We start from the raw sequence: 222,480 nt of genomic DNA, 5'->3' as shown, positions 1-222,480 counted from the left end.
TTCGAGAAGTACAGGATCACCGCCAGCTCGGTGCCGATCTGGGTGACCGCGGTGAACGCCGCGCCCGGGTCGTCCCAGCCGGCGAAGGCGGCCGTGATGCGCAGGTGGGCGCTCGAGGAGATCGGGAGGAACTCGGTCAGGCCCTGGACCAGGCCGAGGACGAGTGCTTCGAACCAGCCCATGCTCACCGGGCCTTCGGGGAAATCAGTCGCGTTCGCACGGTGGGAGAGGCTATCGGCGACGCGGATCACCCGATGAGCCGCCTTCGTCAACACCTTAGTTACGCCCGCCCGGCGCCCACCGCCACCCTCAGCGGTGGCGCTGCGCGCCGCAGTTACTCTTCGTGCATGCAGAAGCGACAGCTGGGCAGGTCGGGGTTGCGGGTCTCCCGGATGGCGCTCGGCACGATGTCCTGGGGCGCGGAGACCGACGCCGACGAGGCGGCCAGCCAGCTCGTCGCGTTCGTCGAGGCGGGCGGGACGCTCGTGGACACCGCCGACATCTACTCCGGCGGCGAGAGCGAGCGGATCCTCGGGGGCCTGCTGGGCGACCTGGTGCCGCGTGACGAGATCGTCGTGGCGACCAAGGCCGTCGCCCGGCGCACCGACGGGCCGTTCGGCGGTGGCGCCTCCCGCGGCGCCCTGTTGTCCGCGTTGGAGGGGTCGCTGCGGCGGCTGGGCGTGGACCACCTGGACCTGTGGCAGCTGCACGCCTGGGACGACTCGGTGCCGCTGGAGGAGACGCTGTCGGCGCTGGACCACGCGGTGACCTCGGGCAAGGTCCGCTACACCGGGGTGTGCAACTACGCGGGCTGGCAGCTGGCCTCGGCCGCCGCGGCCCGACCCGCCGGGCTGGTCGCCACCCAGGCCGAGTACTCGCTGGTGGAGCGCGGCGTGGAGCGCGAGCTGGTCCCGGCGGCCCGCTACCACGGGCTGGGGGTGCTGCCCTGGGCGCCGCTGGGCCGCGGGGTGCTGACCGGCAAGTACCGCCACGGCACGCCGGCCGACTCGCGGGGCGCGTCGGCCGAGTACGCCGGCTACGTCGAGCAGCACCGCACCGAGCGGGCGGCGCGGATCGTCGAGGCGGTCGCCACCGCGGCCGACGGGCTGGGGGTGTCGCCGCTGGTGGTGGCGCTGGCGTGGGTGCGGGACCGGCCGGGCGTGGTCGCGCCGGTGGTCGGGGCGCGCGACACAGGGCAGCTGACCGGGTCGCTGGCGGCGGAGGAGATCGCCCTGCCGGTCGCGATCTCCTCCGCGCTGGACGACGTCAGCGCCGTCGAGTTCGGTTACCCCGAGCGGGGCACGAAGTGACCGTGGGGTGGATGGCACGTGACGCGGCGGGGTTTTCAGGGGATGCTGGAGGCAACAGAGGAATGCGATCCGGAGGTCTTGTGCGCTCCTCCGCCACCGTCGGGACCGGTGTCGTGCTGGTCTGTGCCCTGGTGCTGAGCGGGTGCTCGTCGAAGTCCGGTGACTCCACCGACACGCTGCAGGTCGTGGCCGACCCGGTCGCGGCGACAGCGCCCGTGTCGCCCCAGCCTGCCGCCGCCCCGGCGGGCACCGTGATCGCCTCGCCCGAGGTGACGGCGCTGGCCGCCGACCCGGCCACCGGAACGCTGGCCGTCGCCGTGCCGGACGCCGTGCTGCTGTACCGGGCCGCGGACCTGGCGGCCGCGCCGCTGCGGGTGCCGGTCGCCGGGCGGGCGGAACACCTGCGCGTGTCCGGCGGGGTGCTGCTGGCCACGCTGCCCGCGGCCGGGCAGGTCGCCCGGATCGCGCTGCCCGGCGGCGAGGTGAGCACCCTGACCGTGGCCGGCCAGCCGGCCGGCGCGGTGGTCGAGGGCGACCGGACGCTGGTCGCGGTGCGGGACCGCAAAGCGGTGGACGTGTTCAGCGGCGGGCAGCTGACCAAGACGATCGAGGGGCAGCTCTACAGCGCCGACGACGTGCTGCAAGCCGGCGGGAACACCGTCGTGCTGGACGAGCTGCGCACCGCCCTGTTCTCGGTGGACGTTGACGGCGGCACCATGGCCGAGGGCCTGCGCGCCGGGGACGGCGCCACCAACGCGGTCGCGGACTCCTTCGGCCGGGTGCTCGTGGTCGACACCCGCGCCGGGGCCCTTTTGGCGTTCTCCACCGGCCCGCTGTTGCTGCGGCAGCGGTACCCGGTGCCCGGCGGGGCGTACGGCCTCGCCTACGACGCGCAGCGCGCGCTGGCGTGGGTGACTCTCACCGAGCGCAACGAGGTCGTCGGGTTCGACGTGCGCGGCGGCGAACCGGTCGAGAAGTACCGTTTCCCGACGGTCCGGCAGCCGGATTCGGTTACCGTCGAGGAGCGGAGCGGGCGGGTGGTCGTCGGCTCCGCGGCGGGAGAAGGGGTCCAGGTGATCCAGTCATGAAGCACCAGGAGGCGGTGGTCGACGAGGACTGGGAGTACCGCCGGTTGCAGTTGCCACCCGGCGTCTCCCGGCGGGCCGCGGCCACGCAGCTGTCCATCAACGCCGAGTACGGCGGGTGGGAGCTCTCGACGGTCCGGCTCTACTCCGACGGCACCCGGCGGGTGTGGCTGCGGCGCAAGCGCCAGCCGGCCACCGCCCTGCCTGAAGTCCTGATCTGACCGCAGCGGCACCCGCCGCTGGTCGGCGCCACGCCCGGGGTATCGCCTGGCGGGCGTTGCACCACGCCGGTGGTGTCCTCGCCAGGAGCCGCCCACCTTCGACTGATGCGCTGCGCGCGAGAGGCGGTAACGGGCGGGGCTGTCGTGCCGATTTCAGTGCTGCCCCTTGGAAGGAGCAGCATGTTCTCCTCGCCCGTCGTCCGTGTCGTGACCGCCGCCTGCGCCGGGCTCGCGGTGGTCTCGGCGTTGCTGGCGGTCTTCGCCGGGATGGGCGTGGCGCTGGTGGCGCTGCTGATCATCGTCACACTGGTGACGTGCCTCCCGGTGTGGTTCGCGCCGGTGTTGCTCGCCCGCCGCCGCGGGGTGGCCGACGTCCGGCCGATCGCGGTGTTCACCCTCGTGGCGGGGTGGTCCCTCATCGGCTGGGTCGCCGCGCTGGTCTGGGTCGCCGCGCTGGTCTGGGTCGCCGCGCTGGTCTGGGCCGCCGTGGCGGGCGCGAGGGCCGAGCCCCGGCCGGTTGCACGCTAGGCGTCTCAGCCCGCGAGTGCGCGGCCCGTCTCGGCGAGCGTCTCGCGGAGGATTCGCACGGCCTTGGGGCCCATGCCGTGCAGGGCGAGCAGCTCGGCCTCCGTCCTCGTGGCGACCTGGTCGAGCGTGGTGATCCCGGCGTTGCCCAGCGCGCGGGTGGCGGGGCGGCCGATGGCCCGCGGCAGGTCGCCGCTCTCGCCCGCCGCCGCGGCGGCGGAGGTGCGCGCGAGGTGTTCCGGGGCGTGCGCGAGCCATGCGCGCCACACCCAGCGGTTGAGCTGCTGGCCGTCGATGTCGGCCAGCGGCACCCGCGCCCCGTCTCCGGTCCGGGTGGCCGTCGGGTGCGCCGTCAGCATCTCGTCCACCTCGGACGCGGGCAGGCGCAGCGTGACCTGCTTGTCCACGAGCGTCGCGAACTCCGCGCCGCGCACGGTGAAAACGCCGCTGTCGTCCGCCGTTTCGGGCAGGGACAGCGCCGTTTTGCGGAGCTGCGCCGCGGTGGTCACGAGGCGCGGAAGAACCGGTCCAGCACCCGGGTGCCGAACTTGAGCGCGTCGACGGGCACCCGCTCGTCCACACCGTGGAACAGGCCGGAGAAGTCCAGGTCGGCGGGCAGCTGGAGGGGCACGAACCCGAAGTTGCGGATGCCCAGCGTCTGGAAGGACTTGGCGTCGGTGCCGCCGGAGAGCATGTAGGGCAGCACCTTCGCGCCCGGGTCCTCGGCGGTGATGGAGGCGGTCATCGCGTCGACGAGCGCGCCGTCGAAGGTGGTCTCGACCGGGGGCAGCTCCATCCACTCCTTCTCGATGTCCGGGCCGAGGATCTCGTCGAGCTCGCGGTCGAAGGCCTCCATGCGGCCGGGCAGGATGCGGCAGTCCACGGCGGCTTCGGCGACCGAGGGGATGACGTTGGACTTGTAGCCCGCGGTGAGCATCGTCGGGTTGGCGGTGTCGCGCAGGGTCGCGCCGATCATGCGGGAGATGTTGCCGAGCTTGGCGACGGCGCCGTCGATGTCGTCCTCGGGGAAGTCCCAGCCGGTGATCTCGGTGACGCCGGCGAGGAACTCGCGGACGGAGTCGGTGAGCACGAGCGGGAACTGGTGCTGCCCAAGCCGCGCGACGGCGGCGGCGAGCTTGGTGACGGCGTTGTCGTGGTGGATCATCGAGCCGTGGCCCGCGGTGCCGCGCACGCGCAGCTTCATCCAGCGGATGCCCTTCTCCGCGGTCTCCACCACGTAGGTGCGGACGTCGTCCTTGAGGCTGATGGAGAAGCCGCCGACCTCGCTGATCGCCTCGGTGGCCCCCTCGAACAGGTCGGGCCGGTTGTCCACGAGCCACTGGGCGCCGTACTTGCCGCCGGCCTCCTCGTCGGCGAGGAAGGCGAAGATGATGTCACGCGGTGGGACGATGTTCTCGCGCTTGTAGTGGCGGGCCAGCGCCAGCATGATGCCGAGCATGTCCTTCATGTCGACGGCGCCGCGGCCCCACACGTAGCCGTCCTGGATGGCGCCGGAGAAGGGGTGCACGGACCACTCGGACGCGTCCGCGGGGACGACGTCGAGGTGGCCGTGGACGAGCAGCGCCCCGCGGCTCGGGTCGGCGCCGGCGAGCCGGGTGATGACGTTGTGCCGGTTGCGCCCGCCGGACTCCACGTACTCGATCTGGTAGCCGACCTCGGTGAGCTGCTCCGCGACGAACTCCGCTGCCGCCCTCTCCCCCACCAGCGTGTCCGGATCGCCGGTGTTGGTGGTGTCGATGCGGATCAGGTCGCTGGTCAGCGTGACGGCTTCATCGGCCGCGGTCTCGATGCTCACGCCGCCATTCCTATCATCAACGGCGTGGGGGGCTCAGCGCCCGGCCAGCGACCTGGTGCGCCAGGTGCGCCCGCTGGTCGACGACGTGCCGGCCCGCATCGACCAGCTGCGGGGCTGAGTCACGGCCGGGAGCCGATGCCGGTGCCCGCCTCCTGGATGCGCTTCGGGGCGTTGTCTGGGGTCAGTGGCGGCGTCGCCATGCCCGCGCCGGCCCGCAGGCCGGCCAGGAACTCGCCGATCGCGTCCAGCCCGTCGTGGCGGGGGATCCAGCCGAGCTCGTCGCGGGCGCGGGTGGTGTCCATGATCGGCAGCCGCAGCACCGTGTCGAGCAGGCCGGGTGAGGCCGGCAGCAGGTGGGCGTACCAGCCGGCGGCGACCGCGCCGCGGATCGCCCAGGTGGGCACCGGGACGGTGCGGGCGCCGAGCAGACGGGCCAGCGCCTTGGCGTCGACGACCGGGTCGGCGGCGATGTTGAACGCGCCACGCACGTCGTTCAACGCCGCCAGGCGGAACGCTTCGCCGATGTCGGCGGAGTGCACGGCCTGCACGCGCAGACCGGGGACGTCCGGGATGACCGGGATCAGCGACGGCCGGGCGAGGCTGCCGGGGAGGAACGGGCCCGCGAACAGCCGCCGCTGGGCCGAGGCGGCGTCCCGTTTGAAGATGAACGCCGGGCGCAGCCGCACCACCCGCACCTCGGGGTTGGCCTTCTCGAACCCGTCGAGGTAGCGCTCCAGGTAAGCCTTCTCGCGCGGGTAGGCGGCCGCGGGCCAGCCGTGGGTGGGCCAGCTCTCAGTGACCGGTCTGTCCTTCGGGCCGGGCGAGTAGGCGCCGACCGACGAGGAGTACACCACGGCTGGCACGTTCTCCCTGGCGACGGCCTCGAACAGGCGGATCGCGCCGAGCACGTTGGACCGCCAGGTCAGGGCCGGGTCGTGGGTGGGCTGGAACAGCCACGCCAGGTGGATCACCACGTCGGCGCCGCGCACCAGGTGGGCGATCTGGTCCTCGGCCAGGTCGGCGATGCGCCACTCCAGCTTCGGCACACGCCACTCCGGTTCGCGACGGACCACGCCGAGGATCGACGCGACGGCGGGGTCGCGGCTGAGCGCCTCGACGGTGCTGGTGCCCACGTTGCCGCTGGCGCCGGTGACGACGACGCGCAGGCCCTTGCTCGCTGGCGAGTTCATGCGCACGTGGATACCCGGCGGGCGGGGGCGCGAACCGTCGCGTTTGGTGCCGCCGGGAGCGGGGACACCTCGGGGCAGGTGCGGAAGGAGTGTGCGCATGGGACAGCCACGCCAGCAGCAGGAACCGCCGGGCGTGACGGGCGAGATGGAGCCGCGGCCGCGGGACCGGATGGCGGACTACACCGGGCGCGGCTTGCTGCGGGACAAGCGGGCGCTGGTGACCGGTGGGGACTCCGGCATCGGGCGCGCGGTCGCGATCGCGTTCGCCAAGGAGGGCGCCGACGTGGCGATCGCCTACCTGGACGAGCATGCCGACGCGGAGGAGACCGCGGAGCTGGTGCGCAAGGAGGGCCGCCACTGCCTGCTGCTGCCCGGCGACCTGGGCTCGCGCGAGCAGTGCCGCAAGGTCGTGGACGAGACGGTGCGGGAGTTCGGCGGGCTGGAGGTCCTGGTCAACAACGTGGCCACGCAGCAGGAGCTGGACTCGCCCGAGGACCTGACCGACGAGCAGTGGACGCGCACGTTCGACGTGAACGTCCACAGCTACTTCCGGGTGACGCACGCGGCGCTGCCGCACCTGGGCGAGGGTTCGTCCATCGTGAACACCGCGTCGGTGAACGGGTTGCGCGGCAACAAGTCCCTGATCGACTACTCGGCCACCAAGGGCGCGGTGATCGCGTGGACCTACGCGATGGCGCAGGCGCTGGCCGGCCGGGGCGTGCGGATCAACGCGGTCGCGCCGGGTCCGGTGTGGACACCGCTGATCCCGGCGACCATGTCACCGGAGCACGTGGAGAAGTTCGGGCAGCAGGTGCCGATGGGGCGGGCGGCGCAGCCGGACGAGCTGGCGCCGTCGTTCGTGTTCTTCGCGTCGAACCAGTTGTCGTCGTACTACACCGGTGAGGTGCTCGCCGCGCTCGGCGGCGAGACCATGCCGGGCTGAGGAGGGAACATGCCGCAGGAGCCAGTGTCGGAGCAGCAGGAGAACCTGGAGCTGGACGCCGAGCCGAAGCCGCTGGAGGACCCGGTGATCTGGCGGGTGCGGGATCCGGACCGGGCGGCCGAGCCGGACGCCGAGGCCGCGGGCGAGCAGGTGTCGGCGCCGGACCGGTCCAACGAGCTGGTCGACGCCGAGGGCACCGAGATCGGCGAGGACCAGGGCCGTCAGCGGCCGGCCGGGGGCGCCGAGCAGCAGGCGATGCGGGTCGAGGACGGAGGAGTTTGACGTACGGCCGTACCGGGAAAACGTGGGTCAGGCACGAGAGGCGACAGGAGGTGCTCCGATGCCTGGACGTGAAGCCCTGCCCAGCACGCTGAAGCGGTCGTCGAAGAAGGCGCAGGACACGTGGGTGAAGACCCACGACTCGGCGGTGGAGACCTACGGCGAGGGGCGGCGCGCGCACCAGACGGCGTACGCGTCGCTGAAGCACTCGTTCGAGAAGGTCGGCGACCACTGGGAGGAGAAGGGCAGCAAGGGCCCGTCGGACAAGCAGGCCGCGCGGGGCGCGGGGCGCAAGCCGACGAAGACCGCCGGTGGTGTGGACGCCTCGGCCAGCAAGCAGCACCTGTACGACGTGGCCAAGCAGCTGGACATCAAGGGCCGCTCGTCGATGAACAAGAACGAGCTGGTCAAGGCGATCCAGAAGGCCAACAACAGGGAGACCGCGAAGGCTCGCCGGTAGTAGCAGGTACTGGTTGGTGAAGGGCCCGGCGCACGCCGGGCCCTTCACCATACCCGGGGGTGGAGCGCCTGGCGGGCGAATCTCGGCAGCTTCGCCGCGCGCGGCCGCCCTCCCACATTGCCGGGGCGTGGACGGCAGCCCGCCCCCGGGCGGGCGCCCTTCGTCAGGTCGGCGGTGCGGCCCCCGCGTGGGCCTTCATGCCGGGGGCAGCGGCGGCCTGCCGAGGCGGTCGATGGTCTGGCGCGCGGGGCGTGGCACGCGCCAGTCGAGCCGGGTGCCTGCGCTGCGTTCGAGCTTGGCGAGCACCTGCCGCGCGGCGGCGAAGGCGGCCTCCTGCTCGGCGGGAGTGGCGGCGCCCTCGGCGAGTTCGAGCAGCTTGATGCCCTGGTTGATCAGCGCCCGCTCGTCGGTGGTGAACCGGGAGGCGCGCAGCTTCTCGGCGGCTACGCAGGCCGCTGTCCAGGCCTTTTCGGCGGTTTCGGTGGCCTCGACGTACTTGCGGGCCACGTCGGTGGGCGGGTAGGTCTCGGTGTGCAGGGCCATGGCCTCGTGGAAGGCGTCGATGAACCGGCTGGTCGAGGGCACGGCCGGGTCGGCCAGCGCGGGCCGGCGCAGCACCTGTTTGGGGTCGGACTCGTAGTCGCCGTACTCCCCCGCGATCCGGGCGTAGCGCTCGCGCGCGGCGTCCCACAGCACGCGCAGCGAGGCGGCCGCGTCAGGGGCGTCGATGGGCCGCCCTGGTGGGCGGGTGGGCGCTGGGCGGGCGCGGGTCTGCCAGCGGTGGTGCATCGCGGCGCGCGAGTAGGAGGCGGCGAGCACCCAGATCAGCACCATGATGGGCCAGATGAACGCTCCCAGGTCTTGGTAGGGCATCGGCAGCTCCCTCACCACGGCGGCGCCCGGCGCGAGCGCCCTCACTCCATGATGCGCCTGGTTTCGTGAGTGGTCCGTGTAGCGCGGTGGAATGCGCCACATCCGCTGCGCGTCCGCGCCTGGCACAATCCGGGGCACTTGCACGACGACGAGTGGGGAGCAGTGCCGATGGGGCCGCTGGCGGGGATCAAGGTGCTGGAACTGGCGGGCATCGGCCCGGGACCGCACGCGGCGATGATCCTCGCCGACCTGGGGGCGGACGTGGTGCGCGTCGAGCGGCCCTCGGGTGGCCTGCAGGTGCTGCCGCCGGAGGCGCGGGACCACCTGCTGCGCGGCCGCCGCTCGATCGCGGCCGATCTGAAGACCCCCGAGGGCAAGCGGCTGGTGGAGCAGCTGGTTGAGAAGACGGACGTGCTGCTGGAGGGTTTCCGGCCGGGGGTGGCCGAGCGGCTCGGCGTCGGCCCGGAGGACTGCTTCGCCCGCAACCCGCGCCTGGTCTACGGCCGCATGACTGGATGGGGCCAGGACGGCCCGATGGCGAAGCAGGCCGGGCACGACATCAACTACATCTCCCTGACCGGCGCGCTGCACGCGGTCCGCGACACCGGCGGCAAGCCGATCCCGGCGCTGAACCTGGTCGGCGACTTCGGCGGCGGCTCGATGTTCCTGGTCACCGGGGTGCTGGCGGCGCTGGTGGAGCGGGCGAGCTCCGGGCGGGGCCAGGTGGTGGACGCGGCCATGGTCGACGGCGCGAGCGTGCTGCTGCAGATGGTGTGGGCGCTTCGGGCGCAGGGCGCGTGGGCCGACGAGCCGGGCACGAACCTGCTGGACACTGGCTGCCCGTTCTACGACACCTACCGCTGCGCCGACGGCGAGTACATCGCGGTGGGCGCGCTGGAGCCGCAGTTCTACGCCGAGCTGCTCAAGGGCCTCGGCCTGGACGGTGAGGACCTGCCCGCGCAGGGCGACCGCTCCGGCTGGCCGAAGCTGCGGGAACGGTTCACCGAGGTCATCGCCTCCCGCACCCGCGACGAGTGGACGGCGGTGTTCGCCGGGACGGACGCGTGCGTGACACCGGTGCTGTCCTTCGCCGAGGCGGCGGAGAACGAGCACCTGACCGCGCGCGGCTCGGTGCGGGACATCAACGGCGCGACCCAGGCCGCGCCCGCGCCGCGGTTCTCCCGGACGCCCAGCGCCGAGCCGTCGGCGCCGACCACGCCGGGTGCGGACACCGAGGCCGTGATCCGGGACTGGGGTCTTCAGCCCTGAGCCGGCCGGGGCAGGCCGGCCTGGTCTGGCACCACGCGGACCAGGCCGCTTAGCCAGGTCTCCACGTCGTCGGGCCACCACCGGCCCGACGGCAGCCGGGAGAGCGCTTCCCGCACGGCGGACGCCGTCCGCGCGGCCGGGACGACGCGGCTGGGCGCGGCGCCCGCGAGCACGCCCAGCCACCAGTGCTTCCCCGTGGGCGGCAGGGATTCCGGGTCGAGCACGACGTAGTAGTCGGGCAGCAGCGTGACGCCGCACTGGAGGTCGGCGACCGCGCTTTCGATCGCGGCCTCCAGTGCGCCGGCGGGCGCCTGCCGGTCGAAGAACCCGGCCCACGCCTGCGCGACCGCGGCGAGCGGGTCCCGGTCGTGCACCACGTACGCGGCGTGCGACGCCAGGGCGGCCGCGTCCCCCGACGCCGCCACGTGCACGTTGGCCAGGCCGTCGAGCCCGGCCATGACCTTGTCCACGCCGGCCCCGGCGAGCACGACGACGGTGCTGTTCGGCCTTGCCATGTCATCCAACCTACCGACGGAAGTCGTGGGCCGAACAGAGGTCTGGACCTCTCCCGGAAGTGTGGGCTAGGTTACATCAGGGCCATTAAGTTGCCCGCGGCAACAAATCCGATGCGTCAAGGAGGACCACGGATGAGACCCCGATCTGTTCGCCGGAAAACCCTCTTCGCCGTGCTCGCCGCCACCGTCGCGCTCGTCTCCGGCGCGACCACGGTGTCGGCGGCGCCCGTCCAGCACCGCCCCGCCTACCTCGACACGGGCAAGCCGGTCCCGGTGCGGGTGGCCGACCTGCTGTCCCGCATGAGCCTGGACGACAAGCTCGGCCAGATGACCCAGGCCGAGCGCGGCGCCATCACCGACCCGGCCGACATCGCGACCCACCGGCTCGGGTCGCTGCTGTCCGGCGGCGGCTCGGTGCCCACGCCGAACACCGCCCAGTCGTGGGCCGACATGTACGACGGGTTCCAGCGCGCCGCGCTGACCTCTCCCCTGCGCATCCCGATCATCTACGGCGTGGACGCCGTGCACGGCCACAACAACGTCCACGGCGCCACGATCTTCCCGCACAACATCGGCCTCGGCGCGACCCGCGACCCGAAGCTGGTGGGCCGCATCGGCGGCGCCGTGGCCGAAGAGGTGTCGGGCACCGGCGTGGACTGGGACTTCGCGCCGTGCCTGTGCGTGGCCCGCAACGACCGCTGGGGCCGCACCTACGAGTCCTTCGGCGAGACCCCGGAACTCGCCTCGTCGATGACCACGATCATCGACGGCCTGCAGGGCAGGTCGTCGTCGGACAAGGGATCGATCCTGGCCACCGCCAAGCACTACGTCGGCGACGGCGGCACCACCGGTGGTGTGGACCAGGGCGACACCGAGCTCACCGAGCAGCAGTTGCGCGCCATCCACCTGCCGCCGTTCCGCGCCGCGGTCCGGCGCGGTGTCGGGTCGGTGATGATCTCCTACAGCAGCTGGAACGGCGTGAAGATGCACGCCAACCGCTACCTGATCACCGATGTGCTCAAGGGTGAGCTCGGCTTCTCCGGATTCGTCGTGTCCGACTGGCAGGGCATCGACAAGATCGACGGCCAGGAGGGCTTCACCGCCGAAGAGGTCCGGACCTCGATCAACGCGGGCGTGGACATGGTGATGGTGCCCTACGACTACGTGAGTTTCATCGACACGCTACGGGCCGAGGTGCAGGCGGGCCGGGTGCCGATGAGCCGCATCGACGACGCCAACCGCCGCATCCTGACCAAGAAGTTCCAGCTCGGGCTGTTCGAACGGCCCTTCACCGACCGCCGATACACCGCGACCGTGGGCAGCGCCGAACACCGGGCGCTGGCGCGGCAGGCGGTGCGCGAGTCGCAGGTGCTGCTCAAGAACGACGGCGGCGTGCTGCCGCTCGGCAAGAACGGGCAGAAGATCTTCGTGGCGGGCAAGAACGCCGACGACATCGGCAACCAGAGCGGCGGCTGGACGATCACCTGGCAGGGCTCCAGCGGGCCGATCACGCCGGGAACCACGATCCTGCAAGGGATCCGCGACAAGGCGCGCTCCAGCGCGGTCACCTACGACCGGAACGGCGCCGGCATCGACGGCAGCTACGACGTCGCGGTCGCGGTGGTCGGCGAGACCCCGTACGCGGAGTTCATGGGCGACCGGCCGGCCGGCATGGGCCTGGACGCCGAGGACCTGGCGACCCTGCGGCGGCTCAAGGGTTCCGGGGTGCCGGTGGTGGTCGTGCTCGTGTCCGGCCGTCCGCTGGACATCGCGGCGGAACTGCCCGGCTGGGACGCGCTGCTGGCGTCGTGGCTTCCGGGCACCGAGGGCGGCGGTGTCGCCGACGTGCTGTTCGGCGACTACAACCCGGCCGGGAAGCTGCCGGTGACCTGGATGCGCAGCGCCGCGCAGCAGCCGATCAACGTCGGCGACGGGCAGGACCCGCTGTTCCCCTACGGGTACGGGCTGCGCTACCGCCGGGGCTGACCGCTTCCGCCACGATTCGTGAAACCTTTTTCCACTGCTGGAAACCCTTCCCTTGGCGAATGGCCGGTCCTAGGCTCCTGGCATTCGTCAAGGGAAGGACCAGCGCGAAATGGGCCGCACCGACCGGGGCCGCCCGGTCATCGCCGGGGAGGCGCGCTAGCCGCCGTGGACATCCCCCGACTACGGGCGAGCTGGGCCACCGTCGCCGAGCGCGGTGACGAGGTCCCGCTGTGGTTCTACGCGACGCTGTTCCTGCTCCGCCCGTCACTGCGGGATCTGTTCCCGGTGTCGCTCGCGTCGCAGCGGACCCGGTTCGTCTCCGCGCTCGGGCAGATCGTCACCCACGTCGACGACCTCGACGCCGCGGTCCCCTACCTGCGCCGGCTGGGCCGCACGCACCGCGAGGCCGGGGTGCGTCCGGAGCACTACCCGGTGGTCGGGCAGGCGCTGCTGGCCACCCTCGAGCACTTCCTCGGCGAACGGTGGACCCCGGAGCTGGCCGCGGACTGGACCAGCGCGTACGCGGTGGTCGCCGAGGTGATGACCAACGCCGAAGTGCGCGGCCAGGGACGGCAGAGCGTGCTGCTCCCGCCGCCGGACACCGGAACGGGGGCACGCAACGGGCTGACCGCGGACCGCGTGCGGGCCCGCCCGTTCCGGCGCGCGCCCTGGCACCGGCGGGGTTTCGATCGCGGCGACGTGCACGACTTCCAGCGGCGGCTGGCCGACGAACTGGCCACCCGCGACCGCGAGGCGGCGCGCCTGCGCGCGGAGGTCGCGCGGCTTCGGGCCCGCGACGCCCGCGACGGCGTGCCGACGGTGGACGAGCAGGCGGTCGCGTTGCTGACGCGGGCGCAACTGCTGGCCGAGGAGATCCTGACCAGCGCCGAGGCCCGGCGACGGCGGCTGGCCACGCAGGCGCACCGTCAGGCCGAGGCCGCCGCGGACGCCGCCGGGGAGGCCTACCGGGCCGCGATGGGGTCGCGGTGCACGGTTCAGGGCGAGGAGATGGAACGGCGGCTGGCGTGGACGCGCACCTACAGCCACGCGCTCGGGATGCCGTTGCGGGTCGCCGATGCCGCGTTCCGCGTACCGGAAACCGGCTGATTCCCGGCGCGCCGCAACACCGAGCGCGACGCGATTGCGGCCAGGCCACGGTCCGCTGAGTGGCGGAGCGTCCGTCGGAGCACCGGCCTAGCGGCGACCCGCGCGGCCGCACTGGTAGGCGGGCTCCCGCAGGCCGGACAGCGAAGCATACCGGCCCCTTTGGACAGTCGCGCCACCACCGGCCCGCTGCGCGGCAGCGGGAACTCACCGAGGCCAGGGTCTCCAGGGTGCCGCGCAGCAGGACACCATGCGGGTGGAACACGCGCGCCTGCCGCACCCGGGCCAGCGCGCCGAAGACGGGTGGCACGACGGGAGGTGCCACCCGCCGCAGGCGAACCATCCGCCCCGCGGCGGGTAGCCGTACCGGACACCGACCGGAAGGGCCGTTGATGTTCCCCGCCGACTCGCTCACCTTCATCGGCACCGCCACCACCCTGGTCCGGCTGGGGCCGTTCACGGTGCTCACCGATCCGAACTTCCTGCACCGCGGCCAGTGGTCCCACTTCGGGCAGGGCCTGGTGTCCCGGCGGCGCACCGAACCGGCCGCGCAGGTCGCCGACCTGCCCCCGCTGGACGGGGTCGTGCTGTCCCACCTGCACCGCGACCACTTCGACCGGGTCACCCGCCGGCACCTGCCCGCCGACGTGCCGATCCTGACCACCGAGCGCGCCGCCCGGCGGCTGGCCCAGCGCGGCTTCCAGGCCACCATCGCCCTGCCCACCTGGCGCGGCGACACCTTCCGCGACGGCGACGCCCAGCTCACCGTCACCGCCGTGCCCGCCCGGCACTCCCGCGGCCCGCTGAACCGGATCCTGCCGCCGGTCATGGGCAGCATCTGGGAGTACAGCCCGCACCCGGGCACGGCCACACTGCCGATCTACGTCAGCGGCGACACGATCATCCACGACGAGCTGACCGGGATCCGCCGCCGCTACCCCGAAATCGACCTGGCCGTGCTGCACCTGGGCGGCGCCCGCGTCCTCGGCGTGCGGGTCACGATGGACGACCGGCAGGGCGGCCGGATGCTGGAGATGATGAACCCCACCCACGTGGTGCCGGTCCACTTCGACGACTACGGCAAGTTCACCTCGCCGGTGTCGAACTTCCTCGCCGTGGCCGGGCGCCTCCACCCGGCCACAGACGTGCGGCTGCTCACCCGCGGCGAGTCCTTCTCACTGGCGAACCTGCTCAGCGCCCGCTCGCCCGGTTGATCGCGTCCCGCTGCGGCACCACCACGTACCGCGGGTCCTTCGTGGACTCGACACCGGCCTCGAACACCCCGAACCGCTGCAACGCGCTGCCGGCCAGCAACGCCAGCCCGGACACCACCTGCACGGCCCGGCTGCGCCGCCCGGCCAGCGCACCCGCCGCGCCACCCAGCGTCAGATACTCCGACCACTTCCGCAGCCGGTGCGCCTTGTCGGTCGTGTAGGCCTGCGAGATCAGCCCGAGGCGCTGGTCGACCACCTTCGACGCCACCAGCTCCGCCGCCGCGCCCAGCACCGCCAACCGCCGCGCCGGGCCCGCCTCGGCGACCGGCGCCCACACCATGCCCCACCCGGCGCCGCTGGCCGCGGCCGAACCGGTGAACACGAACGGCAGCTGCCGGTGCGCCGACTGCCAGGCGGGCACCGCGGTCTGCGACAACAGCACCGCGGTGTAGGAGGCCACCCCGGGCGCGATCGCCGCCGCCGACAACCCCGCCGGCCGCGCCAGCCGGCCCAGCAGGCGGCCGGGCAGCGTTCCCCGCCACCGCCGCGGCACCAGCTCCGCCACCCCGGCCACCCCGGCGCCCGGCCCGTAGGCCACCAGGATCCAGGTGCCCACGCTCATCGGTGAACTCGGCTTCGCGACCCGCAGCATGTGCAGGAACCGTTCCGGCCGCCCCAGGTCGGCCACCAGCAGGTACATGCTCGCCGCGAGCGCGCCCAGCGCCCCGGCGCGGCTCGCCCGCCGCAGCACCGGACGGCCGGTCAGGTCCGCCCCCGCGCCGAGCATCGCCGACCCGGCCGACAACCCCCCGGTGAACAGGTAGGCCGGGACCTTCCACTCCCACACCGGCGGCTTGAGCACCGGCCGCCCGTAGTAGGACCGGAACTCGGCCTTGGGCACCGCGACCTGTTCCTTCATCTCCTGCCCCGTCCGAAGAACACCGACACCGCGGCGGCCGCCAGCGCGGACGCGGCCATGCCCGCGAACTTCCACATCGACCCCGCGTGCCGCGTCGGCACCACCGGATCCGGCGGCAGACCGTACACCTCGGGCTCGTCCAGCAGCAGGAAGAACGCGCCGTCGCCACCTACACCGTCGTCCGGGCTCTCCCCGTACAGCCGCGCCTCGGTCACCCCGGCCTCGTGCAGCGCGTCCACCCGACGCGCCGCCCGTTCCCGCAGCTCGTCCAGCTGCCCGAACTGGATCGAATCGGTCGGGCACGCCTTCGCGCACGCTGGCTCCAGCCCGTCCCGCAACCGGTCGTAGCACAGCGTGCACTTCCACGCCCTGCCGTCGTCCTCGCGCCGGTCGATCACCCCGTACGGGCAGCCGGACACGCAGTAGCCACACCCGTTGCAGATGTCCGGCTGCACCACCACCGAACCGAACTCGGTGCGGAACAACGCCCCCGTCGGGCACACGTCCAGGCACCCCGCGTGCGTGCAGTGCTTGCACACGTCCGAGCTCATCAACCACCGGAAGTCCGTGCGGGCCTCCGCGCCGCTGCCCGCCCCGGGCAGGTCGAACGAGGGCAACCCCAGGTCCACCGGCTCCGGCGACACCGCCCCCGGCCGCTCCTGCTCCACGAACGCCACGTGCCGCCACGAGTTCGCGCCCAGCATCCCGGTGTTGTCGAACGACATGCCCAGCAGGTCGAACCCGTCGTCGGGCACCCCGTTCCACTCCTTGCACGCCACCTCGCAGGCCTTGCAACCGATGCACACCGAGGTGTCGGTGAAGAACCCCATCCGCGGCGGGTGCCCGGAATAGCCGGCGTCGCCCGCCACGTCCTCCAGCGGGCCGTAGAAGCTGTTGCTCATGACCGCTCCTCCGTGTGGGCGCTGTCCGGACGCGCCGTGGCGATCCGCGTCCCGGTCTCCACCGTGATCCCCGCCCGCGTGCGGTACTCCTCCAGGTAGGCCAGCAGCGCCGGGCCGCGCGGACGCCGCCCCGGCCGGATGTCGCAGGTGGCTACCTTGCTCTCCTGGATGAACACGTTCGGATCCACCACCACGCCCAGCAGGTCGTTGACCACGTCGCCGTCCACCAGCCCGGTGTGCCCCCAGTGGTAGGGCATCCAGATCTGGTGCACCACCCGGTCGTCGATCCGCAGCGGCCGCATCCGCTCGGTCACGAACACCCGCGCGTCCACCGCCGCCCGGCTCGTCACCACGTGCGCCCAGTCCAGGTGCGCCAGCCCGCGCTCGGCCGCCAGCTCCGGCGACACCTCCACGAACAACGCCGGCTGCAACTCCGCCAGGTAGGGCAGCTGACGGCTCATCCCGCCCGCGGTGTGGTGCTCGGTCAGCCGCGCCGCGGTGAACACGAACGGGAACACCTCGCCGTGCGCCTCCGGCGGCGACGGGTTCGACGGGTTGTCCACCCGCCCGTACACCTTGCGCGCCGGGTTGCCCTGCTGCCCGTACAGCGGGTTGCGCACCGGCGACTCGTGCGGCTCGTAGTGCGTCGGCAGCGGCCCGTCCAGCACCCCGTTCGGCGCGAACAGCCACGCCTTGCCGTCGGCCTGCATGATGAACGGATCGTCCCCGTGCAGCGCGTCCGGGCCCGACGCGCCCGGCTCCGGCCGGAAGTCCGGCGGCTTCGTCTTCTCGAAGTCCGGCACGTCGTGCCCGGTCCACTCGCCCTTGTCCGCGTCCCACCACACCAGCTTCTTGCGCTCGCTCCACGGCCGGCCCTGCGGATCAGCCGACGCCCGGTTGTAGAGCACCCGCCGGTTCAGCGGCCACGTCCAGCCCCACTCCGACTCGTACGGGCCCTGCTCGTCGTGCGGTTTGCGGCGCGCCGCCTGGTTCACCTCGCCGGCGTACACACCGCTGTAGATCCAGCACCCGCACGCCGTGCTGCCGTCGGCCTTGAGCTCCAGGTAGCCGTTCAGGGCGCGGTCGGCGGTCAGGTCGACCCCGTTGATCCGCCGCAGCACGTCCTCGCCGGAGGGCTCGTCACCGTGCTCCATGCGGTAGTCCCACCACAGCTCCTGCAGCGGCCGGTCCCGCTCGTCGGCCGAAGCCGCCAGCTTCTCCTTCAGGATCCGGCCGAGGTGGTAGAAGAACCACAGCTCGCTGCGCTGGTCGCCCCTCGGCTCGACCGCCTTGTCCCGCCACTGCAGCATCCGCTGCGTCTGGGTGAAGGTGCCGGACTTCTCCACGTGCGAGGCCGCCGGGAAGAAGAACACCTCGGTGCGGCACTGCTCCGGCACGATCTCCCCGGTCTCCACCTCCGGCGAGTCCTTCCAGAACGTGGCGCTCTCGATCATCGCCAGGTCCCGCACCACCAGCCAGTCCAGGTTCGCCATGCCCAGCCGCTGCAGCCGCCCGTGCGCCGACCCCACCGCCGGGTTCTGCCCCAGCAGGAAGTACCCGAACACCTTCCCGTCGATCATGTCCATGACCGTGCGGTAGGTCCCGTGGTCACCGTTGATCCGCGGCAGGTAGTCGAAACACCAGTCGTTGTCCGCCGTGGCGTGGTCGCCCCAGTACTCCTTCAGCAACGACACCAGGTACGCGTCGGCGTTACGCCAGAACCCCTTCTGCCGGTCACCACGCACCAGGCGCAGGTAGTCGCCGATGCTCTCGTGCGAGGTGTCCGGCATCGGCAGGTACCCGGGCAGCAGGTTGAACAACGTCGGGATGTCCGTCGACCCCTGGATCGAGGCGTGCCCGCGCAACGCGAACACCCCGCCACCCGGACGGCCGATGTTGCCCAGCAGCAACTGGATGATCGACCCCGCCCGGATGTACTGGGCGCCCATCGAATGCTGCGTCCAGCCCACGCTGTACACGAGCGCCGCCGTCCGCTCCCGGCCCGAATTCTCCGTCCACGCCCGGCACACCTCTGCGAACAGCTCGGCAGGCACACCGCACGTCCGCTCCACCATCTCCGGCGTGTAACGCGCGAAATGCCGCTTCAGCACCTGGAACACGCACCGCGGGTGCTCCAGCGTCGGATCCGCGGCGATGTCGTCCGCCCCGCCCTCCAGCGGCGGCCCGCCCGAACCGTGCTGGTCCGGCGACGACTGCTCCTTCGACCGGCTTCCCCTGCCCTCCCGCGGCCGCGCGCTCTCATAGTGCCAGCTCGCCGGATCGTAGGACCCCGTAGCCGGGTCGTACCCGCTGAACAGCCCGTCCAGGTCCTCGGTGTCCCGGAAATCCTCCCGCACCAGGAACGACGCGTTCGTGTACGCCCGCACGTACTCCCGGAACTCCAGCCCGTTGGACAGGATGTGGTTGATCACCCCGCCCAGGAACGCGATGTCCGACCCCGCCCGCAACGGCACATGCCGGTCCGCCAGCGCGCTCGTCCGCGTGAACCGCGGGTCGATGTGGAACACCTTCGCGCCACGCGCCTTGGCCTCCACCACCCACTGAAACCCGACCGGATGAGCCTCGGCCATGTTCGAGCCCATGATGATCACGCAGTCGGAGTTGACGAGGTCCTGCTGGTAATCCGTCGCGCCACCGCGACCGAAGGAGGCTCCCAGACCGGGAACCGTGGCGGAGTGTCAAATACGTGCCTGGTTCTCAATCTGGATCGCACCCAGCGCCGTGAACAACTTCTTGATCAGGAAGTTCTCTTCGTTGTCCAGCGTCGCGCCGCCCAGGCTCGCCAGCCCCATCGTGCGGCGCAACGGGTTGCCGTGCTCATCGGCGTCCTGCCAGCCCCGCCGCCGCGCGTCCAGCACCCGCTCGGCCACCATCTCCATCGCCGATGGCAGGTCCAGCTCCTGCCACTCCGTCGCGTACGGCGCGCGGTAGAGCACCTTCTCCTGCCGCTGCGGGCCGGTCACCAGCTGCTTGCTCGCCGACCCCTTCGGGCACAACCGGCCACGCGAGATCGGTGAATCCGGATTGCCCTCGACCTGCACGACGCGCTCGCCGGAGACGTAAACCTTCTGCGCGCACCCCACCGCGCAGAACGGGCACACCGAATGCACCACCCGGTCCGCCGACGCGGTGCGCGGCATCAGGGAATGCGACCGGGCGGACTGCGCCGCGCTGCCCCGGCCCAGCCGGTCGGCACCGGTCAGCTGCCGGTAGACCGGCCACGACCGCAACCAGTCACCCACGCCCATCGCTCACCTCCCGGCACGTCCCGCTTTCCCGCCCGCGGGGCGGGGCAAACCGACGCGATCAATCTTCGTGCGTCGCGCGCCCCGTGTCCAGCCGGGAGTGGTACCGCTCGTGTGCCTCCCGCACCAGGTCCTCGGAGATCCACGCGATCGGCTCCACGTCCACCAGCAACGGCTCGTTATCCGGCCCGAAATCGACCTCCTTGCCGGTGAGCACCCACGGCCGCGCCCCCTCCGCCTGCTGGTGCGCGTACTGCACGATCCGCCGCGCCAGCCAGTCCTCCACCGGCAACGACCACCAGCCCGGCGCGTTCAACGGGTTCACCGACACCCCGGGCATCTCCAGCCCGCTCTCGTGATCGGTGCTCGGGTGCTCCGCGTCGGACTCCGGACCGGGCGAGTACCGCACGTAGACGACCGCACCGGGGATCAGCAGCGCCGCCAGATCCGCCAGCCGGTGCAGGGTGGGCAACGAGTCTTCGACCGCCATGCCGCACAGATGCCCCGCCACGGCCACGCTTAACCGTGCACCGTGTAGCGCGTCACCACCTCGGCCGGGCGACGCCGCGTCGCCGGGGCCGCGAACCCGTACCCGAACCGCAGCACCACCTGCGCATTCCCGGGCGCCGACACCAGCCGCGCCACCGCCGCCCGCAGCGCCGGGATCTCCACCGGCTGCGACAGGAACGACACGCTCACCCCCGCCGTCGTCGCCCGCAGCAGCACCCGCTGCATCGCCTGCCCCGCCCGCAACTGGGCCAGCCGTGTGTCGGTGTAGGACGACAGCACCGCCACCAGCGGCTTGCGGTCGAACGGCCACTCCGGACCCGACCCGGCCGCCGACGCCGGCACACCGTCGTCCCGCGACCCGTCCGGCGCCGTCCACTGCCGCAGCTCGTCCTGGAACGCCAGATCCTCCCGCTGCAACCGCTCGGCCTCCCGCAGCAGCACCCCCAGCTCGTCCAGCTGCGCGGCCCGCCCCACGACCGCCAGGTGCGCGCCCTCCTCGGTCGCCGCCCGCACCAGCGCCTGCCGCACCCACACCGGCACCTCCCGCGCCGTGAACGCCCGCCGGTTGCTCCGCCGGTAGGCGATCGCTCGCGCCATCGCCACGTCGTCGGGCGTCGGGGTCACCCGCCCCCTCGCCCACACCGTCGCCAGGTGCTCCGGCACGTCCCGCCGCGGCAGCAGGTGCGCCACCGGCGTCCGGCCCGCAGCACGCAACGCCAGCCGCACGTTCAGGATCGCCGCGCCGCACGCCAGCCGCGCCTCCCGGCCATCGGGGTCGGCCACCTTCAGGATCCGGTCCGGATCCAGGAACACCCCGACCCGGTCACCGTCCACCTCGAACCGCCACGGCTGACTGTTGTGCGGCGACGGCGCGCGGACCGCCGCGTCGAGTGCGACCCTGACCGGGTCCGGACCGGCGAACGACATCTGGGCTCCCTGCCGCGAAGGGTCCAGGATCGTTCCACTCTTCATCACCGCCCGCTTCCCCACGAGGGCACGGTGTCCTCACCGATGGGGCCTTTGTGCCCTATCGGCGGTGAAACTCGTCCCGCGCCACCTCGCTTTTTGACTGGTGTTCTCCCAGGTGACATGCGAGTCTGGCGATATGCCCGGGACCGACGACCCCGACGAGGCCCAACCCGTCGCCGGGTTACGGGAAAGCCTGTCCCAGTTGCGATTGCGCGAACTGCTCCGGGAAGTGCAGGACCGCATCGAGCAGTTGGTGCAATCCCGCGACCAGATGGACGGGCTGCTCGAAGCGATGCTCGCCGTCGCGGGCGGTCTCGAACTTGACGCCACCCTGCGCCGCATCGTGCACGCCGCCATCAACCTCGTCGACTGCCACTACGGCGCCCTCGGCGTGCTCAACCAGGACCGCGAAGGCCTCGCCGAATTCGTCTACGAGGGCATCGGCGAGAAGACCCGCCGCGAGATCGGCGACCTGCCCACCGGGCACGGCCTGCTCGGACTGCTGATCCAGCAACCGAAACCCATCCGCCTCGACGACATCTCCCAGCACGCCGCGTCCTCCGGGTTCCCCGCGCACCACCCGCCGATGAAGACCTTCCTCGGCGTCCCGGTGCGCGTCCGCAACGAGGTGTTCGGCAACCTCTACCTCACCGAGAAGCGCAACGGCCAGCCGTTCACCGAGGACGATGAGCTCGTCGTGCAGGCACTGGCCGCCGCGGCTGGCATCGCCGTGGAGAACGCCCGCCTCTACGAAGAAGCCCAGCTGCGGCAACGCTGGCAGGAAGCCACCAGCGAGATCCGCGCCGAACTGCTCGCCGCCGCGGATCCCACCGACGTGCTCTACCTGATCGCCAACCGCGCGCTCGCCCTCGCCGGCGCCGACTACGCCTTCATCGCCCAGCCCGAAGACCCCGACGCGCCGCCCGCCGACGTCACCCACCTGACGGTCACCGTGTCCGCGGGCCTCAACTCCGACCCGCTCGTCGGCCGCGAAATCCCCATCGCGGGCTCCAGCTGCGGCGCCGCCTACACCGACGCCGAGCCCCGCCGCGTGGAGAACCTCGCCTACGACCTCACGCACGAGTTCGGCCCCGCGCTGGTCCTGCCGCTGCGCGCGTCCCGCGACCACGTCTCCGGCGTGCTCGTCACCCTGCGCAAGGCAGGCCAGGACCCGTTCGACGGCACCCAGCTCCCGCTCGCCGCCGCGTTCGCCGACCAGGCCGCGCTCGCCCTGCAACTGGCCGAGGACCAGCGCTCCATCAACGAGCTGAAGGTGGTCTCCGACCGCGACCGCATCGCCCGCGACCTGCACGACCACGTCATTCAACGCCTGTTCGCCCACGGGCTGGCGTTGCAGAGCACCCACATGCGCTCCCGTAACCCGGAGATCCAGCGGCGGCTGGCGGACATGATCGACGACGTGCAGAGCATCGTCGCCGAAATCCGCACCGCGATCTTCGACCTGCACGGCGGTCTGCAGGGCACCACCCAGCTGCGCAAACGGCTCAACGAGATCATCGCCGAGGTCACCGGCGACACCGGGCTGCGCACCACGGTCCGCATGTCCGGCCCGATCGGCGTCGTCGGCAGCGACCTGGCCGAACACGCCGAGGCGGTGCTGCGGGAGGCGTTGTCCAACGCGGTCCGCCACGCCCGCGCGACCACCCTGATGATCACCGTCTCGGTCGACGACGACCTCGTCATCGACGTCGTCGACAACGGCATCGGCATCCCCGGCAAGGTCGCCCGCAGCGGCCTGCACAACCTGGCCGAACGCGCCGCCCAGGCCGGTGGAACGTGCTCGGTGACCGCGCTGGAGGGCGGCGGCACCCGGCTGACCTGGTCCGCCCCGGTGACCTAGCCGGCGAAGTAGTGCCCCTCCCCGAGATCCGTCATGAGGGTGGGGTGCACCGGCTCCCAGCCGAGCAGGCGGCGGGTGTCCAGATTGGACAACGGGTTGTCGATGCTCATCAGCGGCCCGAAGCGACCAGCGGCCTGCTCGGCCGGGATGCTGCGCACCGGGACCCCCAGATGGCGGCCGATCGCCTCGGCGATGTCCCGCACCCGCACGCCCTCCTCCGCCGCTGCGATCAGCCGCGCTCCCGCGGGGCACCTGCTCCACCGCCAGCCGGTAGAGGCGGGCCAGGTCCAGCGTGTGCACCGCGGGCCAGCGGTTCGAGCCGTCGCCGAGGTAGTAAGAGACACCACTCGCCCGCGCGAACTTGATCAGCGTCGGCACGAAACCCCTTCGGTCCCACGTGCTGTGCACCACCTGCGGCACCGCCACGAGCACAGCGCGGACCCCCTGCCCGGCGAGGCCGGCGATCATCCGCCCGGTCGCGAGCCGCGGGTTCGCCGCGAGAACCTCGTCCGCCACGCTCGGCATCCCGATTCCTTCGAGGGCCTTGCCCGTGCCGGCCAGCGCCTCGCCGAACGCCCGCGCCGCGGCCAGGTCGGCTGCCGCCGCCGCGGACCAGTCCCCGGCCAGCGCCGCGGCGTTGTCGAAGGCCAGGTGGACGACCGCGTCCGCGCCAGCCGCGGCCGCACGCAGCCCGCCGGTGTCCGCCAGATCGCCAAGGCGCACCTCGGAGCCCAGCACCTTCACCGCGGCGGCCGAGGACTCCGAACGGGCCAGGCCCACGACCTCGTGTCCGGCCTGGAGCAGTTCGGTGACGACGGCGGAACCGATGTGACCGCCGGCGCCCGGGACGAAAACCCGCATCAGGAGCCTCCCGCTGAAGTGATGTGACTGAGTACCGTCACTGTAGCGAACGTGACGGTACTCAGTCACATCACCTAGGCTGTGCGCATGGGCCGCTGGGAACCGAATGCGCGCATGCGCCTGGTGCGCGCCGCCATCGACCTGTTCGCCGAGCAGGGCTACGACAAGACCACCGTGGCGCAGATCGCCGAACGCGCCGGCCTCACCAAGACCACCTTCTTCCGCCACTTCCCCGACAAGCGCGAAGTGCTCTTCGCCGGACAAGAAGCGCACGCCCGGCTCCTCGCCGACGGCATCGCCGGCGCACCCGCCGGCGCCACCCCGCTGCAAGCCGTCGCCGCCGCCCTCGACGCCGTCACCGCCACCTTCGTGCCGGAACAACGGGAGTTCGGCCCCCGCCTGCACGACGTCATCGCCGCCCACAAGGAACTGCGGGAACGCGAGGTGTTCAAACGCGCAGGTCTCTGCGCGGCGATGGCGGAAGCGCTCACCGCGCGCGGCGTGCCGGACCCCGCCGCGAGCCTCGCCGCCGACCTCGGCGTCCGCGCCTTCACCCGCGCGTTCGACCGGTGGATCGAACCCGCCAACGACCAGCCGTTCCCCGAGCTCGCCCGCCAAGCCCTCGACGAACTCCGCACCGCTGCCGCCACCCTCGCCTGAACCCGCGCCCCCGGGCCTGCCAGGGCCCTTCGGCCCTTACCGGCCGCCCCGGGCTCGGCAAGGCTGGGATCATGCACGCCTGGCGAGTGTTCCGGCCCGGGCCTCCGGGCACCCGCAAGTTCGAACTCCGCAACGAACCCGTCCCGGACGTCGGTGACCGCGGACTGCTGCTGCGCGTGCTCGCCTGCGGAGTGTGCCGCACCGATCTGCACGTCGTCGCGGGGGACCTGCCGGTGCACCGCGCCGGGGTGGTGCCCGGGCACGAGGTCGTCGGCGAGGTCGCGGCCCTCGGCCCGCACGTCACCGGTTTCGCGGTCGGCGACCGGGTGGGTGCCGCGTGGCTGCGCGGCACCTGCGGTGAATGCGCTTATTGCCGCCGCGGCGCGGAGAACCTCTGCCCGGACTCCCGCTACACCGGCTGGGACGCCGACGGCGGCTACGCCCGCTTCACCACCGTCCCCGCCGCCTACGCCCACCGGCTCCCCGGCGGCTACTCGGTCACCGAGCTCGCCCCGCTGCTGTGCGCCGGCATCATCGGCTATCGCGCGCTGCGCCGGTCCGACCTGCCCCGCGGCGGGCGCCTCGGCGTGTACGGCTTCGGCGCCAGCGCCCACCTGGCGGCCCAGGTCGCGCTCGCCGAAGGCGCCACCGTGCACGTCCTGACCCGCAGCGCCCAGGCCAGGCAACTGGCCCTCGACCTGGGTGCCGCCTCCGCGGGCGACGCCGCCGGCCCGCCGCCGGAACCGCTCGACGCGGCGATCCTGTTCGCCCCGGTCGGCGACCTCGTCCCGCCCGCGCTGGCGGCGCTGGACCGCGGCGGCACCCTCGCGATCGCCGGGATCCACCTGACCGACATCCCGCCCCTGAACTACCAGGACCACCTGTTCCAAGAACGCACCCTGCGCAGCGTCACCGCCAACACCCGTCACGACGCGCGGGAGTTCCTGGACTTCGCCGGCCGGCACCACCTGCGGATCGTCACCACTGCCTACAGCCTCGACCAGGCCGACCAGGCACTCGCCGACCTCGCCGCCGACCGCGTCACCGGCGCCGCGGTTCTGGTTCCTTGACGTTCGTTAGGTGACCTTGGTCCTCTGGATCGGGGACCTAAGCCGTGACCTGACGACAGGGGCGCCCGTAGCCTGGGAGGGTTCCGTGCAGCGAAGGGATTGCGGCATGATCAAGGTCTTCCTCGTCGACGATCACGAGGTCGTGCGCCGCGGGGTCGGCGATCTGCTCGAGGCCGATCCGGGCCTCACCGTCATCGGCGAGGCGTCCACCGCCGCGCAGGCACTGAGCCGGATCCTGGCGCTGCGGCCGGACGTGGCGGTGCTGGACGTGCGCCTGTCCGACGGCAACGGCATCGAGCTGTGCCGCGAGCTGCGCTCCCGGCTGCCCGAGCTGAACGTGCTGATCCTGACCTCCTACACCGACGAGGAGGCCATGCTCAACGCGATCCTGGCCGGCGCCGGCGGGTACGTCATCAAGGACATCCAAGGGCTGCAGCTCGTCTCGGCGGTGCGCGAGGTCGGCAGCGGACGGTCGCTGCTGGACACCCGCGCGGCCGCGACCCTGATGGCGAAGCTGCGCGCGGACGCCGTCGAGAGCGGCCCGCTCGCCGCGTTGAGCGACCGCGAGCGCACGCTGCTCGGCCTCATCGGCGAGGGGCTGACCAACCGCCAGATCGCCGAGCGGATGTTCCTCGCGGAGAAGACCGTGAAGAACTACGTCTCCCGCCTGCTCACCAAGCTCGGTCTGGAACGGCGGACCCAGGCCGCTGTCCTCGCCACGAAGCTGCGGGAGGGCAGGCAGGTGAGGGACGGAGATTGAAGTCGCGACAAAGCCGCGCCGTATAGGTCGTTATACATCCTTGTGGTGTTCCCGGCGCTCCCGCTCCTCGCGCTCCCGGTAAGCCTCCTCGGCGAAGTAGCGCCGCATCGCCGATTCCGCCATCTCCTCCGTCGTGTGCCGGCCCGTCCGGGACGCCGCGGTCACCCGCGCCTCCCGCGCCGCCTTGCGGCTCTCCAGGTCGTCGTTCATCGTCCACTCCTTCCCTGGCTGAGCGTCTCCCATTCACGCGCCCACGCCGCCGCCCGGACGCGATCGAGCGCGAGGTGCACCGCGAGCACGACGAGCGTCAGCACCAGCACCACGCCGAGCCAGCCGAGCAGGCCGACGCCGAGCGCGATGCTCAGCGCGCCGAACGCCGACAGCGGTGGCGGCACCGGCTCCCCCGCACCGTCGACCCAGATCGGCAGCCGCGTGCCCTGGTCCGTGCCCGCCGGGACGGTGACCGGGCCGGAGCGCTCAGTCCCGTCCGGCAGCCGCCACAGCGCGGGCACCTCCGCCACCTGCACCGTGGGCCCGCCCGCCACGAACGACGGGGCGTCGGCCAGCACCACGGCCGCCACCTGGGTCCGGTCGGCCTGCTGTTCCCGCGCGAGCTCCGCTTGGCGGGCGTAAACGCCCGACACGAGCACCCCCGCCAGCGGCACGGCGGCCACCGCCAGCAGGATCGCCATCACCAGCAGACGCGCCTCCCAGCGGTCCCACGGACGCGCCAGCGGACCGCCCGGGTGGATCAGGCGCCAGAACCGGACCGGCCACGACTCGGGTGCGGGCGTCACCGGCCTGCCCCCGCCCGCGCCACCCCGGTTCCGCCGCGCATGTCCCGAGTCCTTCCACCACCCGGTTCAAGCGTGACGGCCCCACAGCCGGAGGTGAAGGGCCGTTGGTCACCGGACCCGCAACCGGCGGCGCACGGGCAGACTGGGGTGGATGCGCGACACCGGCACCCCTCCCCTGCTGTCCCGCCGCGCGGCCGTCCTCGGCGCCGTCGCGATGCTGGCCGCGGCCACCACACTGGCGAACCGCGTGCTGCCCGGCTGGGCCTACCCGCTGTGCGGGGCGGTGACCGCGGGCGTCCTCATCGGACTCGCGCGGCTGAGCGGGCGCGGGTTCGCCGAGCTCGGCCTGTCCCGGCGGCATTGGCGCCGGTCGGCGGCCACCGGGGGCATCGCCTGCCTGGTCGTCGCGGCCGGGTTCGGCGTCGCCCTCGCCGTGCCCGCGCTGCGGCCGCTGTTCCAGGACGGCCGGGTCGGGCAGCACCCGCCCGGCGAGCTGGTGTGGCTCGCGCTGGTGCGCATCCCGCTGGGCACCGTCCTCGTCGAAGAGGTCGCCTTCCGCGGTGTGCTGCCCGCGTTGCTGGGCGGCGGCGAACGCTGGCGCTGGCGGCCCGTCCTCGGCGCGTCCGCGTTGTTCGGGCTGTGGCACCTGCTGCCGTCACCGGCGCTGCGCCGCAACGCCGGCGTCGACGCGGCCATCGGCGCCCTGCCCCTGCCGGTCCTGTCGGTGCTGGCGATGCTCGGCGCCGCGGTGGCCGGTGTCGCGCTCTGCGCGCTCCGCTACACCGGGCGCGGGTTGCTGGCCCCCGGCCTGGTTCATCTGGCGCTCAACTCGGGCGGGCTCGTGCTCGCGTGGGTCGCAGGGCGCGCTGGTTAGGGACTTCCGGCCCTTGGGCGGCGACCACGACGACGAGGACAGTGGGGCCAGTCGAACTAGGAGCGTTCATGCGGCAACCCGGCCAGTGGAAGATGGACATCGGACTGGACGAGATCGGGGGTGTGACGCGCGCGGAAGTCCGGCTCGGCGGCACCGACGGCACCCGCTTCACCGGCATCGGCCTCGTCGAGAACGGCCCCCGCGGTCTGCACCTGCCCGGCATCGCGGCCGAGCTGGCCCTCGCGCGGGCCCTGAGCGACCTCACCGAGGAACTGCTCGAGGCGGTCGCCTCCGACATCGACACCCAGTTCACCTTCCCCGGGCGGCGCGTCAACTAGCCGGGGACGTTGGCCTCCAGCTCATCGAGCCAGGCGCGCGCACTCGCGTCGCTCGGGGCACGCCAGTCGCCGCGCGGGGACAGCGAACCGCCGGAGCCGACCTTCGGCGCGTTGGGCATCGCGGAGCGCTTGAACTGGCTGGTCTGGATGAACCGCCACAGGAACTCGCGCAGCCACTTCTTGATCGTCGGCAGGTCGTAGCTGTTGCGCTCGGACTCTGGCACCAGGTCCGGCCACCGCCCGGCGTTGACATCCCCCCACGCGTGCTGCGCCAGGTAGGCGATGCGGCTGGGCCGGTAGCCGAACCGCAGCAGGTAGTACAGGTGGAAGTCCTGCAGCTCGTACGGTCCGACCTTGGCCTCGGAACTCTGCGACGGCCCCGAGTCCGGTCCGTCGCCGGGCACCAGCTCCGGCGAGATCTCGGTGGCCAGGATCGACCGCAGCACCTCGTCGGCGCCTTCGCCCAGCTGCTCGGTCGCCACCTCCCACGCGATCAGGTACCGGATCAGCGTCTTGGGCACCGAGGCGTTGACGTTGTAGTGCGACATCTGGTCGCCCACTCCGTAGGTCGCCCACCCCAGCGCCTGCTCGCTCAGGTCACCGGTGCCGACCACGAGCGCGCCGTGGTGGTTGGCCAGCCGGAACAGGTGCGAGGTCCGCTCCCCCGCCTGCACGTTCTCGAACGTCACGTCGTACACCGGCGAGCCGTCGGCGGCCGGGTGCCCCAGGTCGGCCAGCATCTGCCGCGCCGAGGGCCGGATGTCGATCTCGTGCGCCGACGTGCCCAGCGCCTTCATCAGCTTGTGCGCGTTGGTCAGCGTGTGGTTGGTGGTGGCGAACCCGGGCATCGTGTAGGCCAGCACGTTCTCCCGCGGCAGCCCGAGCTTGTCCATGCTCTGCGCGGCGATGATCAGCGCCTGCGTCGAGTCGAGCCCGCCGGACACGCCGATCACGACCTTCTCGATCCCGGTCGCCGCGAGCCGCTGCGTCAGGCCCTGCACCTGGATGTGGTGCACCTCGCGGCAGCGCTCGTTGCGGTCCGCGGTGTTCGCCGGGACGTACGGGAACCGCTGGATCTCCCGGCGCAGCCGCACCGGCCCCGGCGGCAGCTCCAGCTCGAAGTCCACGCGGCGGAACCGCTTGAGCCGCTCCCGGTGGTCGTGCGCGTTGTCGTTGAAGCTGGTCATGCGCAGCCGGTCGGCGGCCAGCCGCTCCAGATCCACGTCGGCGGTCACCAGCTGGTTCGACTCGAACCGCTCACCCTCGGCCAGCAGCGACCCGTTCTCCGCGATCACCGCCTGCCCGTCCCACGCCAGGTCCGTCGTGGACTCCCCCGGCCCGGCCGCCGAGTACAGGTACGCGGCGATGTAGCGGGCCGAGTGGTTGGTGCACAGGTTGCGCCGGTAGCCGGCCTTGCCGATCACGATGTTGCTGGCCGAGAGGTTCAGCAGCACCGTGGCGCCGGCCAGCGCGCCGAACCCGCTCGGCGTCACCGGCACCCAGCCGTCCTCGCAGATCTCGACGTGGAACACCAGTCCCGGCACGTTCGGCGCGGCGAACAGCAGGTCGCTGCCGAACGGCGCGTCCTGGCCCGCCACGAGCACCCGCTCGGACACCGCGTCCCTGGCCGCCACGAACTGGCGCTTCTCATAGAACTCGCGGTAGCCCGGCAGGTAGCTCTTGGGCACCACGCCCAGGACCTGGCCGCGGTGCACCACGATGCCGCAGTTGAACAGCCGCCCCTCGAACCGCTGCGGCGCGCCGATCGCGAACACGCCCGGCAGGTCCGCCGACTCGTGCACGAACCGCGCCACGGCGTCGTCCACCGCGCCCTGCAGCGCGTTCTGGTGGAACAGGTCGTCGGCGGTGTAGGCGGAGAAGCCCAGCTCGGGGAACACCGTGATCGCGACCCCGTCCGCGGCCGCGCGGCGGGCCAGCGCCAGCGTAGCGTCGCAGTTGAACTCCGGATCCGCGACCCGGACCACCGGGACCGCGGAGGCCACCCGCACGAACCCGTGCCGGTAGAGCGAGGTGAAGTCGTGGGCCTGCGCTGATGTCACACTGTCCCCGTTTCCGCGTGCGTGCCGTGCACCCTCGAGCCTAGATCTAGACTCCGAACGTGCCCGACCCCACCACCGCCGTGCGTGATCTCGCGGACTCCCACGTCGCGCAGGCCTGCGCCGCCGACCCCCAGCTGGGCACCATGCTCGGCGTCGCGCCCAGGGAGGACCGGCTCACCGACCTCTCCCCCGCCGGGCAGCGGGAACGGGACGAGCTGGCGACCGCGACCCTGGCCCGGCTGCGCGGCCTGGAACCCGACGGCGACGACGAGCGCCGCTGCGCGCGGCTGCTGCGGGAGCGGCTGGCGACCGGGCTGGCGGTCAGCGCGGCGGGCGAGCACCTGCGTATGATCCGCAACATCCTCGGCCCGCTGCAGGGCCTGCGGAACACGTTCCTGATGATGCCCACCGACTCCGCGGAGGACTGGGCGGTGATCGCCCGCCGCGTCGCGCGCGTGCCGGACGCCCTGGCCGGGTACACCGAGTCGCTGCGCGAAGGCGTGCGGCGCGGCCTGTTCGCCGCGCCGCGGCAGGTCGACGCGGCGATCGCCCAGCTGGACGCGTGGGACGGCTGGTTCGCCGGGTTCACCGCCGGAGCCGACGTGCCGCCCGCGTTGCGCGCCGACCTGGACCGGGCCTGCGCCGCCGCGCAGGACGCGCTGACCGGGTTGCGCGGCTTCCTGGCCGTGGAGTACCTGCCGCGCGCAGAGGGGACGCCCGACAGCGTCGGCGAGGAGCGCTACCTGCTGCACGCCCGCCAGTGGACCGGCGCGCACCTCGACCTCGCCGCGACCACCGAGTGGGCCTGGGCGGAGTACCACGCCCTGGCCGCGCAGATGCGCGCCGAAGCCGGCCGCGTCCTGCCCGGCGCGCCGGTGCTCGAGGCGATGGCGTACCTGGACCGGGAGGGCCCGGTCGTCGAGGGCGCCGAAGAAGTCCGCCGCTGGCTGGCCGACCTCACCGCCCGCGCGATGGACGACCTGGACGGCAGGCACTTCGACCTGGCGCCGCCGGTGCGGGTGCTGGAAACCCGGCTGGCCCCGCCCGGCAGCGCGGCCGCGCCGTACTACACGCGGCCCGCGCGGGACTTCTCCCGGCCCGGCCGCACCTGGCTGCCCACGCTCGGGCAGACGCGCTTTCCACTGTGGACGCTGATCAGCACGTGGTACCACGAGTCCGTGCCGGGCCACCACCTGCAGTTCGGCCACTGGACCACGTTGTCCGGGCGGTTGTCGCTGTTCCAGACCAGCGCCGGTTCGGTCAGCGCCACCACCGAGGGCTGGGCGCTCTACGCCGAACGCCTGATGGACGAGCTGGGCTACCTCGACGACCCGGCCGCCCGCCTCGGCTACCTCGACTCGCAGATGATGCGGATCATCCGCGTGATCGTCGACATCGGCATGCACCTGGGGCTGCCGGTGCCGGAGGAGGCCGGGCTCGGCCCCGGCCTGCGCTGGACCGCCGAGACGGGCCGCGCGTTCTTCGGCGCCCACACCACACGCGAATCCGCGTTCCTGGACAGCGAGATCGTGCGGTACCTGGGCGTGCCGGGCCAGGCGATCAGCTACAAGCTCGGCGAGCGCGCCTGGCTGGCCGGGCGCGCGGCGGCCAGGGCCCGCAACCCGCGGTTCGAGCTGAAGGCCTGGCACATGGCCGCGCTGTCGGTGGGCACGCTCGGCCTGGACGACCTGGAACCGGAGCTGGCCGCGCTCTGACGGGCGCCGCTCACGCCGAGGTGCTCGCCCGACTCCCAGCGCTCGAAGGTGTTGACGCGCCCGGGCTCGAGCGGGTCCTTTCCCGAGCGGCTCAGCCGGCGAGCGGCCCGGAGTACCGGCGGCCGTGGCCGACCACGAGGCTCTTCATCTGGCTGTACTGGTCCAGCACCAGCCGGTGGTGGCAGTTGGTCCAGACCCCGGCTGGCCTGCACCGCGCGCCCGACGCGGTAGGCGCGATCGCCGTCGCGGGTCCACACCCCGGCGCCGGGGCCGTTGCGCGAGTCGTTGGCGATCGCGATCGCCTGTTCCTCGTCGGTGAACGAGGTGACCGTCAGCACCGGCCCGAACAGGTCCTCCCGGAACACGCGCATCCGGTTGTGGCCCCGCAGCACGGTCGGCGCGTAGAAGTAGCCGTCGGTGAACTCGTCGCCCACGGTCACCCGGTGCCCGCCGATCAGGACTGTCGCGCCCTCGCTCCGCCCGGTGTCCACACAGGACTCCAGGCGGGCCAGCTGGTCGGGCCGCCCCGCGGGCCGACGCGGGTGGCGGTGTCCAGCGGATCGTCGACCACCAGCTCGGCGATCCGCTCCAGGGCCCGCCCGACGAACTCGTCGTAGACCGGTTCCTGGACCAGCGCCCGGGACGGGCACGTGCACACCAGTAAGTCCCTCGTCGGAGGCGGAGCGCACCATCGCGTCCACCGCGCGGTCGAGGAAACCGTCCTCGTCGGCCGGCACGTCGGCGAAGAACACGTTGGGCGAGCGGGCTCCCACGTCCAGCCACACCGGCACCAGGTTCGGCGCCGCGCAGGACAGGATCCGCCGCCCGGTGGCGGTCTCGCCGCTGAAGACGACCTTCGCGATCCGGCGGCTGCTCGCCAGGTCGCGGCCGACGCCGTCGCCCCGGCCGGTGACGATGTTGAACACGCCCGGCGGAATCACCTCGCCGATCACCTCGGCCAGCTTCAGCACCGACCACGACGCGTCCGACACCGGCTTGAGCACCGAGCAGTTGCCCGCGGCCAGTGCGGGCGCCAGGTTCCACGCCGCGACGAGCACCGGGAAATGCACGGGAAGGAACTGGGCGACCACGCCGAGCGGTTCCCGGAACTGATACGCCAGCACGTCGTCGCCGATTCCGGAGACCATCCCCTCGTCACCACGCACGACCTCGGCGAAATAGCGGAAATGGTCGGCGGCGAGCGGAATGTCGACGCCAAGGGCCTCACGAATCGGGCGCCCGGTCTCCCAGCTTTCACATACCGCCAGCATCTCGGCGTTGTCCTCGATCGCGTCCGCCGCGGCGGTGAGGATCTCGGCCCGCCGCGCGTGCGTGCACTCCACCCACGCGTCCCGCGCGACGTGCGCGGCGTCGAGCGCCAGCTCCAGGTCGGCGGCGCTGGAGTCGGCGGTCTCGCAGATCGTGCGCCCGGTCGCCGGGCTGATCACCGGCCGGTACCGGCCCTCGGTCGGCGCCAGCCATTTCCCCCGATAAAATTGTCATAGCGCGGTAACACCGGAACGGAACTGCCAGGCAACCCGGGAGGGACGTATCTCATTTCCGAAACTCCTCACCGTGCGCGACGGTCCCACCCAGCGAACGCGGTGCGCGACGCCGGGTGAAAGGGGCGAAGGTCCCTAATCCAGTGGCGAACGGGCGATGAGCACGGGACATTCGGAGTGGTGGATCAGCGCCTGCGCGGTGGAACCGAGCAGCATGCCGCGGAATCCCCCGCGGCCCCGGCTGCCCGCCACGAGCAGCTGCGCCCGCGCGCTCCAGTCGAGCAGCCGCGTGCGGGGCTGGTCGCGCTCGGCCACGGCCCGCACGGTCACCTCCGGGTACTTGACCCGCCACGGCGCGAGCGACCGGTCCAGCACCTCGCGCTCGGCGTCCGTGCGCGGCGCCGTGCCGAAGGGATCGCGCACGAACCCGAACGCCTCGGCCAGGTCGAAGTCGTTCCACACGTGCAGGGCCACCAGTTCCACGTCCCGCGCGGCGGCCTCCTCGAAGGCCAGCCCGATCCAGGGCTCGGCCGGCGCGTACCCGTCGACGCCGACGACCACCGGCGCGTCGTCCGCGGGTTCCCCGCCGCGGACCACCGTGATCGGCGAGTGCCCGTGCACGGCGAGCGCCAGCGCGGTCGACCCGATCAGCAGATCGCGCAGCGCGCTCCGCCCGGCCGATCCGAGCACCAGCATCCGCGCGGTGTCGGATTTCTTGACCAGCAACGGGATCGGGCCGTCCTGGCTCACCTCGACCGTCACCGGCAGGTCCGGGTCGATTCGCCAGGCCTGGCGCCCCGCGCCGGCCAGCAGCCGCTCGGCGTGCAGCTCGTGCGCGGACAGCCAGTCCCCCGGCGGGACGGCCTCGCCGGCGAAGGCGTCCGGGATGCCGAAGCCGTGCACCAGGATCAGGGGCAGAGCCATCCGGGACGCCTCGCACGCACCCCACCCGACGGCCCGCTGCGAACCGGGCGAGCCGTCCACGCCCACCACCACGCTGTTGCCGGCGCCTGCGAAATCCATCGTCTTCTCCTCGTCCCGGGCGGGCCGATCGCCGCACCCCCAAGCCTCCCGGGCCGCGGTCACCGGGCGAAGAGCAGTTGGTCCCCGGTCGGCGAGGCCGAAGGCCCGGCGAAAGTCCCCGGCTCAGACGGTGGGCGCCACGGGCTGGCGCAGGACCGTCCGCAGCTTCTCCGGCGCGGCCCGGCGCGGGTCGCCGAGGTAGATCTCGTGGTGCAGGCCGGAGTGCCGCAGCCCGTGCGCGGCGAGGAGCTCGCCGAGCCGTGCCAGCGCCGGGCCCTCGTCGTCGTAGGGCCCGACGTGCAGCAGCTGGGCGCACCACCCCTCGTGCAGTGTGTGGAAGCGAACTCCGCCGATCGCGGGCAGCTGCTTCTTGGCGTGCGCGGCCTGCCGCGCCTGGCCGACCAGCTCCTCGTCCACCCACGGCGGCTGGCTGATCAGCATCGTCCAGTGCCAGGCGTCCTTCTCGCGCCGGATGAAGACGCCGTAGTCCTCTGCCCACCACAGCCCTTCCAGCGGCCCCACCACGAAGTCGTCCCCACCGGCGCGGCGGACGGCGAACTTGATCGTGTAGGCCACCGCGTAGAGCGCCTGGACCGCACGCGCGTACTCCTGCGAGGTGTTCGGGTTTCCGCTGCCGTCGATGGCGATGAACCGCTGCTCGGGCACGTCGACGAACGCCCAGTGGGTGTTCTTCGGCGCGTACAGCGCCTTGAGCTCCCGTTTCGGGTCGTAGCCGGGCATCGTCAGGCGTCCCCTTCCAGCGTGGCGCGGTACTCGGTCAGCCACTGCTGCTCGGCGGCGAGCTGGTGGAGCGAGAAGTCGAAGATCGCGCGGACGAAAGCGGGCGCGTCGGACTGGGCGTCGGCGGCGCGGCGGACGGCGCCGAGGCGGTCGTCCAGCGCGGCCGCGCGCGCGGCCAGCGCCTCACGCAGGCGCTCCGGCGGGATGAGAGGCTGACTGGCCAGGCCGACCAGGACCGGCGGGAACACCGGCCGCAGCTCGGCGACGGCCGCCTCCGCTTCTTCCGCGCACACCCGCCTGCCCTCCGGCGTCGGCCCGAACACCTTGCGCGCCTTGGCACGTCCGGTGCCCGCGCTCGCGACCTCGGTGATCAGCCCGCGGTCACGCAGGCGCCCCAGCAGGTAGTAGATCGAGCTGAACCCGATCTCGGTCCACTCCCGCATGCCACGGGCGGTGATGACCTCGTCCAGCTCGTAGCCGTGCCGGGGCCGCTCGACGAGCAGGCCGAGCAGCGTCAGCTCGGCGCGGGTCAATGCGGCCACATAGTTACTCTAGCACTAGAACAACTACTCCACGGTGACGCTCTTGGCGAGGTTGCGCGGCTTGTCGATGTCGCGGCCGAGCTTGCGCGCGGTGTGGTAGGCCAGCAGCTGGAGCGGGATGGTCAGCAGGACCGGGTCCAGCTCCGGGCCCACGGACGGAATCCGGACCACCTCGTCGGCTTCCGGCACCGCCAGTCCGGTGGTGGTGACCGCGACGACCGGCCCGCCGCGCGCCTTCACCTGCTCGATCGTGCCGAGGTTCTTCACGGCCAGCTCGTCGTCCGGGATCAGCACCACGCTCGGCATCGCGGGGTCCACCAGCGCCAGCGGGCCGTGCTTGAGCTCCGAGGCCTGGTAGGCCTCCGCGTGCACGTACGAGATCTCCTTCAGCTTCTGGGCACCCTCGCGCGCCACCGGCCAGCCGCGCACCCGGCCCAGGAAGAACACGTGCTCGGCGTCGGCGAACCGGCCGGCCAGCGACGCGATCCGGTCGGACTCCGCGAGCACCTGCCCGATCCGTTCCGGCAGCTCCCCCAGCGCGCCCGCGATCCGCCTGCCCTCGGCCAGCGACAGGTCGCGGACCCGGCCGAGCGTGAGGGCGAGCAGCGCGAACGCCACCGCCATGTTCGTGAACGCCTTCGTCGACGCCACCGAGATCTCCGGGCCGGCGTGCAGGAACACCCCGCTGTCGCACTCGCGCGCGATCGCCGAGCCCACGACGTTGACCGCGCCGACCACCCGGCCGCCCTTGCGCTGCAGCTCCTCCACCGTGGCGAGGGTGTCGGCGGTCTCGCCGGACTGGCTCACCGCGACGTAGAGGCAGTCCGGGTCCACCACCGGGTTGCGGTAGCGGAACTCGGCGGCCGGTTCCGCGTCGGCGGGCACCCGCGCCAGCTCCTCGACCAACCCGGCGCCGACCTGCCCGGCGTAGTAGGCCGATCCGCAGCCGAGGAACTTGACCCGCCGGATGCCGCGCAGCTCACGGGCGGTGAACCGGAGCCCGTCCAGGCGAGCGGTGCCCAGCCGCTCGTCGAGCCGCCCGCGCAGCACCCGCTGTGCCGCCTCGGGCTGCTCGGCGATCTCCTTCGCCATGTAGTCCGGGAACCCGCCCAGCTCGTAGTCCCCCGGCACCTCCTCCACGACCGTGGGCTGCCGGTCGGCGCCGCCGCTGGTCTCGAACCCGTCCGCGCGGATCGTGGCCAGCTCGCCGTCCTCGAGGTAGACGACCTGCTGGGTGTGCCGGACCAGCGCGGCCAGGTCGGAGGCCACGAACATCTCGTGGTCGCCGAGCCCCAGCACGAGCGAACTGCCGTGCCGGGCGGCGACCAGCACGTCCGGGCGCTCGGCGTCGAGCACGAGGAGCCCGTAGGTGCCCTCGACGTCGGCCAGCGCCGTGCGCACCGCCTCGGTGAGCGTGCCGCCGCGTTCGGCCGCGGCGGCGATCAGGTGGGCGAGTACCTCGCTGTCGGTGTCGGACACCAGCCGCACCCCGGACGCGCTCAGCGCGGTGCGCAACGCCGTGGCGTTCTCGATGATCCCGTTGTGCACCACCGCGATCCGCCGTCCGGCGTCGGTGTGCGGATGGGCGTTGGCGGCGGTCGCGGGGCCATGCGTGGCCCAGCGGGTGTGCGCGATGCCGGTGGTGCTGCCCGCCAGGTTCGCGGTGAGCCGGGTCAGCTCCGCGACGCGCACGGCGGCCTTGCGCACCAGCAGCCTGCCGTCCCTGGCGAGCGCGACGCCTGCCGAGTCGTAGCCGCGGTACTCCAGCCGCCGCAGGCCTTCCAGCAGGATCGGCAACGCGGGCCGACGGCCCAGGTACCCCACGATTCCGCACATGGCGCGCCTTCCCTTCCGCGACCGGGATGCTGTCGAAGTCGCCCGTCCGGCGACCGTCGTTACCGGAGTTCCCGCAGCGGGCGCGTCGTGCGCGGGTCCGTTGTCCGCTGCGGCAGGATGGCGGCATGAGCGACGGGGACTTGTTCGGCGCGGTCGGGCCGCGGCTGCGGGCGCTGCGCAAGCAGCGGCGCGTCACGCTGGCGCAGCTGGCCGAGGCGACCGGGATCTCGGTCAGCACGCTGTCGCGGCTGGAGTCCGGCGGGCGGCGGCCGACGCTGGAACTGCTGCTGCCGCTGGCCCGCGTCCACCAGGTCACCCTCGACGAGCTGGTCCGCGGATCGCCGGAGACCGGCGATCCGCGGGTGCACGCCAAACCGGTCGTGCGGTTCGGCGTGACGATCGTGCCGCTGACCCGGCGGCCGGGCGGGCTGCAGGCGTTCAAGATGATCTACCCGCCCGGGAAGCCCTCGCGCGAGCCGGAGCAGAAGGTGCACGAGGGCTACGAATGGATGTACGTGCTCTCCGGGCGACTGCGCCTCGTCCTCGGCGACCACGACGTGATCCTGACGCCCGGGGAGGCCGCGGAGTTCGACACCCGCACCCCGCACTGGTTCGGCAACCCCGGCCCGGAGCCGGCCGAAATCCTCAGCCTGTTCGGACCGCAGGGGGAACGGCTGCACGTCCGGGCACGACCGAAAGGTGAGTCATGAGCGACTTCGACGCCGGTGCGATCCGGGTGATCGCGTGCGACATCTTCGGCACCACGGTGGACTGGTACAGCGGCGTGCGCGACCAGGTCGCGCCGGTCTTCGCCGCGGCCGGGATCGACGTGGACGCGGGAGAGTTCACCTCCGCGTGGCGGGACAGGTACCTGCCCTCGATGCGCCGGGTGCAGGACGGCTCACGGGACTGGGCCGTCCTGGACACGCTGCACCGCGAGTCGCTGGACGCGCTGCTCGACGAGCACGGCGTGTCCCTCGGCGAGGACGACCGGCGCCGCCTGGTGCGCGCCTGGCACCGGCTGCCCGCGTGGCCGGACGCCGCGGCGGGCCTGGCGCGGCTGCGCTCCCGGCACGTCGTGGCGGCGCTGTCGAACGGCGGGTTCGCCCTGCTCACCCACCTGGTGAAGGACGCCGCCCTGCCGTTCGACTGCATCCTGTCGGCCGAGCTGGCCCGCGACTACAAGCCGTCCGCGACGGTGTACCGCACCGCGGCCGGCCTGCTGGACGTGGCGCCCGGCGAAGTGCTGATGGTCGCCGCGCACGCCTGGGACCTGGCGGGGGCACGGTCAGCCGGCCTGCGCACCGCGTTCCTGGAACGGCCCGCCGAGAAGGGCCCGCACCGCCAGGCCGACCGGCCCGGGGACTTCCCCGCTGATCTCGTCGCGGCGGACTTTCCGGAGCTGGCCGGCTTGCTTGGCTGCTGAGCGCCGCGCCGTATAGGTCGTTATACAGCCTCAGCCGCCGGCCTGGGACGGGTCCATCCAGATGATCTCCCAGTTGTGGCCGTCGGGGTCCTCGAACACGCGCTGGTACATGAACCCCTGGTCCATCGGGTCGCGGGTTTCCCGCCCGCCCGCGGCGACCGCCTTGTCCACCAGGGTGTCCACGGCCTCCCGGCTCTCGGCGGACAGGGCCAGCAGCACCTCGGTGGACTTGGCGCTGTCGGCGATCTGCTTGTCGGTGAAGGTCGTGAAGAAGTCGTGTCTGAGCAGCATCGCGTAGATCGTGTCGCTGAACACCAGGCAGGCCGCGTTCTCGTCGGTGAACTGCGCGTTGAACTCGTACCCCAGGTCGGACCAGAACTTCTTGGCCCTGTCCAGGTCGGCCACGGGCAGGTTCACGAAGATCATCTGATTCGTCATCCCCGTACCCTATGACCGTTTCACCGCCGCGCGCTTCTCCTATCTTGCGCTTCCACCGACGGGCACCGGCTTCGCGGGCGCACCGGCCTCGATCAACGTCCGCAACGGCGTCGCGAGGTCACGGGGCGCGAACAGGTCCGGACCGCGGTAGCCGGCGATCTCCTCGAGCGCCCACCAGCGGAAGCCGGTGATGTTCTCGGCGGCCGGCGCCTCGTCGGAGAACGTCCCGCGCGGTGTGAAAGCCGTCGTGCGGACCAGGTAGAAGCCGTCGGCGACCGCGTCGTGGCTGGTCAGCTCCGGCGGCGCGGGCGCTGCGCGACGCCACACGTGCGGCGGCAGCCTCCGTCGAGCACGAAACCGGTCTCCGAGCAGCTCCCTGCGCAGCGCCTCCAGCGGGGACTCACCGTCCTCGACGCCGCCGCCCGGGGTGATCCACACGGCCGTGCCCGGCGGGGCGATCCTCATGCGGCACAACAGGATCCGGTCGTCGTCCAGCATGACCGCCCGCACCCCGCGCCGCACCCGCATCGGGTCAGGATAGCGGGGCTGGTCACGCCTCCCGGTCCAGTTCGCCCGTCACGTCGAGCGGGATCAGCGGCGCCGGGCCGGCCAGCTCGCTCGCCGGCGCCGGGTGGTAGGCGAAGTTCTTCGCCCTCGCGCCGCCGTCGACGACCAGGTCGCAGCCGGTGATCAGGCGCGCGTAGTCCGAGCACAGCCACGCCACCGCGTGCCCGATGTCGGTCGGGGTGCCGGTCGTGCCCATCGGCACCAGCGGCACCCGCTCCCCCGCCCACCGCGACGGGCGGCGCCACGCCTCGTTGCCGTCCGCGCCACCGATCCCGGCCCGGCGCGGCCTGTCCAGCACGCCGCCCGGACCCTGCTCCGCGATCAGCGCCGGGTTGTCCGGGGCCGGCGCGGTCGGGGTGAAGCTGTTGACCCGGATCCCGTACGGCGCGAGATCCATCGCCGCCGCACGGACGAAGTTGTTGACCCCGCCCTTGTGAAACGCGTACGCGATCACCCCGGCGCTGCCGGACCACCCGTTGGACGACGAGATCGCCACGATCGAGCCGCGGATCCCCCGCTCCGCCATGTGCCTGCCGACCAGCTGGGTGTTGAGGAAGTTGCCCATCGCGGCCACGTTCACCGCGTGCTGGAAGAAGGCCGGGCTCTCGTCCAGCACCCCGCGCCCGCCGAGCAGCGCCGCGTTGTTGACCAGGATGTCGACGTGCCCCCAGGCGTCCACGACGGTCGCGAGGTACTCGCGGACCTGCTCGGGGTCGGTCACGTCGCCGGGGACGGCCATCGCCGTGCCGCCGTTGCGCTCGATCCGGTCGGCCGCGGCCTTCGCCGCCGCCGGGTCCAGGTCGTTGCACGCCACCTCGGCGCCGTAGCGGGCCAGCGCGAGCGCGATGCCGCTGCCGATGTTCGGCCCGGCGCCGGTCACCAGCGCCACCTTGCCCTCGAGCGAGATCTCCATCAGACGTCCTCCTCCGGGAAGTGACAGGCGGCCTGGTGGCCGGGCGCGAGCTCGCGCAGCAGCGGCGTTTCCACCGCGCACCTGTCCCGCGCCCGCGGGCAGCGGGTGCGGAACCGGCAGCCGCTGGGCGGCGAGATCGGCGACGGCGGCTCGCCGCGGATGGTGACCGGACGGCGGTTCGCGGCCGCGTCGGCGTCCACGTGCGGGATGGACTCCAGCAGCGCGACCGTGTACGGGTGCCGGGGCGCGCGGTAGATCTCCTCCGCCGGGCCGATCTCGCACAGCTGCCCGAGGTGCATCACCCCGACCCGGTCGCTGACCTGCTTGACCAGCGCCAGGTCGTGCGAGATGAACAGGTAGGACAGTCCCAGCTCCGACCGCAGCCGCTCGAACAGGTTCAGCACCTGCGCCTGGATCAGCACGTCCAAAGAGGACACGGCCTCATCGCACACGATCAGCGCCGGGTCCAGCGCCAGCGCGCGGGCGATCGCGACCCGCTGGCACTGCCCGCCGGACAACTCGTGCGGACGCCGCCGCCCGAACGTGTCCGGGTTCAGCCCGACCAGGTCCAGCAGGTCCCGCGCCCGACGGCGCCGCTCGGCGGCGGGCGCGGTGCGGTAGCCGACCATCGGCTCCTCGACGATGTCGGTGACGCGCCACCGCGGGTTGAGGGAGCCGAACGGGTCCTGGAACACCATCTGCACGTGCCGCCGGGCGTCCGCGAGCCGCCGGCCCTTCACGGTCGCGAGGTCCATACCGCGCAACCGCACCGAGCCGGCCTTGGGCCGCGGGGCCTGCAGGATCGAGCGGGCCAGCGTCGACTTGCCCGAGCCGGTCTCCCCCACCACGCCGAGCGTCTCGCGCGGGCGGATGTCGAACGACACGTCGGACAACGCGTGCACCACCCCGCCACGCGTGCCGCCCCGGCCCCGGACGGTGAACTCCTGCACCAGGTTGCGCGCCTCCAGCAGCGGTTCCTCCACAGTGGTCATCGGTCCGCTCCATCCAGAGTGGACCGGCCGCGCCCGCGCACCGTGCACCACGTCACCGGTGTCATACGTCCTCCTCGCAGGGGTGCCAGCACGCCCACGCGTGTCCCGGCTCGTGTTCGGTCAGCGGGGGCGCCTCGGCCACGCAATCGGACGCGGCACGGTCGCAGCGGGGCGCGAACGGGCACCCGGACGGCAGGTTCGTCAGGTCGGGCGGCTGCCCCGGCGTGACCGGCAGCTCGGCGTGCGGCGGGCGCTCCACCCGCGGGATCGCGCCCAGCAACGCCTTCGTGTACGGCATCCGCACCCGCGAGAACAGCGCCGGCGCCGCCGCGTACTCCACCGCCCGTCCCGCGTACATCACGATCACGTCGTGCGCGTAGGTCGCCGCGAGCCCGAGGTCGTGGCTGATCAGGATGATCGCCGTGCCGAGCCGCTCCTGCAGTTCCAGCAGCAGCTCCATGATCTGCGCCTGCGTGGTCACGTCCAGCGCCGTGGTGGCCTCGTCGGCGATCAGCAGCTTCGGGTCCGCGGCCAGCGCGATCGCGATCATCACCCGCTGGCGCATGCCGCCGGAGAGCTGGTGCGGGTACTCGTGGAACCGCCGCTCCGGGGCCGGCAACCGCACCAGTTTCAGCAGGTCCATCGCGCGGTCCCGGGCGGCGCGCCGGTCGTGGTCGCCGTGCGCGCGCACCGCCTCGGTGATCTGCACGCCGATCCGCATCGTCGGGTTCAGCGACCGCGCCGGGTCCTGGAACACCATCGCCAGGTCCGCGCCCCGGTGCCGCCGCATCCGCCGTTCCGGCAGGCCGAGCAGCTCGACGCCGCGGTAGCGCGCCGATCCGGTGATCCGCGCCGTCGGCGGCAGCAGCCCCATCAGCGCCCGCGAGCTGACCGACTTGCCCGACCCGGACTCGCCGATGATCGCCAGCGTCCGGCCCGCCTCCAGCCGGTAGGACAGCCCGTTGACCGCGCGCACCGTGCGTCCCCGGGCCGCGAACGTCACGTGCAGGTCCTCGACCTCCAGCAGCGTCCCGGTCCGCACGGACGCCGGCGTGGTCAGTTCGTCGATGCTCATCGGCCGCTCCAGCGTCCCCGTAGCGTCTCGCCCAGCAGGTTGAATGCCAGGACGGTCACAAAGAGCGCCAGGGACGGCCAGACCACGAGCGTCGGCGTCGCCGACAGGCTCGCCTGTCCCTGGGAGATCATGTTGCCCCAGCTCGGCGCGGGTGGCGGGATGCCGAGGCCGAGGAAGCTCAGCGCGCCCTCGATCACGATCACGATGCCCATGCCCAGCATCGAGAACGTCACCAGCTGCGGCGCGATGTTCGGCGCGAGGTGCCGGAACAGCATCCGCCACACCCGCGTGCCGGACAGGTGCGCGGCGACCATGAACGGCTGCTCCCGCAACCGCAGCGTCGCGGCACGGGAGATCCGCGCGAACGCAGGCACCGAGAAGAACGCCAGCGCCAGGATCGTGTTCACCTGGCTCGGCCCGAGGCTCTGCGCCACCGCCAGGGTCAGCACCAGCGACGGGAACGCGATCAGCACGTCCAGCACGCGCATGATCACCGCGTCCACCGCGCCGCCGAGGTAGGCGCTCACCGCGCCGAGGGTGCCGCCTGCCAGCAGGCCCAGCACGTTGACCGCGACACCGACGATCAGCGAGGACTGCCCGCCGTGCAGGAGCCGGGACCAGACGTCGTTGCCGTTGGGGTCGGTGCCCAGCAGGTGGCCCGGCGAGAACGCGGGCAGGTTCGACTCCAGCACGTCCCCGCCGATCGGCTCGGGCACCGAGGCGACCAGCGGCCACAGGAAGCACGCGCCGAACACCAGCGCGAGCAGCGCCAGCGGGACGCCCAGTTCGACGTGCCGCAGCCAGCCGCGCACGCGGGACGGACGCGCCGCGGGCAGCGCCGTGGGCAGATCAACCGTCGCCATAGCGGATCCTCGGGTCGAGTACGGCGTAGAGCAGGTCGGTCAGCAGGTTGGCGGCCACCGCGACCACGGCGAAGACCACCACGCAGGCCTGGACCACGACGAAGTCGCGGCTGTTGATGGCCGACAGCAGCATCTGCCCGATGCCGGGCAGGGCGAAGATCTGCTCGATGATCACGGTCGCGCCGATCATCGTGCCCAGGTTGAGCCCGACCACGGTGATCAGCCCGAACGCCGAGTTGCGGAACGCGTGCCGCAGCAGCACCTGCCACGGCCCGATCCCCTTCGCCCGCGCCGTGGTGATGTAGTCCTCGCCGTGCAGCTGGTCCACCAGGTCGCCGCGCAGGAACCGGGTGTAGAAGCAGAACAGCGGGAACGCGATCGCCAGCGCGGGCAGGAACAGCGAGTGCAAGTTCGCGCCCAGCCCCTGCTCCAGCGGCACGAACCCGATGGCGGGGAACACCGCCAGCTGCACCGCGAACACCAGCACGAGCAGCAGCGCGAGCACGTAGTTCGCCAGCGACAGGCCGGTGATGCTGACCAGCATGCTCACCCGGTCGGTGAGCCGGTTGGGGCGGCGGGCCGCGATCAGGGCGACCGGGATCGCCAGCCCCAGTGACAGCACGAACGCCAGCCCCACCAGCTCGCCGCTGACCGCCAGCCGGGACCCGAGCTCGTCGGTCACCGGCTGCCCGCTGACCAGCGAGTTCCCGAGGTCACCGGTGACCGCGCCGCCGAGCCAGTCCAGGTAGCGCACCACCGCGGGCCGGTCCAGCCCCATCTGCTGGTTGAGCGCGGCGATCTGCTCGGGCGTGGCCTCCGGGCCCAGCAGCAGCTGCGCCGTGTCGCCCGGGATCAGGCTCAGCACCGCGAAGGTGAGGACGCTGACGCCGAGCACGATGGGGACCGCTGTGAGCAGCCGCCGGGCCACCAGCCGCAGCGCCGGTGAGGTCAGCGGCCCCGGCAGCCGCCGTGGCGCGCCGATCGCCGTCACCGGCTCGTCCAGACCTGGTCCCACAGCACCCCGGTGTTGACCAGGACCGGCGGGATCTTCGTGGTCAGCCCGGGCCCGTGCACGCCGGCCGCGGTCACGTTGGCCGGGGCGAAGGCCAGGATGTAGGGCGCGTAGGCGTTGTCGCTGATCCGCTTGCCCGCCTGCAGGTACAGCGTCTCCCGGGTGGCCGGGTCGACGGTGGCCGCGGCCTGGTTGAGCAGGTCGTCCAGGGCCGGGTCGCTGACGCCGCTGAACGGCGAGGTGGCGGCGAAGCGGAACCCGACGCCGACACCGGCCGCGGGATCCCACGCCCCAGCGGTCTGCAGCATCGCCTGCCACTTGTTCGAGTTGAAGTTGCCGATCAGGGCGTTGAGCTGGTCGGAGTGGATCGTGGTCTTGATGCCCACGGCCTCCCACTGGCTCTGCAGCGCGGTCATCACCTGCTCGGCGACGTAGCTCTTGAGCGTGCCGAGGTCGACAGTGAGCCCGCCCAGCTCGGCGACCAGGGCGCGGGCCTTGTCCGGGTCGTAGGTGCGGTACCCGTCGATGGTGTCGTGGTGGAACAGCCCGCCCGGTCCGGTGAAGGTTTGCGCGGCCGGGTACCAGTCCTTGAACAGTCCCTTGCGGATCGCGTCCACATTGGTCGCGTAGTAGACCGCCTCGCGCGCCTTCTGGTTGTCGAACGGCGCGGTCTTCGTGTTGAGCTGGATCAGGTACGGCGAGGTGGGCGGCTGGATGGTGACGGTCAGCTGCTTGTTCGCCTGCGCCTGCTCGATCAGCGGGGTGGTGTTCATGCCCTCGTAGGCCTGCGCCTGCCCGGCCAGGATCGCCTGGTAGGCGGGCTGGTCGCCGCCGACCGACTTGAACGTCAGGTTGTCCAGGTAGGGCAGTCCGGGCTTGAAGTAGTTCTCGTTGCGGGTCAGCTTCAGCTCCGAGGACAGCTGGTTGGACACCACCTTGAACGGGCCCGCGCCGACCGGGGTGATCTTGAACTGCTCGGGGCCCATCTGCTGCAGCGCGGTGGGCGAGGCGATCCAGTTCACGTTGGACACCACCATCGAGTTGATCACCGCGCCGTACGGGCGGGTGAACCGCAGCACGACGGAATTGCCCTCGACGGAGATGCCGTTCTGCTCGGCCAGCGGCCAGCGCGGGGCGCAGGTGCAGGTCGAGGTGATGTCGCGGCGGAAGTTGAAGGCGACCGCCTCGGCGTCGAAGGGCGTGCCGTCGCTGAACTTCACGCCGTCGCGGATGGTGATGCGGATTGTCCGGTCGCCGTCGGCGAGCTCGTAGCCGCTGGCCAGTTCCGGGACGACGCGGGCGTTTCCGCCGTCCTCGTCCGCGGTCAGCGCGAACAGGCCGCCGAAGATCGCGTTCATCTGGGACAGGTTCGCGCCGCCGGTCGTGTTGGTCGCCGGGTCCAGTCCGCTGGGCCAGGCTCCGGCGAAGGAGTTCAGCTCCAGCACGGTGATGCTCCCGCCACGTTGCGGGGGCCCGGCGGCCGCGCCGCCCTGACCGGCCTGGCCCCCGCCGCCACAGGCGGCGAGGAGGATCAGCGCCGCGAAGGCGGCGAGGAAACGTGGGATGGGTGTGCGCATGTCGATCTCCCGCTTCGTTGCGGAGCCGCCATCGGTGGGGGGTTGGGAGGTGCGGGGCGTCAGTGCTCGTGGACGATGACGCCGCGGATGTTCTTGCCGTCGAGCATGTCCTGGTAGCCGTCGTTGACCTGGTCGAGCGTGTAGCGCCGGGTGATCAGCTCGTCCAGTTTCAGGTCGCCCGAGCGGTACAGCCCCAGCAGGCGTGGCACGTCGTAGAGCGGGTTGCTGTCGCCGAACAACGCGCCGCGCAGCTGCCGCTGGTAGCCGATCAGCATGCCGGCGGGGAAATGCACCGCGCGCTCGTCGATCTTGCCGACGGCGGTGACGGTGACCTTGCCACCCTTGCCGGTGACCCGCACAGCCGCGTTGACGATCTCCTCGGTGAGCACGCCGGGGGTGCAGATGGCGTGGTCGGCGAGCTGGCCCCAGGTGGTTTCGACGACGAAGTCGTGTGCTTCCTTGGCGGTGGCGAAGGTGTGGGTCGCGCCGAACACCTTCGCCATGTCCCGCTTGAACTCCACAGGATCGACCACGACCACGTTCTTCGCCCCGGCGTAGCGCGCGCCCTGCACAGCGTTGCTGCCGACGCCACCGGCGCCGTAGATCACGACGGTCTCCCCGGCACGCACGCCCGCCGCGTACACCGCCGAGCCCCAGCCGGTCGGCACGCCGCAGCCGACCAGCGCGGCGATCTCGAACGGGATGTCGTCGGGCAGGCGCAGGCAGGCCCATTCGGACACCACCGCGTACTGCGAGAACGTGCCGAGGGTGCAGAACCCGCCGAAGTCCTCGCCGTCGGCGTGGAAGCGGAACGTGCCGTCGGCGAACATGCCGGTGGAGGCGTTCTTGCCCTCGTCGCACATGTTCTGGTGCCCGGTCGAGCAGGGACGGCACTTGCCGCAGGCGGGGATGTAGGAGCAGACGATCCGGTCGCCGGGTTTGACCCGGGTGACGTGCGGGCCGACCGACTCGACGACGCCGGCGCCCTCGTGGCCGCCGACGATCGGCAGCCGCACCGGGGCGTCGCCATTGGTGATGTGGTCGTCGGAGTGGCACAGCCCGGCGGCGTGGAACTTGACGCGCACCTCGTGCGCCTTCGGCTCGTCGAGCTGCAGCTCGGTGATCTCCCACGGGCGGTGGGGCGCGCGGGCGACGGCGGCGCGGGTGGTGATGCTCATGTCGCGATCCCCTTCAGTGCTCGTGGACGATGACGCCGCGGATGTTCTTGCCGTCGAGCATGTCCTGGTAGCCGTCGTTGACCTGGTCGAGCGTGTAGCGCCGGGTGATCAGCTCGTCCAGTTTCAGGTCGCCCGAGCGGTACAGCCCCAGCAGGCGTGGCACGTCGTAGAGCGGGTTGCAGTTGCCGAACAACGCGCCCTGCGCCCGCCGCTGGTAGCCGATGAACAGGCCCGCGTTGGCGTCGATCCAGCCGCCTCCGACGGCGGTGATGGTGACCTTGCCGCTCTTGCCGACGACATCGAGCGCGCGGGCGATCACCTCGTCGTGCAGGACGCCGACGGTGATGATCGCGTGGTCGGCGAGCTGGCCCCAGGTGGTTTCGACGACGAAGTCGTGTGCTTCCTTGGCGGTGGCGAAGGTGTGGGTCGCGCCGAACACCTTCGCCATGTCCCGCTTGAACTCCACAGGATCGACCACGACCACGTTCTTCGCCCCGGCGTAGCGCGCGCCCTGCACAGCGTTGCTGCCGACGCCACCGGCGCCGTAGATCACGACGGTCTCCCCGGCACGCACGCCCGCCGCGTACACCGCCGAGCCCCAGCCGGTCGGCACGCCGCAGCCGACCAGCGCGGCGATCTCGAACGGGATGTCCCGCGGGATCGGGATGCAGGAGAACTCCGACACGACCGCGTACTGCGAGAAGGTGCCGAGCACGCACAGCCCGCCGAAGTCCTCGCCGCCGGCGTGGAAGCGGAACGTGCCGTCGGGGAACTCCCCGGTGGAGGCGTTCTTGCCTGCGTCGCACAGGTTCTGGTGCCCGGTGGAGCAGTAGCGGCACTGGCCGCAGGCCGGGATGAAGGAGCAGACGACGTGGTCGCCGGCCGCGACGCGGGTGACGTCCGCGCCGACGGCCTCGACGACCCCGGCGCCCTCGTGCCCGCCGACCACGGGGAAGCGCATCTGCGCGTCGCCCTTCTGGATGTGGTCGTCGGAGTGGCACAGGCCGGCCGCGTGGAAGCGGATCCGGACCTCGTGCGCCTTCGGCTCGTCCAGGTCGAGGTCGATGATCTCCCAGGGGTGCCGGGGATCCCGGCACACCGCGGCTCGCGTGGTGATGGTCATGAAGGTCCCCGTTCGCTGACGTGGGGTGGCTCGACCCACCTTCGCTTCGGGCCACCGGCGGCACCAGCGCCCTTTCCACGTCACGAAAACCTTGGGCGCGGCCGGGCTCAGGCCGCCGTGATCACCTCCTCGGCCAGACACCCGGCGACGCCGGGCGGGTAGGGCGCGGCCAGGCCGAGGACGAAGTGGGTGAAGCCGGCGTCGGCGGCCGCGGCGATCGCCTCGCGGGTGTCGCCCGGCCGCTCGTAGGAAACCGGCAAGCGGATCGACCGCGTGACCGCCGCCGGGTCGCGGCCGATCTCGTGGCAGTAGCGGCCCAGCAGGGCGCTGCGCTCGATGGCGTCGCCGAGGTCGCCGCCCGGGATGTTCCACAGGTCGGCGTGCTCGGCGACCATCCGCAGCGTCGCCTTCGCGCGGCCGCCGACGAGGATCGGCGGGCCGCGACGCTGCACCGGTTTCGGGTTGCCGAACGCTCCGGTGAGCTTCACGTGGGCGCCGTCGAAGTCGAACGGGCGCTCCTCGGTCCACAGGCGGCGGACGACGGTGAGGGCCTCGGCGAGGCTCGCGGTGGCGTCCGGGGCGTCGTGGAAGGGCAGGCCGTGTGCCTCGTAATCACGGCGGGCGAGCGGGTGGCCGGGCCGCGAGCCGACGCCGATGCCGATGCCGAAGTCGAGGCGGCCGCCCGAGACGACGTCCACGGTGGTGGCGACGTTGGCCAGCACCGCGGGCGGGCGGAACCGGTTGCTGGTCACCAGGAGCCCGAGGCGCAGGCGGCTGGTCTGCGCGGCCAGGGCCACAATACGGAACCTTGTTCCGCTTAACAAGGAGGTGCGCGTGGCCGACGAGGGGAAGCCAGCCCGGACCAAGCGGGCCGACGCCCGGCGGAACGAGAAGGCCCTGCTGGACGCGGCCGCCGCGGTGTTCGTGCGGACAGGCGTGGACGCGCCGGTGCGGGACATCGCCGCGGAGGCCGGAGTCGGGATGGGCACGATCTACCGCCACTTCCCCACCAGGGCGGACCTGATCATCGCCGTGTACCGACACCAAGTCGACGCCTGCGCCGAGGCCGGTACGGCGCTGCTAGCGAGCGAGGCGCCGTACGAGGCGCTGCGGAAGTGGGTGGACCTGTTCGTGGACTTCCTGGTGACGAAGCACGGCCTGGCTGGCGTGCTGCAGTCCGACGAGGCGGGTTTCGCCGCGCTGCACGGCAACTTTTTGGACCGGCTGGTCCCGGTGTGCGCGAACCTGCTGGACGCCGCGCGCGCCGCGGGCGAGATCCGCCGGGAGATCGAGGCGTACGCCCTGATGCGCGGCGTGGGAAACCTGTGCGTCGGCGCGGACTCGGACCCCCGCTACGACGCCCGCCGCCTGGTGGAACTGCTGATCGCCGGACTGCGCTGAGTCAGTACCCCAGCGCGGCGCGCCGACGGGAACCAGCTCGCCAGGAACGTCAGCAACGCGTCCAGCGGAGGTGCGGCCTCCGACTGGACGAGACCCACGAACTACCGCGGCTGTCCGGCGTGTGCGCATTCGGCCGCTGCTTTGGCCCCGCGGTCCGCCACCGCCGTCACGTCGCCCACGCCGTCGACGAGTTCGGGGTTCCCGAGCCGCCACGGCCCGTCGTCGTCGGGGGACACCGCGGGGGTGCCGCGGTCAGTGACGTCGGCCGCGAAGTAGAGCACGGTCGAGCCGTCCACGCTCAGCCGGCAGGACACGCTGCCCTGCCCCTTGTCGGTGAAGCTCTCGGTGATCCCCTCGCCGCCCGGAAGGAGCGGCGCACCCACCGACGGCCAGCAGCCCCGCGAGCGCCAGCACGCCACCGAAGTTGATCGACACACCCGGCCCCTTACCGCGGCGGCCGGACAGCCCCGCGCCCCTGCACGCACGGTCCGCCACCCAGCGCGCCCGCCACACCGCGTGCCCCAAGCCGCGCAGCCGCGACCGGGCACAGGGGAACGAACAGAAATCCGCGGGCGCCAACGCAGCCGATACCGAGCAGCCCGGCGTCAGCGCCCAGCGGCCGCCGGCAACTCCAGCGCCTGCAGCGCCGCCACCAGCGGCGCCAGCTCCGGCAGCTCCTCCGCCGCCGCCAACGCCTCCGTCAGCGCCCGGTCGTGGGTGGGCCGCGCGGCGTCCAGCAGCTCCCGCCCCGCCGCGGTCACCTCCGTGTAGATCCCGCGCCGATCGGTCGGGCACAGGTAGCGCTGCAGCAGCCCCCGGTCCTCCAGCCTGCTGACCAGCCGCGTGGTCGCGGACTGGCTCAGCACGACGGCACTGGAGAGCTGGTTCATGCGCAGGTGGAAGCCGTCCTGGCGGGACAGCACCTCCAGCACCGTGTACTCGCTCACGGACAGCTCGTGGTCACGTTGCAGCGCGCGCTCCAGCCGGTCCTCGATCCGGGCGTGCAGCGCCGCCAGGGTCCGCCAGCCGTGCGCGCGGGCTTCGACCGCGTCGTCGGGCAGTGACACGCTTCACCTCTTCCTCGCAGGCCCCCAGTCTACTTGCCCGCCAGCCTAGCCGTCGTCGACAATAGTCCGCGTGTGCAACTATTGCGAAAGCGGGTAGTTGTTAAGCTGATCCCACAAGCTCTCACGAGGAAGCACATGCCTGTCGCCCTCATCGCGCTGGCCATCGCCGCCTTCGGCATCAGCACCCCGGAGTTCGTGATCATGGGCCTGCTGCCCGAGGTCGCCACCGACCTCGGTGTCTCGGTGTCCACGGCCGGGCTCCTGATCTCCGGTTACGCCCTGGGCGTCGTGGTCGGCGCGCCCCTGCTCACCGCGCTCGGCTCGAAGGTGCCGCGCAAGACCGTCCTCACCGGCCTGATGGTGTTGTTCATCGCGGGCAACGTCGTCTCCGCGATCGGACCCGGATACGGTCTGCTCATGACCGGCCGCGTGATCGCCGCCCTCTCGCACGGCGCGTTCTTCGGCGTCGGCTCGGTCGTCGCCGCCTCGCTCGTGCCGAAGTCCCGACAGGCGAGCGCCATCGCGATCATGTTCACCGGCCTGACCGTCGCCAACGTGCTCGGCGTGCCCGGCGGCACCGCGCTGGGCCAGCAGCTCGGCTGGCGCTCCACGTTCTGGGCGGTGGCCGGCCTGGGCGTGATCGCCCTGCTGGGCGTCGTCGCACTCGTCCCCCGCCAGCCCGTCACCGAGGGCCAGAGCCTGCGCAGCGCGCTGGCCGTGTTCCGGCGGCCCCAGGTGTGGCTCGCGCTGGCCATGACCGCGCTCGGCTTCGGCGGGGTGTTCGCCTCCTTCACCTACATCGCCCCCACGACGACCGGCGTCGCCGGCTTCTCCCCCGGCCCAGTGACCTGGCTCCTCGTGTTGTTTGGCGGGGGGCTGGTGGCGGGCAACCTGCTCGGGGGCAAGGCCGCCGACCGCGCGCTGATGCCGAGCCTGTACGTCATACTGGCCGCGCTGGCCGTGGTGCTCGTCGCGTTCGTCTTCACCGCGCACGCGCAGCTGCCCGCCGCCGTCACGATCGCGTTGCTCGGCGCCGCCGGGTTCGCGGCCGTGCCGCCGCTGCAGGCCCGCGTCATGGCCAAGGCCGGGGACGCACCGGCACTGGCGTCGGCCGCGAACATCGCGGCCTTCGACCTCGGCTACGCGGGCGGCGCCTGGCTGGGCTGGCTCGCGATCGGCCACGGCCTCGGCTACACCGCGCCGAACTGGATCGGCGCGGTGCTGGCCGCCGCCGGGCTCGGCGTCGCGCTGGTCTCCGGCGCGCTCGACCGGCGCCCGGCCACCCGGACGCAGCCGGAGATCCCGGCCGTCCACCGATGAACGACAGCGAAAGGAAAGACATGACCGCCATTCCCACGGTCGAACTGAACAACGGCGTGCACATGCCGCAGGTGGGCTACGGGGTCTTCCAGGTCCCCGCCGACGAGACCACCCAGGCGGTCACCGCGGCCCTGGAGGCCGGATACCGCAGCATCGACACCGCGACCGCCTACGCCAACGAGGCCGCGGTGGGCAAGGCGCTGGCCCAGTCCGGCATCGCGCGCGAGGAGCTGTTCGTCACCACCAAGCTGTGGAACTCCGACCAGGGCTACGACGAGACGCTGCGGGCGTTCGACAAGAGCATGGCCGATCTGGGCCTGGAGTACCTGGACCTGTACCTGATCCACTGGCCGGTCCCGGAGGCCGACCGCTACGCCGCCAGCTGGCGCGCGTTCGAGCGCCTCTACTCCGACAGCCGCATCCGCGCGATCGGCGTGTCCAACTTCCAGCCGGACCACCTGGAACGGCTGGCGCAGGAGAGCCAGATCGTGCCCGCGGTCAACCAGATCGAGCTGCACCCCTACCTGCAGCAGGCCGAGCTGCGGGAGTACCACGCCCAGCACGGCATCGTGACCGAGGCGTGGAGCCCGCTGGCCAAGGGCGGCGACCTGCTCGGCGAGCAGACCGTCACCGCGCTCGCGGACAAGCACGGCCGCACCCCGGCGCAGATCGTGCTGCGCTGGCACCTGCAGCTGGGCAACGTCGTGATCCCGAAGTCGGTCACGCCGTCCCGGATCAAGGAGAACCTCGACGTGTTCGGCTTCGAGCTCGACGAAAGCGACCTCGCCGAGCTGGCGAAGCTGGAGAAGGGCCTGCGGACCGGGCCCGACCCGGACACCTTCAACGTCCGCTGACGCCGGAAGACCCGCGGCCGGGCCGCCGCTACCGGCGGCCCGGCCGGTCCCGGCGCAGGCTCGTGGCCAGCACGGCCGCCTGCGTGCGCCGCTGCATCCCGAGCTTGTGCAGCAGCCGCGACACGTAGTTCTTCACGGTCTTCTCGGCCAGGAACATGCGTTCGGCGATCTCGCGGTTGGTCAGCCCTTCGCCGATCAGGTCGAGTAGCTTGCGTTCCTGCTCCGACAGCCGCGACACCGGGCCGGCCGACCCGGCCTCGTCTCGGATCCGGGACATCAACGCGGAGGCCGCCCGGTTGTCCAGCAACGATTTCCCGGCCCCGACCTGCCGCACCGCCGACACCAGTTCCATGCCGCGCACGTCCTTCACCACGTACCCGCCCGCGCCGGCCATGATCGCGTCGAGCATCGCCTGCTCGTCGGTGTAGGACGTGAGGATCAGGCAGTGCAGCTCCGGCATCCGGGACCGTAGTTCCCGGCACAGCTCGATGCCGCTGCCGTCGGGCAGCCGCAGGTCCAGCACCGCCACGTCCGGCCGCACCGCCGGGATCCGCGTCAGCGCCTCGCCCATCGTCGAGGCCTCGCCCACCACGGTCAGCTCCGGATCGGCCTCCACCAGGTCCGCGACCCCGCGCCGCACCACCTCGTGGTCGTCGACCAGGAAGACCGTGATCATCCCCTCACCTCATCGATAGCGACGGCGGTCCCGCGGGTCGGTCCCGAGCATGACGGCCTCGAACTTCTGCAGGCTCACCGCGAAGACCAGGATCACGATCGGTACGAGCAACATCAGCCACAACATTCGCGCCCACCCCTGCCTAGCGTTCGTTGCTCCCCGGCTACCCCGCCGGGTGGACCGCTAACCCGTGTCGTTACTCATCGGATACGCGACGCGCGGCCGGCCCACGCCTGGTCGCGCAGCACGTATTTCTGGATCTTCCCGGTGGACGTCTTGGGCAGCGGCCCGAACACCACCCGCCTGGGTGCCTTGAACCGCGCGATCCTCCCCCGGACGAACTCGACGATCTCCTCGGCGGTCGCCGACGCCCCGTCGTGCAGGGTCACGTAGGCCGCGGGCACCTCGCCCCAGTGGTCGTCCGGCACCGCGATCACGGCGACCTCCAGCACGGCCGGGTGGTCGGCGATCGCCTGCTCCACCTCGACGCTGGCGATGTTCTCGCCGCCGGAGATGATCACGTCCTTGCTGCGGTCACGCAGTTCGACGTAGCCGTCCGGGTGCATCACGCCGAGATCGCCGGTGCGGAACCAGCCGTCCGGCGCGGCCTGGGCGGTGGCATCGGGATCCCGGTAGTAGCCGAGCATGACGTTGTTGCCACGCACCGCGATCTCTCCGGTGGTCACGCCGTCGGCGGGCACGTCCGATCCGTCCTCGGCCACGACCCGGGCCCGGCAGGCCACCAGGTTCCCCACGCCCTGCCGCGCCTTGAGCCGGGCCTGTGTGGCGGTGTCCAGCGCGTTCCACTCCGGACGCCAGTCGCAGATCATGATCGGCCCGAACGTTTCGGTGAGGCCGTAGAGGTGCGTGACGTCGAAGCCCAGCTCCCCCATGCGGCGCAGGATCGCCGGGGTCGGCGGGGCGCCCCCGGTGGCGACGCGGACCGGGTGCGCGACCGGCGCGGCCTCCGGCGCGTAGGCGAGCATCGACAGCACGGTCGGGGCGCCGTTGAGGTGGGTGACGCCCTCATCGCGGATCAGCCGCCACACCAGGCCCGGCTCGACCTTCGGCAGGCAGACGTGCGTCGCCGCGGCCGCGGTCACCGCCCACGGGAAGCACCAGCCGTTGCAGTGGAACATCGGCAGCGTCCACAGGTGCACCGACGACGGGGAGAGACCGGTGTGCCCGACCATCGCCAGCGCCTGCAGGTACGCCCCGCGGTGGTGATACATCACGCCCTTCGGGCGACCGGTCGTGCCCGAGGTGTAGTTGATCGACAGCAGGCCGCGCTCGTCGCGCGGCGCCTCGGCCCGCGGGGTCGCACCGGCGAGCAGCTCCTCGTACTCCTCCCCCGCGCGGATCACCTCGACCGGCCTGTCCAGCCTGGCCAGCACCTCGGCGACGAGGTCGTCGAACACCGGGTCGTGCACCAGCACCGCGGCCTCGCAGTGCTGGAGGATCCAGGCGATCTCGCCCGCGGACAGGCGGGTGTTGACCGCGACCAGCGGCACCCCGGCCCACGGCACCCCGAAGTTGGCCTCCAGCAGCACGTGCGTGTTCGGCGCGAGGACGGCGACCGGCCGCCCCCGCGCGCGCGGCGCGAGCGCCCCGGCCAGCCGGCGGCACCGGTCGGCCAGTTCGGCGTAGGTGAAGCGCCGCTCCCCGTCGACCACCCCGGTCCGGTCACCGTGGGCCGCCTCCGCCCGCTCCAGGAAGGACACCGGCGACAGCGGCTCGAAGGACAGCTCCGTCACGCGGTCGAGCGTAACCCGCGCGAGATCGTTTCCGCTGGGGCCGGAATCCGCGGTGGAACCGGTCCATGACCGAGCGCGGACGCAGTGTGCTGGCGATCCCGGTGCCGGCCGCCGACCCGCTGCTGGCTCGTGCGGCCGAACTGTCGCCGGCCGCCCGCCCGGGCCTGCCCGCGCACATCTCGCTGCTGTACCCGTTCCGCCCGGCCGCCGACCTGCACGAGGCCACCGTCACGGCGCTGGCGGATGTGCTGGAGCGGCAACCCGCGATGGAGGTCCGGTTCGAACGCTGCCACCACCACGACGGGTTCGAGTACCTGCGGCCCGACCCGCTCCAGCCGCTCACCGGGCTGATCGCGGCCCTGCGGCGGGGGTGGCCGGGGTCGTGCTTGCCCTACGACGGCCGCTTCGGTGAGGACGTCGGCGCTCGCGATGGGCGCGGGCCCGCGGGAGGCCGCCGTGCTGGTGCGGTCGGTCGAGGCCGCGCTGCCGCTGCTGGCGCGGCTCACCGAGCCGTGGCTCGCTGTCTTCGACGGCGCCCGGCAGCCGCGAGGCCGGTTCCGGTTTCGGAGCCCCGCCCGCTAGATCCGATCCAGCGGCCGATCTAGCGCCTCCCGGTCGAGAACGGGAGGAGGCCGCCATGGAGGACGTGCTGAGGGGCCTGGTCCTGATCGGGAGCACCCGGGAGGGCCGCGCCGGGCAGCGGGTCGGGCAGTGGTTCGCCCGCACCGCGGGCGAGCGCGACGACCTCGACCTGTCCGTGGTGGACCTCGCGGAGTTCGACTTCCCGGCCCGCTACCCCGCCCGCGCCACCCCGGCGATGACGGCCTTCACCTCCCAGATCGACCGCGCGGACGGGTTCGTCGTCGTCACCCCGGAGTACAACCGCAGCTTCCCGGCCTCCCTGAAGCAGGCGATCGACTTCGCCTACGACGAGTGGCAGGCCAAACCGGTGGCGTTCGTGTCCTACGGCTGCAGCTGCGCCGGACTGTACGCGGTCGAGCAGCTCCGTGTGGTGTTCACCGAGCTGCACACCGTGACCCTGCGCAACACCGTGAGCTTCAACCTCTTCGACATGGGGCCCGACGGCGGCCCGCGTGACGAGGCCGTCCGCCACGCGGCCGGCCCGATGCTCGACCAGCTCGTCTGGTGGGGCCGCGCGCTGCGCGCCGCCCGCCGGGCCCGCCCCTACGTAGCGTGAACAAGGAAGGAAGGACCATGAGCGACCTGGCGATCGAAACGTCCGGGCTGGTCAAGGTGTTCGGCAAGACCCGCGCCGTGGACGGCGTCGATCTGGCCGTGCCCGCCGGCACCGTGTACGGCGTGCTCGGACCGAACGGCGCGGGCAAGACCACCGCGGTGCGGATGCTGGCCACCCTGCTCCGGCCCGACGGCGGGCAGGCCAGGGTGTTCGGCCACGACGTGCTGCGCGAACCGGACGCGGTGCGGCAGCGGGTGAGCCTCACCGGCCAGTACGCCTCGATCGACGAGGACCTGACCGGCATCGAGAACCTCGTGCTGCTGGGCCGCCTGCTGGGCCACCGCAAACCGGCCGCGCGGCGCCGCGCCGACCAGCTGCTGGAGGCGTTCGGCCTGACCGACGCCGGCGGCAGGCAGGTGAAGAACTACTCCGGCGGCATGCGGCGGCGCATCGACATCGCGGCAAGCATCCTGCGCACCCCGGACGTGCTGTTCCTGGACGAGCCGACCACCGGCCTGGACCCGCGCAGCCGCAACCAGGTGTGGGACATCGTGCGGATCATCGTCGCCCAGGGCACCACCGTCCTGCTCACCACCCAGTACCTCGACGAGGCCGACCACCTCGCCGGGCGGATCGCGGTCATCGACCACGGCAAGGTGATCGCCGAGGGCACCCCCGGCGACCTGAAGGCCTCCGTCGGCGCCGGCTCGATCCACGTCCGCCTGCGTGACGGCGCCCAGCGCGCCGAGGCGCAGCGGGTGATGGCCCGCGCGCTCGGCTCCACTGTGGAGCTGGGTGGCGATCCGGTGTCGCTGACCGCGCGCATCGGCGGTGGCGAGTCCGACCTCGGCGCGGCCGAGCACGCCGCCCGCGCGCTGTCCGACCTGGCGCAGGCCGGCATCACCGTCGACGACTTCTCCCTCGGCCAGCCCAGCCTCGACGAGGTGTTCCTGGCCCTCACCGACCACCCCACGGAAGAGGAGGCAGCGGCATGACCGCGACCACGACGGACACGTCCCCGGCCTACACCCCGGCCGCCGAAAGCCTGCACGCCGTGCTCGACGCCGGCGAGCAGCCGCAGCGGCCCAGCGCGCTGTCGGCGTCGCTGACGTTCGGCTGGCGGGCCATGCTGAAGATCAAGCACGTGCCCGAGCAGCTGTTCGACGTCACCGCGTTCCCGATCATGATGACGCTGATGTTCACCTACTTGTTCGGCGGCGCGCTGGCCGGGTCGACCACCCAGTACCTGCAGTTCCTGCTGCCCGGGATCCTGGTCATGAGCGTCGTGATGATCACGATGTACACCGGGCTGGGCGTGAACATCGACATCGAGAAGGGCGTGTTCGACCGGTTCCGCACGCTGCCGATCTGGCGGCCCGCCGCGCTGGTCGGCGCGCTGCTGGGCGACGTGTTCCGCTACAGCACGGCGTCGGCGGTCATCCTCTCGGTCGGGCTGATCCTCGGATTCCGCCCGGCCGGCGGAGTCGGCGGCGTGCTCGCCGGCATCGGTCTGTTGCTGGTGTTCTCGTTCGCGTTCTCCTGGATCTGGACCATGTTCGGGCTGCTGCTGCGCACCGAGAAGTCGGTGATGAGCGTCAGCATGATGGTGCTGTTCCCGCTGACATTCCTGTCCAGCGTGTTCGTCGACCCGGCCACGATGCCCGGCTGGCTGCAGGTGTTCGTCAACGTCAACCCGGTGACGATCCTGTCCGACGCGGTCCGCGGCCTGATGATGGGCGCCCCGGACGGCAGCGACATCACGTGGACGTTCATCGCCAGCGGCGCGCTGCTCGCGGTGTTCGGCACGCTCACGATGCGGCTCTACAACCGCAAGTGAGCCGTCAGAACCGCCAGGTGATGCCGGGGTCGCCCGGGTCGTAGCGGCAGCTCGCGCCGGTCGAGACGGTCGCCCGCAGGTGCTCGGCGAGCTGGGGGTGGCGACCGTCCAGCCGGCGCAGCGTGTCCCGGATCCGGGCGGTCACGGTCTTGCGGGCGCGCTCGGCCTCGTCCCCGAGACGCCGGGTGCGCCCGCCGAGACCGGCGGCGGCACGCAGTTCCGCCAGCAGGGCCGCCCGCTCGCTGTCGAGCCGGGCGGCTCTGTCGTCGTCGCCGCGGGCGGCCGCCGCGTCGATCTCGTCGTCCAGCACGGCGAGGCGGCGCCGGTAGGCCGCCTTCGCCGTGTCGTCGAGGACCTCGTCCCCGCCGAGGCGCCGGGCGGCCACCACCACCTCGCCGCCCGCCGGGTCCAGCAACCGCACCGCGGGCACGTCGGTGCCCGGGCGGCTGAGCAGGAAGTGCAGGTCCCGCAGGCCTTTGGCGTCCGGCAGGTGCACCGTGCGCCCGGCCAGCGCGAGCGTCCACGTCGTGCCGGTGAACCGGAACTCCCCGGTGGCGGCCGGCTCGTCGCGCCGGGCGCGCAGGCGGCGCACGCGTTCCGGCACGTGCCGCAGGCCCAGCTCGGCCGCCTCGGCGGCGACCGCGTCCAGCAGCGCCGCGGCTTCCCGCTCGTCGCCCGGCGCCGCTCGGTCCAGCAGCGCGGCGGCCCGCGCCAGCCGGGCCTCCAGCACCCACGGGCGGGCCCGCATCGACTCGGCCGACCGCTCGGCCGCGCGGTACCGCGCCAGCGCCTCGTCCCAGGACCGCCCCGCCGCGGCCAGCTTCCCCAGCCACAGGGTCACCGGGCCGCTGATCTCGAACCCGAACACCGACACCAGCCACTGCCCGTCGTAGGGCAGCATCGCTTCCCTGGCCCGCTCGGCCAGCCGTGCGTCGCCGGTGCCCGCCGCGGTCTGCGCCTGCAACCGGAGGAACATCGGCAGGTACGAGCGCGGGAACGGCGGCCGCTCCCCCAGCCCGGCCAGGTACCCGGCCGCCGCGGCCATATCGCCGCGCTGCGCCGCGGTGGTGGCCTCCAGCAGTCCCGGGTAGGGGTGATCGCCGGGGCCGAGCGAGGCGTGGAACTCGGCGAGCTCGTCGAACCGGCCCTGCTGCAGCAGCAGCGACCACCGGTGGTGGCGCAGCATCGGCAGGAAGTGGCTGTGGTGCACCTGTTCCGGCGTCGACAGGACACCGTCGAACAGGGCCTCCGCGTCGGCGAAGCGGCCCTGGAACCCGGCCAGGATGCTCTGGTCGATCTGCGCGCCGAACTGCATCCGGCGGGAGTCGCCCCGCTCGGCGAGCGTCACGAACGCCCGCATCTGGTCGAAGTAACGCGGATCGGCCAGCTCCAGCAGCGCCACCCAGCGCAGCGAGGTGGCGTACTGCTCGGTCTCGGTGTCCCCGCTGCGGTGCGCGACCTCCGCCAGCTCCGCCATCAGCGCTTCGCGCTCGGCGGCCGTGCCCAGCCCCCAGATCGAGTCGTGCAGCGTGGACAGGCTGAAGCCGAGCGCCTCGTCGTCGCCGTCCTCGCGGGCGAGCCTGCCCAGCTGGACGATCACCTCCCTGGCCCGGTCCCCCAGGGGGCGCTCGGCCTCGCCCGGACCGATCAGCGCGCGGTGCGCCTCCGCCATCAGCCCCGTCTTCAGGTCGGCGCGCTCCGCGTCGTCGCCCCAGCGGTAGGCGGTCAGGGCCACGCGGGCCAGCAGCTCCGCATCGCCCAGTGCCCGAGTCTGGGCGCCGGCCTCCTCGAACACCGCCCAGCCCTCGGCGGTCTCGTCGAAGTGGTGCAGCTCGCCGCCCAGTTCGAGCAGCACGAGCACGCGACGCCGCGGCTCGCCTGCGATGCCGGCGGCGCGGCGGAAGTGCCCGATGGCTTCCTCGAACGCCATCCGGCCGGACGCGGCCCGCCCCGCCGCGACGAGCAGGTCCACCGCCCGCGACGGCGGCACCAGCGGGCCGGCGAGGTAGGCGTGCCGCGCGGCTTCGGCGGGCAGGATCCGGTCCGCGAGCGCGGGGGTGCCCTCCAGCGCGGTGACCACCGCGGCGTGGCGTTCGCGGGCCTCGTCCTCGCCGAGGGAGTCATAGAGCGTCTCGCGCACCAGGTCGTGGGCGAAGGCGAACCGGCCGCCGCCACGAACGGTGACCAGCCGCGCGGACACGGCCTGGTCGAGCAGCCGGTCGGCGGGCGCGGCGGGGATCGCGGCGACCGCGGCGAGCACCTGGCGGTGGAACTGCTGCCCGAGCACCGCGGCGGTGGTCAGCAGCCTGACGACCGGTTCCGGCAGCAGCGACAGGCGGCGGCGGACCGCGTCCCGCACCCCGGGCGCGATCGCGGTGACCGATCCGCCGCTGTGCCACAGCCTCGCGGCCTGCTCGACGAAGAACGGGTTGCCGCCGGTGCGCCGGTACACCTCGGCCACGACGTCCTGGCCCGGGGTCTCGCCCACGGTGCGGGCAATGAGCCTGCCGACCTCGTCCGGCGCCAGGCCGGTGAGCGTGATCGTGCGCGCTTTGGCGACCAGGGAGGACAGCAGCGGCCGCAGCGGGTGGTCGGCGACCTCGACCTCCGCGTCGCGGTACGTGCCGATCAGCAGGAGCCGCTCGAACCAGGTGTGCCCGGCGGCGAACTCGAGCAGCCTGAGGGAGGCGGAGTCGGCCCAGTGCAGGTCGTCCAGCGCGACCACGACCGGACGGCTGTGCGAGGCGGTGACCAGCGCGCTGGTGACGGCGTCGTACAGGCGGAATCCGTCCGGCGTCTCCCGCGGGTCCGCCTCGCCCAGCAGCACCGCCAGCCCGCCCCCGGCCTCCCGCTCGACCGCTACCCACTCCTGCGCGGTCGCGGTGCGCCGCAGCCCGCGCAGCACCTGCACCCACGGCCAGTAGCCGGGCGCGCTGCCGGAGTCCCAGCACGCGCCGCCGAGGACGAGCGCCCCCAGCCGGCGGGCCTCGTCCGCCGCGCCGGTGACCAGCGTGGTCTTGCCGATCCCGGGCTCCCCGGTGACCAGCACGAGCCCGCCGTGGCTGTCCACCGCCCGCCCGATCTCGGCGCGCAGCAGGCCGGCCGGGTGGTCGCGGCCGATCAGGGCGGGTTCGAGGTGGGTGTCCATCACCCCAGACGCTAGCGCGCCGATGTCCGGATTGTCCGCCGGATAACGGTTCCGCCTCACCGTGTGTCGGCCCGGTAGCGGCCCGGGGTGGTGCCGACGACGGCGGCGAAGGCCTCGATGAAACTGCTGGGGTTCGACCAGCCGCAGGCGTGCGCGACGTGGGTGGTGTCGTGGCCCTCGGCCAGCAGGACGAGCGCGTGGTAGACACGCAGCTGCGTGCGCCACTGGTAGAAGGTCATGCCGAGCTCGCCGCGGAAGAGCCTGCTGAGGGTGCGGGCGCTGGCCGCGGTCCGCCGCCCCAGCTCGGCCAGCGGCGTGTTGTCAGCGGGCTGCTCGTACAGCGTCCGCGCGACCGCCCGCAGCCGGTCGTCGCGGGGTTCCGGCAGCTGCAGCGGCTGCTCGCCCGCCTCGCGGAGCTCATCGAGGAGCACCCGGTGGAGCCGCGCGTTCGCGGCGCGGCCCCGGTCGCGGGGACCGGTCAAGGCGAGCAGAACCTCCCTGGCGAGCGCGCCGGCAAGGAACACGGCGGGGCGGGCGGGCGCCAGCCGGGCCAGCGACGGCGGCAGGAACACGATCCGCATGTCGGTGTGGCCGTGCGCGCGGTGGTGGTGCGGGCAGCCCGCCGGGATCCACGCGACGCGGTTGGCGGGAACGATCGACGTGCTGCCCTCGGTGTGCACGGACAGCACCCCCTGGGCCGCGTACACCACGTGCCCTGGCGGGTGGGTGTGATCGGCGCTCGTCCCGCCCGGCGGCCACAGGTGCGCGCCGCCGGACGGCCAGATCCGGGAGGAGGTAGGTTGGCGGCCGATCGGCATGCGTTGGCATCCTACCGGTGGCCCGCCACCCCCGGCGCCCGCGACAGTTGGTCGCATGAAGACGACGAGCGGCGGTGTGCACCCGGGCTGGCGGTCCGGGAGGGCTGGAGCCTCGTGCGGGTGCGGGGCGCCGGGCTGAACCGGTCGGAGCTGCGGACCCGCCGGGGCCACTCCCCCTTCGTGGTGTTCCCGCGGGTGCTGGGAATCGAGTGCGTGGGCGAGCTGGCGGCGTCGACGGACCCGCGGCTGGCGGAGGGCAGCACCGTCGCCGCGGTGATGGGCGAGATGGGACAGCGTTCGACGGTGGTTACGCGGAATTCGCGTTGCTGCCCAACGATTTGCTGATGCCGGTCAGGACGAGCCTGCCGTGGGAAACGCTCGCCGCGCTGCCCGAGACGTACCTGACGGCGCAGGGCGCGCTGGACGCGCTGGACGTCGCCCGCGGCGAGCGGTTGCTGATCCGCGGCGGCACCTCGTCGGTGGGGATGGCGGCGGCGTCGATCGCGGCCGCGCTCGGGGTCGAGACCGCCGCCACGACCCGGCGGCCGCACAAGGCCGCCGCCCTGGCCGCCGACCACGTCCTCGTCGACGACGGCGGGCCGCTGACGATCGCCGGGTGGCCGGAGGGCACCGATCACGTCCTCGACCTGGTCGGGACGAGCACGGCGCTGGACTCGCTGCGGCTGGTCCGTCCGGGCGGAACCGTGTGCGTGGCGGGCGCGCTCAGCGGCTGGGTGATCCCCGCCTTCGAGCCGATCGCGATGATCCCCACGGGCACCCGATTGACCGCCTTCCACAGCGACATCCTGCGCGGCGCGGCGGGCGCGCACGTGCTGCGGCGGGTCGTCGACCAGGTCGAGGCCGGGGTCCTGCACCCGCACGTCGACCGCGTCTCCGGACTCGACGAGATCGCCGAAGCCGACCGCCACATGGAGGACGACCAGGCCACGGAAAAGGTGGTCCTCGTGCCCTGACCGGTTGCGGGATCGCCACCGGAGTGGCGCCGATAGCCTCTGCGGATCCTCGGAGAGCGGCTGTCCGCAGCCAATTCGGAGTCGCCCCGCTCCCGACGCACGCGTGCGATGACCGGACACGGCCGCGAAATCCGTGTCCACCTTCGCCGTGCGCTCCGGGCGGTGCTCGACGCGGACCTCGAGCCTGTCCTCCGGAACGTGCTCGCCGAACCGGTGCACGCATAACGGTTACGGGCTGTTCGTCCGGCCCCGCCTTTACACCGGGAGCCACCGCCACCACACTCCACGCAGTACTGTGCGGATCCGCTGGGGAGGCGAGGATGCGCTGGCGTGAGCTGCTGCCCAGGGCGGGCGAGGTCCCGGGGCGGGGCAGGGCGGCCTCGACCGCCGTCGCCGCTGTCCTGCTCGCCGCTCTCGGCGCCGGGGTGTACCTGGCCTTCGCCGCGGACTCCGGGATCGTGGGACGTCAGCTCGGCGGCCGCGGCCAGCCGCTGCCGTTCCCGCCGGGCACCGCCGCCACCCTCTGGTGGGACTTCGCGCTGATCGCCGGGTACGGGCTCGCCGTGCTGCTGGGCACCACCGCCGCGCTGTGGGTCTGCCAGCCGGGCACCGCGATGCACGAGGTCGCCCGCTTCGGCCGCATCGCCGGGCTGGTCGCGGTCGTCTCGGACGTCCTGGAGAACGTCTTCCTGCTGGTCACCAGGCGCGATCCCGCCCCCGTCCTGCTCGAACTGGCCACCGCGGCCGCGGTCACCAAGTTCACCGGCCTGCTCCCGGCGCTCCTGCTCGCGCTCTACGGCATCGTGCTCGCCCTGCTCCGCTCGGCGCGGCCGGTGAAGCAGGACCCGCCCGACGGCGTCTGCTCCGCCGCCCTCAACCCGGACGACCCCGACGGCGCCTGCGAGCAAGGCGAAACCACGGCGGCCACCCGGTGGCGCAACGGCTACCACCTGCCGCCGGGCGAACCGACCGGCGGCACCGGGTTCGCCCTGTCCGGCGGCGGGATCCGCTCGGCCAGTGTCGCGCTCGGCGCGCTCCAGCCGCTGCGGCAGCGGCTGCTCGGCGCCCAGTACCTGGTGTCCGTCTCCGGCGGCGGCTACACCGCGGGTGCGCTGGTGCAGGCCCTCACCGCGGCAGCCGGCCCGAAGGAGGCGCCCGCCGGCCGTCCGGTCGCGACACCGGAAACCGCGTTCGGCCCCGGCAGCGTTGAGGAGGACCACGTCCGGCGGCACGTCAGCTACCTCGCCAACACGCGCGCCGAGCTGCTCATCGCACTCGGCGTGATCGCCCGCGGCCTGGTGCTGTCGCTGTTCCTGGTGTTCGCCCCCGCGGTCGTGCTGGGCGTGGTCACCGGCTGGCTCTACCAGCAGGTCCCGCTCACCGCCTTCCCCGCCGACGGCAGCTACCCCGCGCCCCGGCTCGGCGCGCTGCTGTCACTGGGCCTGACCCTGCTGTTCGCCGCCGTGATCTCCCTGGTAGCCCGCTGGATCACGCCGGCGAAGCCGTTGCTGCGCCAGATCGCCCGGCGCCTGTCCAGCAGGCTCGCGCTGCTCGCCGCCCTGATCGCGCTGCTCACCCTCGGCCTGCCCGCGCTCGCCTGGCTGGCCGACCGGTTGCTCACCCTCACCCCGCCCTCGATCACGCTCGGCAGCCCGTTCGTCGCGCTGCTGCTGACCTACGTGTCCGCCCTGGCGACGATGGGGTGGCGCAACCGCAAGGTGGTCACCAAGGCGCGGGACTCACTCGACGCGCTCACCGCGGCGCTGCCAACCAGCCTCACCCAGCGCCTCCTGGTGATCATCACGACCACCGTCCTCGCCCTGGCCTGGCTGCTGCTGTTCGCCTCGGTGATCACGCCGCTGGGCGAGCCGGACCTGCTGTGGTCCGCGCTAGGCCTCGTCGTCGTGCTGATCGTCGTCGGCGGGCTGATCGACGAGACCTCGCTCAGCCTGCACCCCTTCTACCGGGAACGGCTGGCGCGCACGTTCGCCGTGCGCCGGGTCCGCCGCGCCGACGGGCAGGTCGTCGCCGCGCCCTACCCGAGCACCGAGCGCAGCTCCCTCGCGACCTACGGCCACGCCGACAACTTCCCGCGGGTCGTGTTCGCGGCGGCCGCGAACCTCACCGGCGAGGGCCGCACCTCTCCCGGCCTCGGCGCCGTCTCCTACACGATGAGCAGCGGCTGGGTCGGCGGCCCCGACGTCGGCTGGATCGAGACCGCGCGGTTGCAGGAGTCGGTGCCGGCCCGGTTCCGGCGGGACCTGACCGTCCAGGGCGCGGTCGCGATCAGCGGCGCGGCGTTCGCGTCGTCGATGGGCCGCGCCTCGCGCTGGTACCAGATCCTGCTCGCCCTGTCCGGCGCGCGGCTGGGCACCTGGCTGCCCAATCCGGACGTGCTGCTGCGCTGCCCGCCGCGCACCGACCGCGCCGCCTGGGCCTATCCCACGCTCCCGCACGCGCGCCGGCTGCCTTACCTGCTGCGTGAGGTCCTCGGCATCCACTCGCACGCCGACCGGCTGCTGCACGTCACCGACGGCGGGCACTACGACAACCTGGGCTTGGTCGAGCTGTTCCGCCGCCGCTGCACGACGATCTACTGCATCGACGCGGGCGCGGACGCGCCACCGACGGCCGGCGGGCTGGCGTCGGCGCTCGCGCTGGCCGCCCAGGAGCTGGGCGTGCGGGTCACCCTCGACGACCCGTGGCGGGCCGAACCCGGCGGCGGCGAACCGCTCGAACCCGAGCACCCGCTCAGCAACCTCAACAGCAGGCTGTCGGAGAGCCCGGTGATCACCGGGACGATCCACTACCCGCCCGAGAGCGGTCAGGCTGGGGTGGGGCGGCTGATCGTGGCGAAGGCGCTGCTGTGGCGTGACCTGCCCTACGAGCTGCTGTCCTACGCCGCGCACCACCCGGAGTTCCCGCGGGACGGCACGAGCGACCAGTTCTTCGATGACGGCAAGTTCGGTGCCTACACCGAACTCGGCAGGCAGCTGGCCGAGTACGTGGTGTCCAGGGAGCTGGCCGAAGCGGCCGGCCTGCCGGAGGTGACGGAGGGCACCGGCGCACCCGACGGAGTCGCGCCCCAACCGGCCGGAAGCTAAGATCGCGGACACGACGAAACACCCGCATTCGCGTCGAATACGGGTGCTCGTCGTTGTTCTACCCGAAGAAACACCGGGTGCGGACGGGAATTAGTACCAGTAATTCCCGTCCGCACCCGTTTTTTCCGTGACCCGGCCGGCTCTCACCCAGAAAACCGTCCCGGGGATCCGGAGTGCAGTCAGACCGCACCGGGACTCTCAGCCGGATCAGGGTCGGTCGACCCAGGACCCCGTGGGGTCCGGTCTCAGTTGTCGGCCTCGGCGATGCAGGTGTCCGGGGCGGAGCCCGAGTCGGCCTCGGAGGCGCCGGTCAGGATCGGCACGGTCACGCCCACGCCGTTCAGGGCGTCGGCCACCTGGACGCCGAGCACGTTGACGTTGTTGTCGCAGACACCGACGTTGTTGTCGTTGAGAACGTCGTCGACGTTGATCAGACCCAGCTGACCGGTGTCGCCGCCGTCGTCCCATCCCCCGCCCTGCGTGGCGAAGGCCGGGGAACCGATCATCATGAAACCGGCCGCAGCAGCGGCAACAATTGCGGACTTCTTGAGCACCTTTTTATTCCCCATCAACTCGACTACAGTTCCGCCGCGACGAGACTTCCGTCGCGAGCACGGCAGACATTATCAGCCGGCAAGGTGCGCCGAAAGCAATTGCACGGGCCCGTCGCCATCACCCGGACGAACGACGTTTCGGTAGCCGCGAACCAGTCTTCCGCGCACCCATAGGCGATGCGCTGCGATTATCCGCCCCTTTCCCTCAATCCGGTTTTCACGCGCCGTGATCGACCGCGCAGAACGCCGGTTGTACAGCGTCTAAACCCCTCGATCAGGTGGAGAAGTGGACACGCAACGTGAACAGACGAGTTCGGGCAATTAGCCCGGACGTGTGGCTTACCGGCATGCAATTCGCCTCCGACCCACTGTCCGGAGGCGCCTCGGCAGCCGTCCAGGCACAGTGGCCACCGCGAGCGCCACCCCGCAAGCCCGTTCCCGCGCACGAAAAAACACCCGCATCCGAATTCGAATGCGGGTGTTCACGTTTTCCCTACCCGAAGAAAAGGCGCGGACGGGAATCAGTACCAGTGATTCCCGTCCGCACCCGTGCACAGTACCCCGGCCGGCGGAGCCGGTTCAGGGTCGTTGCCGCGACCTCAGTTGTCGGCCTCGGCGACGCAGGTGTCCGGCGCGTCGCCGGACTGCGCGTCCGAAGCGCCCGACAGGATCGGCACAGTCGCGCCGACACCCTCCAGCGCGTCCGCCACCTGGACACCCAGGACGTTGACGTTGTTGTCGCAGACACCGACGTTGTTGTCGTTGGCGACGTCGTCGACGTTGAGCAGGCCCAGCTGGCCGGTGTCGCCACCCTCGTCCCACGCGCCCTGCGTGGCGAAGGCCGGGGAACCGATCATCATGAAACCGGCCGCGGCAGCGGCGACAATCGCAGACTTCTTCAGCACTCTCTCATCCGATCGCTCGGCTACAGTTCCGCCCGCTCCGGGTGACCCCGTCGCGAGCACGGAAGACGCTAGCAGCCGGTGATCGGGAAGTTCGGTGATCGCGCGAGCCGTCCGGGCTCACCCGGACGAACGACGTTTGGAACGCGTCCAGAGGGCCGGGAAGAGCCGCACCGTCATGCGCTGCGACAACGCGAGCGCCGGTCCTCACTCGCCGTGATCGAGTGTGGCGCGATCCGGTCGTGCCGCGATCAAACCGCCCGATCAGGTGGAGTAACGGACACGGGCCGTGGCCGGATTCGACACGCAGATTAGACCACGCGGGTGACTTACAAGAGTGTCATTCGGTGCTCCGGCCGACACCGAACCGCATCCGGAAGTCCCTGGCGACCAGGCTGAGCAGCGGCCGGCGCCCGGCCAGGAACGCCAGCGGGCCGCCCGCGCCGACCCGCCACACCGATCGGGCCACCCCGAACCGGGCGGCCACCCGCACGCCGCTGCGCTTGGGGCCGCGCTGCAGGACCGAGAACGCCAGCGGCAACCGAACCGGCAGCGCGCGGCGGCGCCGGAACTCCGCGCCCGCCAGCAGATCCCCGTCCGCGCGGGCCTCCGCGGCGAAGTCCGGTTCGTCGGCGAGGGTGAAGTCGGCGAGCTCCTTCGGGATGTGCCACAGGGCGCGCCCGCCGGCCAGGGAGGCCGGGCTGTCGACCCAGATGTGCGGGATGGTGACGACGATCCCGCCGCGCGCGACGACGGTCACCATGAGCTCCCGATACGACAGCACACTGGGCGGCTGGTAGTCGACCCACGCGGCGAGCACGGCCGCCCACCCGGCCACGGTGAGCGGCCGCACGCCCGGCGGCAGTCCGGGCAGCTCCCCGACGGGCACGCACCAGGCGGAGACGTGCATGTGGCCACGCAGGCGCCAGGGCTCGGGCGGGTACTCGGTCGGATCGGACATCAGCGAAACCTCAGCTCGGAGGGACAGGACAACCGCCGCGGTCGAGGCCGGACGGCAGCCTCGAACGGAGTAGCAGAACGCGCACCCGCTCCCGCACCGCGGCGAATGAGGCGAGGCGGCTGCCCGGCCCGCACCGGAATGGCCGCGTGGTGGTGGCGGCCGAACCGCCACCACCGGCTCCCACCACAAGGGTCACCGGCTCAGACCGGCGTGACCGGCAGGCGCAGCGCGCCCGGCGCGGCCTCGGGCACCACGGGGTTCTTCGGCGCCACCGGGGCCAGCCGGGCGTAGGGCGCACCCACTGGCGGCCGCTGGTCGGTCTCGCCGTTGTTCGGCCACAGCGCGAGCGCCCGTTCGGCCTGGGCGGTGATCGTCAGGGACGGGTTCACCCCCAGGTTCGCCGAGATCGCCGAGCCGTCCACGACGTGCAGGCCGGGATAGCCGTACAGCCGCTGGTAGGGGTCGACCACACCGGTCTCCGGGGAGTCGCCGATCGCGCAGCCGCCGATGAAGTGCCCGGTCAGCGGGATGTTCGCCATGTCGGTCCAGGCGCCCTGGGGCACGCCGTCGATCTTCTCCGCCACCCGCCGCGCGACCTCGTGCCCGTGCGGGATCCACATCGGGTTCGGCGCGTCGTCGCCCTGGCGCGTCGTCATCCGGCGGCCGAACAGGCCCCGCCGCGTGTAGGTGGTCACCGAGTTGTCCAGGCTCTGCATCACCAGCAGGCCCACCATCTGCTCCGACCACTTCCGCGGGTTCTGGATGCGCGGCAGCTCCCGCCAGTGCCGCGCCAGCTCCCGCAGGCCCAGCACCCACCGCCGGTGCCCGTCCTTGCCGTCCACCAGCACCGTGGCGAGCAGGCTCATCAGGTTGCTGCCCTTGCCGTACCGCACGGGCTCGACGTGCGTGACCTCATCCGGATGCATCGACGAGGTGATCGCGACTCCGTCGGTGTAGTCGGCGTTCTTGTCGCGCGAGCGCACCGCCAGGATCGCCTCGGAGTTGGTGCGCGACAGGTATCCGAGCCGCTTTGAGATCTTCGGCAGCGAACCGCGGTCACGCAGCCGGTGCAGCAGCCGCTGCGTGCCCAGTGCGGACGCGGCGAACACGACCTGCTCGCAGGTGAAAGTCCGGCGGCGCCTGCGCGACCCGGTGCGGACGGTGCTCACCTCGTACCCGCCGCCGGGACACGGGCGGACGTCCACCACCGTGGTCAGCGGGTGCACCACCGCGCCCGCCCGCTCGGCGAGGTGCAGGTAGTTCTTCACCAGCGTGTTCTTCGCGCCGTGGCGGCACCCGGTCATGCAGGACCCGCAGTTGAGGCACGTGCGGCGGGCCGGGCCGACACCGCCGAAGAACGGGTCCGGCACCTCCTCGCCGGGCATCTGGGCACCGGTCGCGAACAGCACCCCGACCGGCGTCGGCCGGAACGTGTGGGCGATGCCCATGTCCTCGGCCACCTCCCGCAGCACCCGGTCGGCCCGCGTGGTGCCCGGGTACTGGGTGACACCCAGCATCCGCTTCGCCTGGTCGTAGTAGGGCGCCAGCTCGTCGCGCCAGTCCGTGATGTGCGCCCACTGCGGGTCGGCGTAGAACCGCGCCGGCGGCTCGTACAGCGTGTTGGCGTAGACCAGCGACCCGCCGCCGACACCGCTGCCGCTCAGGATGAAGGTGTCGCGCAGCAACGTCAGCCGCTGTATGCCGAAGCAGCCCAGCAGCGGCGCCCACAGGTACTTCCGCAGCCGCCACGAGGTCTTGGCGAACTCGTCGTCGGCGAACCGGCGGCCCGCCTCGAGCACCCCGACCCGGTAGCCCTTCTCCGTCAGGCGCAGCGCGCTCACGCTGCCCCCGAAACCCGAGCCGATCACCACGACGTCGTAGTCCAGCTCGCCGGTCATGCGCCGTCCCCTCCCGCCGCGATCGCGCGGTAGTCGTTCAGATCCAGGGTCCGGGTCTTCAGCCGGTACTGCGTGACCGTGCCTGGCCAGTTGTTGACGATCCGGCCCGCCTCGTTGCGGTACCAGCTGGAACAGCGGGTCCACACCGAGCGGCCAAGCTTGCGCTGCAGGACGGTGTCGAAGCGCGCGGCGACCTCGGGCTTGACGTCGAGCGCCACGCCCGGCCTGCTCGCCAGCGCGCGCACCGCCTGCACGATGTAGCGGGCCTGCGACTCGAGCATGTAGACGATCGAGTTGCCCCCCAGGTTCGTGTTGGGCCCGTACACGAGGAACAGGTTCGGGAACTGCGGCACGGTGATGCCGAGGTAGGCCCACGCGCCGTCGCGCCAGGTGTCGGCCAGCTCCGCCCCGCCGCGGCCGCGCACCGTCATCGGGACCAGGAAGTCGGTGGCGCGGAACCCGGTGCCGTACACCAGCACGTCCGCCTCGTGCACCACGCCGTCGGCGGTGCGCACGCCCTCGGGCACGATCTCGACGATCTTCTCGGTTTCGACGGTGACGTTGGGCCGGGTCAGCGCCGGGTAGTACTCGTTGGAGAACAGCGCCCGCTTGCACCCGGGCTCGTAGTCCGGCGTGAGCTTGGCGCGCAGCTCCGGGTCGGGCACCTGGCTCTCCAGGTGCCTGCTCGCCAGCCGTTCCAGGTACCGGCGCACGACCGGGAGGTCAACGAGCCCGAGCGAGAGGAACTCGCAGATCAGCCAGATCCGGAAACGCTCGATCTTCTGGGTGACCGGCAGGCGGCGGAACATCGCGCGGTGCCAGGGCTGGTAAGCGATGTCGTTCTTGGGCACGATCCACGGCGCCGACCGCTGGAACACCGTCACGTGGGCGGCGATCTGCTGCAGCTTCGGCACGAACTGGATCGCGCTGGCGCCGGTGCCGATCACCGCGACCCGCTTGCCGGTGAGGTCGGCGTCGTGGTCCCAGGCCGCGGAGTGGAAAGCCCGCCCGCGGAAGGACTCGCGGCCCGGCAGGTCCGGCATCGCAGGCTGGGACAGCTGGCCCACGGCGGGCACCAGGACGCCGGCCTCGATGACCTCGCCGGCTTCGGTGCGCACGCGCCACCGGCCGGTGGCCTCGTCGAATTCCGCCCCGGCGACGCCGGTGCCGAACCGGATCCGGTCGGTCACCCCGTACTCGCGGGCGACCTCCTCGAGGTAGCCCTTGATGTCGGCCTGCAGGGAGAACCGCATCGGCCAGTCCGGGTTGGGCCGGTGGGAGAACGAGTACAGCGGCGACGGGATGTCGCACCCGGCGCCGGGGTAGGTGTTCTCCCGCCACACCCCGCCGATCTCGTCCGCTCTCTCCAGGATGGTGAAGTCGCGGAAACCGGCGCGGACCAGTTCGGTCGCGACGGCCAGGCCGCCGAACCCGGCGCCGATGATGACGACGGACGGCGGTCGGTGGGCGGTGGTGCGTGCCATGCTGCTCCTCGGCGGTGAGTGGGGCTACTCCACAGTAAGTGCTGCGGCTCACTCCGCCACAGAGACCAGCGGCCAGGAAACCGAGATTTTCGGCCACCCCGGTCGCGGGCCGGTGACCGGCGGAATCCATACTTCCGGCCATGAGTCAGCAGCTGCCCGTCGCCGTCCGGGACTGGGACTTCCCCCGCGGCGTCGCCAGCGTCGCCCTGCTCGTCCGCTTCGGGGCCGAGCGCGGGGTGCCGCGGGACGCCCTGCTGCGCGGCACCGGCCTGCCCACGGCGCGCCTGGACGACCCGGCGGCGCAGGTCGACGCGCACCAGGAACTGACCGTCGCACGCAACCTCGTGCGGGAGCTGGGCGACCCGCCCGGCCTCGGCCTGGACGCCGGTGTCCGCTACCGGGTCACCACGTTCGGCGTCTTCGGGTTCGCCTGCATCAGCAGCCCGACGCTGCGCGACGCGATCACTTTCGCCCTGCGTTACCTCGACCTCAGCTTCATCTTCTGCCTGCCGGTGGTCGAGCTGGCCGCCGAGGAGCTGCGCTTCGAGCTGCGGGACGACGGGCTGCCGCACGACGTGCGCCGGTTCCTGCTGGAGCGCGACGTCAGCGCGATCCACACGGTGATGCACGACCTCCTGCCCGGCGGCCTGAACGTGCGGCGCCTGGAGTTCCGGTTCCCCGCGCCACCCGATCCGGGCCGGTACGAGGAGGTCTTCGGGTGCCGGCCGGTGTTCGGCGCGCCCGCGCACCACGTGGCGATCGACGCGGCCGCACTGGGGCAGCCGCTGCCGCAGGCCAGTGAGCACACGGTCGCGTTGTGCGAGGCGCAGTGCCGTGAGCTGGTCAGCCGGCGCCGCGCCCGCTCCGGCATCGCGCACCAGGTTCGGGACAAGCTGATCCGCGTCGGGGGCACGCTCGCGATGGAGGACGTGGCGCGGGAGCTCAACGTCAGCACCCGGACCCTGCGGCGGCGGCTGGAGGACGCCGGCACCAGTTTCCGCGGCCTGCTCGACGAGGTCCGGCAGGCGCTCGCCGAGGAGATGCTCGCGACCGGCGCGCTGTCGGTGGAGGATGTGGCGCTGCGGCTGGGATACGCGGAGGCGTCGAGTTTCATCTACGCGTTCCGCCGGTGGACCGGCACGACCCCGGCACGGTACCTGCGGTCCGGGAGACGGGGCTGACTTCGCGTCCCCTTTCGACGGTGGGATACGGCTCCAGGTGTCAACCGCGCGGATTCTGGGTAGATCAATGGTCTCTTCAGTTGCGAGGAGGCCGCACATGTTGACGCTGCTCCAGCCCGCGCGTGAAGCGGGCGAAACCATCCGCACCGCTACGCGCGAGCACCTGTTGCTGGCCCTGCTGGACTTCCCGCGACTACTGCGTCATCCGATCTGGCGGCCCAGGGACCCCGAGGAGGGCGGCGGGCTGGGTGTGCTGCTGGTGCCCGGTTTCGGGTTCGGCGATCGCAGCATGACCCTGGCGAGCGCGTGGCTGAAGGCGCGCGGGTACCGGCCTGCCGGGTCCCGGATCGGTTTCAACGTCGGGTGCACCACCGAACTGGTCGACCGCATCGAGGCCCGGCTGGAGCAGCACGCCGAGGAGACCGGCGGCCGCGTGGTGATCATCGGGCAGAGCCGCGGGGGCTGGCTGGCGCGGCTGGCCGCGATCCGCCGCCCGGATCTGGTGTGCGGACTGGTGATGCTCGGCAGCCCCGTGCTGGATCCGCTCGGCGCGCACCCGAAGGTGGTGCGGGTCGCCCGCGTCCTCGCCCGTCTGTCCACTTTGGGCATTCCTGGCCTGATGGACCTGGACTGCTTCACCGGGCCGTGCTACGACGAGAACATCAAGGCGCTGGCCGCGCCCCTGCCGCCGGAGGTGCCCGCGCTGGCGGTGTACTCGCGCGAAGACGCGATCGCGCCGTGGCAGCTGTGCCTGGACCCGTACGCCGAGTGCGCCGAGATCCACAGCACGCACACCGGCATGGGGCTGGACCCGGACTTCTACCTGGCCGCGGCGCCGCGCCTGGCCCGCTGGGCGCGGGACGAGACCCGCGAGCTGTCGCAGGCGAGCTGAGCCCGGTCCGGCAGGATCGGGGTATGGCGGAATGGGCGCGCGCGATCGGCACCGGCTGGGTGCCCCACGGGCCGGTGACCGGTCCGGACGTGGACGAGTTCGCCGACGCCGACGAGATCACCGCGGCTCTGGCCGCGACCCCGGGTGATTCGCTGCTGGCGGTGCAGCACCCGCACCGGCGGCCGGGTGCGGCTTCGCTGCGGGAAGCCCTGCCCGCGGCGCGCGCGATGCTGGACCGGTTGCGGGAACGGGACTACCGGCGCGTGCGCGAGGTGGTGGCGCCGTACCGCATCGCCGGGCGCGACGGGACCGCGGCGGGGGTGCTGTGCCTGGTCGACCCGTCCGCGGTCGGCGCGCGGATCCGGCACAGCGAGGAGGTCTACGCCGGTGTCGTCGTCGAACGCGCCGCGGCGCTGCGGGCGCTCGGCTGCGCGACGAGCGCGGCCATGCTGGTGCCGGTCACCGGCGACGGACTCACGCCCGCCGCGCTGGCCGCGATGCGCGGTGATCCCGCGGTGGACCTGACCGACGGCGCGGGCCGCTCGCACCGGTTGTGGCTCACCGGTCCCGGCGACGAGCAGGACCGGTTGCTCGCCGCCGTGCGCGCCGCGCCCCTGCTGGTGGCCGACGGCAACCACCGCGTGGCCGCCGCGGCCGAGGCAGGCACGCCGCTGCTGGCCCTGGTGACCGCGGGGCCGGACCTGCACATCGGCGCGATCCACCGCACGATCAGCGGCACCGGACTCGATGTCCGCGAACTGACCGCCGCGTGGCGCGCCGCCGGGCTGACCGTGCGCGAAGTGTCCGAAGTGGACGCCGTTGAGCCCGGCACAGTGACCGTCTCCGCCCGCGGCGGCGAGCTGCTGGTGGCACTGCCCGGCGGTGGACCGGACCACGCCCTGGTGGAGAACCTGTTGCTGGACAGGGCACTCGGCCTCGACCCGGAAGGCCCGCACGTGCACGCGCTGCCCGACGAGCACTCCCCCGGACCGGGGACGGACGCCGTGCTGCGCCTGGCGCCCGTCCCGCTGTCCGAAGTGCTCGCCGCGCACGCGCAGGGCCGCCGCATGCCGCGCAAGAGCACGTACTTCACCCCGAAGCCGCGCAGCGGGCTGCTGCTCGCCGCCCTGGAGGCGTGACTCAGACCGGCGCCGGCCCGTCGGCCCGCAGCCCGTCCGCACCGTGCACGCAGCGGCCGCCGACGAACGTCGCCAGCACGCCGATCTCGCTGATCCGCTCGCTCGGCACCGTGGTCGGGTCGTCGTCGAGCAGCACCATGTCCGCGCGCAGGCCCGGGACGAGCCGGCCGCGTTCGTGTTCCTGGTGGGAAGCCCACGCCGGGTGCGCGGTGCAGGCCCGCAGCGCCTCTTCCGCGCCGACCCGCTCGTCCGGGCTCAGCACCACCCCGGCGCTGGTCGTCCGCTCGATCATCGACCGCAGGCCGGCCAGCGGCGCGCCGACGCCGACGCACGGCCGGTCGGAGCTGCCCGGCACCCGCAGCCCGGCGTCCACGAAGGACTTCTGCCGGTACAGCCACGGCACCCGCGCCTCGCCCAGCGCCTCGGCCATCGTGTCGCCGATCTCGGCCAGGAACCGGGCCTGCGGCACCGGGACCACCCCGAGCGCGACCAGCCGCGGCAGCTGGTCCGGCCGCACCATCGCGGCGTGCTCGATGCGGTGCCGCACGTCCGGGCGCGGCAGCACCCGCTGGGCCTCCTCGAACGCGTCCAGCGTCAGGTCGATGGCGCGGTCGCCGATCGCGTGCGCGGCCACCCGCCACCCGCTGCGGTGCGCGGCGACGATGGTGTCCCGCAGCACCTTCGGATCGTCCTGCAGCACGCCGAGCCCGCCGTGCGAGCAGAACGGCTCGGTCAGTGCGGCGGTCCGGCTGCTCAGCGCGCCGTCGGTGAAGATCTTCATCGGGCCCAGGCGCAGGAACTCGTCGCCGAACCCGCTGCGCAGGCCCAGGTCGACGCCGATCGAGCCGGTGTCGGCCGGGTTGCCGCCGAGCGGGTGCAGCACCTCGCTGGCCGGCATCAGCTCCACCCGCAGCGGCAGCGCTCCGCGTTCGCGCGCCAGGTGGTAGGCCGTCGCCTCGGCCGGGCTGTGCCCGATCCAGCCGCCGCCGATCCCGGCCTCGGTCACCGCGGTGAGCCCCTCGCTGACGTAGACCTTCGCGGCGCGCTCGATCGCCGCCGCCAGCTCCTCCACCGGGTAGGGCTTGACCAGCACGTCCACCAGCTGCTGGGCCTGCTCGCCGAGCAGGCCGGTGGGTGCGCCGTCGTCGTCGCGGGCCACCACCCCGCCCTCGGGCACGCGCGCCGAGCCGTCGAGCACGCCGGCCTGGGCGAGGATCGCGGAGCTCACCGTGCACATGTGCGCCGACCGGTGCTTGAGCCACACCGCGCGCCCGCCGCCGGCGCGGTCCAGCGCGGCGCGGTCGGGGTGCCCGCCCAGCACGAAGTCGTCGTACTTCGAGCCGATCACCCACGCGTCCGACGGCAGTTCGGCGGCCCGCGCGGCGACCATGTCGTACAGCTCGTCCAGCGTGCGGCAGCCGGACAGGTCGATCTCGGCCAGCGACAGGCCGTACCAGACCATGTGGTTGTGCGCGTCGGCGAAACCGGGCGTGAGCACCGCGCCGCCGCCGTCCACCACGGTGCGGGCGGCCAGGCCCTCGACCTCCTCGTCGAGGCCGACGATCCGCCCGTGCAGCACGCCCACGGTGTGCGCGCGGGGACGCTCGTCGGACACGGTCAGCGCACGGACATTGCGCACCAGCAGGTCGAGCACGTGGAATCCTCTCGGTCGGGGGCCCTTCCCCGCAGACTAGGGGTCCGGGTCACCCGGCCGCACGCACCAGCGCCGCGCCGTATAGGTCGTTATACGCCCGGCCGAGACTCGCGGTAGGCGTTGACCGACGCGGTGAGCCCGCGCAGCGTCGCGCGCAGTGCCTCCAGCTCGTCCAGCGGCAGGCCCATCGCGTCGCCGATCACGCCCGGCAGCGGCACGGCCTTCGACCGCAGCCCGTCGCCCTTGTCCGTCAGCCGGATGCACACCGAGCGCTCGTCGTCGGCGCGGCGCTCCCGCCGGACGAACTCCAGCTTCTCCAGTCTCTTGAGCAGCGGCGACAGCGTCCCCGAGTCCAGCGACAGCGCCTGCCCAAGATCCTTGACGGACAGCTCGCCGTGCTCCCACAGCGCCAGCATCACCAGGTACTGCGGGTAGGTCAGGCCCAGCTCGTCGAGCAGCGGCCGGTAGAGCGAGGTGACCGCGCGGGACGCGGCGTACAGCGCGAAGCAGACCTGATCGTCGAGCCGCGGTGCGGCCGGTTCGGCCATGACTCCTCCTTGGTCAGCACTCGATCATCCCCCATCGGCCGGTGGCGTGCCATCCAGGGGTGACACATGACATAGTACGCAATTCAGTTGTGCACAAGATATTTTGATGTGACAGATCGATCGCGAGCGACCCGGTCCCCGAAGCCTCAGGGAGACAGCGATGACCGCCAACCCGCACAACCTTGCGCCCCGCGGGCGCCACCGGCACGCTGCCCGTCGTCCTCTACATCCACGGCGCGGGCTGGGTGTTCGGCAACGCGCACACCCACGACCGGCTGATCCGCGAGATGGCGGCACCGGCACGGCCGTGGTCTTCCCGGACTACGACCGCTCCCCCGAGGCGCGCTACCCGGTCGCGCTCGAGCAGAGCTACGCCGCCGCGCGGTGGATCGTCGCCGAGGCCGACGCGCTCCGCGACGAGGGCGAGGCCTACGCGAACAAGCTGCGCCAGGCCGGCGTCCCCGTCACCGCCGTGCGCTACCAGGGCGTCATCCACGACTTCGTGATGCTCAACGCGCTGAGACCAACGCCGCGGAAGCCGCCATCAACCAGGCGGTCGCGGTGCTGAAGAAGGCACTGCAGGGCTGAATTCCCGAAGGAAGGGACCGAAGTAATCCTCGACGAGGTGGCCACCAAGACCGTCGCCACCGCACTCCAGCGGACGCTCACCGATCTGATCGACCTGGGCCTGCCGGCCAAGCAGGCGCACTGGAACGTCACCGGCCCGCACTTCCGCGCCGTCCACCTGCACCTGGACGAGCTGGCCGCCGCCACCCGCGAGCACGCCGACAGCGTCGCCGAGCGCCTGGCCGCGCTCGGGGTCTCCCCGGACGGCCGCGCGAGCACGGTCGCCGCCGAGTCCACGCTGCCCGGCCTGCCGGCCGGACCGCTGGCCGACCGGGCCGCGGCCGAGGCCGGCATCCTGGCCGCCACGATCACCGGCCTGCGCGCCGGGACCGCGGCCACCGGCGAGCCCGACCCGGTGAGCCAGGACCTCCTCATCGGCATCGCCGCCGACCTGGAGAAGCAGCACTGGATGTTCCAGGCCCAAACCCGCTGAGCACCGTCGGCGCCGGTCGCGTCAGTGACGCAGGTGCCGGGCCAGACCCGTCCGCGCGGTGAACCGGACAGGATGCGCGGGAGGACGCCTTTCGGAAGTGCTGCCGGAAAAACTGGCACTCCCGGGAATCCCTGCGTCAACCGGTCTCGTCGCGCTCCGCACCGGCGTTTCCGGTCGCGGCGATGACGCGGGCCAGCGCGGCGTGCAGCTGCTCCAGCTCGGCGACCTCCATGCCGAGCGTCTCCACGACCCGGTACGGGATCTTCTCGGCCTCAGCGCGCAGGTCCCGGCCGGACTCGGTCAGGTCGACCATCAGCGCCCGCTCGTCGGAGCGGTTGCGTTCCCGCGTCAGGTAGCCCAGCGCCTCCAGCCGCTTGAGCAGGGGCGACAACGTGGCCGGCTCCTGGCGCAGGGTCTCGGCCAGGTCCTTCACCGACCGGGGCGCGCGGTCCCACAGCGCGAGCAGCACCAGGTACTGCGGGTGGGTGAGGCCGTAGGGCTTGAGCAGCGGCCGGTAGATCCCGATGACGCTGCGGGAGGCCACGGACAGGGCGAAGCACACCTGCCGGTCCAGCGCCAGCGGGTTCTCGCCCAGGTCGATCGCGGTCATGTGGCCGAGCCTACTCCATCCGTGAGGGCACTGATAATTAACGCACTAACTTTTAGGGTACTGTGGGAGACGTGACCGAGCGCCGACGCCCCAATCCCCTCCAGTGGCTGTGGTACGCCCTCGGCGGCCGCCTGCCCGAGCAGCACCGCACCTGGGTCCTGCACGACGTGACCGCCAAGACCTGGCTGTGGCGGCACGCGGCGCGGGCCTCGGTGCTGCTCCTGCCCCTCATGCTGGTCTGGCTGCTGCTGCCCGGCCCGCTCACCCTGCGGCTGAGCCTGGTGCTCATGGCCGGGATCGTCGGGTTCTTCTACTCCCTCGTCTACGCCGAGGAGAGCGTCGAGAACCGGCTCCGCAAGCACGGCTACCCCTACGGCACCGCCCGCAAGGTGCGCGCCGAAGCCAAGGAGGAGGCCGAGCGGGAGGTCAAGGAGCGCTACATCGCGCGCTACCGCTCGCCGCAGTAGGCCACCAGCCGGTCCACCGTCCGGTCCAGCACTTCCGCGGCCGCCCCGCGGAACCCGTGCCCGGCGCTGGAAATGCTGCACCAGCTCGTGTGGTTCCGGGCCAGCGCGGCATCCCGCGCCACCTCGTAGGGCGCGTGCTCGTCGGCGTCGCCGTGCAGCACCAGCGCGGGCACGGTGCTCGCCAGGAACGCCCCGTGCGGGTCGAGCACCGGCTGCCACAGCACCACCCGGACAGCCGGTCGCCCAGCTCCGGCAACGACAGGGTCGTGCTCACCGCGCCGAAGCTGGACGCCGCCACCGCGACCCCGCGGCCCCGCGCGGCCGCGATCGTCACCCGCGGCCGGCCCGCGCTCACGCCGTGCCCCCGGAACGAGAGCCGCAGCACCTCGAAGCCGTGCCCGGTCAGCCTGCCCGCCAGCGCGTCGAACAGCCCGTTCTCGGTCAGGTCGCCGGTGATCCCGTGCGCCAGCACCACCACCGGGCCGTCCCCGGGGTGCCGACGGGCGTCGAGTGCCAGCCCGTCGGCCGTCAGCAGCTTCACGGCAGGTAGAGCACGGCGGTCAGGATCATCCCGCCCAGCGCGACCACCCAGGTGTAGGGCAGGGTCGGGATCATCGCCCGCTCCGGCCGCACCCCGGCGTACTGCGCGCTCCACACCGTCTGGGTGCTCGTCGGGTCGGAGACGCTGAACATCTGGTTGTAGGAGGCCATCAGGCCGACCACCGCGGGCATCGGGTAGATCCCGCCGGACACCAGCACGCCGGCGACCCCGGCGCCGAGGCCGAACACGTTGAGCGGCCGCGGAACAGGCACAGCGGCACCAGCACCGTGAACACCAGCACGAACGCGATCGCGCCCGCCGGGCTGATCGCCGACACGATCGGCGTCAGCGCGGACTTCGCGCCGGGCAGCTTCACGGCGGCCAGCAGCATCCCGATCGCGATGAACAACACGATCGGCGGCGCGGCCACGTCGAACGCCTTGTAGAGTGAGCGCAGCGCCTGCCCGTTGAGGTTGCCCCACCGGGTGGTGGTCAGCAGCGCGAACAGCACACCCGCCAGCAGCGACGGCACGATCGGCACCTTCGCCCCGAGCGCGAGCACGATCGGCACCAGCGGGGTGAGCAGCGCGTACCAGGGCGCGTCGCCGCGCCGGACCCACGCGCTCGGCCGGGCGGCCTTGACCGACCACGTGCGCCGGGCGCCGCGGCGGCGGGTCTCGGTCGCGGACCTGGTGTGGTCCCACGCCGCGGCGCAGCGCGAAACCGCCCAGGTGCCCGGCGACCTCGCCGACGTTCCACTCCACCGGATGCAGCCGGTAGCAGCCGTTGGTGATGTGCGTCGTGCCGATGTTCTTCGCGCCCGGCACCAGGTTGCGCACCCGCCGCGGCAGCAGCGCGCCGAGCGGGATCTCGAACGGCACGCTGGCGACGTCGACGTAGTTGTCACCGGAGGTCGAGGGGTGGAGGTCGATGCGGTAGCTGCCGATGCCGACCGAGTCGGCGTGCCGCTTGCGCCCGTGCGGGCCGAGGACGTCCAGCGAGACGTCCTGCTCGGTGACGGTGGTGACCGCCTTGATCCGCCGCGATTCCCGCACGTACGCGGATTTCGCGAGGCCGTCCGCGGTACCGGTGACGTCGTGCCGCAGCTTCAGCCCGGGGAAGCCGGTGCCGCCGTCCGCGCGCGGCGCCTCGGTCCGCGGCCAGTACAGCACTGACAACGACAGCTGCTTGGCCTCGTGGTGGGCGCGGGCGACGTCGTCCGGGCCGGTGTGGCCGTCGATCTCCAGCGCGGGCCGCAGCCAGTAGTCGTTGAGCGGCCAGTTGACCAGGGTGATGTCGGAGTCGAACGCCCCGGCCTCGTGCAGGCCGCGGGCCAGGATCCGGCGGAAGCCCCACAGCTCCTTGTCACGGGCGTCGGCGCTCTGGTCGGCGGTGATCGCGAGCGGGTCGCCGTCCGGGTTGGGCACGAAGGTCCGCTCGACCGGTTCCAGCGTGCGCGGGTCGGGCGCGCGGAACCCCAAGCAGCGGGCCGGGCCAGAACTCCGGGGTGCAGGACCGCCAGAAGTCGTACATCTCCGGCCGGTCGATCACGTGGTCCTGCCCGGCGTGGTGGAACAACGCGAAGCAGTAGGTGATGCCCTGCAGGTTGGCCGGATCGGCGTGCTCGGGGGCGTGCGGCTCGCCGTGCTCGTCGCGCGACTCGGCGCCCACGGCGAACTCGGTGCCGGTCATCGGCAGCAGGTCGCCGTTCTCGGTGGCGTCCAGGACGTAGCCGGCGCGCACGGTGGTGCGGGCGCCGTCCCGGCCCTCCAGCGTGACCGCGTCCACGCGGTCGCCGGTCGTCTCGGCCGCCACCGGGCGGTGTTCGAGCAGGACGGTGACGCGCCCGGCCGCGCGGTGCGGGGCGAGCATGGCCTCCAGCACCGCCAACGCGACCCGCGGCTCGTGGCACAGCTTGCTGACCCGGCCTGAGCCGGGGTTGGGGTCGGTCAGGCGCGCGGCCTCCGCCCGCAGCTGGTAGTGGCGCCGGTAGTAGCCGCGGATGCCCTCGCGCAGGCGGCGGTAGGTCGCGGTCGAGCCGAACCGCTCGATCCACGGGTTCTCGTCCGGCGGCACCGCCTGCGCGGTGAGCCGGCCGCCGAGCCAGTCGGTCTCCTCGGTGAGCACGACCCGGTGCCCGCCGCCCGCCGCGGCCAGCGCGGCGGCCACGCCGCCGAGTCCGCCGCCGACGACGAGGATTTCGGTGTCGAGTTCAGGCATGGTCCCTCTCCGGTGCGGGGCCGGCGGTCGTGCCGGCCACGGGCGGGCACCGCAGCAGCTGCTGCGGCGTGGTCCCGGTTTCGGTGATCAGGTCGACGAGCAGGCGCACGGCGCGCCGGCCCATCTCGCGGCGCGGGATGTCGAAGCCGCTGACCGGCTCGTCCCCCGGCGGGCGGCCGAGCACCGCGAGCGACAGGTCGTCCGGTGTGGACAGTCCGGCCGCGTCGAGCGCCCGGCGCACCGCGGTGTAGGCGGCACCGGTGTCGGTTTCCTCCACGTCGATCGCGGTGATGCCCTCGGCGAGCCAGCCGCGGACCGTGTCCGTGGTCAGGGCGGGCCCGTCGAGGCGGACGATCCGCGCGTCCGGCGCCGCCTGGCGGAGGCCGCGTTCACGGTCGGCCGAGGAGGGTGCTTCGTCGGCTTCCCGCACGTACAGCAGGTTCCGGTGTCCGAGCCCGGCGAGCCGCGTGGCGACCTCGGCCGAGGCCGCCACGTAATCCGCGCCCACGAACGGGATGCGGCCGCCGAGCTCCTCCCGCCGTCCGATGTAGACGAGCGGGAAGCCGGAGTCGACCAGCTTCGCGATCGGTTCCTCGGGCACGTGCCGCCCGAAGAACAGGCAGCCGTCGGCGACGCGGGTGCGCCGGATCGAGGCCTCCCCGGACGCCTCCGCGCCGCTCAGCCCGGTGAACAGGATCAGATCCTGGCCGAGCGCCGCGGCCTCCTCCTCGACGCCGACCAGGATCGGGTAGTAGGAGTCGGCCACCTCCATCGGGAACGTGGCGCGGAAGGTGTAGAGGCCGAGCATGTTCGAGGGCGCCGACGCCAACCGGGTCGCGACCGGGTGCGGCACGTACCCCAGGTTCTCGGCCACTTCGAGGACCCGGCGGCGCGTCGACTCGGCCATCCGGACCCCGGACCGGCCGCCGAGCACGACCAACACCGTGGCCTGCGAGACGCCGGCGATGCGGGCGATGTCGGCCTGCCGGGGCATGTCACGCCTGGACGGCATGCGACCTCCCGCTGTGGCTAATGCGGATTAGGCGAGGCTCTGGCACGAGGAGAACAGTGTCAAGGAACTTGTCCGACACCGGACGAGGACGGGACTAATACGTATTAGCACCTTGACGTCGCTCGAACAGGCCACGGACAGTCCCGTGTCGTCAACGCCGACGAAAGGGAGTCACCGAATGACCGAGCTCTCCCGCCGGGCCACGCTCAAGGTCGCCGCCGGGCTGGGCCTGGCGGCCTTCGCCGTCCCCGCCGTCCCCGCGCAGGCCGCCCCGCGGGCTTCCCCGACTACCGGTTCCTGCGCACCGCGTTCGACAAGAGCGCGCTCAAGTACAACCCGACCGGCGAGCTGATCTTCCCGTGCGTCCGCGGCACGGCCGGGTGCGCAACGCGCTGGGCCGCTACTACCTGTACTACGCGCCGCACGACGCGCCCGGCGGCATCTGCCTGGCCTACGCCAATTCCCTGATGGGGCCGTTCACCGAGCACCCGGCCAACCCGATCGTGTCCAACGTGTGGGCGCCGCACTACTCGGTCAGCCACATCTCGTCGCCGCACGTGATATGCACGCGCCGACGCAGGAGATGTGGCTGTACTTCCACGGCGAGAACACCACGACCCGTCTCGCCCGGTCGAGCGACGGCATCAACTTCACCCACGACAAGGTCGTGCTGTCGGCGTCGATGCTGCCCGCGGGCACCAGCGAGACGTCCTACGCGCGGGTGTTCGAGCACAGCCCGCCCGCGCTGGGCGCGAAGTACGTGATGGTCTTCATGATCAACAACCAGACCAACCGGCGCACGATCGGCTGGGGCTGGTCGGCGGACCTGGGAGTTCGCGCAGGAGCCGCTGATCCGCCCGGAGGACGTCGGCGCGCGCGACATCAGCGGGCCGTCGGTGGTGAAGCGCGACGGCAGCACCTACGTGGTGTACCACTGCAACATCGAGGCCGGCGGGTCGATGCTGATCACCGAGGTGGGCAACGACTTCAGCCTGCGACGGCACCTGGGCGTGTTCCACGCGCCGCTGCCCGGAGCACCCGACAACGGCCGGTGCGCGTCCGCGTCGTTCGGCACCGAAAACGGCGTGGAGTACATGCTCTACGAGGCCGGCGCCCGGCTGGAGGGTTCGATCGCGATCGCGCGAGCGGTCTAAGCCTCGATGGCCTGGTGGGCGCGGCGCAGCTGGAGGGCGAACCAGAGGGCGCCGGCGCCGCGCAGCACCAGGGCGATTCCGAGCCAGATCGCGAGCGTGAGGACGGTCAGGCCGGGCCACACCAGCGCCACCACCCCGATCAGCAGCGTCACCACGCCGAGGCCGAGCCACAGGCCCCACATCGGCAGGCGCCGCCGCCACGCGAGTGACGCCGCGATCTGCCCGGCGCCCGCGACGACGAACCCGACGCCGACCACCACGGCGAGCGTGAGCAGGGTGATGCCCGGCCAGGCGAGCGCGATCACCCCGATCCCGATCCACACCACCCCGAGCAGGTAGAACGGCCACCGGGTGCGGTGCCGGTCGGCGGTGAGGATCTCGTCGAAGCCCTCGAACAGCAGGGCGATCGCGATGATCACGGCGAGCGTGCCCACCGCGACGGCGAGGTTCACCAGCAGGAGCACGCCCAGCACCGCGGTGGCCACCCCCAGCAGGGCGACCATCCACCACCGCCCGGTGACCCGCCGCAACTCGCCGCCCGTCGACTCGCCGAGCGTCACCCGGAACGCCCCGTAGGGCTGGTGCACGGCCATGACGGTTCCCCTTTCCGCAGCCGGAACAACCACGGTAGGCCTCCCGGCCGCCACCCCGCCACCGCAGAGCTCACCCCCGCGAATTCCGCATCCGCGCCCCAGAGTCAGCACCAACTGGTCCGGTCGCGGCGGCAGGCGAGCCGGGCCTCGGCACCGTGCGCCGGCGCGCACCCGGTGACCGTCCGCACCGGCGGCTCCTCCGTCGGAGGCGGGTGGATCACCGGACCAGCGCCCCGCGGCTCCCCCGTCGTCACCGCAGCGGGCACGGCCGGCGGCCCGAAGGGAGGAGATTAGTCCCTCCGCCGCCCGGGTAACTCCTGCGCCGTGGACACGGCAGGCAAGATCACCAAGGCCAGCGAACCCGACCGACCGACCCGCCCGCGCCGGCGACCCAGGACCGCGAGAGCGTTGACCTGCCTGGGAATCCTGCTCTCCTCGGCGCTGCTGCCGGGTGCCGTGACGCAGGCCGCGCCCGCCCCGCGGGTGCTGCTCAACGAGGACTTCCCGGACCCCGACGTGCTCAAGATCGGCACCGACTACCACGCGTTCGCCACCACCGGCCCGCCCGGCCGGATCCCCGTCGCCGTCGCCAAGGACGCGGACGGGCCGTGGCGGGTCACCGGCGACGCGCTGGCCGCCGATCCGTCCTGGGTGGACCCCAAGGGCGGCTACTGGGCGCCCGACGTCACCCGCCGCGCGGACGGCACCTTCCTCATGTACTACGCGGCGGTGTCCAAAACGGACCGGCACCGCTGCATCGGCACCGCCGTCGCGAACTCCGTGGCAGGCCCCTACCAGCCGGCCGGGGACGCGCCGCTGATCTGCGACCCCGGCGACCAGGGCGACATCGACCCGCAGACCTTCCAGACCCGCGACGGCACCCGCTACCTGCTGTACAAGGCCGAGCACCCGGGCGGCGGCGCGTCGGCGATCTTCGTGCAGAAGATGACCCAGGACGGCGCCGCGCCCGCCGGCCCGCGCACCGAGATCCTGCGCGCGGACCGTCCCGAGGAGAAGGGCATCGTCGAAGCGCCGGTGATCACCCAGCGCGGCGGCCAGTACGTGCTGTTCTACTCCGCCGACGACTACCGCGACGCCGGCTACCAGACCCGCTACGCCACGGCGTCCTCGCTGACCGGCCCCTACACCAAGGCCGACCGGCCGCTGCTGACCACGGACTCGATCGGCCACGCCGCGGAAGGACCGGGCGGGGCGGACGTCGTCGGCGGGCGGATCTACTTCCACGGCTGGCTGGGCGGCCAGCGTGCCGCACGCGGCCTGTTCGGCATGAACCTGGAGTTCGTCAAGGGCGTGCCGCAGGTGTCCTAACCGGACTCCCCCGCGAACCGCGCCTCCAGATCGGACACCTCGGGCAGCCCGATGAGGTCGGTGAACTCGCCGAACGACGGCAGTCCGGGCAGCGCGGCCGCGGGCGTCCCGTCCCGGCGCACGGCGTCCAGCAGGGCGCGGACACCCGCGGTCGCGGCGAGCAGCGTGCCGATCGGGTACAGCACGAGCGAGAAGCCCAGCTCGCGGATCCGCTCCAGGGACAGCGGCGGGGTGCGGCCGCCCTCGGCCCAGTTGAACACCAGCGGGGCGACCCCGGACAGCTCCCGCGCGACGGTGGCGATGTCCTCCTCGCTGGTCGGGGCCTCCACGAACAGCAGGTCGGCGCCGGCTTCGGCGTAGGCGCGGGCGCGGTCGACCGCGTCGGCGAGCCCGTGCACGGCGGCGGCGTCGGTGCGCGCGATCAGCACGAAGTCCGGGTCCCGGCGGGCCGCGGCGGCGGCCCGGAGCTTGCCGGCCATCTCCTCGCGCGGGATGACGGCCTTGCCGCTCAAGTGGCCGCACTTCTTCGGGCTGACCTGGTCCTCCAGGTGGATGCCCGCCACCCCGGCCTGCTCGTAGGCCTGCACGGTGCGGACCACGTTGAGGGCGTTGCCGTAGCCGGTGTCGGCGTCGGCGATCACCGGCACGTCGACGGCCGACACGATGCGCCGCGCGTTGTCGATCATCTCCGTGCCGGTCAGCAGGCCGACGTCGGGCCGCCCGATCAGCGAGGCGGTGGTGCCGAACCCGGTCAAGTAGACCACGTCGAACCCGGCCTGCTCGACCAGCCGCGCCGTGAGCGCGTCGTAGGCGCCGGGCGCCACCAGCGGCCCCGGCTCCGCCAGCAGCTCCCGCAACCGCTTCCTCGGCGCGGGCCCGGGGCCCAGCAGGTCTCCCACCACGTCCTCCTCGTGCTCGGTCGGCCCGGCGTCCGTCACCTACGCTAGTCCGCAGGGCGGCAGGCTCACCGAGTGGACAACGGCGCAACGTTCGTGCAACGTTTTACCTGTCCGGGTTGTCGAGTGAGGGGTGGCTGGATGCGGACCGTGACGGGCCCGGCGGACCGGATCGTCGTGGTGGGTGCGGGGCTGTCCGGGCTGGCGGCGGCGCTGCACCTGGCCGGGCGGGGACGGCAGGTGACCGTCGTCGAGCGCGCCCCGGTGCCCGGCGGCCGGGCCGGGCGGCTGGACCTGGACGGCTACCGCGTGGACACCGGGCCCACCGTGCTGACCATGCCCGATCTGGTCGACGAGACCCTCGCCGCGGTCGGCGACAGCCTGGCGAACCGGCTCGACCTCGTCCCGGTCACCCCCGCCTACCGCGCCCGCTTCGCCGACGGCAGCAGCCTCGACGTGCACAGCGACCCCGAGGCCATGACCGAAGCGGTGCGCGCGTTCGCCGGACCGTCCGAAGCGGACGGCTACCGCCGGCTGCGCCAGTGGCTCACCCGGCTCTACCGGACCGAGTTCGACCGGTTCATCGGCGCCAACTTCGACTCCCCGCTCGCCCTGGTCACCCCGCACCTGGCCCGGCTGGTCGCGATGGGCGCCTTCGGGCCGCTGGACCGCAAGATCGGCCGCTTCCTCCGCGACGAGCGACTGCGCCGGGTGTTCTCCTTCCAGTCGCTCTACGCCGGGCAGTCCCCCCAGCACGCGCTGGCCGTGTACGCGGTGATCGCCTACATGGACACCGTGGCCGGGGTGTTCTTCCCGCGCGGCGGCATGCGCGCGCTGCCCGACGCCCTGGCCGCGGCGGCCGCGGACGCCGGGGTGGAGTTCCGCTACGGCGCCGAGGTCACGGCGCTGCGGCGGTCCGGCTCGCGGGTGACCGCGGTGGAGACCACCGGCGGCAGCCTGCCCGCCGACGCCGTCGTGCTCACCACCGAGCTGCCCACGGCCTACGAGCTGCTCGGCCGGACCCCGCGCCGGCCGGTGCCGCTGCGGCCCGCGCCGTCCGCGGTCGTCGTGCACGTCGGGACGCGGCAGCGGTGCGACACGGCGCACCACACCATTCTGTTCGGCGCGGCGTGGCGGCGGACGTTCCACGAGCTGATCCACGAAGGGCGGCTGATGAGCGATCCCTCCCTGCTGGTGACCCGGCCGACGGCCACCGACCCCGCGCTCGCGCCGGACGGCCGCGACCTGCTCTACGTGCTGGCGCCCGCGCCGAACCTGCGGCGCGGCCCGGTGGACTGGGACCGCGTCGGGGACGCCTACGCCGACGAGGTCCTCGGCCACGTCGCCGAGCGGCTGCTGCCCGGGCTCGGCGACGGCATCGAGGCCAGGCACGTCGTCACCCCGGCCGACTGGGCGCGGCAGGGCATGCTGGCCGGCACCCCGTTCGCGCTGGCGCACACCGTCGCGCAGACCGGCCCGTTCCGGCCGCGCAACCTGGTGCGCGGCGCCGGCAACGTCGTGCTCGCCGGCGGCAGCACCGCCCCCGGGGTGGGCGTGCCGACCGCGCTGGTGTCTGGACGCCTCGCCGCCGACCGGATCACCGGCGCCCGCGTGACCCGTCCACTGGTGGCGGCGCGATGACCGGGGCCCTGGACGCCGCCGGGATCACCGAGCCACGCCTGCGCGAGGCCTACGTCCGCTGCCGCCGCCTCAACGCCGAGCACGGCCGCACCTACTACCTCGCGACGCGCCTGCTGACCAAGGCGCAGCGCCCGGCCGTGCACGCGCTCTACGGGTTCGCCCGCTTCGCCGACGACATCGTCGACTCCGCTCCCCCCGGCAGCGATCCGGCGCGGCGCCTGGAAGCGCTTTCCGCGGAGCTGTTCGCCGGCCTGGACAGCGGCCGCAGCGACGACCCGGTCCTCGCGGCCGTGGTGGACACCGCCGGCCGCTACGGGATCCGCCGCGACCTGTTCACCGCGTTCCTCGACTCGATGCGGATGGACCTCACCGTCACCGGCTACGCCGACCGCGCCGCGCTGGACCGCTACGTGCACGGCTCGGCGGAGGTGATCGGCCTGCAGATGCTGCCTGTGCTGGGCACCGTCGGCGAGCAGGCGGAGGCCGCGCCCTACGCGGCGGCGCTGGGCAAGGCCTTCCAGCTGACCAACTTCCTGCGTGACGTCGCCGAGGACCTCGACCGCGGCCGCGTCTACCTGCCCGCCGACGAGCTCGCCGCGTTCGGCGTCGACCGCGACCTGCTGCTGTGGTGCCACCGGCACGGCCGCACCGACCCCAGGGTGCGCGCGGCGCTGGCCGCCCAGCACGCCACCACCCGCGAGGTCTACGCCTACGCGCGGGCCGGCATCGACCGGCTGCACCCGGTGTCCCGGCCGTGCATCGCGACCGCTCTGGTGCTGTACTCGGAGATCCTGGACCGGATCGAGGCGGCCGAGTTCGCGGTGTTCGCCCACCGGGCCCGGGTCGGCCGCGCCCGCCGGGTGCGGCTGGCGCTGTCCGGGCTGGCGCGGGCGATGTGGGCGCGGCGCGGCCGGCGCGCGGCGGACCTGACCGCGGCCGCGACGGAGAGGTGGGCGTGAATGGACCACTACCAGTACCTGCTCGTCCTGGCGGGGTGCCTGGCGATCACCCTGCCGCTGGAGTTCCTGGGCGCGCGCGTCTACCGGCGCCCGGTCGCGCTGGCGCGCGCGGTGCTGCCGGTCGCGCTGGTGTTCCTCGTGTGGGACGCGATCGCGATCGCCGCCGGAGTCTGGTGGTACAACCCCGAATACGTCACCGGGGTGCGGCTGCCGTTCGCCGTCCCGCTGGAGGAGCTGCTGTTCTTCCTGGTCATCCCGGTGTGCGGGGTGCTGACCTACGGGTGCGTGCAGGCGATGCTCGGCCGCCTGCACGAGCTGCGGAAGGTGCGGCGGTGACCGGGCTGGGGTACACGCTGCCGTCGGTGCTCGCGGTGATCGCCGTGTGCGCATGGGAGCTGGCCTACCTGCGCACCGGGTTGTTCCGCAAGCCCGCCTACTGGATCTCGATGGCCATCGTGGTCGGCTTCCAGATCCCGGTAGACGGCTGGCTCACCAAGCTGAGCGCGCCGATCGTGCTGTACGCGCCCGAGCACACCAGCGGGCTGCGCTTCCCGTGGGACATCCCGGTCGAGGACTTCCTGTTCGGGTTCGCCCTGGTCACCGCCGTGCTGCTGCTGTGGGAACGGCGCACCGCCAAGGAGGAGGCATGACCGTGGACCGCACCGGCCTGGCCTGCCACGAGGTGCCCGGCGCGTTCGACACCGGCGCCGCCGCCTACGACCGGCTGGTCGGCGCCAACCCGGGCTACCACGAGCACCTGCGCCTGTCGGCCCGCCGGATGCGCCTGCCCGGCGGCGGCCGGGGCCTGCGGCTGCTCGACGCGGGCTGCGGGACCGGCGCCTCCACCGCGGCGTTGCTGGCGGCCGCGCCGCACGCCGAGATCGTCGCCTTCGACGCCTCCACCGAGATGCTCGCCCAGGCGCGGCGGAAGTCCTGGCCCCCGACCGTCCACTTCGTCCACAGCCGGGCCGAGGAGCTCGCCGGATCCGGGATTTCCGGGCCGTTCGACGGGATCTTCGCCGCGTACCTGATCCGCAACCTCGCGGATCCGGACGGGCAGCTGCGCGCGTTGCGGGCCCTGCTGAAGCCGGGCGGCACGTTCGCCGCGCACGAATACTCGGTGCGCGACTCGCTCGCCGCCCGCCTGGTATGGCACGCGGTGTGCTGGAGCATCATCATCCCGGCGGGCCGGGTGGCGACCGGCGACGCGACGCTCTACCGGCACCTGTGGCGCAGCGTCCTCGCCTTCGACGGCGCCGCGCGGTTCCGGCAACGGCTCGCGGGCGCGGGGTTCACCGCCGTGCACAGCGAGACGATGACCGGCTGGCAGCGCGGCGTCGTGCACACCTTCCTGGCCACCAACCCCGGGGAGCCCGCGTGACCGACCGCCGCGCCGTCCGGCACCGCGCCCCCGTCGGCGCGCCGGACGCCCGCACGCTGCCGCACCGGCCGGAGGTCGTGGTGGTGGGCGGCGGGATCGCCGGGCTCACCGCGGCCACCGGGCTGGCCGAGCGCGGTGTCGCCGTCACGGTCGTCGAGCGGCAGGACGAGCTCGGCGGGCGCGTGTCGGCGTGGACCGACCGGCTCGCCGACGGCAGCACCGTGTCGATGAGCCGCGGCTTCCACGCGTTCTTCCGGCAGTACTACAACCTGCGCGCGCTGCTGCGCCGCGCCGACCCGGGCCTGTCGCGGCTGCGCCCGGTCGCCGACTACCCGCTCGTCGACGGCGAAGGACGCCGCGACACCTTCCGCGGGCTGCCGAGCACGCCGCCGTGGAACGCGCTCGCCTTCGCGTTGCGCAGCCCCACCTTCCGCGTCCGGGACCTGCTGCGGCTCAACGCCCGCGCCGCCGCGCCGCTGGCCGCGGTGTCGGTGCCGGGCACCTACGACCGGCTCGACGACGTGGACGCGGCGACGTTCCTGGAGCGCATCAACTTCCCGCCGGCCGCCCGGCACCTGGCGTTCGAGGTGTTCTCCCGCAGCTTCTTCGCGCCGCCGTCGGAGATGTCGGCCGCGGAGCTGGCGACGATGTTCCACCTGTACTTCCTCGGCTCGTCCGAGGGGCTCGTGTTCGACGTGCCGGACTCGGCCTACGACACCGCGCTGTGGGAGCCGCTGCGGGCGTATCTGGCGGGTCTGGGCGTGCGGTTCCGCACCGGCACCGAGGCCGGAGTCGTGGCGCGCGACGGCTCGCGCTGGTCCGTCGACGGTCTCGCCGCCGACGGTGTGGTGCTCGCGGCGGACGTGTCCGGGCTGCAGTCGATCGTGTCGGCGTCGCCGGATCTCGCCGACGGGGACTGGCGGTCGCGGGTGCTCGGGCTGCGGATCGCGCCGCCGTTCCTCGTGCACCGGCTGTGGCTGGACCGCCCCGTCGCGCCGGACCGCCCCGCGTTCCTCGCCACCGGCGGGCTCGACCCGCTGGACAACATCAGCGTGCTGGACCGGTACGAACGGGAGGCCGCGACCTGGGCCGCCGAGCACGGTGGGTCCGTCGTCGAGCTGCACGCCTACGCCTGCGCCGACGAGGTCGTCGCGCTGCGCGAGCAACTGGTCGACCGGCTGCACCGGCTGTACCCGGAGACCGCGGGCGCACGGATCGTCGGCGAGCTGGTGCAGTGGCGGCGGGACTGCCCGCTGTTCGGCGTCGGCGACTTCGCCCGCCGCCCCCGCGTCCGCACGCCGTTCGACGGGGTCGTGCTGGCCGGGGACGGGATCCGCATCGACCTTCCGGTCGCGTTGATGGAACGCGCGGCCGCGACCGGCTGGCACGCCGCGAACTGCCTGCTCGCGCGGTGGGGGCTGGCCGGGCACGAACTGACCACCGTGCCGGTCCGCGGGCGGTTCGCACCGCTGCGGGCCCTGGCCGCGTTAGGAGGGTGAGATGTCACCGCGCTGGCCCCGGAACTGGCCGCTGCAACCGATCCCGCGCACGCCGTGGGCGCGTCAGGAGCCCACGTACCGGGACGCGAAGCCGTCGCTCATCGAGGCCGCGCTGAAGCGGGCCGAGGCGCGGCCGTCGGGGAACTGGTACGTGTTCGCGGCGAGCCGGGACGTGCGTGGCGACCGGCCCCACGGGTTCTCGGTGGCGGGGATCGAGCTGGTCGCGTGGCGGGACCGGGCCGGGAAGCTGCTGGTCGGGCCGGGGGCGTGCCCGCACCTGGGCGCGCCGATGGCGCTGGGCTCGGTCGACGACGGCGGCCTGATCTGCCGGTGGCACGGGCTGCGGCTGGACGAGCGGTCGTGCCGTCCCGCGTTCGACGACGGGGTGCTGGCGTGGGTGCGGCTGGATCGCGCCGGCGGCGAGGAGCCGTTGCCCGCGCCGGTCGTCCCCGCCCGGCCTGGTGGTGGGGTGGACGCGGTGGCGCGCCTGGAGGGTGTGTGCGAGCCGCGGGACGTGATCGCCAACCGGCTCGACCCGTGGCACGGCTCGTGGTTCCACCCGTACTCGTTCACGCGCCTGAAGGTGCTGTCCGCGCCCGCCGAGGTCGACGTGGCCGAGGAGGACGACCGGTTCCTCGTCTCGGTGACCTTCCGCGTCACCCCGACGCTCGGCGTGCCGGTCCAGGCGGAGTTCACCTGCCCCGGCCCGCGGACGATCGTCATGCGCATCACCGAGGGCGAGGGGGCCGGCAGCGTGGTCGAAACGCACGCCACGCCGCTGGGCCCCGGCCGCGACGGCCGCCCCCGCACCGCCGTGATCGAGGCCGTGGTGGCGGCGTCGTCCCGGCCCGGCTTCCGGCTCGCGCGCACCGCCGCGCCCGCGCTGCGCCCGCTGATGCGCCACGCGGCCGCCCGGCTGTGGAAGGACGACCTCGCCTACGCCGAGCGGCGCTACCAGCTACGCAGCGAGGGCTAGCCCTCGCGCGACACGCGGGTGTCACCCCGGCGGTGTTGCAGGTGGCAGTGGCAACCGCACGTGCGCCGCGCGCACGATCACGACCGCGCCGCCACCGCCGCCACCCGCGGCGCCTCCGCCACCCGCCCGGCTGCCTCCGGCTGCGGGCCCAGCATCCGGGCCGGCTGGAGGCGGCGCTGTTCGGACGGTCCGCCGCGCACCGGCAGCACCCGCACGCCCGCCGGCGCCACCGGGGCGAGCGAGGCGGCCGCTGTGGTGATGCCACATCCCGCCGCGACCAGTTGCAGCTTCGCCAGCCAGTCGCGCGCGGTGTAGGCCTCGGGGCACTCGTCAAGGCCCGGCCAGACCCCCAACACCCGGTCGTCGCCCGTGCCCGCGATCCACCGCTGCCCGTGCAGGTCCGCGATGTCCACGAACTCCCCGCGCGCCAGCGGGTGCGCCGCGGGCACGGCTGTGGTGGGACGTGCGCGACGCCCCGGCGCCCGCGCAGGGCCGGGACCGCGCTGCTGGACCTCGTGCTGAACCCGGTGCAGCCCGAGCACTACGGCGAACTCGTGCGGTTCGGGCAGGTGGTGCCGTTCAAGCCGGAAACTGTCGGTGGGCGTCCCTAGAGTGCCCCGCATGAACGAGCGCGTGCCGCTGGACGCGGCGTACTGCGAGGGGTGGGATCCGCAGACCCGCCGGATCGTCGGACGGCTGACCACGGCCACGGCCCGGGACCGCGACGGCCGCGGCGAGCAGTACGCCGTCGCGTTCGCCGCACCGGGCGCGCAACGGCCGCAGGCGATGCTCGAAATCGCCTGGGCCACCGATTCGCGCGGTTCTGGCGCTTCGACCGGGCAGGCAGGCGGGACCGCGAGATCGAGTTCCGCCTCCTGCCCGACCGGCGGCTGTTCTGCCTGCGCTCCACCGCCTGGCACTACGCCGACCCGGACCAGGCCGAGTTCGACGACCGGCACGTCCGCCACAGCACGTCCGCGTTCCGCCCGGAACGGCACGGTCCGCACCATCACCCACATCCCCGGCAGCCACACGAGCGAGGCCACCGAGCGGAGGCCGGCCGACGGCCTGCACCTGCCCGCTCCCCCGTTCGGCGAGTGGGCGGACTTCCTCGGCCAGCCTGCCAGGACGCGCGAGCACCACGGCCCGGACGAAACGGCCGACCCGCTGTGGCGGCCCGCTGTGGCGGCCCGCGGCCCCGCTCCAGCCGCGCCACGCGGACCTGCTCTTCCGGCCAGGACGCTGGTCGCTGTCGGACCGGGAGGTCGAGACCGAAGTGCGCCCCGCCGGCGTCGTCCGGCTGACCAGCGGCCGGGTGGTCGCCGCGGACCCGGGGTGGCTGGACAACCGGCTCGAACCGTTCACCGCCACCGTCGCGCCGGGCGAGTACCCCGTGGACCTCGCGGTGGTGCGGTTCGCCGGCGATCCCGGCCACGAGCGCGTGGCCGCGGCCCGGCTGGCCATCTCCCCGGAACCCGTGGTGTCGCGGGAACCGGCGCTCGAACCGGGTCAGGATCCGCCGCTGCTCGGGGACGGGCAGTTCTACGGGTTCGGCGTGGACGCGGGCCTGGGGTGCTTCGTGGACGCCGACGCCCTCGCCGCGATGGAGGGCATCCTCGAGAACACGTTCGAGGACACCTTCGTCGGCCTCACCGGAGGCTCGGCCGCGCAGGTGGCCGATCCGGCGTCGGGCGCCACGCTCGTCGGGTTCCCCAGCGGCTGGGGCGACGGCTCGTACCCGACTTGGATCGGCCGCACCGCCGGGGGCGCGATCGCCTGCTTCGTCGCGGACTTCCTCGTCCTGCACGACGCGGAACGGGCCCCGGCGGTCGCCGTTCAGTAGCGGTAGGCGGTCGCCTTGCCGGTGGCGAAGGAGAACACGATGTAGCCGCCCTGGAAGTCGCTGCGCCGTCCGCCCGCGACGCCGTACTCGTCGCTCGTCGGGTAGCCCAGCCAGGACGTCTCCCAGCCCAGCGAGGCCCAGTGCGAGCGGATCACGCCGTAGATCGCGTGCGCGCCGGTGCCGGGCGACCAGTAGACGGAACCGCCGCCGCTGCCGTTGAAGTGGTTGTAGCGCCCCACTCCGTCTGGGGTGACCAGCTCGTTCGTCGTCGGGTAGCCGAGCGGGCCCGCTTCCCAGCCGAGCGCGCTCCACCGCGCCCGGATGGCGCCGTAGATCGCGTGGGCGCCGGTGCCCGGCGTCCAGTAGATCGAGCCGCCGCCACTGCCGTTGAAGTGGTTGTACCGCCCGGCCCCGTCCGGGGTGGCGCGCTCGTCGGTCGTCGGGTAGGCCAGCGGGCTGGTTTCCCACCCCAGCGCCGACCACGTGTCGCGGATCGCGCCCTGGACCGCCTGCGCGCCGGTGTCCGCCGTCCAGTAGATCGACGAGTTCCCGGTGAAATGGTTGTAGCGGCCCACGCCGTCGGGCGTCGCCTTCTGGTCCGTGCGCGGATATCCGAGCCCGGTCTCCCAGCCGCGCGCGGCCCACTTGTCGCGGATCGGCCCGAGGATGCCGTGGGCGCCGGTGTCCGCCGTGAAATAGATCGAGGCGTTCTCGCTGAAGTGGTTGTACCGGCCCACCCCGTCGGGCGTGCCGCGCTCGTCCGTCGTCGGGTAGCCGAACAGCGACGGCCCGCCCAGCGCGGTGAACGTGCCGTGGATCGCGCCGCGCACCCAGTACGCGCCCAGGTCCGAGCGCCACGCGATCGTCGAACCGCCAGCGCCGAAGGTCGTCGCCCGGCCGCCGCCCGGCCAGTCCGCCTCGACCGCGTACACCGGGCCCGCCGCGGCCGTGCCGACCGCGACCCACTTCTGGTGCACCGGGCTGGACCGCCAGTCCCCGGCCAGCTCCGTGGCGCGCGTGCGCAGCGCGGGCAGCTGGGCGTACCCGGCGTCGCCGGGGCACTCGGTCGCGCCGACGTCCCGGTGCCCGAACACGGTCGGCAGCGTCACCTCGGTGCCCGCCGGGTACTTCGACGTGCCGCCGCCCCGGCTGACGAGCGTGGTCGACCCGGACGGGTCGGTGTAGCCGTTGCCCAGCTTCCACGCGGTCAGGCGCGCCACCGCGTCCAGCGTCGCCTCCGTCGGTGCGACCGTGGTGTACGTGCCGAGCATCGAAATGCCGAACGTGGAGGTGTTGAACCCGCCCGCGTGCGCGCCGATCGTGGGCAGGTTCAGCCCGCCCGCGCGGCCCTCGAACACGGTGCCGCACTTGTCCACCAGGGCGTTGTAGCCGATGTCGCCCCAGCCGTTGGTGACCGCGTGGTAGTAGTAGATGCCGCGCACCAGCTCGGCCGACTGGTCGCAGGTGTAGTCGTTGCTGTTGTCGGTGTGGTGCAGCGTCACCGCCTTGACGGTGGGCGCGTACTCCGGCGTCCAGGTCATCAGCGATTCGTCGGCGCCCCACTGCGCCCTGGTCACGACGGCCGGCATCGACGGCACGCCCGTGGCCTGCGCGACCATCGCATCCGCCGGGGACGTCCCGGGGTCGACCAGCACGGCGGACAGCTCCGCGGTCACCGGCGCGCCGCCGCGTTCGGCGCGCACCTGCAGCCGGTCGGCCGGGCCGGTCCAGATCGGCTCGGTGGTGGACGGCGCCGGTGCCCCGTCACGGCCGGACTCCTGACGTGAGACCGCGCGCCAGTCGCTCCACCCGCCCGCCGTGGACCGCCACCGCACCGACACCGTGTCCGGCGCCGCGCCCCGCCAGCTGAGCCCGGCCAGCGAAAACTCCTCCCGCGCAGGCACTTCCCGAGCGCCCGGCGCCACCTCGGGCGCGTTCGCGAGCGCGACCGTCGACGCCTTCGGCGCGACCGGCCGGGCCGCGGGCTGCGCGGCGGCAGGCGCGGACAGCACGGCGACAGTCGCCGTCAGCACGCACAACAGGGATCCCCAGTGACGAGGGCGCACGCGAACTCCTTGGTGCAGGCCAGCAACACAAACGCGAGGAGCTTACGCGACGAAACGGATCACCGGGGCACGAAGATCCACGAATCTTTCACACCGGATCCCGGTGATCACGGTTGGGAAATCTCCGCCGTTTGTGTCCACAGTGGACCATTTCAACTTTCCCGGGCGTCCCGCTCGCGGCTGCCCCACCCTGACCGGGGGTGCAGCCTGCCTGGGGACGCTTGTCGCCGGGATGGTTGAGCGCACGGCGCCGGACCCGCGTGGCGGCCCGGTGACGGTCGCGCCGGGCGCGGACGGCGCGCGGTTCGAGCGGACGTTCCTGGACGGGCTCCACCGGCCGCCGCCGAGTGGTACGAACAATCACCCGAAGGGGCGGGAATCATTTCCAGGCTCCCGTTCCCGCAATTTCACTACCGGCGCCCACCTGCGAAAACCGGCCCGTCCAGGCTAGGCTCACCTAATTCCGCCGAATTGCCGCACACACCGGCCGGTGGCATTGTCCTGGGTACCGAACGATATCCCACCACCTGTCGTGAGGAGCGGTAATGACCACCAGCACCGAGATGCCCACCGTGGCCGAGTGCACCGTCACCGGGTGCTCGTACAACCACGACGGATGCCACGCCTACGCGATCACCGTCAGCGGCGAGAACGGCTCGGCGGACTGCGGCACCTTCGTGCCGCTCAACACCAAGGGCGGCCTGGACCGGGTCGTCGCCCAGGTCGGTGCGTGCTCCCGCGCGGACTGCACCTACAACTCCTCGCTCGAGTGCACGGCCTCGGGCGTCCGGGTGGGGCCCGGTTCCGGCGGCCACGCCGCGAACTGCCTCACCTACACCCCGCGCTGACCGCCCGGGGCGACGAGGGCACGGCCGCACGACGCGGTCGTGCCCTCGTGCATTTCCGGCGCGCCAGGGCGAGAATCTCCCGGCGGGCTGTCGAGTCGCGGGCATCCCGTTCGTCATCCGGGAATGAGGACGACCGGGAGGACCGATGCGCTACCTGTTGATGATCTACAACTGCGAGCGGGCGGAACCGTCGGATCCGGGGTTCGCGGAGGCTCTGGCCAGGGTGAACGCCTTCGCCGACGAGTTGCGGCGGCGAGCGGTCCTGGTCGCCGGCGATCCGGTGCAGGACGTGCACACCGCCACGACGGTCGCCGTGCGGGACGGGCGGACGCTCATCACCGACGGGCCGTTCGTGGAGACCCACGAGCACCTGGGCGGGTACTACGTGCTGGACTGCCGGGACCTCGACGAGGCGCTGGAGCTGGCCGCGCGTTGCCCGCTGGCCGAGACTGGCACCATCGAGGTCCGGCCGCTCGCGCACGTGCCCGGCGTCGACCACAGCCCCGCCGGTGCCGTCTGACGTCGTCGGGCGCGTCTACCGGGAGCACCGCGCCCGGATGCTCGCCGCACTCGTGCGGGTGCTCGGCGACTTCGAGCTGGCCGAGGACGTGCTGCAGGACGCGTGCACGCTCGCGTTGCGCGCCTGGCGGGACACGGTTCCCGACGATCCGGTCGCGTGGCTGCTCACCGCCGCCCGCAACCGCGCCGTCGACCGGCTGCGGCGCGACCGGACGGGCCGGGAGAAGGAGGAGCGGGCCGGCGCCGGGCGGCCCGCGGTGAGCGAGCTGGGCGAAGACCGGCTGCTCGCCGTGGGCGACGAGCGGCTGAGCCTGATCTTCACCTGCTGCCACCCGGCGCTCGCCCCCGAGGCCAGGGTGGCGCTCACGTTGCAGGCCGTCGCCGGGCTGACCGCGGCCCAGATCGCGCGGATGTTCCTGGTGCCGGAGGCGACGATGGCGCAGCGGCTGGTGCGGGCGAAGCGGAAGATCCGCGACGCCGGGATCAGGTTCGCCGTGCCTGCCGACCACCTGCTGCTGGAGCGGCTGTCCGGGGTGCTGTCGGTGGTGTACCTGATCTTCACGCGGGGCTACACGGCGGGGCCGGCAGGCACGTTGCGGGCGGAGGCCATCCGGCTCGCCAAACTGGTCGCAGCCCTGATGCCCCACGCGCCGGAAGCGCTGGGACTGGTGGCGCTGCTCCTGCTGCACGACTCGCGGGCGGCCGCGCGCCACTCCCCCGCAGGCGAGGTGGTGCTGCTGGCCGACCAGGACCGCGGCCGCTGGGACCGGGCCGCGATCGCCGAGGGGGTCGGGGTGCTGGACCGCGCGCTGCGGCTCGGGGCGCCCGGCCCGTACCAGCTGCAGGCGGCGATCGCGGCGCTGCACGCGCAGGCCCCGTCCGCCGAGGACACCGACTGGCCGGGGATCGCCGCGCTGTACGCGGAGCTGCTGCGGATCGCGCCGTCGCCGGTGGTGGCGCTCAACCACGCGGTGGCCGTCGCGATGACCGGCGGGCCCGCCGCCGGGCTGGCGCTGCTCGACCGGATCGAGGGTCTCGACCACTACCATCTGCACCACGCCGCGCGGGCCGACCTGCTGCGACGGCTCGGCCGCCCAGCCGAGGCCGCCGCGGCGTACCGGCGGGCGCACGACCTGGCGGCGAACCCGGCCGACCGGGCGTTCCTGGCCGCGCGGCTGACCGAGCTCGGCACGCTTCGGTCCACAGCGGACTGACGGCGCCAGGATTGTCCGGCCGGGGTGGCGCCGCTACCCTCGCGGCCATGCATCCGGTCCGGGAAGCCGTGGAGGCAGGCGACGAGGCCCGCATGGCGGCGTTGCTCGCGGACGACGTCGTGTTCACCAGTCCGGTGGCCTTCAAGCCGTACCGCGGAAAGGCCGACACCGCCGCGATCCTGCGCGCCGTGGTGCGGGTGTTCGAGGACTTCCGCTACGTGCGGGAGATCGCCGACGCCGGCGGGCGTGACCACGCGCTCGTCTTCGAGGCGACGGCCGACGGCAAGCAGCTCACCGGCTGCGACTTGCTGCACCTGGACGAGCAGGGCCGGATCGACGACTTGATGGTGATGGTGCGGCCACTGTCGGCGGCCACCGCGCTGGCCGCACGGATGGGCGAGCAGTTCGAGCGGATCAACGCGGAGGTCGCCGCCGAGCTCGGCGCCCGGTGAACCGCCGCGGGTCGGCCGAGCCGACGGTGGTGATCTGCACGCCGTCGATGGGGCCCCGACGGGGGCCTCCCCCGCGCCGACACCCGCTGAGCCCCGGCCATCCGCCGCCTGCGGATGGCAGGATGAACCCATGAGCAACGTGGAGGCGGACCCCGCCGAACTGGTGTGCGGTGACCCGCCCGCGCCCGCGCGCACCGTGACTGTGCTGACGCCCCGGGACGTCCCGCTGGGCGGACCGCGCGCGATGCGGGTGCGCCGCACCCTGCCGCAGCGGCAGCGGTCCCTCATCGGCGCGTGGTGCTTCGCCGACCATTACGGCCCGGAGGACGTCGCGGCCACCGGCGGGATGGACGTCGCCCCGCACCCGCACACCGGGCTGCAGACCGCGAGCTGGCTGTTCACCGGCGAGGTCGAGCACCGGGACAGCCTCGGCACGCACGCCTTCGTCCGCCCCGGCGAACTTAACCTGATGACCGGCGGGCACGGCATCGCGCACTCGGAGGTGTCCACACCGGACACCACTACGTTGCACGGTGTCCAGCTGTGGATCGCGCTGCCGGACGAGCACCGGCACACCGCGCGCGACTTCCGGCACTACGCGCCTCCGGTCGTCGAGGTGCCGGGCGCGGCAGTCCGCGTCTTCCTGGGCGGGCTCGCCGGCAGCACCTCGCCGGTCCCGACCTTCACGCCCCTGCTCGGCGCAGAGCTCACCCTGGCGCCCGGCGCGCGCCTCGAGCTGGACGTCGACCCCGCCTTCGAGCACGGCGTACTGCAGGACACCGGCGGCGTGACCGTCGCGGGCACGCAGCTGACCAGTGGCGACCTCGCCTACCTCGCGCCCGGCGCGGCCGCCCTGGAACTGGTCAACGACGGCAGCGGCCCGGCGCGGGTACTCCTGCTCGGCGGCACGCCGTTCACCGAGGAAATCGTGATGTGGTGGAACTTCGTGGGCCGCAGCCACGAGGAGATCGCCGCCTACCGCGAGGCCTGGCAGGCGGAGTCCGACCAGTTCGGGCGCGTCGACGGCTATCGGGGCGCGGTGTCCCGGCTGCCCGCGCCCGGGCTGCCGCACGCGCGCATCACACCGCGCCGGAACCCGACGGCGTAGCGCCGCGCAGCCGGGGGCAGTGGTTTTCCACTTGCCACCGCAGGGTAGACAGCACCAACCGCTTTGAGCAAACAGGGCGGAGAGGGGTGGCGGCACGTGGACATGTCGGATCCGGACCGCGCCGCGCTGGTGCTCGACTTCGAGCCCAGCGCCGTGCCCCCGCTGGTCGCGGTGCGGCGCTGGGCGGCATCGGCACTGGCGGATCTCGGGCAAGACCACCTGACGGCGGTGCTCCTGGCTGCCACCGAGCTGGTCACCAACGCCTACGACCACGGCGGCGGCCCCCGCCGGCTGCGGCTGCACCGGGACGAGGACCCCTGCCGGATCCACCTCGAAGTCGACGACGACTCCTCGCGGATGCCGGTGCTGACGGACAGCGCCCCGGCGGACCGGCGCGGACGCGGCCTGCACATCGTGAACGCGGTCGCCCGCGACTGGGGCAGCAGGCACGCCCCGGACGGCGGGAAGACGGTGTGGGCGACCATTGACTGCGCCGCCTACTGCTGGGACCCCTGCCCGACCGCACCGCCGCGCGAGGTGTGAGCAGCCCGGCTCGCGCCCGCCCGGATAACCTGGGTGCCATGACGGAAGCCGCGGTCACCCCGGACCCCGAGGTCGTCCGCGCGCTGCGGGCGCTGTCGAACCCGGTGCGCCTGCAGCTGCTGACCTGGCTGCGCGAGCCCGAGCGGCACTTCCCCGTCGAGCAGGCGATCGCCGATCCGGCCGAGGTCGGCGTGTGTGTGAGCCACATCCAGGCCAAGGCCGGGCTGGCGCAGTCGACGGTGTCGGCGTACCTGGCCGAGCTGCAGCGCGCCGGCCTCGTGCGCGCCACCCGGGTCGGCAAGTGGACCCACTACAAGCGCGACGAGCAGCGCATCGCCGAGCTGGTCGCGGTGCTCGGCAAGACCCTGTAGCGCTCCCCCGCCCCCGTGCCGGATCACATCGATAATCTGCGATACGTCGATCTATGATCTGGGCGCATTCGGCTTTTACACGTTCGACTTCGAACACCAGCCCGCCGGGCTGATGCGCGAGTCGGTGTGAGAACTGGAAGAGCAGGGCTGGCGCGCGTTCTGGTTCCCCGAGGTGGGCGGGCGCGAGGCGTTCACCCAGGCCGGCCTCCCGCTCGCGGCCACCGAGCGGCTGCGGGTCGTCAACGGCATCGCGCAGATCTGGTCGCACCCGGCCCACTCCGCACACGGCGCGGCCGCTCTGCTGGCCGACGCCTACCCCGGCCGGCACCTCCTCGGCCTCGGATTCGGCGGCGAGCCGCACCCCGGCGTCAAGCCGCGCACGGCCATGCGCGACTACCTCGACGAACTCGACTCGCGGAAACCCGCGGCGCCGATCCGTCGCATCCTGGCCGCATACGGCCCGAAGATGCTCGAACTCGCCCGGGATCGCGCGTTCCTGGCCGTCGAGCATGCCGTGCTGTTCGAGACGGATCCCGCGGCCGCCCGCACGGTCGCGCGGGAACACCTGCACACATACCTGACCACGCCGTACAACATCGCGAAGTTCCGGCGCCTCGGCTACACCGAGGACGACCTCGCCCGCAGCGGCAGCGACCGGATCGTCGACGATCTCGTCTTCTGGGGCGACCTGGCGACCATCACGGGCAAGCTGCGCCGGCACCTCGAAGCGGGCGGATCACGTCGCCATGCAGGTGATCGACATCGGACCGGGCGCGACCGCACGGCGGTTCTGGCGCGAACTCGGCGAGGCGCTCCTCCGTTAGTGCCAATCCTGTGGACTCCCTCAGGATGGATAGCGTAACTTCCCGTAGTGGATAGTAACGCTATCCGGCTGGGAGGAGACGTGCGATGACAACCCTGCTCGGCCGGGTCTCGGCCTGGCACCGCCCGATGATGTGGACCGCCGGGATCATGGCCGGCATGACCGTCGTGTCGCTGGGCGGCCTCGCCCTCGACGACCGGGTCCTGCTCGGCGCGCCGATCTGGCTCAAGCCGCTCAAGTTCGCCGTCTCGATCGCGCTGTACTGCGTGACATGGGCGTGGATGCTCACGCTCCTGCGGCGCGGGCAGCGCCTGGCCGCGCGCGTGTCGACCGCGATCGCCGTGATCGTGCTGGCCGAGTACGCGATCATCGTGCTGCAGGTGGTCCGCGGCCGGGCGAGTCACTTCAACGCCGCCACCGCGTTCGACGCCACGCTGTTCACGGTCATGGGCATCTCGATCGCGGCGCTGTGGACGGGCGCGCTCGTACTCACGATCCTGTTGCTGCGCACGGAGATCAGCGATGCGGCCGCACGCTGGGCCATCCGGCTCGGCGCGGTCGTGTCGCTGGCGGGGCTCGGGCTCGGCGGGCTGATGATCGGCCCCACCGGCGAGCAGGTGCGCTCGATGCGGAACGGCACGTTCGAAGGTCTCATCGGCGCGCACAGCGTCGGCGTCGCGGACGGCGGGCCGGGCATGCCCGTCACCGGCTGGAGCACGACCGGCGGCGACCTGCGGATCCCGCACTTCGTCGGCATGCACGCGCTGCAGGTCCTGCCGTTGTTCGCGCTCCTGCTGGCCGTGCTGGCCCGCCGGGTGGCGCGCCTGCGGTCCGGGGTCGTGCGGGCGCGGCTGGTGGCGGTGGCCGGGTTCGGCTACGCGGGCCTGGTCGCGCTCGTGACGTGGCAGGCCCTGCGCGGGCAGCCGCTGATCCATCCGGACGCCCGGCCCCTGGCCGCGCTCGCCGGGATCGTGGTCGCCGTGGCGGCCGGCGCGGTGTGGTCGCTGGCCGCCGGTTCCCGTCGTCCGGAAGTGAGCGCGGCATGAGCACGACGACTCTGTTCCAGATCACGTTCTGCTTGGCCGCGCCGTTCTGGGCGCTGATGATCCTCGCGCCGGGGTGGTGGGTGACGCGGCGGATCATCGCGTCACCGTGGATCGTCCTCCCGCCCCTGGTGGTCTACACCGTGTTCGCGGTCGGCGACTTCGGCACGCTGTGGTCGGTGGTGAGCAGGCCGGACCTGGAGACGCTGCGGGCGTTCCTGGGCACGCCGGAAGGCACGGCGGCGATCTGGGCGCACCTGATCGCGTTCGACCTGTTCATCGGCCGGTGGATGTACTCCGACGCGCGGGAGCGCGGCGTGCCCCACGCGGTCCTGGCGCCGATCCTGGTGCTGACGATCCTGTTGTCGCCCTTCGGGTTGCTGACCTACCTGGCGGTTCGCGCGGTCGCCGCCCGGCGTGCCACGATCGGCTCGTGGCACGTGTCGTCGCCGTCGACTGGTCCGGGCGAGCCGGCCCCGCACAGCGGCGGGTGATCTGGGTCGCCGAGGTGGCCGGCGGGGAGCTGGTGCGGCTGGAGAACGGGCGCAGCCGCGAGGAGGTCGTCGACTGGCTGATCGGGACCGCGACGGCCGACCTCGTGGTGGGGCTGGACTTCGCGTTCTCGCTGCCCGCCTGGTACCTGCGGGAACGCGGACTTGCCGCGCGCGGGTTGTGGGCCGCCCTCGCGGAGGAGTCGCTGACGCCCCTGATGCGGGAGCACGGCCTGGCGCGGTGGCTCGCCGCGCCGGAGCCGCCGTTCTGGACCACCGGCAAGGCGGGACTGCTGCCGTCGCAGGAGTTCCGGCGCACCGAGGAAGCCGCGCGCGCCGCCGGGTTCCCGGCGAAGTCGGTGTTCCAGCTCGTCGGGGCGGGGCAGGTGGGCCGCGGGTCGCTGCACGGGATGCGGGCGCTGCACCGGCTGGCGGGCGCCGGGTTCCGGGTCTGGCCGTTCGACCCGCCTCGGCCGCCGTTCGCGGCCGAGGTGTACCCGCGGATGTTCACCGGCGGCGTCACCAAGAGCGACCCGGCGGCCCGCGCCCGCGCCGTCGCCGGGCTTCCCCCGGCGTTCCGGGACATCGCGGCGTCCACAGAGGACGCTTTCGACGCGGCGATGACGGCGTTCGGCATGGCGGCGGGCCATCCGGGCGGCGCCGGGGACGAGCTGGAAGGCGGCATCTGGGGCTGCTAGCTTCGCGGGAGTGGCCACGTTCGCGGAGATCACCCGGCATCACGACCCCGACCCGGACGAGAACCCGTGGGTGCACGGCCCGCCCGCGCCGGCGCCCGTGCGGATCGAGCCGTACGACCCGGACTGGCCGCGCCGCTACCGGAACCTGGCGGCGGGGATCCGCACGGCGCTGGGCCCGGCGGCGCTGGACCTGGAGCACGTGGGATCGACCTCCGTGGCCGGCCTCGCCGCGAAGGACGTCATCGACGTCGACCTGACGGTCGCCGACCCGCGGGCGGAGCACACGTACGTGCCGCCGCTGGAGCGGCTGGGGTACGTGCTGGCGATTCGGGAGCCGTCCTTCCACGAACACCGGTGCCTGACACTGGCTGAGCCGCGGGTGAACCTGCACGTGTACGGGCCGGACTGTCCGGAGGCCATCCGGCACCGCCTCTTCCGCGACTGGCTGCGCACGCACCCGGACGACCGCGAGCGCTACCGGGAGGCGAAGCTGGCCGCGGTCCCCGGTGGCGGCACCGTGATGGACTACAACGCCCGCAAGCAGCAGACGATCCGCGACATCTACGACCGGCTGTTCCGCGCGGCCGGGATGCTCTAGGCGCGGGCCCTCCGCGGGAGCGGACAAGTGAGCCGGAGCAACCGCATTTCACCCGACCGGCGCGCCGCCGAAGCCGATCTCGTTGCCGTCCGCGTCGCGGTAGGTGATCTTGCGGACGCCGTTGTCGTAGGTCTTCCGCTGGGCCGGTTCCAGGCCCCGGCCGGCGATTCCGGCGACCACCTCGTCGAGGTCGTCCACGAAGATCGTGTGCTGGGCGTGGCCCGCGTGCTCCGGGCGGTGCTCGATGTAGACGTACCGGTGCTCGGCCAGCTCCCACACCGCCTCGACGTCGTTCGGCTCGAAGGCGATGGGGCCGAACAACCGCTCGTACCACTCGCGGGCGGCCGGGTAGTCGCTGACCGGGATGCCGGCGAAGAGATCCATCGGCCCAGCGTAAAACCGGGTGCGCGGCCGCAGTGCGGTGGTGTCTGATCGACGGTGTGGGGACCATCCTGGACGAGGCCGTGCACGCGCTGCGGACCTGGCAGCACGACGCGGCGCCGGTGCAGCTGCATCCGGGCGACCTCGGCTGGTTCTGGCGGTTCGGCGCGGACACGATGGCCGCGGCGGTCCGGACGTGGAGCCGGGACGGGCGGATCGTCGCGGTGGGGCTGCTGGACGAGCCCGGCCTGCTGCGCCTCACGGTCGCGCCGGACCTCCGCCGGGACGATGAACTCGCGCGGCAGCTGGCCGGCGACCTGACCCGGCCCGAGCGCGGCTTCCTGCCCGCGGGCGAGGTGTTCCTGGAGACCCCGCCGGGCGCGCTGGTCCGGGACCTGCTGCGCGGCGACGGCTGGCACGACGGCGACGCCTGGACACCGCTGGTGCGTGACCTCGCCGAGGCCGTGCCGGACCAGGGTCTGCGGATCGAGGTGACCGGACCGAAGGGGGCACACGTGCGCGCCGCGGTGCAACGGGCCGCCTTCGACGGGTCGACGTTCACCGCTGAGCAATGGCGCGACATGGCCTCCGCGCCGCCGTACGCCGACGCGCGGTGCCTCGTCGGCCACGACCAGGACACGCCGGTGGGGGCGGTGACCGTGTGGTCCGCCGGTCCGGGCAGGCCCGGTCTGCTGGAGCCGATGGGCGTGCACCGGGACCACCGCGGCCGCGGTCACGGCAGGGCGATCACCCTCGCCGCGGCGGCCGCGCTACGCGAGCTGGGCTCGTCGTGCGGGTTCGTCTGCACCCCGAGCACCAACACCGCCGCCGTCGCCACCTACCGCTCCGCCGGGTTCCGGCCGCTCCCCGCGCGCCTCGACCTGCGCCGGGCCGCCTAGACCCGGCGCAGCCCCCAGGCGACGAGGTCCGCCGCCAGCGACAGGAGTTCCGCCAGCCCCTCTTCGTCCTCGCGCAGTTCGTCGGGGCGCCAGGCGAGGCTGATGACGCCGTTCCAGCTCGCCCAGAGCACCTTCGCGGCCTTGCGTGCGTCCAGCGGCCGGATCAGCCCGGCCGCGATGCCCCGTTCGATCGCGTCGATCATGCGCGCGTTCTGTTCGTCCACCCGGTGCGCGAGCCGGGCGGCGGTCTCGGCCGCGGCGGAGTAGTTCCCCAGCGGCGCGGGAAAGGCGAGCATCCGGAAGAACTCCGGCTGCTCAAGGTAGAAGCGCAGGTACTGCTCGGCGGCGGCTTCGAGCTGCTCGACCGGCGAGCGGTCCGGCGGGTAGGCGCGGTCCATGTATTCGCGGTCCACGTCCAGCGCCCGCTCCACGACCGCGGCGTGCAGGCCGGCCTTGGAACCGAAGTTGTTGTAGATCGAGCCGACCGCGACCCCGGCGCACTCGGCGATCTCCTCGACCGTCACCTCGTCGACCGGGCGGCGGGCGAAGACCTGTTCGGCAGCCGCGAGCAGGGCGTCGATCGTCCGCTGCTTCCGCGGATCGCGCGCCTTGACGTCCCCGGTGGTCATGCCGGACACCCTACGCGTTCCTGCATCCGTTGTAAGAACTCCCCGCGGCCTGCTACCGTGAACCCGCTCTTGCAACGATCGCAAGAAGTACGGAGGCAACCCATGTCCCAGACCGCTGAGCCGCGCTCGGTGCGGGTCGGCGGCGCTCGCCGAGCACCACCGCGTCCTCGCCCTCGACTGGCTCGGCTGGGGAGCCTCGGAACGGCGGACGGACCTGCGGTTCGACTACGACACCGAGGTCGCCCACCTCGGGCGCGTCCTGGACGCCCTCGGGATCGGCGACGTCAACCTCTTCGGCCACGACTACGGCGGCTTCCTCGCCCTCGGCTTCGCCCAGCGCCACCCCGAGCGCGTGCGCCGGCTCGCGATCCTCAACAGCCGCGCCCACCGCACCTTCGTACCCGCCTGGTACGCCGTGTTCTCCCGGGCAGGCTCGCTCGGCCGCAGTCCGCTCGCGGGCGCGTTCGCGAAAGTCCTGCCACTGGCCGGGATCAAGGACGCGGCCCTGCGAAAACCGTTGCGGGACGGCGTCTTCGACCGCGAGACCCTCGACGACTACCTCGGCTGGATGCGCGACCCCGAAGGCGCCCGCTGGGTGCTGCACTGCTTCAGCCAGTACCGCGTGCCCGCCCGCGCCGACCTCGCCGCGGGGCTCGGCGACATCCCCTGCCCCACGGCGATCGTGTGGGGAACCGGCGACGACTACCTGCGCACCACGATCGCCGAGTAGCTCGCCGCCGGGATCCCCCGCGCCGAACTCACCCTGATCCCGGACGGCGGGCACTTCGTCATGGAGAAGGCGCCCGCCGAGGTCCTCGCCGCCCTGCGCCGGCTCCTGGCCCGCGAGCGCACCGCCGCCCAGGTCTCCGGAAGCGAGTGACCCTAGTGTTCAGGGCAGCACCGCGACCACGTCGCCGACCGCACGCTCCCCCGCCGCGTCCGAGGGCCGGTTCACCACCGCTCCGGCGACGACCATCGCGCTGGAGCCGCCGCCGTCGAGGTTCAGCGCGTCCACCGCGCCGAGCGACCGCATCAGCCGCGCGCCCTCCACCAGCGTCACGCCCTCGCTCACTCCGGGCTGCCGCCCGTCGACGGTCACCAGCAGCAGACGGCCGCGTGCGTCGATGCCGGCCATCGTGCGCGGCTGGCGCTGCTGCGACCACGCGTAACCGAACGACAGGTCCCGCGGGTCCAGCACACCCTCGGTCGCGGCGTCGACCGCGAGCCGGCCGTCGCGGAGCAGCAGCGGCGCGGCGCTGACCACCGAGCGCGGCGTCACCGTGGGGAAGCCCGAGGCCTCCCGCACCCGCGAGTCCACCAGTAGCCGCCGCCCCGCCACGGCGTGAGTGGCCAGCCAGTCCGCCGACGTCCCGATACCCTGCACCGCCGACTGCCCGGGCAGCAGCACACCACCCCGCGCCCCCGCCGAGAGCACCACGCCTGACGCGTCGAGCACGACCTGCGTGCCCGCCCCGGCAGGCAGGGCCGCGCCGAACGCGTCGGTGAACAACACCAGCTCGTCCGCGCTGGTGCAGGTGAAGTCCTGGCGCGCCGCGGTCGTCGGCACCGCGCCGGGCCGCCCGCAGTTGCGCAGCACGCCCGGCTTGCGGTTGACGCCCTCCACGGCGTGCACGGCCCCGCCGGACCGGACGGTGACCGTCGAGGTCAGGTTCGCGATCCGCGCCGGCCCTGGTCCCAGCACGAGCGCCGCCCGCGAGCCTGCCGACAGCGACTCCAGCCGCCCGTCGTAGGCCGCGAGCCCGGCAGGCACGCCCTGGTACCCGTCGGCGTCGGAGGTCACGAAGAACCCGCCGTTGACGGCCACCAGCGCGCCGAGCTTCGAGGCCAGGGTGGAGGTCTTCTCCCGCGTCGCGACCGTTTCGCCGTGCGAGGCCTCGACCGAACCGCGGAACGCGCGCGGGTCGACGACGGCGACGTGCACCCGCTCGGCGTCCGGGGCCTGGTCCACGTCGTAGCCGGTCCAGGCCGCCGTCGCGGTCGGGAAACCCGCCGCCCGCAGCGCGGTCACCGTCGTCTGCGCCTCGGCCTGCGTAGCGAACTTCCCGGTCCGCACCCGCACGCCCGCGACCCCGCGGGGCGTGTCGGTGTAGGACGGCCGGCGCACGACCTCCTGCCGGGCCGGGAAGCCCGCTGCCGCAAGGCGTTCCGCCGTCGCCGAAGCCCACCCGGCGCTGCCCAGGTCGACGACCGTGGCGGCGCCGGTGAGCACGTTCGTCGCGGGCGCGGCGACGGTCACGGTCCAGTACGGCGCGGTCGGCCGCTGCAGCACGCCCGAGCGCACCTCGACGCCCGGCGCGATCGCGGTCGTGGTCCAGGTCAGGCCGTCCCCGCCCCAGCCGGGTTCGGGCGCGGCCTGCGCGGGGGCGGGCAGCGTCGCGGCGACGAGCGCCAGGCAGGCGGCGGCCTTGATCTTCAACGCGAGCACGCGGGGCAGTCCAGCCGCGGCACCCGACGGACAGCCGACCGAGAGCCGTAGCACGGATGAACGTCAGCGGAAGGCTCAGCGCGCCGGGAGTTGTCATGCCCGTGATGGCCCGGCGCGCGAAGTCTCGACGCGACCGCACGAGGAGAGCCGGAAAGCCCTGTCCGGCTCCTTGACAAGCGTTTCCCGGATGCCCGACGATCACTTACCTACTCGTCAGTAGATTCCGGTACCCGCCAACGACGCCCGGGAGACCAGCCATGCCCCGCCGACTCGCCGCGACCCTCGCCGCGGCCACCGCGACCGCCACCCTCGCCGCCGCACCCGCCGCCCACGCCGACTCCCTCGACTACGTGGCGCTGGGCGACTCCTACAGTGCCGCCTCCGGCGTGCCACCGTCCGATCCGGACGCCTCCCCGCTGTGCCTGCGCTCCAGCGGCAACTACCCGCACGTCCTCGCGGACGAGATCGGCGCGAGCCTCACCGACGTCACCTGCGGCGCGGCCGAGACCAGGCACTTGACCACCGCCCAGTACCCGGGCGTGCCGCCGCAGCTGGACGCCGTCGAGGCGGGCACCGATCTGATCACGATGACCATCGGCGGCAACGACAGCGGCGTTTTCATCGGCGCGCTGCTCGCCTGCGGCTCGACCGGCATCCTCGCCGGCGGCAAGGGCAGCCCCTGCAAGGACACCTTCGGGAGCAGTTTCGAGGACACCGTCCGGAACAAGACCTACCCGGCGCTCGTGGACGCGCTGCGAGCCGTGCGGGACAAGGCTCCCGACGCCGAGGTCGCGATCCTCGGCTACCCGTGGATCCTGCCCGCGACCGGCGGCTGCTTCGACAGGATGCCCGTCGCGGAGGGCGATGTGGCGTACCTGCGCAGCCTGCAGGCCACGCTCAACGACGCGGTCGGCCGCGCGGCCGAAGAAACCGGCGTGACCTATGTGGACTTCTCCGTCGCCTCGGAGGGGCACGACGCGTGCCAGCCCGCGGGCGTCCGCTGGATCGAGCCGTTCCTGCAGGGCAGCAACCCGGTGGTGGTGCACCCGAACGCGCTCGGTGAGGCCGAAATGGCCGGCGAGACGCTCGAGGCGCTCGGGCTCGACTGATCCGCCACGGCCACCCGAGCCCGGGCCCGGGTGGCCGTGGCGGATCAGGTCCGGCGGGCGCGCAGGCGGCGGCGCCTGCGCTCGTCGCCGGTGCGCTCCTCGTGGATCTCGGCCAGCGAGCGCAGCATCTCGCGTTCCCGGATCACCATCGGATCGCTGCGCAGGTCCCGGTACAGCGACACACACAGCCCGATCATCACGACGACGAACGGCACCGCCACCAGGATGGTGAGGTTCTGCAGGCCGGTCAGCCCGTCCTCCCCGCCGACGAGCAGCATCACCGCCGCGACCGCACCGGTCAGCACACCCCAGAAGATCACCGCGTTGCGGTGCGGGTTGACCGATCCCTTCTGCGACAACGTGCCCATCACCACCGACGCGGCGTCCGCGCCGGAGACGAAGAAGATCGACACCAGGATCATCACCAGGATCGCCATCGGCACGAACCACGGCAGGTGCTCCAGCAGCGTGAAGGTGGCGGACTCGGAACTGCCCGCGCCCGCGATGTCCACCCCGGACCGTTGCTTCTGGATCGCCGCGCCGCCGAAGATCGCGAACCACACGAGGCTGACCACGCTCGGCACCGCGATGACGCCGAGGACGAACTGGCGGATGGTGCGGCCGCGGGAGATCCGGGCGATGAACATGCCGACGAACGGGGTCCAGGAGATCCACCAGGCCCAGTAGAAGACCGTCCAGCCGGACAGCCAGGTCTGCATCTCCGCGCCGCCGGTCACGCCGGAACGGCCGGACATCTCGGCCAGCTCGCGGAAGTAGTCGCCGATCGCGCTGGGTACCAGGTTCAGGATCAGCACCGTCGGGCCGACCACGAGCACGAACACCGCGAGCAGCGCGGCCAGCACCATGTTGATGTTGGACAGCCACTGGATGCCCTTGGCGATGCCGGACACCGCCGAGGCGATGAACGCGACGGTGAGGATCGCGATGATGCCGACCAGCAGGCCGGTGCCCGGGCTGTCGATCCAGCCGACTGACGCCATGCCGCCGCCGACCTGCAGCGCGCCGAGGCCCAGCGAGGCGGCCGAGCCGAACAGCGTCGCGAAGATCGCCATCACGTCGATCGCCTTGCCCAGCGGGCCTTCGGTGCGGCGCCTGCCGAGCAGCGGCGCGAACACCGCGCTGATCAGCTGGCTGCGGCCGCGGCGGAACGTGCTGTAGGCGATGGCGAGCCCGACGACGGCGTAGATCGCCCACGGGTGGACGGTCCAGTGGAACAGGGTCGTGGCCATCGCGGTGTGCACGGCCTCGTCGGAGCCGGCGGCCGCGGTGCCCGGCGGCGGGCTGGCCAGGTGCGACACCGGTTCGTACACGCCGAAGAACATCAGGCCGATGCCCATGCCGGCACTGAACATCATCGCGATCCACGACGCGGTGCGGAACTCGGGTTTTTCGTCGTCCCGGCCCAGCCGGATGCGCCCGTAGCGGCTGACCGCCAGCGCGACGACGAAGACCACGAAGCCGCTCGCGGCGAGGACGAACGCCCAGCCGCCGTACGGGATGACCGCGTCGTTGAGCACGGTGTCCGCGATGTTCGCCAGGCTGCTCGGCGAGGCGACCCCCCAGACGATGATCGCCAGCGCCAGTGCCGCGGCGACCCCGAACACCGTGCGGTCGGTGCGCGGCGTGCCCGCCGCGTCGCCGACCGGAGGCACGTGCTCGTCCGGGAGGTGCCCGGCGATACCGGTCTCCTCGGGAACTCTTGCGCGGGCCTCGGTTTCAGAGTCAGCAGACATACGCACGCGCCGTCGCGAGGGGCGCGGCCTCCTTTCGCATGCGGTAACCCGAACGGGTCAAACCTAAATCATTGGTCGACCTACCGTTACCGATGGGGAGGAAATGGGCAACCTCAAGGCCCGCTTTCCGGGTGCTCATTGGCGGCACTACCTGCGGAATGGCAGGTTCGACACAGTTCGGACACGGCCGGGACGGGAACACTGTTCGAGAGCGCACGATTGTGAGCAAGATCGCATCAGCGACGATCGCTGCGCTGGACGGGTGAGGGAAGCGTCGGTCAGCGCCGTCGGGTGTTGCGCGCCGGGCCCTCCGCCCGACATCGTGAACAACCTGGGGGCCCCAGGAGAGGAGGAGCTCACGGCTCTGCTCCGTGACCTCCGAGGCAGCATCCACATCGACACGGACGCCGCCGCCACTCCGGACGTGCCGTCGCACGGCAGGTGGCACGCGAGGGTGCGGATTCCCGGCCTTGGCCTCCCCTCGGCCCGGCTCGCCTCCCGGTTCGTCGAGTCCGGCTAAGCACCATGCCGCCTTCGAAGGCGCGCCGGCGACGAGGCCGGTCCACTGAGGTCACTCTCGTCAGATTCGACAGAGCACCACCGCACGATCGGCTTCAAGATCCCTCCGCCGCCGCGCGGTCGATCTCGGCCATGTGTGTCTCCGCCCAGTCGCGCACCACCGCGAGCGCCGACTCCAGCGAGAGGCCCAGGTCGGTGAGCCGGCAGTGCACGCTGGGCGGCACCGTCGCCTCCACGCGCCGCTGCGCGAGGCCGTCCAGGACGAGGCTCCGGAGCGTCGCCGACAGCATCTTCTGCGCCCGTTGGTCACCTCGAACTCACCACCTGTGCCGGAGGTGCCGTCTTCCCGGCTCGCCGCCGGTTACCGGCGTTGATGTGGTCACCAATGGTGACCAGTGCAAGGAGCACCATGCCCGTCGCCCTGAGCAGGGTCCGCACCAACGGTATCGAGACCACCGTCGCCACCGCGGGAAGCGGCCCCGCCGTGCTGCTGCTGCATGGCTTCTGGCACACCTGGCAGCTCTGGCAGGAGGTGCTGCCCGCACTGGCGCGCACCCACCGCGTCATCGCCCCGGACCAGCGCTGGGCATCCTGGACGCCCTCGGCGAACCGTCGGCGACCGTCGTGGGCATCGACGCAGGCACCCCGCCCGCGGCCTGCTCGCCCTGCGGCACCCGGACCGGGTCCGCCGCCTGGTCGTGATGGAGTCGCTGCTGGGCACGCTGCCCGGCGGCGAGGACTTCCTCGCGGCCGGGCCGCCGTGGTGGTTCGGGTTCCACGCGGTCCCCGGCCTCGCCGAGGAGGTCCTCGCCGGCCACGAAGCCGCCTACCTGGGCTTCTTCCTCGCCGCGGGCACCCGCGGGCGGGGCGTCCCGGACGGCATCCGGGACGCTTTCGTCACTGCCTACACCGGCACCGCCGCCCTGCGCCGCGCCTTCTCCTTCTACCGGGAGCTGCCGCGCACCGCCGGGCAGATCGAGGCAGCGACGCGCCCGCCAGCTGCGGCCGGTCACCGACGACCTGACCAGCCGGCTCATCCCGGACTGCGGGCACATCATCCCGCTCGACCGGCCCGCCGAGCTGCTGTCAGTGCTGGAGCCCTTCCTGCGCGGGTGACGCCTGCGCCACCGCGGCCGCGTCACGCTTGCCCGAACCCAGCAGCAGGATCGCGCACAGGCCGAGCGCCGCGACCACCGCGAAGAAGTAGAAACCCCACGGGTAGGCCACGCCGGCGGTCACCAGCGCGCCGGTCACGAACGGGCCGAGGATCGACCCCAGCCGTCCGATCGCCGACGTCATCCCGAGCGCGGTGCCCCGCGCCTGCGCCGGGAAGGCGTGCGCGACGTAGCCGTAGATCAGCACCTGCGCGGAGAACACGAACACGCCGGTCAGCAGCACCAGCGCGTTGAGCGCGAAGCTGTTGCCGATCTTCAGGCTCAGCAGCGCCAGCAGCACCGCGCCGGCGCCGAACCAGATCCGCGCGACCGGGCGGATCCCGAAGCGGTCGGCGATCGTCCCGGCGAGCACCAGCCCGATGACCGCGCCGATGTTGAGGACCAGCAGCAGGGTGATCGACGTGGACAGCGGGTAGCCCGCGGTGCGCATCAGCTGCGGCAGCCAGGTGTTCAGGCCGTACACCAGCAGCAGGCCCATGAACGAGCCCGTCCACACGGCGATGCTGATGCGCCGGAACTTCGGCCCGATCAGGTCGCGGACGCTGAACTTCTGCGCGTCCTGCTTCGCCTCCAGGTAGGCGGCCGACTCGGGCAGCTTCCGCCACATGATCGGCACCACGAGCAGGCCGGCGATGCCGCCCCCATAGAACAGCACGTGCCAGTTCTCCACCGCGGCCAGCGCGAGCAACGAGGTGAGCACCGCGCCGACGTGGTAACCGGTCATCGTGAAGGTGGAGGCGCTGGCCCGGCGCCGCGCGGGCAGGTTCTCCGACATCACGGTCAGCGCGACCGGCATGCACGCGCCGAGGCCCAGCCCGGCGACGAAGCGGAACACTCCGAAGGTGGCCACGTTCGGCGCCAGCGGCAGCACCAGCGTGAACACCGAGAACAGCAGCACTGAGCCGATGAGCATGATGCGCCGTCCGAAGCGGTCGGTCAGCGGGCCGAGCGCGGCGGCGCCGACCGCGACGCCGATCAGCGACACGGTGGCCACGGCGGTCGCGCCGGCCGCGGTGAACCCGAGGTGCCCGGTCTTGAGCAGGGTCGGGATCGTGGCGCCGAGCGCGACCAGGTCGTAACCCTCGAGCAGGACGGTCAGCCAGCACAGCACCGCCGTCCAGACCGAGCGGGTGGGAGACGTCGTCATTGCCGTTCTCCTTGTGGGGTGTGGGGACTAGGGCGTGGTCAGTTCGGTGTCCACCTGGATCAGGCGGGGTCCGGTGGGGGTGGTCTTCAGCTGTGCGTGCAGGTCGTCCACATCGGACACCGTGGTGGCAGGCACGCCGTAACCGGCGGCGATCGCGGCGAAGTCCAGGCCGGGGATCTCGGTGCCCGGCACGTCCGTGGTGCCCAGCAGGTCGGCGAACCAGCGCAGCGCGCCGTAGGTGCCGTTGCGCAGGATCACGAACGTCACCGGCACCCGGTACCTGGCCGCGGTCCACAGCGCGGTGATGCCGTAGTTCGCGGAGCCGTCGCCGATGACGCCGACCACCGGGCGGCCGGGCAGGCCCATCGCGACCCCGACCGCGGCGGGCATGCCGAACCCGAGTCCGCCTGCGGCGGGCCAGAAGTAGGAGCCGGGGCGGCGCAGGTCCATCTGCCGCCACCACGCCGAGTTGGTCGATGTGGACTCCACCACGTAGGCAGTGTCGGCGGGCTGGGTCTCGCGCAGCGCGGCGAACACCTGCTCCGGGTGCAGCGCCCGCTCGCCGGTGGCCGCCGCCGGGTTCGGCACGAACGCCGTCTCCCCCGGCTCCCGGGCGGGCAGCCGCGCGAGCAGGCCGTCCAGGACCGCGCCAGCGCTCGCGACGAGCGACTCGCCCATCGGCGCGCGGGCCGCCTCGCCCGGGTCGTCGGTGACCTGGACCAGTGTGGCGCCCTCGGGCAGGAACGGGCCGGGCACGTGCTGGTGGTAGCGGAACACCGGCGCGCCCAGCACGAGGACCAGGTCGTGGCCGTCGAGTTCGGCCGACACGGAACCGATCCCGGCGGGCAGGACGCCGCGGAACAGCGGGTGCCGGTTGGGGAACGGCAGCCGGTGCGGCGACGGGGCCACCCACACCGGCAGGGCGCGGTGCTCGGCGAAGGACACCGCGCGCTCGAAGAGCCCGAGCGTGTCGATGTCGCCGCCGAGCACCAGCACCGGGTTGCGCGCGGTGTCGAGCCGGCGGGCGAGGTCGTCGAGCTGGCCCTCGTCCGGTGACAGGCCGCGGCGGACCGTGCGGTCGAGGACCGGGTTGTCGTCGATCTCGGCGGACCAGTCGTCGTAGGGCACCGACAGGTAGGTGGGGCGGCGCTGCAGTTCGGCCTCGAACACGGCCTGCGCGAGCGAGCGCGGCACGTCGCCGGGGCAGCTGGGCTCGCCGGACCAGCCGGCCAGCGGGCGCATCAGCTGGGTGGCGTCGACGTTGGCGAGCATCGCCTCCAGCCCGATCGCCGAGCGGACCTGCTGGCCCGCGGTCAGGACCAGCGGCGAGCGGGAGTAGACGGCGTTGGTGAGGGCGCCCATCGCGTTGCCGGAGCCGGCGGCCGCGTGCAGGTTGACCAGCACCGGGCGGCCGGTGGCCTGGGCGTACCCGTCGGCCATCCCGACCACGACGCCCTCGTGCAGGCCGAGGACGTAGGTGAAGCCGTCCGGCAGTCCGGCCAGGAACGGCAGCTCATTCGAGCCGGGGTTGCCGAAGATCGTGGTGAGGCCACGGCGTTCCAGGAACTCGTGGGCGATCCTCCGGACTGTCGGCATGCGCGGTGTCCTCCTCGGCACTGGGGTAGCCCCGAGAGTGGCAGATCATCCGCCCGTGCTCCAATCAATGTTGCCGACCGCCCTCATAGACGGGATCGATGATGCGCGACTTCGACCTCAACCTCGTGCGGACGTTCGTGCTGCTCTACGAGACCCGTAGCGTCACGGCGACCGCGGAGTCACTGCACGTCACTCAGCCGACGGTGAGCTACAGCCTCCAGAAGCTGCGCCGCCGCTTCTCCGACGAGCTGTTCCGCCGCACCGGCGGCGGCCTGGCCCCGACGACCACCGCGCAGGCCCTGTACCCGTCGCTGCACCACGCGCTGGCCGAGATCGAATCCACGCTGAGCGGCGCGCACACGTTCGACCCGGCGACGGCGCGTGCCCGGTTCACGCTGTGCCTGTCGGACCTCGGCGAGGTGTCGCTGCTCCCCCGGCTGATGGCGGCGCTGCCGTCGCGGGCGCCCGGGGTCACGCTGACCGTGCGGCCGCTGGACGTGGACAGCGCGGTGGACCAGCTCGGCCGCGGCGAGATCGACGCGTTCGTCGCGTCACCGCTGATCAGCTCGCAGCGGGTGGCGCGGATCCCGCTGTTCGCGGAGGGCTACGTCGGCATGGTCGCCGCCGGTCACCCCCGGCTGCGCGGCACCTCCGCGACGCTCGCCGACCTGACGCGCGAGCAGCACATCGCGGTGTTCGGTCCCACCGGGCACCACGGCCCGCGCCGGGCGCTGGAGGCGCGTGGCCTGCTGGACCGGGTGGTGCTGGAGGTGACGCGGTTTTCGACGCTGCCGTACCTGGTGCAGGACAGCGAACTGGTCGCGATGGTCCCGCGGCTGGTCGCCGACGTCTTCGCGGCCGACCACCGCGTGCGGCTGCTGGAGCTGCCGTTCGACATCGAGCCCGCGCAGGTCTCGGTGTACGCGCGGCACGGCCACGCCCGCACCCCGGCGCAGCACTGGCTGACCGCGTTCATGCGCGAAGTCCTGTCCGAACCGGCCATCCGGGAATCACTTCTGCCGTGACGGCGTTGCGCGCGGAAAGCGATCTTGAACGGAAGGACCCGCGGATGCCGCTGACAGGCGAGTACGAGCCCGGCACGATGACGATGTCCCGCAACCAGGTCGAGCAGATCGAGGGCTCGGGCGGCACGAAGGGCGTGTCGGTGCAGGGGATGCCGGTGATCGTGCTGACGACGGTCGGGCGGAAGTCTGGGAAGCTGCGCAAGGCGCCGCTGATGCGCGTCGAGCACGACGGGGTCTACGCGGCCGTCGCGTCGCTGGGCGGGGCGCCGAAGAACCCGGTCTGGTACCTCAACGCGCTGGCCGACCCGCGGGTCGAGGTCCGCGACGGCGAGCAGGTGTTCGACATGGTCGCGCGCGAGGCGGGAGGCGACGAACGCGAAGTGTGGTGGAAGCGCGCGGTCGAGGTATTCCCGCAGTACGCGAAGTACCAGGAGTCCACGGAACGGCAGATCCCGGTGCTGGTGCTGGAACCCGCGCCCGCGCCGCACTGACTGCAAGCCGCCCTGACTGAAACCGCACAGGGTCACGGCCCGAAGGCGGTCAGGAACCGGTCCCGGAACGCGCTCATCGGCCAGACCGGCGCGTCCGGGGCCGGGCGGAGCCCGTCCTGCCAGCCCCAGCCGGTGATGCGGTCCAGCACGGCCGGATCGCGCGCCACCAGCGTCACCGGCACGTCGCGGCTCGCGCCCTCGCCGGTCACCGAGGTGTTGGGCTGGTGGTCGCCGAGGAACACCAGGACCAGGTTGTCGTCGCCGAAGGTCTCCACGTAGGAGAGCAACGCGGACAACGAGTACTCGACGGCGTCGCCGTAGGCGGCCCGCACGCGCGCCGGATCGGACCACACCTCGTCCACGGACGGACCGGTGTGGGTGAAAGTCGAGCCGTCGCCGACAGTGCCCCAGTCCACCATCCGGGGCAGCGGAGCCCACGGCCAGTGGCTGGACACCAGATCGAGCTCCGCCATCAACGGCACGTGCCCGGGCGTCATCTCGTCGCGGTGGAACGCCGACAGCGTGAACTGGTCGGGCATCGCCGCGTAGGAGAAGTTCGGGCCGCGGTAACCGATGTTGCGGCCGTCGTACAGCCGGCCGAACCGGTAGACCGCGCCCTCCGGCCAGTCCGCGCCGTTCTCCGGCTGCACGTTGACCGTGCGCCAGCCCGCCCGCGCGAACGCGCCGGAGAGGGTCAGCCGGTCGCTGCCCACGAATGTCCGGTAGCGCTGCTGGTTGTCCACCCACAGCCCGGACTCCATCGTGGAGTGCGCGAGCCAGCTGCCCCCGCCGCTGGTCGAGGACGTGAGGAACGCGCTGCGAGCGCTGAACCCGGCGGCCCGCAACCGTGCGGAGCCGGAGTCGAGCAACGCGGTCACCCCGGGGTCGTCCACCGCGACCCGGCCGTAGCTCTCCACGAAGTTGAGCAGGAAGTCCTTGCCCCGCAACGAGGTCAGCAACTGGTCGGACGGGGTGCCGCGGAAGGCGTCGGCCGCCATTTCGGCGGCGAACTCACGCTGGTCCGCCAGATCCGAGGCGACGGCGCGCGCCTCGCGGTAGGCCAGCGCGGCGGTCGTGCGGGACGCCAGCGGCAACCCGGTCAGCGCGGCCACGATCCAGACGACCGCCAGCACGGCGACCACCCGCGCGGAGACCGCGCGGTGGTCCGTGGCGACCCGCGCCAGCCGCATCGCCGCCCAGGTCGTCAACAGCACCAGCGCGACGGCGGCCAGCACCGCGCCGGCCACGGCGGCGACCCGCGCGAACCCGCCGAGCAGGCTCAGCGCCGGCCCGGCGAAGCTCCAGTCGAACACCAGGCTGAACGGGCGGTCGAACGCGCGGTGGAACCCGATGTCGGCGATCTTGAACAGCACCAGCACCCCGAGGACGGCACCGGCCACGGCGGCCACGATCCGCCGTCCGCACGGCGGCAGGACCAGCATCAGCGCGACGCCGGCCACCGCCTCCACCGGGATCCGCAGCAGCGTGGCGGGCCCGAACAGCGCCAGGTTGTTCGGCACGACCAGGGCGGCGACGACGAGCACGCACGCGAGCACGTCCGCCGCGACCCGGCGCGCGGTCACCGGTTCCGCCACAGCGTCCCCACATCACGGCCGAACGACCACACCAGCGCCGCCAGCGCGCCCCCGGCCACGACCACCGCCACGGGCCGGGGCAGCACATCGGCGACCACCACGACCAGCGCGGCGCCCTGCGCCGCGGCGACCGCCTTGCGCGCCAGGTTAGGCGTCAGCGGCCCGCGCAGCCACGGCACGAGCCACCCGGCCACCACGAACGCGTAGCGCATCGCGCCGATCAGCAGCACCCACGGCCCCAGCGTCAGCGCGACCGGCACGCAGAGCACGAGGATCAGAAAGGCGTCCACCTCCATGTCGAACCGCGCGCCCAGCGGCGACACGGTCCCGGTGCGGCGGGCGACCTGGCCGTCGACCGCGTCCAGCGCGAGCGCGACCGCCGCCAGCGCGACCAGCACCGGCCCGGACAGCCCGGTGGCGACCAGCGCGACGACGCCGCCGACGAGCGTCGCGCGGGCGAGCGTGACCCGGTCCGCGGGCCCCAGCACCGGCCGGCCGGACCGGCGCAACGCGGCGCCGAGCAGGCCCAGCAACGCCGCGCCGTAGGCGGCGCCGGCGAGCCAGCCCGGCACCCCCAGGCCGAGGGTCATCGCGAGCACGTTCAGCAGCACGATCAGGCCGCACGCCGCCAGGGCCTGTTCCCGGCCGGCGGCAACCGTGCCACGCTGGGTCTGGACGATCATCGTGATCGTGTCCCTTCGCCGGAGGTGTGCCCATGACACGTGCCGCACGGGCCTTCTGGTTCAACCCGCCGGGCCCGGGCGAGGTCCGGACGGTCCCGCTGCCCGCGCGCGGGCCGGACGAGGTCGAGGTCCGGACGCTGTTCTCGGGCGTGAGCCGGGGCACCGAGACGCTCGTCTTCCGCGGCGCGGTCCCGGTGAGCCAGCACGAGTTGATGCGCGCACCGTTCCAGGAGGGCGGGTTCCCGGGGCCGGTGAAGTACGGCTACCTCAACGTCGGTGTGGTCGAGGACGGGCCGCCGGAACTGGCCGGGCGCACGGTGTTCACGCTCTACCCGCACCAGACCCGGTTCGTCGTCCCGGCGAGCGCGGTCACGCCGGTGCCGGACGCGGTGCCCCCAGGACGGGCGATCCTGGCCGGCACGGTGGAGACGGCGGTGAACGCGCTGTGGGACGCCGCGCCGCTGCTCGGCGACCGGGTGGCCGTGGTCGGCGGCGGAATGGTCGGCTGCGCGGTCGCGGCGCTGCTGGCGCGGTTCCCGGCGGTGCGGGCGCAGCTGGTCGACGTGGATCCGGCGCGCGCTGCGGTGGCGGCCGCGCTGGACGTGGGGTTCGCCCTGCCTGGCGACGCCACCGACGGCTGCGACCTCGTGGTGCACACGAGCGGGACCGATGCGGGCCTGGCCAGGGCGCTGGAGCTGGTGGCGCCGGAGGGCGAGGTTCTCGAGCTGAGCTGGTACGGCGACCGGCGGGTCAGCGTGCCGCTCGGCGAGTTCTTCCACTCGCGGCGGCTGACGATTCGCGGCAGCCAGGTCGGCATGGTGTCCCCGGCCCGGCGGTCCCAGCGCAGCTTCGGCGACCGGCTCGCGCTGGCGCTGGAGCTGCTCGCCGACCCCGTGTTCGACACCCTGATCACCGGGGAGTGCGTGTTCGAGGACCTGCCTTCGGTCATGCCGGGGCTGGCCTCGGGCGCGATCCCCGCGCTGTGCCACCGCGTCGCCTACCCCGAGGAGAGCTCTTGTTCAGCGTCACCGTCCGCGACCACGTGATGGTCGCCCACAGCTTCCGCGGCGAGGTGTTCGGCCCCGCGCAGCGCCTGCACGGCGCGACGTTCGTGGTGGACGCGACGTTCCGCCGCGCCGAACTGGACGCGGACAACATCGTCGTCGACATCGGGCTGGCCACCCAGCAGCTGGGCGCCGTGCTGGCCGACCTCAACTACCGCAACCTGGACGAGGTGCCGGAGTTCGCCGGGGTCAACACGTCCACGGAGTTCCTGGCGAAGGTGATCGCCGACCGGCTCGCCGACCGCGTGCACTCGGGTGCGCTCGGCGCGGGCGCGCACGGGCTGGCGGGGATTTCGGTGACACTGCGCGAATCGCACGTGGCGTGGGCGAGTTACGACCGTGATCTTCATCCTGCCGGGTGACGTCGACGATCCGGAACTGCCCAGCGGCGGCAACGTCTACGACCGGCGGATCAGCCGCGAGCTGACCGCGCTGGGCAGGCCGGTGCGGGAGGTCGCGGTCGACGGGTCGTGGCCGCACCCCTCCCCGGCGGCGTGTGCCGCGCTGGACCGCGCGCTGGCGGCCGCCGAGCCGGGGTCGCTGGTGGTGATCGACGGGCTGGTGGCGTGCGGCGTGCCGGACGTCGTGGTGCCGCACGCCGCGCGGCTGCGGCTGGTGGTGCTGGTGCACATGCCGCTGGCCGACGAGACCGGGGCGCACGCGGAGCTGGACGCCTTGGAGCGCTCGACGTTGCGGGCGGCCTCGGCGGTGGTCACGCCCAGCGCGCGAACGGCCGCGCGGCTGGTGCGCCGCCACGGGTTGCCCCGCGACCGGGTGCACGTGGTCACGCCGGGCACGGATCCCGCGCCGCTGTCGTCGGGTGAGGAACTGCTGTGCGTGGCGTCGCTGACCCCGCACAAGGGGCAGGACATGCTGGTCGAGGCCCTCGCCGCGGTGGCGGATCTGGACTGGGCGTGCCGCCTGGTCGGGCCGGTGCACCGCTCCCCCGCGTTCGCCGCGAGGGTGCGGGACCTGGTGGCGCGGCACGAGCTGACGGCGCGTGTGACGATCCCCGGGCCGCTGACCGGGACGGCGCTGGAGGAGGCCTACGCGCGGGCCGGGCTGCTGGTCCTGCCGTCGCGGTCGGAGACGTACGGAATGGTGGTGACGGAGGCGCTGGCGCGCGGGATTCCGGTGCTGACCTCGGTGGAGACCGAGGCGCTCGGCCGGGCGGCGGACGGCACACCGCCCGGGACCGTGGTGCCGCCCGGCGACGTGGACGCGCTGGCCGGGGCCCTGCGCTCGTGGCTGACCTCGGCGGGAACGCGGTCGGCCCTGCGCCGGGCGGCGCGGTCCCGGCGCGACGGGTTGTTGCCGTGGACGACCACCGCGCGGGTGATGGACCGGATCCTGTTTGAACCGGAACCGGGTGCGCGCCCGTGACAAGGGTGTGGCACACGACCGATGGGACGGCGCCGGACCCGGCAGCACGGACACGACCCGCTGCGCACCGGACTGGCTGGCGCTGCGCGAACCCGCCGACGCGGCCGCGCGGGCGCCGGAGCTGCTCACCCCGCTCCGGCGGTGGCTGGCCGGACGTCCCGCCCCGCTGGTCGTCCAGGACCTCGGCTCCGGCACCGGGTCGGTGGGCCGCTGGCTGGCGCCGCGGCTGGGCGTCCCGCAGCACTGGGTGCTGCACGACCGCGACCCCGGCCTGCTCGTCCGCGCCTCCGTCCGGGGGGCGACGTTCGAGACCCGCTGCGGGGAGCTCGCCGGCCTGGACCTGACCGGCACCTCGCTGCTCACCGCGTCGGCGCTGCTGGACCTGCTGACACCGTCCGACGTGGACACGATCGCCGGCGCGTGCGCCGCGGCGGGGTGCGCGGCCCTGCTGACGTTGTCGGTCGCCGGGCGGGTCGAGCTGACGCCCGCGGACCCGCTCGACGCCGACCTCGCCGTGGCCTTCAACGCGCACCAGCGGCGCGGCGAGCTGCTCGGCCCGGACGCGGTCACGGTGGCGACCTGGGCGTTCGAGCAGCTCGGCGCGACCGTGCACCGCGCCCCCAGCCCGTGGCGGCTCGGGCCGGACCAGAGTGAGCTGACCGAACAGTGGTTGCGCGGCTGGGTCGCCGCCGCCCGCCGGCAGGAACCGTGGCTGGACACCGAGGCCTACACCCGGCGGCGGCTGGCCGCCTGCGCCGCGGGCGAACTCGAGGTGGTCGTGCACCACACCGACCTGCTGGCGATCGGAGCCCGATGACGACCCGCACCAGACCGCGGCTCAGCGACCCCGATCGGCCACGCCCACGCGCACGATCGGAGCCCGATGACCACCCCCACCGCCAGGACAGCGGCCCGCCTCTGGCCCTGGCTGCACTCACTCGCCACAGCCGCCATCCCCGCCACCCTCACCGGGCAGGCCGGCGCCGGGGTGTTCCTCACCGGGCTGGAGCTCATCAACGCGCAATCGGGCGTGCTCCCCCTGTTGAACGGAGCCCGATGACCACTCCCACCGCCGCCCGCGCACCGACAGCCCGCCTGTGGCCGTGGCTGCGCCTGCTCACCGCGGCCGGCATCCTCGCCACCCTGTTCTGGAAGGTCGGCAGCGGCGCGTTTCTCACCGGGCTGGGGCTCATCGACACGGAATCGGTCGTGCTCGCGCTGGCGATCGGGCTGCTGACCACCGTCACCGCCGCCGGGCGATGGGTCCTCGTCACCCGCGGCCTCGGCCTGCCGCTTCAGCTGCCGGCCGCGGTCGCCGCCTACTACCGCTCGACCCTGCTCAACTCGGTGCTGCCCGCCGGAGTGCTCGGCGACGTCGACCGCGCGGTCAGCCACGGCCACGACTCCGGCGACGTGGGCCGCGGCGTCCGCGCCGTGGTGCTCGAACGGTTCGCCGGGCAGGCCGTGCTGCTCGTCGCCGGCGTCACCGTGCTGGCCCTCCACCCGGACCTGCTGCCGGGCCTGTCCACCGGCCCCGGGCTGCTCGTCCTGCTGGGTGCCGCGCTCGTGGTCGCCGGGCTGCTCGCCGCGAAACCGGCCTGGCGCGGCGCGGCCACCCGGACCCTCGCCGACGCCCGCGGCCTGCTCGGCGGGCCCACCGCGGCGGGGATCGTGGCGCTGTCGGCGCTCACCATCGCCGGGCACGTCGCGATGTTCGTCCTCGCCGCGCGGCTGGCCGGGGTGACCGCGCCGGTGACCACCCTCGTCCCGCTGGTCGTGCTCGCGCTGGTCGTCATGGCGCTGCCGCTCAACATCGGCGGCTGGGGGCCGCGCGAGGGGTTCACCGCGGTCGCCTTCGGGGCCACCGGCCTCGGCGCGGGCGCGGGCGTCACCACCGCTGTCGTCTACGGGGTGCTCTCGCTCGTCGCGGCGCTGCCGGGGGTCCTGGCGCTCAGGAGGCGAGAAGGGGCAGGTGCGCCCGGAACGCGCGGGCCAGCGCGTCCAGCACCTTCCGGCCTTTCTCCGGTGTAGCCAGTGACGGATGACCGGCCACGCCCGATTCCGTGTAGGGGGCCAGTCCGAGCGAGAGGAGGTGGCGCAGATCGCCGGGTGCCGAGTCCGCGGTCTCGTAGCCCGGTCTGACCACCTCCGGGGCGGCGCAGAGCAGGATCGAAGTCTCCAGCTCGCCGGCGTGCATGTCCTCGTCGTTGGAGGTGCGCACACCCGCCGCCGCGCGCGCCTCCTGCCACTCGCCGTAGGTGGGGAACAGCACCATCGAGCCGCCGGCCTGCTGCACGACGTTGGCCAGGACGTGGTTGCCGCCGTGCCCGTTGACCAGCACGAGCCTGCCCACCCCGGAGGCCCGCAGCGACGTGGCGATGTCCTCGACCACCGCGACCAGCGTGGTGACCGAGATGCTCACCGTGCCCGGCCACGCGGCGTGCTCGTGCGAGCAGGACACCGTGACCGGCGGCAGCAGCCAGAAGCCGTGGTCCTGCGCGATCCGCGACGCGACCGCGCAGGCGATCAGGGTGTCGGTGGTCAGCGGCAGGTGCGGGCCGTGCTGTTCCAGGCTCCCGACGGGCAGCACCGCCACGGCGGCCCCGCGCACGTCGTCGGTGGTGTCCGGCGGCAGCGGATTCATCAGATCAGGTATACCGGGTAGGGCAAGTTCCCGGTCGACGACGAGGGGAACCCATGGAGATCGCCGAATCGACGCTGGTCACCCGGCGCGGCAAGTTCCGCAGCGTGGCGTTCCGGGACGGCGCCGAGCACCTGGCGCTCGCCCACGGACGGCTGCGCCGCGACGACGTGCTGGTGCGGGTGCATTCGGAGTGCCTCACCGGCGACGTGTTCGGCGCGGTGCGCTGCGAGTGCGGTGAACAGCTGGACGCGGCGCTGGACGCCATCGTGTGCGAAGGCAGCGGAGTGCTGGTGTACCTGCGCGGGCACGAGGGACGCGGGATCGGACTGGTGGCGAAGGTGCGCACGCACGTGCTGCAGGACGAAGGGCTGGACACGGTCGACTCGGCCACCAGCCTCGGGCTGCCGGTCGACGTGCGCGACTACAGCCCCGCCGCGCGGGTGCTGCGCCACCTGGGCGTGCGGTCGGTGCGGCTGATGTCCAACAACCCGGACAAGATCGCGGCGCTGGAGTCGAACGGGATCCGCGTGTCGGCACGGGTCCCGCTGCTGGCGCCGGCCAGCCCGGACAACATCCGGTACCTGACCGCCAAGCGCGACCGCCTCGGGCACGTCCTGCCGCAGGTGGACACCTTCGACGTCGCGGAGCACTGACGTGGACCACCTGAGCCTGCTGCCCGTCGCCAGGGAAGCCGTCGCGATCGGGCGGCGCATCGTCACCTCCCGCGCGCCGCGGTCGGTGACCGCGAAGAGCGAGCGCGACCTGGTGACCGACATCGACCTGGCGGTCGAGGAGGCGGTGCGGGAGTTCCTCGCACGGGAGACGCCGGACATCGGGCTGGTCGGCGAGGAGCACGGCGGCGAGCGGGGCGCGCTGTGGTGGGTGCTGGACCCGGTCGACGGGACGGCGAACTTCGCGCGCGGCATCCCACTCACCGGGATCTCGCTGGCTCTGGTGTCCGGCGAGCGCAGCGTGGTGGCGGCGATCGACCTGCCGTTCCTCGACACGGTCTACACCGCGGTCGAGCACTACGGCGCCTTCGCCGGGGACACGCGGATCGCCGTCTCCGGGGCGTCAGAGCTGGCCGACGCGATGGTGTCGCTGGGCGACTTCGCCGTGGGCGCGGACGCCGGGCCGAAGAACCGGCTGCGGCTGGCGTTGCTGGAGCAGCTGGGCGCGCGGGCGGAACGGGTGCGGATGATCGGCACCGCCGCGGCCGACCTGGCGTGGGTCGCGCACGGCCGCCTGGACGCGACGATCATCCTGTCGAACCTGCCGTGGGACACGATGGCGGGCGTGCTGCTGGTGCGGGAGGCGGGCGGGCTGGTCCTGGACGCCGACGGCAGCGACCACACGGTGTCCTCGGCGTCGACGATCGCACTGGCTCCGGGGCTGCGGGACGTGGTGCTGGAACTGTTGCGCGCGTGCTGACGACGCGACTCGACACCGCCCGGATCCGGGCCGCCCGCACCGTGATCGACCCGGTGTTCCTCGACACCCCGTGCTACCGCTGCGACGCGCTGGAACCCGTCCTCGCCTGCGCGGTCGGCATCAAACTCGAAACGGCCAACCCGGTGCGCTGCTTCAAGGGCCGCGGGACCGAGGTGATCGCTGACGCGCTCGGCTCGGGTGCGGTGGTGTGCGCGAGCGCGGGCAACCTCGGGCAGGCGCTGGCCTGGTCCGGCCGCCGCCGGGGGCTCGACGTCACGGTCGTGGCCGCGCGGTCCGCGCCGGTGGCGAAGCTCGACCGGATCCGGGCGCTGGGCGCGCGGCTGGAGCTGGTGGACGGCGACTTCGAGCGGGCACGGGAACAGGCGGCGGACATCGCGCGGCACCACGACATCCGGCTGGTGGAAGACAGCCTGGACCTCGAAACGTGCGAGGGCGCGGCGACGATCGGCCTGGAACTGGTGGAGCAGGCGCCGTCGGCCGACGTCGTCCTGATCGCCCTGGGCGGCGGGGCGATGGCGACCGGGGTGGGGCACGTGCTGAAGGCGCTCGCGCCCGGGGTCGAGGTGATCTGCGTGCAACCGCTGGGCGCGCCCGCGATGACCCTGTCCTGGCGGCAGCGGCGGGTCGTGACGACGGAGTCGGCGGAGACGATCGCCGACGGCGTCGCCGGTCGCTTCCCGATCCCGGAGGTGCTGGACGACCTGCTGCAGGTGGCCGACGACGCGGTCCTGGCGCGCGAGGAGTCGATCACCACGGGGATGCGGCTGCTGCTCGACCACGCCGGCCTGGTGGTCGAGCCGTCGGCGGCGCTCGGGGTGGCCGCGGTGCTGGAGGACCGCGAGCGCTTCGCCGGGCGGCACGTGGTCACGATCATCTGCGGGAGCAACGTGGACCCGGACACTCATCGGCGCTGGACCAGCCGTTAGCCGCGATCGCCGCACCGGCGAGGAGCCCTGGCCAGCGGCCGACCTGCCCACCGGCGGCCGGCCGCAGGCACCACTTCGCCGCCAACCGCTAACCGCGCCGGCCAGCCTCCCCGGAGCGGCGCTGTGGTCCACCGGTCACCGGCGTCCGGATCGGGCCACTGATAGTCTCGCCAGGAATATTCTTCCGCGCGAGACGTTTTACCGGCCGAACACCAGATCAGCAGGAGGCTGTCATGCAGTTCGGGATCTTCTCCGTCAGCGACGTGACCACGGATCCGACGACCGGCGAAACTCCGGACGACACCCAGCGCGTGCGGTCGATGCTGACCATCGCCCAGCACGCCGACCAGGCCGGGCTCGACGTCTTCGCCACCGGCGAGCACCACAACCCGCCGTTCGTCGCGTCCTCGCCCACCACCATGCTCGGCTACCTGGCCGGCGTGACCAAGGACATCATCCTGTCCACCTCGACGACGCTGATCACCACCAACGACCCGGTGAAGATCGCCGAGGACTACGCCATGCTGCAGGTCATCTCGGGCGGCCGGATGGACCTGATGATGGGCCGCGGCAACACCGGCCCGGTCTACCCGTGGTTCGGCCAGGACATCCGCCAGGGCATCCCGCTGGCGATCGAGAACTACGCCCTGCTGCGCCGCCTCTGGGAGGAGGACGTGGTCGACTGGGAGGGCAACTTCCGCACCCCCCTGCGCGGCTTCACCGCCACCCCGCGCCCGCTCGACGGGGTCCCGCCGTTCGTCTGGCACGGCTCGATCCGCAGCCCGGAGATCGCCGAGCAGGCCGCCTACTACAGCGACGGCTTCTTCCACAACAACATCTTCTGGCCCATGTCGCACACGAAGCAGATGGTGCGCTTCTACCGCCAGCGCTTCGAGCACTACGGGCACGGCCCGGCCGACACCGCGATCGTCGGGCTCGGCGGGCAGGTCTTCATGCGCAAGAACTCCCAGGACGCGTGGAACGAGTTCCGCCCCTACTTCGACAACGCCCCGGTCTACGGCCACGGCCCGTCGATGGAGGACTTCACCGCGACGACCCCGTTGACGGTCGGCAGCCCGCAGCAGGTGATCGACCGGTACGCGAGCATGCGCGAGGACGTCGGCGACTACCAGCGCCAGCTGTTCCTCATCGACCACGCCGGCCTGCCCCTGAAGACCGTGCTGGAGCAGATCGACCTGCTCGCCGAGGAGGTCGTTCCGGTGCTGCGCAAGGAGATGGAGGCCAAGCGCCCCGAGCACGTGCCGGCGAACCCGCCCAGCCACGCCGAGCGGGTCGCCGCCGCGCGGGCCAAGGCCGCCGAGGACAAAGCCGGGGCTCCCGCGGTCAGCTGACCCGGCCGGCAACCGGCAACCGGCCCCGGCGCGGCGAAGCCCAGCCGGTCCGGTCGTCACGAACTCGGCTGCGCCCGGTGACGGGCCACCGCGGGCACGGCGTCCCGGCGCCCGGCTGCCGGCTGCCCGGCCCACCGCCGCGCCGCCAGCTTGCCCAGCTCCCACAGCACCAGCAGCACCACCGGCGGCACCAGCGCCCAGCCGAACTGCAGCGCCGTCAGCTCGGTGGTGCCCAGCAGGCGCTGGAAGCCGTCCACCTGCGTGACCAGCACCGCGAGCACGAACTCGGCGAACACCGCCCAGTTCAGCTGCTTGCTGTCGAACGTCGAGGGGGTCAGCACCGACGCCGTCTCGTTGCGGCACTCCAGCCCCGCCACGATCAGGCACAACGCGAACGTGGTGAACGCGATCGAGTTGGCCACCGCCGGATCGAACCGGTCCGCGCCCAGGTACAGCACGGCCAGCAGCATCGCGCTGATCACCAGCCCGGACACCCCGACCGTGACCACCACGCCACGGCTGAGCACCGACGAGCCCCGCGGTCGTGGCGTGCGGTTCATCAGCCCCGGGCTCTCCCGGTCGAACCCGAGCGCGAAGCCGAACGCCGCGTTGACGAAGAAGTGGATCCACAGCACCTGCGCCGGGTTGAACGGCTCCCCGGCGGCGATGCCGAACAGCGCCGCGCCGAGGAAGGTCAGCACGAACACGACCAGCAGGACGAGCACGAACCGGATGTACTTGGTCAGGTTGTCGTAGATCTTGCGGCCCTGTTCGACCGCGAACACGATGGTGGCGAAGTTGTCGTCGGAGAGCACCATCCGGCCCGCGTTCTTCGCCACCTCGGTGCCGCTGCCCATCGCGATGCCGATGTCCGCGGCCTTGATGGCGGGCGCGTCGTTGACCCCGTCCCCCGTCATCGCCACCACGTCGCCCTTCTTCTTCAGCGTTTCGGCGAGCAGCACCTTGTGCTCGGGCGCGACCCGGCCCAGCACGCCGATGTCGTCGATGCGGCTCATCCTTTCCGCTTCGGGCAGCGCCGCGAAGTCCGCGCCCAGCATGGCCTGTCCGGGGATGCCGAGCTGCGCGGCGATCGCGGCGCCGGTGATCACGTCGTCACCGGTGACCATGCGCACCCGGATGTGGGCCGCGCGGGCGCTCGCGACCGCCTCCGCCGACGTGTCCCGCGGCGGGTCCACCATGCCGACCAGGCTCGTCACCTTCAGGCCGGTGACGTGGCCGAGCAGGTCGCCGTGCGGGTCGAACCCGGCGGGGTCGATGTCCCGCGTGGCGGCGGCCATCACCCGCATGCCCTGCCCCTCCATCCGTTCCAGGTGCGCCTGCGCCCGCGCGGACAGGTCCGCGTCCCAGGCGAGCGTGCCCGAAGCGGACAGTGCGCTGCCGGCGCGGGACAGCACGGCGGGCGCGGCACCCTTGACGTAGCACCGGACCACCGGTTCGCCTGCCGCGTTGGGTGCCCGGTGGAAGGTCGCCATCAGCTTGTACGCCGGGTCGAAGGGCAGCGTGGCCAGCCGGGGAAGCGCTTCCCGGGTGCCTTCCACGTCGATCCCGGCCTTGTGCCCCAGCACGAGCAGCGCGCCTTCGGTGGGATCGCCGACGACCTTGCCACCGACCAGCCGCGCGTCGCTGGCGACGAGGTACGGCAGGATGGCCTCGCCGATGCCGTCCGCGGACCCAGCCACCCGGTGGATGCGGCCGTCCAGGTCGTACCCGCTGCCCGACACGGTGTAGCGGTCGCCCGGGTCCACCACCTCCACCGCGGTCATCTGGTTCATCGTGAGCGTGCCGGTCTTGTCCGAGTTGATCGCCGAGATGAAGCCCAGGGTCTCGACCGAGGGCAGGTCCTTGACGATCGCGTTGCGCTTGGCCAGGTCCACACCACCGAGCGACAGAATCGTCTGCGTCACCGTCGGCAGCGCCTCCGGGATCGCCGCGATCGCGAGCGACACCGCGCTGACGAACAACGCGTCCCACGCCTGGCCCCGGTTGTGCCCGAGCACGAACATCACGATCATGGTCAGCCCGGCGGCCCCGGCGATCCACAGCGTGAGCCGGTTCAGCTCCCTGGTCAGCGGCGACTGCTCCGGCTCGGTGGCCGACAGCATCCCGGAGATCCGGCCCAGCTCGGTGCCCGCGCCGGTCGCGGTGACCACCACGGTGCCGCTGCCGTGGGTCACCGGTGTGTGCATGAACGCCATGTTCGCCTGGTCCCCCGGTCCCAAGTGGTCACCGTCGAGCACCTCCGCGCTCTTCACCGCGGGCACGCTCTCCCCCGTCAGCGCCGACTCGTCGATCTGCAGCGCGGCGGCCCGCACGATCCGGCCGTCCGCGGGCACCTCGTCGCCCGCCGTGATCAGCACGACGTCGCCGGCGACGAGTTCCTCGGCGGGCACGACAGCCTCCTGCCCGTCACGGCGGACCCGCGCCGTCGCCTTCATCATCTTCTTGAGCGCGTTCATCGCGCTGTCGGCCTTGCCCTGCTGCCGCAGCCCGACGACCGCGTTAAGCACGGTCAGGACCACCAGCAGGACCGCCGTCGTCCACTGCTGGATCGCCAGCGACACCGCCGCGGCGGCGACCAGGATCATTTGCATGTAGCTGCGGTACTCCGCGAGGAATCGCAGCCATCCCGGGCGGGGTTTCTCCTCGGGGAGCGCGTTGGGACCGTTCGCGCGCAGCAACTCCGCCGCGCGTGCCGCGGTCAGGCCGCGGTCCGGGTCGACGCCGAAGAACGCGGCGGTGTCCTCGGCCGTGCGGGTGCACCACGATCCGGCGGGCGCGGCCCGCGTGCCGGAGCTTTGCACCATGTCGCCACCTCCGTTCAGGCCCGGCCGGCCGCGGCACGCCCGTGCCGTGCGGGCGCCGGTTCGGTTTCGGCCACGAGTTTCGCCCGCGCGTCCCGCAGCTCGTCGCGGGCTTCGCTGCTCACCCGCGGGTACTGGGGGTCGAGCTCGATCAGCGTGTGCGCCAGCACCGCGCCCGCGCACAGGCGCGCGAACCACTTGCGGTCCGCCGGGACGACGTGCCACGGCGCCCACGCCGTGCTCGTCGCGGACAGCATCTCGGAGAACGCGTGCTGGTAGTCGCTCCAGTACGCCCGCTCCCGGATGTCGGCCGCGGAGAACTTCCAGTTCCGCTCGGGCACGTCGATGCGCTTGAGGAACCGCGCCCGCTGTTCGGACCAGGACAGGTTGAGGAACAGCTTCACCACGGCGAACCCGTTGTCGCTCAGGTACCGCTCCCAGTCGTTGATCTCGCGGTAGCGCCGGGCCCAGAGGTCCTTGCCCAGCGACCCGGCGGGCAGGCGCTGCCGGTCCAGGTGCTCCGGATGCACGCGCACCACGAGGACCTCCTCGTAGTGCGAGCGGTTGAAGATCCCGATCTCGCCACGGGCGGGTAGACGGCAGGCGTAGCGCCACAGGTAGTCGTGCCCCAGTTCGGCCGTGGACGGCACCTTGAAGCTGCTCACCGCCACGCCCTGCGGGTTCACCCCGCTCATCACGTGCCGGATCGTGCCGTCCTTGCCGCCGGCGTCGAGAGCCTGCAGGCACAGCAGGACACCGTGCGTGCCCTGGGCCGCGAGCCTGCGCTGGTACTCGGCGAGCAGTTCGACACCGGTCCGCAACAGCTCGCGGCCCTCCCGCTTCTTCGTGACCCCGGCCTTGAACGCCGGGTCGAAGTCCCTGTCCAGCTTCACCTTCGAGCCCGGCTCGACGCGGAAGGGCTCGATGAACTTCGCGATCCGCTTGGCCCGTACGTCGTTCATGTCGGTGGCTCCTGTTCCGTCAAGGGTCTTTCGTCTCCTCCGGTGGGGACCGAGGCCCCGGTTCGCCGAACCCGTGTCCGGTTACCATCGGCCGGGGAAGGATTTGCGTCATGTCCCACTGGGTTCCCGGTCTGCGGCAGATCAGGTCGTACGAGCGCCGCTGGCTGGCGAAGGATCTCGTGGCCGGTGTCGTTCTCACGACCCTGCTGGTGCCGCAGGGCATGGCGTACGCGGAGCTGGCCGGCCTGCCCGCCATCACCGGGCTGTACACGTCCATCCTGTGCCTGCTCGGGTACGCCGTGTTCGGGCCGTCGCGGATTCTCGTGCTGGGGCCGGATTCCTCGCTCGGACCGATGATCGCCGCGACGATCCTGCCGCTCGTCGCGGCCGGCGGCGACCCCGGGCGTGCCGTCGCCCTCGCTTCGATGCTCGCGATCCTGGTCGCCGCCATCATGATCGTCGCATCGGTGGCCAAGCTGGGGTTCATCGCGGACCTCATCTCCAAGCCGACGATGATCGGCTACCTCAACGGGCTCGCGCTGACCATCGTCGTGGGACAGCTGCCGAAGCTGTGCGGGTTCAGCGTCGACGCCGACGGCCTCATCGCCGAGATCGGCGCCGTGGCGCGGGGGATCTTCGGCGGCGACGTCAACGGCGCCGCCGCCGCGGTCGGGATCTGCGGCGTCGCCGCGATCCTGGGGCTGCAGCGCTGGCTGCCCAAGATCCCCGCCGTGCTGGTCGTGGTCGTGCTGGCGATCGCCGCGGTCCCCCTGTTCGACCTGGCCGCACGCGGCGTGGACCTGGTCGGCGTGCTGCCGAAGGGCTTCCCGCCGCTGTCCATTCCGGACATCGGCCTGTCCGACCTCGCTCCGCTGTTCGCCGGGGCGCTGGGCATCGCGCTGGTCTCGCTCGCCGACACGATCTCCACGGCGTCGGCGTTCGCCGCCCGCACCGGGCAGGAGGTCCACGGCAACCGGGAGATGGCGGGCATCGGCGTGGCGAACCTCGCGGCCGGGCTGTTCCAGGGTTTCCCCGTCAGCACCAGCGGATCCCGCACCGCGGTCGCCCAGCAGGCCGGCGCGCGGACCCAGCTGACCGGCGTCGTCGGCGCCGTCCTGATCACGGTCATGATCCTGGTCGCGCCCGGCCTGTTCCGGAACCTGCCGCAGCCGGTGCTCGCCGCGATCGTGATCACCGCGGCGTTGTCGCTCGCCGACGTCCGGGGCACCGTGCGGCTCTGGCGGCAACGCCGGACCGAGTTCCTCCTGTCGGCCGCTGCCCTCCTCGGCGTCGCGCTGCTGGGCGTGCTGCCCGGGATCGCGGTCGCGGTGGTGCTGTCGATCCTCAACGTGTTCCGGCACGCGTGGCTGCCGTACCAGACGGAACTGGGCAAGGCCGACGGGGTGCCCGGCTACCACGACGTCCGGTCCTACCCGGACGCGCGGCGGCCCGCCGGTCTGGTGATCTTCCGGTTCGACGCACCGCTGATCTTCGCCAACGCCAAGACCTTCCGGGAGGCGGTGCGCCGTCTCGCGGCGCGCGACCCGGCGCCGCACTGGATCGTCGTCGCCGCCGAGCCGGTGACCGATGTGGACACCACGGCGGCGGACATGCTGCGGGACCTCGACGACGAGCTCAACGCACTCGGCACGCACCTCGTGCTCGCCGAGCTGAAGGACCCGGTACGGCGCAAGATCGACCGCTACGAGCTGACCCGCACGCTGGATCCGGACCATTTCTACCCCACCGTCTCCTCCGCAGTGGAAGCGTTCTGCCGCCGCACCGGGAACGGCTGGGTCCCGGTCAGTGCAGGTGCAGCAGAACCAGGTTCTTCAACAGGATCATGACCACGCCGAGCAGCCCGGCCGCGCAGGTGGCCACCACGAGCGGAACCCCGCGCAGCCGCGCCGCCCGCGCCGCCGACCAGGAATGGGCGACCAGGAGCACCACCGTGGTCACGAGCCCGACGTTCGCCGCCGTGAGCGGTGTGGCGCCGGCCAGCCGGGCCAGCAGGAGCGCGGCGAGCGGACCGTAGGACGCGGTCACCATCGGCCACGTGGCGCGCAGCTCCGTCCACACCTGGGCCCGGGTCGGCAGCCTCCCGCCGGAGGTGTGCTCCCCCAGGATCTCCGCGAACTCCTCGGCGGACCAGTAGACCAGGAGCGTGACCACGACGGCGACCGCCAGTGCCGCGGTGGGCAGTTGCTCGCCGACGGCGGTCAGGATCGCCGCGGTGACGATCGCCCCGTAGATGCCGGCCGCGCGTCGCCTGCCCGCCGTCCCGACGGTGGTCCGGTCAGCCGGTTCGCCGATCACCGTCCACCTCCGCCCGGTGTCCGAATCGGACGGACAGCAGCAGGTCTTCGGTGCGCCGGACCACCGCCGCCCGCTCCTCGCCGTTGTCGGCCAGCGCGCGCACGACGGGATCGTCCGGGCTGCGGCGCGCCCGCAGTTCCAGCAGCCGCGTGCGGTACGACACGGGCAGGCCGTCCGGGCTGGTGGTCAGATCGCAGTACCACAGGGCGTCGCGGACCGGTCCGCGTTCGTCGGGGAACTCCGCGAGCCGCGGCCCGAGACCGACCAGCGCGGCCACCGCGTCCGCGCCGGAGTGGTGGGCCACGAGCGCGCATACGCGTGGCGGCACGCCCAGACGGCGGAGGTAGCGCGCGCCGTCGAGCTGGTGGAACCCGACGCCCCGGACAGCGGCGGCGTACCCGATGTCGTGCAACCAGGCCGCGGCGACCAGCACCGGACGGTCGGCGGGCGCCAGCGCGAGCGCCGCGCCTTCGGCCTTGCGCCCGACTCCCTGACTGTGCGCCCACCGCCGCGGCTGTTCGTCGGCGAGCAGACGGCCTGCCGTGACCCGCGCCCACCGGTCCAGCGGGATGCCGTCGTGGTACCCGGCCACCACGCCGGATCCAGGGCCCATCGACACGCGAGACATCGCTACTCCTTCCGTCCGGCTGCCGCGCGGTGCGGCCATCGCGAGAACAGCGCCTCCCGGCGCCGGGACTGCGGTGGCCCGCGCGGCCCGGACCGCAGCAGCACGTCCGCCCAGCGGGCGCGCGGATCGAGGTCCACGAGCAGCGCCTTGGCCAGCAGGGTCATCGGGATCGCCAGGATCGCGCCGAGCGGCCCCAGCAGCCACGCCCAGAAGACCAGCGCCACGAACGTCACGGTCACCGACAACCCGACCGCGTCGCCGACGAACCGCGGCTGGATCAGCGACTGCAGCACGAAGTTGATGACGCCGTAACAGACGATCACCAGCACCATCCGGTCCACGCCGCCGGTCAGCAGGCCGAGGATCGCGGGCGGCGCCAGCCCGATCAGGAATCCGACGTTCGGGATGTAGTTGGTGATGAACGACAGCAGCCCCCACGTCAGCGCGAGCGGGATGCCGATCACCGCGAGCACCAGCGCGTCCAGTGCCGCCACGACCAGCCCGAACACCGTCGTGACCAGGAGGTAGCGCCGGGTGCCGCTGGTGAACCCGCGCAGCGCGGCGCTCACGGCGGGCCGGTCGGTGGCGATCGCGGCGATCCGTTGCCCCGCCCCGCCCGCTTCGACGCTCAGGAACAGCAGCAACGCGAGCAGGAACACCAGGTTCGACACCAGGCCCGCGACGTCGGCGAGCAGGGCGCTCAGCAGTCCGCTGAGCTTGCCCAGGTCGAGGGTTTCGGCCGCGGCGCGCAGCTGGTCCGGTCCGATGCCGATCCGGGACAGACCCGCCGAGGCGTCGCCGACGACCTGCGCGGCCTGTTCCGTGTACTGCGGCACCAGTCCGGCCAGCCGCCCGAGGGAGACGACGATCCCCAGCGTCAGCAGCGCGAGGACCCCGTAGACCAGGACGACGAGCACCGCCGTGGTCAGCCAGGCGGGCCACCCGCGGCGGCGGAGCCGGTCCTGCACCGGCGACACGGCGATCACGATCACCAGCGCGGTGAACACCGGGCCGACCAGCCAGGCCGCCGCGCGGACCCCGGCGACGACCACGACCACCGCGGCCGCGCCGAGCAGCACCACCAGCGCCCGCGGCAGCAGATCGCGGGACGGCGCGAGGCCGTCGGACGACAGCCGCGGGTTCCGCTCCTCCATCCGCCGGAGGCTAGAGCGGCGGCACCGGGTGCTGCTCATCCCGGCCGGGCGATCCGGCTCCCGGCGGAGAGGCGAGCCCGCCGGCTCGCGTGACGCCGTCAGCGCCACCACTGTGCCCGCCCGGACCGCTGGGGAGGCTGTCCTCACCCGCGCCGGGTGACCCGCCCGGCTGCTCCTCCGGGATGCGGCGGGTGAAGAACACCGCGACGATGGCCGCGAGCGCGAGCACCGCGATCGCGGCTCGCAGGCCCTGGATGCGGGCGTCCCGGTTGGACTCCACGATGCCCCGCGCCGCCCGGGCCGGAACCCCCGCCGCGGCCAGGTTCGCCTCGAGCGCCGCGTCCGAGACGAACGGCGCGCCGCCGGCCAGCTGCACCTCGGCCTGCGCGGTCACCTGGGGCGGCACGGCCGGGTTGTCGCGGATGCCGTCGAGGAACGACGACGTGAGGACCGCGATGAGGACCGATCCGGCCAGCGCGGTGCCCAGCGAGGCGCCGAGGTTGGTGAAGGTGTTTTGCAGCCCGCCGACCTCGCTGCTGCTCTCGTCGGGCACCGCCGACACCGTCACGCTGCCCAGCTGGGAGGCCAGCGCGCCGATGCCCAGCCCGGCGAGCAGCATCGGGACGGTGGTGACCTCCGGACCGGCGCCCGCGTCCAGGGCGGCGAAGAACGCCACGAGCGCCACGAACAACGTCACCAGCCCGGCCCGCACCACACGGCGCGGCGAGATGTGCGGCCACAGCTTCGGGATCCCGGCCGCCGCGGCCAGCAACGTCACCGACAGCGGCAGCAGCCGCAATCCGGTCTCCACTGTGGACAGCCCGAGCGAGATGGACAGGAACAGCGGGACGACGAAGAACAACCCGGCCTGGATCAGGTACTGGCCGGAGAACACTGTCAGGCCGGCGCGCAACCGCCGGTTGCCCAGCATCGCCGGGTCCACCAGCGGCTCCCGGCCGCGCGCGACCCGCCGCTGCTCCCACAGCAGGAACAACCACAGCACGACCCCGCCGGCCAGCACCAGCCACAGGACCAGGGACAGCCCGAGCAGCGCCGGGGCATCCGGCCGGGGCAGGATCCAGCCCCACGTCCCCGACCTGAGCACGCCGAACACCACCAGGCCCAGTCCGAGGGCGGACAGCGTCGTCCCGGCGAAGTCGAGCGCGGGCCGTTCGCCGCGCCCGGGGTCGGCCATCCGGCGCGCCAGGACCAGGATGACGAGCACGATCAGCACCTCGCCGGCGAACACCCAGCGCCAGGAGAAGTAAGTGGTCACCAGCCCGCCGAGGAGCGGGCCGACGGCGACCGCGATCGCGCCGGCGGAGGCGACCAGCCCGTAGGCCCGCGGGCGCTGCGCCTGCTCGAAGTTCGACGCGACCAGGGCCACGATCGCGGGCATGATCAGCACGGCGCCGAGCCCCTCCAGCACCGACCAGCCCACGATGAGCACCCCCAGCCCGGGGGCGAGCGAGGTGGTCAGCGAGCCGCAGCCGTAGACCACGCACCCGATCGCGAACGCCCGGCGGCGCCCGATCAGCGCCCCGATCTTGCCGCCGGTGACCATCAGCATCGCCATCACCAGCGTGTACAGGGTGATCGCGGTCTGGATGCCGGTGACGGTCGTGCCCAGGTCGTTCGCGATGGTCGCGATCGACACGTTCATCACGGAGGTGTCCAGGGTCATCAGGAACTGCCCGGCCGCGAGCGTGAGCAGCACCGTGCCACCGCGGCGCCGCGTCGCAGCCGTTGTCCGCATCCGGGGACGGTAACCGGGCCGCGAACGGGTGCGCTCACCCGCCGCAGGCGAAGAGCGGCGTGACGCGAGGGCGCACTGTGACCGGAGGTTCCCGCGAATCGGAGGCGGCCATGGCGGATCAGGCGTACCTGCGCGACCAGGCTTACATGAGTTCCCAGCGGGCCACCGGGCTCGGCCGGGTGACGGAGGAACGCGGCAGCGGGTGGCTGCTGTTCGGCGCCGTGATGGTGGTCCTGGCCGGGCTGTTCACCACGGTGATGGGCATCGTCGCGCTGGCCGCGGACGACCACTACGTCGTCGGCCCCGAGGGCACCCTCGTCGTCGACCTCACCGGCTGGGGCTGGATCCACCTCGTGGTCGGCGTGCTCGCGGTCGCCGCCGGGGTCGCCCTCGGCTTCGGCGCGATGTGGGCGCGCGTGGTGGCGGTGCTGCTGGCCGGGTTCAACGCCCTGTCGCACCTGGCGTTCCTCAACGTCGCACCGGTGCAGTCCACCATCGTCATCGCCATCGACGTGCTCGTGATCTGGGCGGTCGTCGCGCACGGCCGGGAGTGAGGACCACCGCCGCGCGTGAGGGGTTCGCCTCGGCGGCGGGCCGGTTCCCCGCGGTGCGGCTCACCGGCCGTCTGCTCCGGCGGGACCTGGAGATCGCCGGCCCGCTGCTGGCCGCCGCGCTGGCCTTCCGGATCTTCGTGTGGCTGCTGCCGTGCGTCCTGATCCTCGTCGCGCTCCTCGGGTTCTGGTGGTCCGGGACGACCCTGGGCGAGTTCGTGCGGACCACCGGGCTCAGCCCGCTCACCGCGAGCCTGCTGGAGAACGTGGGCCGGCAGGCGGAACAGAGCAGGCTCATCGCACTCGGGGTGGGCGTCGGCTCGCTCGCGATCGCGTCGTTCACGCTCGGGCGGGCGCTGGACGGCGTCGCGAACCGCGTCCGCCCCGGCAGCTGCCCGCGCGACTTCACGGCACTGGCCCGGGCGGGCCGCTACACGGCCGTCCTGCTCGGGATCCTGGTGGCGTGCCTGGGCGGGCCACTGCTGGAGGCCGTCCTGCACCTCCCCACGGCGGTGATGTCGGTGCTGATGACCGGCGTGTTCGTCCTGCTGGGGCTGCCGCTGCTGCGCGCGGGACAGCCCGGGCCCTACCGCGCGTACCTGCCCGGGGCCGTCCTGTTCGGGCTCGGGATGGAAGGCCTGCGTGCCGTCGCCGTCCACTTCCTGCCCAGCAAGCTGTCCCGGGCCTCCGAACTGTACGGAACGCTCGGCGTGGCGGCGGCCGCGCTCGTCTGGCTCATGCTGATAGCACGGTTCGTCGTGCTGGCCCACCTGCTCAACCTCCTGCTGTCGGAGCAGGAGGACCGATTGCCGAGGAGTTCCGATGACAGCACATCCTGACGGCACCGCCAAGACGGCGCCGGCCAAGCGGAAGGTCCCGGTCAAGCTGATCGCCGCGGCGGTGCTGGTGGCGCTCGGCGTGACGTTCGTCCTGCAGAACCGCCAGACCGTGGACATCCGCGTGTTCACCACGACCATCACCGGCCCGCTGTGGGCGGCGCTGGCGGGTGTCCTCGTGCTCGGCCTGCTCGCCGGGCTGCTGCTGGGCCGCAGTGCCCGCCGCGCTAAGCGAGGGCACGGTCCAGGGTGAGGGCCGCGTCGATCAGCGCGAGGTGCGTGAAGGCCTGCGGGAAGTTGCCGATCTGCTCGCCGGTCAGCGCGATCTCCTCGGAGAACAGGCCGAGGTGGTTGGCGTAGGTGAGCATCTTCTCGAACGCGCCGCGAGCCTCCCGCACCCGCCCGGCCCGCGCCAGCGCGTCGGCCCAGGTGAAGGTGCACAGCGAGAAGGTGCCTTCCGAACCCCGCAGCCCGTCGGGTGAGGCGGCCGGATCGTAGCGGTAGACCAGGCTGTCGGTAACCAGCTCGTCCGCCATCGCGTCCAGTGTGGACAGCCACTGTGGATCGCGCCCGGCGACGAACCCCAGCCGCGGCATGCGCAGCAGCGAGGAGTCGAGCACGTCGGTCTCGTAGTGCTGGACGAACGCGCGCCGCCCCGGGTGCCACCCGCGGTCGTGCACCTGCTCGTAGATGCCGTCCCGTTCCGCCGCCCACCGCCGCCAGTCGGCCGGCCTGCCGTGCTCGGCGGCCAGCCGGATGCCCCGGTCCAGCGCCACCCAGCACATCAGCCTGCCGTAGGTGAACCGACGCCGCCCGCCGCGCGTCTCCCAGATGCCCTCCTCGGGCTGGTCCCAGTTGGCGCACACCCAGTCGAGCACGTCGCGCACGGCCTGCCAGCCCTGGTGCGGGATCGGCAGCCCGGCCCGGTCGCCTGCGAACAGGCTGTCCATCGCCTCGCCGTAGATGTCGAGCTGCAGCTGTTCGGCGGCGCCGTTGCCGATGCGGACCGGACGCGAACCCCGGTAGCCCGACCAGTGGTCCAGCACGTCCTCCTTGAGATCGCTGGAACCGTCGACCCGGTACATGATGTTCAGCGGGCCGGACGACCCGCCTGCCCGCTCGCGCACGCGGTCGCCGAGCCAGCGGCCGAACCGCTCCGCCTCGCCGTCGAACCCCAGCCCCAGCAGCGCGGACACCGAGAACGACGCGTCGCGCACCCAGGTGTAGCGATAATCCCAGTTGCGCTCGCCGCCCACCTGCTCGGGCAGCCCCGCGGTGGGCGCGGCGACGATCCCGCCGGTCGGCGCGTAGGTGAGCAGCTTCAGCGTGATCGCCGACCGCTCCACCGCCTCGCGCCACCGGCCGCGGTAGGACGAACCGGCGAGCCAGTTCTGCCAGAACGCGGTCGTCTCCTCGAACAGCCGCCGGACCTCGGCCACCCGGATCTCCCGCGGTGGCCCGTCGGCGCCCGCTTCGAGCACGACGCCGCGGACCTGCCCGGCGGACAGCTCGAGCGACATCTCCAGGTCGGAGCCTGCCGCCCGCACCTCGGCCAGCCGCTCGTCACCGGGTTCGCGCACCGGGTGGACGGTGAGCACCACCGGACCCCCGTCGAGCACCGCGCCCCCGCCGGCCAGTTCCGTCCGATGTGGACGACGGCCGTAGTCGAACCGCGGCGCCAGCTCGACCTCGAACCGCATCCGGCCGCGCACGCACCGGATCAGCCGCACGATCCGGTGGTTGCCGGTCGCGTGCTCCCCAGCAGGCGGCATGAAGTCGCCGACCTCGCCGACCCCCTCCGCGGTGAAGAACCGCGTGATCAGCACCGCGCTGTCCGGGTAGTACATCTGGCGGCTGGTGAAATCGCCAGCGGGCCGCACCCGGAAGCGGCCGCCGCGCTCGTCGTCGAGCAGCGCGCCGAACACGCTCGGCGAGTCGAAGCGCGGACAGCAGAACCAGTCGATCGACCCGTCCGTCGTCACCAGCGCGACCGTGTGCAGGTCACCGATCATCCCGTGCTCGGAGATCGCGGTCTCGGTCATCGTCTCCTCCGGTCTTCTCCGTGCGGTCGCGGCCGTGCCGCACGGCGGTGAGGATCACCCGCAGTCCGAGGCCCAGCAGGAGCAGGTCACCGAGCATCTGCACGGTGACCAGGATCCGCGCCGGCTCCGCGACCGGGGTGATGTCGCCGAAGCCCACCGTGGCGAACACCGTCACCACGAAGTAGAGGGCGTCGGTCTTGCTCAGCGGGCCGGTGAAACTGCCCGGCCGCACCTGCTCGATGCTGTGGTAGGCCCCGGCGAACAGGAGCAGGAACAACGGGACCACCAGTGCCAGCGCCTGCACACCCTGCAGGAGCGGGTACGGCGACCGCAGGATCGCGCGGACCTCCCACACGACCACCGCCGTCACCACCGCCAGCCCGGCGGCCAGGAAGACCGCGCCGCCGCCGCGCACCCGGTCCCCCACCGGGAGCACGTAGTACGCGGTGACCAGCAGCACGACGGTCAGCGAGGGGCGGAGCACACCGAGGACGAGGAACCGTCCCCGGTGCGCCCGTACCCGCTCCCCCACGCCGGGCGTCATCCCGGACCGCCCCGGTCATCCGGGCGCCGGTCTCACCGGGCCAGTGCCTTCGCCTTGAGGTCCTGGTACTCCTTGTCGTCGATGGCGCCGCTGTCCAGCAGCTTCTTCGCCTCGGCGATCTGGCTCGCCGCGCCGTTCCCGCCACCGTTGTGGGCGACGTTGCGGACGTAGTCGTCGAACTGGTTCTGCGCGGCGACCGCTTCGGCCCGCCTGCGCTCGCCCATGTGCTTGCCCTGCGCGACGAGGTAGATCAGCACGCCGAGGAAGGGCAGTACCAGCACGAGCACGGTCCAGCCCGCCTTGCCCCACCCGGAGACGTCCGAGCGCCGGAAGAGATCGCCGAAGATGACGACGAGGAGCCAGAACCAGATCACCCAGCCGAAGAACACCAGCATGGTCCAGACCAAGTCCAGGAAAGGGTACTCCGATTGTGCCAGTGTCATGACGCCTCCGTTGCTCGACACCCGCTGGGGATCACGCGCCGCGGACGGCGCATCCCGTGGGGCCGGCGTCCCGTCGGCTTCACCGGGCGCGCCGCCCGCACGTGGTGCCCGCGCCTCGATGCGCACGTCCCGCGCGTGGTCACCCCGGCAGCGTCACTCCGGGTGACCGGTGCGGCATCACCCGGCCGGGGTGAGTTCCCCGCTCCCGCGCGGGAGGACGCTGCCGCCAGGACACCACCGAGGAGGCGCGATGACCGCGAACACCAGCCCGCGACGCGGGACCGTCCACTCACTCGCCAGTGCGGCCGGCTCGTCCGGGGCCGTCATGGCGATCGGCGTCGGGACCATCGCCGCCGGCGCGGTGGTCCTCGCCTGGCCGGAAGCCACGCTGAAGGTCATCGCCGTGGTCTTCGGGATCTCCGCGATCGTCGACGGTGTCGTCCGGCTCGTCTCGGCGGTGTCCGCCGGGGACCGGTCCGCGGCGCAGCGCACGCTGCCCATGCTCGCCGGCGTGCTGTCGATCCTGGTTGGCATCGTCTTCGTGCGGTACCCGTTCCCGACGCTGGCGGCACTGACGCTGCTGCTCGGGATGTTCTGGGTGGTCACGGGCCTGGTCCAGATCGTGCACGGGCTGGCCGAACGGGAGACCGGCAGCGCCTGGCGCGTCGCCTGCGGGGCGCTCGCGCTGGTCACCGGCATCCTCGTGCTCGCCTACACCTCGGCGAGCCTGGTCGTGCTGGTCTGGATCCTCGGGCTGCAGCTGGTGCTGGGCGGCGCGCTGCTCTTCGGCTGGGGATTGGAGGTGCGCCGCGAGGAGCACGGCGCGGTCCCGCGCCACGGTCACCGCTCAGCCGAGGCCTAGCTCCCGCGCCGCGACCACGGCCGCGCGCCGGTTGTTCACGCCGAGCTTGGCGTAGATGGCCCGCACGTGTGTCTTCACCGTGTTCACCGACACCCGCAGTTCCGAGGCCACCTCGTCGAGGGGCTGCGGTGAGGTCAGGCGCGTCAGGACGACCAGTTCCCGGTTCGTCAGCACCGCCGTGGGCGCCGCGCCGTCCTCGGTCAGGACTCCCCGCACCCGCGCGGCGAAGCTCTCGGCCGCGCCGAACCCGCCCACCTGGTCCCGCAGCAGCACTTTCACGTCCGGGTCGGCGTAGGCGAACGGGCGGACGATCCCGGCCGGAACGGCGGAGACGAGTGCCTCCTCGAGAGCTCCCCTGGCCTTGGTGCGGCAGCCGAGCCGCAGGGCGGTCGCGGCGTCGAGCAGCGCCAGTTCGGTTTCCGTACCTGCGGCCAGCCGGGGCACGCCCGGCTCCCGCGACGCCCGCAGGGCGCGTACGGATCCGTCCACGTCGCCGCGCGCGAACCGGGCGCGCGCCACGGTGAGGTGCACCTCGGCCGCGGGGCCGAGCCGTCGCGCGCCCCACTCGGCGGCATCGCGGGCGTGCGGGACCTGAGCCAGGACGAGCGCGCACTGGTGCTCCAGGGCCATCGCCATCGCGGCCAGCGGTCGCGGCACCGGCGCGTCGGCGAGGGCGCTCCGGCTGTCCTGCAGCAGTTTCAGGCCCGCCGTGCGGTCGCCCCCGTCGAACCGGGCGACGCCTTCGATGACCCCGCCCGCGAAACGCAGCGCGCTCGGCTCGGCGCCGTCCAGGCCGGCCGCGAGATCCAGGGCGCCACGCAGATCGGTCCGCAGCAACCGGGCGAAGCCGAGGATCGCGCGGCACACCGCCAGCCACGGAGAGCGCTTCCAGGTGCCCTGCCCGGCGAGGGTGAGGGCGAGCTCGCTCGCCTCCGCGGCCGCGACGTCGTCGCCTGCGGCCACCGCCAGCAGGGCGTGCGCCGCCTTCGTGTGCACTTCCAGGTAGTGCAGGTCCTGCTCGTCGCTGAGCCGGTCGGCGGCCGCCAGCTCGCCGGCGGCGCGGCCATGGTCACCCGCCGCGAGCAGCGCGACACCGTGGTCCAGGCGTGCCCACGCCTCCACCGCGGCCGACCGGCACACCCCGGCGCCGCCGGGCGCCGGGGCACGGCCGCAGGCCAGCCCGTGCGCGGACACCACAAGCCGCCGGAGCTCGGCGAGCCGGTCGTCCGGCCGCTCGGGCCACCCCCGGGAGCTGCGCGCGATGTCCGACTCGGCCGCGGACAGCTCGCCGAGCTCGAGGTGGGCCAGCGCGGCGAAGAGCAGGAGCCGGGGATCCCGCGCGACAACGCTCCCCGCGGCGTCCAGCGCGCGCAGCACGAGCCCGGGCCCGCCGTCGAGCAGCACGTCCATCCCCTTGGCGTGCAACAGTTCCGCGGCCGCGCGCTCGTCGCCGGTCTGCTCGGCGTGCAACAGCGCCTCCCGGGGCCGGTCCTGGCCCGCGAACCACCGCGCGGCCCGCTGGTGCAGCACGGTGACCAGGTCCGGCTGGTGCCTCGCGAGCTCGGTCCGCAGGTAGGCCCGCAGCAGGGGGTGCAACTGATACCACGGAGGCTCGCCCTCGACCGCGGTGACCAGCACGCCCTCCCGTTCGAGCCCGGCCAGCAGACCGCCGACGTCGTCGCGCCCGGTCAGCGCCGCGGCCAGTCGCGGCGTCACCCGGTCGCTCACGCTCAGCATGGCCAGGATCTCCCGGGCGTCGCCAGGCAGGTGCGCGAGCACCTCGCCGGTGAGGAAGTCGGCCATGGCGTGGTCGTGGCCGGCGAAGTACGGCACGAACCGGTCCGGGTCGTGGATGGTGCGCAGCGAACGCGCGGCCAGGCGCAGCCCGGCGGCCCAGCCGTCGGTCTGGCTCACCAGGCGCAGCAGCTGGTCTTCGGTGAGCCGGACACCGCAACCGTCGAGCAGCTCACGCGCCTCGGCCCGCCCGAACCGCAGCGCGTCCGCGCGGAACTCCGTCAGACGGCCCAGCACGCGCAGCTTCGCCAGCGGCAGCAGCGGATCCGACCGCGCGGCCAGCACCAGCCGGAGGTTGCGGGGCTGGTGTCGGATCACCGCGGCGAGCACCCGCAGGACGTCCCGGCCGGGGATTTCCTGGACGTTGTCCAGCACCACGACGAGCCTGCCGGGCAGCGCCTCGATCGCCTGGAGCAGTTCGGCCACGGTCACCGCGGCGTCGCCGGGCGGCGCGGACCGGTGGCGCAGCGCGGGTTCCACCGTCGCGGGCGCGTGCTCGGCGATGGCGAACCGCAGCGACGTCAGGAAGTGCTGCGCGGTGTCGTCGTCGTGGTCGAGCGAAACCCACACCGCGTCCCGCGCCAGCGTGGACATCCATTCGGCCAGCAGCAACGTCTTCCCGCACCCGGCCGGTGCGCAGACGAGCGTGACCGGGCTGGTGGCCACCGCGTCGGCGAGCTTTTCGCACAACCCCGGGCGTCGCACGAAATTTCCCGGCAGCCGCGGTGGCACGACCTTCGTGTGCGGGACGCCCCACCGCCGCCCGCCGGCGGGATTCGCCGCCTTCAGCTGCATGACTGAAGAAACTATGGCCGGACAGCGAGGCCGGGTAGGGCCAAGGGTCCTCACCGGACGGGTCCTCGTTCCCCCGGTTCCGCGCCGTGCACATCGAGGAGCCCGCGCGCGATCGCCACCGCGACGGCGTCCCGCCGCCGGTGCACGCCCAGTTTCGCGTAGATCCCGCGCACGTGCGTCTTCACCGTGTTGGGCGACACGGTCAGGTCCTGGGCGATCTCTTCGACGGACCGCAACGTGGGCAGCAGCCGCAGCACGCTGCGCTCGCGTTCGGTGAGCGGCTCGGGCATCGCGCTGCCGCCCAGGCTCCGCCTGCGTTCCAGGAGTTTCGCGGCGAAGGCCTCCCGCCCGCCGAGCCTGCCGAGCAGTCCGATCAGCACGGAGATCACCTCCTCCGGCGCGAACACGAAGGGCCGCCAGACGTCGAGGCGTTCCGCATCGGCCAGTGCCTCGGCCACCAGCCGCCGTGCGGTGTCGAGGTCGCCGTGGTGCAGCACGATCCGGGTGCGCAGCAGGCGCGCCTCGATGCCCGACCACGGCAGCACGGCCGTGACGCTGCCGTCGACGACGGGCTGCAGGGCCTTGGCCGCGGGCCCGTGCCTGCCCAGCGCGATCTGCACACGCGCCCGCATCAGGAGGAGCTCGGAGGTCCGCCCGATCTCGTTCAGGCACCAGGCCACCACTTCCCGGGCGTGGTCGGCCGCGCCGGCCAGCAGGGCGGCCCGGTGCTCGAGCACACCCGAGACCGCGGCGTACTCCGGCTGCAGTGCGCGGCCGCCGAGCCCGAGCCGCACGTGGCGCATCCGCCGCAGGCCGCCCTGCCAGTCGCCGGTGTCGAACTGCGCGGCGCCGCCGAGCATCTCCGCGGCCACCAGCAGGTTCCCCCCGATCCGCGCGGCCACGCCGTCGACCGCGCGCGTGGTCTGCACGACGAGCCGCGCGCACTCCTCGGGTTCCGCCCGCAGCAGGGCGCGGTAGGCGCGGACCACGCCGGTGGTCGCGCTTTCGATCGTGCCCCGGGCGCTCACCGCCACGGAGTCGAGGCGTTCGCCGATCCGGTCCACCGCCGGGAAGTCTCCGTCCAGGACGGCGAGTTCGCCGAGCATCGTCAGCGCGCGGACCTCGACGTGGCGCTGGCCGGTCGCCCCGGCCCGGCTCGCGACAGCGCCGACGTGGTCCCGAGCTCCGGCCCGCTCGCCGGTCAGCAGCACCTCCGTTTCGCGCTGCAGCCCGGCCAGGGCCTCCAGATCCGTGCCGCGGGCGAGTTCCGGGTCCACCTCGCGCGCGGCGCTCGCCATTTCGGTCCGGTCACCGTCCAGCTGGGCCCGGCGGGACCGGGCGAGCTGCCGGAGCACCACGAGTTCCGGCGGCGGCTCGGCGGGCCACGCGTCCTCCGCGTGGCGCAGGTGCAGCTCCGCCGTGCCGGTCTCGCCGGCCTCGAGGCTGAGCGCCGCCGCGAGCAGCGCCAGCCGTGGCTCTCGCGCCACCGGTGTTTCGCCGAGGACCCCGAGCGCCTCCCGCAGCACGGTGTGCTCGCCGGCGAGGAAGAGCGGCACCGCGTCGGTCCGCAGCAGGGCGGCCGTGCGGGCGGAGTCCGGGGCGCGGGCGGAGTGCAGCAGCGCCTGCGCGGCGTCGCCCCGGCCCTCGAACCACGCCGCGGCCAGCCGGTGCTGGCCCGCCAGCCGGTCCGGGTCGCGCCGCGCGAGATCGGCGAGCAGGTAGGTGCGCAGCAGCGGCAGGATCCGGTAACCGTCCTCCCCGCCCGTTTCCCGCACGACGACACCGGCCCCGGCGAGGTCGTGCAGCACGGCCGCGGCGTCGGACCGGCCCGCCAGCGCGGCGGCCAGCGCCGGTGAAGTGTCCGCGCACACGCTGATCAGCCGCAGGAATTCCCGCACGCCCTCGTCGAACCCGGCCAGCACCTCCTGGTCCAGGTACTCCTCCAGCGCCCGGTCGTGCCCGGCGAAGAACTCGTCGAGACCGCCCTCGCGCACGGCCGCCGCGGCGGCCAGCCGCAGCGCGACCGCCCAGCCCTCGGCCTCCTCGTCCAGCCTGCCGAGCACCTGCGCCGGCACGTCACCGCCGCTGACGGCGAACAACGCCCGCATCTCGGACGTGGTGAACCGCAGGTCGTCGGCGCCGATTTCGGAGAGCTGGTCCGACAGCCGCAGACGGGCCAGCGGCAGCCGCGGTTCGCGCCGCCCGGAGAGCACCAGCCGCAGGCCGGCCGGCTGGTGCCGCACCAGTGCGTCCAGCGCGGTCCGCTGTCCCGCGCCGACGAGCGCCTCCACGTCGTCCAGGATCAGCAGCGCCTGCCGGGGCAGGTCGTCCAGCGCGTCGAGGACCTCGGCGAGAAAACCGGGGTCGGCGGCGGGGTCCCGGGGCACGCTCAGCGTGCGCAACGGGCTGCCGGGCGGGATTCCCGGTCCGGCGGCGAACGCGTCGAGGACCGCCGACCAGAACCGGTGGTCGTCGCGGTCGTCCGGATCGAGCGACACCATCGCCGCCGGGCCGGCCCCGTAGCTGCGCGCCCATTCGGCGAGCAGCAGGGTCTTGCCCGCGCCGGCGGGCGCGCGGACGACGGTGACCGGAGCGGTGGCGCGGTCGAGCAGGGCCAGCAACCGGGGACGGGAGACGAAGTGCGCGGGAAGATCGGGCGCGGTGATCTTGCTCCTCGGCACGCGCCCGCGTTCCTCCCCGCTCCCCGGGTCCTGCATCACACTCCCTCTCGCCGGTTCCCAGTGTGGGCATCCGGCGCGGCCCTTTCCAGCGGCCAGCAGCATCTCACCCAGGGCAGGCGAGGAAAGCGGGCCGCCCGGCACGGAGTGTGGCGCTGCCGGGCCGCGGCCGGATGCCGTCGCCCCACCTGCTCGAGGAGGCGGAGTCGTGCCGGAGATGAACTACGAGTTCCGTGTCCACGGGCGGTGCTCACCGCAGCTGCGGCAGGCGGTGGGCGAGTTCAGCGAGGTGCGCGTCGTCCCCGCTCCGCCGGAGACCATCATCTACGGCGCGGTCTCCGACCAGGCGCACCTGCACGGGTTGCTGTTGCTGCTGGAGGACTTCGGCCTGCAGATCGTGTCGGTGCACCGGATCCCCGAGCTGCCCAGAACGGAGGCCGGTGATGACTGACACCTCGAGCCGCGCCACGCCGCTGACCGACGGCGAGCGCGCGGAACTGGACCGGTTGCGCGCGGAAGTCGCCACGCTGCGGGAGCGCCCGCCGCGACGGCGGATCCGCTGGCGTTCGCTGGGCGCGGGCGTGATCCTGACGCTGGGGTGCCTGCTGATGCCGGTCGCCCTGCTGACCGTCTGGGTGCACAACCAGGTGGCCAACACCGACCGCTTCGTCGAAACGACCAGCCCCATCATCCGGGAACCGTCGGTGCAGACCGCGATCACCGACCGGGTCACCGCGACCGTGTTCGAGTACGTCAACGTGCCCGAGTTGACCTCCGACGCGCTCGGTGTGCTCAGCGCCCAGGGCGTCCCGCCCGCGGTCACCGACCGCTTGCAGGGGCTCGCCGGGCCGCTGGAGTCGAGCCTGCGCGGGTTCGTGCACGACCGGGTCGCGGGCATCGTGTCCGGCCCCCGGGTCGCCGAACTGTGGGACCGCTCGCTGCGCACGGCCAGCGAGCAGATGAACGCGGTGCTGTCCGGCCAGAGCGAGGCGGTGGTGGTGTCCGACGGCCAGGTGCGGCTGGACCTCGCGCCGTTCATCACCGAGGCCAAGAACCAGCTGGTGCAGTCCGGGTTCGGCGTGGCGAGCCGGATTCCCGACGTCCACCCGACGATCGCGATCACCGACGCCACCACCCTGGAACGGGCGAAGAACGGCTACTCGCTGCTGGACAAGGCGGCCACCTGGCTGCCGTGGGTCGCACTCGCGCTGATCGCCCTGGGCGTCTACGTCGCCCGGCACCACCGGCGCGCCCTGATCGGCGCCGGCCTGGGCGTGTCGCTGGGGATGCTGGTGATCGCCGCGGCGCTGCTGATCACCCGGGGTGTGCTGGTCGGCGCCGTGCCGCCGCGCGCGACCGTGGCCGCCGGGGTCTCCTACGACCTGATCGTCCGGTTCCTGCGGGACGGCCTGCGGCTGGTGTTCGCCATCGGCCTGGTGGTCGCGCTGGGCGCGTTCCTGGCCGGTCCGTCGGCCACGGCCGTGGGGGTCCGCCGGGGCGCGGTGAAGGCGATCGGCTGGCTGCGCCGCGGCGGGGCCAAGGCCGGGTTGCGCACCGGCCCGGTCGGCCCGTGGGTGCACGCGCACCTCACCGCGCTCCGGTTCGGCCTGCTCGGCGTCGCCGTGCTGGTCTTCGTGTCGCTGAGCAGCCCCAGCGGGCTCACGGTGCTGGTGATCGCGCTGGTGCTGGTGTTCGCCCTCGGCGTGCTGCAGTTCCTGGACCAGCCTCGGCCCGCCGACGGCGGGCAGCGGCCCGCCGCGACGGGGTGATCAGCCGCTCGGCGTGCTCGCCTGGCACAGGGTGGCGGCGTCCCGCAGGACCGCGAGCGTGTCGTTCGCCGCCGCCCGCACCTGCGGCAGGTCGGGTGGCTGCGCCGTCAGCGCGGACTGCAGGCGCCCCAGCGCGGCCTTCGCCTCGTCCAGGCGGGCCGCGGTGTCCGCCCCCACCACCGTGCGCACGACCTCGACCGACGCCGACAGCTCCTGGACAGCCACGCGCACCTGTTGGCCGGTCGCCTGTCCGTTGACGAACTGCGTGACCGTGTCGACGAGCGCCTGCCCGGTGGACACGAGAGCGGCGCATTCGGGACGGCTCGTGGGGGTCGCCGAGGCGGTGGTGCCGGCCGCGGCGCTGGTGGTGGCCGGTGGTGAGCCGGACGAACCGCTGTTCCCACCGCAGGCCGATGCGAGCAGGAGGGCCGCGGCGCCCAGTGCCAGCCCCGCGGACCGCACGCGAGCATCCACCGCGATCGCCTCCCCTCGTCCGGAAAACCCCGCCACGATGACTACGCCGGGCTGTCCCCGGCGTCACTCGTTCCGGGTGAGACCGGCCGGAGCCGGGGGTTCCAGTCGTAGACGACCGACGTGCGCAGCAGGAGGTCCTGCAGCGACCGGCGGCGGCCACCCGTCACCACCCACAGCAGGCCGACCGGGACGAACACGCACGCGACCGCCCGCGCCAGCGCCCGCACCGGGCGGGGTGGGTGTCCGCGGCGGTCCACCACGCGCAGCGCGAGCAACTGGTCGCCGAAGCTGCGGCCGGTCGCGCTCCAGCACACGGCGAGGTAGAGCACCGCGACCCCGGTGGCCACGGCGACCGTCACGAGCCGGGTCGGCGCGGGGAAGGTGAACCGCACCGGGTCGAGCGAGTAGTCGACCGCCGCCCACCCCAGGTAGAGGCCGGCGAGCGCCAGTGCCAGCACCACGCAGTCCAGGACCGCGGCGAGGGTGCGGCTGACCAGTCCGGCCGGCCTGCCCTGGTGGGCACGCGCGGGTGCGGGCAGCGCGGCGAACCAGGCCGCGCCGGGCCCGCCGTCAGGTCGCGGCGTCATACCCGGCCGGGAGCGGCCGCCGCCGTGCGGCGAAGATCCGCCCCGCCCATCGGGCCACCGCGTCGTCCGCGGCCATCGCCTGGATCCGCGCGTCGCGCACCGACTCGCTCGCGACCGACCCGGTCGAGGTGCGGATGATCTCCGGCAGGTCGATCTCCTCGATCACACCGCGCGCGATCCCGGCCAGATCCAGTTCGTCGAGCACGGTCACCACCACGACGGGCGCGACCCGGCGGAACAGGCGCACCCCCTGGGCGACCGCCTCCTGCCGCCGCCGCTGCCCGTCCTCGGCCAGCTCACGCAGGGGGCGCGGCCAGTTCTCGGTCCGCACCACCGGCGCGAGCACGGGCCGCACGGGCGCGAGGGCCGTGCGCGCCAGGCGCCGCAGCGCGGTGACGGCCAGTGCGCCGCCGCCGAGCACCAGATCCGCGGCGGCCGGACCAGGCCGTGGGCCCTCCGCTGCCACCATGCCGGCATCATGCCGCGGCCCGCCCGCGCCGGCCTCACCCGTCCCGGGTGGCGATGCGCCCCTCGTCGATCGCCGCGCGCAGCGCGCCGTGGTCCCGCTCGTTCTGGTCGGCGGCCGCGGTGGCGAAGTCGCGGATCGCGTGGTCGAAGACCGGCGAGGACCCCAGGTAGGCGGCGATCGCCACGCAGTCGCCGGACCGCGCATGCGCCCTGGCCAGCGTCCAGCCGCACAACCGCGCGTAGGCGGCGAGCCCCTCCGGCCGCATGCCCGACACGGCCGCCGACCCCTTCCAGTCCCGCAGCTGGCGCAGGTAGAAGTCCCGGGTGCGCTCGTCGAACCCGCGCACCCGCACCCAGCCGAGGAAGATGTCGCTCACCGTCTGCATCAGGCGCTGGCCGACGACGACGCGCTGCCCGGCGTTGCCGAACCGGCTCGGCCCGGCGAACCGTTCCAGCACCGATTCGCCTGCCTCCTTGGCCTGCAGGAACAGCGGGTCGTGTTCGTCGTTGCCGAGCAGCAGGATCATCCAGCAGCGGGTGCCGACACTGCCGACGCCCACGACCTTGAGCGCCATGTCGGCGACCGCGTAGCGGTCCAGCAGCGCGCGCCGTTCCGGCTCCAGCGAGCGCCGGTACGCCTGCAGGATCGCGTCCAGCCGCTCCGCCGTCTCGGCCGGATCCACCCCGCCGCCCGCGACGCGGTCCAGCGGGATGATCCGCGGCTCGTCCGGGACGATCCGCATCCGCCCGCCGTCGGCCACGGCGAACCGCCGCAACGAGCCGGTGTGGTCGGCGCCGCGGGCCTTGGCGACGGTCCGGTCCAGGCGGCGGCGCCGCCCGGCCGTGAGCTCGCCGGCGTATAGCGCGCGCACGGTCTCGACGTCGGCGTGGGCGTACCAGACCTCCAGCGCGGTGCTCGCGGCGAACTCGCGCAGCGCGCGGCGGTACTCACCGACCGCCGCGAGCACGGCGGTCGTCCGCTGCCTGCCGGTGTCGCCGTTGTCCCGCCCGGCGACCTCGACGCTCGCCGCCAGCCGCTTGACGTCCCACTCCCACGGCCCGGGCAGCGTCTCGTCGAAGTCGTTGATGTCGAAGACCAGGCGCCGTTCCGGCGAGGCGTAGAGACCGAAGTTCATCAGGTGGGCGTCGCCGCAGGCCTGCACCGTGAACCCGGTGACCGGCGTGCCTGCCAGGTCGGCGGCCATCGGCAGCGCGGCGCCGCGGAAGTAGGTGAAGGGCGTGACCGCCATCCGCCCGTAGCGGATGGGCACCAATTCGGGCACGCGGGAGGCGTCCTGGCCGGCGAGCAGTTCCAGCGGCCCGGGCCCGTCGCGGGTCCAGGCGGCGTGACTGGACCGCGGAACCCGCGTCCGCGCGGCCTTTCCTCGTTCGGTCCGCTCGGCGCGGGTCAGGCCGGCGCCGTCCACGGCGGCCAGTGGCGTCGTCGTGCGTGTCGTCGTGCGTGTCATCCGGGCACGGTCCGCGCCGCCGCCGCCGGACGCCTCCTCCGGACCGGGTGAGGCCGGTCCCCGGCCCCGCGGGGACAGTGGTGGCCCTGCTACGGGAGGCGGTGTGTGGCGATGACCGGGCATGCGGTTCGCTCTCCCGCGGCGCGGCGCTGGTTCGCGCTCGCCGCTCTGCTCGCGGGCGCCGCGGCGCTCGCCGTCACAGTCCTGGTGCTACTGCGGGACCCGCTCGAACTCGTGCTCGCGGCGGTGCTCGTGGGGGTTGCCGTGGCGGCCGCCTGGGCGGCGCTGGTGCGGCGCGGACCGCGGCGCGTCCTGGCCACCGCCGTCGCGCTACTCGCGCTGGCCGCGACGGTGGCGCTCCCGGACCTTCGTGCCTACCTGTGGTTCCTGGTGGTGGTCGTGCTGGTCGCGCTGTCCGGGGCCGCGACGCGGGCCGCACTCGGGCACCCCCCGTCCACCGACGGCACGCCCGTCGGCCCCGCCCGGCGCGGGGTGCTGATCCTGAACCCGCGGTCGGGCGGCGGGAAGGCGGCCCGGTTCGGGCTGGCGGAGCGGGCCCGCGCGCTCGGCGTGGAGCCGATCGAGCTGCGCCCCGGCGACGACCTGCGGTCCCTGGCCGAACAGGCGGCCGCCGGCGGCGCCGACGTGCTCGGCATGGCGGGCGGCGACGGGTCGCAGGCGCTGGTCGCCGACGTGGCCAGGCAGCACGGCCTGGCGTTCGTCTGCGTCCCGGCGGGCACCCGCAACCACCTCGCGCTCGACCTGGGGCTGGACCGGGAGGACGTGCCCGCGGCGCTGGCCGCGTTCGGCGACGCGCTGGAACGCCGCATCGACCTGGCCGAGCTCAACGGCCGGGTGTTCGTCAACAACGTCTCGCTCGGTGTCTACGCCTCGGTCGTCCAGTCGCCCGACTACCGGGACGCGAAGGCGGCGACGGCCGCCCGGGAGCTGCCCCGCCTGCTCGGCCCGGACGCGCCGCGGCCCGACCTCAGGTTCGGCCTGCCGGACGGGACCCGCAGCGAGTCGGCCGACGTCGTGCTGGTGTCCAACGGCCCCTACCGGCTGGAGCACCTGAGCGGGTTCGGCACGCGGGAACGGCTGGACCGCGGATCGCTCGGCGTCGTCACCGTGACGGTCGACCGCGCGGCCGAGGTCCCGCGGCTGGTCTCGGCCGAGATGGCGGGCCGGATCTCCCGGTTCCCCGGGTACCGGTCGTGGTCGGCGCCGGAGTTCGTGGTCGAGTCGGGGCTGCGCGCGGTCGAGGCGGGCGTCGACGGTGAGGCGGTGCGGCTGGCGCCGCCGCTGCGGTTCCGGATCCTGCCGGGCGCGCTCCGCGTGCGGGTGCCGCGCGACGCGCCCGGAGCGTCCCCGGCGGCGATGCTGCCACCGGGGACGCGGGCCGTGGTCGTGGCCCTGGTCCGGGTGCTGGCCGGCCGGACCACTTGACGGTCACGCCCGCTGCGTCTCCTCCGACTCGGCGAAGGCCTCGCGCAGCCGGGTCTCCTGCTCGGCGGAGAGGTTGGTGGTGATCAGGGTCGCGCCGGTCTCCTTGAACGGCTCGAGCACCCGGTCGGCCACGACCTCGCTGGTGACGACGAACAGCGCCGACGTCCCCGGCGTCACCTGGCGCTGCACCTCGCGGATGAAGTCCTCGTCGATGCCGCCGTGCCGCATCGACCCGGCCAGCGCGCCCATCGCGGCGCCCACTGCCATCCCGAGCAACGGGATGAAGAAGATCAGCCCGAACAGGAAGCCCCAGAAGCTGCCGCCGAGCGCGCCCGCACCGGTCAGCTTGCCCAGTTCCTTGGTCTTCGGCTTCTTCCGCCCCTCGGGCCAGCTGACGTACGCCGCGTCCTGGATCCTGATCAGCTGTTCCTTCTGCAGCCTGGTCAGCAGGCCGAGTGCGTTCTCGGCCCCCTGCGGCGACTCGAACTTCCACACGCTCAACGTGCCCATTCCGTCCTCCTGTTCACCCGGTTCGGGTTTCGACGCCGGGGACTGTGCGCGGCGTGCGGCCCGGTGCCATCACCCGCGGGGAATGAGGCGTCCGCGCGGGCGGCGGTGCACCGTGGAACGTCCGGACCCCGGCTTCCGCGGGAGGCGACATGACCGACAGCTACACCTCATCCACCCCACCCCGGACGGCGACCGGCTGGACCGGATGGGTCTCCTTCGGCGGGATCATGCTGGTCCTGCTCGGCCTCTTCCACGCGGTGGAGGGCCTCGTCGCCGTCTTCGACGAGGACTACTTCGCGGTGCCCTCGTCGGGCCTCGTCGTCGAGGTCTCCTACGACGTGTGGGGCTGGGTGCACTTCGGGCTCGGGGTGACCGCCGTCGTCATCGGCTGCGGCGTCCTCGCCGGCAACCGCATCGCGCAGTACCTCGGCGCGATCCTGGCCGGCGCGAGCGCGATCATCCACCTCGCCTTCGTGCCCGCGTACCCGGTGTGGTCGCTCATCATCATCACGCTCGACGTCTTCGTGATCTACGCGCTCGTCGCGCACGGGCGGGAGATGCGGCTCACCGACTGATCCGCTCAAGCAGGAGGAACAAATGACTCAGCAGCATGCGCAGCCCCACGTCGAGCCCCTGGGCGGCACCCGTCCCCCGGAGCAGGCGCCTGCGCCGTACGAGTCACGCTCGGCCTGGCTGGGCTGGGTGTGGTTCGGCGGCGCGATGATGGTGCTGCTCGGGATCTTCAACGTCATCGAGGGACTGGTCGCACTGTTCAACGACGAGTACTACCTCGTCGGGGCCGCGGGCACGCTGGTGTTCGACCTGACCGGCTGGGGCTGGGTCCACCTGATCATCGGGGTGCTCGCCGTCGCCGCCGGCGTCGGGCTGTTCACAGGTGCGGCGTGGGCCCGCGTCACGGCGGTCGTCCTGGCCACGGTGAACGCGGTCGCCCAGCTGACGTTCCTGTCGGCCTACCCGGTGTGGGCCACGCTCGTGATCGCGCTCGACGTGGTGGTCATCTGGGCGGTGGTCGTCCACGGCGGCGAGGCCAGGCGGACCGGCTGAACCAGCCCGAGACCCAGGCGGAAACGCACTACCCGCAGCGGTGCACACCACGTGTCCGGCTTCGCCGACGCCACACGGGGTCTCCTGAGGCGCTGGAGAATTCCAGGATCACCACGGACGACGGCAGAGGCGTGCGGGCGAATCCGGTGTGATCGTCATCGACCCGCTCCTCTCGGCGGCGGAGTGCGCGGCAGCGGCGCTCACGCTCTACCGCCGGCACCGGGGCGACCGCCCGGTGACCGGGATGGCCTGCACGCACAGCCACCCCGACCACTACGGCGGCGTGCCGGTGATCGCAACAGAGGGCTTCCTGGAACACGCCGTGAGTGAGATGGTGCTCGCCGGTCCGGCGATGTCCCGCGGGGCGGCGTACATGTACGGCGCCGCATTACCGGTCAGCGCTGTGGGACAGCTGGGCGCGGGACTCGGGATGACCACCTCGACCGGCACAGTGACCTTGATCCGGCCCACCGTCGACATCAGAACCACCGGCCAGGAGCTCACCGTCGACGGTGTCCGCGTGGTCTTCCAGATCACCCCCGGCACCGAGGCGCCCGCGGAGATGAACCTCCACCTGCCCGGCCGGCGTGCGCTGTGCATGGCCGAGAACGCGACGCACAACCTGCACAACGTGCAGCCCCTGCGGGCCGCGCAGGTGCGCGACGCCCACGCGTGGGGCCGGTACCTCACCGAGGCGTTCGAGGTGTTCGGCAGCGACACCGACGTGGAGTTCGCCTCGCACCACTGGCCGACGTGGGCGGGGCGCGGATCACCAGTTCCTGGGCCTCCAGCGGGATCTCTGCACCTACCAGCACGACCAGACCTTGCGGTTGCCGAACAGCGGCTCACCGGCAGCGAGATCGCCGAGCGGCTCGTCCTGCCGAAGGCGCAGATCCAGCACGCCGGCAGAGCCGCCCATCGCCTGCACGTGACGCAGGCCCGCCGCTTCCGGCGGGTGTGCCCACAGACGTGCGGGATTGCCGTCGAACCAGCCGAGGTAGCGGTGGTAGACGGCGTTGACGTAGTGGCTGACCGAGCCGTAGTAGCCATGCGCGTGCCAGGACCCGCAGCGCCGCTCGGCTACGGCGCCGAGAACGGGACGTGGCGCAACTTGTTCCTGACCGGAGCCATGGAACTGCGGGGAAGGCCGGCCGGGAGTCCGGCGAGCACGGCCTCACCGGACACGATCGCCGCGATGGCACTGCCGCAGCTGTTCGACACCCTGGCCGTCCGGGTCGACGGTCCGGCAGCCGACGGGGAACGGATCGTGCTGGACTGGACCTTCACCGACACCGGGCAGACGTACCGCGGCGTCTTCCGCAACGGCGTCCTCGGTCTGTTGGCGGACGAGGGAATCGGAGATCCCGAGGTGTGCGGAGACGCCACCGCGCTGCCGCGACTGCTCGCGGTCCTCGACGCGCCCGATCCGGGCTTCGCCATCGACCCCCTGAGCGTTCGTGGCGGCGCCCGGCGAACCGGACGAACGTCACATCCGCACCCTACGCGGAGGTAACCTACGCTCCCGTAACCTGACGGGATGGCAGAGCTCGTGTACCCGCCCGTCGTCCTGTTCGCCAAGACCATGTTCCGGGTCCTCGACCTGGACCTGCGGGTCGAGGGCAGCGGGCACGTGCCCGCGCGCGGTGGCGCGGTCATCGCCTGCAACCACGTCTCCTACCTGGACTTCATCTTCTGCGGGCTGGGCGCACAGCCGGCGAAGCGGCTCGTGCGGTTCATGGCCAAGAAAGAGGTCTTCGACCACCGGATCTCCGGGCCGCTGATGCGCGGGATGGGCCACATCCCGGTCGACCGCAAGGCCGGCCGCGGTGCCTACGACGAGGCGGTCGCCCGGCTGCGGGCCGGCGAGGTCGTCGGCGTCTTCCCGGAGGCCACGATCAGCCCGTCGTTCACCGTCGAGGACGTCAAGTCGGGCGCGGCGCGGATGGCGGCGCAGGCCGGGGTGCCGCTGATCCCGATGGCGGTGTGGGGCTCGCAGCGCCTGTGGACGAAGGGCAGGCCGCGGAACCTGACGCAGCGGCACGTGCCCGTCTCGATCCTCCTGGGCGAGCCGCTGCGCCCCGGCCCGGACGAGGACGCCGACGCGGTCACCCGCGAGCTGCGCCAGCGGATGAGCCTGCTGCTCGACAAGGCGCAGGCGGAGTACCCGGACAAGCCCGCGCGCCCCGGGGACCTGTGGTGGCTGCCCGCCCACCTCGGCGGCACCGCGCCCGCGCCCTGATTCAGACGTCGATCAGCGCGGTGGCCAGCCACCGGCCGTCACTCGCCGGCTCGCAGCGCAGCCCCGTCGCGGAGACACGTTTGGGGAGCGCGCCGCACGGCAGGACCGCGCCCGCGTCGACCGTCGCGCATTCGACCGACAGCCCGGTGGCCGTGGGGACGACCGTGACGGACACCGGGATGCGGTTCAGCACGCGGATGCAGTCGATCGCCCTGGTGAGCAGGGCGCGGAGCAGGTCGGTGTCGCTGCCGCCGGACACGCTGAACCGCACGTCGGACGACGGCCGCGGCACCCGGCCCAGGAAGCTGCGGACCATCGCCTCCACGGCCTCGGCCAGGCAGGCCTCGCGGCAGGCGGCCCACGCCCGGATCCGCAGATCCGCGGCGTGGACCGGACGGCGACCGTCCCGGTCGGCCAGTGCCCGTGACCCCACGTGGTCCACGGTGCACCCGGCCCCGGGCAGGCGCACCACCCGCCGGGGATGAACCGTGGTCAAGCGAACCGCGGGACGCGGATCCCCACCGGGCACGCGCACATCGGAGGTGGGCGGTCAAGGGCTGAGCTTGTCGAGCAGGAGGACTGACCGGGTCTTCCTGTGGGGCGGGCACGCGCCCGTCTCCGCCACCGGACTGTCCACATTGTCCATCCCGTTGTCCGGGCGTTCGTCGCGGAACGCAACTCGGCGTCGCTGATCTCCCCGACGTACCCCGGACTCGGCCACCGCCGCGGCGCTCACCCGGTCCCCGCCCGGCGGGGGTGGCAACCGGCGTGCGTCGAAGCCGTGACAGCGAAGGGGAGCACCGGCATGACGACGAGCACGCGGAGCCGCTGGACCGGCTGGTGGTACCTGCCGGTGAAGATCCTGTCGCTCGGCATCCTGGCGTGGGTGCCGTTCGTGCACGCCGCCGTGCGGCTGCGCCGGCCGCGGCTCCACCTGTGGGCGGTCCTCTGCTTCGCGGTGCTGGTGGCCGTGCTGGCGGTCCTGCCGCCCGCCGACGAGACGCTGACACCGGCGGAGAACACGCGCTCGGCCATCGGCGGCGCCGTGATGATCGCCATGATCGCCCCGGCGTCGGTGCAGCAGCACTTCCTGCGGCGCAGCGCGGGCGCCCCGACCCCGGCCGCGCCGCCGGAGGACCGGCGGTGGCCCGGGTGAAGGCAGCCCGCGAACGCCGCAGGCAGGCCCGCGAGCTGGCGGCGAATGACCCGGCGATGGCGCGCGAGCTGCGCATCGGCAGGCCCGACCTGCCCCGCGACTACGACGGCGGCGGCCCGGTCCACCTCAACGCCGCCCCGGCCTCTTCTCGGCCGTCGACGACGCCTTCGCCCTCACCGAGCTGCCCCTGGACACGTGGGACGCGATCCGGGAGCGCGGCATCGTCTTCTGACCGCGCGGCGCGGTGCGCGCGGAGTCCACACCGGACCGTGGCAGCATGGGGTGGTGACCGAATCCCGCGCCGAGGACGCCCCGCTGACCCTCTACCTGGTCAAGCGGCTGGAGCTGGTGATCCGCTCGCTGATGGACGACGCGCTGCGCCCATTCGGGCTGACCACCCTGCAGTACACCGCGCTGACCGCGTTGCGCCACCGCAACGGGCTGTCCTCCGCGCAGCTCGCGCGCCGCTCGTTCGTCCGGCCGCAGACCATGCACACCATGGTGCTCACGCTGGAGAAGTACGGGCTCATCGAGCGCGCGGAGGACCCGGGCAACCGCCGGGTCCTGCTCGCCACCCTCACCGAGCGCGGCAAGCAGGTCCTCGACGAGTGCACGCCGCTGGTCCGGGAGCTCGAGGACAGGATGCTCTCCGGCATGGACGACGACCGCCGCGCCGGGTTCCGCCGCGACCTGGAGGACGGCTACGGCATGCTCGCCTCGCACGCCAACGCTCAGCGCGCGTTGACGAACGGCGGCGGCGAGTAACCCGCGAACGCCGCGTCCCCGATCGTCGAAGCCACCTCCTGCAGCCGTTCCGGCCGCGCCGCGTCCGACCAGGCGCCGGTGCGGATGCGCTGCCGCACCGCGAACAGCCCGGCGAGGTACTCGGCCGGGGTGAACGCGCAGTGCCCCACCCGCTGCACGTACGCCTGCCGCAGCAGGGCGCTCTCCCCCGCGCGGGCCACGCGCAGCGCGTAGTCCCGCTGGCACTCCACGGGTGCGAGCTGGTCGGCGATCGTGTGCAGGGTCAGCTCCGGCACCCGCAACTTCCCCGTCGGCGCCGACGTACGCCGCATCCAGGCCAGCGCCCCGGCGTCGTGGGCGATGTCGGCGGCGCGGGTGAGCGCGCCCAGGTCGGCGTGCAGGTCCAGGCCCGCCTCCCGGTAGAGCGCGACGACCTGCGGCAGCTGCGCGGACCGGTGCACCAGCCGCGCATAGTCCACCCCGACGTTCCAGCCGCTGTCGCCGCCGGCCACCGAGACGATGCTGACGCGCGCCGGGATCACGAACGGCAGCGTCTGCATCAGCCACGTGTACTGGGCCCGTTGCTGCTGGGCGAAGTCCGTGGGCGGCCGCGGCCCCGTGGCCCACGTCGGCATGTTCATCAGCGACGCCGCGAGCGCGATCCGCGCGCGGCCCTCCGGGGTGGCCTGCGCCTGCCGCACCGCGGTGGTGAGGGCGGCGGCGGTGACGGCGGCCTGCGCCGGCGTGGTGAACCCGGTGAGCTGGACGTCCTGCCCGGGCAGCAACAGCCCGGCCAGGGCGTGCAGGCCGTCGAGCTGGTAGTTGTTCAGGTTGACCCCGCCGCCGACGAGACCGCAGGTGGTCAGCACCCCGTCGGCGCGACCGCCTTCGGCGAGCAGCACCGACACCAGAACGCCCATCGACCGCCCCAGTGCGACCACCTCGCGCGCCACCCCGATGCGTTCCTCGACCGCGACGAGCGTGCCGAGCTGGTCGGCCACCGCGGTGCTGAGCGCCCAGCAGCGCCTGCGCGGTCGCCGTGTCGGGCGCGTCGGCGGGCGGGTTGTCCGGGCCGGGGCGGAAACCGTGGCTGAACAACACGAGCGTGCCGTTCCAGCCGGCGGGCACGTCGACGATCCAGGTGGCGCCGTTCGTCAGCGTCCCGGTAATCCGGGTCGCGGCGCTCGCCGGCGCCGCGGGGAGGACGACGGCCAGCACCAGCGCCAGCAGGGCCATCCCGGCCAGGTACACGCCCACCAGCAGCGAACTGCCGGAGGCGGTGAAGATCGCGGTCGCCACCACGGGCGCGAGGCCGCCGCCGACCACGTTGCCCAGCTGGTAGCCCAGGGACACGCCGCTGTAGCGGATGCGGGTCGGGAAGTGGTCGGACAGCAGCGCGGGCAGCGGCCCGTACTGGGCGGACACGGTGATCACCGTGACCACGCACGCCACCAGCGCCAGCACGAAGACACCGGTGTCGAACACGAGGAAGAACAGCAGCGCGCCGCGACCGCTTGGGCGAGCGCGCCCGCGGCGATCACCTCGCGGCGGCCGAAGCGGTCGGCCAGCCCGGACAGCCCGTAGATCGCGCCGAGCTGCACCACGCTGGTGAGGATCACGACGAACAGCAGCTCGTTGCGGGAGTAGCCGACTTCGCCGGTGCCGTAGGACAGGATGTAGGTGAGGATGATGTAGCCCATCGCGGTCGACGCGCCGGTCACGCACACCGACCGCAGCAGGGCCAGCGGGTGGTCGCGCAGCACCTCCAGCAGCGGCACGCGCGCCGGGCGGTGCCGCGCCGCCTCCTCGAACAGCGGGCGTTCGGTGAGGCGGCGCCGGATCACCAGACCGAAGATCACCAGCACGAAGCTGACCAGGAAACCCAGCCGCCAGCCCCACTCGACGAACGCCTCCCGGGTGGAGGTCGAAGCGACCAGCAGCGCAGGCCCGCGCCCGCGAAATCCACGACTCCATGGCGCGGGTGACCGGGGACGCCCGGCCGGCGCCCCGCCACCAGGCCGCCGCGCGGATGCTGGTGGCGACCTCGTCGGCGGCCTCGGTGCCCCCCGGAGCACCGCCCCTGGCCGCGAAGGTGGTGGCCGACCTGCTGAACGGGCTCGGCTGAGGACCGGTCGGCGAAGTGGTGCAGTACGGGGACAGCTACCGGCTCTGCTGCGTCCGCGGTCCCGCCGGGATCTTCGTCGCGCTCGCCGAGGAGCTCGACTGAGCGGCCACCCGGGCCAGCACGTCGACCGCGCGCGCCCAGCGCTCCTCGTCCAGCCCGGCGTGCGTCGTGACGCGCAGGCGGGAGATCCCGTCGGGCACGGACGGCGGCCGGAAGCAGCCCACCCGCACTCCCGCCGCGAGAGCCTCGGCCTGGGCGGTGACCGCGACGTGCGGCGAGGGCATCGGCACTGACAACACCGCGCCCGCCGAGCGCGGCACGTCGAGCCGCTCGGCCAGCGCCGCGCCGCGCTCGTGGATCCGGGCCGGGAGGTCCGGCCGGGCGCGCAGCGTGCGCAACGCCGCCAGAGCGCCGGCGGTGGGCGCCGGCGCCAGCCCGGTGTCGAAGATGAACGGACGCGCCCGGTTGACCAGGTGGTCGATCAGCGCGGCCGAGCCGAGGACCGCGCCGCCCATCGCGCCCAGCGACTTGGACAGCGTCGCGGTCATCACCACGTGCGGTTGGCGGGACAGGCCGAGGCCGTGCAGCAGGCCCCGCCCGCCGTCACCGGCCACGCCGAGCCCGTGCGCCTCGTCGACGACGAGCAGCGCGTCGTGCTCGGCGCACACCCCGGTCAGCTCGGCGAGCGGCGCGGCGTCGCCGAGGACCGAGAAGACCGACTCGGTCAGCACGAGCGCCCGCCGTCCACCGGCGGCGGCCAGCGCGGCCCGGACGGCGGCGACGTCGTTGTGCGGGACCACCCGGACGGCGGCGCGGGACAGGCGCGCGGCGTCGATCAGCGACGCGTGGACGTGGGCGTCCGAGACGATCATCGCGTCCCGGTCCGCCAGCGCGGTCACCGCGGACAGGTTGGCGTGGTAGCCGGTGGAGAACACCAGCGCCGCCTCGCGGCCGGTGAACTCGGCCAGCTCACGCTCCAGCTCGGTGTGCAGGGTGGTCGTGCCGGTCACCAGGCGGGACGCACCGGCTCCGGCGCCCCAGACGAGCGCGGCTTCGGCGGCCGCGCGGCGGACGCCGGGATCGCCGCTCAGCCCCAGGTAGTCGTTGCTGGCCAGGTCGATGAAGCCGTCGCCGGCCGCCCGCGGGCGCAGCGTGCGGTGCAGGCCGGCGGCCTCCCGCGCGGCGCGCTGCGCGGCGAACCACTCCGCCCAGCTCATGCGACCGCCGCCGCGGCTTCGATGCCACGGCAGATCGTGGCGATGTCGTCGTCGGTGCACACGTACGGCGGCATGGTGTAGATCAGGTCGCGGAACGGCCGCAGCCACACGCCCTCCGCCAGCGCCGCCTCGGTCGCCTTGGCCACGTCGACCGGGTGGTCGAGCTGGACCACGCCGACCGCGCCGAGCACCCGCACGTCGGCGGCCTCGATCCGGTGCAGCGCCTGCAATCCCGCGTTGATCCGGCGCACGTCGGCCCGCCAGTCCACACTGGACAGCAGGTCGAGGCTGGCGGTGGCGATCGCGCAGGCCAGCGGATTGCCCATGAACGTGGGCCCGTGCATGAGCACCCCGGAGTCGCTGGCCGACAGCCCCCTGGCGACCTCGCTGGTGCACAGGGTGGCGGCCAGCGACAGGTAACCGCCGGTGAGGGCCTTGCCGACGCACATCACGTCCGGCGCCACGCCCGCGGCGTCGGCGGCGAAGAGCGTGCCGGTGCGGCCGAAGCCGGTGGCGATCTCGTCGAAGATCAGCACCAGCCCGTGCTCGTCGGCCACCTCCCGGAAGACCGGCAGGCAGCTCGCCGGGTAAGGGTGCATGCCGCCTGCACCCTGCAGCAACGGCTCCACGATCAGCCCGGCGAGCCGGCCCGCGTGCTCGGCCGCGAGCGCGCGGAAACCCGCCGCCCACGCGGCGACGTCCACTTCGGACCGTGGTGGGCGCTCGCCGAACACCTGCTCCGGCAGCACCCCCGACCACATGGCGTGCATGCCGCCGTCCGGGTCGCACACGCTCATGCAGTCGAAGGTGTCGCCATGGTAGCCGCCGCGGACGGTGAGAAACCGGGTCCGCTCCGGGCTGCCGGTGCCGCGCTGGTACTGCAGCGCCATCTTCATCGCCACCTCGACGCTCACCGATCCGGAGTCGGCGAGGAACACGTGCTCCAGCCCGGCGGGGGTGAGGTCGACCAGCCGCGCCGCCAGCTCGACGGCGGGCTCGTGGGTGAGGCCGCCGAACATCACGTGCGACATGTTCGCCAGCTGGCGGCGCGCCGCCTCGTCGAGCACCGGGTGCCGGTAGCCGTGGATCGCCGACCACCACGACGCCATGCCGTCGACCACGTCCCCGGCGCCGTCCACTGTGATCCGGCTGCCGGACGCGCCGGTGACCAGCCGCACCGGCGGCGGGTCGGTCATCGAGGTGTACGGGTGCCACAGGTGCCCGCGGTCGAACGCGAGCAGTTCCGCGGGTGTCATCAGGCGTTGGGGACGACGGCGGTGCCCGCGCCGCGCCGGCGGATCGCCGGGTCGACGGGTCCCCGCGCCGCGATGTCCTCTTCGGAGCCCAGCACGACGAACCCGTTGTCCCGGATCATCTCCAGGTCCGCCTCCGCGGCCTGCCCCTCGGAGGTGAGGTAGTCGCCGAGGAAGATCGAGTTGGCGACGTGCAGCGCGAGCGACTGCAGCGAACGCAGGTGCATCTCGCGGCCGCCGGCGATGCGGATCTCCTTGTCCGGGCACACGAACCGCGCCATGGCCAGGATCTTCAGGCACCGCAAGGGGGACAGCTCCCAGGTGTCGGCGAGCGGGGTGCCGTCGAAGGGCATCAGGAAGTTGACCGGGATCGAGTCGGCGTCCAGCTCCTTGAGCGCGAACAGGGCTTCGGCCAGCTGCTCGTCGGTCTCCCCCAGCCCGGCGATGAGACCGGAGCAGGGCGACAGCCCGCCGCGCTTCGCCTTCGCCACGGTGTCCACCCGGTCGGCGTAGGTGTGGGTCTGGACGATGTTGTGGTGGTGGCTCTCCGCCGTGTTGATGTTGTGGTTGTAGGCGTCCACCCCGGCGTCGGCGAGGCGCTCGGCCTGCCCGTCGGAGAGCAGGCCGAGGCAGGCGCAGACCTCGACGTCCGGATGCTCGGCCTTGAGCGCCCCGACCATCTCGGTGACGCGATCGATGTCCCGGTTGGACGGTCCGCGCCCGGAGGAGACCAGGCACACCCGGCCGGCGCCACCGGAGATCCCCGCGCCCGCCTGCTTCAGCGCCTCCTCCGTGGACAGCCAGGAGTACTTGAGGATGGGCGCCGCCGAGCCGAGCGCCTGCGAGCAGTAGTTGCAGTTCTCCGGGCACAGACCGGACTTCAGGTTCACCAGGTAGTTCACCTTGACGGTGTTGCCGAAGTGCGCGCGGCGCAGCCTGCCCGCCGCGGCGACGACGGACAGCACCTCGGCGTCGTCGGCGCCCAGCACGGACAGTGCGTCGCCGGGCCCGGCGGGAACCCCGGCGAGGACCGCGTCGGCGAGCTGCTCGAACCTGGAGCCCATCCACTTCTCCTGACTTAGAGTGACTAGTTGATTACAACCTGAACGGTGTTCGGGTGAGCGGCGCTGACGGTACACTGGCCGCGCGAACAGGTCAACGGGAGGAGTCCGGTGTGCGCTACCAGCGGCGCGATGTCGTCGAGCGCGCGATCGAGGTCCTCGACGAGTACGGCCTGGAGTCGCTCACGATGCGCAGGCTGGCCGCCGAACTCGGGCTGCAACCGAGCGCGCTCTACCACCACGTGCCGAACAAACAGACGCTGCTGGCCGCCGTCGCCGACGAGATCCTCGCACGCGGCCGGCGTGAGCGCCGCGCGGTCGAGTGGGACCAGCGGGCGGTGGAGATCTGCGCCGAACTGCGCGATTCGATGCTGGCCTACCGCGACGGCGCCGAGGTGGTAGCCACCGCGCACACCTTCGGCCTCGGCGCGGGCGAGCCGGCCGCACAGCTGCGGGAAGCGCTGCGGGACGGCGGCCTGCCGGACGACCTCGTCGACGTCGCCACCCGCGCGCTGCTGCACCTCGTCTTCGGCCACACGGCGGACGAGCAGGCCGCGCTGCAGGCCTCCAGTGCCGGGGCGATCGACCGGGAACCCGGCGGCCCCGGCGACTTCGAGCAGGGAATCGAGTTGCTGCTCGACGGCATCCGCTCCCGCGTGCGCAGCTGACCGCCCGGGAGCGTCCGCACCGGACTGGGGCGGCACTGCTCTCCGGCGACGGGTCCGGCAGTCTGATCAGCGCACCGCGCGAGAGACCGGGAAGGACGGCCATGGCCGAGCTGCCGGAGTTCGTGGTGCCGGAACGGGTCGACAGCCCGGTCCGGCCGACAGCGCCGTCGACCCGGCTGGGCCGGTGGCTGCTGCAGCACCGCGTCCAGCCGGTGGGCCCGGAGAGCGGCGAGCAGCACACCGAGCCGCAGGCGTGGTGGAAGGTCATGTGCCTGACCGGCGTGGACTACTTCTCCACGCTGTCCTACCTGCCGGGTATCGCCGCGCTGGCCGCCGGCGCCCTGTCGCCGCTGGCCACCCTGCTGATCGTCGCGCTGACCCTGCTGGGCATGCTCCCGATGTACCGGCGGGTGGCGAAGGAGAGCCGCACGGCCAGGGGTCGGTCGCGATGCTGGAGGACCTGCTGCCGTTCTGGCGCGGCAAGATCTTCGTGCTCGTGCTGCTCGGGTTCGTGGCCACGTCGTGGATCATCACGATCACCCTGTCCTCGGCCGACGCCACCGTGCACGCGCTGGAGAACCCGCACGTCCCGGCGTTTCTGCACAGTCACGAGGTGCTGGTCACCGTGGTGCTGCTGCTGATCCTGGGCGGGGTTTTCCTGCTCGGGTTCTCCGAGGCCGTCGGGGTCGCCATCCCGCTGGTCGCGGTGTTCCTGCTGCTCAACGCCGTGGTCGTGGCCGCGGGGGTGGCCGAGGTGCTGACCACGCCCGTCGCGCTGGACCGCTGGGTGGACGCGCTGACCTCGGGCGCCGGCCTCACCGGGGTCGTCGGTCCCGCGGTCCTGGCGTTCCCGCTACTGGTGCTGGGCCTGTCCGGGTTCGAGACCGGCGTGAGCATGATGCCGCTGGTCGCCGCCGACGGCGAGAACGCCGAGCAGCGGCTGGCGAGCCGGATCCGCAACACCCGCAAGCTGCTCACGGTCGCCGCGCTCATCATGTCCGTGTACCTGATCGCGACCAGGCGCCGGCCGCGTACGTCCGCCTGGTCGGGCTCGCGGTGGACCGCCGGACCAGACCTACTCCCGGTCGGACGACAAGCACTACGACTACGCCGCGCCGCGATTCGACTTCACCTGCCGCCTGGTCTACGACCGGCGCGGCCTCATCCTCGACTACCCGGGCATCGCCACCCGGGTCCACTGACGTCCCGGGCCGCGTGACCGGCTGATCGACCCGTCGCGTCCGGCAGCGGCCACTCATTCCACTGTGGAGACGAGCTCCACCCCGCCGTTTGACTACGGTACCCCCCTAGGGTATAAATCTCGGTGTTGGCGCCACCGGGGCCGACGTGAGGAGAAGGAACAATGCGGGGTTACACCAGCGACAAGGACGGCTACCTCACCCGGCTGCGCCGGATCGAAGGGCAGATCCGGGGCCCGCAGCGGATGGTCGAGAACGACGAGTACTGCATCGACGTGCTCACCCAGATCGCCGCGGCCACGAAGGCCCTGCAGTCGGTGTCGCTGGGCCTGATGGACGAACACCTCAAACACTGCGTGGCCGAAGCGATCGCCGTCGGCGGCGACACGGCCGACGCGAAGGTGCGCGAGGCCAGCGAAGCCATCGCCCGGCTGGTCCGTTCCTGACCACGGAAGAAGGAGAGCCAATGAGCGAGCAGACCTACACCGTGACCGGCATGACCTGCGAGCACTGCGTCCGCTCGGTGACCGAGGAGGTCCGGGAGATCGACGGCGTCACCGGCGTGGCCGTCGACCTGCCCACCGGCCGGGTCACCGTCACCAGCGAGAAGGAGCTCACCACCGACGCGGTGCGCGCCGCCGTCGAAGAAGCCGGTTACCAGCTGACCGCGTAGCGGCAGCCCGAGGACAGGAATGTCATGAACACTGCAGGGAAGCTCTCCGCCTACGGTGCGGCGCTCGCCCTGGTCGCCGGAGGCGGCTGGGCGATCGGCACCGCTGTCGGTCCCGTCACCAGCGAAGCTGGCACGCGTGGCGCCGAGGACGCCGCGCACGGGGACAGCCACAGCGGCACTGTCGCGGAGACCACGCAACCCGACCAGCCCGCGGGGCTGGCGTCGTCCAGGGGCGGTTACACCCTCACGCCCACCCGCACGACGCTGACCACCGGGACCACCGAGGAGTTCTCCTTCCGGATCACCGGGCCCGACGGCAACGCGGTCACCGCGTTCGACGTCGAGCACGAAAAGCGCATGCACCTCGTCGTGGTGCGCCGCGACACCGCTGGGTTCCAGCACATCCACCCGGAAATGGCGGGCGACGGCACCTGGACGGTGCCGCTGGCCGTTGCCGACGCCGGCAGCTACCGCGCCTTCGCCGACTTCACGCCCACTGGCGGGGAGGCCACCACCCTCGGCGTCGACCTCGCCGCGGCCGGCGACTTCCAGCCGGCCCACCACCCGGTCACACGCGTCGCCCGGGTGGACGGCTATGAGGTCCGGGTCGACGGCGACCTGACTCCGGGACGCACGTCGACGGTGACGGCCACCGTCACCAAGGACGGCCACGACGTCACCGACCTGCAGCCCTACCTGGGCGCCTACGGGCACCTGGTGGCGCTGCGCGAAGGCGACCTCGCCTACCTGCACGTCCACCCGGGCGGCAGCCCGGGCGACGGCACGACGCAGCCGGGACCGGGCGTCACGTTCCACGCGGAAGTCCCCTCCGCCGGCACCTACCGGCTGTTCCTCGACTTCCAGCACGCGGGCCAGGTCCGCACGGCCGAGTTCACCGTGCCGACCGCGGGCAGCGCGCCCACCGCACCGCCCGCTACCGGCGACGGCCACAGCCACGGCTGATCGAGGGGAACCACGATGACTTCGGATGTGCAGAACCTTCCGCAGGCCGCCCAGGACATCGAGCTGGCGATCGGTGGCATGACCTGCGCCTCGTGCGCGATGCGGGTCGAACGCAAGCTCAACAAGCTCGACGGCGTCACCGCGACCGTCAACTACGCCACCGAGAAGGCGAAGGTCAGCTTCCCCGCCGGCCTCGACCCGGCCACGTTGGTCGCCCAGGTGGAGGCGGCCGGCTACACGGCCACCGTCCCCCAGCCCGAGATGGCGGAACCGGCGGCCGCCGAGGAGGACCCGTCCCGGCCGCTGCGGCAGCGGCTGATCGGCTCGCTGGTGCTGTCGGTGCCGGTGGTCGTGCTGGCGATGGTTCCGGCGCTGCAGTTCACCTACTGGCAGTGGATCTCGCTCACGCTGGCCGCGCCGGTGATCGTGTGGGGCGCGTGGCCGTTCCACCGCGCCGCGTGGGCGAACCTGCGGCACGGCGCGGCCACGATGGACACGCTGATCTCGATGGGCACGCTGGCCGCGTTCGCCTGGTCGCTCTACGCGCTGCTGTTCGGCAGCGCCGGAACACCCGGCATGACGCACCCGTTCGAGCTGACCATCCAACGGATCAGCGGGGACGGCAACATCTACCTCGAGGTCGCGGCCGGGGTGACCACGTTCATCCTCGCCGGCCGCTACTTCGAGGCCCGCTCCAAGCGACGGGCCGGGGCCGCGCTGCGGGCGCTGCTCGAACTCGGCGCCAAGGAGGTGGCGGTGCTGCGCGGCGGCCGGGAGGAGCGGATCCCGGTCGAGCAGCTGGCCGTGGGCGACCGTTTCGTGGTCCGTCCCGGTGAGAAGATCGCCACCGACGGCGTGGTCGAGGACGGCAGCTCCGCGGTCGACGCGAGCATGCTCACCGGCGAGTCTGTGCCGGTCGAGGTCGGACCCGGCGACCCGGTCACCGGCGCGACCGTGAACTCCGGCGGCAGGCTGGTCGTGCGGGCCACCCGCGTCGGCGCGGACACCCAGCTGGCGCAGATGGCGAAGCTGGTCGAGGAGGCGCAGACCGGCAAGGCCGCCGTGCAGCGGCTGGCCGACCGGGTGTCGGCGGTGTTCGTGCCGATCGTCATCGCCCTCGCGGTGGGCACCCTGGCGTTCTGGCTCGGCGCCGGCGGCACGGTGTCCGCGGCGTTCACCGCGGCGGTGGCCGTGCTGATCATCGCCTGCCCGTGCGCGCTGGGTCTGGCCACGCCGACCGCACTGCTGGTCGGCACCGGGCGGGGCGCCCAGCTGGGCATCCTGATCAAGGGCCCGGAGGTGCTGGAGTCCACCCGCCGCGTCGACACGATCGTGCTGGACAAGACCGGCACCGTCACCACCGGCAAAATGGCCCTCACCGACGTGCACACCGACGGCGCCGACACCACCGAGGTGCTGCGCCTGGCCGGAGCACTGGAGAACGCCTCCGAGCACCCCATCGCCCAGGCCATCGCCACCGGAGCACGCGATCGCCTCGGTGACCTGCCGGGCGTCGAGGGCTTCACCAACGTCGAAGGCCTTGGCGTGCAAGGGATCGTCGAGGGCAAGGCCGTGCTCGTCGGGCGCACCGCGCTGCTGGCGGACTGGAGCCAGCACCTGTCCCCCGGCCTCGCCGAGGCCAAGGCGGCGGCCGAGCAGCGGGGCGGCACGGCGGTCGCGGTCGGCTGGGACGGCCGGGCGCGGGCGGTGCTGGTGGTGGCCGACACCGTCAAGCCCACCTCCGCCGAGGCGATCCGGCGGCTGCGCGGGCTCGGGCTCACCCCGATCCTGCTCACCGGCGACAACCGGGCCGCGGCCGAGTCGGTCGCCGCGGAGGTCGGTATCGGCGAGGTCATCGCCGAGGTCCTCCCCCGCGACAAGGTCGACGTGGTCAAGCGGCTGCAGGACGAGGGCAAGGTCGTGGCGATGGTCGGCGACGGGGTCAACGACGCCGCCGCGCTCGCCCAGGCCGACCTCGGACTGGCGATGGGCACCGGCACCGACGTCGCGATCGAAGCGGGCGACCTGACCCTGGTGCGCGGCGACCTCCGGGTGGCGGCCGACGCGATCCGGTTGTCCCGGCGGACCCTGCGCACGATCAAGGGCAACCTGTTCTGGGCCTTCGCCTACAACGTGGCGGCCCTGCCGCTGGCCGCCGCCGGCCTGCTCAACCCGATGATCGCCGGCGCCGCGATGGCGTTCAGCTCGGTCTTCGTGGTGACCAACAGCCTCCGGCTGCGCGGTTTCCGCGGCACCACCACCGACCCGGGCCCGGGCCAGGGCGTCACGCGGCGAACGGCGGCGGAACCGGTCGCGGTCGGCTGATCGTGACGAAGGCCGCGGCCTTTCGCTGCGACACCTCCGGTTCGTGGATCGCGAAGGTCCCGCAGCGGTACTCAGGGGGCCGGTGAACCGGAGTGGCGGCGTCACTGCCGTCGAAGGTTGCCGTTATACGCCCGATCCGCTTTCGACGGCAGTTCGTCCGACTCCGGTCACTCGATCGTCTCGAACTCCCGGACCGTCCGGTCGGCGAGGCGGGGAATCGCGTCGCCGAGCACGTGGGTCTTGAACGCCTCGGTCCCGCGGTGATCGGCGTAGCCGGAAGCGTCGGCGTACTTCTCGTACAGGACAAAGGTATTCGGATCGTCCTTGCTGACGTGGGCCTGGAAAGCCAGCACCTTCTCCTCGGCCCGGTTGCCCGGGGTCACGGTTTCGAGGATCTTCCGGATCGCGTCGGCTTCACCGGGCTTGGCGATCCACGTCGCGAGCACTACGTAGGCCATCTGGTGTCTTCCTTTGTCTGTTTGACTTTCGGTCGTCTTGGCTCAGAATCGAGTGAAGCCAATCGCCCGGAGCTGCTCGCGGCCTTCCTCAGTATGTCAGCGGGGCGCCACGTCGGCAGCCACACCCACTCGATCCGGAAGCCGGTGACCGGTGAGGTCTCCTCCGAAAACAGAGTGCGGATCTGGTCCTCCATGACTCCGGTGAGCGGACACGCCGGGGGAGGTCAGCGTCATCGTCAGTACGGCGAACCCGTGCTCGTCGACCTCGACTCGGCGGACGAAACCGAGATCGACCACGTTCACGCCGAGGTCGGGGTCGAGCACGTCCTTCAGCGCCTCACGGACCTCGTCCGCCCGCGCTCCCGGCTCCCCCGAGGGGGGAACGGCGAGGACCGCCTCCGGCTCGGCAGGCCGCACGCCGGTCTCGCACGCCTGCGTTTCCCACACACCGACCGGCTGCAGCTCGACCCGGACGTCGGCAGTCGGGCTCGAAATCCAGTCGGCCTTGCCGTGGGCCTTCCGGCGGACCCTGACGATCGGCTCGGCCGGCTCGGCGCTGCCACCCGCCACCACCAGCTGGTCGGGACCGAGCCCGGCCTCCGCCGCTTCGACGAGGGCGCGGTCGAGCACGCGAGCCACCGGCTCGCACGTGCGGCCGGGACCGAGGCGCAGCTTCGCCAGCGCTTCGCCGGCCCGGAGACCACGGACCTTCGCCAGCGCCGAACGCGCCTCCTCCGCCGTTACCCGGACCTGGTTCTGAACTGTCTCCAGCACGGCCAGCGTCGTCATGTCCTTCTCCCTGTCACCCGGGGCTCACCGAACGGAATCAGTGCGCGCGGACGGGCTTCGCGCGCGGGAACAATCGCTTGAGCGGCACGGACTCGTCCGCGAGCTGCTCGGCCGTGACCTCGTGCGGGGTGAACAGCACCCGGCGGACTTCGAGCACGTCGCGGGGCTGGTTGAGTGAGATCACGCCCTGGATGCGCCCGTCCACCAGGGAAAAGGCGGAGAAGCTTCGCTCCGCCAGGCTCCCCCGGAGCACCACGGTGTCGAGCGCACCCATGCGGCCGGTGGACTGGAGACTGTGCTCGTACTGGTCGGACCAGAACCAGTACGCCTCCTCGAACGGCTCCGGCTCCCCCGCCACGGTGGCCGCGACGTGCGCACCCTGGCGCACCGCCGTGTCGTGATGCTCCACCCGGATGGGCTGGCCGTACCGGGGGTGGTGCTGGATGACCGCGTCGCCCGCCGCATACACATGCGGAGCCGACGTCCGCCCGTACTCCGTCGACCACGATCCCGCCGTCGACGGCCAGACCGGCCGCTTCGGCCAGCTCCACGTTCGGCAGCGAGCCGACGCCCACCACGATTCACATCCACCTCGATGCGCTCGCCCCCACCGGTGGTGAGCACGAACCCGCCGGACCCGCGTTCGAAGCTCGTCACGTGCTCCCCCGCCCGGATCTCGACCCGGTGCTCACGGTGGATGTCCATCAGCACTGTGCCGATCGCCTCGCCGAGCGCCCGGGCCAGCGGAACCGGTTCCGGTTCGAACACGGTGACCTGCTTGCCGAGCGACGCCGCCGCGGGGGCCACTTCACAGCCGACGAAGCCGGCGCCCAGGACGGCGATCCGGTCGGCCTCGGCAAGCTCTTCGCGCAGCCGCGCCGCGTCTGCCGCGGTGCGCAGGTAGTGCACGCCGTCTCCGTCGAACCCCGGAAGCCGGCGCGCCCGCACCCCGGTGGCCAGGACGAGGTCGTCGTAACCCAGCCGGTCCCCGGTGGACAGAGTGACGCTCCGCGCGCCGACGTCGACGGCCGTCACCCGGATGCCCAGCCGCAGTTCGACCTGCTCGGTCTCGTACCACCCGGGTGCCTGACGATGCAGATCCGGTAGCTGCGTGCCTCCGAGGAGGAAGTCTTTCGACAGCGGCCGCCGCTCGTACGGCACTACCGGCTCGTCGCCGACCAGGACGACCTCACCCTCGTAGCCGCGCCCGCGAAGGGGGGTGGCGGCCGACGCCGCCGCCACGCCTCCTCCCACGAGCACGCATCTGCGGGTGCTCATCCGATGTCCACCAGGATCGTGCCGTCCCCGTCCACCTTGCACGGAAACGAGTTCAGCCGGCAGTTGTCCGGGTTGACCCCGGTGCCGCTACGGGCGTCGAACACCCACATGTGCCGGACGCAGGTAAGCGTCTCGCCGTCGAAGTCACCTTCGTCGAGCGCCCACGCCTGGTGCGGGCACCGGTTGCGGTAAGCACGCACCTCACCGTCCACATTGATCAGCAGCACTTTCTCCTCGCCGACCTCGACGCCCTCCATCTCCCCTTCCCAGAGGTCGTCGATGCGCAGCGTCGCGTGCCACTGTCCGGTCATCGTGCCGCTCACCGTCCCGCACGCTCCTTCCCGGTGCTCACGTCCGCCCCCGAGAAGATCCCGCTGAGGAACTCCTCCCGTTTCGCACGGGCGCCTGACTCGACCTCCCCCGCGCTGCGACCTCGCTCGGGCAGGGTCTCCGCAGGGTGCCGAGGCCGGCTGCCGCGGCGTCGGCGATCGGGGCCCACCGGTCGATCCACCGGCGCAGCACCGCGTCGTTCTCCGGGCGGTGCTCCAGGGTGAATCGCGCACCTCCTTGAACTGGCGGAGCAGCACGTCGTCGAGCGTTGGGGCGAGCACCAGGTTGAACGCGGTGAACGCCTCGCCCCAGTCGTCGGCGATGAGGGCCTTCTCGATCTTCCGCGCGGGCTGCCACGCTTCGTGGCGTTCCCACACCCCGCGGTCGGCGGAACCGGCGCCGGCCCCAGGGTGCGCCAGCTCCAGCCCCCGGGTGCGGTAGGCGACGAGTGTCACGCGCCGCAGGTAGTCGGCCGTGGCGAACCCCGCGGTGTTGGTGACGTACGACGTGGGCGCCAGGTAACCGAGGTAGGCCTCCACCTGCTGCATGCCGTGCAGCACGTACCTCGACGGGGTGAAGACCTTGGTCAGCAGGAAACCTGGCCGGGGCTCAGCGTCGCGTCCGCATCGGCCTCCGCGTACTGCTCCAGCACTCCGCCGGTCTTGGTCTCCGCCTCCGCCTGCAGCCCGACGTACGTGCGGTAGGTCAACGCGTCCGGGTCGCGGAAGGCGTCCCAGTCCTCGACGCGGTCGCCCGTGCCCTGCGCCTGGACGACGACGAACGCACCTACCTGTCCGACCTGGCCCGGTCGTCGCGGGAGGAGATCCGCACGCCGTCGCGGCGCCGGGACGTCGAGATCCCGGCACGAGTCCAGTGGCTGCTCGACTCCATGACGATGTCCTCGGCGTTCGTGCGCACCGGCCGCACGGACGTTGTCGCCGGCAATCCCCTGGCCCGTGCCCTGCTCGCGCCGATGTTCGACAGTGCCACCGCCGCCCAGCGCGGCCGCCCAACCTTGCCCGCTACATCTTCCTCGACCCCGGCGCGCAGGATTTCTTCGTCGGCTGGGACGCCGCCGGAGCCGCCACCGCCGCCCTGCTGCGCGCCGAGGTCGGGCGCGAGCGCCGTGACCGGGCACTGCGCGAACTCGTCGGCGAGCTGTCCACGCTCAGCCCGGAGTTTCGCGGCCGCTGGGCCGCGCACGACGTCCTGATGCGCCACGATGGCATCAAACGGCTCCGGCACCCCGACGTCGGCCACCTGGACCTGACCTTCCAGTCCCTCGACCTGCCGCTGCCCGGCCGGGCCGTGCACGACCTGATCATCTACACGGCCGAACCCGGCACCGCGTCCGAAGACCGGCTCAAGCTCCTCGCCAGCTGGGCGGCCACCCGACCCCGGACGGCGGAGCCCACCCGCCACTCCTAGGTCAACAGGGCCGGCTGGGCCAGGAGGACGATCGCCGTGGCGAGGAGCAGGCCGCCGACCACGCGGCTGATCAGTTCGCCGTGGCGGGTGACCTTTTCCAGGGCCACGACGGCCGCGAACACGGCCATCCAGACCAGGTTCATCATCCCGGCGGCCAGCAGCACCGCCATCAGCGCCCAGCAGCAGCCCAGGCAGTACCCGCCGTGGCTCACCCCCACCCGGAGGACACCGAAACGGCCGCGCATCGCCGTCTCGCTGTGTTCGAGCAGCAGCGCCATCGGCGACCGGCAGTGCCGCAGGCACACCCGCTTCAACGGGGTCAGCTGGTACACGCCGGCGACCAGCAGCACCACTCCCCCGGCCCGCACGGCGGTGGTGCTGGGCCCGGTCATGGCCCGCTCCAGGCCTTGCACGAACGCGAACGCCCCGATCCCCGCCACCGCCCACACGAGGAAGTAGCCGGCGAACAGGCCGTGGCCACGCAGTCCCCGGCTGCGCAGCAGGCGGCGCATGCCCAGGCTGAACGGCACGACGCTCGGCAGCATCATCGCCGCCATCATCACGACCCACACGCCGAGGAACAGCGCCGCTTCCCCGGGCCACGGCCGCATCGCGCCGGTCATGTCGTGCATCGCGGGCCCGCCGGTCAGGACCCCCATGCGCATGTCCGCGGTCGCGAGCCTGCTCGTCAGAACCCAGGCCAGTGCGGCGAGCACCAGCAGCACGACCACCAGCGCGGCCTCGGCTCGCGACCACCGCCGCACCGAACCCGCGTACGAAGCGACCTCCCGGCCCGGCCGCGGGGTCATGCCGCGTCCGGTCCGCTCCACTCGAACGGGATGAGTTTGCTGGAGTTGCCGCTGCGCTCCCAGCGGAAACCGAACGCGTCGGCGGACTCCGCGGTCACCCGGCCCCACACCGCCGGCGGTTGCCCCGGGCCCACCTCGGCGCCGGGCAGGTTGTGGACCTCCACCCGGGCACCCGGCCCAGTGGTGGGCCCGGTCAGCGCCTCGACCCGCGCGGTCGCCTTGCCGGGGATGCTGACGCTCCAGTCGGAGTAGTCCTCGGCGATCGAGGCGTCGATGGCGGCGAACTCCATGCCGCGCATCTCACCCCCGAACATCTCGTTGAACCGGGCAGGCCAGCCGCCCGCCTGGCCGCCGAAGATCATCTGCAGGGCGCCGCGCTGCGCCTCGTCGGCTCGCTCGTCCAGAAACACCGCGCCGTAGGCGTCGCTGTGTTCGCCCCACACGTTGCCCACGAAGGACGCCAGCATCACGACGTTCAACCCGTCCAATCGGGACTCGCCGTACCTCCCCTCGCGCACGTGCCACAGGAGGACACCGTCGCAGTCACCGTAGGTCGGCGGCTGGGCGAAGGAACACGGGCACGGGATCGTGCACTTGCACGCGTCGAACCACACTCCCCGCAAGCTCCACGGCTGCACGGAAGAACCGGTCATCGCCACCCTCCCTCCGGGAATCAGCCCAGTGTCCCTCCCACTACCCGGCCGAACAAGCAACGCCGCCCGGCGAAAACCATTCGCGCGAGCACGCGACGGATCGACTGTTCTTGGCACGCAAGCGGGTCCACCCCCGTGGCGATCACCCGCGCGCTGCCCGGCGGGCGACTGTAGGGCAGGTGTGGGCGCTGTTCGGGACCGCGCGGCTGGTCCACGGCTGCGGATTCCAGCAGACCTACCGCCGATGTGACCACGTTGCCTCTGCCGAGCACGCAGGTTCAGCTCACTCTCGCCCTGGATGGCCTCGCTACCCGGGTTTTCCGTTCGGCTTCGGACTCACGGCAAGCAGGGACAACACGTCCCGGGCGACGCCGGCCGCCGCGTCGGCGACTGCACCGCTCAACGTCAGCATGTCCTCGCCGGCCGCGCGGCAACCGGCGATCTCGCGGTCGATCGTCAGGAGCATCGCGGTCCGGAGCTCGGTGTTGAGGTTCACCTTCCCGATCCCGGCCGCAGGCGCCGCGCGCAGGTCGGCCTCGGGAAGGCCGGACGCGCCGTGCAGGACCAGGGGAACGGGGCCCGCCTGGTCCCGGACCGCGGCCAGCAGCCGCCAGTCCAGCGCCGGGACACCGCGGTACCGGCCGTGGACGTTGCCCGCCCCGCACGCGAGGAGCTGAGCCCCGGAGGCGGCCAGGAACGGCCGCACCGTCGCCGGATCCGTCTTGCCGGCCGTGTCCGCCCCCTGAGCCGTGGCGCGGTCCTCGGCGCCGGGCACGCTGCCCAGTTCGGCTTCCACCATGACACCGAGCGGTGCGGCGAACTCACGGACCTTCCGCACGAACCCGGCGTTGGCGGCCGGCGGCAGGTGGGAACCGTCGGCGAGTACCGAGTCGGCGCCCGCTTCGATCCCGCGGCGGATCAGGGCCTCGTCCTTCGCGTGGTCGAGCTGGACGCAGACCTCGACCGCCGCGTCGTCGGCGATGTGCCGCAACATGCGGATCAGCTTCGGTCCCGTGGCCGCGGCTGCGGCTACCCGGAAGGGCACGCCAACATCACCGATGCGGACCTGGCTGCCGCACTGGCCGCGAAAGCCCCGCTGGCCACGCACGTCATCACCCAGATCTGCTTCGACGCCAGGGCGACCGTGGACTGGGCCCGCCGCGTCCACCGCGACCACTCGGATCTGGACGTCGTGATCGGCGTGCCCGCCCCGGTGAGCAGGCAGAAACTCATGCGGATCGCGGGCGGCATCGGCCTGGGGCAGTCGGCGCGGTTCCTGCGCAAACAGCAGAACACGATCTGGCAGCTGATCCGCCCCGGCGGATACCGCCCCGACAAGCTCCTGCGCGCCTTCGAACCCCACCTCGCCGCGCCGGACGTCAACATCGCCGGCATCCACCTGTTCACCTTCAACGAACTGGCCGGCGCCGAAGCCTGGCGGCGATCACTGCTGGCCCGCCTCGACGCCGGCTGAAGGAGACAACCCCATGCACACCACGACCACCACCGGCGAGGGGCGACTGCTGGTGTCTGGAAAGGACGGACCCGGCATCGTCGCCGCCGTCTCGGCCGTCCTCACCGGTCACGGAGCCAACATCGTCTGCCTGGACCAGCACTCCACCGGCCCGTCCGGTGGGCGCTTCTTCCAGCGGGCCGTGTTCCACCTCGACCGGCTCGCCGACCGGCGCTGCGCGCTCGAAGTGGACCTGCATCGCGAGCTCGGCGAGCGGTTCGGGCTGAACTGGTCCCTGGTCGACACCGCGGTCCCGAAACGAGTGGCGCTGTTCGCCTCGAAACTCGACCACTGCCTGCTCGACCTGCTGTGGCGGCACCGCCGGGGCGAGCTGCCGATGGAGATCACCCACGTGGTCTCCAACCACACCGACCTGGCCTGGGTCGGCGACCGGTTCGAGGTGCCCTTCACCCACATCCCCGTGCCGAAGGGCGCCAAACAGCAGGCCGAAGCCGCGCAGCTGGACCTGCTCAAGGGCACCGTCGACCTGGTCGTGCTGGCCCGGTACATGCAGATCCTCTCCGGCGACTTCCTCGCCGCGCTGGGCGTGCCGGTGATCAACATCCACCACTCGTTCCTGCCCGCCTTCGTCGGCGCCGCCCCCTACCGCAAGGCCAAGGAACGCGGCGTGAAACTCATCGGCGCGACCGCCCACTTCGTCACCGAGGACCTCGACGAGGGACCGATCATCGAGCAGGACGTCGTCCGCGTCAGCCACACCGACTCCACCGACGACCTCGTCCGCCGCGGCGCCGACGTCGAACGCCTCGTACTCGCTCGCGCCGTCAAGGCCTTCTGCGAAGACCGGATCATGCGCGACGGCAACACCACGGTGGTGTTCTGATGGGCGCCGGCCTGCTCGACGGCAAGCTGGTCGCCGCGAAGATCAAAGACGATCTCCGCCGCCGGGTGGCGGCTCTCACCGCGCAGGGGCGCACGCCCGGGCTGGGGACGGTGCTCGTCGGCGACGATCCTGGCAGCGTCCTCTACGTCGACGGAAAGCACCGCGACTGCCGCGACGTGGGGATCGAGTCGATCCGGGTCGACCCGCCCGCGACCGCGACGCGGGCGGACGTGGTCGGGGCGGTCGAGCAGCTCAACGCCGATCCCCGGTGCACCGCCTACATCGTCCAACTGCCCCTGCCACCCGGACTCGACGAGTTCGAGGTCATCGAGCGCGTCGACCCGGCCAAGGACGCCGACGGGCTGCCCCCCGCCAACCTCGGCCGGCTCGTGCTCGGCGCGGGCGGGCCGTTGCCGTGCACCCCGGCCGGGATCGTGGAACTCCTCCGGTGGTACGACATCCCGCTCGCCGGGGCCCGGGTGTGCGTGATCGGCCGCGGCATCACCGTCGACGGGGCTGTAGTCCTTCTCGCCGGTGTCGAAGTACTCCTGCAGCATCTTCTGGTAGTTGGCGTCATTGAACTCGATGCGCACGTCGTGCGCGGTCGTGGTGTCGAAGAGGTCCTTCGTCCCGGCGATGTCCTCCGTGACCTGGACGGGGGCGTCCTCGGCCTTGGACGTGGTGTACGGGCGGATCATCCCCGAGCCGAACACACCTGCGAGCACGACCACGAAGACGCAGGTTCCGGCGACGAGCTTCCAGTAGTGGCGGAGCCGGACCGGGATGCGGTGCCGGAAGCGCCTCCGGACAGGATTTCGTGTGGGGAGGCTGGGCACGGCTACGCCTCACAGATCGGTCTGGTCGTAGCCGGTCAGCACGGTGACACCTTGTCCGCTGTTGTACTGACGCAGGTCGGAGATCAGGTCACCGGGCTCTCGGCCCTTCTTGATCCGCACGGTGTACATGAGCTCGGTGAGCGCACCACCCCGGATGGACTCCATACTCACCAGCTCGAACTCCTCGGTGTGCCGGATCAGGACATCGGAGATGACGTGGGTGTAGTCCCCGTCCGCGGGCACCTGCACCTCGACGACCTGGCGCTGGACGTTGAGCTGGAACCAGTTGAACCGGTACATGTGGAAGATGAACCCGACGTCCCGGGTCTCCTTGATCGCGTTGCGGAACCGGATTACCGACAGGGCGCCGACCAGCGCGAAGGCGCGGGCGATGTTCGATCCGGCCACGAGCATGATGACCGAGATCAGCATGCCCAGAATGACCAGGGTCTGGACGTAGGACTGGCTGTAGGACACGTCGCGGTGGGTGGACCGGTACACCCACGCGATCAGGACGCTGAGTGCGAACGAAAGCGCGAGGGAGATCGCGCCGTCCAGGACGCTGAAGGTACCGGTCAGGTCCTCGAAGCTGAGATTCATCGTGGGCGTGCCTCCGCGTGAGCAGTGGTGTGGTCGAAGGTGGGGTCGTCGGCGTACTCGTCGACGGGAACGTGGAAAACGGAGCGGGGCGCGCCGCCGAACGCCTCCACGCTTTGGCAGTACTTGGAGATCCGGACCACCTGCATGTTGTGGTCCGCCGCCAGATCCGTGAGCCAGTAGGGAACGCGCTCGTTGGCCTTGATCTCGACGATGGCCTTGCTGGGCGGAACGATGAACCGGTTCGTCGCGTCGTTGGCGAGGTGGAAGTCCCGCTCCCGCCCGCGGACGCGCTGGTCGATCGTGACCCGCAGGCCGAGGTCGGCGTCCCGGCCCAGGTAGGCCTGGCGCTGGTACCCGGTCATGGCGGTGGGCCGCAGGTTCAGCCGGTGGACCAGGTCCAGAACCTCCTCGACGAACCCGCGGTCGCCCGGCTCGCAGCCCGCGGGCTCCTTGCCCGCGCACAGGCGCAACGCCTCCCGGTACGGCAGCGGGAGGCGACGTTTCTGGGTCACCCGATTGACCCGCTGCTTGATCTCGACGTAGACCGGCGTGTCGGCGGTGACCGCGAACCGGTCACCGTAGTGCCGGAGGCGGAGTTTGCGCCGAGACTTCAGACCCTCGATCTTCTCCCAGTAGAAACGCAACTGAGGCGTGTCGTAGTAGGTGCTCCAGACGCCGTAACCGGTGGTGTCGCTGTGCGGGTCCCGGTCCAGGCGCTGCTCGATCGCGGGCAGGATGCGCTGGACGTCGGCCACCGGCACGAGGTACTTGATCTCGTACCGGTTGAAGCTGCGCAGCGAACCCGGTCCTCGCAGGGCGTGCCCGGCGTTGTTGGCCCGCTCCGCCTCACCGCCCGGACCGGGAGTGGCAGGCTCGGGCGCGGACCGGCCCTGCTCAGCGGCAACGGCCGCAGTTCGGGATCGGAATAGCATGGTCCTCCTCTATGTCGGAGGACATGTCACACGAACAATGTGGGAAGTTTGTGTCAACTCAACCTGAACGCGGAGTGGCGAGACCGTTCGCCGGCCCGGCCGCGGGGACCGGAAAGTTCGGCAGCGTCGACGACAGCACGGCGTTGGCCGGGTTACCGCGTCGCCGCGGAGCCGAAGATCGTGGCGCTCACCAGAGGCGCCATCGGACCGCCGAGCAGCAGCGACACGTCGGCGCCCGCGACCTGGTTCGGCGAGCTGCCGCGGATCTGGCGCACCGCCTCGACGGCCAGCCCGATACCGTGCACGAACCCGTCCGCGATGTTCCCGCCCGAGGTGTTGATCGGCAGCCCGCCCCCGGGCGCGCGCAAGTTGTCCACGGTCATGAACTCCCCCGCAGCCACGCCCGGCGGGCACAGGCCGACGTCGATGAGAGACGCGACAGCGGGACCGGTGAAGTTCTCGTACACCTGCACCACGTCGACCTCGCCGGCCTTGATTCCGGCGCCGTCCCACATCCGGTTCACCAGTGCGGGGTGGAAGCCGGCGCTGGTGTAAGCCGCGTCGTTCTCCAGGGACTCGCTCCAGTCCGGCCCTGCCCCCTGCACGCCGGAGAGGACGTAGGCCGGCGGTTGCGCGAAATCGCGAGCCCGTTCCGCGGGCACGACCAGCAGCGCGCCCGCGCCGTCGTTCTCCCGCGAGCAGTCGTAGAGCCGCAGTGGTTCGGCGATCCACCGGGAATCGGCGTACACCTCGGGGTCGAGCGGTTTGCCGAACGCCGCCGCGTCCGGGTTGCTCTGGGCGTGCAGGTAGGACACGGCGGTCAGGGCCTCCATCGCGGAGCGCGGCACCCCGTCCGCTTCCAGCATGCGCTGCGTGCGCAGCGCGCAGATCTGCGCCGGCGTCACGATGCCGTGCGCAGTCAGCAACGGCGGGAAATGCCCCTTGCCGTAGCTCTGCCGTCCGTCGTCGGCCTCGGTGATGCCCCGGTAGACGGCGACGCACTCGGCCTGACCGGTCGCCACCGCGGCGGCGGCCGCGTTGACCGCCGCGGCGACACCACCGCCACCGCCACCCCAGACCATCGTCGACCAGCGAACCTCACGCACCCCGAGTGCCGCGCCCACGGCCAGCCCCTCGTTGAGGTCGTTGGCGTAGGAGACGAAGCCGTCGATGCCGCGTGGATCCGCGCCCGCGTCCTCGCAGGCGGCGAGGATCGCCTTCAGGATGAGGGCCAGCGCGGAATCCTCGCTGGTCCCCCGCTTGTGGTAGCGCGGGTTGCCGATTCCGACGACGGCCGCGGTGCCGCGTAAACCGCGTCCGGTGGTCATCCCTGCCTCACCTCCCGGCGATCCAGCCGCCAGCGCAGCACCGGCCACCCGCTGTCGGCCGCGCCTTCGATCTCGGCCCGCACCGGCTCACCCACGAGTGGATCCACCCCGTCGGCGTCGAGCAGGATGCCCAGCAGCCGGCGTCCCCCGGCCTGGGGCAGCTCGGCCAGCACCGTGACGAAGGGCAGGTGCCCGGAGAACTCCGGGGCGAACGGCTGCCATGTCCGCGTCCACGAGTACACGGTCCCGGTCGGTTCGACCGCCACCCAGGACAGCTCGAACCCGTGACAGCGCGGGCAGATCGGGCGGTACGGCCAGATCCAGGTTGCGCAGCCGTCGCAACGCGGGACGCGCACTTCCCCCGCACGCAGGCCTTCCCAGTGCGGGGTGTCGCTGCCGTCCTCGGCCGGGCCCGCCGTGGTCATCCGCGGTGCCGTGGCCGGCAGGTTCCGCACCTCGGTGACCCGCCAGCCCTCCGGCAGGCGAATCCATCGGGAACGCAGCACGGTTTGCCCGCCATCGGCCGCGGTGTAGCGGATGCGAGCCGCGAAGAGCCCGCCCTCCTCCGGTCGCAGATCGAGCAGCTCGGCGGACGTCAAACTCTCCGGCAGTGATGGCGAGGCGATCAGCTGCCCGATCCGGTCGGGCCGGAAGTCCGCCAGCACGGCCCGGTTGTCGCCGGCCGCGACCACGCGCCCGTGCCGCTCGACGACCTCCACCAGGTCCGCCGGCACCCCGGGGAACACCTTCGGCGTCATCGGCCGGCCCACCGCGGGGCGCGTTTCTCCGCGAACGCGCGCGGCCCTTCCCGGGAATCCGCCGAGCTCATGACCCTGCGCACCGCCTGATCGTTGAGTGCCCAGGCGTCCTCACCCCAGTCCGAGCCCGCCTCGCGGCTTTGGTACATCACGCGCTTCGTCTCGCGCACCGACACCGGCGCGTTGGCAGCGATCGCCTCCGCCAGCTCAAGCGCCACCTCCAGCGCTTTGCCCTCCGGAGCGACCCGGTTGACCAGCCCGAGCTGCGCCGCCTCGCCGGCAGGCACGGGCCGTCCGGTCAGGCCGATCTCCAGCGCGATCTTCACCGGGACGACGCGCGGGAGCCGGATCACGCCCCCGGCCGCGGCGAGCAGACCACGTTTGACCTCCGGCAGGCCCAGCTCGGCCGTCTCGTCCGCCACCGCCAGGTCGCACGCGAGCACGATCTCGGTGCCGCCGCCGAACGCGAAGCCGTTCACGGCCGCGATGGTAGGTGTCGCCACCCAGTGGCGGACGATTCCGGCGAACCCCCACTCGGGGTGCTCCGGCGCGTCGATGCGGCGCCGCTGCGCGATCTCCTTGAGATCGGCGCCCGCGCAGAAGGCGCGGCCCGCGCCGGTGATCACGATCGCGCGCACCTCCGGGTCGGCGTCGGCTCCGGCCAGCGCGTTCCCCGCGCCCGCCGACAGTTCCGCGTTGACCGCGTTGAGGGCGTGCGGCCGGTTGAGCGTCACGATGCCGATGTGTCCCCGGCGTTCGTACAGAGCCGCTTGTTCTGTCACTGTTCCTCCTCGATGGACTGGGCGCCGCGCGGCCAGGCCGTGCCGTCCGCGCGGACCTCCGCCCGCGATCCGGCCACGTCCTCGGACACCAGCGCGGCGACCACACCGGGGTCGCGGTTGACGGCCAGCGTCCGCGCCCCGCCGGGAGTGCGCACCGCCAGGAACGCGGTCTCCGGAACGCCGTCGCGGTCGTGCACCACGGTCCACGATTCGACCACGCCCGTGCCCTGCCAGCGATCGAGTGCGCGAGTAGTCGGCTCGCGGTCGACCTCTGTTTGGACGTTTTCGAACCGGAAACTCCCCGGCGGTGGTTCCGTGCCGTACAGGCCCAGGGCGTGCTTGGTCAGGTAGCCCCCGTTGGCGGTGACGAGCCCCGGTCCACCGGTTCGCCGCAGCGCCGTGATCAGGGTGGCTAGGGAGTGCGTCACGTAGTTGTTCCAGGGGCCGCCCGCGAAGGTCAGGCCGCCGGTGATCGTGAGCGGCCGCCGGGGATCGTCCACCGGCAGGCCCAGCTCCGCGGCAGCGATTCCGACCGCGGACGGGAAGCACGAGTAGAGGTCGACCGGACCCAGCTGCCCGGGCTCGATCCCGCCGTGCTCCAGCAGGCGCCGTCCGGCGATCCGGATCGCCGGCGAGCGGTGCAGGGACTGCCGCTCGGCGATGGCGAAGGTGTCGTGCGCCTCGGTGGCCGCCCACGGGAACACCCAGTTCTCACGAGGAACCCCGGCTCGTTCGGCGGCGGCCACGGAGCACACGAGGACCGCGGCGGCCTGCTCGACCATGTTGTTGGAGTTCAGGAGTTTCGGGTACGGCCAGGAGATCCACCGGTTGGACGGCGACACGGTGATGATCTCCTCGGTGCTGTGCGCCCGGCGTGTCCACGCGTGCGGGTTGGCTGCGGCCACCTCGCTGAACCGGGACCACAGCTCACCACACTGCTTGAGGCGCTGGTCCACGGTCCGGCCCGCCGCGATGCGCAGCGACTGCTCGAACAGCGGGTACACCGAGGAGGGCCGGTCCAGTCCGATCCGCAGTTCGCCCTGGCCCAGCAGCGGCTGCGTGCTCCCGAGCAGCGGCGCCTCCGGCACCGGCTCGCCCTGGACCGTCCAATCGGGACGACGCCCCGCCGCGCGCAACCGCATCCTGGTCCGCCAGGCCTCGGCTCCGCCGACGAGCACCACGTCCGCCCGGCCGACGGCGATGTCCAGCGCGGCTCCTGCGACGAGCGCCTGCGGATTGTCACCTCCATCGGCGGTGTAGGCGGTGTGGGAGGGGGTAGCGCCAAGCAGATCCGCGACGAGCCGGCCAGGGTCGCGGTACTTCCAGGACAGCGTCCGGACCAGGCGCACCGAGTCGAGCGCGCGCAGCAGTCCGTGGCCGCGGGAGTCGGCCTCCGCCGCACGTGCGGCCTCGGCGATCATCGACACGGGTTCGAGCTCCGGCTCGTCGTCCCGCCGGTTCAGCTGACCACCGCCGACCAGGACGGGGGTTCGGGGGTCCAGCGGCATCGGTGGTCCTCCACACTCGGCATGTCGCTTGCTCGTCCCGGAATCTAATCTAAAGACAATAGATAATCAACGTCGAGGAGGACCACCGATGGCAGTAGCACACGACCGGCTCACCTTCGCCCGGCGGGACGTCACGCTCGCGGCAGATCGGTGGGCCCCGGACAGGCCCCTCGGCACCGTCCTGCTACTGCACGGCGGCGGCCAGACCCGGCATTCGTGGCAGCGGACCGGGCGGCGACTGGCCGGCCACGGGTGGACCGCGATCGCCCTGGACGCGCGCGGGCACGGCGACAGCGACTGGCCGGCGGACGCCGACTACGGCATGGACGCCATGGTCGCCGATCTGCGCGAAGTCGCCGCGAGGCTCGACGACCCGCCCGTGCTCGTGGGCGCCTCGATGGGCGGCATGACCGCCCTGCTCGCACAGGGCGAGGATCCCGGACTCGGCCGCGCGCTGGTGCTGGTCGACGTCACCCCGCGAATCGAGCCGGCGGGCACGGCCGAGGTCGCCGCGTTCATGCGCTCGGGCCTCGACGGCTTCGACTCGCTGGAGGACGCCGCCGCGGCCGTGATGGCCTACAACCCGAACCGCAGGCGTCCGCCGCGACCGGACGGCCTGCGCAAAAACCTCCGCGAGCGCGACGGACGCTGGTACTGGCACTGGGACCCGCGGTTCCTCCACACTCCGGGCGATGCGGAGCAGGCCGCGCAGACGCGCCGCGCCCGGGCCGCCGCCGCGTCGCTGACGGTGCCGACGCTGCTCGTGCGCGGGGGCGATTCCCGCATCGTGAGCCCGGCGGGCGCGCGTGAACTGCTGGACCTGGTCCCGCACGCCGAGATCGTCGACGTGCGCGGGGCCGGGCACATGGTGGCCGGCGACGACAACGACGTATTCGCGCAGCGCCTGCTCGGTTTCCTGGGCGATCGCGTGACTCCGCTCTCTTGACAACACATCTCGGCTTAGCGATCGTTCAGTAATCTGTACACCAAGGACGGTGAGGAAACCCCGTGGAACGCACCCTGTTCACGTCCGACCACCAGGCCTACCGCGAACTGGTTCGTGAGTTCGTCACCCGCGAGGTGGAGCCGAAGCTCGCCCGCTGGGACTCGGACCGGCTGATCGACCGCGACGTCTGGCTGGCGGCGGGCAAGCAGGGCGTCATCGGCCTGAGCGTTCCGGAGGAGTTCGGTGGTGGCGGCCAGCCCGACTACCGCTACCAGGTGGTGGTGTTCGAAGAGCTCGCCCGCGTCGGCGCGGCCTCGCTGACGTCGAGCTTCTCCCTGCAGGACAACATCATCGTGCCCTACGTGCAGGATCTGGGCACCGCCGAGCAGAAGCGCCGGTGGCTGACCGGCATGGCCTCCGGTGAACTGATCGGGGCGATCGCGATGACCGAGCCCGGCGCGGGCAGCGACCTGCAGGGCGTGCGCACCACCGCCGTACGCGACGGGGAGGAGTGGGTGATCAACGGGCAGAAGACGTTCATCACCAGCGGGATCAACGCCGACTTCGTCATCGTCGTCGCCCGCACCGATCCCGGGGCGGGCTCCCGCGGGTTCAGCCTCATCGTCGTCGAGACCGGCACGCCGGGCTTCACCCGCGGCCGCAAGCTCGACAAGATCGGACTGCACGCACAGGACACGGCCGAGCTGTACTTCGACAACGTCCGGGTGCCGGCGTCGAACCTGCTGGGCACGGAGGGACGCGGGTTCGCGCACCTGATGGAGCGGCTGCCGCTGGAGCGGTTGTCGATCGCGACCGGCGCGCTCGCCAGTGCGGCGGCCGTGTTCGCCGAGACCAGGCGGTACTGCTTCCAGCGGCGGGCGTTCGGGCAGCCGATCGGGGACTTCCAGAACACCCGCTTCCAACTGGCCGAGATGAGCACCGAACTGGACGTCACGCGGGCCTACCACGACGCCGCGGTGCTCGCGCTCAACGCGGGCGACCTCACCGCGGTGGACGCGGCCAAGGCCAAGTGGTGGGCCACCGAGCTGCAGAAACGTGTGATCGACCGCTGCCTGCAGTTGCACGGCGGCTACGGCTACATGGTGGAGTACCCGGTCGCGCGTGCCTATCTCGACTCGCGGATCCAGACGATCTACGGCGGCACGACCGAGATCATGAAAGAGATCATCGGCCGCGACCTCGCCCGTCAGGAGGCCTGACATGGCAGCGGTGCTGATCGAGCGCGAAGACGCCGTTCTGCGCGTCACGTGGAACCGCCCGGAGGCGCTGAACGCACTGACCTCCCAGATGCTGAGCGACGCGTCGGAAGCCATCGAGGCCGCGGATCCCGGTGTGCGCGCGATCGTGCTGACCGGCGCGGGACGGGCGTTCAGCTCGGGCGCGGATCTGACGGCGGTCAACCCCGGACAAGCGCTGGGAACCGAGACGATCGACTGCGCGAACCGGTTGATCCGGGCGATCCGCGCGACGCCGGCACCGGTGATCGCGGTGGTGAACGGGCTCGCGGCCGGCGCGGGGTGCTCGATCGCCCTGGCCACGGACTTGACCGTCGCCGCGGAGTCCGCGTACTTCCTGCTGGCCTTCGCCGGGGTCGGCCTGATGCCCGACGCCGGCGCCACCGCTGTGATCCCGGCCGCCGCCGGCCGGGCACGGGCCACCCGGATGGCGATGCTCGGCGAGCGGATTCCGGCCCGCACCGCCGAAGAGTGGGGCCTGATCACGGCCGCGGTGCCGGACGCGGAGTTCCCGGACGAAGCCGGCCGGCTCGTCACGCGGGTGGCGTCAGGCCCGACGCACGCATTCGCGCGGACCAAGCACGCCTTCAACCGGACCGCTCTCGCCGGCCTCGAGACGGCACTGGAGGCCGAGCGGGAGGGGCAGGTGTTCCTGTTCGGGACCGACGACTTCGCCGAGGGCACGGACGCGTTCCTGGGCAAGCGGAAGCCGCGCTTCACCGGGAAGTAGGACGCGCGGGCGCGGCCGGCCACACCCCACCAGACACCAGCCCGCGCGCAGCCGCCTCCCGGCCACCCGCACCTGGCGCACCCCGCCGCGCCAGACACCAGCCCGCGCGAGCCGCGTCCCGGCTACCCGCGCTTCGCGATGTCCAGCATCTCCTGTACCTCCACCACCTTCACCCGCGGTCGCCCGCGCTCGCGGCCGGTCGCGCGTTCGTGGGCGTCGATCGCCTTCCAGGCGGTGTAGTCCAGCGCCATCGGCTGCCTGCGACTGATCAGGGCGGCCAGTTCGTCCGCGCCAGCGGCGGGTGGCCTCAACCGCCTCCCGGCGTAGTCGGTCAGCAGGGCGGCGATCGTGTCGGCGGCGCACTTCTTGTTGGTGCCGATGACTCCGGAGGGACCGCGCTTGGCCCAGCCCGCCGCGTAGACACCCGGCAGGGGCGTGCCGGTCTCCGGATCCACCACGCGGCCGCCGGTGTTGGGCAGCACGCCTCGCTCGGCGTCGAACGGCACCCCGGCCACCGGGACACCGCGGTAGCCGATGGAGCGGAGGACGAGGCCACACGGCAGTTCCTCGGTGACACCGGAGGACACCGCCCTGCCGTCGACCAGGTCGTTGCGAACGATCCGCAGCCCGGACACCCGCGAGCCGCCGAGGATCTCCACCGGCGAGGCCAGGTAGCGCAGCACGATCCGGCGCGCGCGACCGGACGGCGGACGCGCGGCCAGCTCCCGCGCGATGGCCACCTTCAACGCGGCGTCGTCGCACACGTCGTCCTGCACGGCGACCTCGAACGAGGACAGGCCGAGCAGCTCGGCCACCGTGTAGGCCGCTTGGGCGGGCCCGCGCCGGCCCAGCACGACGACCTCGCGGATCTTGCTCTGCGCCAGCGCCTCCAGTGCGTGGTCGGCGATGTCGGTGCGGGCCAGCTCGTCGACGTCGGCGGCGAGCACCCGCGCCACGTCGAGAGCGACGTTGCCGTTGCCGATGATCACGGCCCGCTCGCCGGAGAAGTCGAACGTCGCGCCGGCGAAGTCCGGGTGACCGTTGTACCAGGCGACGAAGTCGGTCGCGGAACAGCTGCCGGGAAGCTCTTCCCCCGGGACCCCCAGGGACCGGGACCGCGGGGCACCGACCGCGTACACCACGGCGTGGTGGTGGGCCAGCAGCTCCTCGTGTGACAGGTGCGTGCCGACCTCGACGTTGAGGTGGAACCGCAGACCTGCGCGAGCGGCGGTGCGGGCGAAGAGCTTCGTCACCGCCTTTGTGGTCTGGTGGTCGGGCGCGACGCCGAACCGGACCAGGCCCCACGGTGTCGGCAGCCGCTCGAACAGGTGCACCTCGACATCGAGGCCGCGCCGGGTCAGCAGCTCCTCCGCCGCGTAGCAGGCCGCCGGCCCGGAACCGACGATCGCCACCCGCAACGGTCCCGGCTCCGCGACTTCGATCTGCGGCTTGGGCACTGCGGATGGTTCCGGCGGGTAGCACCGCCGGGCGGGGTCGGCGTAGTAGGCCGCGTTGATCTCGGAGAACCGGATGTTCGCGTCGGTCAGGTCGTAGTCCGGCACGATCGCGTCCACCGGGCACGGATCGACGCACGCGCCGCAGTCGATGCACGTCTCCGGGTCGATGTGCAGCATCTCTGCGCGCGCGTAACCCGGTTCGTCAGGGGTCGGGTGGATACAGTTGACCGGGCACACCGCGACGCAGCTCGCGTCGTTGCAGCACGCCTGGGTGATGACATGCGCCATCGCGTTCTCCTCGGTGGTTCAGGGCAGCGGGGCAGGCTGCAGCACGCCCGCGGCGATCAAGCGGTCGATCTCGTCGCGGCGCATCCCGAGCAGCGACTCGCAGATCTCCACGGTGTCCCGGCCCGCCACGGGAGCAGGCTCCCCGGGCGGGTCGGCGATGGCCGGAAACACCGCCGCGCGCGCCACCGCGGGCAGCGGCTTCGGCAGCAGGTCGTGTTCGAGCGTGGTGTAGGACCGGCGCGCCCGCAGATGCGGATCCGTGAGCAGCTCCGGCAGCCGGACCATCGCACCCGCGGGAACACCCGCCTCCTGCAGCGCCTTCGCCGCGTCCCTCGGCGACCGCGCGGCCAGCCAGTCCGCCAGCGCCCTGCCGAGCGCACCGGGGTCCTCGGCGAGTCCGGGCCGCTCGATCAACTTGGCGAGCCGGGTGACGTCGTCGTGGTCCCGTGGCGCCACCACGCACCATTCGTCGTCCCCGGCGCACGCGTGCACCCAGGCGGTCGTTCGCACGGCGGCGCCCGGACGCAGCGACTCCAGCGCGAGATGGTGGCCCAGGTGCACGAGCGCGGTATCGGCCTGCGCCAAGTCCAGCACGGCGCCCGCCCCCGTCCGCCGGCGCCGGATCAACGCGGCCAGCACGGCGACCGCCGACGCACCCGCGGCGATGTGGTCCGGGTAGACGGTCGAGCCGTCGCACAACCGGTCCTCCTCGCCCGGGTAGCGCCACAGCGCCGACACCCCGCACGACGCGCGGACCAGCGGCCCGTACCCGAGCCGGGTCCGCCAGGGGCCGCTGTTGCCGAACGCACTGCTCTCCGCGAGGACGATCCTCGGGTTCACAGTGGACAGTTCGCGGTAGCCGAGTCCCATCGACGCGAGCGTTCCCGGCTTGAAGTTGGCCAGCACAACGTCGGCGCTTGCGGCTAGGCGCAGGAAGATCTCCCGGCCTTCCGGCGTGCGCAGGTTCAGCCCGAGGCTCCGCTTGTTGCGGTGTCCCCACGCGACGGAGGCGGCCAACGCCGATCCGCGCCGCGACTGGCGGAGACCATCCGGGAAGTCCGCGTTCTCGATCTTGATGACGTCGGCGCCGTAGTCGGCGAGGTGGCGGCTCAGCTCGGCGCCGAACACGATGACGCCGAGGTCGAGCACTCGCACCCCGTCGAGCGGCCGCGCCGGGGCCTCGCCGCGCGCCGCCCGGACGGGAGGCCGGGCCGGCACGATGTCGTTGTGCTCCCCCGGCGCCGGTGCGCGGGTGCGCAGCCCGGCGCGCTCGCCGTCGACGGTCAGGTATCCCGACGGCACCCGCGCGCGGACCCCCGGCGCGATCTCGAAGTCGGTCAGCGCGCCGGACTCGGCGAAGTGGTCGGCCGCCAGCACCTCGCGCACGCCGAGCACCCCACCGACCGGCACCCCGCGCGCGGCGCCCTCCGCGACCAGCTCGTCCCTGGTGTGACCGGCGAAGAGCCGGGCGATCAGCGGGTGCAGGCGATCCGCGGCGGCGAACCGCGCCGGGATGGTGTCGTACTTCGGGTCGGCGAACTCGGCCGGCTCGCCGAGCCAGGAGAACATGGCGCGCCACTGGCGTTTCGCGAGCAGGCAGATCCGCACGTGGCCGTCGCGGCACCGGAACACCGGGTAGAAGTTCGCGGCGTCCGGCCGTCCGCGCGGGAAATCCTCGGCGCGTCCGGCCGCCGCCGTGCCCTGAGTGCCGAAGGCCGGGTCGAACCCGTGCACCATCGCCTCGAACGCGGACACGTCGACCTCCTGCCCGATACCGCTGTCGCACCGCTGGTGGTACGCCAGCAGGGCGGCCCAGGCGGCGTGCACCCCGACCGTGCCCTCGACCAGGCCGGCGGGCGGCAGCAGGGGCGGGGCGCCGGGCGCGCCGGACCGGGACAGCACACCGCTCAGCGCGTACAGGACCTCCTCGGTCGCCACCCAGTCGCGGTAGGGCCCGGTCAGTCCGAACGGGGTGATGGAAACGGTCACCAGCGCCGGGTGGTCGTCGACCGCGGGCACGGGACCGGAGGCGATCAGGATGTCGGCCGTGCGGATCAGCTCGCGCAGCCGCCCCGAACGCGGGTCGAGGGTGACGCCGAGCTTGTTGGCGTTGCGCAGGGCGAACGGGATGCTGACGCCGTCGACCACGGGTTCGGCCCGCCGGGAGCGGCTGCCGCCGGGCGGTTCCACCCGGACGACCTCGGCGCCGAGGTCGGCGAGGTATCGGCCGCAGGACTCGCCGAGGCCGTCGGTGAGGTCGAGGACGCGGACCTCGTCCAGGGGCAGCACCACGATGACGTCTCCTCAGTCCTGGCCGACCAGTTCGGGCTCCGGGTGGCACCGCGTGCACGGCGAGAACCCCTCTTCCACGGCTTCGGCCGGGGTCAGCTCGTCGCCCTCCGTGCCGTCCAGCGCCGCGCAGTCCGCGCGGTGGTACCGGCGACGGCCGGCCACGACGACGACCAGGTCCGGGGTCTCCTCCGCCGGGGCCGCGTCGGTGTCCTCAGCCGGCCGCCCGGGTGTCACCGTCCTCTTGCGACGACGCAGCGCCCGGGCGAGGACGAGCGCCAGGCCGGCGAGGCTGAGGGCGAAGGCGGCATGCACGAACACCATCTGGGCGAGCAGCACCCCGGTGGCGAGACTGGCCGCCCCGAGGACGATCAGCAGCGCGAGAAGCATTGTGCGGCTCCTTTCGTTGGTCGGACCGGCTGAGGCAGACGAGAACGTCGACCGCCACGCCGGGGATCAGGATGGTCAGGGCCACGCCGAGCACCGCCGCCGTCGGCAGGGCGCTGCCGGTTCCGGTGGCTACGATCGCGACCACGACGACCAGCAGACTCACAGCAGGCGGACGACGGCGGCGACGACGAACAGCACCGCGACCCCGTGGCAGGTGTGGTACCCGCGCCGGAGGACGGCGCGCCGGTGGGCGGGACCGGGCCCGTCGGCGAGTGCCTCCAGGTTCGCGCTCGCCCACCGGCCGAGCACCGCCAGGACCACCGCGCCGGCGAGGAGCAGCAGGGAGATCACGGCGCCGTCCCCTCCCCCGGTGTGTCCGGATCCGCGGGCCGGTACTGGTCGGCGTAGCGGATGTCGGCGGCCTTCATCCGCTCGGCCAGCCACGAGTTCCACAGGGCGAGGCGACGTTCGTCGACCAGGGTGTTCTTCAACGGCTCACGGACCTCGTCGAGTGTCAGCTGCTTCGGCGGCTGCACACCGAGCACCTGCCCGACGTTCCAGCCGTCCTGCGTCTGCACCGGACCGAACACCGCACCTGGCGCGGCGGCGAACGCGGCCTGCGCGTATGCGTCCTGCAGCTGGTTCGCCGCTAGGGTGCCGAGGTCGCCACCGGCGTTCTTCGTCTGTCCGTCGAGCGAGATCTCCGCCGCGAGGACGGCGAAGTCGGCGCCGCCCCGCAGCCGGTCCACCGCGGCGTCGGCCTGTTCCCGGGTGGCGACCACGATGTTGCGCAGGTGCCGCGCCTCCGGCTGCACGAGCTGCGCCTGCCGCTCCTGGTACGCCTGCACCACCTCGGCGTCGGTGGGCGCGGCCACCGGCGCGGTGACGCGCTCGTAGAGCTGCTGGTTCGCCAGCTGCCGTTTGACCTCGTCGAGCACGTCGGCCTCGGACACGCCGTTCTGGCCGAGTTTCTGGATGAACGCGTCGCGCCCCTGCGGGAAGGACTCGGCGACGAGCTTGTCGAGCTGGTCCTCCGCGGACTTCTGGGCGATCACGACACCCCCGGCGGCCGCTTCGTGGTCCAGCACGAGCCCGACCGCGATCGCCTTCGCAGTGGCGCGGGCGAACTCGCCCGCCTTGCTGCCGTCAGGCGGGGCTTGGACGCCGTAGAGCGCTCCCAGCAGGTGCACGCGCCGCTGGTAGTCCTGCTCGCTGACGGTCACTCCGGCGGCGCGCAGCACCGCCCCGTCGGGGAGCGAGGTCAGGCGGTCGATCACGATCTGCGTGCCCGACCCGGCCAGGACGACCGCCAGCAGCGCCGTCCCGGCAACGGTGCCCCGCCGCCCGGACGGCAGGACCCTCGGCCGCGCCCACGCGGCGACTCGGGAGACCAGGTTCTTCACCGGTTCACCTCGGCTTTCGACGTCGCGACGGCCGGAGCCGCCGATGTGCGGGGACGGGGGCTCGGTACGGGCACCGGGACCGGTGCCGGAGGCAGCACGGCCACCACCGTCGCCCCGGCGAGCAGCGACAGCCCCACCGTCGCGGCGAGCAGGCCGCCGAACTGCCGCAGCAGGGCGACCTGCGACACCAGCAGCACGAGGTATCCGGCCGCCGCGAGCAGGCAGGTGAGCCCCACGGCGCGGCGCAGCCACGGGCGGCGGGCCCGCCACGCGTCAGCCAGCAGTACCGTGAACTCGCAGGCGGTGACCGTGGCCAGCGAACCCAGCGCGACCGTCAGCGGGCTCAGCGTCCCGCCCAGCACCCACAGCGCGGCCAGGCCCCACCCGGTGGACAGCAACGCCGCGAGGACCGCCCGGCCGGCGTCGGCCCGCCGCCGCAAGCCGATCAGCAGCACGACGCCGGTCGCGACGACACCGGCCAGGTTGGCCAGATAGCGGTCGGCGGACACCAGTTCGTAGCCGCGCACCGCAGCCAGCGGCAGCCCGGCCGGCTCGGCGCGCAGGTCCGGCGGTGGCGCGGGCAGCCCGGCCTCGATCTCGTGCACCAGACGGGCCTGCTCGGCCACATCGTCGAGCCGGGTGCCGAACACCATCACCGACTCCTGGCCGTCCGCGCGGATCACGGCCGAAGTCAGGTACGGCGGCAGGAGCTGCAGCGCGGCGGTGATCTGCCCGGCGGTCGGCTGCTCACCCAGGAAGGCCAGGAGATCGGGCAGTGTGAGGACGGGCCGCAGCCGGTCGCCGTGCGCAACCACCAGCGTCCGCTGCAGCTGCGCGAGCCAGGCGAGCCCCTCCGGGCTGCGCACGTCCCCGTGCACCACGATCCCGATCTCCCCGGACGAGCCGAGCAACTGCTCGACGTAGCGCGCGTCGGCGACGGCGGGCAGGCCATGTGCGAGCTTCTCCGGTTGCGCCTCCACGCGCATGCCGGGCAGGGCCGCCGCGCCCAGCCCCGCGATCACGACAGCCCCGGCGAGGACTCCGATCCGGGTGCGGCGGGACAACGACGGCGGGGTCCACCGGCTCGCGGGCTGCAGCACACTCACCCGCCGGTGCACCAGCAGTGCCAGCGCCAGGGTCACCACGATCCCGGCGGCGAGGGCGACGCCGAGCTGCGCGACGAACGGCAGCGGCGACAGGACGAGGGCGGCGGCCGCGGCGGCGCTGCTCAGCCCGGTCACCACGATCCGGCGGCGATTAACGGGGCGCTGCGCGAGGTACAGCGGGTAGCCGCAGCCCAGTCCCAGCAGGATCGGCAGGAAGGCGAGCACGCCGAGGGACAGCGGCTGCCCGAACCAGCCGAAGCCGGACAGCACGACCGCGGTCCCGGCCACCGCCACCAGCAACGGCCACAACCGGACGAGCGGCCGACCGAGCCAGCGGCCGGCCAGCAGGCCGGCGGCGCAGACGACGAGCGCGAGCGCGCCCAGCAGGGGCAGCTCACCGCGCACCTCGTCGGCCAGGCTCGCGGTGATCACCGGCGCGCCGGTCACCGTCTGCTTCCGGGTGGGCAGACCGGCGTCGGCGACCGCCGCGCGGACCGCGGCCACCAGCTGCTGCGTGCCCTCCTGGTCCAGTCCCTCCCGCGGCCGCACCAGCAGCGCCACCGCGGAGGCGCCGGGCACGACGAACTGCCACTGCGGGCGCGGGTGCTGCTGGTCGTCGTAGACCACGTTGTTGACGAACTGCGGGTTCCGCAGGGTGGGCAGCCCCGCCGGAAGTCCCTGCACCAGCAGGCTTCCGTACCGCAGATCGAACTCGCGCAGCGCCGCCTGCCCCGCCTCCGTGACCGCCCGCGCCGGCTTGCCCTCGTCCCGCGCGCGCTGCTCAGCCTCGTTGCGCAGCGCGTCCCGCCGCCCGGCGATCTGCGCCAGCAGCCCCTGCGCGGAGGCCGCGATCTGGTTGAGCACCGTCGCCGGGCCGTACACCGCGGCGACGTCCGGCAGCTTCGCCAGCCGCCCCTCCAGCGCGAGCAGCTTCGGCAGGCTGTCGCCGTCGGTGAGCAGCTTGGTGGGTAGCTCCGATTCCAGCACGGCCACGATCGGGTCACCGCCGAAGGAACGGGCCTTGTCCTCGATCGCGGCGACCACCGGGTCCTCCCGCGGCAGGAAGGACTCGACACTGGTGTCCAGGCGGACCCGCAGGAGCCCCGCGGCCACTGTCGTGACGACGACGGCCACGAGCACCGACGCGACCAGCTGCCGCGCGACCCGCCTCACTGCGGGTCCTGTTCCACGCGCGGGTAGGGGCCGGCGTTGAACGTGGGTGTCGCGGACATCCCGGGCAGAGGGTAGGGATTGCTCTTGCGCAGCGGCCCGACGTCGGTCGGCAGCGGCAGCCCGGTCTTGAGCACCTGGCTGGTCAGGTTGACCGCCGCGAGCCGAAGGACGGTGAGCCCGTCCTCCGCCTTGTACGCCCACACCGCGTTGAAGCCGGCGAAGAACGCGCTGATGTCCCGGCCGTAGGGCTCCAGGTAGCGCAGCATCGGGTTGACGTCGCGCAGGACACTTCGGACGGTGGGCGCGAGCGCCCGCAGGTCACCGCCCGCGGTGGGGATGCGCTGCAGCGTGGCCGGCGCCCGATCCAGGGTCACGCCCAGCGAGGGCAAGAGCCCCCGCAGGTCCCGCGTGGCGGCCGGCAGTGTCAGCAGGGCGGTGTTGAGGTCCGGCGCCGCCTGTTTCAGGTCGGCCGCGACCGGCGCCAGCGAGCCGGAGATGGTGCGGAACCGGTCCGCCGCGAGCTGGGTGCTGTCGAGGACACCCGGCAGCTGCCGCAATGCGTCCTCGACAGCCTGCCGCTGGGCCGAGGTCGCCTGCGTGAGCCGGCTCGCGTCGGACACGAGCGACGCGATCTCCCCCTGGCCGGTGTCCAGTGCGTCGAGCAGCGTCGTCGACTGGGTCATCAGCGCTTTCAGGTCCTCGGACTGGGCGGCGATGGCGTCCAGCGCGGTGTGCCCGTCGCGGCCCAGCTCGGCGAGACCGATCATGGTGCGGCTGATGTCGTTCGCGCTGCCCTGCGTGGCCTGGCCGAGCGAGCGCAGCGTCGCGCCCAAGGCGTCCCGGGTGGGCTGGTCCAGGCTCGCCAGCACGTCGTGCAGCTGCACGCTCGGTTTGACCGCCGACGCGGGCAGCGTGGTGCCGCTCGGCAGCTCGGCGCCGGCCCCGTCGACGAGCCGGAGGTAGGACTGCCCGGCCAGCGACTTCTCGCTGACCTGGACCGTGACGCCCTCGTGCAGCGGGGCGGCGGTGGAGTTCAGCTCGAGGTCGAGCCGGATCTGGTCGCCCTCCCGCGTAAGCGCCGCGACCTTGCCGCAGTCGATGCCCGCGATCCGCACGTCGGAGAAGGGCACCAGGTTGTCGACGTCGGCCACCCGCACGGACACCCGGTAGTCCCTGCTTCCGCTCATCAGCGGCACCTTCGCGCCGGCCTGGGCAAGGAGGAAGGCGAGGAACACCACGCAGGCCAGGACGAACGCGAGCACCAGGGTGAGCCGCAACCGGGCCGGGGATGATCGCAGGTTCACCGGGTGCCCCCTTGCCGTTGCGGACGGTCCTTGGCCCAGTCCGGGACCTGGTCCGGCACGTATCCCGTGCCGAGCGTGTCGACCTGGACGCCGAAGTTCCCGCGGGGGAATGTTCCGGCGTTGTCGCGGACCGAGAACACCGAGTTGGTGTTGTAGACGAAGCCCTGCAGGCCGCCGTCGAGGGACGCGACGACCTTGGTGGTCATCTCGTCCAGGCGCAGGGTGGTCGGGCGCAGCGCGTTCATGGCCCCCAGCAGGTTGTCCACGAGCGGCCGCAGGTCGGCCACCACCGGGCGGGCCTGGTTGACGACCGGCCGTGCGGTGCCGACGGTCCGGCCGAGCTGGTCGACCGTCCCACTCAGCCGGGTCAGCGCGGGCGGCAGATCGGCCGACGCCGCCTTCAGGTTGTCCAGCGTCGGGTTGATCTGCGCGGACACGGCGGTGACGCCGTCCATCGCGCCCGTCAGTTCGGTCGCGAAACCGGGCAGGTCGGCCAACGACCGGCTGAGGTCGTCCTGCCCCGCGGCGAGCGTGGTCAGCGTCTGCCGCGTGGCGTCGACCATCTGCGTCAGGCGGTCGTCGTCGCCGCCGACCGCGGTCGCGATCTGGCTGAACGCGGTCACCAGCTGACGGATGGTGTCCTGGCGCGTGCGCAGGGACTCCACCACGGGCCGGAGCTTCACCAGCGTGTCGTCAGTGGCACGGAGCCCGCCCGGCAGCGACTGCGGCGCGTTCGCCAGCGCGATGTCCGATTCGGACAGCAGCGTGGTGAGCGCGGTGCGGCTGCGCGCGTCGAGGTTGCCGAAGACCTCGTCCGGCTGGATCGGCCGGTGCGTCTGCGACCGGGGGATGGTGCCACCGGCGGCGAGCGGCCGCCCCGGCGGGCCGCCCGGGTTGATTTCGACGTACATCTCGTTCAGCGGGTTCTTCGGCCGGAGCACGAGCTGGGCGTTGTCGTAGATCGGGTGACCGGGGTCGATCGCCATGGCCACCCGGGCGTGCCCGTCGGCGGTGACCGACGCCCCGGTGATCTCGCCGACGCGGACGCCGGCGATGCGCACCTCCTGGTTGTTGCCCGGGCTGATCGCCGGCGCGTGGTCGAACTCGGCCGCGAACTCGTACCGGTCCGACCAGGGTGCGTCGACGTTGAGATGGGACAGGATGATGCCGCCTGACACCACCCCGAGTGCGATCACCAGCGTCACCGCGAGGACGTCCCGGCCGAGGCCGGGCACGGTGCGGACGCGCTGCCACGTCTTGCGCAGGTTCATTTCGGCGCGCCTCCCACGGTGCCCAGGCTCGCCATCAGGTCGTCCAGACCACCCGGCAGGCCCCACACCGAGCCGGGCCCGAACCCGGCCTGGATGCCGAGGGTGGCGCCGTTGGCGGTGGTGCGCATGCCGTCCATGTCGAGGTTCACGATCATGTGTGCGATCTCCTGGCCGAGGGTGTATCCGGTGTTCCCGCCGCCCTTGTAGGTGCCGGTGCCGATCCACTTCTCGTTGAGGGCGTCGACGACCGGGCCCTTGATCCGGTCCAGTGGGGCGCCGTTGACGTCGTCGAGCACGGCGGTCGTCTGCCTGCTCATGGGCACGAGCTGGTCGACCAGTGGCCGGGCGTCGTGCAGGAGCGGGCGCAGGTCGGCCACCAGTGGCCGGGCCTGGGCGAGCACCGGGTCCAGCCGCTCCAGCAGCGGAGCTGCCTGCTGGACAGCCGGGCGGAGGCCGGGCGCGGTGGCCGTGAGCCGATCGAGGATGCCGCCCATGCTGGTCAGTCCGGTTCGGACGGACGTCAGCGTCGACGGCAGGTCGCGGATGGTGCGGGCGAGCGGGTCGCTCTGCCGGGCCAGCACCGCGGACGTGGTGTCGGCGTTGTCCACGATGGACTCCAGCTGCCCGTCGTGCCGGTTCAGCGTCGCGGCGAGCGTGTCGACGTCCCGCACCAGGGCGGACAGGTCGGTTTCCGGCCGGTTGCCCAGCATCGCGTCGAGCACGTCGTGGGAGGGCACGAGCGTGCCGGGCGCGTCGCGCACGACGTCGCGGATCGCGGCGCTGCCGCCGGCGGCCAGCGTCCCGTCGAGCTGCCGGGTGGCGCCCTGGAGTCCCTGCTGGGCGCGGGGCGGGATCGCCGCGAGCACCTCGTCCAGCTCGACCGGCGTCGAGGTGCGCTCCACCGGGATCGCCTCGCCGTCGAAACGCCCGTTCCCACCGCCGGGCGCGAGCTCGACGAAGTACCGGCCGCCGAGGATCGTGGTGGGCCGGATGGCGGCTGTGGGCTCGGGACCCAGCCGTTCGCGGATCTCCGAGTCGATCTTCACGGTCACGACGACCGCGCCGCCCTCGCGCGGTTCGATCCCGGAGACGATGCCGACGGGCACACCGGCCACCTTGACCTCGCTGTCGTCGGCCGCGAGTTTGTAGTCCCGCGCGAAGGAGATCTCGATCTCGTCGCCGGGCCGCAGCGCGGTGACGATCGCCTGCTTCTCGAACAGCACCGCCGTCCCCACGGCGAGCAGGAGGATGAACGCGAGTCCCTGCCAGACCGGGGAAATGGTGCGCAGCCGCCGGATCATCAGTTCCTCCCACCGAGCAGTCCAGGCCCCTGCGCGCGGTCCTCCACGGCGCGCCCGGGTTCGGGATAGGGGTTGCGCGGGGCCGGGGTCAGCTCGTCCAGCGGCGACACCGCAGAGTTCAGGCCGGCGATGCCGGGCAGCACGAGCTGGACGCGCATGTAGTGGCGGTCTCCGGCGTGGCCGGCGAAGACGAGCCCGCCGTGGTAGGCGAAGTCGCCGATGTCGGCCGCGTAGGGGGACAGCGTCTGCAGCAGCGAGCGCAGTGCGGGAAGACCGTCACCCAGCCGCACAGCCAGCGGACGGAGGTCGGCGGAGGTCGCGGTCAGCTCGTCCACCGCGGGTGTCGCCGCGTCGGCCACCCCGGGGATCTTCCGCAACGGACCGGGCGCCTCCCGCAGCACGCCGCGGACGTCCGGGGTCGCTTCGCCGAGCGCCTGGGCTCCGGATCGCAGGGTGGTGAGCGCGACCCGGGTGTCGGCCAGGGGCTGGGTGAGCGCGGCGGCCGCCGCGGACCCGTGGCGCAGCAGGTCCGGGGCCTTGGACAGCACCTGGGACAGTGGCGTGCCATGGTCGACCCCGACCGCGGCGAGGGTCTGGTCCAGCTGGGTGACCAGCCGGGCCAGGTCGTCCTGACGCCCGGCGAAGCGGCCCGCCAGCCGGTCGGCGCTGCGGAGCAGGGCGGGTAGGTTCGCCTCGGGTGCCGCCAGTGCCGCCGACACGGCGCCGGTGTCGTCGAGCAGGCCGGGCAGCGCGGCCAGGAACTCGTGCAGGTCCTGGCTGTGGCCAGCCATCCCGTCGCCCAGTTCGCGCACCGCGCCGGTGGCCGCGTCCCGCGTCGGTGGGTCCAGCACGTCGAGCAGGCGGGAGATGTCCGACGAGCTTTCGGTGGCACCGGCCGGGATCACGCCCTCCCCCAGCGGCGGGGCGGACGGATCGCCGGGCAGGAGCTCGACGAACTTCTGGCTCAGCGCCGACTGGTCCCAGATCGCGGCCCGCGCGTTGGCGAAGACCTCGACGTGGCCGTCCAGCTCCATGACGACCTCGGGCCTGCCGTCGACGAGCCGGATGGCTTCGACCCGGCCGATACGCATCGAGTTCTGCCGCACGTCGGCGCCCGCGGTGAGACTGCCGACGTCGTCGAACGCGGCTCGCACCGTCGTCTTCGGCGCTCCGGGCAGCCCCTGGTCCGCGGTGAGCGAGATGTAGGTGATCACGCCCGCGAGCACCAGGATGACGACGCCGAGGTAGAAGGACCGTCCCTGGGCGCGGGAGACACGTGCCGCCACGGTCACCGCCCCCCGCCGAGCAACTGTCCGATCAACGATTTCTCCTGCTCCTGGCTCAGGCCGGTGGCGGTGAGCGGGTCGGTGAGAACGGGCACCGCCTGCGGTGCGGGCGCGTCCGGCGTCTCCGGCGCGCTCTTGCCGCCGCCCGGCGAGCCGAGGAGTTCGGACTGGACGGTCTGCAGTAAGGGCGACGGGGTGGCGACGAGCATCCCGCGGAAGTAGTGCGACACCGAGTCGTACCCGGTGCACGCCAGTCCCCAGCCGGTGATCATGGCGAGCAGCCCGTCGAGGTTGTCCGCGAGTTCCCGGCCGAGCGGGACCGCCGCCTCGGCCCCGGACCGGAGGTCGGCCATCTGCGGCTGCAGCGCCTTGACCAGCGGCGCGGCCTGATCCAGCAGGGCCTTCGCGTGGTCGAGCACGGGACGCGCGGCGGCCAGCGCCGGGTCGGCGGTGTCCGCGAACGCGGTCAGCTCGCGGGTGATCGCCGTCAGGTCGTCGGTGACGGGGCGGATGTCGGCGAGCACCGGCGTCATCTGCTGGGTCACGCCAGCTATCTCGCGCACCGCGGCCCGGGCGTGGTCGAGGAACCCGGGCAGTTCGGCCAGAGTTTCCCGCAACGCCTCGCGGTTCTGCGAGACCGTGGCGAGCGTCGCGGTGAACGACTGCACGAGCTGGTCGAGGTTGCGGCCCTGCCCGGCCGCGAGCGCGTCGGCGACGGGGCGGACCCGGTCGAGCAACTGAGTCAGGACCGCGTTCTGGTCGTCGAGCAGGGCGCCGAGCTCGCCGGTCCGCGTCATCGCCGGCTGCAGCGCCTTGAGCGCGGCGTCGATGTCGCCGGCCCGTCCGCCGGTGCCCTCGCCGAGGGTGGTCACCAGGGCCGCCAGTGCGGTGGAAGTGGGGTCGTCGAGCGAGTTGAGCACCTGGTCGAGGTCGACGGCCGCGCTGGTGCGGTCGGCGGTGATCACCGCATCACCGGGCAGCACCGGCGCCGACGGTGACCCAGGGTCGAGCTCGACGTAGCGCTCGCCCAGCAGGCTGACGGGTCGCACTGTGGCCCGCGCGTCCGAGTGCAACGGCAGGACGCCGGGATCGACGGACATGACGACGCGGGCCTGGCCGCGCTCGAGCGCGATGTCGGTGATCTCGCCGATCTTCATGCCGCGGAGGTTCACCGTGTTGCCCGGGATGAGCGGGGACGCGTCGGCGAACATCGCGACCACGGTCGCCTGGTCGTCGTCACCACCGCTCCACAAGGCGGCCCCGGTGGCCGCGACGGTGGCGACGACGGCCACCGTCGCGATGGTGCGGACGAGTCGTGACCTCATCGCATTCCCTCCCCGTGCGCGTCGGTCCACGGCTGCCCGCCCGCTTCACCGGGGAGCGGGTCCACCCGGCGCGTGAAGCCGGGGACCGAGCTGACCGGCAGGCCGTTGACACTGGTCGGCGACAGCACCAGGAGGCCGCGGATGTAGTGGCCGACGGAGTCGTAACCGGAGAACACCGAACCCCAGTTGGCCAGGAAGCCGGCCAGCTCCGGGCTGTAGGGCCGCCAGTACTTCAGCGTGGGCGCGAGCCCCTGGATCGCGGCGTTCAGGCCGGGCGCGGTGTTGTGCACGCTGTCGAGCAGCGCCGGGGTGTCGCCCAGCAGCGTGCTCGCGGCGTCCAGCGTCGGGCGCAGGTCCGCGATCGTCGGCCGCAGGTCGGTCAGCAACGGCCCGAGGTTCGCGGCGACCGAGGGCAGCTTCGCGGTCACCGGCCGGAGGTCGGTCAGGACCGGCTCGAGTGCGTCGGCGGCCGCGGGCAGCTTGTCCAGCCCGGTCCGCGCGTCCCTCAGTGTGGCGGGCAGCTGGCCGAGGGCGGTCGCGAGCTGTTCCTGCTGTCGTGCGGCTTGCCCGGCCAGTGTCGAGAGGTTCTGCACGGTGCCGCGCAGCCGGTCCTGCCGTTGGGTCAGGACCGCGGTCATATCACTGAGGTTGGTGACCAGTTCCCGGATCGCCGGGCCGTCGCGGCCGATCGCGCCGAGGACCTCGCCGAGTGCCTGCACGGTCGGCCCGGCGGTGCGCACGGTCGCGTTGACGTCCTGCTCGCGGCCGGCGAGCGTGTCCTGGAGCTGCCGCACGAGGCCGGTCAGGTGGGTGCGGGTCTGCGGGTCGAGCGCTTCCAGCAGGTCTTCGACGCTGACCTGGGGGCGAGCTTCGACCAGGCCGTCGTCCGGAACCGCCGGGTTGCCCGCCGGGCCGGGCTTCAACTCGATGTTGCGCTCCCCCAGCACCGACCGCGTCTCCACCCACGCGACGGTCCCGGTGTGCAGCGGGGCGTGCGCGGCGTCCAGCGACACCGTGACCACCGCCTGGTTGTCCTTGGCGGTGATCTCGCTGATCTGGCCGATGTCGACGCCGTTGGCCCGCACGGGAGCGCCGGGCACCAGCCCCGCGGCCGAGGGCATCACCAGGCGGACCCGGTACCCACCGTCTTCTTCGGACACGAGTGTCCAGGCCGCGGCGGCCGTGACGAGCAGCACCGCCACCGCCGCGACCGCGGCCAGCCTCTTCCCCCGCATCATCAGTCCATCCCGAGCGGGCCGGCCGAGTCACCGGCGAGGAACTGGCGCACGAACGGGTCGTCGGAGTTGAACGCCTCCTCGGTGGGCCCGTAGTGGATGAGCTTGCCCTTCCAGATCAGGCCGACGTAGTCGCTGACCTTCCGCGCGGTGCGGATGTCGTGGGTGACCAGCACGTAGGTGCCGCCGTGCTCGGCGTGCATCTGCAGGATCAGGTCGTTGAGCAGGCTGGTGCGCACCGGGTCCAAACCGGAGTCCGGCTCGTCGAAGAGCACCACCTCGGGGTTCATCACCAGTGCACGGGCGAACCCGGCGCGTTTGCGCATCCCGCCGGAGATCGAGCCGGGTTCCTTGTTCTTCGCCGCTTCCAGGCCGACCTCGCGCAACCGGTTCATCACGATCTCGGTGATCTCCGACTCCGGCAGGTCGGTGTGCTTGCGCAGCGGGAACGCGACGTTGTCGAACACGTCCATCGAGCCGAACAGCGCGCCGTCCTGGAACAGGACCCCGAACCGCTTCCGCAGTTCGTAGCGCTGTTCCTCGCTCGCCTTCCAGATGTCGTCACCGAACACCAGCACCTCGCCCGCGTCCGGTTCAAGCAGGCCGACGATGTGCTTGAGCAGCACGCTCTTGCCGGTGCCCGACGGCCCCAGCACCGTGGTGATCGCGTTGGCGGCGAAGCTCAGGTTGAGGCCGCGCAGGATGTCGAACGAGCCGAACGACTTGTAGACCTCGCGGATCTCCACGGTCGGCGCCGCGGGGACCGGCAGTGGCCGGATGGGCTGAGTCGTCGCGACTCCCCCGGGCTCGTTCCCGGCCGGATGCAACATCGGTTCCTCCGAAGGGTTCTTCACGTGGCGGGATCAGTTTCCGATGGGCGCGTTCGGGAAACCGCCCCAGAACAGCTGCTGGCAGATCATGCCGACCACGCTGATCAGCACCATGTTGACGAGCATCGATTTCGCGGTGTTCATCCCGACACCGACCGGGCCGCCGCGGGCGTTGAAGCCGTAGTAACACGCCACGAGGACGATCAGTGTGCCCGCGACCATCGTCCACAACAGACTGAAAAGCACATCGAGCGGGCTCTGGAACGCCCACAGCACCGCGGAGAAGCCGCCCTCGGACACCGTGCCGAGCACCGGCACCAGCATCAGGTATGACGCGATGTACATCAGGCCGAGTCCGACGAGGTAGAGGAACGGCATCGCGATCCAGGCCGCCACCACCCGCGTCCCCACCAGGTAGGGTTTGGGCCGGATGCCCATGACCTCCAGCGCGTCGATCTCCTCGGTTATGCGCATCGACCCCAGCTCCGCGACGATGCCGCAGCCGACCTTCGCCGCGAGGATCCAGCCCCACATCTCGGGAGCGCAGGTCCGCAGCCCGCCGAGCGCGGGAAACACCGCGACCAGCCCCTGGGCGCCGAACTGCCGGCTGATGTAGTGGCCCTCCACGGCGAACACCGCGCCGATCACGAACTCCATCGCCCAGATCACCAGGCCGCTGGAGAGCACCAGGATCCCGGCCTGGCGCAACACCTCGGAGAAGTACATCCGGGTCTTGCCGACACTGCCGAGCGCGCCGGCGGAGAACCGGACCACGTCGGAGGTGTTGGTCAGAAGACCGGCGAACCTGCCCGTCGGCCGGGCGTTGCGCACGCTCGTCATCGAACGCCCTTCCTCAGCGAACCGTCTGCATTTCCGGGTTGAGCCCGAGCATGATCGAGCTGAACGCGAAGTTCACCAGCCAGATCACCACGAACGAGATGACCACGGCCTGGTTGACCGCGCGGCCGACCCCAATCGCGCCGCCCTGCGCGGTGAACCCCTTGTAGGAGCACACAACGCCGATCACGAGGCCGAAGACGGCGCTCTTCACGAAACTCCCCCACACCTCGACCGGAGTGAGGTTCGCGTACAACGTGGAGAAGTACTCGCCTCCGGACACCCCGCCGAACACGATGATCCCGAACAGCCCGGACAGGATCGCGATCATGATCGCCACCAGGTTCAGCAGCGCGGTCATGAACACCGCGGACACCACCCGCGGCAGCACCAGCTCGCGCACCGGATCCATGCCGAGCACGCGCAGCGCGTCCAACTCCTCGCGCACCCGGCGGGCGCCGAGGTCCGCGGCCAGTGCGGCGCCGATGATCCCGGCGACCACCATCGAGTTGATCCACGGGGAGAACTCCCGGACACTGGCGATGAAGAAGTACTGGCCGTATCGGTTGTTCGCGCCGATCAGGGTGGTGAAGTTGATGCCCAGGATCGCGACCATCACGCCGAAGGTGAAGACCGCGAGGATCATCGGGAACCAGCAGAGCTTGAGCAGGGTGTACATCTCGTCGCGCACCGCCCGCCAGTAGCCGGCCGGGTGGCGGACCGCGCTCCAGACGACCTTGCCGAGCAACTGGGCCATCGCACCGGCCTGTTCGAGCGGACCGAACACCGCGGCCGGCAGCTTGCCAGCCACCGGCGGCTTCTCGAACACCGGCGCGGGCCCGGTGGGCAGCCCGGCGAGGACCGCCGCGGACCCCAGCCCCGATCCGGCGCCGTCCCCGCGCGGAGGCCGCCATTCGGAATTCGACATCATTGTCTCCCGTTCGACGGCGACACGTTCCCGGAAGGAGGCACGCTCGCCGGCCGCAGCGTCATCGCTTACCTATTGCCATTAGTTTAAACACAGCTGTGAACTTTCCGTCAAGTCCACTGTGGTCTGAGAAAGGAATTGCCCGGAGGGCGCGCGTCAGCTCGTGGCGAGCGCGCTGAGCTGCCGTCCCGCGCGGTGGTGCAGCGCCCGCACCGCGGTCTCCGAACGGCGCATCGCCGCGGCGGTCTCGGTGACCGACAGACCGTGCACGCGCCGCAGCAGGAGGCACTGTCGTTGTTCGACGGTCAGCAGCGCGATGCGCCGCGCCGCCTCGTCGAGTTCGATCGCCGCGAGCACGCGCTTCTCCGGCCCGTCCACCGGCGCCGCCCCCCACTCCGGCAACTCGGACGTGGGCATCTCCCGCCGCACCCGTCCGGACCGGCGGTGGTCCAGCGCCAGGTTGCGTGCGATGGTCAGCAACCAGGCGGCCAGATCCCGGCCCCGGTCGGACACCTGGTGGATCGCCTGCAGGGCGCGGACGAACGTCTCGCTCGTGAGGTCTTCGGCGGTCGCCGGGTCGAACTGCCTGCCGCGGAAGTAGCCGAGGAGCGCGGGCTGGTACCGCTGGTAGATCCGGTCGAAGGTCGCCACGTCGCCGGCCTGGACGGCGCGCACAAGGTCCCAGGAACCGTCGTCGCCCGGCACGTTACCGGACCTTCGGGTGCGTCGACGGGATGTCGGCGTACTCCTTGCGGATGGCGACCTTGGCGAGCTTCCCGCTGGGCAGCCGCGGCAACGGCTCGTCGCGGAACACCACGTACCGCGGGATCTTGTAGTCGGCCAGGAGACGGCCGCAGTCGGTGACGATCCGATGTGGATCGCGGTGGCCGCGGCTGACGACGATCGCCGCCGGTGTCTCGCCGAACTTCTCGTCGGCGGCGCTGATCACCGCGACCTCCTCGACATCGTCCAGCCCGGAGATCACCTGCTCGATCTCGATCGGCGAGATGTTGATGCCGCCCGAGATGATCAGGTCCTTGATCCGGTCGACGAACTTCAGTCTGCCGTCCTCGGTCGTCACGCCGAGATCGCCGCTGTGCAGCCAGCCCTCGCGCAGGGCCCGTGCCGTGTTCTCCGGATCCTGCCAGTACCCCGGTGTGACACCGGGCCCGCGGAGGATGATCTCGCCCGGCTCACCCGGCTCGCACGCCGAGCCGTCCTCCCGCACGACCTTGAACTCGGTGAAGATCGACCCGGTGCCGCAGGTGTCCGGATGCGCCGCCGCGTCGTCCACCCCGGTGCTGGTCGCGACCCCGCCCGCCTCCGTCATGCCGTAGATCTGGCGGAGCTTGACGCCCTTGCTCCCCCACGCCTCCAGCAACGGGACGGGCACCGCCGCGCCGCCGGTGAGCGCGGTCTTGAGCGACGACAGCTGGGCGGTCGCGAACTCCGGCGACTTCGCCATCGCGCCGAAGATGAGCGGCACGCCGAACAACGCGTCGATGCCGTGCTCGTCGATCAGCCGCACCGCGCGGCCCGGGTCGAACTCGCGCTCGACCACGATGGTCCCGCCCAGCACGAGCGTCATCGCCAGCCCCCACACCAGGCCGGGCGTGAAGGCGAGCGGCAGCACCAGGAGCGTGCGGGACCCGGGCCGCAGTCCGGCCTCGGTCAGCGACGCCTCGAAGACGATGCTCAGCAGGGTCCGGTTGGTGCATACGACCCCCTTCGACAGGCCGGTCGTGCCGCTGGTGAACAGGATCATGGCCGGGTCGTCCTCACCGATCTCCACGGCGTGGTCGTCGCCCGGGCCGTCCCGCATCGCCGCGACTTCCGCAAAGCCGGCGACCGGCAGCGGTGGTCCGGCCGCGGCCGCGTCCTCGGCGAGCGAACGCAGCTCGGGCGCGGCGATGATCAACACCGCCCCGGCGTCGTCGGTGATCTTGCGGATCTCGGCGGCCACCAGGCGCGGGTTGAGCGGGACCAGTACGGCACCCGCCTTCAGCACACCCACCGCGGTCGCACACCACTCCACCGAGTTGCCCCCGAGAACGCACACCCGGTCACCCGGCCGGACCCCCTGCGCTGCCAGCCATCGAGCCACCCGGCTCGTCCAGTCCTGCAGACCGCGGTAACCGACCTCGTCGTCCCCGACGCGCAGGGCGGCCTGCTGACCCTTGGTCCGCGCCCACCAGCGCAGCGCGGACACCACCGATGCGGACATGACACTCCTCGACACTGAGAACGGCAGGGGATCCGGAAGCGGTGGGTCAGAAGTCGATGACGCCGCGGATGTTGACTCCGGCGTGCATGTCCTCGTAACCCTGGTTGATCTCTTCGAGCGGGTACCGGCGGGTGACGAGCTCGTCGAGCTTGAGCTTGCCCGCCCGGTAAAGGTCGAGCAGGAACGGTGTGGCGGACGACGGGGACATCATGCCGTAGAGCGCGCCCTGGATGCGTTTCTGGAACATGGCCAGTTCGAACAGGCTCACCGGGATGGTGGTCTCGTCGATGTTGGCGACACCGGTGACCACGACCGTGCCGGCCTTGCGCACCGCGGCGAAGGCGTCGCCGACGTGCTCGGGCTTGACCACACCGACCGTCACGATGGCCGAGTCGGCTCCCTGGCCGAAGGTCAGCGACTGGGCCAGATCGGTCGCCTGCGTCATCGTCTCGACGGCGTCGGTCGCCCCAAGGCCCAGCGCGAACTCCCGCTTGAACGGGACGGTGTCCACCGCGATGACGCGGCTCGCGCCGGCGTGCGCGGCGCCCTGCACGGCGTTGATGCCGATGCCGCCGACCCCCATGACGATCACCACGTCGCCGGGCCGCACCTGGGCCGCGTTGACCGCCGAGCCCCAGCCCGTCGCGACACCGCAGCCGACCAGCGCGGCCTTGTCCAGCGGGATGTCCGGATCGATCTTCACCGCGCCCCACTCCGGCAGCACGCTGTACTCGCAGAAAGTGGACACGAGCGAACACTGCGCGACGTCGACACCGTTGTGGTGCAGGCGGAACGTCCCGTCGAGCTGGGTGCCCTGCATCATGAACGCGCCGTTGTCGCACAGGTTCTGCATCCCGGCCGCGCACCACCGGCACCGGCCGCAGCCGGGGATGAAAGCGGCGACGACGTGGTCGCCGACCTGCAGGTCGCGTACACCCGGCCCGACAGCCTCGACGATGCCGGCGCCCTCGTGCCCGCCGCAGTAGGGGTAGTGAGCCGAGGGCACGTCGCCCTTGGTCAGGTGGTCGTCGGAGTGGCACAGGCCCGCCGACACGTAGCGGACCAGCACCTCGTGGTCGCGGGGCTCGTCGACGTCGACCTCGACGACGTCCCACTTGCCCGGCGCTTCGAACAGAACGGCTGCCCTGGACTTCATCGTCTCACCGGCCCCTTCTACTCGAAGTCCACGCGCGTCATGGCGACGATGACGTGCTGGAAGGCGGACATGTTCTTCAGCAGCTGAGCCATCTTGCCGCGCACTCGCAGCTGCCCGCGGGTGAGCGCGACGGTCGGGTTGATCTTCTTCTCGAAGATTCCGCGCCACACGTCGCTGGAACCCGAGATCACGAAGTTCGCGTCTTCGACGTCCTGGGCCGAGGCGTCCCGGACCTGGACGACCCTGCCCTGGTCGAACTCCACGAAGAACGAGCCCTCGACGGGCGCCTCGTAGTTGTAGACCATCGTGTAGGAGAGCTTCTTGCCCTTCTCCGCCCACTCCGGGTCGTTGTTGAGTTCGTCGGCCATCGCCTGGTAGAAGTCGAGGGAACCGAACTTGACCGCCATGCTGATTCTCCGAATCTCCGTTGATGCGTTGAACGTCCGCTCAGACCGACTGGCCGAGCACGAGGGGAAGCCGCTCGACACCCTTGACCTGGCTCAGGTGGCGTTGCGGCGGGTCGGCGGGGTCGAGCCGGTAGTCGGGGAACCGCCGGTGCAGCTCCTCGAACGCGACGCGCAGCTCGATGCGCGCCAGGTGCGAGCCCAGGCACCGGTGCCGTCCGCCGCCGAACGCCAGGTGCGGGTTCGGTTCCCGGGTGAGGTCGACCTCGTCGGGGTTGTCGAACTTCTCCGGGTCGCGGTTGGCCGCGCCCAGCGGGATGAGGATCCGGTCGCCCGCGGTCAGCCGCACACCGCCGAGCTCGGTGTCCTGCTTGACCACCCGCGCCGGGGACACGGCGGACTCGTACCGCAGCATCTCCTCCACCGCGGAAGGCACCAGGTCCGGGTCGTCGACGAGCTGCCTGCGCCGGTCCGGGTGCTCGGCGAAGTAGATGACGCTGTGCGCGAGCTGGCCCTGCACGGTGTGCAGGCCGCCGATCATCATCACGAACAACGTGTTGAGGATTTCGAACTGGGTCAGCGGGCGGTCCCCGAACTTCCCGTTGACCAGCACGGAGGTGACGTCGTCCGGCCCGGACGACGGGTCCGCCATGCGGTCGTCGAGCATCTCGGCGAAGTAGGCGTAGACCTCCATCGCCGCGGCCATCCGCACCGCGGTGGCCTCCTCCTCCGACGCGCCCGGCTTGCCCAGCACAATGGTGTCGGTCCACTCGTGGAACTTCGCGGTGTCCGACATCGGCCAGCCCATCAGTGTCAAGAACACCTTGGTGGGCAACGGCTTCGCGAAGTCGGTGATGAAGTCGCACTTCTCCTTGCCCGCCATGCCGTCCAGCAGCTCGACGACGATCCGGCGGACGTCCGGCTCGATCGCGGCCATCCGCGTCGGCGAGAACAAGGGGGTCAGCAGCTGCCGGTAGGTCGTGTGGTCGGGAGGGTCCACCTCCAGCGGGATCATCGGGCCGTCCTGGCCGATGGTCGGCGGGATGTTCACGCACTCGCTGGAGAACACCTCCGGGTTCCGCACGATCTCGTGGATGTCGTCGTAGCGGGTGGCGACCCAGTGGCCGCCGTAGGCGCTGGAGTGCGCGACCGGGCACTTCGCGCGCAGCTCGGCGTAACGTTCGTAGACGTTATCGGCGTTCGCGGGATCGTGGATGTCGAAATCGGTCCGCAGTTCCTCGTCCGCGGCCGCCTTCGGGGTCGTGGTCATGGATCTCCTCTCCGGTTACGGTTGCGGGGACGTTCAGTCGACGACGACGGCACGTTCGGGGCAGTTGCGCACGGCGGCTGCCAGGGCGTTCTCCAGCCGCTCACCACCGGGCGTTCTGGTCACCACGGCGAAACCCTCGTCGTCGGGTTCGAATATCTCCGGAGCGACGGTGTAGCACCGGCCGTGCCCCGCGCACCGTTCCCGGTCGATCGCGATCCGCTGGTCGGCCACGGGCTCACTCCCAGTCACTGCCGACCGCACCGTACGGGCGCGCGTCGAGGTTGTCGTCCAACGCGGTGTAGAGGCTCTTCACCTTGGTGTAGGCGAACAGGCCGTCCGGCCCGAGTTCGGTCCCGACACCGCTCTGCTTCTTCCCCGCGAACGGGGTCCGCGCGACGTCGGCCTGCGCGACGTCGTTGATCCACACCAGCCCACCCTGCAACCGGGCGGCCACCGACCGCGCTCGCTCCAGGTCGGCCGACCAGACGGCGGCGGCCAGCCCGTACTGGGTGTCGTTCGCGATCCGGATCGCGTCGTCGACGTCGCGGTAACGCAGCACCGACAGCACCGGGCCGAAGATCTCGTCGGAGGCCGCCGGGTTGTCGTTGTCGAGGTCGACGAGGACGGTGGGCGCCACGTAGTGGCCACCGTCCGGAACCCCGGACGGCCGCTCGCCGCCGGTGAGCACCCGCGCGCCGCGCTCCACGGCCGCGGACACGTACTTCTCGACCTTCACCCGCTGCGCCTGGCTGACCACAGGGCCCACGTCGGTGGCGAAGTCCGCCGCGGGGCCTACCACCAGACGTTCCGAACGGGCGCGCAGGACCTCGAGGAACTCGTCGTACCTGCTGTCCGGGACCAGCATCCGCGTGGTCGCCACGCACGCCTGCCCGCCGTGCATCATGCTGCTGAACAGGGTTCCGCGCACGGCGAGCTCGACGTCGGCGTCCGGCAGGACCACGGCCGGCGACTTACCGCCCATCTCCAGGATCACGTCCTTGGCGGTGCCGGCCGCGGCGGCGAGCACACGCTTTCCGACGGCGGTGCTGCCGGTGAAGGTGATCAGGTCGACGCCCGGGCTGGCCACGAGCGCCTCACCGGCGACGCGGTCGCCGTGCACGACGTTGACCACCCCCGGCGGCAAGCCGACCTCCTCGGCCGCCCTGGCGAAGGCGTCGAGCCCGAACGGCGTCAGGGGCGATGGCTTGACCACCACGGTGTTGCCCGCGAGCAAGGCCGGCGCGATCTTCCAGACCGCGATGAACAACGGGAAGTTGTAGGGCGTGAAAGCTCCGACGACACCGACCGGTTCCCGGTGCAGTTCCCACTGGCCGAATCCCGGCGTCGACTGGATGGGATAGGGCACCGGCTTCTCCAACAGCGGCGCCATGTCCGCGAAATCGCGCAGGTGCGCCAGTGGCGCCCCGGCCTGCAACATCGGGCACATCCGCACGCTGCACCCGGTGTCGGCGACCAGCCCGTCGACGAGGTCGTCGAACCGCGCTTCCAGGGCCGAGGCCAGGTCGCGGAGTACCGTCGCCCGGTCCGCCGGGGTCATGCGCGCCCAGGGCCCGGTCTCGAACGCCTGGCGGGCGGCGGCGACGGCCGCGTCCACCTCGGCGGCGCCGCTGTCGGGGACGGATCCGGTCACCTCACCGGTGGAGGGGTCGTCGACCGGGAGGCGCGCCGCGTCGGAGCCGCGCCAGGAGCCGCCGATGAAGTTGCTGAAATTCGACATCAGGCTTTGCTGTCCTTCGTCTTCGTTGACCGACAGTGCTCAAAAAGCCGATTGCTGATAATGGGAAGCGCACCCACCGTCGCTCAACCTTATCACTTTAGGTTTATCGCGGTCAACCGCGGTCCACTTGGGACTTTCGCAGCGGAGAACCGGATCTCAGACCAGGTAGCAGACGTCGGAACGGTCGTGCTCGAAACTGAACTCACGGGCCACCGCCACTCCTGTCCGGTTGCCGGAATCCAGGTACAGCTCGACCTTCCCCGCCCCGCCGCGCCGGAGGTGGTCGAGGCCCGCCCCGAGCAACGCCCGTACCACGCCGCGGTCCCCGCTGCCCGCCACGGCGAGCGTGAGCACGACGCCGGTGGCGGTTCCCGGCGAGCCGTTCGCCGCGGGGCCGCTCAAGCGCACCACGCCACGGGGTTCGCCGGACTCGCCGACCGCCACCAGCGCGACGCTGCCGGGGAGCAGGTGCTCCCATCCGGCCGGACTGACCAGGCCCGTCGCCCCAGCCTCGATCCCCGCCACCCGGGCCGCCTCGGCGGCCGTCGCGGCCCGCACCGTGAGCGGGCCGGATGGCCACTCCGCGGCGGCGTCCAGCCTCCGCACCAGCGCCCACATCCGGGACACGGGCCGAGCGCCGAACCGCCGCGCCATCCGGTGCGCGGCGGGATGGTCGCCGTGCGCCCAGATGCGCAGTTCCCTGGCGGAGGTGCCGCACCAGTTCCCGGCCGACGAGCCGGGCAGGCCGATCTTTTCGAACACCGAGGTGGCCACGCCCAGGGATCGGAACCTCGGCCGCACCACGAACTGCACGGCACCGACGCCTTCGTCCACGTCCACGCGCAGGTAGGCCGCCAGCGGCCAGACCCGCTCGCCCTCACCGGGCTGGATCCGCACGAGCAGCTCGTGCCCCCGTGTCTCCCCCGGCGGGGTGACCGTGGAGAACCCGGCCTCCTCGTCGTACTCCGCCGCCTCGGCGACCAGCTCCCGCACCTCCCACGCCTCGTCCGCGTCGAGAGCCTGCCGCCAGGTGCAGGTGATCACGAGCTCTCCTCGACCAGGCGCCGCGTCTCACGGTGGAACAGGTGGTTGGCGACCTCGTTGCGGCCGAGCACCATCGGGCCCGCGCTCGCGCTGGCCATGCCCACCTGCGACGCGCGCAGGAGCGGGAAGTCCTCGCGATGCAGCACCGCCAGCAGGATCTCCCAGTTCTTGTCCCAGAGCTTCTGCCACCGCTCGGGGTCCATCCCGCTGCGCTCCACCGGCGGCACGATCAGCCGCATCTCCATGCGCGACCAGTCCGGCCGGCTGGGATCGGGCCGGAAGGTCAGCAGCTGGAAGTGATCGGGTTGCCGGAGCAGTGTGCAGTTCGGTCCGACGAAGTGCGTCTCGGTGACGTGCGCGGCGAGGCTGGTCTCGCCCGGGTCGTCCTCGATCCACTTGTCGATCGTCTTGCGAGGCGCGACGAACCGGCAGTGCCTGCCGAAGTCCTCGAAGGTCATCACGTTGGTGTGGATGTGTTTGGCCGCGCTGTTCGGGTGGGCGTACTGGATGTGGTAGCCGTCCAGGAAGGCGTCTTGCATGATCTTCCAGTTGACCGGCTCGTCGAACCCCTCGGCGCGCACGCATTGCAGACCGTCCAGGTCGTATCCGGCCAGGATCGCGTCCATCTCCGGGCCCAGCCAGGCGGCGACGTCGATTTTGGCGTCCGCCGAGTCGACCATCCAGATGAACCCGTGGCGTTCCTCGGTGGGCAGTTCGACGAGCCCGTACTTCGACCGGTCGACCTCGCCGAAGGTGTTGTCCCGGGTGATCGCCCGCAGCGAGCCGTCCAGGTCGTAGGACCAGCGGTGGTAGCCGCAGGAGAACAGGCGGCACCGGCCGGACTCCTGCTCCTCCAGCAGAGCGCCCCGGTGGCGGCACAGGTTGACGAAGCCGCGCACACTGCCGTCCTTCTGACGGACGATCAGGACGTTGTTGAGCGGCATCCGGAGCGTGATGAAGTCGTTCGGCTTCGGCACCTCCGACGAATGCGCGACGATCGAGGGCACCCGGCCGAAGATCCGCTCCCGCTCGCGGCGAGCCACTTCGGGGTCAGTGAACTCGCGCGCCTCGAACCCGGCGACGTCGTCCCACTGGTCCGTGGTCCCTTCTCGCAGGTGGTGCAACGCTCGACGGATCCGGTCCTCCCGGTCGGTCTCCACCTGGTTCATGTCGGTCTCCTTTCTCCGCCGGCCGTTCACCTGTCGATGCGCAGCCGTGGTGTCAGACTTCGCGACACGCACAGGAACATCGTGTCGTTGCGGGCCCGCTCCTCGTCGGTGAGGATCGAGTCCCGATGATCGGGTTCTCCTTCCAGCACGGCGGTTTCGCACGTTCCGCAGGTGCCCTCGAGGCAGGACACGGGAACGTCCACACCGGCCTCTTCGAGAACGCCGACGATGGACTTCCCGGGCGGCACCTCGAGCGTCCGCCCGCTCACCGCCAGCTCGACCTCGAATGGGCCATCCGGAACCGTGGTGTCCCGCGCCTTCGGGCTGAACCGTTCGACGTGCAGGCAGCCCGGGCGCCGGCCCCGGCACTCGTCCTCGATCGCCCGCAGGAGCCCTTCCGGCCCGCAGCAGTAGACAGCGGCACTCTCACCGGCCCCGGCGAGCTCGCCGGCAAGGTCGAGCAGCCCGGTCTCGTCCTGCGAACGGATCCGGACCCGCTCGCCGTAGTCCGCCAGTTCCTCCAGGAAGGCCATCGACCTCCGGGTGCGTCCGCCGTAGACCAGCCGCCACCGCGCACCGGCGGCCGCGGCCGCGCGCACCATCGGCAGAATGGGCGTGATCCCGATTCCGCCCGCGACGAACAGGTACTCGTCCGCCTCGACGAGCGGGAAGTTGTTGCGGGGGCCACGGATCCGGAGGCGGTCCCCCACCTCCACCTTGTCGTGCACGAAGGCCGAGCCGCCCCTTCCGGCGGGCTCCCGCAGCACCGCGACCTCGAGGACGTCGGACCGGCCGGGATCGCCGCACAGCGAGTACTGGCGGACCAGGTCCTCATCCAGCACGAGGTCGACGTGCGCACCCGGTTCCCAGGCCGGGAAGCCCTCACCGCAGGAGCGGCGGAGGACAAGCCGCACGACGCCGTCGGCCACCTGTTCCTTACCGACGACCTTGACGTCCATCTCGACCGCGGCCGAACCGTTCCCCGGCACGGTCAGCGCCCGGCCGTGGTATAGACCGACTTCAGGCTGACGTAGGGTTCCAGCCCTTCCGGCCCGAGTTCGCGGCCGAGCCCGCTGGCCTTCACCCCGCCGAACGGGGCGACCGGGTCAAGCTCGTAGGTGTTGACGCCGAAGGTGCCGGTGCGGATGCGGCGCGCGATGTCCCGGCCGTGCTCCTCGTCGGCGGTCCACACCGTGCCGGCGAGGCCATAGGCGCTGTCGTTCGCGATCGCCACCGCCTGGTCGTCACCCTCGTAGGGGATCACGCACAGCACGGGGCCGAAGATCTCGTCCTGGGCCACCGGCGCGGCGTTGTCGACGTCGGCGAACACCGTCGGCTCCACATACCAGCCCTTCGGCCGGTCCGCCGGAACCGATCCTCCCGCGGTGAGCCGCGCGCCGCTCGCCAGGCCGGCCCGGATGTGGCCCAGTACCCGGTCCCGCTGCGCGCTGCTCACCAGCGGCCCGATCTGCGTCGCCGGATCCAGCGGGTCGCCGACCACGAGCCCGCGCGCGACCGTGGTGACCAGGTCCACCACCTCGTCGTAGCGCGAGGCCGGGGCGAGGATCCGGGTGCTCGCGTGGCAGGTCTGGCCGTTGTTGGCGAAGGACACCGCAGGCAGCGCCCGCCCGAAGGCTCCGAGGTCGGCGTCCTCGGCGATGATCGCGGCCGATTTGCCGCCGAGCTCGAGCGTCACCGGGCGCAGCAGGCGCCCGCACACCTCGCCGATGGCGCGCCCGGCCGCGGTGGAGCCGGTGAACGCGACCTTGTCCACGCCCGCGTGGGCGACCAGCGCCTCGCCTGTGCCCCGGCCGCCCGGCACGATGTTGAGGACACCGGGCGGGAGGTCGGCGGCGAGCGCGGCTTCGGCGAACGCACAGGCGTCGAGCGCGGTCTCCGGCGAGGACTTGAGCACCACCGTGCACCCCGCG

General features: G+C 72.6%; 226 protein-coding genes and 9 pseudogenes (2 of these 235 only partly in view). 105 read left to right on the top strand and 130 right to left on the bottom strand.

Annotated elements, in window-relative coordinates; translation table 11 throughout:
• Positions 1-182, bottom strand: the 5' portion of a protein-coding gene (locus tag AMETH_RS17130; RefSeq protein ID WP_017982341.1) for an undecaprenyl-diphosphate phosphatase. The gene continues 655 nt to the left of window position 1, outside the view; the window shows 182 of its 837 coding nt (coding positions 1-182); the start codon lies at positions 180-182; the stop codon falls past the left edge of the window.
• Between the two features lie 165 nt (positions 183-347).
• Here AMETH_RS17130 and AMETH_RS17125 point away from each other — a divergent pair, with 165 nt between their 5' ends.
• The 4 genes from AMETH_RS17125 (at position 348) to AMETH_RS17110 (ending at position 3,144) form a co-directional block, all read left to right on the top strand.
• Positions 348-1,310, top strand: a complete 963-nt coding sequence (locus AMETH_RS17125; protein WP_026153116.1) for an aldo/keto reductase — start codon at positions 348-350, stop codon at positions 1,308-1,310.
• Between the two features lie 80 nt (positions 1,311-1,390).
• Positions 1,391-2,398 (top strand): YncE family protein, encoded by a 1,008-nt coding sequence (locus tag AMETH_RS17120; RefSeq protein WP_017982339.1) that lies wholly within the window; start codon positions 1,391-1,393, stop codon positions 2,396-2,398.
• Positions 2,395-2,616, top strand: coding sequence for a DUF5703 family protein (locus AMETH_RS17115; RefSeq protein ID WP_017982338.1), 222 nt, complete (start codon positions 2,395-2,397; stop codon positions 2,614-2,616). Before AMETH_RS17120 ends, AMETH_RS17115 begins: the two co-directional genes overlap by 4 nt.
• Before the next feature lie 180 nt (positions 2,617-2,796).
• Positions 2,797-3,144 carry a superinfection immunity protein gene (locus tag AMETH_RS17110; RefSeq protein ID WP_017982337.1) on the top strand — a complete coding sequence of 116 codons (348 nt, stop codon included), beginning with the start codon at positions 2,797-2,799 and terminating at the stop codon, positions 3,142-3,144.
• 5 nt (positions 3,145-3,149) lie between these two features.
• Here the strand turns inward: AMETH_RS17110 and AMETH_RS17105 are convergent, their stop codons facing one another.
• The 3 genes from AMETH_RS17105 to AMETH_RS17095 form a co-directional block, all read right to left on the bottom strand.
• Positions 3,150-3,650, bottom strand: coding sequence for a helix-hairpin-helix domain-containing protein (locus tag AMETH_RS17105; protein WP_017982336.1), 501 nt, complete (start codon positions 3,648-3,650; stop codon positions 3,150-3,152).
• Positions 3,647-4,957, bottom strand: coding sequence for a M20/M25/M40 family metallo-hydrolase (locus AMETH_RS17100; RefSeq protein ID WP_017982335.1), 1,311 nt, complete (start codon positions 4,955-4,957; stop codon positions 3,647-3,649). Before AMETH_RS17100 ends, AMETH_RS17105 begins: the two co-directional genes overlap by 4 nt.
• Before the next feature lie 119 nt (positions 4,958-5,076).
• Positions 5,077-6,147, bottom strand: coding sequence for an NAD-dependent epimerase/dehydratase family protein (locus tag AMETH_RS17095; protein ID WP_017982334.1), 1,071 nt, complete (start codon positions 6,145-6,147; stop codon positions 5,077-5,079).
• 97 nt (positions 6,148-6,244) lie between these two features.
• On the opposite strand from AMETH_RS17095, the gene AMETH_RS17090 reads away from it, so the two are divergent.
• From AMETH_RS17090 to AMETH_RS17080, 3 genes are read left to right on the top strand one after another with little or no spacing between them, the layout of a single operon-like run.
• On the top strand, positions 6,245-7,090 hold the full coding sequence (locus AMETH_RS17090; RefSeq protein WP_017982333.1) for an SDR family oxidoreductase: 846 nt from the start codon (positions 6,245-6,247) through the stop codon (positions 7,088-7,090).
• A 9-nt stretch (positions 7,091-7,099) separates the two neighbouring features.
• On the top strand, positions 7,100-7,372 hold the full coding sequence (locus AMETH_RS17085) for a hypothetical protein (RefSeq protein ID WP_017982332.1): 273 nt from the start codon (positions 7,100-7,102) through the stop codon (positions 7,370-7,372).
• Between the two features lie 58 nt (positions 7,373-7,430).
• A complete protein-coding gene (locus tag AMETH_RS17080) occupies positions 7,431-7,829 on the top strand; it encodes a ChaB family protein (RefSeq protein ID WP_017982331.1) in 399 nt (132 codons plus the stop codon).
• 195 nt (positions 7,830-8,024) lie between these two features.
• Here AMETH_RS17080 and AMETH_RS17075 read toward each other — a convergent pair whose 3' ends face one another.
• Complete coding sequence (locus tag AMETH_RS17075) at positions 8,025-8,702, bottom strand: hypothetical protein (RefSeq protein WP_156131681.1); 678 nt, start codon at positions 8,700-8,702, stop codon at positions 8,025-8,027.
• Between the two features lie 168 nt (positions 8,703-8,870).
• Between AMETH_RS17075 and AMETH_RS17070 the strand changes: the two genes are divergently transcribed.
• On the top strand, positions 8,871-9,971 hold the full coding sequence (locus AMETH_RS17070) for a CaiB/BaiF CoA transferase family protein (RefSeq protein WP_017982329.1): 1,101 nt from the start codon (positions 8,871-8,873) through the stop codon (positions 9,969-9,971).
• Here AMETH_RS17070 and AMETH_RS17065 read toward each other — a convergent pair.
• Entirely contained in the window at positions 9,962-10,486 is a 525-nt protein-coding gene (locus AMETH_RS17065; RefSeq protein ID WP_017982328.1) for a hypothetical protein, read from the bottom strand. The genes AMETH_RS17070 and AMETH_RS17065 overlap by 10 nt on opposite strands.
• A 132-nt stretch (positions 10,487-10,618) precedes the next feature.
• On the opposite strand from AMETH_RS17065, the gene AMETH_RS17060 reads away from it, so the two are divergent.
• The 3 genes from AMETH_RS17060 (at position 10,619) to AMETH_RS17050 (ending at position 14,790) form a co-directional block, all read left to right on the top strand.
• A complete protein-coding gene (locus AMETH_RS17060; protein WP_038532180.1) occupies positions 10,619-12,472 on the top strand; it encodes a glycoside hydrolase family 3 protein in 1,854 nt (617 codons plus the stop codon).
• A gap of 165 nt (positions 12,473-12,637) precedes the next feature.
• The gene (locus AMETH_RS39225; protein ID WP_026153115.1) at positions 12,638-13,579 is read left to right on the top strand and encodes a globin domain-containing protein; all 942 of its coding nucleotides are present in this window, start codon (positions 12,638-12,640) and stop codon (positions 13,577-13,579) included.
• Positions 13,580-13,968: 389 nt separating this feature from the next.
• Positions 13,969-14,790, top strand: a complete 822-nt coding sequence (locus AMETH_RS17050; RefSeq protein ID WP_017982326.1) for an MBL fold metallo-hydrolase — start codon at positions 13,969-13,971, stop codon at positions 14,788-14,790.
• On the opposite strand, the gene nrfD is transcribed toward AMETH_RS17050, so the two are convergent.
• From nrfD to AMETH_RS17020, 5 genes are read right to left on the bottom strand one after another with little or no spacing between them, the layout of a single operon-like run.
• Positions 14,768-15,709 (bottom strand): NrfD/PsrC family molybdoenzyme membrane anchor subunit, encoded by a 942-nt coding sequence (nrfD, locus tag AMETH_RS17045; RefSeq protein ID WP_017982325.1) that lies wholly within the window; start codon positions 15,707-15,709, stop codon positions 14,768-14,770. The two genes, AMETH_RS17050 and nrfD, sit on opposite strands and share 23 nt — an antisense overlap.
• Positions 15,706-16,611, bottom strand: a complete 906-nt coding sequence (locus AMETH_RS17040; RefSeq protein ID WP_017982324.1) for a 4Fe-4S dicluster domain-containing protein — start codon at positions 16,609-16,611, stop codon at positions 15,706-15,708. Before AMETH_RS17040 ends, nrfD begins: the two co-directional genes overlap by 4 nt.
• On the bottom strand, positions 16,608-19,880 hold the full coding sequence (fdh, locus tag AMETH_RS17035; protein ID WP_223843173.1) for a formate dehydrogenase: 3,273 nt from the start codon (positions 19,878-19,880) through the stop codon (positions 16,608-16,610). Before fdh ends, AMETH_RS17040 begins: the two co-directional genes overlap by 4 nt.
• Positions 19,881-19,938: 58 nt before the next feature.
• Positions 19,939-20,367, bottom strand: a complete 429-nt coding sequence (locus tag AMETH_RS17025; protein WP_017982321.1) for a DUF6098 family protein — start codon at positions 20,365-20,367, stop codon at positions 19,939-19,941.
• Between the two features lie 29 nt (positions 20,368-20,396).
• A complete protein-coding gene (locus tag AMETH_RS17020; RefSeq protein WP_017982320.1) occupies positions 20,397-21,314 on the bottom strand; it encodes a nitroreductase family protein in 918 nt (305 codons plus the stop codon).
• A gap of 178 nt (positions 21,315-21,492) precedes the next feature.
• On the opposite strand from AMETH_RS17020, the gene AMETH_RS17015 reads away from it, so the two are divergent.
• Positions 21,493-23,217, top strand: a complete 1,725-nt coding sequence (locus AMETH_RS17015; protein WP_026153114.1) for a GAF domain-containing sensor histidine kinase — start codon at positions 21,493-21,495, stop codon at positions 23,215-23,217.
• On the opposite strand, the gene AMETH_RS40240 is transcribed toward AMETH_RS17015, so the two are convergent.
• Both AMETH_RS40240 and AMETH_RS40235 read right to left on the bottom strand, forming a co-directional pair.
• Complete coding sequence (locus tag AMETH_RS40240; RefSeq protein WP_017982318.1) at positions 23,214-23,426, bottom strand: Rossmann-fold NAD(P)-binding domain-containing protein; 213 nt, start codon at positions 23,424-23,426, stop codon at positions 23,214-23,216. The two genes, AMETH_RS17015 and AMETH_RS40240, sit on opposite strands and share 4 nt — an antisense overlap.
• 481 nt (positions 23,427-23,907) lie before the next feature.
• Positions 23,908-24,078, bottom strand: a pseudogene (locus AMETH_RS40235) (NAD(P)H-binding protein); the annotation flags it as partial.
• An 87-nt stretch (positions 24,079-24,165) separates the two neighbouring features.
• Between AMETH_RS40235 and AMETH_RS17005 the strand changes: the two are divergent.
• The 3 genes from AMETH_RS17005 (at position 24,166) to AMETH_RS16995 (ending at position 26,568) form a co-directional block, all read left to right on the top strand.
• Positions 24,166-24,738 carry a TetR/AcrR family transcriptional regulator gene (locus AMETH_RS17005; RefSeq protein WP_026153113.1) on the top strand — a complete coding sequence of 191 codons (573 nt, stop codon included), beginning with the start codon at positions 24,166-24,168 and terminating at the stop codon, positions 24,736-24,738.
• 71 nt (positions 24,739-24,809) lie between these two features.
• Positions 24,810-25,808 carry a zinc-binding alcohol dehydrogenase family protein gene (locus AMETH_RS17000; RefSeq protein ID WP_026153112.1) on the top strand — a complete coding sequence of 333 codons (999 nt, stop codon included), beginning with the start codon at positions 24,810-24,812 and terminating at the stop codon, positions 25,806-25,808.
• A gap of 106 nt (positions 25,809-25,914) precedes the next feature.
• A complete protein-coding gene (locus AMETH_RS16995; RefSeq protein ID WP_017982314.1) occupies positions 25,915-26,568 on the top strand; it encodes a response regulator in 654 nt (217 codons plus the stop codon).
• 30 nt (positions 26,569-26,598) lie between these two features.
• Here the strand turns inward: AMETH_RS16995 and AMETH_RS16990 are convergent, their stop codons facing one another.
• Positions 26,599-26,778, bottom strand: coding sequence for a hypothetical protein (locus AMETH_RS16990; protein WP_017982313.1), 180 nt, complete (start codon positions 26,776-26,778; stop codon positions 26,599-26,601).
• Entirely contained in the window at positions 26,775-27,365 is a 591-nt protein-coding gene (locus tag AMETH_RS16985) for an Rv1733c family protein (RefSeq protein ID WP_017982312.1), read from the bottom strand. Before AMETH_RS16985 ends, AMETH_RS16990 begins: the two co-directional genes overlap by 4 nt.
• A 151-nt stretch (positions 27,366-27,516) precedes the next feature.
• On the opposite strand from AMETH_RS16985, the gene AMETH_RS16980 reads away from it, so the two are divergent.
• Together AMETH_RS16980 and AMETH_RS16975 are read left to right on the top strand one after the other, a co-directional pair.
• A complete protein-coding gene (locus tag AMETH_RS16980; RefSeq protein WP_017982311.1) occupies positions 27,517-28,239 on the top strand; it encodes a CPBP family intramembrane glutamic endopeptidase in 723 nt (240 codons plus the stop codon).
• A 68-nt stretch (positions 28,240-28,307) separates the two neighbouring features.
• Positions 28,308-28,577 (top strand): dsRBD fold-containing protein, encoded by a 270-nt coding sequence (locus AMETH_RS16975; protein ID WP_017982310.1) that lies wholly within the window; start codon positions 28,308-28,310, stop codon positions 28,575-28,577.
• Here AMETH_RS16975 and AMETH_RS16970 read toward each other — a convergent pair.
• Positions 28,574-30,637 (bottom strand): NAD(+) synthase, encoded by a 2,064-nt coding sequence (locus tag AMETH_RS16970; RefSeq protein ID WP_017982309.1) that lies wholly within the window; start codon positions 30,635-30,637, stop codon positions 28,574-28,576. The two genes, AMETH_RS16975 and AMETH_RS16970, sit on opposite strands and share 4 nt — an antisense overlap.
• Positions 30,638-30,696: 59 nt before the next feature.
• On the opposite strand from AMETH_RS16970, the gene AMETH_RS16965 reads away from it, so the two are divergent.
• Positions 30,697-32,352, top strand: a complete 1,656-nt coding sequence (locus tag AMETH_RS16965) for a DUF885 domain-containing protein (protein WP_017982308.1) — start codon at positions 30,697-30,699, stop codon at positions 32,350-32,352.
• 263 nt (positions 32,353-32,615) lie between these two features.
• On the opposite strand, the pseudogene AMETH_RS41545 reads toward AMETH_RS16965, so the two are convergent.
• The 7 genes and pseudogenes from AMETH_RS41545 to glmS form a co-directional block, all read right to left on the bottom strand.
• Positions 32,616-32,843 (bottom strand): annotated as a pseudogene (locus AMETH_RS41545) (aldehyde dehydrogenase family protein); the annotation flags it as partial.
• A complete protein-coding gene (locus AMETH_RS41540) occupies positions 32,807-33,010 on the bottom strand; it encodes an aldehyde dehydrogenase family protein (protein WP_267283482.1) in 204 nt (67 codons plus the stop codon). The pseudogene AMETH_RS41545 and the gene AMETH_RS41540, both read right to left, overlap by 37 nt.
• Before the next feature lie 82 nt (positions 33,011-33,092).
• Positions 33,093-33,800: pseudogene (locus AMETH_RS41535) on the bottom strand (aldehyde dehydrogenase family protein); the annotation flags it as partial.
• Between the two features lie 189 nt (positions 33,801-33,989).
• Positions 33,990-34,877 (bottom strand): universal stress protein, encoded by an 888-nt coding sequence (locus AMETH_RS16955; protein WP_017982307.1) that lies wholly within the window; start codon positions 34,875-34,877, stop codon positions 33,990-33,992.
• Between the two features lie 123 nt (positions 34,878-35,000).
• Positions 35,001-35,618, bottom strand: a complete 618-nt coding sequence (locus AMETH_RS16950; RefSeq protein WP_017982306.1) for a GyrI-like domain-containing protein — start codon at positions 35,616-35,618, stop codon at positions 35,001-35,003.
• 2 nt (positions 35,619-35,620) lie between these two features.
• Positions 35,621-36,160: a PadR family transcriptional regulator gene (locus AMETH_RS16945; RefSeq protein ID WP_017982305.1), complete on the bottom strand. Its 540-nt coding sequence runs from the start codon at positions 36,158-36,160 to the stop codon at positions 35,621-35,623.
• A 24-nt stretch (positions 36,161-36,184) separates the two neighbouring features.
• On the bottom strand, positions 36,185-37,996 hold the full coding sequence (glmS, locus tag AMETH_RS16940; RefSeq protein ID WP_017982304.1) for a glutamine--fructose-6-phosphate transaminase (isomerizing): 1,812 nt from the start codon (positions 37,994-37,996) through the stop codon (positions 36,185-36,187).
• 125 nt (positions 37,997-38,121) lie between these two features.
• Between glmS and AMETH_RS16935 the strand changes: the two genes are divergently transcribed.
• Both AMETH_RS16935 and AMETH_RS16930 read left to right on the top strand, forming a co-directional pair.
• The gene (locus AMETH_RS16935; RefSeq protein ID WP_017982303.1) at positions 38,122-38,706 is read left to right on the top strand and encodes a helix-turn-helix domain-containing protein; all 585 of its coding nucleotides are present in this window, start codon (positions 38,122-38,124) and stop codon (positions 38,704-38,706) included.
• Positions 38,703-39,422, top strand: coding sequence for a haloacid dehalogenase type II (locus AMETH_RS16930; protein WP_017982302.1), 720 nt, complete (start codon positions 38,703-38,705; stop codon positions 39,420-39,422). The genes AMETH_RS16935 and AMETH_RS16930 overlap by 4 nt, the downstream gene beginning before the upstream one ends.
• A gap of 30 nt (positions 39,423-39,452) precedes the next feature.
• Here AMETH_RS16930 and AMETH_RS16925 read toward each other — a convergent pair whose 3' ends face one another.
• From AMETH_RS16925 to AMETH_RS16875, 11 genes are all read right to left on the bottom strand, one after another.
• Positions 39,453-39,860 (bottom strand): VOC family protein, encoded by a 408-nt coding sequence (locus AMETH_RS16925; RefSeq protein WP_026153111.1) that lies wholly within the window; start codon positions 39,858-39,860, stop codon positions 39,453-39,455.
• 39 nt (positions 39,861-39,899) lie between these two features.
• Positions 39,900-40,388, bottom strand: a complete 489-nt coding sequence (locus tag AMETH_RS16920; protein ID WP_017982300.1) for an NUDIX domain-containing protein — start codon at positions 40,386-40,388, stop codon at positions 39,900-39,902.
• A gap of 22 nt (positions 40,389-40,410) precedes the next feature.
• The gene (locus tag AMETH_RS16915; protein WP_017982299.1) at positions 40,411-41,340 is read right to left on the bottom strand and encodes an SDR family NAD(P)-dependent oxidoreductase; all 930 of its coding nucleotides are present in this window, start codon (positions 41,338-41,340) and stop codon (positions 40,411-40,413) included.
• Complete coding sequence (locus tag AMETH_RS16910) at positions 41,340-42,332, bottom strand: ABC transporter ATP-binding protein (RefSeq protein WP_017982298.1); 993 nt, start codon at positions 42,330-42,332, stop codon at positions 41,340-41,342. The genes AMETH_RS16915 and AMETH_RS16910 overlap by 1 nt, the downstream gene beginning before the upstream one ends.
• A 61-nt stretch (positions 42,333-42,393) precedes the next feature.
• Complete coding sequence (locus AMETH_RS16905; RefSeq protein ID WP_017982297.1) at positions 42,394-43,407, bottom strand: ABC transporter ATP-binding protein; 1,014 nt, start codon at positions 43,405-43,407, stop codon at positions 42,394-42,396.
• Positions 43,404-44,270, bottom strand: coding sequence for an ABC transporter permease (locus AMETH_RS16900; RefSeq protein ID WP_017982296.1), 867 nt, complete (start codon positions 44,268-44,270; stop codon positions 43,404-43,406). The genes AMETH_RS16905 and AMETH_RS16900 overlap by 4 nt, the downstream gene beginning before the upstream one ends.
• Entirely contained in the window at positions 44,257-45,285 is a 1,029-nt protein-coding gene (locus AMETH_RS16895; protein ID WP_017982295.1) for an ABC transporter permease, read from the bottom strand. The genes AMETH_RS16900 and AMETH_RS16895 overlap by 14 nt, the downstream gene beginning before the upstream one ends.
• Positions 45,258-46,859, bottom strand: coding sequence for an ABC transporter substrate-binding protein (locus tag AMETH_RS16890; protein WP_017982294.1), 1,602 nt, complete (start codon positions 46,857-46,859; stop codon positions 45,258-45,260). The genes AMETH_RS16895 and AMETH_RS16890 overlap by 28 nt, the downstream gene beginning before the upstream one ends.
• A 59-nt stretch (positions 46,860-46,918) precedes the next feature.
• A complete protein-coding gene (locus AMETH_RS16885) occupies positions 46,919-48,037 on the bottom strand; it encodes an NDMA-dependent alcohol dehydrogenase (protein ID WP_017982293.1) in 1,119 nt (372 codons plus the stop codon).
• A gap of 13 nt (positions 48,038-48,050) precedes the next feature.
• Positions 48,051-49,160, bottom strand: coding sequence for an NDMA-dependent alcohol dehydrogenase (locus tag AMETH_RS16880; RefSeq protein ID WP_017982292.1), 1,110 nt, complete (start codon positions 49,158-49,160; stop codon positions 48,051-48,053).
• 107 nt (positions 49,161-49,267) lie between these two features.
• Positions 49,268-49,957, bottom strand: coding sequence for an LLM class flavin-dependent oxidoreductase (locus tag AMETH_RS16875; RefSeq protein WP_017982291.1), 690 nt, complete (start codon positions 49,955-49,957; stop codon positions 49,268-49,270).
• A gap of 37 nt (positions 49,958-49,994) precedes the next feature.
• On the opposite strand from AMETH_RS16875, the gene AMETH_RS16870 reads away from it, so the two are divergent.
• Positions 49,995-50,561: a TetR/AcrR family transcriptional regulator gene (locus AMETH_RS16870; RefSeq protein ID WP_017982290.1), complete on the top strand. Its 567-nt coding sequence runs from the start codon at positions 49,995-49,997 to the stop codon at positions 50,559-50,561.
• Positions 50,562-50,662: 101 nt separating this feature from the next.
• Here the strand turns inward: AMETH_RS16870 and AMETH_RS16865 are convergent, their stop codons facing one another.
• A complete protein-coding gene (locus tag AMETH_RS16865; RefSeq protein WP_017982289.1) occupies positions 50,663-50,944 on the bottom strand; it encodes a hypothetical protein in 282 nt (93 codons plus the stop codon).
• A 222-nt stretch (positions 50,945-51,166) separates the two neighbouring features.
• Positions 51,167-51,628 (bottom strand): MarR family winged helix-turn-helix transcriptional regulator, encoded by a 462-nt coding sequence (locus tag AMETH_RS16860; RefSeq protein WP_017982288.1) that lies wholly within the window; start codon positions 51,626-51,628, stop codon positions 51,167-51,169.
• 135 nt (positions 51,629-51,763) lie between these two features.
• Between AMETH_RS16860 and AMETH_RS16855 the strand changes: the two genes are divergently transcribed.
• Both AMETH_RS16855 and AMETH_RS16850 read left to right on the top strand, forming a co-directional pair.
• Positions 51,764-52,948, top strand: coding sequence for an MFS transporter (locus AMETH_RS16855; protein ID WP_017982287.1), 1,185 nt, complete (start codon positions 51,764-51,766; stop codon positions 52,946-52,948).
• Between the two features lie 20 nt (positions 52,949-52,968).
• Positions 52,969-53,802 carry an aldo/keto reductase gene (locus AMETH_RS16850; RefSeq protein ID WP_017982286.1) on the top strand — a complete coding sequence of 278 codons (834 nt, stop codon included), beginning with the start codon at positions 52,969-52,971 and terminating at the stop codon, positions 53,800-53,802.
• 28 nt (positions 53,803-53,830) lie between these two features.
• Here AMETH_RS16850 and AMETH_RS16845 read toward each other — a convergent pair whose 3' ends face one another.
• Both AMETH_RS16845 and AMETH_RS16840 read right to left on the bottom strand, forming a co-directional pair.
• Positions 53,831-54,478 carry a response regulator gene (locus AMETH_RS16845; protein WP_017982285.1) on the bottom strand — a complete coding sequence of 216 codons (648 nt, stop codon included), beginning with the start codon at positions 54,476-54,478 and terminating at the stop codon, positions 53,831-53,833.
• A gap of 200 nt (positions 54,479-54,678) precedes the next feature.
• Entirely contained in the window at positions 54,679-56,232 is a 1,554-nt protein-coding gene (locus AMETH_RS16840; protein ID WP_017982283.1) for an acyl--CoA ligase family protein, read from the bottom strand.
• Between the two features lie 65 nt (positions 56,233-56,297).
• Between AMETH_RS16840 and AMETH_RS35820 the strand changes: the two genes are divergently transcribed.
• From AMETH_RS35820 to AMETH_RS16820, 4 genes are read left to right on the top strand one after another with little or no spacing between them, the layout of a single operon-like run.
• Entirely contained in the window at positions 56,298-56,837 is a 540-nt protein-coding gene (locus tag AMETH_RS35820; RefSeq protein WP_051079401.1) for a 2'-5' RNA ligase family protein, read from the top strand.
• A 32-nt stretch (positions 56,838-56,869) separates the two neighbouring features.
• The gene (locus AMETH_RS16830; RefSeq protein ID WP_017982282.1) at positions 56,870-57,430 is read left to right on the top strand and encodes an NADPH-dependent FMN reductase; all 561 of its coding nucleotides are present in this window, start codon (positions 56,870-56,872) and stop codon (positions 57,428-57,430) included.
• Between the two features lie 17 nt (positions 57,431-57,447).
• Complete coding sequence (locus tag AMETH_RS16825; protein ID WP_017982281.1) at positions 57,448-58,425, top strand: daunorubicin resistance protein DrrA family ABC transporter ATP-binding protein; 978 nt, start codon at positions 57,448-57,450, stop codon at positions 58,423-58,425.
• Positions 58,422-59,267 (top strand): ABC transporter permease, encoded by an 846-nt coding sequence (locus tag AMETH_RS16820; protein WP_017982280.1) that lies wholly within the window; start codon positions 58,422-58,424, stop codon positions 59,265-59,267. The genes AMETH_RS16825 and AMETH_RS16820 overlap by 4 nt, the downstream gene beginning before the upstream one ends.
• A gap of 4 nt (positions 59,268-59,271) precedes the next feature.
• Here the strand turns inward: AMETH_RS16820 and AMETH_RS16815 are convergent, their stop codons facing one another.
• Both AMETH_RS16815 and AMETH_RS16810 read right to left on the bottom strand, forming a co-directional pair.
• Positions 59,272-62,415: an ATP-binding protein gene (locus tag AMETH_RS16815; protein ID WP_017982279.1), complete on the bottom strand. Its 3,144-nt coding sequence runs from the start codon at positions 62,413-62,415 to the stop codon at positions 59,272-59,274.
• A 56-nt stretch (positions 62,416-62,471) separates the two neighbouring features.
• Positions 62,472-63,233 carry an AraC family transcriptional regulator gene (locus AMETH_RS16810; RefSeq protein WP_017982278.1) on the bottom strand — a complete coding sequence of 254 codons (762 nt, stop codon included), beginning with the start codon at positions 63,231-63,233 and terminating at the stop codon, positions 62,472-62,474.
• A 3-nt stretch (positions 63,234-63,236) separates the two neighbouring features.
• On the opposite strand from AMETH_RS16810, the gene AMETH_RS40230 reads away from it, so the two are divergent.
• The 3 genes from AMETH_RS40230 (at position 63,237) to AMETH_RS16800 (ending at position 67,311) form a co-directional block, all read left to right on the top strand.
• Positions 63,237-63,578: an alcohol dehydrogenase catalytic domain-containing protein gene (locus AMETH_RS40230; RefSeq protein ID WP_223843172.1), complete on the top strand. Its 342-nt coding sequence runs from the start codon at positions 63,237-63,239 to the stop codon at positions 63,576-63,578.
• Complete coding sequence (locus AMETH_RS16805; RefSeq protein ID WP_017982277.1) at positions 63,578-64,207, top strand: zinc-binding dehydrogenase; 630 nt, start codon at positions 63,578-63,580, stop codon at positions 64,205-64,207. Before AMETH_RS40230 ends, AMETH_RS16805 begins: the two co-directional genes overlap by 1 nt.
• Positions 64,208-64,527: 320 nt before the next feature.
• Entirely contained in the window at positions 64,528-67,311 is a 2,784-nt protein-coding gene (locus AMETH_RS16800) for a hypothetical protein (RefSeq protein WP_017982275.1), read from the top strand.
• A gap of 245 nt (positions 67,312-67,556) precedes the next feature.
• On the opposite strand, the gene AMETH_RS16795 is transcribed toward AMETH_RS16800, so the two are convergent.
• The 5 genes from AMETH_RS16795 to AMETH_RS16775 form a co-directional block, all read right to left on the bottom strand.
• On the bottom strand, positions 67,557-67,865 hold the full coding sequence (locus tag AMETH_RS16795; protein WP_026153109.1) for a hypothetical protein: 309 nt from the start codon (positions 67,863-67,865) through the stop codon (positions 67,557-67,559).
• A 599-nt stretch (positions 67,866-68,464) separates the two neighbouring features.
• A complete protein-coding gene (locus AMETH_RS16790; protein ID WP_017982273.1) occupies positions 68,465-68,770 on the bottom strand; it encodes a hypothetical protein in 306 nt (101 codons plus the stop codon).
• Positions 68,771-69,107: 337 nt separating this feature from the next.
• A complete protein-coding gene (locus AMETH_RS16785; RefSeq protein ID WP_017982272.1) occupies positions 69,108-69,728 on the bottom strand; it encodes an acetoacetate decarboxylase family protein in 621 nt (206 codons plus the stop codon).
• A 200-nt stretch (positions 69,729-69,928) separates the two neighbouring features.
• Positions 69,929-71,626 (bottom strand): FAD-dependent oxidoreductase, encoded by a 1,698-nt coding sequence (locus tag AMETH_RS16780; RefSeq protein ID WP_017982271.1) that lies wholly within the window; start codon positions 71,624-71,626, stop codon positions 69,929-69,931.
• Positions 71,623-73,110 (bottom strand): flavin-containing monooxygenase, encoded by a 1,488-nt coding sequence (locus tag AMETH_RS16775; RefSeq protein ID WP_017982270.1) that lies wholly within the window; start codon positions 73,108-73,110, stop codon positions 71,623-71,625. The genes AMETH_RS16780 and AMETH_RS16775 overlap by 4 nt, the downstream gene beginning before the upstream one ends.
• Before the next feature lie 140 nt (positions 73,111-73,250).
• Between AMETH_RS16775 and AMETH_RS16770 the strand changes: the two genes are divergently transcribed.
• The 3 genes from AMETH_RS16770 (at position 73,251) to AMETH_RS16760 (ending at position 76,322) form a co-directional block, all read left to right on the top strand.
• Positions 73,251-74,291, top strand: coding sequence for an AraC family transcriptional regulator (locus AMETH_RS16770; protein WP_017982269.1), 1,041 nt, complete (start codon positions 73,251-73,253; stop codon positions 74,289-74,291).
• Positions 74,292-74,388: 97 nt separating this feature from the next.
• The gene (locus AMETH_RS16765; RefSeq protein WP_017982268.1) at positions 74,389-75,183 is read left to right on the top strand and encodes an alpha/beta fold hydrolase; all 795 of its coding nucleotides are present in this window, start codon (positions 74,389-74,391) and stop codon (positions 75,181-75,183) included.
• A 23-nt stretch (positions 75,184-75,206) separates the two neighbouring features.
• Positions 75,207-76,322 (top strand): DUF1015 family protein, encoded by a 1,116-nt coding sequence (locus tag AMETH_RS16760; RefSeq protein WP_017982267.1) that lies wholly within the window; start codon positions 75,207-75,209, stop codon positions 76,320-76,322.
• A gap of 1 nt (position 76,323) precedes the next feature.
• Here AMETH_RS16760 and AMETH_RS16755 read toward each other — a convergent pair whose 3' ends face one another.
• Both AMETH_RS16755 and AMETH_RS16750 read right to left on the bottom strand, forming a co-directional pair.
• Entirely contained in the window at positions 76,324-77,976 is a 1,653-nt protein-coding gene (locus AMETH_RS16755) for an amidohydrolase (RefSeq protein ID WP_017982266.1), read from the bottom strand.
• 89 nt (positions 77,977-78,065) lie between these two features.
• Complete coding sequence (locus AMETH_RS16750; protein ID WP_017982265.1) at positions 78,066-78,524, bottom strand: MarR family winged helix-turn-helix transcriptional regulator; 459 nt, start codon at positions 78,522-78,524, stop codon at positions 78,066-78,068.
• A 182-nt stretch (positions 78,525-78,706) separates the two neighbouring features.
• Between AMETH_RS16750 and AMETH_RS36905 the strand changes: the two are divergent.
• Both AMETH_RS36905 and AMETH_RS16740 read left to right on the top strand, forming a co-directional pair.
• Positions 78,707-79,112 (top strand): annotated as a pseudogene (locus AMETH_RS36905) (alpha/beta hydrolase); the annotation flags it as partial.
• Between the two features lie 37 nt (positions 79,113-79,149).
• Positions 79,150-79,584 carry a Dps family protein gene (locus AMETH_RS16740; protein ID WP_017982264.1) on the top strand — a complete coding sequence of 145 codons (435 nt, stop codon included), beginning with the start codon at positions 79,150-79,152 and terminating at the stop codon, positions 79,582-79,584.
• A 136-nt stretch (positions 79,585-79,720) separates the two neighbouring features.
• Here the strand turns inward: AMETH_RS16740 and AMETH_RS16735 are convergent, their stop codons facing one another.
• Positions 79,721-80,194 carry a MarR family winged helix-turn-helix transcriptional regulator gene (locus AMETH_RS16735; RefSeq protein WP_017982263.1) on the bottom strand — a complete coding sequence of 158 codons (474 nt, stop codon included), beginning with the start codon at positions 80,192-80,194 and terminating at the stop codon, positions 79,721-79,723.
• Between the two features lie 71 nt (positions 80,195-80,265).
• Here AMETH_RS16735 and AMETH_RS16730 point away from each other — a divergent pair, with 71 nt between their 5' ends.
• The gene (locus AMETH_RS16730; protein ID WP_017982262.1) at positions 80,266-80,661 is read left to right on the top strand and encodes a DUF5313 family protein; all 396 of its coding nucleotides are present in this window, start codon (positions 80,266-80,268) and stop codon (positions 80,659-80,661) included.
• Here AMETH_RS16730 and AMETH_RS40225 read toward each other — a convergent pair.
• The 4 genes from AMETH_RS40225 to AMETH_RS16715 form a co-directional block, all read right to left on the bottom strand.
• Positions 80,643-80,888, bottom strand: coding sequence for an alpha/beta hydrolase (locus AMETH_RS40225; RefSeq protein WP_017982261.1), 246 nt, complete (start codon positions 80,886-80,888; stop codon positions 80,643-80,645). The genes AMETH_RS16730 and AMETH_RS40225 overlap by 19 nt on opposite strands.
• 310 nt (positions 80,889-81,198) lie before the next feature.
• The gene (locus tag AMETH_RS41530) at positions 81,199-82,629 is read right to left on the bottom strand and encodes an FAD-dependent oxidoreductase (protein WP_267283434.1); all 1,431 of its coding nucleotides are present in this window, start codon (positions 82,627-82,629) and stop codon (positions 81,199-81,201) included.
• Positions 82,568-83,422 (bottom strand): FAD-dependent oxidoreductase, encoded by an 855-nt coding sequence (locus tag AMETH_RS41525; RefSeq protein WP_267283433.1) that lies wholly within the window; start codon positions 83,420-83,422, stop codon positions 82,568-82,570. The genes AMETH_RS41530 and AMETH_RS41525 overlap by 62 nt, the downstream gene beginning before the upstream one ends.
• Positions 83,415-84,416 carry a LacI family DNA-binding transcriptional regulator gene (locus tag AMETH_RS16715; RefSeq protein WP_017982260.1) on the bottom strand — a complete coding sequence of 334 codons (1,002 nt, stop codon included), beginning with the start codon at positions 84,414-84,416 and terminating at the stop codon, positions 83,415-83,417. The genes AMETH_RS41525 and AMETH_RS16715 overlap by 8 nt, the downstream gene beginning before the upstream one ends.
• A 914-nt stretch (positions 84,417-85,330) precedes the next feature.
• Between AMETH_RS16715 and AMETH_RS40220 the strand changes: the two genes are divergently transcribed.
• Entirely contained in the window at positions 85,331-85,588 is a 258-nt protein-coding gene (locus tag AMETH_RS40220; protein WP_017982257.1) for a hypothetical protein, read from the top strand.
• Here the strand turns inward: AMETH_RS40220 and AMETH_RS16705 are convergent.
• Positions 85,585-86,181, bottom strand: coding sequence for an HdeD family acid-resistance protein (locus AMETH_RS16705; RefSeq protein ID WP_017982256.1), 597 nt, complete (start codon positions 86,179-86,181; stop codon positions 85,585-85,587). The genes AMETH_RS40220 and AMETH_RS16705 overlap by 4 nt on opposite strands.
• A 408-nt stretch (positions 86,182-86,589) precedes the next feature.
• Between AMETH_RS16705 and AMETH_RS16700 the strand changes: the two genes are divergently transcribed.
• On the top strand, positions 86,590-87,510 hold the full coding sequence (locus AMETH_RS16700) for a glycoside hydrolase family 43 protein (protein WP_223843169.1): 921 nt from the start codon (positions 86,590-86,592) through the stop codon (positions 87,508-87,510).
• Here AMETH_RS16700 and AMETH_RS16695 read toward each other — a convergent pair.
• Positions 87,507-88,448, bottom strand: coding sequence for an isocitrate lyase/PEP mutase family protein (locus AMETH_RS16695; protein WP_017982254.1), 942 nt, complete (start codon positions 88,446-88,448; stop codon positions 87,507-87,509). The genes AMETH_RS16700 and AMETH_RS16695 overlap by 4 nt on opposite strands.
• Before the next feature lie 99 nt (positions 88,449-88,547).
• Between AMETH_RS16695 and crtI the strand changes: the two genes are divergently transcribed.
• From crtI to AMETH_RS16660, 7 genes are read left to right on the top strand one after another with little or no spacing between them, the layout of a single operon-like run.
• Positions 88,548-90,047, top strand: coding sequence for a phytoene desaturase family protein (crtI, locus tag AMETH_RS16690; protein WP_017982253.1), 1,500 nt, complete (start codon positions 88,548-88,550; stop codon positions 90,045-90,047).
• Positions 90,044-91,006 carry a phytoene/squalene synthase family protein gene (locus AMETH_RS16685; protein ID WP_017982252.1) on the top strand — a complete coding sequence of 321 codons (963 nt, stop codon included), beginning with the start codon at positions 90,044-90,046 and terminating at the stop codon, positions 91,004-91,006. Before crtI ends, AMETH_RS16685 begins: the two co-directional genes overlap by 4 nt.
• The gene (locus AMETH_RS16680; protein WP_017982251.1) at positions 91,007-91,342 is read left to right on the top strand and encodes a lycopene cyclase domain-containing protein; all 336 of its coding nucleotides are present in this window, start codon (positions 91,007-91,009) and stop codon (positions 91,340-91,342) included.
• Positions 91,339-91,656: a lycopene cyclase domain-containing protein gene (locus AMETH_RS16675; RefSeq protein ID WP_017982250.1), complete on the top strand. Its 318-nt coding sequence runs from the start codon at positions 91,339-91,341 to the stop codon at positions 91,654-91,656. The genes AMETH_RS16680 and AMETH_RS16675 overlap by 4 nt, the downstream gene beginning before the upstream one ends.
• Positions 91,653-92,387: a class I SAM-dependent methyltransferase gene (locus tag AMETH_RS16670; RefSeq protein ID WP_017982249.1), complete on the top strand. Its 735-nt coding sequence runs from the start codon at positions 91,653-91,655 to the stop codon at positions 92,385-92,387. Before AMETH_RS16675 ends, AMETH_RS16670 begins: the two co-directional genes overlap by 4 nt.
• Complete coding sequence (locus AMETH_RS16665; protein ID WP_017982248.1) at positions 92,384-93,886, top strand: FAD-dependent oxidoreductase; 1,503 nt, start codon at positions 92,384-92,386, stop codon at positions 93,884-93,886. The genes AMETH_RS16670 and AMETH_RS16665 overlap by 4 nt, the downstream gene beginning before the upstream one ends.
• A gap of 1 nt (position 93,887) precedes the next feature.
• Positions 93,888-94,862: a Rieske (2Fe-2S) protein gene (locus AMETH_RS16660; protein WP_017982247.1), complete on the top strand. Its 975-nt coding sequence runs from the start codon at positions 93,888-93,890 to the stop codon at positions 94,860-94,862.
• Positions 94,863-94,939: 77 nt separating this feature from the next.
• Here the strand turns inward: AMETH_RS16660 and AMETH_RS40215 are convergent, their stop codons facing one another.
• Entirely contained in the window at positions 94,940-95,908 is a 969-nt protein-coding gene (locus tag AMETH_RS40215; RefSeq protein WP_223843168.1) for a LysR substrate-binding domain-containing protein, read from the bottom strand.
• A gap of 230 nt (positions 95,909-96,138) precedes the next feature.
• On the opposite strand from AMETH_RS40215, the gene AMETH_RS16650 reads away from it, so the two are divergent.
• Positions 96,139-96,705, top strand: a complete 567-nt coding sequence (locus AMETH_RS16650) for a DUF4241 domain-containing protein (protein ID WP_017982246.1) — start codon at positions 96,139-96,141, stop codon at positions 96,703-96,705.
• Here the strand turns inward: AMETH_RS16650 and AMETH_RS16645 are convergent.
• On the bottom strand, positions 96,699-98,771 hold the full coding sequence (locus tag AMETH_RS16645) for an N-acetylmuramoyl-L-alanine amidase (RefSeq protein ID WP_026153105.1): 2,073 nt from the start codon (positions 98,769-98,771) through the stop codon (positions 96,699-96,701). The two genes, AMETH_RS16650 and AMETH_RS16645, sit on opposite strands and share 7 nt — an antisense overlap.
• A 545-nt stretch (positions 98,772-99,316) precedes the next feature.
• Between AMETH_RS16645 and AMETH_RS16640 the strand changes: the two genes are divergently transcribed.
• The 12 genes from AMETH_RS16640 (at position 99,317) to AMETH_RS16585 (ending at position 107,479) form a co-directional block, all read left to right on the top strand.
• Positions 99,317-99,619: a DUF1540 domain-containing protein gene (locus AMETH_RS16640; protein WP_017982244.1), complete on the top strand. Its 303-nt coding sequence runs from the start codon at positions 99,317-99,319 to the stop codon at positions 99,617-99,619.
• Between the two features lie 145 nt (positions 99,620-99,764).
• Complete coding sequence (locus tag AMETH_RS16635; protein WP_017982243.1) at positions 99,765-100,139, top strand: YciI family protein; 375 nt, start codon at positions 99,765-99,767, stop codon at positions 100,137-100,139.
• Positions 100,129-101,352: an RNA polymerase sigma factor gene (locus AMETH_RS16630; protein WP_017982242.1), complete on the top strand. Its 1,224-nt coding sequence runs from the start codon at positions 100,129-100,131 to the stop codon at positions 101,350-101,352. Before AMETH_RS16635 ends, AMETH_RS16630 begins: the two co-directional genes overlap by 11 nt.
• A 47-nt stretch (positions 101,353-101,399) precedes the next feature.
• The gene (locus AMETH_RS16625; protein WP_017982241.1) at positions 101,400-101,804 is read left to right on the top strand and encodes a nuclear transport factor 2 family protein; all 405 of its coding nucleotides are present in this window, start codon (positions 101,400-101,402) and stop codon (positions 101,802-101,804) included.
• 130 nt (positions 101,805-101,934) lie between these two features.
• A complete protein-coding gene (locus tag AMETH_RS16620; protein ID WP_017982240.1) occupies positions 101,935-102,912 on the top strand; it encodes a pirin family protein in 978 nt (325 codons plus the stop codon).
• Positions 102,913-103,014: 102 nt separating this feature from the next.
• Positions 103,015-103,455, top strand: coding sequence for an ATP-binding protein (locus AMETH_RS16615; RefSeq protein ID WP_038533147.1), 441 nt, complete (start codon positions 103,015-103,017; stop codon positions 103,453-103,455).
• A 38-nt stretch (positions 103,456-103,493) separates the two neighbouring features.
• Complete coding sequence (locus tag AMETH_RS16610) at positions 103,494-103,826, top strand: ArsR/SmtB family transcription factor (RefSeq protein ID WP_017982238.1); 333 nt, start codon at positions 103,494-103,496, stop codon at positions 103,824-103,826.
• A gap of 172 nt (positions 103,827-103,998) precedes the next feature.
• The gene (locus AMETH_RS16605; RefSeq protein WP_267283432.1) at positions 103,999-104,688 is read left to right on the top strand and encodes an LLM class flavin-dependent oxidoreductase; all 690 of its coding nucleotides are present in this window, start codon (positions 103,999-104,001) and stop codon (positions 104,686-104,688) included.
• A 47-nt stretch (positions 104,689-104,735) separates the two neighbouring features.
• Positions 104,736-105,695, top strand: coding sequence for a hypothetical protein (locus tag AMETH_RS16600; protein WP_017982237.1), 960 nt, complete (start codon positions 104,736-104,738; stop codon positions 105,693-105,695).
• Positions 105,692-106,186, top strand: coding sequence for an ABA4-like family protein (locus AMETH_RS16595; protein ID WP_017982236.1), 495 nt, complete (start codon positions 105,692-105,694; stop codon positions 106,184-106,186). The genes AMETH_RS16600 and AMETH_RS16595 overlap by 4 nt, the downstream gene beginning before the upstream one ends.
• Positions 106,126-106,881, top strand: a complete 756-nt coding sequence (locus AMETH_RS16590; protein ID WP_017982235.1) for a hypothetical protein — start codon at positions 106,126-106,128, stop codon at positions 106,879-106,881. The genes AMETH_RS16595 and AMETH_RS16590 overlap by 61 nt, the downstream gene beginning before the upstream one ends.
• Before the next feature lie 10 nt (positions 106,882-106,891).
• The gene (locus AMETH_RS16585; protein WP_017982234.1) at positions 106,892-107,479 is read left to right on the top strand and encodes a GrpB family protein; all 588 of its coding nucleotides are present in this window, start codon (positions 106,892-106,894) and stop codon (positions 107,477-107,479) included.
• Between the two features lie 48 nt (positions 107,480-107,527).
• Here the strand turns inward: AMETH_RS16585 and AMETH_RS16580 are convergent, their stop codons facing one another.
• Positions 107,528-107,863 carry a VOC family protein gene (locus tag AMETH_RS16580; protein WP_017982233.1) on the bottom strand — a complete coding sequence of 112 codons (336 nt, stop codon included), beginning with the start codon at positions 107,861-107,863 and terminating at the stop codon, positions 107,528-107,530.
• 56 nt (positions 107,864-107,919) lie between these two features.
• On the opposite strand from AMETH_RS16580, the gene AMETH_RS16575 reads away from it, so the two are divergent.
• Positions 107,920-108,759: a GNAT family N-acetyltransferase gene (locus tag AMETH_RS16575; protein ID WP_156131678.1), complete on the top strand. Its 840-nt coding sequence runs from the start codon at positions 107,920-107,922 to the stop codon at positions 108,757-108,759.
• Here AMETH_RS16575 and AMETH_RS16570 read toward each other — a convergent pair.
• Entirely contained in the window at positions 108,756-109,388 is a 633-nt protein-coding gene (locus tag AMETH_RS16570) for a TetR/AcrR family transcriptional regulator (protein ID WP_017982231.1), read from the bottom strand. The genes AMETH_RS16575 and AMETH_RS16570 overlap by 4 nt on opposite strands.
• Before the next feature lie 115 nt (positions 109,389-109,503).
• Here AMETH_RS16570 and AMETH_RS36890 point away from each other — a divergent pair, with 115 nt between their 5' ends.
• Positions 109,504-110,118, top strand: a complete 615-nt coding sequence (locus AMETH_RS36890; protein ID WP_081617548.1) for an alpha/beta fold hydrolase — start codon at positions 109,504-109,506, stop codon at positions 110,116-110,118.
• Positions 110,119-110,277: 159 nt separating this feature from the next.
• Here AMETH_RS36890 and AMETH_RS16560 read toward each other — a convergent pair whose 3' ends face one another.
• A complete protein-coding gene (locus AMETH_RS16560; protein ID WP_017982228.1) occupies positions 110,278-111,834 on the bottom strand; it encodes a phosphodiester glycosidase family protein in 1,557 nt (518 codons plus the stop codon).
• Positions 111,835-112,091: 257 nt separating this feature from the next.
• Here AMETH_RS16560 and AMETH_RS16555 point away from each other — a divergent pair, with 257 nt between their 5' ends.
• Positions 112,092-112,943 carry an SGNH/GDSL hydrolase family protein gene (locus AMETH_RS16555; protein WP_017982227.1) on the top strand — a complete coding sequence of 284 codons (852 nt, stop codon included), beginning with the start codon at positions 112,092-112,094 and terminating at the stop codon, positions 112,941-112,943.
• 44 nt (positions 112,944-112,987) lie between these two features.
• On the opposite strand, the gene AMETH_RS16550 is transcribed toward AMETH_RS16555, so the two are convergent.
• Positions 112,988-114,697 (bottom strand): BCCT family transporter, encoded by a 1,710-nt coding sequence (locus AMETH_RS16550; protein WP_223843167.1) that lies wholly within the window; start codon positions 114,695-114,697, stop codon positions 112,988-112,990.
• A gap of 614 nt (positions 114,698-115,311) precedes the next feature.
• Entirely contained in the window at positions 115,312-115,506 is a 195-nt protein-coding gene (locus AMETH_RS16540) for a winged helix-turn-helix transcriptional regulator (RefSeq protein ID WP_017982224.1), read from the bottom strand.
• An 83-nt stretch (positions 115,507-115,589) separates the two neighbouring features.
• Here AMETH_RS16540 and AMETH_RS42920 point away from each other — a divergent pair.
• Positions 115,590-115,754: pseudogene (locus AMETH_RS42920) on the top strand (alpha/beta fold hydrolase); the annotation flags it as partial.
• A 25-nt stretch (positions 115,755-115,779) separates the two neighbouring features.
• Here AMETH_RS42920 and AMETH_RS42915 read toward each other — a convergent pair.
• Genes AMETH_RS42915 through mdlC form a run of 3 tightly spaced genes read right to left on the bottom strand, consistent with a single transcriptional unit; the run spans position 115,780 to position 119,134 of the window.
• Positions 115,780-116,253: a hypothetical protein gene (locus AMETH_RS42915; protein ID WP_156131676.1), complete on the bottom strand. Its 474-nt coding sequence runs from the start codon at positions 116,251-116,253 to the stop codon at positions 115,780-115,782.
• Positions 116,254-116,302: 49 nt separating this feature from the next.
• Positions 116,303-117,538 (bottom strand): MFS transporter, encoded by a 1,236-nt coding sequence (locus tag AMETH_RS16530; protein WP_017982222.1) that lies wholly within the window; start codon positions 117,536-117,538, stop codon positions 116,303-116,305.
• Positions 117,539-117,565: 27 nt separating this feature from the next.
• Positions 117,566-119,134 carry a benzoylformate decarboxylase gene (gene mdlC / locus AMETH_RS16525; protein ID WP_017982221.1) on the bottom strand — a complete coding sequence of 523 codons (1,569 nt, stop codon included), beginning with the start codon at positions 119,132-119,134 and terminating at the stop codon, positions 117,566-117,568.
• A gap of 98 nt (positions 119,135-119,232) precedes the next feature.
• Between mdlC and AMETH_RS16520 the strand changes: the two genes are divergently transcribed.
• Together AMETH_RS16520 and AMETH_RS16515 are read left to right on the top strand one after the other, a co-directional pair.
• On the top strand, positions 119,233-120,159 hold the full coding sequence (locus AMETH_RS16520; RefSeq protein ID WP_017982220.1) for a LysR family transcriptional regulator: 927 nt from the start codon (positions 119,233-119,235) through the stop codon (positions 120,157-120,159).
• A gap of 44 nt (positions 120,160-120,203) precedes the next feature.
• Complete coding sequence (locus tag AMETH_RS16515; RefSeq protein WP_017982219.1) at positions 120,204-120,650, top strand: nitroreductase family deazaflavin-dependent oxidoreductase; 447 nt, start codon at positions 120,204-120,206, stop codon at positions 120,648-120,650.
• Between the two features lie 32 nt (positions 120,651-120,682).
• Here AMETH_RS16515 and AMETH_RS16510 read toward each other — a convergent pair whose 3' ends face one another.
• Together AMETH_RS16510 and AMETH_RS16505 are read right to left on the bottom strand one after the other, a co-directional pair.
• On the bottom strand, positions 120,683-122,245 hold the full coding sequence (locus AMETH_RS16510) for an alkaline phosphatase family protein (RefSeq protein WP_017982218.1): 1,563 nt from the start codon (positions 122,243-122,245) through the stop codon (positions 120,683-120,685).
• Positions 122,230-122,928, bottom strand: coding sequence for a CDP-alcohol phosphatidyltransferase family protein (locus AMETH_RS16505; protein WP_017982217.1), 699 nt, complete (start codon positions 122,926-122,928; stop codon positions 122,230-122,232). The genes AMETH_RS16510 and AMETH_RS16505 overlap by 16 nt, the downstream gene beginning before the upstream one ends.
• A 32-nt stretch (positions 122,929-122,960) precedes the next feature.
• Between AMETH_RS16505 and AMETH_RS16500 the strand changes: the two genes are divergently transcribed.
• From AMETH_RS16500 to AMETH_RS16480, 6 genes are all read left to right on the top strand, one after another.
• Positions 122,961-123,974 (top strand): MDR/zinc-dependent alcohol dehydrogenase-like family protein, encoded by a 1,014-nt coding sequence (locus AMETH_RS16500; RefSeq protein ID WP_017982216.1) that lies wholly within the window; start codon positions 122,961-122,963, stop codon positions 123,972-123,974.
• On the top strand, positions 123,944-124,354 hold the full coding sequence (locus AMETH_RS16495) for a 6-pyruvoyl trahydropterin synthase family protein (protein WP_017982215.1): 411 nt from the start codon (positions 123,944-123,946) through the stop codon (positions 124,352-124,354). Before AMETH_RS16500 ends, AMETH_RS16495 begins: the two co-directional genes overlap by 31 nt.
• A complete protein-coding gene (locus AMETH_RS16490; RefSeq protein WP_017982214.1) occupies positions 124,332-125,375 on the top strand; it encodes a glycosyltransferase family 4 protein in 1,044 nt (347 codons plus the stop codon). The genes AMETH_RS16495 and AMETH_RS16490 overlap by 23 nt, the downstream gene beginning before the upstream one ends.
• Positions 125,376-125,382: 7 nt before the next feature.
• Positions 125,383-126,192 carry an SAM-dependent methyltransferase gene (locus AMETH_RS16485; protein ID WP_209436878.1) on the top strand — a complete coding sequence of 270 codons (810 nt, stop codon included), beginning with the start codon at positions 125,383-125,385 and terminating at the stop codon, positions 126,190-126,192.
• Between the two features lie 66 nt (positions 126,193-126,258).
• Entirely contained in the window at positions 126,259-126,435 is a 177-nt protein-coding gene (locus AMETH_RS37995) for a hypothetical protein (RefSeq protein ID WP_017982212.1), read from the top strand.
• The gene (locus AMETH_RS16480) at positions 126,432-127,406 is read left to right on the top strand and encodes a lysylphosphatidylglycerol synthase transmembrane domain-containing protein (RefSeq protein ID WP_017982211.1); all 975 of its coding nucleotides are present in this window, start codon (positions 126,432-126,434) and stop codon (positions 127,404-127,406) included. Before AMETH_RS37995 ends, AMETH_RS16480 begins: the two co-directional genes overlap by 4 nt.
• Here the strand turns inward: AMETH_RS16480 and AMETH_RS16475 are convergent.
• Positions 127,327-128,019 (bottom strand): creatininase family protein, encoded by a 693-nt coding sequence (locus tag AMETH_RS16475; RefSeq protein WP_017982210.1) that lies wholly within the window; start codon positions 128,017-128,019, stop codon positions 127,327-127,329. The two genes, AMETH_RS16480 and AMETH_RS16475, sit on opposite strands and share 80 nt — an antisense overlap.
• Before the next feature lie 53 nt (positions 128,020-128,072).
• Between AMETH_RS16475 and ribA the strand changes: the two genes are divergently transcribed.
• From ribA to AMETH_RS16455, 4 genes are all read left to right on the top strand, one after another.
• Positions 128,073-128,672, top strand: a complete 600-nt coding sequence (gene ribA, locus AMETH_RS16470) for a GTP cyclohydrolase II (RefSeq protein WP_017982209.1) — start codon at positions 128,073-128,075, stop codon at positions 128,670-128,672.
• Position 128,673: 1 nt separating this feature from the next.
• A complete protein-coding gene (locus tag AMETH_RS16465; RefSeq protein WP_017982208.1) occupies positions 128,674-129,450 on the top strand; it encodes an inositol monophosphatase family protein in 777 nt (258 codons plus the stop codon).
• Positions 129,444-130,397, top strand: a complete 954-nt coding sequence (locus AMETH_RS16460) for a threonine ammonia-lyase (RefSeq protein WP_017982207.1) — start codon at positions 129,444-129,446, stop codon at positions 130,395-130,397. Before AMETH_RS16465 ends, AMETH_RS16460 begins: the two co-directional genes overlap by 7 nt.
• 233 nt (positions 130,398-130,630) lie before the next feature.
• Positions 130,631-131,749, top strand: a complete 1,119-nt coding sequence (locus AMETH_RS16455; protein ID WP_017982206.1) for an LLM class flavin-dependent oxidoreductase — start codon at positions 130,631-130,633, stop codon at positions 131,747-131,749.
• 56 nt (positions 131,750-131,805) lie between these two features.
• Here the strand turns inward: AMETH_RS16455 and AMETH_RS16450 are convergent, their stop codons facing one another.
• Positions 131,806-134,574, bottom strand: coding sequence for a cation-translocating P-type ATPase (locus AMETH_RS16450; protein ID WP_017982205.1), 2,769 nt, complete (start codon positions 134,572-134,574; stop codon positions 131,806-131,808).
• A 14-nt stretch (positions 134,575-134,588) separates the two neighbouring features.
• Positions 134,589-135,533, bottom strand: a complete 945-nt coding sequence (locus AMETH_RS16445) for a polyphosphate kinase 2 family protein (RefSeq protein WP_017982204.1) — start codon at positions 135,531-135,533, stop codon at positions 134,589-134,591.
• A gap of 110 nt (positions 135,534-135,643) precedes the next feature.
• Here AMETH_RS16445 and AMETH_RS16440 point away from each other — a divergent pair, with 110 nt between their 5' ends.
• Positions 135,644-137,380 (top strand): SulP family inorganic anion transporter, encoded by a 1,737-nt coding sequence (locus AMETH_RS16440; RefSeq protein ID WP_017982203.1) that lies wholly within the window; start codon positions 135,644-135,646, stop codon positions 137,378-137,380.
• Here the strand turns inward: AMETH_RS16440 and AMETH_RS16435 are convergent.
• From AMETH_RS16435 to AMETH_RS16420, 4 genes are read right to left on the bottom strand one after another with little or no spacing between them, the layout of a single operon-like run.
• Positions 137,337-137,849: a hypothetical protein gene (locus AMETH_RS16435; protein WP_017982202.1), complete on the bottom strand. Its 513-nt coding sequence runs from the start codon at positions 137,847-137,849 to the stop codon at positions 137,337-137,339. The genes AMETH_RS16440 and AMETH_RS16435 overlap by 44 nt on opposite strands.
• The gene (locus AMETH_RS16430) at positions 137,830-138,477 is read right to left on the bottom strand and encodes an HD domain-containing protein (RefSeq protein WP_223843166.1); all 648 of its coding nucleotides are present in this window, start codon (positions 138,475-138,477) and stop codon (positions 137,830-137,832) included. Before AMETH_RS16430 ends, AMETH_RS16435 begins: the two co-directional genes overlap by 20 nt.
• A gap of 2 nt (positions 138,478-138,479) precedes the next feature.
• Entirely contained in the window at positions 138,480-139,631 is a 1,152-nt protein-coding gene (locus tag AMETH_RS16425) for an AI-2E family transporter (RefSeq protein ID WP_017982200.1), read from the bottom strand.
• A 10-nt stretch (positions 139,632-139,641) separates the two neighbouring features.
• Complete coding sequence (locus AMETH_RS16420) at positions 139,642-141,387, bottom strand: MFS transporter (protein WP_038532168.1); 1,746 nt, start codon at positions 141,385-141,387, stop codon at positions 139,642-139,644.
• Positions 141,388-141,497: 110 nt separating this feature from the next.
• Here AMETH_RS16420 and AMETH_RS16415 point away from each other — a divergent pair, with 110 nt between their 5' ends.
• Genes AMETH_RS16415 through AMETH_RS16405 form a run of 3 tightly spaced genes read left to right on the top strand, consistent with a single transcriptional unit; the run spans position 141,498 to position 143,027 of the window.
• On the top strand, positions 141,498-141,941 hold the full coding sequence (locus tag AMETH_RS16415) for a DUF7144 family membrane protein (RefSeq protein ID WP_017982198.1): 444 nt from the start codon (positions 141,498-141,500) through the stop codon (positions 141,939-141,941).
• Positions 141,938-142,777: a YhjD/YihY/BrkB family envelope integrity protein gene (locus AMETH_RS16410; protein ID WP_017982197.1), complete on the top strand. Its 840-nt coding sequence runs from the start codon at positions 141,938-141,940 to the stop codon at positions 142,775-142,777. The genes AMETH_RS16415 and AMETH_RS16410 overlap by 4 nt, the downstream gene beginning before the upstream one ends.
• Positions 142,761-143,027, top strand: coding sequence for a LapA family protein (locus AMETH_RS16405; RefSeq protein ID WP_017982196.1), 267 nt, complete (start codon positions 142,761-142,763; stop codon positions 143,025-143,027). The genes AMETH_RS16410 and AMETH_RS16405 overlap by 17 nt, the downstream gene beginning before the upstream one ends.
• Here the strand turns inward: AMETH_RS16405 and AMETH_RS16400 are convergent.
• The 3 genes from AMETH_RS16400 to AMETH_RS16390 are packed head-to-tail and all read right to left on the bottom strand — an operon-like array spanning position 143,002 to position 145,803.
• On the bottom strand, positions 143,002-144,816 hold the full coding sequence (locus tag AMETH_RS16400) for a glycoside hydrolase family 15 protein (RefSeq protein WP_017982195.1): 1,815 nt from the start codon (positions 144,814-144,816) through the stop codon (positions 143,002-143,004). The genes AMETH_RS16405 and AMETH_RS16400 overlap by 26 nt on opposite strands.
• Positions 144,776-145,360: a potassium channel family protein gene (locus AMETH_RS16395; RefSeq protein ID WP_017982194.1), complete on the bottom strand. Its 585-nt coding sequence runs from the start codon at positions 145,358-145,360 to the stop codon at positions 144,776-144,778. Before AMETH_RS16395 ends, AMETH_RS16400 begins: the two co-directional genes overlap by 41 nt.
• 32 nt (positions 145,361-145,392) lie before the next feature.
• Positions 145,393-145,803 carry an SHOCT domain-containing protein gene (locus AMETH_RS16390; RefSeq protein ID WP_017982193.1) on the bottom strand — a complete coding sequence of 137 codons (411 nt, stop codon included), beginning with the start codon at positions 145,801-145,803 and terminating at the stop codon, positions 145,393-145,395.
• A gap of 250 nt (positions 145,804-146,053) precedes the next feature.
• Here AMETH_RS16390 and AMETH_RS16385 point away from each other — a divergent pair, with 250 nt between their 5' ends.
• Positions 146,054-146,665 (top strand): HdeD family acid-resistance protein, encoded by a 612-nt coding sequence (locus tag AMETH_RS16385; RefSeq protein WP_017982192.1) that lies wholly within the window; start codon positions 146,054-146,056, stop codon positions 146,663-146,665.
• Here AMETH_RS16385 and AMETH_RS16380 read toward each other — a convergent pair.
• On the bottom strand, positions 146,651-149,254 hold the full coding sequence (locus tag AMETH_RS16380) for a winged helix-turn-helix domain-containing protein (RefSeq protein ID WP_223843165.1): 2,604 nt from the start codon (positions 149,252-149,254) through the stop codon (positions 146,651-146,653). The two genes, AMETH_RS16385 and AMETH_RS16380, sit on opposite strands and share 15 nt — an antisense overlap.
• A gap of 50 nt (positions 149,255-149,304) precedes the next feature.
• Positions 149,305-151,971: a winged helix-turn-helix domain-containing protein gene (locus AMETH_RS16375; protein WP_017982190.1), complete on the bottom strand. Its 2,667-nt coding sequence runs from the start codon at positions 151,969-151,971 to the stop codon at positions 149,305-149,307.
• Between the two features lie 178 nt (positions 151,972-152,149).
• Here AMETH_RS16375 and AMETH_RS16370 point away from each other — a divergent pair, with 178 nt between their 5' ends.
• Together AMETH_RS16370 and AMETH_RS16365 are read left to right on the top strand one after the other, a co-directional pair.
• Positions 152,150-152,383, top strand: a complete 234-nt coding sequence (locus AMETH_RS16370; RefSeq protein WP_037323454.1) for a hypothetical protein — start codon at positions 152,150-152,152, stop codon at positions 152,381-152,383.
• A complete protein-coding gene (locus AMETH_RS16365; RefSeq protein WP_017982188.1) occupies positions 152,376-153,701 on the top strand; it encodes a hypothetical protein in 1,326 nt (441 codons plus the stop codon). The genes AMETH_RS16370 and AMETH_RS16365 overlap by 8 nt, the downstream gene beginning before the upstream one ends.
• On the opposite strand, the gene AMETH_RS16360 is transcribed toward AMETH_RS16365, so the two are convergent.
• Genes AMETH_RS16360 through AMETH_RS16345 form a run of 4 tightly spaced genes read right to left on the bottom strand, consistent with a single transcriptional unit; the run spans position 153,702 to position 156,699 of the window.
• The gene (locus AMETH_RS16360) at positions 153,702-154,175 is read right to left on the bottom strand and encodes a hypothetical protein (protein WP_223843164.1); all 474 of its coding nucleotides are present in this window, start codon (positions 154,173-154,175) and stop codon (positions 153,702-153,704) included.
• Positions 154,176-154,216: 41 nt separating this feature from the next.
• Positions 154,217-154,762, bottom strand: a complete 546-nt coding sequence (locus AMETH_RS16355; protein WP_017982186.1) for an RDD family protein — start codon at positions 154,760-154,762, stop codon at positions 154,217-154,219.
• Positions 154,746-155,231 (bottom strand): hypothetical protein, encoded by a 486-nt coding sequence (locus AMETH_RS16350; RefSeq protein WP_051079400.1) that lies wholly within the window; start codon positions 155,229-155,231, stop codon positions 154,746-154,748. The genes AMETH_RS16355 and AMETH_RS16350 overlap by 17 nt, the downstream gene beginning before the upstream one ends.
• 34 nt (positions 155,232-155,265) lie before the next feature.
• Complete coding sequence (locus AMETH_RS16345; RefSeq protein ID WP_017982184.1) at positions 155,266-156,699, bottom strand: DUF2252 domain-containing protein; 1,434 nt, start codon at positions 156,697-156,699, stop codon at positions 155,266-155,268.
• 111 nt (positions 156,700-156,810) lie between these two features.
• Between AMETH_RS16345 and AMETH_RS16340 the strand changes: the two genes are divergently transcribed.
• A complete protein-coding gene (locus AMETH_RS16340; RefSeq protein ID WP_038533131.1) occupies positions 156,811-158,145 on the top strand; it encodes a diacylglycerol/lipid kinase family protein in 1,335 nt (444 codons plus the stop codon).
• 3 nt (positions 158,146-158,148) lie between these two features.
• On the opposite strand, the gene AMETH_RS16335 is transcribed toward AMETH_RS16340, so the two are convergent.
• Entirely contained in the window at positions 158,149-158,655 is a 507-nt protein-coding gene (locus AMETH_RS16335) for a DUF1269 domain-containing protein (RefSeq protein ID WP_017982182.1), read from the bottom strand.
• A 149-nt stretch (positions 158,656-158,804) separates the two neighbouring features.
• On the opposite strand from AMETH_RS16335, the gene AMETH_RS16330 reads away from it, so the two are divergent.
• The 4 genes from AMETH_RS16330 to AMETH_RS16315 all read left to right on the top strand — a co-directional run bounded on the left by AMETH_RS16330 (position 158,805) and on the right by AMETH_RS16315 (position 161,959).
• On the top strand, positions 158,805-159,230 hold the full coding sequence (locus tag AMETH_RS16330; RefSeq protein ID WP_017982181.1) for a DUF7144 family membrane protein: 426 nt from the start codon (positions 158,805-158,807) through the stop codon (positions 159,228-159,230).
• Positions 159,231-159,252: 22 nt separating this feature from the next.
• Positions 159,253-159,720 carry a DUF7144 family membrane protein gene (locus AMETH_RS16325; protein ID WP_017982180.1) on the top strand — a complete coding sequence of 156 codons (468 nt, stop codon included), beginning with the start codon at positions 159,253-159,255 and terminating at the stop codon, positions 159,718-159,720.
• Between the two features lie 148 nt (positions 159,721-159,868).
• Positions 159,869-161,233, top strand: coding sequence for an alkyl sulfatase C-terminal domain-containing protein (locus tag AMETH_RS42910; protein WP_051079399.1), 1,365 nt, complete (start codon positions 159,869-159,871; stop codon positions 161,231-161,233).
• Positions 161,234-161,257: 24 nt separating this feature from the next.
• Entirely contained in the window at positions 161,258-161,959 is a 702-nt protein-coding gene (locus AMETH_RS16315; RefSeq protein WP_017982179.1) for a lysophospholipid acyltransferase family protein, read from the top strand.
• A gap of 1 nt (position 161,960) precedes the next feature.
• Here the strand turns inward: AMETH_RS16315 and AMETH_RS16310 are convergent, their stop codons facing one another.
• Positions 161,961-162,392, bottom strand: coding sequence for an archease (locus AMETH_RS16310; RefSeq protein ID WP_223843163.1), 432 nt, complete (start codon positions 162,390-162,392; stop codon positions 161,961-161,963).
• A gap of 372 nt (positions 162,393-162,764) precedes the next feature.
• On the opposite strand from AMETH_RS16310, the gene AMETH_RS16305 reads away from it, so the two are divergent.
• Positions 162,765-163,115, top strand: a complete 351-nt coding sequence (locus AMETH_RS16305) for a hypothetical protein (protein WP_017982177.1) — start codon at positions 162,765-162,767, stop codon at positions 163,113-163,115.
• Between the two features lie 282 nt (positions 163,116-163,397).
• Positions 163,398-163,880 (top strand): MarR family winged helix-turn-helix transcriptional regulator, encoded by a 483-nt coding sequence (locus AMETH_RS16300; RefSeq protein ID WP_017982176.1) that lies wholly within the window; start codon positions 163,398-163,400, stop codon positions 163,878-163,880.
• Here the strand turns inward: AMETH_RS16300 and AMETH_RS16295 are convergent.
• The gene (locus tag AMETH_RS16295; RefSeq protein WP_017982175.1) at positions 163,847-164,860 is read right to left on the bottom strand and encodes a hypothetical protein; all 1,014 of its coding nucleotides are present in this window, start codon (positions 164,858-164,860) and stop codon (positions 163,847-163,849) included. The genes AMETH_RS16300 and AMETH_RS16295 overlap by 34 nt on opposite strands.
• Before the next feature lie 38 nt (positions 164,861-164,898).
• Between AMETH_RS16295 and AMETH_RS35805 the strand changes: the two genes are divergently transcribed.
• On the top strand, positions 164,899-165,201 hold the full coding sequence (locus tag AMETH_RS35805; protein WP_156131673.1) for a hypothetical protein: 303 nt from the start codon (positions 164,899-164,901) through the stop codon (positions 165,199-165,201).
• A gap of 88 nt (positions 165,202-165,289) precedes the next feature.
• Here the strand turns inward: AMETH_RS35805 and AMETH_RS35800 are convergent, their stop codons facing one another.
• Complete coding sequence (locus tag AMETH_RS35800) at positions 165,290-165,718, bottom strand: MFS transporter (RefSeq protein ID WP_156131672.1); 429 nt, start codon at positions 165,716-165,718, stop codon at positions 165,290-165,292.
• Between the two features lie 122 nt (positions 165,719-165,840).
• Here AMETH_RS35800 and AMETH_RS36865 point away from each other — a divergent pair, with 122 nt between their 5' ends.
• Positions 165,841-165,984: a hypothetical protein gene (locus tag AMETH_RS36865; protein ID WP_209436877.1), complete on the top strand. Its 144-nt coding sequence runs from the start codon at positions 165,841-165,843 to the stop codon at positions 165,982-165,984.
• 35 nt (positions 165,985-166,019) lie between these two features.
• On the opposite strand, the gene AMETH_RS16285 is transcribed toward AMETH_RS36865, so the two are convergent.
• The 3 genes from AMETH_RS16285 to bioB are packed head-to-tail and all read right to left on the bottom strand — an operon-like array spanning position 166,020 to position 169,518.
• On the bottom strand, positions 166,020-167,201 hold the full coding sequence (locus AMETH_RS16285) for an 8-amino-7-oxononanoate synthase (protein ID WP_017982172.1): 1,182 nt from the start codon (positions 167,199-167,201) through the stop codon (positions 166,020-166,022).
• Positions 167,198-168,457, bottom strand: coding sequence for an adenosylmethionine--8-amino-7-oxononanoate transaminase (locus AMETH_RS16280; RefSeq protein ID WP_017982171.1), 1,260 nt, complete (start codon positions 168,455-168,457; stop codon positions 167,198-167,200). Before AMETH_RS16280 ends, AMETH_RS16285 begins: the two co-directional genes overlap by 4 nt.
• Positions 168,457-169,518 carry a biotin synthase BioB gene (bioB, locus tag AMETH_RS16275; protein ID WP_017982170.1) on the bottom strand — a complete coding sequence of 354 codons (1,062 nt, stop codon included), beginning with the start codon at positions 169,516-169,518 and terminating at the stop codon, positions 168,457-168,459. The genes AMETH_RS16280 and bioB overlap by 1 nt, the downstream gene beginning before the upstream one ends.
• A 110-nt stretch (positions 169,519-169,628) precedes the next feature.
• On the opposite strand from bioB, the gene AMETH_RS16270 reads away from it, so the two are divergent.
• The 6 genes and pseudogenes from AMETH_RS16270 (at position 169,629) to AMETH_RS16245 (ending at position 175,343) form a co-directional block, all read left to right on the top strand.
• Positions 169,629-170,183, top strand: a complete 555-nt coding sequence (locus tag AMETH_RS16270; protein ID WP_017982169.1) for a TetR/AcrR family transcriptional regulator C-terminal domain-containing protein — start codon at positions 169,629-169,631, stop codon at positions 170,181-170,183.
• Between the two features lie 101 nt (positions 170,184-170,284).
• Positions 170,285-171,201 (top strand): annotated as a pseudogene (locus AMETH_RS16265) (amino acid transporter); the annotation flags it as partial.
• A gap of 345 nt (positions 171,202-171,546) precedes the next feature.
• Positions 171,547-171,828, top strand: coding sequence for a metal-sensitive transcriptional regulator (locus tag AMETH_RS16260; RefSeq protein WP_017982167.1), 282 nt, complete (start codon positions 171,547-171,549; stop codon positions 171,826-171,828).
• Positions 171,829-171,848: 20 nt separating this feature from the next.
• Complete coding sequence (locus AMETH_RS16255; protein ID WP_017982166.1) at positions 171,849-172,055, top strand: heavy-metal-associated domain-containing protein; 207 nt, start codon at positions 171,849-171,851, stop codon at positions 172,053-172,055.
• A 24-nt stretch (positions 172,056-172,079) separates the two neighbouring features.
• Positions 172,080-173,018, top strand: coding sequence for a hypothetical protein (locus tag AMETH_RS16250; protein WP_017982165.1), 939 nt, complete (start codon positions 172,080-172,082; stop codon positions 173,016-173,018).
• 15 nt (positions 173,019-173,033) lie between these two features.
• The gene (locus AMETH_RS16245) at positions 173,034-175,343 is read left to right on the top strand and encodes a heavy metal translocating P-type ATPase (protein WP_026153096.1); all 2,310 of its coding nucleotides are present in this window, start codon (positions 173,034-173,036) and stop codon (positions 175,341-175,343) included.
• Between the two features lie 167 nt (positions 175,344-175,510).
• Here AMETH_RS16245 and AMETH_RS16240 read toward each other — a convergent pair whose 3' ends face one another.
• From AMETH_RS16240 to AMETH_RS41510, 6 genes and pseudogenes are all read right to left on the bottom strand, one after another.
• The gene (locus tag AMETH_RS16240) at positions 175,511-175,801 is read right to left on the bottom strand and encodes a putative quinol monooxygenase (RefSeq protein WP_017982163.1); all 291 of its coding nucleotides are present in this window, start codon (positions 175,799-175,801) and stop codon (positions 175,511-175,513) included.
• 96 nt (positions 175,802-175,897) lie between these two features.
• Positions 175,898-176,590, bottom strand: coding sequence for an uL22 family ribosomal protein (locus AMETH_RS36855; RefSeq protein WP_223843162.1), 693 nt, complete (start codon positions 176,588-176,590; stop codon positions 175,898-175,900).
• A 37-nt stretch (positions 176,591-176,627) separates the two neighbouring features.
• Positions 176,628-177,059, bottom strand: coding sequence for an oxidoreductase C-terminal domain-containing protein (locus AMETH_RS40205; protein ID WP_017982162.1), 432 nt, complete (start codon positions 177,057-177,059; stop codon positions 176,628-176,630).
• A 176-nt stretch (positions 177,060-177,235) separates the two neighbouring features.
• Positions 177,236-177,868: pseudogene (locus tag AMETH_RS40200) on the bottom strand (NAD(P)/FAD-dependent oxidoreductase); the annotation flags it as partial.
• Positions 177,865-178,746: a Rieske 2Fe-2S domain-containing protein gene (locus tag AMETH_RS41515; protein WP_267283431.1), complete on the bottom strand. Its 882-nt coding sequence runs from the start codon at positions 178,744-178,746 to the stop codon at positions 177,865-177,867. The pseudogene AMETH_RS40200 and the gene AMETH_RS41515, both read right to left, overlap by 4 nt.
• A gap of 38 nt (positions 178,747-178,784) precedes the next feature.
• Positions 178,785-178,907, bottom strand: coding sequence for a hypothetical protein (locus AMETH_RS41510; protein ID WP_017982159.1), 123 nt, complete (start codon positions 178,905-178,907; stop codon positions 178,785-178,787).
• A 180-nt stretch (positions 178,908-179,087) separates the two neighbouring features.
• On the opposite strand from AMETH_RS41510, the pseudogene AMETH_RS42095 reads away from it, so the two are divergent.
• Both AMETH_RS42095 and AMETH_RS36845 read left to right on the top strand, forming a co-directional pair.
• Positions 179,088-179,138, top strand: a pseudogene (locus tag AMETH_RS42095) (hypothetical protein); the annotation flags it as partial.
• Between the two features lie 86 nt (positions 179,139-179,224).
• Positions 179,225-179,626: an MmyB family transcriptional regulator gene (locus tag AMETH_RS36845; protein WP_081617702.1), complete on the top strand. Its 402-nt coding sequence runs from the start codon at positions 179,225-179,227 to the stop codon at positions 179,624-179,626.
• Here AMETH_RS36845 and AMETH_RS16210 read toward each other — a convergent pair.
• From AMETH_RS16210 to AMETH_RS16200, 3 genes are all read right to left on the bottom strand, one after another.
• On the bottom strand, positions 179,623-180,456 hold the full coding sequence (locus AMETH_RS16210) for a DUF2182 domain-containing protein (protein ID WP_017982156.1): 834 nt from the start codon (positions 180,454-180,456) through the stop codon (positions 179,623-179,625). The genes AMETH_RS36845 and AMETH_RS16210 overlap by 4 nt on opposite strands.
• Positions 180,432-181,088 (bottom strand): DUF1326 domain-containing protein, encoded by a 657-nt coding sequence (locus tag AMETH_RS16205; protein WP_026153094.1) that lies wholly within the window; start codon positions 181,086-181,088, stop codon positions 180,432-180,434. Before AMETH_RS16205 ends, AMETH_RS16210 begins: the two co-directional genes overlap by 25 nt.
• Before the next feature lie 307 nt (positions 181,089-181,395).
• On the bottom strand, positions 181,396-182,082 hold the full coding sequence (locus AMETH_RS16200; RefSeq protein ID WP_017982154.1) for a class II fructose-bisphosphate aldolase: 687 nt from the start codon (positions 182,080-182,082) through the stop codon (positions 181,396-181,398).
• On the opposite strand from AMETH_RS16200, the gene AMETH_RS35795 reads away from it, so the two are divergent.
• The 4 genes and pseudogenes from AMETH_RS35795 (at position 182,071) to AMETH_RS16190 (ending at position 184,210) form a co-directional block, all read left to right on the top strand.
• Positions 182,071-182,562, top strand: coding sequence for a methylenetetrahydrofolate reductase (locus tag AMETH_RS35795; RefSeq protein WP_017982153.1), 492 nt, complete (start codon positions 182,071-182,073; stop codon positions 182,560-182,562). The genes AMETH_RS16200 and AMETH_RS35795 overlap by 12 nt on opposite strands.
• Positions 182,563-182,575: 13 nt before the next feature.
• Positions 182,576-183,445, top strand: coding sequence for a formyltetrahydrofolate deformylase (purU, locus tag AMETH_RS16195; RefSeq protein ID WP_017982152.1), 870 nt, complete (start codon positions 182,576-182,578; stop codon positions 183,443-183,445).
• Positions 183,445-183,792, top strand: a pseudogene (locus AMETH_RS36840) (tetrahydrofolate dehydrogenase/cyclohydrolase catalytic domain-containing protein); the annotation flags it as partial. The gene purU and the pseudogene AMETH_RS36840, both read left to right, overlap by 1 nt.
• Positions 183,793-184,012: 220 nt before the next feature.
• Positions 184,013-184,210, top strand: coding sequence for a hypothetical protein (locus AMETH_RS16190; protein WP_156131671.1), 198 nt, complete (start codon positions 184,013-184,015; stop codon positions 184,208-184,210).
• A gap of 80 nt (positions 184,211-184,290) precedes the next feature.
• Here the strand turns inward: AMETH_RS16190 and AMETH_RS16185 are convergent, their stop codons facing one another.
• The 6 genes from AMETH_RS16185 to AMETH_RS16160 all read right to left on the bottom strand — a co-directional run bounded on the left by AMETH_RS16185 (position 184,291) and on the right by AMETH_RS16160 (position 190,189).
• Positions 184,291-184,881 carry a DUF4956 domain-containing protein gene (locus AMETH_RS16185; RefSeq protein WP_017982150.1) on the bottom strand — a complete coding sequence of 197 codons (591 nt, stop codon included), beginning with the start codon at positions 184,879-184,881 and terminating at the stop codon, positions 184,291-184,293.
• Entirely contained in the window at positions 184,878-185,813 is a 936-nt protein-coding gene (locus tag AMETH_RS16180; protein WP_017982149.1) for a polyphosphate polymerase domain-containing protein, read from the bottom strand. The genes AMETH_RS16185 and AMETH_RS16180 overlap by 4 nt, the downstream gene beginning before the upstream one ends.
• 152 nt (positions 185,814-185,965) lie before the next feature.
• Positions 185,966-187,141: a thiolase C-terminal domain-containing protein gene (locus tag AMETH_RS16175; protein ID WP_017982148.1), complete on the bottom strand. Its 1,176-nt coding sequence runs from the start codon at positions 187,139-187,141 to the stop codon at positions 185,966-185,968.
• Positions 187,138-187,899 carry a Zn-ribbon domain-containing OB-fold protein gene (locus tag AMETH_RS16170; protein ID WP_026153093.1) on the bottom strand — a complete coding sequence of 254 codons (762 nt, stop codon included), beginning with the start codon at positions 187,897-187,899 and terminating at the stop codon, positions 187,138-187,140. Before AMETH_RS16170 ends, AMETH_RS16175 begins: the two co-directional genes overlap by 4 nt.
• Positions 187,896-188,681: a crotonase/enoyl-CoA hydratase family protein gene (locus tag AMETH_RS16165; protein ID WP_017982146.1), complete on the bottom strand. Its 786-nt coding sequence runs from the start codon at positions 188,679-188,681 to the stop codon at positions 187,896-187,898. Before AMETH_RS16165 ends, AMETH_RS16170 begins: the two co-directional genes overlap by 4 nt.
• Positions 188,678-190,189, bottom strand: coding sequence for an acetyl-CoA acetyltransferase (locus AMETH_RS16160; protein WP_017982145.1), 1,512 nt, complete (start codon positions 190,187-190,189; stop codon positions 188,678-188,680). Before AMETH_RS16160 ends, AMETH_RS16165 begins: the two co-directional genes overlap by 4 nt.
• Positions 190,190-190,277: 88 nt before the next feature.
• Here AMETH_RS16160 and AMETH_RS16155 point away from each other — a divergent pair, with 88 nt between their 5' ends.
• From AMETH_RS16155 to AMETH_RS16145, 3 genes are all read left to right on the top strand, one after another.
• A complete protein-coding gene (locus AMETH_RS16155; RefSeq protein ID WP_017982144.1) occupies positions 190,278-191,135 on the top strand; it encodes an alpha/beta fold hydrolase in 858 nt (285 codons plus the stop codon).
• A gap of 62 nt (positions 191,136-191,197) precedes the next feature.
• On the top strand, positions 191,198-192,355 hold the full coding sequence (locus AMETH_RS16150; protein ID WP_017982143.1) for an acyl-CoA dehydrogenase family protein: 1,158 nt from the start codon (positions 191,198-191,200) through the stop codon (positions 192,353-192,355).
• A gap of 1 nt (position 192,356) precedes the next feature.
• Positions 192,357-193,121 (top strand): enoyl-CoA hydratase-related protein, encoded by a 765-nt coding sequence (locus tag AMETH_RS16145; protein ID WP_017982142.1) that lies wholly within the window; start codon positions 192,357-192,359, stop codon positions 193,119-193,121.
• Between the two features lie 122 nt (positions 193,122-193,243).
• On the opposite strand, the gene AMETH_RS16140 is transcribed toward AMETH_RS16145, so the two are convergent.
• The 26 genes from AMETH_RS16140 to AMETH_RS16015 form a co-directional block, all read right to left on the bottom strand.
• Complete coding sequence (locus AMETH_RS16140) at positions 193,244-194,866, bottom strand: FAD-dependent oxidoreductase (protein WP_017982141.1); 1,623 nt, start codon at positions 194,864-194,866, stop codon at positions 193,244-193,246.
• A gap of 18 nt (positions 194,867-194,884) precedes the next feature.
• On the bottom strand, positions 194,885-197,158 hold the full coding sequence (locus AMETH_RS16135) for a CaiB/BaiF CoA-transferase family protein (RefSeq protein WP_017982140.1): 2,274 nt from the start codon (positions 197,156-197,158) through the stop codon (positions 194,885-194,887).
• A 12-nt stretch (positions 197,159-197,170) separates the two neighbouring features.
• On the bottom strand, positions 197,171-197,545 hold the full coding sequence (locus AMETH_RS16130) for a hypothetical protein (RefSeq protein ID WP_017982139.1): 375 nt from the start codon (positions 197,543-197,545) through the stop codon (positions 197,171-197,173).
• 159 nt (positions 197,546-197,704) lie between these two features.
• Positions 197,705-197,896, bottom strand: coding sequence for a hypothetical protein (locus AMETH_RS16125; protein WP_017982138.1), 192 nt, complete (start codon positions 197,894-197,896; stop codon positions 197,705-197,707).
• On the bottom strand, positions 197,893-198,948 hold the full coding sequence (locus AMETH_RS16120; RefSeq protein ID WP_017982137.1) for a peptidyl-prolyl cis-trans isomerase: 1,056 nt from the start codon (positions 198,946-198,948) through the stop codon (positions 197,893-197,895). Before AMETH_RS16120 ends, AMETH_RS16125 begins: the two co-directional genes overlap by 4 nt.
• On the bottom strand, positions 198,945-201,227 hold the full coding sequence (locus AMETH_RS16115) for an RND transporter family protein (protein ID WP_017982136.1): 2,283 nt from the start codon (positions 201,225-201,227) through the stop codon (positions 198,945-198,947). Before AMETH_RS16115 ends, AMETH_RS16120 begins: the two co-directional genes overlap by 4 nt.
• Positions 201,224-202,531, bottom strand: a complete 1,308-nt coding sequence (locus tag AMETH_RS16110) for an MlaD family protein (RefSeq protein WP_026153092.1) — start codon at positions 202,529-202,531, stop codon at positions 201,224-201,226. The genes AMETH_RS16115 and AMETH_RS16110 overlap by 4 nt, the downstream gene beginning before the upstream one ends.
• Positions 202,528-203,802 carry an MlaD family protein gene (locus AMETH_RS16105; protein ID WP_017982134.1) on the bottom strand — a complete coding sequence of 425 codons (1,275 nt, stop codon included), beginning with the start codon at positions 203,800-203,802 and terminating at the stop codon, positions 202,528-202,530. The genes AMETH_RS16110 and AMETH_RS16105 overlap by 4 nt, the downstream gene beginning before the upstream one ends.
• Positions 203,799-205,103, bottom strand: a complete 1,305-nt coding sequence (locus tag AMETH_RS16100) for an MlaD family protein (protein ID WP_017982133.1) — start codon at positions 205,101-205,103, stop codon at positions 203,799-203,801. Before AMETH_RS16100 ends, AMETH_RS16105 begins: the two co-directional genes overlap by 4 nt.
• On the bottom strand, positions 205,103-206,389 hold the full coding sequence (locus AMETH_RS16095; RefSeq protein ID WP_156131670.1) for an MlaD family protein: 1,287 nt from the start codon (positions 206,387-206,389) through the stop codon (positions 205,103-205,105). The genes AMETH_RS16100 and AMETH_RS16095 overlap by 1 nt, the downstream gene beginning before the upstream one ends.
• Positions 206,390-206,391: 2 nt before the next feature.
• Positions 206,392-207,714: an MlaD family protein gene (locus AMETH_RS16090; protein WP_017982131.1), complete on the bottom strand. Its 1,323-nt coding sequence runs from the start codon at positions 207,712-207,714 to the stop codon at positions 206,392-206,394.
• The gene (locus AMETH_RS16085) at positions 207,711-208,952 is read right to left on the bottom strand and encodes an MlaD family protein (protein ID WP_017982130.1); all 1,242 of its coding nucleotides are present in this window, start codon (positions 208,950-208,952) and stop codon (positions 207,711-207,713) included. The genes AMETH_RS16090 and AMETH_RS16085 overlap by 4 nt, the downstream gene beginning before the upstream one ends.
• On the bottom strand, positions 208,952-209,779 hold the full coding sequence (locus tag AMETH_RS16080) for an ABC transporter ATP-binding protein (protein WP_038532161.1): 828 nt from the start codon (positions 209,777-209,779) through the stop codon (positions 208,952-208,954). The genes AMETH_RS16085 and AMETH_RS16080 overlap by 1 nt, the downstream gene beginning before the upstream one ends.
• 33 nt (positions 209,780-209,812) lie before the next feature.
• Positions 209,813-210,619, bottom strand: a complete 807-nt coding sequence (locus tag AMETH_RS16075; RefSeq protein WP_017982128.1) for an ABC transporter permease — start codon at positions 210,617-210,619, stop codon at positions 209,813-209,815.
• 13 nt (positions 210,620-210,632) lie between these two features.
• Positions 210,633-211,544 (bottom strand): MlaE family ABC transporter permease, encoded by a 912-nt coding sequence (locus tag AMETH_RS16070; RefSeq protein ID WP_017982127.1) that lies wholly within the window; start codon positions 211,542-211,544, stop codon positions 210,633-210,635.
• Between the two features lie 156 nt (positions 211,545-211,700).
• The gene (locus tag AMETH_RS16065; protein WP_017982126.1) at positions 211,701-212,249 is read right to left on the bottom strand and encodes an RNA polymerase sigma factor; all 549 of its coding nucleotides are present in this window, start codon (positions 212,247-212,249) and stop codon (positions 211,701-211,703) included.
• 1 nt (position 212,250) lies between these two features.
• Positions 212,251-213,768, bottom strand: coding sequence for a class I adenylate-forming enzyme family protein (locus AMETH_RS16060; protein WP_017982125.1), 1,518 nt, complete (start codon positions 213,766-213,768; stop codon positions 212,251-212,253).
• A gap of 46 nt (positions 213,769-213,814) precedes the next feature.
• Positions 213,815-214,924, bottom strand: a complete 1,110-nt coding sequence (locus tag AMETH_RS16055; protein WP_017982124.1) for an NDMA-dependent alcohol dehydrogenase — start codon at positions 214,922-214,924, stop codon at positions 213,815-213,817.
• Between the two features lie 17 nt (positions 214,925-214,941).
• Positions 214,942-215,331, bottom strand: a complete 390-nt coding sequence (locus tag AMETH_RS16050; RefSeq protein ID WP_017982123.1) for an SCP2 sterol-binding domain-containing protein — start codon at positions 215,329-215,331, stop codon at positions 214,942-214,944.
• 40 nt (positions 215,332-215,371) lie between these two features.
• Entirely contained in the window at positions 215,372-216,598 is a 1,227-nt protein-coding gene (locus AMETH_RS16045) for a cytochrome P450 (protein ID WP_017982122.1), read from the bottom strand.
• Positions 216,599-216,631: 33 nt separating this feature from the next.
• Positions 216,632-216,829 (bottom strand): ferredoxin, encoded by a 198-nt coding sequence (locus AMETH_RS16040; protein ID WP_017982121.1) that lies wholly within the window; start codon positions 216,827-216,829, stop codon positions 216,632-216,634.
• 4 nt (positions 216,830-216,833) lie between these two features.
• Positions 216,834-218,336 (bottom strand): aldehyde dehydrogenase family protein, encoded by a 1,503-nt coding sequence (locus tag AMETH_RS16035; RefSeq protein ID WP_017982120.1) that lies wholly within the window; start codon positions 218,334-218,336, stop codon positions 216,834-216,836.
• A gap of 156 nt (positions 218,337-218,492) precedes the next feature.
• A complete protein-coding gene (locus tag AMETH_RS35790; protein ID WP_017982119.1) occupies positions 218,493-219,380 on the bottom strand; it encodes a GNAT family N-acetyltransferase in 888 nt (295 codons plus the stop codon).
• Positions 219,377-220,549, bottom strand: coding sequence for an aromatic ring-hydroxylating oxygenase subunit alpha (locus tag AMETH_RS16025; protein WP_017982118.1), 1,173 nt, complete (start codon positions 220,547-220,549; stop codon positions 219,377-219,379). The genes AMETH_RS35790 and AMETH_RS16025 overlap by 4 nt, the downstream gene beginning before the upstream one ends.
• Before the next feature lie 26 nt (positions 220,550-220,575).
• Entirely contained in the window at positions 220,576-221,538 is a 963-nt protein-coding gene (locus AMETH_RS16020; RefSeq protein ID WP_017982117.1) for a PDR/VanB family oxidoreductase, read from the bottom strand.
• A 2-nt stretch (positions 221,539-221,540) separates the two neighbouring features.
• Positions 221,541-222,480: the 3' portion of an aldehyde dehydrogenase gene (locus AMETH_RS16015; protein WP_017982116.1), read on the bottom strand. Its footprint extends 497 nt past the window's final position; only the last 940 of its 1,437 coding nucleotides appear in the window; the start codon falls outside the window, past its right edge — the gene reads right to left on this strand; it ends in the stop codon at positions 221,541-221,543.

The sequence above is a fragment of the Amycolatopsis methanolica 239 genome, assembly GCF_000739085.1.
GTDB classification, from domain to species: Bacteria; Actinomycetota; Actinomycetes; order Mycobacteriales; family Pseudonocardiaceae; genus Amycolatopsis_E; species Amycolatopsis_E methanolica.
The sequence above is the reverse complement of the archived record's forward strand: the minus strand, read 5'-3'. Positions and strand labels throughout refer to the sequence as shown.

Excerpts from the sequence above, each read along its gene's own strand:
- AMETH_RS16170 (WP_026153093.1), bottom strand. The coding sequence starts at position 187,899 with ATGACGCCGAAGGTGTTCCCCGGGGTGCCGGCGGACCTGGTGGAGGTC.
- AMETH_RS16035 (WP_017982120.1), bottom strand. The coding sequence starts at position 218,336 with ATGTCGAATTTCAGCAACTTCATCGGCGGCTCCTGGCGCGGCTCCGAC.
- AMETH_RS16280 (WP_017982171.1), bottom strand. The coding sequence starts at position 168,457 with ATGACACCCGCGGAACTGCTCGCGTTCGACCGCGGGCACCTGTGGCAC.
- AMETH_RS16850 (WP_017982286.1), top strand. The coding sequence starts at position 52,969 with ATGACCGCCATTCCCACGGTCGAACTGAACAACGGCGTGCACATGCCG.
- AMETH_RS16800 (WP_017982275.1), top strand. The coding sequence starts at position 64,528 with ATGCGCTGGCGTGAGCTGCTGCCCAGGGCGGGCGAGGTCCCGGGGCGG.
- AMETH_RS16680 (WP_017982251.1), top strand. The coding sequence starts at position 91,007 with ATGGACCACTACCAGTACCTGCTCGTCCTGGCGGGGTGCCTGGCGATC.
- AMETH_RS16335 (WP_017982182.1), bottom strand. The coding sequence starts at position 158,655 with ATGGGCACGTTGAGCGTGTGGAAGTTCGAGTCGCCGCAGGGGGCCGAG.
- AMETH_RS16130 (WP_017982139.1), bottom strand. The coding sequence starts at position 197,545 with ATGCTTCTCGCGCTGCTGATCGTCCTCGGGGCGGCCAGTCTCGCCACC.
- AMETH_RS16400 (WP_017982195.1), bottom strand. The coding sequence starts at position 144,816 with ATGACCGAGACCGCGATCTCCGAGCACGGGATGATCGGTGACCTGCAC.
- mdlC (WP_017982221.1), bottom strand. The coding sequence starts at position 119,134 with ATGCCGACAGTCCGGAGGATCGCCCACGAGTTCCTGGAACGCCGTGGC.
- AMETH_RS16845 (WP_017982285.1), bottom strand. The coding sequence starts at position 54,478 with ATGATCACGGTCTTCCTGGTCGACGACCACGAGGTGGTGCGGCGCGGG.
- AMETH_RS16390 (WP_017982193.1), bottom strand. The coding sequence starts at position 145,803 with ATGACACTGGCACAATCGGAGTACCCTTTCCTGGACTTGGTCTGGACC.
- AMETH_RS16325 (WP_017982180.1), top strand. The coding sequence starts at position 159,253 with ATGACTCAGCAGCATGCGCAGCCCCACGTCGAGCCCCTGGGCGGCACC.
- AMETH_RS16620 (WP_017982240.1), top strand. The coding sequence starts at position 101,935 with ATGAGCAACGTGGAGGCGGACCCCGCCGAACTGGTGTGCGGTGACCCG.
- AMETH_RS16820 (WP_017982280.1), top strand. The coding sequence starts at position 58,422 with ATGACCGCGACCACGACGGACACGTCCCCGGCCTACACCCCGGCCGCC.
- AMETH_RS17050 (WP_017982326.1), top strand. The coding sequence starts at position 13,969 with ATGTTCCCCGCCGACTCGCTCACCTTCATCGGCACCGCCACCACCCTG.
- AMETH_RS16025 (WP_017982118.1), bottom strand. The coding sequence starts at position 220,549 with ATGAACCAGGTGGAGACCGACCGGGAGGACCGGATCCGTCGAGCGTTG.
- AMETH_RS16955 (WP_017982307.1), bottom strand. The coding sequence starts at position 34,877 with ATGGATTTCGCAGGCGCCGGCAACAGCGTGGTGGTGGGCGTGGACGGC.
- AMETH_RS17110 (WP_017982337.1), top strand. The coding sequence starts at position 2,797 with ATGTTCTCCTCGCCCGTCGTCCGTGTCGTGACCGCCGCCTGCGCCGGG.
- AMETH_RS16880 (WP_017982292.1), bottom strand. The coding sequence starts at position 49,160 with ATGACCATCACCACGCGAGCCGCGGTGTGCCGGGATCCCCGGCACCCC.
- AMETH_RS16950 (WP_017982306.1), bottom strand. The coding sequence starts at position 35,618 with ATGCCCGGCTACGACCCGAAACGGGAGCTCAAGGCGCTGTACGCGCCG.
- AMETH_RS16760 (WP_017982267.1), top strand. The coding sequence starts at position 75,207 with ATGGCGGAATGGGCGCGCGCGATCGGCACCGGCTGGGTGCCCCACGGG.
- AMETH_RS16540 (WP_017982224.1), bottom strand. The coding sequence starts at position 115,506 with ATGCTGTCGGCGACGCTCCGGAGCCTCGTCCTGGACGGCCTCGCGCAG.
- AMETH_RS16455 (WP_017982206.1), top strand. The coding sequence starts at position 130,631 with ATGCAGTTCGGGATCTTCTCCGTCAGCGACGTGACCACGGATCCGACG.
- AMETH_RS16570 (WP_017982231.1), bottom strand. The coding sequence starts at position 109,388 with ATGACCACCGGGGACGTCAAGGCGCGCGATCCGCGGAAGCAGCGGACG.
- AMETH_RS17040 (WP_017982324.1), bottom strand. The coding sequence starts at position 16,611 with ATGAGCAACAGCTTCTACGGCCCGCTGGAGGACGTGGCGGGCGACGCC.
- AMETH_RS16885 (WP_017982293.1), bottom strand. The coding sequence starts at position 48,037 with ATGAGCATCACCACCCGCGCCGCCGTCGCCCGCGCGCCCCACCGCCCG.
- AMETH_RS16085 (WP_017982130.1), bottom strand. The coding sequence starts at position 208,952 with ATGATGCGGGGGAAGAGGCTGGCCGCGGTCGCGGCGGTGGCGGTGCTG.
- AMETH_RS16055 (WP_017982124.1), bottom strand. The coding sequence starts at position 214,924 with ATGAAGTCCAGGGCAGCCGTTCTGTTCGAAGCGCCGGGCAAGTGGGAC.
- AMETH_RS16555 (WP_017982227.1), top strand. The coding sequence starts at position 112,092 with ATGCCCCGCCGACTCGCCGCGACCCTCGCCGCGGCCACCGCGACCGCC.
- AMETH_RS36855 (WP_223843162.1), bottom strand. The coding sequence starts at position 176,590 with ATGACGACGCTGGCCGTGCTGGAGACAGTTCAGAACCAGGTCCGGGTA.
- AMETH_RS16075 (WP_017982128.1), bottom strand. The coding sequence starts at position 210,619 with ATGACGAGCGTGCGCAACGCCCGGCCGACGGGCAGGTTCGCCGGTCTT.
- AMETH_RS16610 (WP_017982238.1), top strand. The coding sequence starts at position 103,494 with ATGACGGAAGCCGCGGTCACCCCGGACCCCGAGGTCGTCCGCGCGCTG.
- AMETH_RS37995 (WP_017982212.1), top strand. The coding sequence starts at position 126,259 with ATGACCACCCCCACCGCCAGGACAGCGGCCCGCCTCTGGCCCTGGCTG.
- AMETH_RS16765 (WP_017982268.1), top strand. The coding sequence starts at position 74,389 with ATGTTGACGCTGCTCCAGCCCGCGCGTGAAGCGGGCGAAACCATCCGC.
- AMETH_RS16500 (WP_017982216.1), top strand. The coding sequence starts at position 122,961 with ATGACACGTGCCGCACGGGCCTTCTGGTTCAACCCGCCGGGCCCGGGC.
- AMETH_RS16615 (WP_038533147.1), top strand. The coding sequence starts at position 103,015 with ATGTCGGATCCGGACCGCGCCGCGCTGGTGCTCGACTTCGAGCCCAGC.
- AMETH_RS17025 (WP_017982321.1), bottom strand. The coding sequence starts at position 20,367 with ATGGCGGTCGAAGACTCGTTGCCCACCCTGCACCGGCTGGCGGATCTG.
- AMETH_RS17075 (WP_156131681.1), bottom strand. The coding sequence starts at position 8,702 with ATGCCCTACCAAGACCTGGGAGCGTTCATCTGGCCCATCATGGTGCTG.
- AMETH_RS17085 (WP_017982332.1), top strand. The coding sequence starts at position 7,100 with ATGCCGCAGGAGCCAGTGTCGGAGCAGCAGGAGAACCTGGAGCTGGAC.
- AMETH_RS16260 (WP_017982167.1), top strand. The coding sequence starts at position 171,547 with ATGCGGGGTTACACCAGCGACAAGGACGGCTACCTCACCCGGCTGCGC.
- AMETH_RS16240 (WP_017982163.1), bottom strand. The coding sequence starts at position 175,801 with ATGGCCTACGTAGTGCTCGCGACGTGGATCGCCAAGCCCGGTGAAGCC.
- AMETH_RS16785 (WP_017982272.1), bottom strand. The coding sequence starts at position 69,728 with ATGTCCGATCCGACCGAGTACCCGCCCGAGCCCTGGCGCCTGCGTGGC.
- AMETH_RS35820 (WP_051079401.1), top strand. The coding sequence starts at position 56,298 with ATGACCGAGCGCGGACGCAGTGTGCTGGCGATCCCGGTGCCGGCCGCC.
- AMETH_RS16155 (WP_017982144.1), top strand. The coding sequence starts at position 190,278 with ATGGCAGTAGCACACGACCGGCTCACCTTCGCCCGGCGGGACGTCACG.
- AMETH_RS41515 (WP_267283431.1), bottom strand. The coding sequence starts at position 178,746 with ATGCAGCAGGTGGAGGCCTACCTCGGTTACCTGGCGCCCACGTCGTAC.
- AMETH_RS16935 (WP_017982303.1), top strand. The coding sequence starts at position 38,122 with ATGAGCGACGGGGACTTGTTCGGCGCGGTCGGGCCGCGGCTGCGGGCG.
- AMETH_RS16140 (WP_017982141.1), bottom strand. The coding sequence starts at position 194,866 with ATGGCGCATGTCATCACCCAGGCGTGCTGCAACGACGCGAGCTGCGTC.
- AMETH_RS16580 (WP_017982233.1), bottom strand. The coding sequence starts at position 107,863 with ATGGATCTCTTCGCCGGCATCCCGGTCAGCGACTACCCGGCCGCCCGC.
- AMETH_RS16100 (WP_017982133.1), bottom strand. The coding sequence starts at position 205,103 with ATGATCCGGCGGCTGCGCACCATTTCCCCGGTCTGGCAGGGACTCGCG.
- AMETH_RS16480 (WP_017982211.1), top strand. The coding sequence starts at position 126,432 with ATGACCACTCCCACCGCCGCCCGCGCACCGACAGCCCGCCTGTGGCCG.
- purU (WP_017982152.1), top strand. The coding sequence starts at position 182,576 with ATGCACACCACGACCACCACCGGCGAGGGGCGACTGCTGGTGTCTGGA.
- AMETH_RS42915 (WP_156131676.1), bottom strand. The coding sequence starts at position 116,253 with ATGAGCCGGCTGGTCAGGTCGTCGGTGACCGGCCGCAGCTGGCGGGCG.
- AMETH_RS16705 (WP_017982256.1), bottom strand. The coding sequence starts at position 86,181 with ATGGCCGTGCACCAGCCCTACGGGGCGTTCCGGGTGACGCTCGGCGAG.
- AMETH_RS16050 (WP_017982123.1), bottom strand. The coding sequence starts at position 215,331 with ATGGCGGTCAAGTTCGGTTCCCTCGACTTCTACCAGGCGATGGCCGAC.
- AMETH_RS16625 (WP_017982241.1), top strand. The coding sequence starts at position 101,400 with ATGCATCCGGTCCGGGAAGCCGTGGAGGCAGGCGACGAGGCCCGCATG.
- AMETH_RS16440 (WP_017982203.1), top strand. The coding sequence starts at position 135,644 with ATGTCCCACTGGGTTCCCGGTCTGCGGCAGATCAGGTCGTACGAGCGC.
- AMETH_RS16405 (WP_017982196.1), top strand. The coding sequence starts at position 142,761 with ATGACAGCACATCCTGACGGCACCGCCAAGACGGCGCCGGCCAAGCGG.
- AMETH_RS16090 (WP_017982131.1), bottom strand. The coding sequence starts at position 207,714 with ATGAGGTCACGACTCGTCCGCACCATCGCGACGGTGGCCGTCGTCGCC.
- AMETH_RS16930 (WP_017982302.1), top strand. The coding sequence starts at position 38,703 with ATGAGCGACTTCGACGCCGGTGCGATCCGGGTGATCGCGTGCGACATC.
- AMETH_RS17090 (WP_017982333.1), top strand. The coding sequence starts at position 6,245 with ATGGGACAGCCACGCCAGCAGCAGGAACCGCCGGGCGTGACGGGCGAG.
- AMETH_RS16830 (WP_017982282.1), top strand. The coding sequence starts at position 56,870 with ATGGAGGACGTGCTGAGGGGCCTGGTCCTGATCGGGAGCACCCGGGAG.
- AMETH_RS17005 (WP_026153113.1), top strand. The coding sequence starts at position 24,166 with ATGGGCCGCTGGGAACCGAATGCGCGCATGCGCCTGGTGCGCGCCGCC.
- AMETH_RS41525 (WP_267283433.1), bottom strand. The coding sequence starts at position 83,422 with ATGCCTGAACTCGACACCGAAATCCTCGTCGTCGGCGGCGGACTCGGC.
- AMETH_RS16975 (WP_017982310.1), top strand. The coding sequence starts at position 28,308 with ATGCGGCAACCCGGCCAGTGGAAGATGGACATCGGACTGGACGAGATC.
- AMETH_RS16060 (WP_017982125.1), bottom strand. The coding sequence starts at position 213,768 with ATGTCCGCATCGGTGGTGTCCGCGCTGCGCTGGTGGGCGCGGACCAAG.
- AMETH_RS16285 (WP_017982172.1), bottom strand. The coding sequence starts at position 167,201 with ATGAGCTGGGCGGAGTGGTTCGCCGCGCAGCGCGCCGCGCGGGAGGCC.
- AMETH_RS16600 (WP_017982237.1), top strand. The coding sequence starts at position 104,736 with ATGACAACCCTGCTCGGCCGGGTCTCGGCCTGGCACCGCCCGATGATG.
- AMETH_RS16660 (WP_017982247.1), top strand. The coding sequence starts at position 93,888 with ATGTCACCGCGCTGGCCCCGGAACTGGCCGCTGCAACCGATCCCGCGC.
- AMETH_RS16980 (WP_017982311.1), top strand. The coding sequence starts at position 27,517 with ATGCGCGACACCGGCACCCCTCCCCTGCTGTCCCGCCGCGCGGCCGTC.
- AMETH_RS17070 (WP_017982329.1), top strand. The coding sequence starts at position 8,871 with ATGGGGCCGCTGGCGGGGATCAAGGTGCTGGAACTGGCGGGCATCGGC.
- AMETH_RS16205 (WP_026153094.1), bottom strand. The coding sequence starts at position 181,088 with ATGACCGGTTCTTCCGTGCAGCCGTGGAGCTTGCGGGGAGTGTGGTTC.
- AMETH_RS16395 (WP_017982194.1), bottom strand. The coding sequence starts at position 145,360 with ATGACGCCCGGCGTGGGGGAGCGGGTACGGGCGCACCGGGGACGGTTC.
- AMETH_RS17000 (WP_026153112.1), top strand. The coding sequence starts at position 24,810 with ATGCACGCCTGGCGAGTGTTCCGGCCCGGGCCTCCGGGCACCCGCAAG.
- AMETH_RS16505 (WP_017982217.1), bottom strand. The coding sequence starts at position 122,928 with ATGATCGTCCAGACCCAGCGTGGCACGGTTGCCGCCGGCCGGGAACAG.
- AMETH_RS16145 (WP_017982142.1), top strand. The coding sequence starts at position 192,357 with ATGGCAGCGGTGCTGATCGAGCGCGAAGACGCCGTTCTGCGCGTCACG.
- AMETH_RS16890 (WP_017982294.1), bottom strand. The coding sequence starts at position 46,859 with ATGCGCACACCCATCCCACGTTTCCTCGCCGCCTTCGCGGCGCTGATC.
- AMETH_RS16920 (WP_017982300.1), bottom strand. The coding sequence starts at position 40,388 with ATGCGGGTGCGGCGCGGGGTGCGGGCGGTCATGCTGGACGACGACCGG.
- AMETH_RS16330 (WP_017982181.1), top strand. The coding sequence starts at position 158,805 with ATGACCGACAGCTACACCTCATCCACCCCACCCCGGACGGCGACCGGC.
- AMETH_RS16355 (WP_017982186.1), bottom strand. The coding sequence starts at position 154,762 with ATGACGCCGCGACCTGACGGCGGGCCCGGCGCGGCCTGGTTCGCCGCG.
- AMETH_RS16255 (WP_017982166.1), top strand. The coding sequence starts at position 171,849 with ATGAGCGAGCAGACCTACACCGTGACCGGCATGACCTGCGAGCACTGC.
- AMETH_RS17015 (WP_026153114.1), top strand. The coding sequence starts at position 21,493 with ATGCCCGGGACCGACGACCCCGACGAGGCCCAACCCGTCGCCGGGTTA.
- AMETH_RS16855 (WP_017982287.1), top strand. The coding sequence starts at position 51,764 with ATGCCTGTCGCCCTCATCGCGCTGGCCATCGCCGCCTTCGGCATCAGC.
- AMETH_RS16530 (WP_017982222.1), bottom strand. The coding sequence starts at position 117,538 with ATGACGACGTCTCCCACCCGCTCGGTCTGGACGGCGGTGCTGTGCTGG.
- glmS (WP_017982304.1), bottom strand. The coding sequence starts at position 37,996 with ATGTGCGGAATCGTGGGGTACCTGGGCCGTCGGCCCGCGTTGCCGATC.
- AMETH_RS16430 (WP_223843166.1), bottom strand. The coding sequence starts at position 138,477 with ATGTCTCGCGTGTCGATGGGCCCTGGATCCGGCGTGGTGGCCGGGTAC.
- AMETH_RS16385 (WP_017982192.1), top strand. The coding sequence starts at position 146,054 with ATGACCGCGAACACCAGCCCGCGACGCGGGACCGTCCACTCACTCGCC.
- AMETH_RS16375 (WP_017982190.1), bottom strand. The coding sequence starts at position 151,971 with ATGCAGGACCCGGGGAGCGGGGAGGAACGCGGGCGCGTGCCGAGGAGC.
- AMETH_RS16635 (WP_017982243.1), top strand. The coding sequence starts at position 99,765 with ATGCGCTACCTGTTGATGATCTACAACTGCGAGCGGGCGGAACCGTCG.
- AMETH_RS16200 (WP_017982154.1), bottom strand. The coding sequence starts at position 182,082 with ATGTTGCGGCACATCGCCGACGACGCGGCGGTCGAGGTCTGCGTCCAG.
- AMETH_RS16685 (WP_017982252.1), top strand. The coding sequence starts at position 90,044 with ATGACCGGGGCCCTGGACGCCGCCGGGATCACCGAGCCACGCCTGCGC.
- AMETH_RS16775 (WP_017982270.1), bottom strand. The coding sequence starts at position 73,110 with ATGGCACGCACCACCGCCCACCGACCGCCGTCCGTCGTCATCATCGGC.
- AMETH_RS16365 (WP_017982188.1), top strand. The coding sequence starts at position 152,376 with ATGACTGACACCTCGAGCCGCGCCACGCCGCTGACCGACGGCGAGCGC.
- bioB (WP_017982170.1), bottom strand. The coding sequence starts at position 169,518 with ATGGGCTCCAGGTTCGAGCAGCTCGCCGACGCGGTCCTCGCCGGGGTT.
- AMETH_RS16185 (WP_017982150.1), bottom strand. The coding sequence starts at position 184,881 with ATGAATCTCAGCTTCGAGGACCTGACCGGTACCTTCAGCGTCCTGGAC.
- AMETH_RS16475 (WP_017982210.1), bottom strand. The coding sequence starts at position 128,019 with ATGAATCCGCTGCCGCCGGACACCACCGACGACGTGCGCGGGGCCGCC.
- AMETH_RS16420 (WP_038532168.1), bottom strand. The coding sequence starts at position 141,387 with ATGCGGACAACGGCTGCGACGCGGCGCCGCGGTGGCACGGTGCTGCTC.
- AMETH_RS16925 (WP_026153111.1), bottom strand. The coding sequence starts at position 39,860 with ATGACGAATCAGATGATCTTCGTGAACCTGCCCGTGGCCGACCTGGAC.
- AMETH_RS16445 (WP_017982204.1), bottom strand. The coding sequence starts at position 135,533 with ATGAACGACGTACGGGCCAAGCGGATCGCGAAGTTCATCGAGCCCTTC.
- AMETH_RS16175 (WP_017982148.1), bottom strand. The coding sequence starts at position 187,141 with ATGACCACCGGACGCGGTTTACGCGGCACCGCGGCCGTCGTCGGAATC.
- AMETH_RS16715 (WP_017982260.1), bottom strand. The coding sequence starts at position 84,416 with ATGCCCCGGCAGGCCGACATCGCCCGCATCGCCGGCGTCTCGCAGGCC.
- AMETH_RS17095 (WP_017982334.1), bottom strand. The coding sequence starts at position 6,147 with ATGAACTCGCCAGCGAGCAAGGGCCTGCGCGTCGTCGTCACCGGCGCC.
- AMETH_RS16910 (WP_017982298.1), bottom strand. The coding sequence starts at position 42,332 with ATGACCACTGTGGAGGAACCGCTGCTGGAGGCGCGCAACCTGGTGCAG.
- AMETH_RS16780 (WP_017982271.1), bottom strand. The coding sequence starts at position 71,626 with ATGACCGGCGAGCTGGACTACGACGTCGTGGTGATCGGCTCGGGTTTC.
- AMETH_RS16905 (WP_017982297.1), bottom strand. The coding sequence starts at position 43,407 with ATGAGCATCGACGAACTGACCACGCCGGCGTCCGTGCGGACCGGGACG.
- ribA (WP_017982209.1), top strand. The coding sequence starts at position 128,073 with ATGGAGATCGCCGAATCGACGCTGGTCACCCGGCGCGGCAAGTTCCGC.
- AMETH_RS16915 (WP_017982299.1), bottom strand. The coding sequence starts at position 41,340 with ATGGAGATCTCGCTCGAGGGCAAGGTGGCGCTGGTGACCGGCGCCGGG.
- AMETH_RS16770 (WP_017982269.1), top strand. The coding sequence starts at position 73,251 with ATGAGTCAGCAGCTGCCCGTCGCCGTCCGGGACTGGGACTTCCCCCGC.
- AMETH_RS16370 (WP_037323454.1), top strand. The coding sequence starts at position 152,150 with ATGAACTACGAGTTCCGTGTCCACGGGCGGTGCTCACCGCAGCTGCGG.
- AMETH_RS16245 (WP_026153096.1), top strand. The coding sequence starts at position 173,034 with ATGACTTCGGATGTGCAGAACCTTCCGCAGGCCGCCCAGGACATCGAG.
- AMETH_RS16315 (WP_017982179.1), top strand. The coding sequence starts at position 161,258 with ATGGCAGAGCTCGTGTACCCGCCCGTCGTCCTGTTCGCCAAGACCATG.
- AMETH_RS16995 (WP_017982314.1), top strand. The coding sequence starts at position 25,915 with ATGATCAAGGTCTTCCTCGTCGACGATCACGAGGTCGTGCGCCGCGGG.
- AMETH_RS17065 (WP_017982328.1), bottom strand. The coding sequence starts at position 10,486 with ATGGCAAGGCCGAACAGCACCGTCGTCGTGCTCGCCGGGGCCGGCGTG.
- AMETH_RS17080 (WP_017982331.1), top strand. The coding sequence starts at position 7,431 with ATGCCTGGACGTGAAGCCCTGCCCAGCACGCTGAAGCGGTCGTCGAAG.
- AMETH_RS17020 (WP_017982320.1), bottom strand. The coding sequence starts at position 21,314 with ATGTCGTTCGCCGGTCCGGACCCGGTCAGGGTCGCACTCGACGCGGCG.
- AMETH_RS16640 (WP_017982244.1), top strand. The coding sequence starts at position 99,317 with ATGACCACCAGCACCGAGATGCCCACCGTGGCCGAGTGCACCGTCACC.
- AMETH_RS16520 (WP_017982220.1), top strand. The coding sequence starts at position 119,233 with ATGATGCGCGACTTCGACCTCAACCTCGTGCGGACGTTCGTGCTGCTC.
- AMETH_RS16810 (WP_017982278.1), bottom strand. The coding sequence starts at position 63,233 with ATGCCGATCGGCCGCCAACCTACCTCCTCCCGGATCTGGCCGTCCGGC.
- AMETH_RS16340 (WP_038533131.1), top strand. The coding sequence starts at position 156,811 with ATGACCGGGCATGCGGTTCGCTCTCCCGCGGCGCGGCGCTGGTTCGCG.
- AMETH_RS16990 (WP_017982313.1), bottom strand. The coding sequence starts at position 26,778 with ATGAACGACGACCTGGAGAGCCGCAAGGCGGCGCGGGAGGCGCGGGTG.
- AMETH_RS16515 (WP_017982219.1), top strand. The coding sequence starts at position 120,204 with ATGCCGCTGACAGGCGAGTACGAGCCCGGCACGATGACGATGTCCCGC.
- AMETH_RS16450 (WP_017982205.1), bottom strand. The coding sequence starts at position 134,574 with ATGGTGCAAAGCTCCGGCACGCGGGCCGCGCCCGCCGGATCGTGGTGC.
- AMETH_RS16805 (WP_017982277.1), top strand. The coding sequence starts at position 63,578 with ATGCCGGTCAGGACGAGCCTGCCGTGGGAAACGCTCGCCGCGCTGCCC.
- AMETH_RS16180 (WP_017982149.1), bottom strand. The coding sequence starts at position 185,813 with ATGCTATTCCGATCCCGAACTGCGGCCGTTGCCGCTGAGCAGGGCCGG.
- AMETH_RS16815 (WP_017982279.1), bottom strand. The coding sequence starts at position 62,415 with ATGGACACCCACCTCGAACCCGCCCTGATCGGCCGCGACCACCCGGCC.
- AMETH_RS16670 (WP_017982249.1), top strand. The coding sequence starts at position 91,653 with ATGACCGTGGACCGCACCGGCCTGGCCTGCCACGAGGTGCCCGGCGCG.
- AMETH_RS16825 (WP_017982281.1), top strand. The coding sequence starts at position 57,448 with ATGAGCGACCTGGCGATCGAAACGTCCGGGCTGGTCAAGGTGTTCGGC.
- AMETH_RS17115 (WP_017982338.1), top strand. The coding sequence starts at position 2,395 with ATGAAGCACCAGGAGGCGGTGGTCGACGAGGACTGGGAGTACCGCCGG.
- AMETH_RS16900 (WP_017982296.1), bottom strand. The coding sequence starts at position 44,270 with ATGGCGACGGTTGATCTGCCCACGGCGCTGCCCGCGGCGCGTCCGTCC.
- AMETH_RS16345 (WP_017982184.1), bottom strand. The coding sequence starts at position 156,699 with ATGACACGCACGACGACACGCACGACGACGCCACTGGCCGCCGTGGAC.
- AMETH_RS16305 (WP_017982177.1), top strand. The coding sequence starts at position 162,765 with ATGACGACGAGCACGCGGAGCCGCTGGACCGGCTGGTGGTACCTGCCG.
- AMETH_RS17060 (WP_038532180.1), top strand. The coding sequence starts at position 10,619 with ATGAGACCCCGATCTGTTCGCCGGAAAACCCTCTTCGCCGTGCTCGCC.
- AMETH_RS16070 (WP_017982127.1), bottom strand. The coding sequence starts at position 211,544 with ATGTCGAATTCCGAATGGCGGCCTCCGCGCGGGGACGGCGCCGGATCG.
- crtI (WP_017982253.1), top strand. The coding sequence starts at position 88,548 with ATGCGGACCGTGACGGGCCCGGCGGACCGGATCGTCGTGGTGGGTGCG.
- AMETH_RS16045 (WP_017982122.1), bottom strand. The coding sequence starts at position 216,598 with ATGACCACGACCCCGAAGGCGGCCGCGGACGAGGAACTGCGGACCGAT.
- AMETH_RS16735 (WP_017982263.1), bottom strand. The coding sequence starts at position 80,194 with ATGACCGCGATCGACCTGGGCGAGAACCCGCTGGCGCTGGACCGGCAG.
- AMETH_RS16595 (WP_017982236.1), top strand. The coding sequence starts at position 105,692 with ATGAGCACGACGACTCTGTTCCAGATCACGTTCTGCTTGGCCGCGCCG.
- AMETH_RS16550 (WP_223843167.1), bottom strand. The coding sequence starts at position 114,697 with ATGTCTGCTGACTCTGAAACCGAGGCCCGCGCAAGAGTTCCCGAGGAG.
- nrfD (WP_017982325.1), bottom strand. The coding sequence starts at position 15,709 with ATGAAGGAACAGGTCGCGGTGCCCAAGGCCGAGTTCCGGTCCTACTAC.
- AMETH_RS16425 (WP_017982200.1), bottom strand. The coding sequence starts at position 139,631 with ATGGAGGAGCGGAACCCGCGGCTGTCGTCCGACGGCCTCGCGCCGTCC.
- AMETH_RS16105 (WP_017982134.1), bottom strand. The coding sequence starts at position 203,802 with ATGAACCTGCGCAAGACGTGGCAGCGCGTCCGCACCGTGCCCGGCCTC.
- AMETH_RS16415 (WP_017982198.1), top strand. The coding sequence starts at position 141,498 with ATGGCGGATCAGGCGTACCTGCGCGACCAGGCTTACATGAGTTCCCAG.
- AMETH_RS16350 (WP_051079400.1), bottom strand. The coding sequence starts at position 155,231 with ATGGTGGCAGCGGAGGGCCCACGGCCTGGTCCGGCCGCCGCGGATCTG.
- AMETH_RS17125 (WP_026153116.1), top strand. The coding sequence starts at position 348 with ATGCAGAAGCGACAGCTGGGCAGGTCGGGGTTGCGGGTCTCCCGGATG.
- AMETH_RS16160 (WP_017982145.1), bottom strand. The coding sequence starts at position 190,189 with ATGCCGCTGGACCCCCGAACCCCCGTCCTGGTCGGCGGTGGTCAGCTG.
- AMETH_RS16080 (WP_038532161.1), bottom strand. The coding sequence starts at position 209,779 with ATGTTGCATCCGGCCGGGAACGAGCCCGGGGGAGTCGCGACGACTCAG.
- AMETH_RS16250 (WP_017982165.1), top strand. The coding sequence starts at position 172,080 with ATGAACACTGCAGGGAAGCTCTCCGCCTACGGTGCGGCGCTCGCCCTG.
- AMETH_RS16380 (WP_223843165.1), bottom strand. The coding sequence starts at position 149,254 with ATGCAGCTGAAGGCGGCGAATCCCGCCGGCGGGCGGCGGTGGGGCGTC.
- AMETH_RS16750 (WP_017982265.1), bottom strand. The coding sequence starts at position 78,524 with ATGGCCGAACCGGCCGCACCGCGGCTCGACGATCAGGTCTGCTTCGCG.